Raw genomic sequence first — 230686 nt, 5'->3', positions numbered from 1 at the left:
TTTTATATGTATTAATATTAACGATTTTGTTCAAATCTTCAGGCAAATAGAATTCGCAAGTGTTCCATAATAATGTTTCTGTAGGTTCTGACAATTCATCAGTCACAACAGCCCTGTTACAAAATCCTTTTAGCATATTTGTCGTTCCATCTATCTTTGGTGAAAAATAAGCACAGGTTTGACATATCTTAATTCTAAAACCATGTTGGAAAAGTTTATCCGTAATATCTTTTATTGCATCACACATTCTTATATGAGAATCCGTTACATACCTTTTCTTTTTATATTTAAATATTACCTTTACCAACCCATCTTCTGAAATTAAATCTAAAAAGCAATTAATATTGTTTTTTCCATCAGTAACAATAACAGGCAAAGTAGCCTTTTCAACATTTATATATTCTTTTTTTGCAAGTAATTTTTTAAAAAACTTATATATAGGCGATTGCAAAACAAATCTATCAAAAATCGAATAAAACGGATAAGCAAACAAATATCTAAATTGAGCATGTTCTTGTTTTTCAATAGCGATAGAAGCAATAAATGCACCTATAAGCAATGCGGCAAATGTTGCAACCAACGGAAAATCAAATATAAAATAATAATTATAAGAGAAAACAGCTATACCAATCAACAGCATTAATAATAACAATACATTTGGCGTAAACATATTCAATATAAATTCTGAAAATTTCCAATTACGAGAAAACATCATCTTAAAGCAATGCTTAAACAACGAAAATCTATAAGATACACTTGGACTCTCCGAATTGTAAGACGCAATATCTACCCAAGTTTTAACTTCAGGAGAATATATTGGCACGAAATTGTTTCGAGTCAACAAAACAGTATATTTAAGCTCGCTGTTTACGTCCTTAAAATCGACACACCTTATTTTTTCTATAACTTCTTGTTTAATAGCCACAACATCAGAATCAATTCTGGCAGCCAATCGCAAAACAGAGCGACCCGTCTTAATAATATTATTTGAATATCTATTTATTCTATCAATCATTCTTTCATAAAAAGAAGGTTTTTCACCAAGAACAATCTCTGTTGAGCCGACAACTATGTCAGATTTAAACAAAGAAGCATTAACAGAGGTTAAAAAATTCTCATCAACCACCCTGTTTGCGTTCAAAAAAGCAAAGGCATTAACATTTTGAAAAGAAATCAAACGTTCTAAAAGCCAAGAAATAGCCTCATCTTTTCCCATCGGAGCACCGTCTGATAAACGCCAAACTTTTGCACCACCGATAAACTCTAACTTATTCGCAGAATCATCGGTACAATTATCAAGAATAATATGAATTTGATAATTATTTTTGGGATAAGTTTGTTTATTTAGCATCTCAAGCATCGGAACAACAGTTTTTTCGTCATTTTGAGCATAAATAATAACTACAATATTATTATTGTATGCGGTTGTAGAAAATTTTTGTTGAGATTGAAGAGCATGCTTTTTAGTACTAGCAAAAACGACTATAGCATAATAAAGCGAAAACGCCATTACGTATAGGAAAATAAGTATTAAAGAATTTATTAATAAGTCAATCATAATTACCTCAATAACAATTTTAGATAAAACAAAAGAAAAAATCCATAGAAAAATAACTAAAATACGATATGAAATCAATAATTTGTAAATTTTTATTAATATTTTGACTAAAAGTGTAAACTTTTTCCTTCAGGTGAATTATTATAAGTGTAACAAATCCCCAAATCTCCTCCCAAGATTATTAAGTATTAGCTGCTATGCAGCTATTTTTTTTTGAAAAGAGAAGAAACCACTTGCGAAGTAAGATTTTTGTAATAGAATAATACTTGAATGCGCTTGTAGCTCAGCTGGATAGAGTGTTTGGCTACGAACCAAAAGGTCGGGGGTTCGAATCCCTCCAGGCGCGCCATTTAAGACTCCTTTGTGGAGTCTTTTTATATGTTTAAAACTAATTCAAATCCCAAAAATCAAACAATACTTGAAAGATTACACAAAGAGCTTTTGCTGTTTTTTCAACGACTGTCAAGGTAACTAAATAAGCAACTATACGTATATTTTTGATTTTGATGAACTTTTGTTGAGAGCACTAAAGAAATAAAAGATTGTCTAAATACAAACAAAGAAATGTTAAACATAATAATTTCAATTATTTTTAATTCGAAATATAATGTTTGTATGCAATGCAAAAGTTTAAAACCAATAGTTAACAAGGAATCCCGTTACTTAATTCTTGGCTCAATGCCGGGAATACGCTCATTGCAACAACAAGAATACTATGCTCATCCTCAAAACAGATTTTGGAAGATTATGGGTAGGATATGCAACACTCAAGAACTTGAAAATAATGATTACAAGACAAAAACTAACACCTTGTTAAAAAACGAGATTGCCCTATGGGACGTAATTCATAGTTGCGAAAGGGAGGGAAGCCTTGACACATCAATAGAAAACGAGCAACCTAATCAATTAAAAAAACTTCTTAATAATTATAAAAATATAAAATACATTCTTTGCAACGGAAGTAAAGCTTACACAAGTTTCAAAAAACATTTTAACGATTTAGAAAATTATGAATTATACAAACTACCCTCAACCAGTCCGGCAAATGCAAATTGGAATTTAGAGCAATTATATGCAGTGTGGAGTGAAAAATTTTTTCACTGACAAAAATATCAAAGAGCATAAAATATATAAATAAAGCCCCAAAAAGGAGCTTTTAATTTATAACCTAACCTTTTTCTATAACACTTGTTAAAAGGTCACCGTAGCTGTTGAAACCGCCATTTGATTCTTCAATACTGTATGAAATTTCCGGGTCATCAATCTTTGCTTGTTTTGCAACTTTTTGAGCTTCCTCCAAGTCGCTGTATTCTCCTAATAAGTCGGGGGAAAAAGATGACGGTTTATCAACATATACAAGATACATAAAATTCTCCTTAATTGTAAATCTGCAAGTATTATAATACAAAATTTCCGCGTGGTATAATTATTAACAAGAGGAAATTATGAATAAAGATTATGAATACGCAATAGATGTTGAAAATGCAACCGTTTTGCTTGGTGGAAACGAGATATTGCACAACATATCATGGCAGGTTAAAAAAGGTGCAAGATATTTTATTTTAGGTGCAAATGGTGCAGGTAAAACAACCCTTGTAAGAACAATTTTGGGCTACATATGGCCTTTGTATGGTGCTAAAGTTGAAGTGTTAGGAAAACGTTACGGAAAAACAAACCTCAATACACTTCGCAAATCTATAGCGTGGGTTAGTCCGTTTTTACAAAAGAAAATGCCAGAATATTCAAGCGGTTTAGATATGGTACTATCAGGTCCTGAAGGCTTTTTAGGATTTTCAGGGAATGCTTCTTCTGAAGAAACGCAAAAGGCAAGAACACTTCTTAAAGAATTAAGAGGAGAGCACCTTGGGGACAAAAATATAAACGACATGTCCTCAGGCGAACAGATGAAAATTTTAATAGCAAGAGCCCTATTAACAGAGCCTGAATTGGTGATTTTGGATGAACCAACTGTTTATCTTGATATTGCGGAAAGAGAATATTTTCTAAACGCAGTAAATAAATTATCAGAGACTCACCCTGATTTAACAATGATTTTCATATCACAAAGAATCGAAGACATACTGCCAATTTTTACATTGGGAATGATTATGAAATCAGGTAAAATTGAAGCTTGCGGAAAGAAACAAGATGTTCTTACCGAACAAAATATAGAAAAGACCTTCGGGATTAAAACGAAATTGATTAAGGCAAATTCAGGAAGACTTTGGACGATTATTGATTAATAATCGGGTGTTTGATAAGCTCTTGAATCCACTTTTCTTTAGCTTCATCACTCAACATTAATTGACAACTTTCAGGCAACATATTCAACGCCCCGTTGGCAAAACAACTTTTTATATAATCATCTTCCCTATCGTCAAAAGCTTCAAAACCTAACTTGTAATAAAAAGGAATTGGATTTTCATCACTTCGATAAGGAGCCAAGGTTTTGGCGTATCCTTTTTCTGCCTCAAGCCATAGCGGATTAGCACAGCCTTTCTTGTTACTGATAGAAAAAGCGGCTTTAACAAGGGCACTTCCAATGCCTAAATATTTATCCCCCATAAGTGAACGTAAATGCCTTATTTCTGAAGTCAGAGCTTTTTCATCAATATAATCTTCAATATCCATAGTATCTGCAGGAATATATATATCTAAGAAACCAGCCTCTTTTCCTTTTACGGTCATTTTAATTTGAGTATAATCACCGATTTCATCATATTTCAAAAGAGCTTTTTGCTTTTTACCGGTAGATTTTTCAATAACTTGGGTTTCTCCTAGTTTTTTCAATGAACCAAAAGCTATGGGCATATAATTTGCTTTTATAAAAGAAGAATTGGGCATATTCTTTTCAAAAGTTAAGACATCTTCACAATTTAGTGCATTATTTGTATGATTTTTCACACCAATTTGATGATTTGATAGCAAATTATTTTTATTAAGAGGTTTTATATTCACGTAAAGTACCAATATTATTACATGAAATATAAACACCCAAACATATAATTAATTGCTTGACATGACGATAAAAAAAGAATTACAATTAATAGACTAACTTGAGGGAATCAGGGTGAAATTCCTTGGCTGGTCCGCAACCGTAAAGTCGGAATACTCAACTTAGTATTGATGTTACACCTCGGCACAGGAGATAGATTATGACGAAACAAATAACCTAGACTATTAATTTTACACCATTTTTATCTGCACGATATAATTATAGGTGCGTGTATTGCGACGAAACAGCAAACTTTTTGTACTCACTACCACTAAACTTTCAGAGGGGAAATATGGAAAAAATACTTAAAAGAGACGGCAATGTCGTAGAATTCAACTCCGACAAAATCACTAATGCTATTGTCAGAGCGGGGCTTGCTACAAAAGAATTTGATAAAAAAACAGCTAAAACACTTACTGAAAAAGTTATATCTTTGGTTTCTAAACTTGTAAAAGAAAGACAAGAAGAACACAATATTTCATCTGTTGAAGAAGTTCAAGATGTTGTAGAATACGTTTTGTTTTCTTCTAACTATAAAAAAACAGCCAAATCATATGCTGTTTATCGTGAACAACACGCAAAAATCAGAGATTTTGCAGAAAATGCACAAGTTGATATGATTGACGATTATTTGTCATTAATTGATTGGAAAGTCAATGAAAATTCTAACATGGGTTACTCAATCCAAGGTTTGAACAACTACATCGCTTCAAACATAAGTAAAAGCTACTGGTTAAACAAAATATATCCTGACGCAATCAAAGAAGCTCATTCGCAAGGTGACATACATATCCACGACTTAAATATATTAGCTTCATATTGCGTTGGTTGGGACTTAAAAGACCTATTAATGGAAGGTTTTAAAGGCGTTGAAGGTAAAATATCCAGTGCACCTGCGAAACATTTCAGAACAGCTTTGGGACAAATTGTAAACTTTATGTACACTTTGCAAGGTGAATCAGCTGGAGCACAAGCTTTTTCAAACTTTGACACATTGCTTGCACCATTCATTAGATATGATAATCTTACTTATGCACAAGTAAAACAAGCTATGCAAGAATTTATTTTCAATATGAACGTCCCGACTCGTGTAGGATTCCAAACTCCATTTTCAAATATAACAATGGACTTAAATGTTCCGAGCTATTATAAAGAGCAAGGCGTAATTATCGGAGGAGAAATCCAAGAAGCTACTTACGGCGACTTCCAAGGGGAAATGGACATGGTCAATAAAGCCTTCTTTGAAGTAATGATGGAAGGTGACAGTGCAGGAAGAGTCTTTACGTTCCCGGTTCCTACTTATAATATTACAAAGGACTTTAACTGGGAAAACAAAAATCTTGACGGATTATGGGAAATAACTGCAAAATACGGAATTCCAAACTTCTCAAATTTTGTAAATTCAGACCTCAACCCAGAAGACGCACGCTCTATGTGCTGCCGTTTAAGAATTGATAACAGACAGCTCCAATACAGAGGTGGCGGTTTATTCGGTTCTAACCCTCTAACGGGTTCTATCGGTGTTGTAACAATCAATTTACCAAAAATAGGGTACCAAGCTAATAACAAACAAGAATTTTTCAAAATTCTTACAGAAAGAATGGATTTAGCAAAAGAATCACTTGAAATAAAAAGAAAGTTGGTTGAAAAATTTACCATCAACAACCTTTATCCATATACAAAATTTTACCTTAGAGATATTTATGCAAGATTTAATGAATACTGGAAAAACCACTTCTCTACAATTGGTTTAATCGGTATGAACGAAGCTTGTTTAAACTTATTCGGGGAAAATATTGCAAGTGAAAAAGGTCATAACTTCGCAATAGAAGTTATGGATTTTATGCGTGAAAGAATTGTTTCATACCAAGAAACAACAGGGCACAACTACAATCTTGAAGCAACACCTGCAGAAGGAACAACTTACCGTCTTGCAAAACTGGATAAAGAAAATTGCCCGCACATAATTTCTGCTAATAACGACGGCGAACCTTACTACACAAACTCTACCCATGTTCCTGTTAATTACACAGACGATGTGTTTGAACTTTTAGACCTTCAAGATGAATTGCAAACAAAATATACCGGAGGAACTACCGTCCACATATTTGCCGGTGAAAGAGTGTCTAATAACGAAACTATGAAAAATTTCGTCAAAAAAGTATGTGAGAACTATAAATTGCCATACTTTACATTCTCTCCGACATTCAGCATCTGCCCTGACCACGGGTATATCGTAGGTGAACACAGTTCATGCCCTACTTGCGGAACAGAATGCGAAGTCTATTCGAGAGTTGTAGGATTTATAAGACCTGTCAAACAGTGGAATAAAGGCAAACAAGCGGAATTTAAAGCCAGAAAAACCTATAATATCGCAAAAGAAGGCAAGGAATGTCTATCAAAATAGGTGGCATTCAAAAAACATCTTTTATTGATTATCCTAATAAGATTGCAGCTACAATTTTTACATTGGGCTGCAATTTTGCTTGCGGATATTGTCATAATCCTGAGCTTGTCAAAAACGGCGACGGAATTTTGTATAAGGAAAATGAAATTCTCGAATTTTTAACAAAGAGAAAAGGGAAACTCGATGCTGTCGTAATAAGTGGTGGCGAGCCAACTATACAAAAAGATTTGCCAACTTTTATAAAAAGAATAAAAGAATTTGGATTTCTAATAAAACTCGACACAAACGGAACAAATCCAACAATGTTGCAACAACTTATCAAAGAAAAACTGATTGATTATGTTGCAATGGATATAAAAGCCCCGTTGGATAAATATAACGAAATATCAAAATCTTCTATCAGCACAAATTTGATAAAATCAAGCATTGATATATTATTAAAAAAAGATGTTGAATACGAATTCAGGACTACAGCCACGCAAGAGCAACTATCGAATAATGACTTTGAAAAAATTGGGCTTTTATTAAAAGGTGCAGAAAAATATTATATCCAAAAATTTGTTGCGTCAAAAACACTCGACTCATCATTTATGAATTACAAGCCTCATAGTGATTCGGATTTGCAAAATTTTAAAATGCTATTAGAAAAAAACATTAAAAAAGTTGAGATTCGATAATTAACAAGGTTGCAACACAACAATTCCATAAGGTGGAACAGTAATTTCTTTTGATGAAACAATGCCTTCATTTATATATTGCCCACTACCTTGGTATTTATTTTCATTGCTGTTTATAAGTTCTTTTACATTTTTCGAAGATGTTGTTTGCAATTCAAAATCAGATTGAGGGCAAGAAGAAAAATTCATAACAGCGATAACTTCATGTCCATCATTGTCGTATCGTTTTACTTCAAGAGTTGCCTTATCCTTTTTTACAGCTGAGCATACATTTTCTAATTTCGTTTCGCTAAAAGCTTTATTTGTACGAAAAATATGTGCAAAATCTTTAGAAAACTCATTTGTCCCATAATTAACCCACTTGGGGTTATAAGAATTTTGCTCAAGTTTTGAATCCTGAAAAGCGTTCTCATCAGGAGCATAACCTTTTTCGAGCTCAATATCAGATAAATTTTTCTTTGCGGAATTTGGTACTTCACAGAAGAATTTCAAAGGAGCAAGCTCACCCCTATCATCACCCATAAAGAATTCTTTAGGGCTCGGATGCATAAACATTGCACCTAAGAGCAACTTGTTGAGCTCGAACGCTTTGTTAAATTCACGCATAAACAAATTTTTATTAACAGGAGCTTTGCAGCCTAATTTTTGTTGCAATTCTTCTGGCATCGGCTCACCGTTTTCTGAATAATATTTAACCATCTCAAATATTAATTTTTGAGATTTCCGCCAATCATTACCGCACCGCTGAGTCAAATCAAGACCGTCAGCGAGTATTCCCACCATATTACGTTTTCCGCCAGCTTCATTTCCTATTTCATCATGGTTAGAAATATTTACCAGCATATTGTCTGCATCTGCCTTTGGCAATTCAAGATGTTGCTTACATTTTTCTCTATAAGAAGCATCAACACTGCTATCTAGCAACACATCTTCTTCATGTGAACGTAAAACAGAATTGTTATATATAAATGCCAATTTATCTAAATCAGGGCTCATTCCTTTGACGTTTTGATTTTTAGCACACGCAATCAATGATTTGTAAAAATCAAAAGTAGTTTGCCCATTAAAGCCCCAATTTTCATCGCAAACTTCTTTTGGCATATTAGAGTTTGCCATGGTTCTTGAAATACGCATATCTTCAGGGTATAAAATCAAATTTTCTGTTTCTTTATGACTTCTCAAATCACGAACAATATCTTGAATTGCATCATTAGAATCCATAGCTTGAGTTGCATCAAATCTAAATCCGTCGACGTGGTAATTTACAGCCCAATTTACCAACATATCTTTCATGTAAGAACGCATATACTTGGAGTCTTCACCATTGAACTTTAACGTAGCTCCCCAGCTTGTATCTTTTCCTTCTTCAAAAGTAGGAATTGTTTCTTGAACCATTGTGCCATAAGGGCCAAAGTGATTGGGGACAACATCAAGAATAACATTTATACCTTTTTTATGAGCATAATTAACAAATTCCTTAAAATCTTCAGGTCTACCGTATGAATTTTCGACAGCGAATTTTGCGACCTCGTCGTATCCCCAATTGTTTTTTCCGTAGAATTCACCTATTGGCATAATCCTGACTGCATTTGCGACACCATTTTTTGAAATATTATCAAGTTCTTTTTTGGCATTATCGAATCCACCTAAAAGCCCGACATGCATAGACTCGATAATCATATCAGATGGAAGCCCCCACCCGATTTTGCCGTTATTTGAAGCTTTTCTGGCACTAAGCCAAGCACTATCGTCCCAATTAAATTTATCATGGGCGATAACCTCTGATAAACATGAATTTTCATCATAATCATCAATATCATTAGGCAAATAATCCGCTCTCGGGTCGTAAATGTTTTTCATATCCCCGTTTTTTTTCATAATAGTATAGAAATATTTATTACCAGCTTCAACACCGTCAACAACCGTTGAAAATCTATCTCCTTGTTTTTCCATAAAAAATGGTCTAAAACAATCATTTTCATCATCTTTTATAGACACCATAGCAGCTTCAGCCAAAGGAGCCGTTAGCGTAAACCTTGTTTTTCCATCACCTAAATATCTGGCACCTTGCCCTATATGTTCAGCAATAGCACCTTTAAAAGTAATTGAAGAATATGCTTTGTAATTCATCGGCAATATCTTAGAGTGCCCCGAATCTTTTACAACACAAGGCAATGTAGCGTTAATATTATTTTTAACGATATTTTGAGAAATATTTGCGTTTTTGATGCCGAAATTATTTATTATCATGATGAACTATTAATACCGCTAAATTACAATTATTGCCATTTTATGAACAATTGTTTCAAAATAGCACTTAAGAGCCATATTCATAATGTTAAAAAGTTAATATAATTATTACGAAAGGTTACGAAATATCGAGGAGGTAAAAATGGTATCAAGTATAAGTTCAGCGAATTCAACCTTAATCAGTCAAATGCTTCAAAATTCAGCAAAAGAACCCGAATTTAATGGGACAGATATGTTTTCCAAACTATCTTCAGACTTGGGAACAGACGGTTCAACAAAAATAACAAAAGACCAATTGCAACAATATATCGACGAATTGAATTCTGATGAAAGTACAGATGATAAAGGTAAGTTGGGATTTTTAAATCAACTGATTGAAAACTTTGATACAATCGCAGGTGAAGATGGAGAGATTTCATCCGAGGATATGGTCAACAATGCTGACTTATTAAAACCGCCAACACCACCACAAGATGCAAAAAACGGAATCACATCAAATCAAGAAAATCTGTTTTCTTATATCACAGATTGGCAGATACCATCTGATGTAACAAAAGACCAACTTGAATCCCCTATTGATATTTTAATTTAACCCTATATCTGTTATATCCCTAAAAAAAAGCGGCTATTGAAAAATAGTCGCTTATGCTTAAGAAGAGTATCCAACCAAATAACTAAAAATTTTATGCTTCTAAGTTCAATCTTGAACCGGTTGCTCCACCTTGGTTTTGGGGAGGTTCGGGAAGCTGAATATTATTTTCTTTTGCGTATTCCATTACAGCTTCTCTACCTTGAGAAATAACGCTTGTTGGAATACCTAATGAAACTAATTGTTGTTTTAATTCTTCAGGAGGCTCTTTTTCATCCGCTTTAGCTGATTGAGAACCTTGAGCTGCTTGAGTACCATTTTGTGCAAATATAGAACCGGAGTCTTGTTTTTGAGGAGGTTCGGGCATTGCAATACCGTTTTGTTGAGCATATTGCATTACCGCTTCACGACCTTGAGATATAACATCTGAAGGAATACCTGCTTCTTGTAATTTCTTTTTTAAGTCTGCAGGTGCATCTTGATTATTACCACCAATTGAACCTAAATTTGCTGAAATCCCGTTAATCATTTTTATCTCCTTTTAAATTTTCTATCTTTCCGTTTCACACTATAATAAAAAAAAATTGAGCAGGTAAATTACTAGCACCAGAGAGCCATTTCTAGAAAAAGAAATGGCTCAACTGATTAAATTATAGATTTCAATAACTAAATGATATTATCTTTAAGAGCTAAAACGGCAGCTTGCGTCCTATCAGAAACTGATAATTTTTGAATAACGTTTTTCACATGATTTTTCACAGTATATAATGATAAAAATAAGCTGTCCGCAATTTCTTTATTGCTCTTGCCATCAGCAATATATTTTAAAATTTCGAGCTCTCGTGCAGTCAAATTATAATCCACCGATGACTCAATTTCACTATGCACCATGAAACTATTGGATTGCAATATTTCAACAACATACTGAGCAACACTTGGAGAAATCCATACAGCACCATTTAAGACAGTATTGATAACCTTAATTAATTCATCAATAGGGGCATCTTTCATACAATAAGCATTTGCTCCTGAGTGAAAAGCACCTATTACAGATTGCTTTTCTGTCATTGAAGTCAAAACAACAACTTTTATATCAGGATAAACATTATGGATTTCACGAGTTGCATCAATCCCATTCATAATAGGCATCCCAATATCCATCAATATAACATCTGGTTGATTTTGCCTGACAAAAGCAACTGCTTTTTTCCCATTATCAACAGAACCAACAACTAAAAATTTCGAATCCAGTTTTAAACCATACTCAATACCTTTTCTTGTTAATTCATGATCATCAACTAACAAAACCTTAATACTCATAAATTCTTCTCCGAATTTTTTTTGGGTAAAATCACCGTAAACTTAGTAAAAACCCCAACTTCACTTTCAACAAATATAATACCTTTGTGCAAATCAACTAATTTTTTACAAACATCAAGCCCCAAACCGGAACCGATTTTTCTATCGACAGATTTGCCTGAATAATACATATCAAAAATATGCCCGATTTCAGCAGGTGCAATACCATTTCCATTGTCTTCCACAGTCAAAGTAACAGTTGCATCTGTATCTATTGCCGTAATTTTTATAGTCTTATTTGAATCAATATTTTCAACCGCATTATAAATCAAGTTCAAGAAAATACGCTCTAAGCTTATCTTATCAGCCTCAATATGAATAAAATCAGAAGAAATAGAGTTTATTAGAGATATATTCTTATCTTCAGAAATAGGAAGAACTTTTTCAAAACAATCCGAAATCAATGCCTGCAAATCTATATCTACATATTTCAATTTTATAGTTTGTCTTGAAAATTGATATCCTTCTAAAATCAAATTTACAATTCGAAGTAAATGAGTGCTGTTACGCTCCAAACTCTTTGACAATTCTCTTTCATCTTCTAGCCCCATTGACTCAAACTTTTGAGTAATCAAAGACAAAGCCCGTTGTTGAGCGATTATAGGAGTTCTTAAATCATGGGTTAAACTAGCAATATAACTGTCTCTCAAATTTTCTTTTTCTAGCAACCCCTTAATCATATTATTGAAAGATGAAAACGTTTCAACGATTTGAGGTTCTTTGCTATCAGTTTTTAATATAAATTTCAAATTTCCTTTTTTGATTTCCTTAGCAGCAACAGTAAGCTCCGATAGAGGAATAACAAAAGTTCTGTGCACGATAAAAGCGACTGAAACACTCAACACCACACCTGCAACTAATATCAACGCATTAAACCAATCCGCACCCGGAGGTCCCATTGGTTTTGGAGGAATCATTGACCTTATCAAAACAGTAAAGCCAACACTTCCATCAGAATTATTTAAAGTTAATCTGGTTATGGGAGCTTTTTTTCTATCGTATTTACGCAAACTCGGTTCGTGCCCCCAAGGCTCCATTTCACGTGGAGAAGCAGGATGAATATCAAGTGTTGAGCGCAACATTGTATGGGATTCCATCTTTTCATGCAACCTATCAATAGGTTCATTTTTAACAATGGATATTAAATCTTTTTTTTGAGTACCTTCTCCATAATAGAACTCACTCTCGAAAGGCCCTCTGAATATCATATTCTCAAGATTTACAGGTTGTTTTAATATTACAGAACTATAATCTGAATTACTATTTGACTTAACAGGGAATTTATAAATAACATTTAAAACTTTATTGTCGGGAGAAAAAGGATTAGAAACTAACTCATAATTATAAGAAACAACATTTATAACTTTTGTATCTACTGAAACTTGATAATCTGGAAATAACTTTTTTAATTCAACATCAGAAATCTTTTTACCATTAAGACCTTGAAGTTTTATTGATATATTAGAAATATTAGCAGAATTAAGCTTATAAAAAGATTCCATTATTTGTTTAGACGCCAATTCTAACATATGCGAAGATGACTTAACTTCAAGCTTTTCAATTTTATTATTAGTAAAAAGCAAAAGCAACAACAAAGGTACAATTGTGGTAATTATAAATAACACAAATAGATATCTGGCGAATTTGAACATTGAACCTCCATTTACATATTAATGAAATCAAGCAAAAAACCAATCATTCAAATAAAGGAAAGAGAGGACTGATTTTTTCAGTCCTCTTAATTCGTTATAATTTAGATATTTTTTTATCTTTTGCTTGTGATGACAACATGTTCATATACAATATCTTATTGGCTGTTGCTTTGTCTAAGTTAGTAAACTTAACACCAATTTTTCCATCATTTGCACGCATTACTTGAGCATCAACTTTGATATTATCACCATCAATAGTTATCTCCAAAGTAATTTTATCGCCCACCTTGGCATTATTTACATTATCGACTTCCATGCCTGTTTTAGAGATATTGTAAACCTGAATACCTGATGCACCGTTTGAAGAAACGCTTACATCATTTGATTCAAAACGAATAGCATCACGTTTAGTTTGCCCGTTCGTAGACTTATCTAAATCTTTAAATTCAGGTGTTGTAGTTGTTTCTTGAATTTTGTCATCTTTATAAGTTTGTCTATAGAAACTATTTTCGTTTCTAGGCAAGTTTGTAACTTCGTAAGGGTTGTATGCAACAGGGGGAGCCATTGTTTCCATAACAATCAAATCACCCATTGAGACACCAAAGGAGCCTGTTTTTTTAGTGAATAATTGCAACGTTACATAATAACCGCTATATACTTCGTCAATTTTACGTCTGTAATCGTTATCAACAATGGTATTCCATCTGAATGGTCTAAACGTATAATCGCCTGAACCACCACGGTTGCCGTTTTTGAATTCACCGTATCTGCCAATCATACCGTCAACGATATCAAGGTTCAAATCACCAGTATTTATGTAAGCATCATCAGCATATAACCTATCGATAAGCATACCTCTGTTTTGTGTCGCAAATCCATTATTTTGATTTAACGTTAATGATACTTGTGACATTTTGTAGTTCGGAGCTTGAATATATTTTGGATTTGTGAAAACAAGCAATGTCGTAATTATAGGTTGATTTAAGAATTGAGTTCTAATATTTGTAGCACCGTCATTATAAGCATTAATCAAATTCGGATTAACGCCTCTTATATCAAAGCTTATGGAATCGCCCGCACCGATGCCATATGAATTGAAACCTGTAGCATCATGCCTAGGACCTTTGCCTGTTAGAGGGTCATCAAAATATGAACGATCTGAATTATCTACATTAAAGCCGGCAGGATTAGAAATTGTACCTACAATTGAATCAGGTGCATCTTTTGAGTGAGCAATCATATTATCTGCCTTGATTGTGACATCAGACGCCATCAAGCCCAAATCTTTAATATATGGAGCTAATATGCCATTCATATCTGACGGAGTCTTATCACCCGCATCTCTACCTTTTAGATAAGCGTTATAGATATTCAATGTTGATTCAGCAGTATTACCGCCCCACAAATCAAGGACTTCAATAGTTATTGATTTTGGAACAACCCAATCTGAACCAGTCATAGCAATCTTATCGTGAGGATATAACATATCTTCAAAGCCCATTGACGCAGGAATGATGCCCAAATCATATATAGTAAGATTTTTACCTTTATTCAATATATGCAAGTGCTCACCAGCCGTCAATGCCCTAATGACCGTATTACCACTGAATGTCAAATCCATAGAGCCGTGTTTAGATATAGCTTGCCATAAATTCATATCGCCTTTATTTGAGCCAACGACATTAACGTCATTTTCAGCCTCAAAACTTACATAAGCTAATGGGTTAATATCTGTACGTTGATTGACTGTCATATCTAAATTGTGACTTGTTATCATTGATATATCTTGACCTTCAACTTTACCATTCATATAGAAGCCGTTGAGATAGCCATCTTTGTTGTATTCGCTTGTACCTTTATCAGCATCAGATTGTTTCCAATCAGCAGCCGTTAAGATTACATTTCCGTTTGATGTAACATCAACATTCTTCATATTAGAGAATCTGCTTCTTAAATTAACAAGTCTGTTATCAGTTTTTGTATTATTCAAAGCTTTTGCCGTGATGTTTTCTACAACATTTACATTGATTGATTCAGTGTAATTTCTTGTTTTCTTATCAATGCTGAAGCCAGGTCTTGCATTGTCAGTCTGTCCAATATCTCCGTCTATTACAGTCATTTCAAGATTTTTAGCACTGATTAATGTTTGATAATGGTTATTAGGTTGACCTAAGTCATAGTTGCTATATGTACCTGCTAAATCATTCAAATATAGACCATTCAAGATGTCACCATTTGTTTGATTTATCACAACATCTGCAGCTGCTGCAATATAACCTTGAGTATTATTTGTATTATCAAGAGTTAATGCTGAATCGCCTATAACTATATCAGAATCCTGATTTGTAACTTCGACATTATTATCAACAGATTTTATTCTACCTTGAACTTTAATGCCTTGTTTACCGACATTTTTAGCAATTATTTTGCCGTTATTATTGGTAATAGTAGCATTAGGTTCTAGCAATATACCTGCTGTATCAACTGTTGATTTGTTGTCAACGGTTAGCGTGCCTGCTGCATTGGTAACTGTTGATGAACCTTTTATACTAATGCCTTTAGATGCAGTAGTTTCATTGATAATATCTAAGGTTCCGCCATTATTTGAAACATATGTCGAATCTTGAATATTTATACCGTTAGCACCTTTATTTAGAATTGAAAGTTTACCGTTTGAGTTTGAAACAGAAGTTTCTTTTGCTGTTGTATCATTTTTCTTAAATTCAATTATATTAGAACCGTTATTAGTAATTGAAGTATTACCTTTTGCATTTGAAACACTTGCACCTGCAAAAACAATAGAGCCCGCAGTCGCTGTATTTGAAATACCTAAATCACCGCCTTTATTACTATTAACAAGATTTTTAACAGTACCTGTTATGGTAATATCAGCTTTATTGTTTGATATTGTCAAATTACCGCCTGCATTTTGAGCAGTACCTGATATATTAATACCATCTGTGCCTGTAGCTGAATTATTGTAAATATCTAACGCACCGTTAAGATTATCGACAATACCTGATATTACGATACCGGAAGAAGCTGCAACATCATTCAAAATAGACATAGTATTTACTGCATTTTGAATAGCACCTGATATGTCAATGCCACCTTGTGCGTAATTTGAAACTTTCAACTCGCCGTTACCATATCTTTCGACATTGCCTGCAATATTGATTTTAGAATCTGATTGAGAGCCTGAGTTTATAATTTCAAGGTTGCCGTTTGTATTTTTGATTAAGCCTTTTGAATCGCCATCTTTTTGAACGAGGACACTACCTGCTTTATTTTCAATTTTCAACAAACCATTGCTATTTTCAATTTTACCTGTTGAAGCAATAACAGTACCCTCTGTAGCAGTTTTATTAGTAAGAGTTGTGTCACCTTTTTCATTTAGCAATTTTCCTGAAACAAGAACCGCACCACTACCTGATTCTTTGGTTACGATATTATCTCCTTGTGCATTTTTAACCATGCCAGAGATTGTTATTCCACCTGCATTTTTCTTAAAAATAACGACATTTCCGCCAGAAGCACTTTCGACATTAGCAGTTGCTGCTATATTAGTATCTTCAGTCCCGTTATTTGTAATATTCAAATTACCTTTGCCGAAGTTTTTCAACTTACCTGAAATTTTTATACCTTTGGCTGTTGATGTATTTTCTATATCTAAAGCTTGTTCAGCTAATGTATTGTTCTCATTGACTTTAATATTAGCGTTTGAGTTAACATCTATATCGCCAAGAGTTGAAGATAATTTAACTCCACCGTTTTCAGAAGCGATATTACCATCAACAACAACTCCTTGAGCACCTTGGCTTGATAGAGTAATTGAGTTAGCTGCATTCGCTGAGACATTTGATATCAAAGCATTTTGCAAGACATTGATACCAGCAACGGCATTTGTATTATTAAGTTCAACAACATTGTCTGTTACAGCACCGATAACATTCAATTTACCGGCAACCGTAATACCTTGAGCACCTGTATTATTCAACAGAATGCTACCATTTGTATTACTAATTTCACCAAGTGAATCTATTGTCAAAGCAGAATTACCTGCGTTATTTACGGTAACTGTACCATTGGCATTTTTAATTAACCCCTCAATATTCACACCACCATTAGATGACAATTTATCAAGAGTAACTGTGCCGTTTGTATTAATAACAGGAGTTTGAGTACCTGAATTTCCTGAAACATATTTTGTCAATATATTCAAGTTTCCGTTTGTTTTGAGATTCAAGTTAAATTTACCGTCATTAACATTCCCTGAACTGATTGTACCTTTAACAGAAAGGTCTCCGGTTTGATTTTCTGAAGCTCCTGTCGTATCGATGACAATATTTGTATCAGTGGCATTAGTAGTCAACAGACCAGCTTGAGAACCTTTTGAAATATTTTTCATAGCTGATTGTTTATAATCATTAGTTGTCTTTGATGAAGCTAAATGATTATTGATAGTATTAACATTATCATCACTCACAGCAGCAGCTTTTAATGAGTCAGTATTATCATTTGCTACAATTTGTTTATTGTAATCGCTCATAGCGTCAAGAGTTTCGGTTTTAACCGCACCATTTACTATTGAAGCAACTGCAGCATTTATGGCTGAATTTTTATCTTGAATTAATGATACCAAATCATAAGTATTATTTTTTAGATTTGTATATTTTATTCCACCTGTCACATAATTATTAGTAACACCATTAACAACAAGGTTTTTATTTGTATTGTTAATTATGTTGATTTTGCCATAGCCGTTAGCAGATTGGATATTTGCATTACTACCGATTACTAATGGAATAGTTGATTTAGTAGTAACGATTGTAGTTGAGATACCTAATTTTTCATACAAATTAACTAACCATGGACTTAACGCAGGATTTGTAACCGTTGTAGTTTCAGTTGAAGCTGCAGCAGTTGAATGGAGATTAATTGTAGAATTATCTTTTATATTTATACCGAACAAAGTAACAGTATTTGTATCAGCATCATAAAGAGCCTTGATATTGTCTGTATCTTTCATATAAACAGAGTCAGTTACAGCTTTAGTCGTAGAATCATCTATCAATTTAATAAGATTATCTTTACATGTTACATAATCGTTAGTTAAATTAGCAAGCATAGAATCAGTAATAGTGATATTTCTATCAGCATTACCTGCTCTCATTGTACCTTGAATATCTATTGTTGAAGCTGTAATATCAATTTTTCCACCTGCAAACAATGAATCTTCAGCTTTCAATTTGTAAGCTTGACCTTTTGTATTTTGAGTATAATCACCTTGAGGTACATTGATGGTTATCTTTTCAGCATTGATTGAATTATTGATAGCGATATTACCACCCTCATTCCAGATGTTTACGTTACCTGAATTTGTATCAACAATACCGTTTATGATTATATTACTTGCTATATTTCCGATTAAAGAATTATTAGTCGGATGCGTAGGATCATAATAATCATTAATAGTGATTGAACCTGCATTATCATCATTACCTTGAGTAAAGACTCTCAAATTATTTTCTCTAATTTTTTTGCCTTCTTTTGAGCCTGAATATCCAACGCCATCAATAAAGACGCCTGAGGCCCCTGATGCAACTGTCAATCCTTTGAATACAAGATTGTAATTTGAGTAGTTATCAATCAACACATCAGCAACATTGATGATTAAACTTCCTGAGCCTGACACTTTAGAAGCACTGCCGTTATATGATTTAATATTTATTGAACCACCTGTCGCATTCAAATTGGCAAATTTATAAGAACCATTTGTATATGTTCCTGAAACATTATCTTTTCCAATATTATCGTATAAGCCTTGATAATCTAATATTTTATTTGAAACAGCAATAATATTATTGCTAACTTCTGTCATAGCAGATGCGAGATCTGTCTTTTCAGCCTCTGTAGAAGCTATAGCAGCCGCAATATCAGTATCTGTTGTTCCGTCAATGATTGTCTTACCGAGATATGTCGTAACTTCAAATGTTTCACCATTTTGAGTTACATTTGCTTTCTTTATATCATTTGCTTTGATATTTGCTAAGCTTGTTGTAGCGTCATCTAATAATGTAGCTTCACTCAATGAAACAGTACTTGTTGAATCTGCTGTAGATGAATATGTAACATTTCCATCAGCATCAGTGCTCTTGTTATAAACGGATTTTGTTGCATTTAATCCGTTCAAATAGTTGGATAAATCATCTACTGTTGTAACGTCACCGACTTCACCACTTTGGTTATGGTTTGTATAGTTACCGTCTTCAGATTTGATAGCACCTGAAGATGCGTCGACTTGTCCCATAAAGTACGCTATGAATGAAGCATTGTCACCATTTTCATCTTTATCATAAGCCAAATTTTTAGCTAAATCTGTCAACTTAGAATCATTAGATACAGTATAAACCACTTTGTTTCCGTCTGCATCTGTTGTTTCAAAGCTTAATCCTTTTAAATTAGACAAAATAGAATCAGATAAAGACTTCTTAAACGCATCAATTTCAATTTTTTGTGCATCAGTCAAGTTAGTTGTATATGTAACTAAAGCCAATTGAGTATTCAAAGCATCTAATTGAGATTGAATAGCAGTTGCTCTTTCTTTGTTAACAGTTTGAGCATCGTCTAATGCCTTCAATTCTCCCGACAAATCAGTAATTTGATTTTGAATATTTGCTTGTTCTTCAGCAATTTCTTCCGGTGTCATTACAGTCGTTGTAGATGTTTCTTTTTCATATAATGAATCGCTTATTGTTGTATCACTAGCTACAACATTACCATTTTTGTCTATTTTCATAGTCATGCTGGTTCCGGCACCTGCTTCAACCTTGCCGTCAATCACAGCTTTGTTAGAAGCTGCAACCTTAGTTGAACTCCAGCTGCCTTCTTTAGTTATTTTTATACCGAATAAGGCTCTACTTATTTTCTTGTAGTGAATTCTAGAATTTAAGTTTTCTGTACCACGTTTAAACAAGACATTTACATCTTTAGATGAAGCAACATGTCCATCTGTTTTGATATTCAAATTGTTATTCGTATTAAAGTTGATATCTCCACCGTAATCAGCAGATGCAACAGCCGCTTGAACCCAAACATCAGCAATTTGCGTAATAGTTTGATTTGAATTAGCCATGTAATTAATATTTACAGCTACACCATTTGGAGATTCGGAAGTTGCTAGTATTTTCGCATCAAAATCACCTGTCCCATCACCAATTGTAACATTGTTATCAACATTCAAAGTTACATATGAAGAAACAGAAGGTTGACCAAAAATATGAGAAGTGTGAACATAAGCTTCCGCACCAAGAGAGTTTGTTGAATCCATATTAATGTTTACAACTTTACCTTGTAGCAAGCCATTATTTACGTTTACATAGTTTTTAATATTAGCTGTAACGCTAGATGTTGCATTATTATATGCGAAACCACCACTCGCATTAGATGATACAGATTGTTCAAAGCCTTGAGCACCTGTATTCATACCAATATTCAAAGTACCTGCTGCGATAACTTTAGCACCATTATTGACATTAATATGTGATTCTTGATTGATTGTATTACTTAATTTAGCACCACCTTTAGCGGTAAAGCCTCCGATATGGTCATCCACTATCATTTTTGATGGTGTTGATGCGACATTTGTGATTTTGAAATTAGCAACATCATCTATCTTTGTTGTTTTAATTGTTCCTCCGTTAAAATTCAAGATTGATTGAGCAGCTAAAGTATTAGTCAACAAGCCGCCACTAATAGCAAATAGCCCATAACTTCCACTTTGTTTGAACAACTTCGCATTACTTGTTGTTGAAACCATTGTTGAAGCATCTGAATTTATTGAACCTGCATTAATATCTGTACCTGCGTTAAATGAAACAATATTTTTGACAGTATTATTTATTTCATTTAGAACAGAACCCTTTGCCAACGCAACCAAACCTTTAGAACTTTGGTAAACATAAGATTCAACGGCGTTCGTCATATTTGAATTAATCGTCAAACTATCTGTATTAATAGCTCCTGAGAAGTTTGTTGTAGAACCGTTACCGATTTTACTTGTTAATGTCATTTTATTAATAGAGCCAAGACCGGCACTATCAGCTGCAGCGTTAGCGATTGTTGTTCTAACTAATGATGAATCAATATCAACGCTATTAGCATTAATTGAGCCACCGATATTATTTGAAACTGATGAATCGGCAGTACTTGTCATTGAAAGATTTTTACCTGAAACAAGTCCGTAAGAACCTGACATAGATGCGTTTTGAGCTGTTGCTGTTTCTCTGTTATTCAAAACAACACTATTTGCTCTGCCAGAATTTTCATAATTTTTAATCGTACCGGTAGTTGAAATACCCGATTGACCAGAAACTGTAGTTTCAATATCTGTTGAACCAGCTGAAATCAAGGAAACACTGAATGAAGAATTATCGACTTTAGCATCTTTATTAGCTGTAACATTTACATCTACGTTATTTGCATGAATATTTCCTGTTGTAATTTTTGAATTTGTATCTACTTTTGCTTTTGCATAGTTCAAATTACCTGAGGCTAATGTAATCTCACCACTAAGTATTTTTGTTCTGGCGTCATTGTCATCTACGACATCAAGATCAACATTACCACCCTTTAATGTTCCGTTTGCAGTAATTGTAGAGTCGCCGGTGACTTCTGAGTTCAACCTCATAGCAGAGATATTTACAGCTCCTAAAGTAGCAGATGAGGCACCTGTTGAAGCTAATCTTTTTAATTTAGCCAATAATCTGACATTACCTGATTTTGAAGCTACAACATTTGCACCTGAATCAACATTTACATTTGCATTAGCATCAACTTTAGCATTTTCTAGAGTTACAGAAGCTGAAACGTAGCCTATAGTCCCTTTTAGAGAATCTACTTGAGCAGTAACTTCTCCTGCTGTATCCTTTGTATCTTTTTTAACACCGGCAAGCATATTTACGTTTTGACCCTGTGCAGTTGCAGTTCCTTCAACGCTGGATTTAAATTCAGAACTGACTTTTGCACCTTGAGAATCAACATTAGCACCATATAGAGTAATTGTACCGACATACATTTTTGCAACAGCAGAAATACCACCTGTTTGAGCTATCAAATTAAGGTCTCCACCGTTTGCATTTACAACCTTATCTGTACCTGCAATTATGGCTTGCGTAATAGCATTTGAATTAACTGAATTTACAACAACACCAAGAGTTGCTGCACCAATTGAAGCAGATGCCAATGTGGAATCTAAATCACTTGTATTTGTAGAAATTATATCAATGCCATTTGCGGAAAGATTTGTTCCCGATACATTTGTTATAACTTTGTTAGTTGTATTAGCAACTGCTACATTGAATGAAGCAGCTACACCACCAGCTGATAAAGAAGCGGCTTTAGAATCAATAACATCATCTGATATTGCCAAAATACTAGCTTTTCCTAATGTATTAATATCTGCGTTTTCAACTAAAGCTTGGGTAACAGAATCATTGACAAATACTGCAACGTTACCTGCAATAGCGTAAGTACCGACACCTGCTGAAACAGCATCAGAATCAGCATCAACATCGTTTGTTGCTTGGACTTTTAAATCAGACGCATTATTTTTGCCTGAAATATTTCCGCCTGATACTTTAGCGGTTGTATAATATTTAGATGTAGAAGTCAAAACAGTAGCACCGCCACCGACTGAACCAGAAACAGCAACTGCTATATTTCCTGTTTTAACATCAGATTTGTTACTTGCTGCAACATTCATTTTACCTGTATAATCAACATTTGCTTTTACATTAGCAACTGTACCGTCCATTTTTTTAGTTTCAGTTAAATTAACATTTGTTGCATTATAATCTTTTGTATATAAAGAGGTCGCACCTGTGTTGTCTCTTGAATCTTTAGCGTCAACAATTGTTGTTTGTTGATTTTTAGCTGTTTTAGACTCAACTTGAGCATAAACATTGGTATTTGAATCATCAGCACTTGATAAATAGCTTTCATCTGAGGTAGGGGCTGAGAACCTTGAGCCTAAAGAAGTAACAGCGATAGCACCTGATAAGCCAACCATACCTGCACTTGCTGAAGCTGTATTTACATCAATATCAAAGTCAGAATCAGCGGAAACATTAACGTCATTAGCTGTATATTTACCTGTTAGCAAAGCTCCATTGTCACCAGTTGACAATAATTCAGCTTTTACAGCGTTATTAATAACATTAACTGTAATACCTGCTGAAGCAGCAGTTCCACCGGCTGAGCCAATTACTGAAATATTTTGAGATGAAACTTTATCTTTAGCTCCAACCGAAATATCATTAGCGATAACATTTTTATTTTTTGAATTTATATAAGCTTGAGTAGTATTTTCAATTACATTTACATTAGTAAGAAGCCCTGCCGCAAAACCACCTGCATTCACAGCTCCAACATAATTTGTAACATTTTCTGTAGAATCAGCTGAAACACTAACATCAGAGGAAGTATTTACAGCCATATCAGAGATATTTGCTTTTGCTTCATTTGTAATTACATTAACGGTAGCACCGACGCCAGCGGCACCTGCCCCAATTCCAACAGAAGCAGCATTGTTAGACAAGTTAGTTTTTTGAGTCGCAGTAGCTTTCAATTCTTTTGTTGATTTAGAACCTTCTGTCGCACCTTCAAAAGTACCACCTGTAGCGTATGAATTTAATTTATTATTAATTACATTAACGATTCCTGACGCATTTACTGCTCCACCAAGCCCTGTACCTGCGAGTGACGCCAAGTACATATTAATCGTGTCACCTGCTTCACCTGATACAGCGAGTGATGAATCTCTGTAAGTAGAATTATCTGAATAGGCATTTACTCTATCTAAGAATGTATTATTAATGGCGTTAACGCCAACACTTGCTCCAACGCCACCTGCGTTTAGAGCAAATACACCACCTGTCATAGAAGTGTTTTGTTTTGCAGCAATAGAGGTATCACCACCTGTAATTGTAGAATTTTTAACGACTGAATTAATTGCGTTATCAATTACATTTACAAATACTGTACCTGAAACAGATGCCCCAATGCCTGAAACAGCGACAACTGCCGAAATATCCCAAATATTTACATCTGATAACGCTTCAACTTTAGTATCTTTATTATTTGAAACGTCAGAATCTTCTAGAGAAGCATTAATGTTGTTAGCAACAACATTAACCGGAGTATATATTCCAACGCCTGCTCCGATGCCACCTAATGTACCACCGATTATAACGTCATTCATATCAACTGTATTAGTAGATTTTACGGTAGCCGAGCCATTTTTGATATCTGAATGATTTTTAATTGTAGCATTTTGAGTACCAACAATTGTATTATTCATTACAACACCGGCAACGCCTGCCCCAATACCTGCACCTGCAATCGCTACACCTGCAGTCAAAGTATCAACATCATTATTAGCTGCAACATTCAAATTGCCGTTATTAATAATCGCTTTATCAGCAATAGCATTTACTTTATTAACAATTGTATTAACATTTGCAATAGCAGTTACTCCGGCTCCTTCACCGGCACCTGCTGCCATAAATAATATATCATTGAAGTTTAATTTATCACTAGCTGTAACACTTGCATCACCTGATTCAACTGTTGAATTTTGTAATAATGCATTTGTTTGATTTACAGCAACATTTGTTATACCGTTTGCTCCAACTGAAGCATATGCACTACCTGCAACGCCGACTATTGAATCGTAGGTAGTAACGCTCGTTGCTGCATCAATATTTAAACCTGACAAAGAATTAATTGTAGAATTTGTAACTTCTGCGTCAACATTTGAAACTACGACATTAGCAACAAGATTACCTGTAACGGCAGCTGATCCGGCTCCAGCTATATTCATCAAAGCTACTAAAGGAATCAAACTTATTACGCTATCAGCAGGGTCATCACCATTAGCTAATCTATATGTTATATTGCCTTTTGAATCAACAACTTTGACATATTTGTTGTCAGCAAGCTCTTCTGTGGATAAAGTTGCATTTTTTCGATTTGCCTTTTCAGATTCACTTACTTCTTCGTCTGACGGAGTAATATTACTTGCTGAATTTGCTTTATTCTTTATAAATTGAACGATATTAGCAGACTTTGTCGGGTCATTATATCTGTTTGAAGCTTTTACATCAACTTTTCCGTTTTTAGATGCAACATTAGCATTATCAACTTTTGCACTTGTTTGAGCTGCAACGGTTGTAGCTATAGCAACGCCTGAAACAGAAGCTGAACCGGAACCTGCAACCATAAGCATATTAGCAGAGAAATCTTGACTTGAATCAGAACTAACTGTTACATCATTGTTCGCTATGATATTTGCTTTTTTCGTATTTAAAGCATCTCCAACCTTACCGATGCTTGCATTTGTTCTTTCAGCTAAAACATTAGCGTATCCGATACCACCTACAGCAGCTGAGCCTGCAGCAGAAACAGCTAAATTAATTGACTGGATATCCGCTGAATCCTTAGCATTGACATTTACTGTTGAATTTGAATATAAATCTACGCCTTTTGCGATATAAGCGTTTGTTTCATTAACAATAACATTAGAATTTAATGTACCATTAACAGCTGCTGAATTAGAGGCACCTGTTAATAACATTATTGTTCTATATTCTTGAAGTGATGAAGCTGAAACGTTAACAGCTCCAACCATTGAATCAGCTGAACCGATTATTGCATTTTCATCAATATAAGCATTTACATCTGCAACATTTACCGTGCTGAATAAAGCACCACCAACAGCTGCTGAACCTGATGAAGCTGATATATTACCTACGATACCTGCTACATAAGTAAAGTTTGATGCATTAACATCAATAGCACCTGCATTTTTAATTGTTGTACCTGAACCAATATGAGAATTTACATCATTAATAACATTTTTAGTATTTATTGACCCTGCTAAAGCAGCAGAACCACCTGAACCACTGATGTCATAAGTCATTTCGAAATTAAGTAAATTAGCGGCTTCTGTCCAACTAAATCCTTCATTTTTAATTTGAGAAGCTATCGCACTTGCGGTAATTGAAGTCGGTTCTTTTACACCGAATACATTTTCAGCACTTGCTGAAACACTAACGCCCCCTTTTCCCTCATTCAAAATAGCATTATCAATATAAGCATCAATATCTTTTACATAAACGTCAGCAATCAAAGAACCAGCTAAAGATACAGTACCGGAAGCTGTCGCAGCAAGTGTTCCGCCACGAGTTCTTGAAGTTGTATTGTCTTGAGCTTTAATATCTAGGCCGTTTGATGTTATATTAGCTTTTTTGTCAGCTTTTCCATTAACAAAAGCTTCTGTTTTATTTTTTACGACATTAGCTGAAATATTTGCAGCACCAGCGACTTTGCCAGAGGAAGTAACAGCAACTGCAGCAGGTGTAGAAGTTATATTATCTTCTGAAATTGCATTAACTGTCAATTTCCCTTTTGCATTAACATCAGAATTTTCGACTTTAGCGGTATTTGTTGTTTGTAAAATATTAGCGATAATATTTCCAGCTCCGGCATTTCCACTATCTAAAGAAATAGCCCCCACAACTGTACCTAGATTTAATTCATTATAATAATTAGAAATTACGTCAACATAACTATTGCTCTTAACATCTGAAGAATTAACAATACCAGATGTAATTGTACTGTTTAAAACATTAACTATTGCGTTCGCTGTAATTTCTGATGAACCACTTGTTGATATACCCATATTCGCAGCGATAAAGTTTAAAAATTCATTTTCATTAGCTTTAATTGAGATTCGGCTTGGAGTATCAATAGTTGAATTATCAACAGTTGCTGTCAAGTTATTTGTAATAACATCAACAACTGTACCAATACCAATACCTGCACCTTTTGATGTTGTTGAAAGACTTACAGCCCCCGGAATATTCCAATTGCGGATATAATCATTCGCAGCTACGTTAGCAGCTCCATTTGCATAAAGAGTAGAATCTTTTACAGTTGCAAGAACAATATTAGATATAACATCAACACCAAAGGCTCCTACGAATGAATAGGCACTTTCAGCACCTGTCATAACAGCACCTGCAACAGCTACAGAAATCAAATCTTCACTAATTTTTGAAGCATCTTTATTTGCAGTTACATCAAGAGTTGTTGCATTATTTATAGTTGAACTTTCAACTTTTGCATTAGTTGTTTTATTTATCAAATTCAAATTAGCAGACATGCCGGCACCAACAGAAGTACCTTCCTTAGATTGGCTTCCTGTATAAGCAAATCCACCTGCACCTTTAAACGATTTAGAATAATTTTCTGCGTCAACATTTACAGCGATATTTTTAGAACCTATAGTAGTTGAAGAAACTTGAGCATTTTCAATATTTGCAGTTACATTATTTTTTAATACATCAGCATTGAATGAGCCGCCTGCCGCAACTTGAGTAGCTGAAGAATTTTGTTCATTTGACTTACTGGCACCAACGCCAAGAGCTACTTCAATATTTGAATTATCTTCGTTTGCCGTTACATCAAGTTTGTGAGCACCGGTTTTGGAGTCATCAAAAGTAATGATAGCATTACCTGATTTTGTTTTATCACCTATTTGAGCAAGAGTTGTATTAGAATTTTTAACATAGTTTAAAGCGGCACCTGCACCAACGGTAGCAGCTTTCGCCAAACCTGTTGAAACATTTAAAGCATTTGTTGTTTGAATAGCTGAAACTTTTAAATCTTTTCCGACTTTAATTGTCGCATTACCAATTTTAGCTTGAGCTGTACTTTCATTCAATTGAATATTCAAAGCACCAGCAGCAGCTGCAGACATATTGTCAGCACCTGATTTAGCAGAAGCTGCCTTGTCTGCCGGAATAGTATCACCCAAAGAACCCTTATAAAGAGCATCTGTGCCATCAGCGTTTTTCAAAGTTTTGCCGGCATCATCAACATATTTACCACCTTTAACGCTGTATTTAACGCCATCAACTGTAATAGGTGAAGCACCCGTAGATGATGATAAACTAGAAGTTTTAGAATCACCACCGATTAGTCCTCCTGATAGTTCACTTGTCAAACCGATTAACTTTGTTCTATAGCCATCTGCCTTATTTTTTAATTTTGTTTTTTGCTTATCAATAAATCCGGGTTCATCTTTTTTAGCACCACCAGCAAATGCACCCGCCAAAGCTATATTTAAGCTTTTTGTGAATGTATCCGCTATGACGTTTAGATTTTCAGCAACAGTAACATTTGCTGCGTCAGCTATTGTCGCAGAAACGTTTCTATGGAATTCACTAAACCCGACAGAAGCACCTACTGCAACACCTGATGAAGATGATGGGGTTTGAGTTGTAGAACCGTTTTTAACCTTCGTTGTTGTACTTTGAGTCGAAATAGCCCCGGTAATCATTAAATTTGAAATGCCGTCTTTTACAGATTTAGAATTATTTAAGCCAATTTTTCCATCGCTGCCTATACCTGCAAAACTTGTAATTGATGGTGAATCATCATCAACTTGACTCAAATCAACATCATAAACATTGTTATAAGTTACAGCTTCATTATTACTGCCACTCAATACATTTCCTTGTTTGTCAGCAAATTCGCCATCTGAATTAACTGTATATGTAACATTATTATAGCAAATTGATTTTCCGCTAACTGTAACATCCGTTTTTAAAACATCACCATTTGCTTTAAAAGAATTATCAGCACTATCGTATTGATATTCAACATCATCAAAAGTTATTTTATTATCTTTCAAGACAATGTCATTTCCTTTTGAATCTTGGAATATATTTCCATTTGAATCTTTATATTTACCATCATTCGTTAAAGTATAAAGAATTCCGTTTGATTCAATAGAATTACTTGTACAAGTAACATCAGATTTTAGCTTATTTCCTGCACCTGAAACCAATACTCCGTTAACGACAGAATATTCAACTCCGTCCATAATTACAGATGTTGGAGAGAAAGGATTTGTAAACATTCCGCCTAAATCATCAGATGCCTTTTGAACTAATGAGATATCACCTTGTCCTGCGACAACATCCATATTAACGGCATCTATAACAGCTGAGCCGACTGATGAATTAGTGTTTCCTTTTACATCTTGGACAACAACACTACCTGTCATTGCAACGCCACCGTCAGAAGTCGCTTTACCACCTGTAACAACAAGTGAAATATAATCTTGACTGTTTGCTGATTGAACTTTTACATTACCGCCTTTATAATTGTCGTTTGCATTTTTATCCGTTGCAGTAACTTTGGCATTATCAGCAATTACAGCGTCAGCATTATTATCTATTTCCTGAATTAAAACACTTCCGCCAAGTCCGCTTGAACCTGATGAACCGTCTTTGAAACTCCATAATTTACCAACGTCACCAACCGCATTATATTGAGTTGTTTTATTTACAGCGTTAACAACTAAATCTTGAACATTCAAATTAGCTGATTTACCGACTTTGGCAAGCGTATTATTCAATATACTTGTATATACAACAGAACCGGCAACACCAACGCCACCTGTTTGAATACCTGAGCCGCTTTCCGCCCAGTTATTAAAGAAACCTTTTAATCCTAAAGAGCTTGTTAATCCTGACATTGTCAAATCTAAGAAAACACCGTCTAAAGCATCTGAAAGGGGATCGGTAGTATTAGATAGAGCTGCCAAAAGCTCTCTATAGTCAACACTCTCGACATCATCTATAACATTTCCTGCGGTATCTTTTAGATTACCTACTCCATAATAAGCACTTGCACCCAATTTCGATAAATTCAACAAAAATTCAAAAGTTGCTTCATTCATCGGATTTTCAGATGTAGCACTGATATTAACAGCACCATTAGCATTTACAACTGCATGGTTTGTAGAATCACCATCTTCTATATAAGCACTTGTTGTATTATTTTGATTACTGATAGAAACAGCTATACCCGGCGAAGGCAATGAAACACTAGAAGTTTTAGTTTCACCTTCTTTTTTTACTTTTGCAGCAACATTATTAACTGTCAAATCTATTGTATTAGCTTTAATATTGACATTATCAGCAGTAATAGTAGAATGTTTACCAACTTTAGCCACTGTGCTTATACTACTGTTGTTATACAAAACACTTAAACTTGCACTTGGCAAATTAGCTTCTGCTTTGAAAAGTTCATTAAAGATACCTTCATCTATAACATTACCTGCTACTTTGGAAATTAAACTCTTAACCCCTGAACCTGCTTTATTCAAAGCTGCAGAGATTAATTTAGCTTTGTATCCGATATCAGTTTCAACAGTTGCATTGTTAATGTTAGCAGCTGTATGAAGATTTTGAGCGGTAACAGAAGTATCACCTGTTGTCGTAACAGTACCATCAATAATCGCCTGAGTATCTATTGTTGCATCTTTTATTGTTATAGCAATTGAAGTTGCAGCACTTTTATCTGAAATTGAAGAAACTGCATTTAAAATAGACAAATCATTTGTCGTGTTAACTGCACTAACATCTAAAGCTCTAGCTTCAACCGTAGTACCTTCAGCAATGTTTGCCCTTGTTGTAGCTTCAGTTTTTGCATTCAAAAGTATAATTTGGAAGTTTGGAACGCTGAAACTTTGAGCTAATATTTGCTCTGTAACAGAAGATGGATTTTTAATTTTAACCCATTGTGTATTTACAGATTTAGCGTTAACAACAACATTATTAGCTGCTTTTACAACTGCGTCACCTGTTACATCAATAGTAGAGATGGTTTTATCACCTGTAGCGTAATAAAGTTCAGCTGAAGTATCAACCCAAGGAGCAAATCTGTTTTTAATAACTAAATTTGTATTAGCAACAGCTTCACTTGAAAGATTAACATCATGAGTTGCAAAAATATTAGAGCCTGAGCCAACTTCAACAGTCGCCTTTGCTCTTGCCCCCTCATAATCATACCCTTGACCTACTACATCTTCCATTCCTAAAATTTTGCCGGTTTCTGTTATTAGAGCACTTTGCAGCATGTTACCAATTGCAGAACTATCTGTAACACTGGTCATCGGATCATTTTTTTGTGCAGTATAATTAACAACACTTTGAGCTGTCAAATTAACATCTTGACCGCCAAGTGTCGCATTTTGAACTTTCACGGTAGCTGTATTTTTATCAATAGATTTTGCATCATTTGCAGCTGATGTTGAAGATTCAAGATATTTTTTAGTAGTAGATGCAATAGACTTAGTTATTTGTTCATTTTTAGCAGTTTCTAATGTTGCTTTAGCTACATTTAAAGCTGTTTGAGCAGCTTCAACATCACCACCGTTATTTTGAGCCTCCGTCAAAGCAGCTTGCTTTGCTGTAACATCAGAGACTAAATCAGCAAGAACTTCATTAATTTTAGTATTTAATTGGTCTTCAGTTAATTCTAATAACTTATCACCAACTTGATAATAGAACTTATCGACTGGAGAAATAGAACCGATATCTTTCACTGATTGGGCTTTGATTTCAATTTTGCCCTCTCCGTTAACTCCAAAAGCTGCACCATTAGAAATATCATTATTACTAACCAATACTTTAAATAGATTTTCAGCTTGTGTTGTAGATGAAATCAAATCACCTTGATTATATTGAGTTCCGGTTGCTGAAGTTTTTACACCTGCAAATATACCTGTTGTATTTTTAGAAGTTGAATCAGCTCCGACAGCAACATTTTTACCATAAAGTTCAACATTGTTTCTAGCAAATATTTTACCATTGACGACAACGTCACCTGTTTGATCAGCAGCCTTTAATGCAGCTAAACTTGCTTCATTTTTAACAGGAAGATAAGAAAGATAATCACCAATATTTACATCTTCACGACCTGCAACTTTTAAAACTTCATTTCCTAAAGTTTCAGAACCTGCTGTACCTAAACTCAATGCAGCATATTTGGCAAAATCAACAGGATTAGGAGCAATTGCTGTTAAAGCACCAACATTTATGACACCTGACGCCCCAACAACCATACCGTTTGGTGAAACGAATATCGCATGCCCGTTATAAAAAGCACCGTCACCACCAACAGAGTTCAAAATACCGTTAATGACAATTTGATTGTTAACCAAATTAACAAATTTAGAAACATCGCCACCATTGTTTTTCATCTGGAATATAAGGTTTGCGATATCACCTTGTCCTAAATTAAAAGAATTATAATACTTGAAACCTGTATCACCACTTTTCAAATCCGGATTTATATTAAAAGCCCCGCTCGTACCATTGGCAACTCCTGTAATTGTAGACTCTGCCAATGCCGGCAACAGTGCTGTTTGCTGGATTAAAAAAGTAAAACACAAAAAGCCCACAAAGAATCTTTTCATATTTACACGTACACGATTAATCAAGTGACTCAACATATATATTTCCCTATTTTGATGTATTTTTTTATTTAGACATATCTATTAGAATACAAAAGGTAGCTAAATTTATTGGCATGTTAAGATATATAACTTTTTTTTAATCAAATGTTACAAAATAATACCAACAAGGGTAGTTCATGTTACCTTTATGTATAAATTATGGGATAGAGAGAAATGAAAATTTTGAATGTGTATAGTAAAAATCAAATAAATATCTTTGTGATATCCGTTTTAATATTGACTAATTGTTTTATTCCGGCTTTTTCTGCACCTGCTTTTAATCCCGGCTCTTTAAATGCAGGTTCATTGAATACTCACGATATGGATATGCTTAAACAACAACAAATGATAAAACAAGGTCAACAAGACTTCCAACGATATGAAGAAAATAAAGAAAAAGAAAACAAGCCAAATAATCCAAACGAAGATATAAATATTGAGCCTAAAACAGAAATGCCGGTTCAAATGAGAGCTAAAGTTTCTGAATATCAAACAAAAGGCGTTTTTATCGCACGTGTTGAATTTTCTGAATCTGCCATTTTTACTCAAAATGAACTTAATAAATATGCATATAACATTGAAGGTAAAAATGTCAAAATAGACGACCTTCAAGCAATGGTTAATAAAATAAATTCTGCATACGCAGAAAAAGGCTATGTTACAGCAAGAGCTTTCCTTGTACCACAAACAATGGAAGATGGAATCGTAAAAATAGAACTTGTTGAAGGTAGAGTCGGCAACATAAATATAGAAAACAACAAATGGACTCGTGATTATTACATAAAAAACCGAATTAAAGCTAAACCGGGTCAAGTATTTGACATCGTAACACTTGAAAAAGACCTTTTAAAATTTAATAGATACAATGACGGCGTTAAATTAAAAGCAGATTTATATCCGGGCATCGAAAATCATTCAACAGATATTTTTCTAAAAACAGCTGAAACTTTTCCTTTTCACATAACGGGATTAATGGATAATGCAGGTCGTTCTACAATCGGTGTTTTCAGAGGCGGCTTAAATTTACAAGCTGACAGTCTGTTTGGACTAAGGGATAGATTGACTTTAGGTGCTTATAAAAGCAGAAGTTCTGTAACTCCATATGCGGATTATAATATACCAGTTAATAAATATGACGGTCGTCTTGGATTTATGTATTCATCGAGTGTTTCCGATATTACTGGCGGCAATTTCTCAATGTTTAACATTCAAAGTCGTTCAAACAATTTCTCGCTATACTATTCTCATCCACTATTAAGAAGACCTAACTTCGAATTAACAAGTATTACTTCTGCAAACTACAAACAAGCTACCACTTCATTTGACAGCTTCGATTTGTACACTGACAAAATAACAAGTGCCCAAACAACAATAAGTGCTAAATATGATTCCAAAAGAGGTATTTGGTACGCAAGTCAAGGCGTTTATCAAGCATTTCCGATGATTCAAGACGAATCAAAATATTTTAAATATGAAGGTAATTTCGTTAGATTACACGATTTTTCACATGGAATCGTCGGTCAATTCAGACTAAATTATCAATACATACCTCAAGATGTCGTCCCTTATGTAGACCAATTCCAATCAGGCGGTTTATCTACAGTAAGAGGCTACACCGAAGGTCTTTTGATTGGTAAATCAGGCTATTTCACAAGTGCTGAAATAATGTTTCCTATCGCTCCTTCAAATATAAGAGTAAAATCGAAAACTCAACCTGACATTGTAAACGTGGTTCCATTCTTCGGAAGATGGGTCAGAGGTGCTGTATTTATAGACCACGCAGGCATATTCCCATTCAAAGGCCGAGGACCGGGGCAAGAAAGCTATTATATAGATGATGATTGCCTTGCAAGTATTGGTATGGGGTTGAGAATTAATCTCCCGGGTGACTTAACAGCCAGATTATATTGGGGCTACCCTTTAATTCAAAATACTCACGAAGAAACACCCAGAGCCGGCAGATTCCACTTTGAAGTCGCTGTTTCTCCTGACTTCTACAAAATGATTCAAATCCATAACGCTAAGAAAAAAGGCGAAAAAATACAACTTGTTAAACAAGAAGAAATCAAACCGATTACTAATGACAACATAAAAAATGTTTCGGATAAAAAAAATTCAAAAAAAATAAAAGCTTCTGAAAAAAATGCTGTAATTAAAGATTCAACAAAACAACAAAAAGAAAAGAAGCAATAACTAAATGCAAAAAGCTGAAGTAATAAACAACTCATCTAAAGATGAAGTAATTTCAAGAGAAGTAACAGCAACTTCTTTAAAAAATATGTTTGTCGACATGGTAAAATATTCACCCTCTAAAATTTGTGGGCTGATTGGCAATACAATTGTTATTCCAATCTATACAACATTATTATCAACAGAGCAGTATGGTATTTATACACTTGCCATTTCCTTTTTATCCTTTCTTTGTATAATATTTTCTGATTGGATTGGATTGAGTGCTTTGAGGTTTTTCAGACACCACGAAATAACAGACAAAATGCCGAAATACTTAACAACCGTTCTTGCATTGTTGGGTATGAACTTACTAATAATGTTTTTGCTCGCCCCTTTATATACATCTACAGGGTGGTTTTACAAATTTTTCAGCATACCTCCCAAAATAATTTTTAGCGTTCTAATACTTGTGATACCTGTCGCTATTAGAGCTTTATTTTTCCAGATTTTAAGAGCACAAATCAAACCAAACGCATTTACAATTTCTACAATTTTAAATCAAATACTAACAATCGGAATATCTATAATATTCATGAAATATGTCCACACAGGAGCATACTCTGTATTAATAGCAATGGGCATATCTATATTACTCATAGATTTTGTATTGTTGTATCAAAGTAACATTACCAAATATTTCAAATATATGGTCAAAACTAAGCCTAAATTTGAAATATTCACATCACTTTTCAGATACGGAGTTCCTCTATCCATAACCTCAATAAGTCTTTGGGCAATTAACCAAAGTAACCGTTTTATAATGATGCACGAAAGCGGTTTTAAAGATGTAGGGCTTGTTGGTGTATCTTATAATCTGACTTTTTCAATATTAATGACATTTTTTGTAATTATTACTTTGGCAGCAGTTCCAAGAATAATTAATCTTTATGAAGACGGCATTGATGTCAGACCAATTATTTCAAAATTAACAGAATATTATATTTTAATATCACTCCCGATAATTGTTTTATATTCAGTGTATTCAAAAGATATAATTTTGCTTTTGGCAAATGAAAAATTTATCGGAGCTTACGTATTAATACCATTTTTAGCATTTTCTGTATTTTTCTTATCACTTGCAGACTATACAACCTTGCAATATAGCTTAAGCAAAAAGACCTATCTTAATACCATAATCAGGGTTATATCAGCTATTGTAGGACTGGGGTTGAACATTATTTTAATTTCAAAATACGGACTTCTTGGCTTAGGGGTAGCAACTCTTTGCGGTAATATTTTATATTTCTTATTAAGCATTATTGTAGTGGTACCTAATCTTGAATGGCAAATACCTTACAAAAAGATATCCCAAATTCTTGTATGTTTCATTCCGGCAGCTTTAATTTATTATTTTGTATTCAACAAACTTGAATTAATACCTTTACTTGAAATAATCAGCTTATTACTTATATATTATGGAACATATATAAGCTCACAAAAATTCCATAAATTTATAAAAAACATGTAAATTTTTCCAAATTAAATGTAACAACTTGTATTTACAAAGATTTAAAATGATATAATAACACATATATAAAATCGTAGATAATAAAGGAATCTATCATGAAAAAACAAATCAAAGTGGCTACTCTAGCCGTATGTACATTCGCTTTAGGATTATGTATCAACAATGCTGCATTTTCTGATATTGCAAGTTTCAAAATAGCTACAGTTGATGTTCAACAAGTAGTATCAAGCTCTAGTCAAGTCAAAGCCTTGAAAGCTGAACAACAAGCAAAAATCAAAGATTTACAATCATTTGTAGCTACTGCAAAAAAAGCTGTTTCTGATGAAAAAGATGCAAACAAGAAAAAGGCTCTTGAAGATAAATACAATAAAGAATTAAAAGCTAAAACAGGCACTATTGAAAAAGAATATGCTAAAAAACTTCAAGACATAGACTCTACAATATCAACATCTATTTCAAATGAAGCAAAAGCTAAAAACTACAACTTGGTTTTAGCTAAAGGTGTTGTTCTTTATGGTGGAGATGATATTACAACTTCAGTCATAAAAGCTGTTAAATAATCTAAACGTAACCTCTTTAAAATTTAATTTACGAAAGATGACTCTATAGAGCCATCTTTTGTCGTTACAAAAATTCACAAAATGCGGATTTGTATTTAAAAACATTTAAAAAAATGTTACAATGGTAGTGGTTTAAACTAAAGGCTTGGGTAATGGAACTAACAGTTTCTACACAGATTGGGGTTTCATCGTTTTTCCCAATCACAAAAAATAATCAATATTTGCCCAATATAACCTCACTACACGGTAGTGAGGAAGATTTGCTTGAAGCGATGGATTACAATAAAGATAAAAAAATTGAGATTTGGGAAGAACTAAAATACAACGCAGACAACTACCCGATACCTGAAGAAGACAAAGTCACATATCAAGATGAAGAAGATACAACTTCCACACAAGTTGACAAAAAAAATGATGACAGCACTGTAGTTCAACTTTTTAAAGATACAGATAAAGAAAATCAATCAACTAATACTTATAAAGCTCCAACGATAAAATCACCTGAATTCAATAGCGACAATAACGTTATATCTATGGCAGGTTTTACAACTACAAAAGCAACAACCGAAAACGTTAAAGACGCTGCTCAACATGTTGATGGACATCAAAAATTTAATAATACAAAAATTAAAAACGCATATACACCTACGCAAATTTCTCACGCACAACTAGATATAGCTCTATAGAGTTATTCTGAGTTTTTACAGCACTTTTTAGGTTTATAATATTTTTTTTGTGGAACATTATATATCGAAGTAAGAAGAAAGTTATATAATGGTTAGTGCTGTTAACTCAGTTAGTGTTTTTTCTAATTACGGAGTATATTCATACTCCGGTTTAACGCAGGAAACAAAACGTCGTTTAGAAGCATTGGGCATTGACACGAAAGACATAAAAACAGAAGCTGAAGGATTACGTCAATTACAAATTAAAGAAAAAGAACAATCATCTAAAAGTACTCAATATTCATATATGAACAATCTTAGAGAGCAAGCAACTTCTTTGGCAAATCAACTCGGAGTTGAAATCAATCAAAATGAAAAAATGTCTGTAATTTTTGATAAAATTTCTCAAAAGATAGCCCAAATGCAAGAGTCGCAAAATCAATCAGAACTACAAAAAGCACAAGCAGCTACGTTCCTTTCTAAGTATCAATCGTTGTATAGTACATATTCTTCACAATCCAATCAAAATATGCTTGGGCAAACGTTAGGTTTTATGGCGGATTATAATCGTTCAATGCTTGGATTTTAAAAAGAGTTAGCTTCTCGGCTAACTCTTTTTTGTATAAAGCAATTAAATCAGAACTATTTTGAGGCTTCAATTTGCTTATCGTAGAAAGATTTAACTCTATCTCTTTTTGCTTCAAGTGCTTGCAATTCATGATTTGCTTTAATTAATTTTAAAGCTCTTTCAGTTTCGGTAGTTTTAGCTTTGTTAATTTGTGCAATTTCAACTTTTTTTGCTGCTATTTCTTTATTAATAGGAGCTAATTTTTCATTTCTTTCAGTTTGCAATCTGGTAACTCTTGATTTTTTCGTAGCATCAGCAGCAGATTCCAAATCTTTTTTTACACCTTCTTTTAAATCTTTCAAAATCGCACTACCAGAAAACAGGTTATCATTAGTTGCTGCATTTGCAGTCGTTTGAGTTGAAATGCACCCCATTGTCAATGCAATTGTAAATAAAAAAATTAAACTTTTTTTCATAACAGACCTTTCTAAAATAAGTAATAAACATTAATACGATAGCTCAAAATGAAAAAAAAAGCCATCTGTTAAATAAAGGATAGATAAATATTAATTGCTATAAATGCTCATATCTAGTATTATAAACAGAGAATGAAAATTGTTTATAAATATACAAATGAGTTTTAAAGACAAATGCGAAATAAAATAGAAAAAATCATATTGTTGACATTTTGCATATATAGCTTATTTTTTATTATTGGGAGCACTTTAGCACCTATTTTGGCACACTTTCAACATTACGATATATCAGCAAAACTAACTGGCACCTATATGTATTCTTGTCACCAACAACCGGACCGCTCGTTTTGGATTTTAGGTTATCCTGTAGCTTTATGTGCAAGATGCTTAGGTTTTTATACGGGAGTTTTTTCAAGCACACTTATTTCAATTTTTAGACCTTTAAAAAACAACTTATTAGTAATTATATTTTCAATAATTCTGGTAATAGCGGATTTATATGCCAATTTTATTTTAAAAATCGATACCGGTAATGGTATAAGATTTTTAATCGGAATGTTAATGGGCTATATATTTACGTTGACTTTGTGTTTTATTATAAAATTTATAAAGGAGAAAATCACTTATGAACGTTAAAAAAATAATCTCATCATTTTTGTTAGTTACACTTGTATCACTCAATGCAGCTCCGCTTTCAGCCGAATCGACAAGACCTGACAAATCATTATACACATTTTTAAAAAACACCGAAAATATTGAAGCATCCTACAAATATCCATCTATTCGAATATCAGCTAACAATGTCGGCAAAGCAAAATTACCTGCACATACTCCGATAATGATAAAATGCGAAGACACAATTTCAACAAGAGATGTTGTAAGCGGTGGTACAGTTATATTTTCAGTATTGGCAGATGTAAAAAGTGATAGCGGTTTAGTATTAATAAAAGCTGGAACACCGGTTACCGCAGAAATAACTTTTGCAAAGAAAAAAGGAATGATAGGCAAATCCGGCGAATTAACAGTGAACGATTTCCACACCAATGCCGTAGACGGAACTTATATTCCGCTATCAGCTTCAGTTTCAAGCCAACCAGAAGACAGCATGACAACATCAATCGTATTAAGCGTATTAATTTGCCCATTATTTTTATTAATGAAAGGTGATGAGGCTCAAGTACCTGCAGGAATGACTAAGCCGTCTTACACAGTAACTGACTCATATATAAACACATCAAGACTATAAAAAACGGAGAAGGCGGGATTCGAACCCGCGGTGGAGTTGCCCCCACACAAACGTTCCAGGTTTGCACCTTAATCCACTCGGACACCTCTCCGCATTTTTTATTTATTTAACGGGTAAAATATACATTGAATGATTTTCTTTCAATTTCAAAGAAAGCAAGTATTTACCATTAATAGTACAAAAGATTAATTTGCACAAGACCTTTGAATGTAATTTATATTTTTTTAACGATTTTGACATTACTAAATTAGATAGTTTATAGTTATTATTATCACAACTATGTATATTAAGGAGGAAAATAATGATTGAACTAACAAGTCAAAGTGTAAATTTTTGGAATAGAAATCCCAAAAACGAAAATGAAGTTTTTGCTTTATACGGAGCAGGTTCAAACGCTGAAGTCATTATAGCTATGGCAAAACGTGCAGGATTAAAAATCGATTGTATAATTGATACAAATAAACAGGGGCATTATTTCAACAATTTAAATATCTATTCTCCTGAAACTTTCCAAAAAACATTTTTTAATAAAGAAAAAAAACATATTAGTAACTTGTTCTAATGTATATAGTGGAGTACATAGCATTGAACGAAATATAGACAATGCGAAAGTATATATTGATTCCGAATTTAATGGTTTTAATTTTATGCTGGCACCCTTAAGAAATAAACTTTTGAAAACTGAAAATTTTACTATAATCAGCAATACGTGTATAGCTATTCGAATATATCAATTAGTTAATTGTAGTTATAAGACCCCAACTGTTGCTACGATTATTTTGCCAAATGATTATTTTAAACTTTGTTCTAATTTGAAAGAATATATGTCAAAAGAACTTAAATTTCTCAGATTTGAAGAATGGATGTATCTCGATAAATATCATACCTTGTGTTCTTTAGGTGACATTGAAATAAAATTTATTGGAAGATTAGATTTTGACGATATAAAAGCAAAGTGGGATGAGCATGTAAAAAGAATAAATTATGATAATTTATTTATGGTTTGGGATTTGAATCACTATACAACATCACCTGAATTATTATACAAATTTTTAAATATTAATGGAGGAACAAAAATAATATTTAATAATAAATTACAAAACATACCACATTCCGCTTGTGATCCAAATTTAATATTTGCTCCGGGACCAATTTTGGAGAAAAATTTCCTTTTAACGGATTGGTTAAACCATGATGTGGAATATTAATAGTTAAACTTTTATAAAAAATAACTATAATAATTTTTCCTTATTAAATAAAATTCAATGAATTAGACTGAAAATATAGCACATGATATAATCATTTTATGAAAAAAACTTTTTACATTATTTTGATTTGCATAATTTTTGCGTCATTATTTCTTTATACTTCAAAAGATAATGGTAAATATAAAATACTTGGCTATGAAGATGCCGCTCATTTATATCTTGATTTAAACAAAAACAATCAAATTGAAGAAAACGAGCTTGTTGACATCAAGGATTGCATTCCTGTTTCCGTACAGGAAAAACGAACTCCAAATTTAAATCTAACACCTATTCAAAAATTATACCTTGAGTATAAGTTTAAAGAATGGGCAGACAAAAATCTTATAAATAAGAAAGTCATCTTGATTAAAGACAATGATGACTGTATATCTTTTTATATTGACAATATTGATTATCGAATTTTTATAATTAAAAATGGATTTGCTCAAACCGATAATAAATCATTATTAAAGAATATAAAAATTGACGAATTAAAAAACATTTTAACTCAAATTGAAGCCCAAAATTACGTTGTGGTAAACCTCAAATCAAACAAATATCATAAACTAGATTGCCCCCTTATTGCAAAATTACACAACTATAAAATTGTCCCGTTTATTGAGGTCAAAGGGATATCAACCCCATGTAAATTATGTCATAGCCATAAAAAACACAACAAATCTCACCACTTTAATTATAAAATATATCCCACAAAATACCCTTCGTCCTATTCCATTGACAATATTTTTACTATATTTTTTATAAATTTCAACAATTTGAAACACCCATATAACGATTGTAAAATTCCAGCATGCAAAGCGTTACAGAAAGAGATAAACGAAGCTCAAAGAAGCATCGATTTTGCCGTTTATGGAATTCAAAACGAACCTCAAATTCTTAATGCTTTAATAAAAGCTCAAAAAAGAGGCGTTAATATCAGGTGGGTAACAGATTACACACCAAATAATGATGAATATTATAAAGATAATGAAAAAGTAATGAAGTTATTACCTTTATATAACACAGATAAAACATCAACTCCGTCAGCTATAATGCACAACAAGTTTTTTATATTTGATAACAAAAAAGTATGGACAGGGTCAGCAAACTTAACATCTACAGACCTATCTAATTTCAACGCAAACTACGTAGCACTTATTAATTCTCCTCAAGTATCAGCCTATTACAAAGCTGAATTTGAAAAAATGTATAATGGTACTTTTCATAAAGCAAAATCACATACAAGTACAAACTATATTTACCTCAACAAATCACTGATTGTCAAACCTTTATTTTCACCCAAAGCCTCAACTACAGAAAATATCATTATACCTATTATCGATAACGCAAAAAGCTACATCTTTATGCCAATATTCTTTTTAACAGATAAAAGAATTGCAGAGCATTTGATATCTGCAAAAGTAAGAGGCGTAGACATAAAAATAATAATGGATGCAACTAATGCAAACGGTAAATATAGCCTCTGCAAAACACTTAGACTAGCTAAAATACCTACAAAAGTTGAAAATAAAGCAGGTAAAATGCATATGAAAGCAATTATCGCAGATGACAAATATTCCATAATTGGCTCAATGAATTATACTAAAAGCGGAAACCAAATAAATGATGAAAATACTCTTGTTATAGAGAACTCAGACATTGCAAAATATCTAAAAGGAAGTTTCTTGATAATGTGGAACTCAATACCTGAAAAATATCTTTATCTGTCACCTTCAGCAGAAAGCTTCGCATCAATCGGCTCTTGCAATGACGGGATAGATAATGATTTTGACGGCAAAACTGATAACTTAGACGAAGGCTGTTTCCCTTTTTCTAAAAAGTAACTAACCCATAATTTACAGGCGTAATATTATCCGCCGGAGCTAACGGCTTTGTCGTATCTACTTTCGGGAACAACTTTTGAAGCTTTTTATCTATATCAAAGTGACGTTTGTTCTTTTTATTCAAGTTTTCAGGATTTTTCAAAACTGCTTTTTTAAATTTAACATCAGAACCTTCTGTTCCTACCATCATAGAAAAAAGCATCATTGTTGACTGCCTGTAAGCATCATATCCTAAAGTTACTTTTGCATAATCAGGTCCAACACTTACCAAAAAGCGAGCTTCTTGCAACATATCATTTTCATAATTGTCTTTCAACAAAGCTAATGAAGACAAGAAGCCAAGTGTCAAATATTTATTAATTTTCAAAGACTCAATTAAAACGACATTGGATTTGCCATACATATACTCATCAAACAAAAATGGCGAATGTCCTGCCACAGCTGATTGGTAATAGATTAAAGACTGTGCCCATTTCTTATATGTAGTTTGAAAAGCAGGTCCCAATCTTGCGATACCAACTGTATCACCGGTTGTGTATAGAGAAAGAGCTGTTTGTGCTACAACATTCATATTAAAATTGAAATCTTTTTTTTGATTTGTATAAGAATATATAGGCTTCCAAGATTGAGTCATCCATCTGGCTCTACCTTCAAAATCACGGAATTGCTTGTTTTCATCGACAAAAAGGCCGGCATTTATCCTTTGAGCAAAATTCACCCCTAAATCTTTATTTTCATAGATATTATCATATTGTAATTGGGTACCCCATCGAGGCATTCTATAGCCTAAAAACCATTCGTCATTATAAGCATTTTGAGAATAACTTAATCTTAAATTCTTAGTAATTTTTTGCTCACCTCTGACAACGAAAGAATCGGCTGCAGACCCATAAGCAATTTCTGTAACATTATGAGGATTTCTGTATCTTGCAATACCTCCGACGCCAAGTTCACTATCGCAATAATTCAACAATGGCACCAATTTCAAAGTAGAAGTGCCTGGTAAATCCAATGCAATACCGGGACCGGCAAACATTCCCAACTCAGAAACCTGACCAAATTCCGGAATATTTGTTTCAACAAATTGTTGCTCTTTATCAGAAATAAATTTCATATTCGGTGCACTTCCGATTCGTAGATTTTTCATATACAAATCGCCGTTTTTTACAGTCATGTAATTATGCTCATCACGAGAATCTATTATGATTGTCTTAGCCTTAATTTTATAAGTACCTCTATCAGGTATTCTATCTTTAGCTGCGTTAGCTTCAGAATTTAATCCAAGCCCCATTCCACCAGGGTTGATGAGTGAGCCAAAGGAGGTAGCACCAAAACGCAAATCATAGTTTTTTATAATTTTTGCAACCCCATCAAATTCTTCAATTCTGTCGGAATAAATGTATCCTTCATTTGCAGATAATCGAACCATGAAATTTTTGGTAACAGGGTGAGTAAGCCAGCCGTTATACTGCCCAAAATTCAAATTGACGAAATCACCGTCAGTGACCATATCTCCATTGATTATCTGAACGTTATCATAAGCTTTTACGGTATTTAAATCATGATTATAAACTATTTTATTTGCCTTAATGACTAAATTTTCTTTTTTCATTGTTAAAACAGCATTACCCAAAGCTTCCATTTCAAATCTATCAGGGTAATAATCCATGTGATCAGCGTCAAGAGTTATTTCAGATTTTTCTTCTTCTTGGGTTTGAACTTGATTTTTTTTAGATTTTTTCTTTTTCTTCTCCGTTGCAGCTTTCAATTTTATAACTTTCTTGTCAGCTTTAGTCGTTTTAACCGGAGATTGAACTTCATTTGCAGGCAAATTTTCTTCAACAAAATCCGCAGCAAAAGACTCAGATGCAAAGCAACAAGCAATAAATAATATTAAAAATATAGAAAATAAGTTACGTTTCACTGAAAACCTCTTATATATAATTTAAAGGATTAGTTGGTTGACCGTTGACCCGAACTTCAAAATGGCAGTGAGGTCCGGTGCTGTAGCCTGTAGAGCCCTCATAAGCAATAACTTGCCCTTTAGAAACATAATCGCCATTATTAACCGCAAATCCCGATAAATGTGCATACAAAGTGGTAGTACGTACTCCATTATAACGACCATGGTCAACAATTACAACTTTGCCATAACCGCCATACCATCCTGAGTAAATAACCTTGCCTGAGTTAGATGCCCTGATTGGACCTCCGTATCTGCCACCGATATCAATTCCTGAATGGAAAGTTCTGCTTTTGAATATAGGGTGAACTCTCCAACCGAATGGAGAGGTAATCGGACCTGCTATTGGTTTTATAAAGCCCGATGTAACTCTGATATCGTTACTGTAGGATTGACGTTGAATCATATTTTGTAAATTTGCAGATTGTCTTGCCAATTCTTTTTCTGAACGCTCATAAGCCTTTCTGTCAGTTCGCAATTTTTGAATCATTGTAGAATTTTTATCGATTGCAGTCTGAATTGAAGCCTGTTCATATCTCATAGTTTGAACAGCACCTTGAAGTATTTTTCGTTGTTCTTCTGCTTGGGCTTTAAGCATAGCTATTTTTCTCGCTCTTGCTTTTACGTAAGCCAATCGTTGTTTATCTTGCTTTGCAATTATACTTTGATAATAAACTCTATCTAAAAGCTGATTTAAATCCTTTGTAGAGAATATCCACTGAATAAGCCCATAACGTTGTTTTTTATAAATTTGACGAATTCTATTTCTACTTTTAAATTCCGTATAAGAAAAAGCCGCCATTGAGCGTGACAACTGGCTTTGAAGTTCAGTCAAACGTGATTGTGCATTTGTATATTCTGATTTCGAAACAGAAAGATTTTTTTGATTTTGTTCAAGTTTAAGCTGATTTCTGTATAATTTGTTTGTTTCAGCACTTTCTAATTTTTTTAATTTTATGATTTTTGCACGAGTTTCTTTTCGTTTTTTTTCTATATGGTTTCTTGTAGTATTAGCAAAAGCTTCCAGCCCAATGGAACTTGCCAAAAATATAGCAAGCAACATTGATGTAAAAAATTTTTTCTGACTGCCTGAAAGCATAATAAATTCCCGTAAAATTAGTGATGAGATGCAAGAACAGCAATTACGATAGGACCAACTGTCCACATTACGAAACAAAATGCTATCAACAATATTATAAATTTTTGATTATTTCTAAAAAATTCCATCATGATTTTTCTCTCACCTAAGTCCCTATTAATATTTTACCCATAAAATACGCAAGTGCAAATATATTAACATAGTTAAAATAAAATTGAGACCAATATTTACAGTTTTATAACTGAGAATATAAAATCCGATTTTGAGTAACTGAAATCTCAGACTTACAATCAAAACAATCCCTAGGCAATTCATCAACAACCAATTCTTGAGGTATTAAAATCACCTTAGGAACAGCCTTTTGCAAACCAGCAACAAATCTATCGTAATAGCCTTTTCCATACCCTAACCTATAGCCTTTTTTGTCTGCCATTAGAGCAGGCATAATAATTAAATCAAGCACACCTAATTCTTTTAACGGGCTTCCTGTCGGCTCATAAATACCAAAAGAACTAACAGTAAATTGACCTTTTTCATATGGACAAACTTCCATCAAATCACCCCGAACCCTCGGTATGTATATATTTTTCTCAGCAATGTTTAAAATTTGTTGAGTTATAACCTCATTGCCAAAAGAGTTATAACAAAATATATTTTTTGCACTAATAAAACATTCTAAACCAAAGAGGTTATTGACAATTTTTTCGCTGATTGAAACTATATCCAGTCCTGAACGGATATTTTTAGCTTTTTTTCTTAACAAAAGTTTTTCTTGCATAATTTCATATTATAACAAAAAAGCCCCAATATAAAATTGAGGCTTTTAAGAAATTTGATAAACAAATTATTTAATATTTGAGAATGTCCAAGCGTCGTAGTTTGGATTTTCAGCAATTTTAATATCGCCGTTCAAACCACCATCTTTAGGATCTTCATGAGCAATTGGTTTATACAATCTGTTGTAATATTCAATTACCATTCTATCAGAATTGAAGTATGCTTCAGATGTTCTGATTGCTTGACGCATCATTCTAGCCCATTCTGGCTTATTATCATAGTATGTAGGAATAATTTGATTTTCAATTATGTCCATCATACATTGATGATCTTTCCAGTGTCTTTCTTCCCATGGAATATCGTCATCTAGACCGGGGTATTCAATAGTATAACCATTAATTCCCGGGAAGGTACCTTCAACAGTCCAACCATCAAATGTTGACAAGTGCAAAGCACCATTCATATTAGCAGACATGCCTGAAGTACCTGAAGCCTCAAAAGGTCTCAACGGAGTGTTTAACCAAACATCAGTTGCCCTTTTCAACTTACCTGATAATTCAAGTTCATAACCTGCCAAAACAACAACATTTTTCATATTTACTGATTTATGTAGAATTTTGTTGAACATTTCACGGCCCATAACATCATCGGGATGGAATTTGCCGGCGAAAATCAACTGAACTTTGTTAGCATCCAGAAGTTTAGAAATTCTGTCTTTGTCCATAAGGATAAGCCATGCTCTCTTATAATCAGCAAATCTTCTTGCCCAAGTAATTGTTAAAACGTTTGGATCAAGCCTTTTGCCAGTTGTATTCGCAATATAGCTGAAAACTTCTTTTTTCATCTCAAGTTTTGCATTTAGCAAATCTTCAGAAGTTTGAGCATTCCCAATTCTTTTATCTTGCCAATAGTGCAAGTTTACAGCGTTGGTAATAGCTCTAATCGGGCAACGGCCTTGAACCCATTCCCACATTTTGTTAGCAACCAACCCGTGTAATTGAGAAACAGCATTAGCTATTCTACTCATTCTAAGAGCTGCAACTGTAAGAGAGAAGTGTTCTCCGCCAAGTTCAATAGCTCTTTCTCTAGAGCAGCCTGAGAAGAAGCCACCTTCAAGTAAAGTGTCAACCCAATGAACTTCGTTACCGGCAGCTACCGGAGTATGTGTAGTAAATACTGTTTTACGTTTAACTTGGTTCAAATCGCCATTGTACTGTTTCAAAAGTTCAAAAGCGGCAGGAAGTGCATGACCTTCGTTCAAGTGAATACAATCGAAATTGTATCCGACTTTTTGAAGCAATCTGACACCGCCTATACCAAGAATAGTTTCTTGAGCAATTCTGATTCTTTCATCACCATCATATAATTTGTGAGAAATACTTCTAGCCCATTCTGAATTTTCTTCAATATCAGTAGTTAATAAGTAAACAGGGCAAGTTCCGAATAAAGACGGATCGACTTTGTAAGCCTTAACTTTTACTGTTTCACCAAATACTTCTACGTCAACTGACATGTCTAAATCTGTTAAAAAGTCATAATGTTTTCTAATGTAAGCAACTTCTACGTTTCCTTCGTGGTCAATTCTTTGATTGTAATAACCATAAGACCACAACATAGTGACACCCACCATAGGCATTTGTAAGTAACCGGCTGATTGCATGTGCGAACCTGCCAAGAACCCCAAACCACCTGAATAAGTGCATAGCGATTGGTCCATTGCTATTTCCATTGAAAAATATGCTACGTTTGGTAATCCCATAGTTCTCCTTTGCATTTTTTCTTTAACTATCTTCGTTGAACTTTATACCAACAACATACCATGAACGCAAGAATTTTTCTAACTCCATCTGTATAAAGATAGTTACAATGTATTACCCCTATTGAATTAGACAACCAATTACTATAGATGTAACGATATCTTAAAATAACTATTTTTTGGCTACTTTAATGGAAATATTAACACATTTTACATAAATTTACAAAGCTAAAATACCCATGTAAAACATGAAAAATATATGCAATTTGATGTAGGCGGATTAATTTATTTAGAGTATAATATTAATAAGGAGCAGATATGGGTATTTTAGATAACTTTTTTAAACCTAAAGATAAAAAATCTGAAAAAAAGCCGGACCCTCATCACAGAGAAAAATCAAAAGGACTTTTAATCAGCAAACTCAAAGACAGAGGCTTTACAAGGCTGGAAGTTAAAGAGGTGTTGGATATCATTTCGCTTGCAGAAGCCGATATTCAAGTTTTGAAAGATTCTATCGGTGAAGCAAAAGCTAATGAAAATTCAGTTAAAATCATGGCGAAAGTCATGAACGAAATAAAAAGTCGTCAAACTGAGATGTCTGAAGAAATTAAACAAAAAATAATCCAAATTCAAACCAGAAAAGCTGCTTATAAGAAAGAATTATCATGAAACTAGCTGTTTTTGACTTTGATTCTACATTAATGGACGGCGAAACCATTGAGTTCTTAGCCAATGAATTTGGTATTCAAGAAAAGGTTAAAGCCATTACAACTCAAGCTATGGAAGGCAAATTAGACTTTTTTGAAAGCTTGACTCAACGTGTTGCTCTACTAAAGGGACTAAAAGAAACAAGAGTAAAAAACATTTGCGAAAATCTTCCGTTCATGCCCGGAGCCAAAGAAACCATATCTGAACTAAAAAAAGCAGGATATACAGTAATTTGCTTTTCCGGAGGTTTTAAAACAGCCACAGTGCCTGCTAAATCACTTCTGGGATTAGATGGGGAATTTGCAAACGAGCTTCATTTCAAAAACGGCGAAATGACAGGGCTCGTCGGTGGCGAGATGATGTTTTCACATAGCAAAGGGCAGATGATACAAACTTTACAAAACATATTAAAAGTAACTCCTAACAACACCATAGCAGTCGGAGATGGTGCTAATGATTTAAGCATGTTTAAACATGCTGACACTCGTATTGCTTTTTGTGCTAAAGAAATTTTGAAACGAGAAGCTACAATAACAATTGAAGAAAAAAATCTTACCAAAATTATAGACAATATATTATAGTCACTCTACCACTGAAACATTTAATATATAGCAATCATCTTTAATCTCAACAATTGCCCAACTCAAAACATTATAATTAAATGTTTTTAAATTTTCATCAATATATAGAGAAGTCAAATTATCTGTTTTTTTAATTTTGACTATTTTATTTTCTATCATTATTCTACCGTAACTGATTTCGCTAGATTTCTAGGCTGGTCGACATCTTTACCTAAGAACTCAGCAATGTAATAAGCCATCAACTGCAATGGTACATTAGCTATTATCGGGGACAATATTTCAGAAACTTGAGGAATTCTGATAATTGACTCAAATAAATTCTCTAATGCTTTATCTTCTGATGAAGTCAAGGCTATGAGTCTTGCATTGCGAGCTTTTGCTTCTTCTGAATTTGATAATATTTTTTCGTACGTAATATGCCCCGGAATTAATATAGACAAAACAGGCATGGTTTCATCAAGCATAGCAATAGGACCATGTTTTAGCTCACCTGCTGCATATCCTGTTGCATTAATATAGCTGATTTCTTTTAACTTCAAAGCCCCTTCAAGAGCAGTCGGGAGGTTAATGCCTCTTGCTATATAAATAAAATCTTTTGTATTAGCAAATTTTTTGGCACATTCTTTGATTTGGTCTTTTGAGTTTAGAATTTGTTCAATTTTTGCAGGAATTTGAATTAATTCTCTTTTTAAATTTTTCAAATAATCTTTATCTAAAGATTTTTTAATTTCAGCAAGATGTATTGCTAACAAGTAGAATGAAATTAACTGTGCGGTATATGATTTTGTAGCGGCGACACTGACTTCAATACCTGCAGAAACTGGAATCAAGCTATCCGCATAACGAGCCATACTTGAATCGGGTCTATTAGTAATAATTAATACATGAGAGCCTTTTTCTTTTGCTTGACGAATTGCCGTAATAGTATCAGCGGTTTCACCTGATTGAGAAACTCCGACAACAAGAGTTGAAGCATTAGTAACTGTTTTTCTGTATATATATTCACTAGATGGCTCAACGTCAACAGCTATACCTGTAAAATCTTCTATAATATACTTACCGACCATTGCCGCATGTAAAGATGTTCCACAAGCAATAATTTCAATTCTGTTCAAGTTTTTGAGTATATCTTGGTTTAATTTTACCTCGTCTAAATTAATCGGGGCATCAATATCATACAATTTCCCGTTCAAAACATTTCTTATAACATCAGGTTGCTCATGAATTTCTTTAAGCATAAAGTGTTTAAAGCCCATTTTACTAAGTGCAATAGGCTCCCAAGGTAACATTTCTACTTTTTTAGAGACTTCTTCACGCTCTAAAGTAGATATATTAACAGAGTCTTTTGTAACAACAGCAACTTCATTATCATCAAGATAAATAGCTTTTTTGGTATGTTCAATAGTAGCCGGAATATCACTTGCAATAAAGTTTTCACCTTCACCAACTCCGATTAAAAGCGGAGCATTTTTTCTTATGCCGACAATTTTATCAGGTTCATCTTTATGCATTACACACAAAGCATAAGCTCCTTGAAGTTGAGGTATTGCATTACGTACAGCCTGAGTCAACGAATTTGTTTTACCGTATTCATAAGCTATAAGGTGAGCAATTGTTTCTGTATCTGTTTCAGAGCGGAATTCACAACCTTTTTTTATCAATTCGGCACGGAGTTCTTTAAAATTTTCAATAATTCCGTTATGAACAAGAACCAACTTGCCACATGAGCAAGTATGAGGGTGAGCATTAAGCTCAGTCGGAGCACCGTGAGTTGCCCATCTAATATGTCCAATGCCGGCAGTAGGAGCTTTTATTTCATTTTTTGCGTTTTCCATGACTTCCCGCAAATTTTGAAGTTTACCGATAGCCTTATAGACCTTGATATCACCTTCGTCATTAATTGCAATACCGGAGGAGTCATAGCCTCTGTATTCCAAACTTGTCAATCCATCCAAAAGAACCTTAACAACAGGTTTAGGTCCGATATATCCTACGATTCCGCACATAAGTAAAAATCCTCACTCTAAAATTTATTTAATAATTATACCCGATTAAAATAAAAAGCAATATTAAATCTTTATAAAGATTAATTGAGTTAATACATTTCAATAATATTTTTAACCGCTTTTTCGCCTAAATCAAGTATTTCAAGCATTTCAGACTTGTCGTAAGGGTTCCCCTCAGCAGTTGTCTGAAACTCAATAATTTTACCACTTTTTGTCATAACAATATTGCTGTCGACTTGAGCGTTTGAATCTTCTGAATAATCCAAATCAAGTTTTACTTCACCACCAACAATACCTGCTGAAACAGCAGCTATCGGTTCAAGAATAGGACTTTCGGACAACAAACCGGCTTGTAATAGTTTGTCAACTGCTATTTTAAGAGCCACAAATCCACCACAAATACTAGCACATCTGGTTCCGCCATCTGCTTGAATAACATCAGCATCAATTGTAATAGTTCGTTCGCCCAATTTTGCTAAATCAACGCAAGAACGCAAACTTCTTCCTATCAATCTTTGAATTTCTTGAGTTCTTCCTGAGATTTTAGTTCTTTCACGTTGACATCTGGTATTTGTCGCAGAAGGAAGCAATGAATATTCAGCTGTAACCCATCCTCTTTTGTCTTCTTTGTCCATCCAGCGAGGCTTCTGCTCGTCAACTGAAGCTGTTACAATTACTCTTGTTTCGCCACACTCAATTAACACTGAACCCAAGGCATGTTTTGTAAAACCTTTTGTAATTTTAAAAGGTCTTAATTCACTGTTTTTTCTTGCATTATATCTTACTGACATATAATCCTCTTTTCTTATCTATTTCTTTATGATAAATTTTTCATGTATATATTATATAATAATATATAAAAATGGGACGGATTAATTAAATCAGTAAGGCAAAGTATGAACAAATTTTATTTAACAACAGCTATAGATTACGTAAATGGTGCACCTCACATCGGTCACGCCTATGAAAAAATAATGTCAGATGTAATTATAAGACACCAAAAACAACTTTTAGATGATGTATATTTTTTAACAGGCACCGACGAGCACGGGATTAAAATACAAAAAACCGCAGAAACAAGAGGCATAACGCCAAAAGAACTATGCGATGAAAATAATCAAAAATTCGTCGACGCTTGGAAAGAACTCGAAATAGATTACGATAAACTAATTAGAACAACGGATGAAGACCATAGGGAAATCGTTCAAAAAATATTTAAAAAACTTCTTGAAAACGGCGATATTTATAAACATTCTTATACAGGTTTATATTGCTCAGGTTGTGAATCATTTTTAAACGCAAGAGACCTTACAGAAGACGGCTTGTGTCCTGACCACCAAAAAAAGCCCGAGGAAGTAAAGGAAGAAAATTATTTCTTTAAATTAACAAAATACAAAGACAGAATTATTGAACATATTAAAAATAATCCAACTTTCTTGCAACCAGCCTTTAGAGCCAATGAGGTTTTGAACCAACTTGAAGATATAGAAGATATTTCTGTTTCAAGAGCAAAATCATCAGTTTCCTGGGGAATCCCTGTTCCGGGTGACGACAGCCAAATAATTTATGTTTGGATTGATGCATTGTCAAACTATATTACAGCACTCGGCTATGATACTGAAAATCCGTCTGATAGATTTAAAAAATATTGGCCTGCTGATGTTCAAGTAATTGGCAAAGATATCATAAAATTCCACTCTATATACTGGATTGCAATTCTTATGGCACTAGGCATTGAGCTCCCAAAAACAATATTGGGACACGGCTGGATTACAATCGATGAATCAAAAATGAGCAAATCAATCGGTAACGTCATCGCACCTCACGATGTTATTGAACACTTTGAGATGAATAACTCTGACGCCTTGAGATACTATATGATGGCTTGTGCTCCTTTTGGAAAAGACGGAAATTATTCCGATTTGGATTTCAAAGAAAAGGTAAACGCCGACTTGGCAAACAACATCGGAAACCTTTTAAATCGTACATTAAATATGCTTGTTAAGTATTTTGACGGAGAAATCAAACCTGAATTTAAAACGACAGAAGACTCAACAATTGCAGTTCTTGCAAAAAATGCTGTCAACACTGTTAATGAATATTTTGAAAAACATCAAGTGGCAGAAGCAGCAGATTCAATAGTAGATTTTTCTAACGCAGTAAACAAATATGTAACAGACAATGCACCTTGGGGACTCGCTAAAGAAGAAAAAATGCAAGAATGTGCAAATGTACTATACAATACACTTGAAGCAATGCACTACATTGCGGTTATGATATATCCTTATTGCCCTAACATAGCAAAAGATATTCTTCAACAATTAGACCTTCCTGTTGATTTCAAATTAGCAAATCTAAAATGGGGAGATTTAAAAACAGGCATTATAACCGATAAATCAAAAATCAAACCTGTATTTTTAAGACTCGACTCTGAATTTGCGACCGACAAGAAAAAAGGGAAGTAAGAATTGATACCACTTGAGCTAAAACAATTCTATAACACAACGAAAACTATGCTTGAAAAAGCAAAGGAGTATCTTTGACCTTCCTTTAACAGAAAAAAATGTCGTAGAACTTGAAAGAAAACTCCAAAATCCTGAAATTTGGAACGATACAGATGCCTCTACTAAAATTTCACAAGAACTAAAAGAAAATAAAGATACTATTACTCAAATTGAAAATTGGGAAACCATATTGAGTGATATTGAAGTTATGTTTGAACTTTTTGAAGAAACTCACGATAATGAGCCTCTTGAAGAAGCTGAAAAAAGAATAAAAATTCTCAACAAAGAACTTGAAAAATGGGAAATTGAAAAAACGCTTGGCGGAGAATACGACAAATCTGACGCTATCATATCAATCAACGCAGGAGCAGGCGGCACAGACGCTCAAGATTGGGCTCAAATGCTACTCAGAATGTACACAAGATGGGCAGAATCTCGCAACTGGAAAATCGAGCTCATAGAACGCTCCGATGGAGAAGAAGCAGGCTTAAAATCAGTTACTATAAAAATTTGCGGCAAATACGCTTTCGGCTTGGCAAAAGCAGAAAGAGGAGTCCACCGTCTTGTCAGGATATCGCCTTTTAACGCAAATGGAAAAAGGCAAACAAGCTTTGCAAGCCTCGAAGTCAGCCCGGTAATAGAAGATTTCAGCAAAAAAATAGAAATTCCCCAAGAAGATTTGGTCGTAGACACAATGCGTTCAGGTGGTGCCGGCGGTCAAAATGTCAACAAAGTCGAAACTGCCGTAAGAATTTTGCATAAACCAACTGGCATTGTCGTACGCTGTCAACAACAACGTTCACAACTTCAAAACAAAGAAACAGCAATGCAAATTCTTGCCTCAAAATTACTTGCAATTAAGCAGGCTGAGCACGAACAAAAATTATCAAAACTAAAAGGCGAAAATGTCGACATAAACTTTGGCTCGCAAATTCGCTCATACGTATTCCATCCGTACAAAATGGTCAAAGACCACAGAACGAACCTTGAAATAGGTAACGTAGACTCTGTAATGAACGGAGAAATAGAGCCTTTCATCGATTCATATCTAAAACAATTTAGCAAATAACATTTATTGTAAACTTTTGTTACTAAAACGCAAATAAAAGTATATACTGTATCAATATATTTGACACACTTTCCTTTATTAATATAAGAGAGCCATATAACGAAATTATAAGAGGTAAAAGAAGAGTATGTCATTGAATAAAATTCCATTGACGAATTTGAAAACACTTGAAGATATCAACAAAGCATCTGATTCATTAAAAGCTACAGATGCTGAAATCGATACTGATATTTTCTCAGGATTAACTAAAAGCAAATTTAACAGCTTAGTTAAGAAAAACGCAAAAGGCTCAAATTCACAATCAATTTTTTACCAAAATATAAAAGCAGTTGGAGCTGATAATGTTTTTACAGCCCTTGACTCAAACAATGACGGAAAATTATCTCAATCAGAAATTTCTAAATATAGCGGAAAAGATAAAAAATCAGATTCTCTAAACGGCACAGAGCTAAAAATAGCACTCCACGATGTAATCGGCAAAGCACTTGACTCATATAAACCTGCAAAATCATCTTCAAGCAGCTCAACAAAAAGCACAGGGAAAAAATCATTCGCAAAACAATTAGAAGAAGGAATGAACGAAATTCGCTCATTTATAAATTCAGCAAAATCAAGCTCAACATCAAACGGCTCATACTCATCTTCAGGAGCTCAAGGTGGACAAACAGTATCATCAAGCACTTCTGCAACCGGCAAAGCTGCTGCATTAATCGCTAACGCAAGAAAATACTTGGGCTACAATGAAGCTAACGGCTCATACAAACTATTTACAAATGGCAGAGTTGAACACTGGTGTGCAGACTTTGTAACATATATCGCAAAACAAACGTATGGTGGTAGCCTACCTTCAGGATTTGGCTCTCCATCTGTTTCAGAACTATGGAACTGGGGTAAAAGAAACGGCAAAACCGTAGCTGTAAATAACGTTCAAGCAGGTCAAGTCATGATTCAAAAAAATAATGGGGCATCTCACACAGGCTTAGTTACAAAAGTAGACAGAGATTCATCAGGAAACGTAGTTGCAATCCACACTATAGAAGGAAACACAAGCGACACTGTAGCTGAAAGAACTTACCAAAGAGGAAGTTCCGGCTTCAACAAGATAACTTGCTTCGTAAGCATAGCATAAGCATTAAACCCATTTGTAAACTAATGTAAATAAAATATATATTACAGATATATTTTGTCAATATTTTCAAGGTTCCTTACTTTATTAATATATAAAAGTGAGGATTAAAATTTATGTCATTGGATAAACTAAAATTAACAAAATTACAAACACTGGAAGATATTCAAAATGCAACCGACAGCATTAAAAAGACATCAACTGACAAATCTAACGTAGATATTAATATCTTTTCAGGAATGACAAGTGATGAATTTTCTAAGCTTGTAGATAAATCAAGCAGCGAGAAAGCATCGGACTCAATATTTTATCAAAATATTAAAGATATAGGCACTGATGATGTGTTTAGTGCGATAGATACAAACAACGACGGAAAACTCGATGACAATGAGCTTTCTAAAGTTGCCGGCTTAGATTCAGACAAAAAAGGATTTTCCACACAAGAACTTAAAGTTGTTTTACACGACGTAATTTCAAAAGCACTTGACGCATTAAATATAGAAGCACCAAATGTTGAAGATGCACTAAACGCAACATTACCAACAGGTAATGACTATTACAACATGCCTGCCTCCGGCGGATACAGTGCACCATCTGGTTCAAGTGCAAATCAAGTTTACGGAAACAACGGCACCTCTGGAGCCAGCTCAACAGAAGGCTCTGATGCAACTGACGGCAACAAGTATTCAGGAATGAATCTTGAAGAATTAAAATCAGAAAAATCAACTGTTGAAAATGATATAAAAACTGCAGAATCAGAGGTTAAAACAGCTAAAACAGACGTTGAAACTAAACAAAAAGCTCTTGAAACAGCAGAAAAAGAATATGAAGATATTGAAAAGCAAATGAACGGTAAGGATTCAGCTTTATCAAAAGCTGTTGAAGCCGACAACACAATTGACAGTACAAAAAAAGAAGAATTTGCAAAAACTGACAAAGAAATAGCTGAAAATGATAAAAAGAAGACTGAAAACGACAAAGCAATTTCTGAAAAAGAATCTGCAATTTCTGAAAATGATTCAAACTTAGATAAAGCAAGAACAGACATTGCGGACAAAGATTCATCAATCGCGGACTTAGAATCTGCTGTGTCAAAATTAAACTCTCAAAAATCAGACTCAAAAGAAGGTTCAGATAAAGAATCTGCAACCGCTGAACTAACTCAAAAACAAGCAGCTTTGGCTCAAGCAAAACAAGAACGTGAGGAACTTGTTAAAAAAAGAGACGAATTAACTAAAAAACAAGAAACATTGAAAAGCGAACTTGATAAGCTAAAAGAAACTCAAAAAACAATAGAAACCGAAAAAAATAACTTATTAAGCGAAAAACAAAAAAGTGCAACTTCTTTGGCATTGAACAGCACTAATCCATTAACACAAACTGCAATTAAAAATTTCAATGACATAAAAGCAAAATACGACAAAGCTCAAGAGGCTAAAAACACAGCCCAAAGCGACCTTGACAAAGCAAAAGAAACTTTAGAAACGAGTCAAACAAAACTTGATGAGAAAAAAGACGCACTCAACGATATCAATACCCAAATCACAAAAAAAGAATCAACAACTTCATCAGAAGAATTGATTGAAAATGCAAAAAAATATTTGGGCTACAACGAAGCAAACGGTTCATACAAACTATTCACAAACGGACGTACAGAAGCTTGGTGTGCAGACTTCGTTTCATACGTTGCAAAAGAAACCTACGGTGACAAATTGCCAGAAGGATTTGGTTCTGCATCCGTTTCAGGCTTGCAAGAGTGGGGCAAAAACAACGGAAGAACAGTGGGTAAAAATGACGTTGAGGCAGGTCAAGTTATGATACAAAAGAACAACGGAGCATCTCATACAGGGCTTGTTACCAGCGTTGAACGTGATTCATCAGGAAATATCACCGCTGTCCATACGATTGAAGGTAACACAAGCAACACTGTAGCTGAAAGAACTTACCACCCTGGAGATTCAGGGTACGAAAAAATCACCAGTTACGTTTCAATTAATTAAAATTCAAAAAAGTCATCTATCAAAGGTGACTTTTTGTTATGAATAGACTTGACCTTTCAAGGTTGTTTTACCTTGCGACAAAACTTGTCCTGTTTTTCCAATTATATCTACCGGCGTAGTATCTAAATCTTTTCCGCCAAACTTTTTAACACCTGCTGTAATAGTAAACCCTTGTGGTTTTCCGTCAACAATTTTTTGCAAATTAGCAAGCCATTTTTCAATTTGTCCGATTTTTGCTTCGTTATTGTAAGCACAATTCAAATAGTTCATCAATTTTTTATCAACAACAGAATGAACATCTTCACCATTTCTCATTTTTTGAACATATGAGTGAAGCATATTTTTATCTTCTTGAGAAGGAGCTTCTTTTAAGGCTTTTATCATTATTTGCCTTAATGATTTTTGAGTATTAGAGGTTGCCTCATCAATTTTTGCATCAAGAAAAGTTGAGATTTGAGAATTGAATGAAGAATCGTGTGCAGATGATTTTTTCAAACTAATAATGGAATCCAACTCCGACATGGATTTATTTAACTTTGTTAAAGGTGCTTGTTGAGCCGAATAGGTAGCTATTTTGTGATGACCTTCTTTGATATAAGGAGTTACGAAACTTTTGAGTTGTTTGTTATTTATAAGATTATCTCGTGCTTGAGAAGCCATTTTTTTAGCCTCAGCAACAGAAGTATTGGGCATTAATACCACAAATTCTTCACCACCAAAGCGATAAACATTTTTCCCCATTGGAGCAAAAACATTATTAACTTCAGAGCCAATAGTCTTTATGAACAAATCACCGGTATCATATCCTAATAAATCATTAACACCCTTAAAATTATCCATATCAAACATCGCAACAGTCAAATGACTACCGTTTTTCTTTAATTCTGAGATATGTTTTTGAATGTCAGAGAGCAAAGTTCTCTTATTTTTCAAACCTGTAAGGTGGTCGGTTTTTGCAATATTAAATACGGTATTCAAATCATCAATCAAATTCCCTTTTGATTTTTCGTTAAAAGCAATTAATATATTTTGCATAGCAGATTCTACAGCTTTTACACTATTTTGCCCAAAAGGAACTTTGTAATTATTTTTAGCACCTACACTTGAAGACTTTTGAAAAGTATCATATTGAATAGGTGTTAAAGTTGGTGACTTAATTCCATTATTAGATTTTTGTTTTACTTGAAACGGTTTTTTAATAGAAAAATCTGAAGATATGTTCATTTTATTATCTAAATTCATGTTAGTACATTAATTTCAATGGTGATAAAGGAGATAAATTGCGGAATAGTATTTTTGTTGTTAAGAAAATTAACAGAAATTAAAATGCAGTTGTGCTACCATTTTGTAATGCAGATATTTAAAAATTTTGTTGAACAATACAAGAAATACACAGTAGAATTACTAAAACTTGCAGCACCACTTGCTGTAGGGCATTTAGGCTTAATGCTAATAGGTGCGACAGACGTATTTGTTGCGGCTAAGCACAGCATTGAAACACTTGCAGCAATAAGTATAGCTAATTCTATAATTTTCACTATTTTCATTATGGGAATAGGACTTTTGGCAAGCATCTCTATAATGCTTTCAAACTATAGAGGGGCGAGAAAATTCACTAAAAAGTTTTTCCAAACAAGCATGTTTTATACACTTGTTTTGGCAACATTATTTTGCTTCATAACTTTGTCGATAATTCCATTTATAGACATTATGGGCTTTGCAACAAATCTTGTACCAATGATAAAACAATATATGTTTATAAGTGCTTTTTCATTTTTTGGAATGTATATTTACCAAGGCACAAAAGAATTTTTGCAAGCTCATGAAATAGTGCATTTTCCTAATATGATTTTGATAGGGGCTGTTTTCGTAAACTTAATTATGGATTTTGCTTTCGTCTTCGGAATTGGTCCAATACCATCAATGGGCGAAGTCGGTCTTGCCCTGTCGACCTTCATAGTAAGAACCCTTATGGGACTGGCAATGATTATATATTGCAGAAGACTTTTTGACTTCAAAACAAATATAAACCTTGATTTTGCAAAAAAACTTTTAAGAATAGGCTCACCAATAGGATTAGCACTGCTTTTGGAATTCTTCGCATTTAATCTTATTACAATACTCGTAGGCAGAGATGCAAGTATTTTAGCTGCGACACACAATATAATTACAACAATAACATCAAGCACATTTATGGTGCCGTTGGCAATTTCAAACGCAATTTCCATAAAAGTCGGATTTTGCAATGGAGCCAAAAATTACCCTGAAATAAGAAATTATTCCATTGCAGGAACAGTTATGGGCATTACAGTTATGGGATTATGTGCAGCTGCATTAATATCTTATCCTGCATTTTTCATAAAAATATTTACTCAATCAACTGAAATTTTAAAAATAGCAACACCTATCATAATAATTGCAGGCTTATTCCAAATATCAGACGGATTTCAAGTCACTGTCGGAGGAATTTTAAAAGGACTAAAAATGACCAAAACAGTATCTGTATGCGTGCTCGGAGGTTATTGGCTTGTAGGTCTTCCGCTTGGTATAATTCTTGCATATCCGTTTTGCTATTCTTTAAAAGGTTTTTGGATTGGACTTGCAGTTTCACTAACGCTCATCGGCCTTGTTGAGTCAATAATAGTAGCATTGAAATTCAAAAAAATTAAGGCAGAATATAAATGATAAAAAGAAAAATTGTAGCAGTTTTATCTATTTTTATAGTTTTGGTAACCGTTTTATTATGCAGTGCTGCATCAAAAAATCAAAATTCAGATATTGAAACCTTCTTGAAAACAGAAGACGGCATAAAAATAGCAATAAACCATTACAAAACGAACCACAATGAAGTTTTAATAATCGCCCCTGGGTGGTTTATGAGCAAAGACTCCAAAGCGTTTGCTGATATGTCTAAAGATTTCAGCAAATATTTTGATATCATAACAATGGATTTCAGAGGGCATTGCAAAAGTGGCGGAACCTTTACATTTACGAGCAAAGAACCGTTAGACTTAGAAACGGTTGTCCAATATGCAAAACCGAAATATAAAAAAGTCTATATTGCAGGATTTTCGCTTGGTGCAGCCACTACCGCAATCTACACCGCTCACAACAAAGATGTAGACAAATTAATTTTGGTTTCAGCACCTGTAAGTTTCGATAAAATAGAAAATGAAATGTGGCGAAAAGAAGCATATATCCCGACATTACAAAAATTCGAATTTAAAAGATGGTGCACTATTCGACCGGGAAAAATCTGGTTAAATAAAACAGCTCCTTTAAAAATAATAGATAGAATATCCCCTATTCCCATATTAATAATTGCAGGAGAAAACGACCCTACAATTCACCTTTGGCATTCAGAAATATTATATGATAAAGCCAATAACCCTAAAGATATATGGATTATAAAAAACGGTAATCACGCCGAAGATTTATACCTAAAAGACCCTAAATTATTTATAAAAAATTGCACACAATGGCTTAAATCATAAAATTTTGACTAAAAATATTTAAGCCAGTATGATAGTGAAAAAAAGGAGAAAGATATGAAAAAGATATTAGCTGTATTATTATTAGCAACAATTATTTCAACAACAACCACTGCCGCTTTTGCCGGAACCCACGGAAAAGACGGAAAAATCACAGGTAAAAGTGTAGGAGCAGGTGCTTTATCTCTACTCATCTGGCCAGGAATCGGGCAAGCTGTAAATGCCCAACAAGATGACAAAATTTTAACCCACGCTTTACTAGGTTTAACAGGTGTTTTCAGATTTTGGTCTTGCTATGACGCAGTTGTAGACAGAAACGGCGGAGTTTGGCACAACAGAATATAGTTGTAAAAATTTTCATTATAAAAAAGAGTTGCCACAAGCAACTCTTTTTAGTATGAACAAATAATTTAATTAAATATCAAATATATCAACAAATTTTGACTTCATAACATCAACAACACCCTTATCTGTTATTTTTAATTCAGGAATTACAGACAAGGATAAAAACGCCATAGACATAAAGGGGTCATCTAAACTGCAACCTATTTTTTTAGCCGATTCTTTGAGCTCATGGCATTTATCTAAAACGAACTCAAAAGTTTCATCAGACATCAAACCAGCAACCGGAAGAGGCAATGAAGAAATAACTTCGCCGTCTTTAACAATAACCTTTCCACCCTGATATTTAACCAACTCAACACCAGCCGCATGCATATCTGCGTCATTTGTGCCGATAATAATCATATTATGAGAGTCATGAGCCACAGTAGAAGCAATGGCACCGGATTTCAAGCCAAAGCCTTTAACAAAGCCTTTGCCGATATTTCCGCTTGCTCTATGTCTTTCAATTACAACAATTTTTAAAACATCGTCATCCAAATTTGCTTCTGCGTAATCATCAACCACCTTAATTTTTGCAACCGCAGATTTTGTAACCAACTGATTTGGAATGACTTCAATAGCTCTGACTTTGTCGCCTTCAGCAGGGATTTTAAAATCAGCAGGTTCAATCCATTTTACGTTTACAGAACCTCTTAAAGTAGGCAATTCAGGCTTGTGGGCTTGTTCAATCATTTTGCCCTCTTTTGCAACCATTATACCGCCCTTGAAAACCATTTTTGGTTTAAAAGATTTCAAATCTTCTAACACGACGAAATCCGCTTTATAGCCTGGAGCAATGGCACCTACGTCTTTTATGTCGAAATATTCTGCTGCGTTCAAACTAGCCATTTGAATAGCTTTAACAGGGGAAATTCCCGCAGCTACGCATCTTCGGACCATAGAATTGATATGTTCATAGAGTTCTGTAGGATGTCTATCGTCTGTAACAAAGAAGCATTTTCTGGTGTTAATTTTTTCAAGAATAGGGATTAATGCGTCCAAATCTTTAGCCGCAGACCCTTCTCTAACTTGAAGATACATACCTTTTCTTATTTTTTCAATAGCTTCAGCCGGATTAGTACATTCATGGTCAGATTTAATACCGGCAGCAACATAAGCACACAAATCTTTTCCTGAAAGCAGTGGTGCATGCCCGTCAATCCTTTTATTTTTTTTCTTACCTAAATCCAACTTAGCCATAACATTTTTATCCATAGACAAAACTCCGGGGAAATTCATCATTTCAGCAATACCGAGAACCCAAGGGCTGTCAATTAACAATGAGAGGTCATAAGCACTCAACTCAAAACCTGAAGTTTCAGAATTTGTAGCAGGTACGCACGAGGGCAACATGACAAATACACTTAGAGGAATACCCGAAACAGCCTCTTTCATAAAACTTATACCGTGCAAACCGAATACATTAGATATTTCATGGGGGTCAGAAACGACAGTAGTAGTACCAGCAGGGACGACAGCTCTTGCAAATTCTGAAGGCAACAACATTGAGCTTTCAATATGGACATGTCCGTCAATAAAAGAAGGAGAAACATAAGCCCCTCTAACATCAATTTCTTGAACACCTTCATAACCTTCGCCGATACCAGCGACGACGCCGTCAACAATAGCGATATCTGTATTATGGATTTCCTCCGAAAGTACATTAACCAATTTAGCGTTTTTGATTACCAAATCAGCTTTAGTGTCGCCTTTAGCAACTTTAATAACATCTTCAATTTGCATAACAATTCCTTAATTCATTAACAATAGTATTGACTAAATATAATAACATGAAAATGGTTATATATGAAGAATGGGGTAAGAAATGCCAAATATTAAGTTTTGTAAAAATAAATTAAAATGAAGTTTAATGCTTTATATCAAAGGGTTTAGCAGGAACCGAGAAAAATATCACAATATACAATTTATTTTTGTTTGTTTTTTACGTATAATGAATACCCCAACGAGACATTAAAATTAATAACACTAGCAAAAGGACATTTAGAGAACTATGAGAGTATCTCCTATTAGATTTCAAATAAATAATTTAGAAAAAAAAGGTAACGCAAGAGATTTTATCCCAAGCACTGTCAGATATAACCAACTTCACGATATGGAATTTGACATTATTGCAGAAAGAATAAGAGCAGAAAACCTTAAAAATCAAATGAATTTGAAACTCGCACAACTAAAACAAAGCATAAGTAAATTTATTAACGGAAATAACGGAAAAGCTTAAAATACTGGACAGTATTTGCGTTTTTAGCTACAATTAACGTGTATAAAAAACGGGAAAAGCCGACATTGAAACACATTGAAATTTACGACACAACACTTAGAGATGGTGCCCAATCAGAGGGTATAAATTTTTCAGCTTCAGACAAAATCAAAATCATAAAATTGCTTGATGAACTTGGCGTAACTTATATTGAAGCAGGATGGCCCGGTGCAAACCCAAAAGATATTGAGGTTTTTAATGAATTAAAAGACCTTAAACTTAAAAATGCAAAAATTACAGCTTTTGGTTGCACTCGAAAACCAAATAGCGACGCTAAAGAAGACTCTGTATTAAAAAAACTTTTAGAAGCTGATACAGATATTATTACAATTTTCGGTAAAACTTGGGACTTTCACGTAGAACACGCCTTAGGAACAACTTTAAGCGAAAATCTCGATATGATTCACGACAGCATTCTTTTTCTAAAAGGACAAGGGAAAAATGTTTTTTTTGACGCAGAACATTTTTTCGATGGATATAAAAACAACAGTGAATATGCTGTTAAAGCAATAAAAACAGCTAAAGAAGCAGGTGCTGAAAGAATCATACTTTGCGACACAAACGGTGGCTGCACTCATGGTGAAATATACAAAATAACAAAAGAAATAGTAAATATAATGCCTGAAACGCACTTTGGCATTCATGCACACAACGATGGAGATATGGCAGTTGCGAACTCAATAGCAGCAGCAGATGCCGGGGCTATTCAAATTCAAGGCACAATAAACGGATATGGCGAAAGATGCGGAAATGCTAATCTATGCTCTATTATCCCGAATATACAACTAAAAAAAGACTATAATGCTATCGGCGAAAATATAAAAAAACTCGTTTATGTTTCAAAATCAATTGCAGAAATCAGCAACTTTTCAACCCCAGTAAATGCTCCGTTTGTAGGGAATAGTGCATTTACACATAAAGCAGGAGTACACGCTAGTGGCGTCCGCAAAAACTCTCAAACATACGAACACATAAGCCCTGATTCTGTAGGAAATACAAGAAAAATATTGATAAGTGACCAGGCTGGTGCGGCTTCAATCAAAGAAAAAATTGACAATTTGAGAATAGTCAAAAACTTGAACGAAAAAGACATTCCTAAAATCATAGACAAAATAAAAAGACTTGAATGGAAAGGCTTTGCCTACGAAGGAGCAGAAGCTTCTTTCGAGCTTTTAATTATGAAAATACTTGAAAAGATGCCAACATATTTTGATATTTTAGGATTTAGAGTAATCGGCGACAACTCTGTTGACAACATCAAAGAATCTATTATCACCGAAGCTTCTGTAAAATTAAAAATAAAAAATGAAATTTTCCACACGGTATCAGAAGGCGAAGGTCCTGTAAACGCCCTCGACAAAGCGTTGAGAAAAGCATTGGCACCTATTTACCCTACTGTAAATAATTTCAGATTGAAAGATTTCAAAGTAAGAATTTTAGACAGCACTGATGGCACAGCAGCTCAAGTAAGAGTAAACATTGAGACAACTGACGGATACAACAAGTGGGATACAGTTGGAGTTAGTGAAAATATCATCGAAGCTTCATATATGGCAATTGTCGACAGTTTGCAATATGGATTAATTTTGAGCAGCAACAATTAAGTTTTGTAAAATTTTTAAAAACTAATTTTTAATATTGACCTAAACAAAAAAATCATTAATAAAAAATTGAGGTCGAAAGTAGGTGCAAAAATACATTTTTAGGATGTATAAATATTTTTGTTGATAAGTTATAATTTATGTAACAATTCGTAACGAAATAGGCTTAACCGCTAAAGTTTACGAGCAATTAGGTCGAATAACATAATAAGTAACAACAACAAAATGGAGAACAGCCACTATGGGAATGGCAGCATCACAAGCTAGATTCTTAGGTTTAACAGCAAGAAAAACCAACACAGAATATGAAGGACAACAAGTTAACCAACAACGTACAGCATTGGCTAACGAAAGTTCAGGCTTATTCAATAGAATGTTAGAACTACAAGTTCCGACACCTCCTGATTCATATAATTACTACAAAGACACTTATAAATTCGACTATGATGGCGATAACTATACTATTGTAAACATCTCTAATACTACTACTGACAACGTTTACAATATCAACACAAAATACAATCAAACAACAGCTATGGCTACTTATAAGCAAATTTCACAATTATATCTTGATTCATTGCCTGCAAACGCTAACAATGGTTCTATCTCAATAGGCGGTTCAACTTATGACTTGTACGCTTCAAAAAAGAACCCGACAATGGTTCAAAACTGGAATGATAATCATGAAAAACAAGAATGGTTAGATGAAAACACAATGTTCTATTCTTACGTCAATTCAGAAGGTGTTACAAACTACATTTCAGAAGACCAATTAAATAATAAAGAAGGCGAAACTATCAATAATGTAAGCGATTACTATAACGTTAACCAATCCGTCACAAAATACAAACAATTCGAAAATGTAAGTATGTATAAAGACGAAGATGGCAACTACTACAACGTTGTAATCACTGACGAAGACGGCAAAAAAACAAACTGCACAACAACATCAACAAGAGAAATGGATGATCAAGCATATGCTAGAGCAATGACTCAATACACAACTGCAAAAAACCAATACGACAAAGAAATTTCTGATATCAACGCTAAAACTGAAAACATCCAACAACAAGATAAAACTCTTGAATTAAGATTAAAACAATTAGATACAGAACAAAGTGCTCTTCAAACAGAACTTGAAGCAGTTTCTAAAGTTATCGAAAAGAACGTAGAATCAACATTCAAAACATTCGCATAATTCTTGCGAATGTTTTGATAGGGAAGAAATAAACACGGGTAAAGGGAAAAACAGATGAGTTACAAAAATGATAGTTATTTGGTAATATCCAATAAATTTGGAAGTGCCAGTTCTGATGCGAAAGCACAATTATTTGAAACTTACGATAGATTAAGGGACATAACTGTCAGTGGTTCAGCTTTAGACGGTGCAGGATTTGGTACAGCTGGCGGTTTTCTATGGCAATTAGCAAGATTGATTGCTCCAAGCTCATTTATGACAGCAATGGGCGGAAGTACAGCGATGAACATTGCCGGTACTTCATACTGGACACCAATGCAAGGCGGAAATGCGACTGTTGACGGCGGAAACTCAGCTTTTGGAATAGGCTCTATCGGCAACTACCCCGGATTTCCAAGTGGTGCAGCTCCTATTTCTTGGAGTTTTGGAAGTTCTTCTTCTGACGGATATGCGACAGGCGGTGCATCTGCTTTAACAGCAGCTTCAAGTATCGGTGGAATGGCAGGAGTTAACGCAGCAGCTTACGGTGCCGGATTAACGGCTGGCGTAGGTGCCGCTCCAAACTGGGTTTTACCGACAGCGGGTGTTATTTCCGGTTGGGGTGGTATTTTGCAAGCAATGTCACCTTACATGGGCACTTTCGGGCTGGGTGCAACTATTGCCGGTAACTTATTACAAGGCACAAGCAGTGCGGCTTTATCTGCTTACCAAAAAGTTACAAGTAACGTTTTATCAAATGCAGACGTAATATTAACAAACAAGGTTAAAAACATTGAAACAGTTGTAAAAATGTTGGATACGCAAGGAGATATCGTTAAGAAAATGCTTAAAGAATCTATTGAAGCTGACAGCAAATCTGTTCAAAACCTTTCATAGAGATAAAATTTATTTATTTACAAATAATATCCACAATTTCTTTTGCAGAATATATATCCTTTATTGGATATATTTTGCAGTTAAGAGTTTTTTCAACTTCAGTCGTAGTAAATCCGTCCAAAAACTCCTTCGTATAAGGTCTGAGCATTACAGATGGTATAATGACATTTTTGACATTCTTGTTTTTTAACGCATTGATTAAGTCGTTTGCAGTTATAAGCCCCGCAACACTGATATGCTCACCCCAAAATTCACTTTTTACGGGGATAACATTTGTAGAAACATTTTCAACCTTGTTTAAAGAATTTGAAATATAGCTCATTATGTCAAGTGCAGCAAAAGATGTAGCGAATGTAAATTCAGATTTTTGCTGCAATTTTTCAGGCAATTTTTTCGCTCTTTTGTCAAAATCATCTTTCAACAATCTGATAGCCCCGACTCCATCTTCTATTTGAGCAAAACCAGAATAGTAGTCTTTTTTAGGTATGTCAAACCCTGCTTTTAAAAAGAATTCATCAGAAGCACAGGCAAGATTTTTTTGAGCTTTTTTGTTGAAATTTTCAATTATATTTATAGTTTCAAGAGCACATTCATTGGAAACGGTTAGCATCGGCTCTTTGCGAAACTTTGTGACGCCTAATGGCACTATTGCTATTGATAATAAAATATCGGAGAGAGAATACAAATCATTCAAAGTCCTTTCAAGCTCAACGCCATCATTATATCCGGGGCATAAAACTATTTGCGTATGAATTGGAATATCAGCTTTTTGCAGCCACTTGAGCTCCTTCATTATATTTGCAGCATTCGGATTTCGAAGCATTTTAGCACGCAATTCGGGATTTGTTGTGTGAACAGAAACATACAAAGGTCCGAGGTGCATTTTTTGTATTCGTTTTTTATCTTCATCTTTTAAATTCGTCAAAGTAACGTAAGTGCCTTGCAAATAAGAAAGTCTGTAATCATCGTCTTTTATATATAAAGATTTACGCAAGCCTTTGGGTTGCTGGTCAACAAAGCAAAAAATACATTTATTTAAACAAGGTTTTATCTTATCAAAAATAGCGGACTCGAAGACTATACCCAAGTCTTCATCAAAATCTTTTTCAATCTCAAAGATTTCGATTTCACCATTTTGTCTACGCAACTCAATATCAACATTTTCAGCAGCCAAAAGATATTTGTAATCAATGTAATCAGAAGGAATAACGCCATTAATTTTCAATATTTCATCATTCTTTTTAAACTCTAAGTCTTTGGCGATAGAATTATTCAAGACCTCAGCAATTTTACCGCTCATTGTGTTCCTTTAGCATCAGAGCGTAATTTTTGAGAGTTTGGGCTTCTGCCAACGTTTTTTTAACGAGTTCTTTTTGATAAAAATCAAAACCGATATATTCATCAAGCAACTTATTTTCATTAAGTAGGTTATATCTGTCAATCACAGTAATCATGCCGTCTAAAAACTCATTACGTTCTTCTTTGGCTAAAAGTCCAATCGTCGCAAAGCGAGCTTGAATTTGAGCATAAAACAGGCATGGGTTTGTACTGCAATCGTGTTTAAACAATTCTCTAAAGAGTTTTTTTCCGTCTTGTGTAATAATATAATAGCTTGATTTTTTACCGCCTTCTGACATTTTGTCAGAAACAGAAACAGCATTTTTAGCTCTTAAACGTTTAAGAGCAGGGTGAATAGTCCCCAAGCTTGGTTTTGTAAAATTTCCGAATCTATCTATAATTTCTTTTCTAATAGAATAGATAGTCTTTTCACGATTATAAATAATATACAGAATAAGAATTTCAATCATAAAGACAGGATAGCACAAATCAGCCCGAAAAGTAAAATTGTGTAAAAGGTTTAAGCATTACAATCGTGCCTTTTTAAAACAAAATAAAGATTTTTTTCACGATTTATACATAAAATAAAAAAATGACTTGATTATCTGGCTATACTTGTGCAAAAATTGAATTAAGGAAATTTTGCAAAATGGAAGAAAATAATTTAGTTTATACCCTAGATGGAACCATCTACATAAATTTAACAAATATGTGCACAAATGATTGTGTATTTTGTATTCGAGCCATTAAAGATGACGTGGTCGGTGCAAATTTATTTTTAAAAGATGAAAAAATCACAACAGCACAGGTAATTGAACAACTTAAAAAGTTTGAAAAAGAAATGAGCACCGAAATTGTCTTCTGCGGCTACGGGGAACCGACTTTGAAACTTGATGTACTCAAAGAAGTCGCTCAATATATTAAAGACAATTATAAAAATGTTAAAATAAGAATTAATACGAACGGACAAGCTAATCTCGTTTACAAAAGGGATATTGTTCCTGAATTAAAAGGTCTTATTGACAAAGTTTCAATCAGCTTGAACGGAGAAAATGAAGCTGTTTACAATGAACTTTCTCAACCTAAAAACAAAAATTCTTATGAAGCTGTTAAAAATTTTATAAAAGAATGCGTTGAGTCAGGCATAGATACAACAGCAACAATTGTAACAGGCTATAAGCACTACAATGTTGACGTACAAAAATGCGAAGAAATAACAAAATCACTAGGTGCAAAATTCAGAGTCCGTGAATGGCTCGAATCTGGTTATTAACCATATAAACATAACTTAAGCGACTATCGCTATTAATAATAAAAGAAAGGTGAGAACATGCTAAAAGAACAACTAGACAAAATCATGCGTCCTAAAACAATTGCAGTAGTTGGTGCATCTACCAAAGAACATACAATTGGTTCTGACATCATGAAAAGATTGCAAGAATACAAATTTGAAGGAAAGATTTTCCCGATTAACCCAAAAGGTGGAGTTATTGAAGGAATTCAGGCTTATACTAGCGTTTTAGAAGTACCTGAATCAGTTGATTTAGCTATTATCGTTGTAAACGCAAAATTCGTACTTTCAACAATTGACCAATGTAATGAAAAAGGAATCAAAGGTCTTTGCATCATTACAGCAGGTTTCAAAGAAACAGGCAAAGAAGGTGCTGCTTTAGAACAACAAATGGCTGACAAATTAAAAGAATATGGCATGCGTTGCGTAGGTCCTAACTGCTTAGGCGTTGTAAACACAGCTCCTGACGTAAGAATGGACGGTTGTTTTGCTGAATCACTTCCCGAAAGAGGAAACATCGGTTTCGTATCTCAATCAGGTGCTCTCGGCGGCGGTATCTTAAATATATTAAAAGACTTGAACTTAGGTTTTGCTCAATTCATCTCTATCGGTAACCAAGCAGATGTAAACGCTGAAACTGCTCTTGAATACTGGGAAAACGAAGCAGATGTTGAACAAATTCTTCTATATATGGAATCAATCCAAAACCCTGCTAACTTCAGAAAATTAGCAACAAGAATATCAAAGAAAAAACCAATCCTAGCACTAAAAGCAGGCCGTTCAGCTGCAGGTGCTTCAGCAGCTTCATCACACACAGGCTCCTTAGCAGGTGCTGATAAAGCCGCTAACGCACTTCTTGGACAATCAGGTGTAATCAGAGAATATTCATTGAAAAACCTTTTTGCAACTGCAAAAGTATTTGCAACATCACCAATTCCAAAGGGTGACAGAGTTGCCATCATCACAAATTCAGGTGGTCCGGGAATCATGGCAACAGACGCAATTTGTGAACATGGAATGCAAATTGCAAAAATTTCAGACGCAACAAAAGACAAATTGAGAAGTTTCTTACCTTCTGCTGCTTCTGTTAAAAACCCTATCGATATGATTGCTTCAGCTCCTATCGAACACTACAAACAAACATTGGAAACAGTTATTGCTGATGAAAATGTTGATATGATTATCACAATCTACTTGCCATTCTTAGGTTTGAAAGATATTGATGTTGCTCAAGCTCTAATGGAAATAAAAGCAGAACATCCTGAAAAACCTGTTATCGGCGTATTTATGACAAAAAGCGAATTCTTTACCAAATTGTCAAACATGGACGTGAATATGCCATTCTTTATGTACGCAGAAGAAGCTGCAGACGGCTTATTCAGACTAAATCAACAAAGATTGTGGATGGAAAGACCGGAAGGAAAAACTCCATCTTATTCAGTTGACAAAGCTAAAGCTGAAAGCATAATGAAACAAGCTATTAAAGAAAACAGAGCACAATTAACAACTCGTGAATCAATAGATGTTTTAGACGCATACGGTATCAGAGTTTGTAAATCAGGTTTTGCTAAAACAGAAGATGAAGCTGTTACAATCGCAGATTCAATCGGATATCCGGTCGTAATGAAAATGACATCAAAAACTACTTCTCACAAAACAGATGTTGGTGGTGTAAGAGTAAATATCCAATCAGCAGAACAATTAAGAGCTGAATACCAAGATTTAATCGCTAAATTAAAAGAAAAAGGATTACTTGAAGGCTTGGAAGGCGTAATCATTCAAGAAATGGTTAAAGGTAACCGTGAAATGGTTTGCGGTATCGCAACAGACCCTCAATACGGTCCTATGATGATGTTCGGTCTTGGCGGTGTATTCATTGAAGTTATGAAAGACGTAACATTCAGAATTGCTCCATTGACAGATGTTGACGCTGAAGAAATGATTAAATCAGTTAAAGCATACAAATTGTTAGAAGGTGCTAGAGGCACAAAACCTGCTCAAATGACACAAATCCAAGAAACATTATTGAGATTATCTCAATTAGTTTCAGACTATAAATTCATCGACGAATTGGATATTAACCCATTGTTAATTTCTGAAAAAACCGGCGAAGGCATAGCTGTTGACGGCAGAATTAAAGTCAGAATGGAAGAAGCAAAAAAAGCTTTGAATTGTGACTGTGCTTGTTGCTCTTGTTAGACTTTAAAAGTCAATAAAAAGCAAACGAAAAGTTAAAAGGGTAACCCGAAAAGGGTTGCCCTTTATCTTAATTGTGTATATAGCGAGGTAAAAACGGCATCAATTCGCTATAATCAATAAACTTGTCATTATCATTTACATCCTGATAAGCAGGTTTTTCAAATTTAATTTTGTAATAATCATCAATAATTTTTTTTTGTCCCGCACCCATCTGATTTTGAACTTCTTGTTGAAGTTTAATATCTTTCAAAAGACACGCATAACCAGTTGGGCAATCAGCAAACACAACTGATAAATTAGTTGAGAAAGCGATAAAAGCCAATACTAATAAGCATTTTTTCATACTCCAAACACTCCAAACACATATAACACATGTATTGTGAATATTCTTGTAAAGATTTTCAATAGAAAAAAGCCTAAAGATATCCCGACTAGATTTTTTAATGTAAAATTAACATAAAGGATAAGATTTGAGGGAACTATGAAACTAAAAAATACAACATCAGACAGTGCTTTTAGTTATATATATTTATTTAAAAGAATATTCAAATATTTAAAGCCTCATATGGGTAGAATCATTCTAAACTTTATATTAGCAACAATAGTAGGCATGCTTGACGCAGTAATAGCTTGGTCACTAAAGCCTTATATTGATGAAGTTTTAATCAAAAAAAACATGCTCTTGGCATTTATAATACCGTTCGGAATAGTTTTATTTGCAGTCGGACAAGGCTGTATGAAATACTTAAACAATTATTTGACAGAATGGTGCGGACAAAAAATTACAAACGCTGTTAAATTTGATTTGTTCAAAAAATTAACAACAATGAGTCCAAAATTCTATGATGAAAACCAAACAGGCGATATTATACAAAGATATCTTGGAGATCCACAAACAGCGTCAACAGGCGTTTTGACAGAAACAAAAGAAATATTAACCACAGGAGTCGGTGCTATTTCATTAATCTTTGTATTATTATACAACTCTTGGAAGCTCGCACTCGTTGGTGTTGCAATACTTAGTTGCTCAGTTTTACCCGCAGCTTTAATCAGAAACAGAATAAAAAGAACATCAAATGCTTCAATAAAAGTTGGCGGAGATATCACTACAAACTTTAATGAAACATGCTTAGGAAACAAAATTGTAACATCATATAACTTGCAAGAACAAAGAAACAACAAATTTATCGACCAAATCAATGAAACATTCTATCTTTCAATGTCATTGATAAAACGTGCAGGTTGGATGTCACCTATGATGTACTTGATATCAGCAATAGGGCTTGCACTCGTCATGGGATACGGTACCTACCTTATTATTTCAGGTCAACTCTCAGTAGGTAGTATGACATCATTTGTAACTTCCTTATTACTTTTATACAAACCGGTTAAAAGTTTAGGCGAAACATTCACTGGAATTCAATCTATCTTTGTTGCAATGAGCAGAGTTTTTGAATTATTTGACTGCGAATCTGACATAAAAGACAAAGAGGGTGCTATTGATGTAAAAGAACTTAATGGCAGCGTCAAATTTGACCATGTAAATTTTGAATATTTAGAAAACCAACCAGTCCTTAAAGATTTATCAATAGAAGTTAAAAAAGGCGAGACTTTGGCACTTGTCGGCAACTCAGGTGGGGGAAAAAGTACAATTGCAAACCTTATACCGAGATTTTACGATATCAAATCAGGCAATATTACAATTGATGGACGAGATATTCGTGATATAAAACTAAAATCCTTGAGAAACTTAATTTCAGTTGTATTTCAAGACAACTTCCTATTTACAGGCACAATAAAAGATAATATCGTTATGGGAAACTTCAACGCAACTGATGCAGAAATTCAAAGAGCAATAACAGGAGCACACCTTGATGAATTTATAGGAACGCTTCCTGAAGGAATAGACACAGTTTTAGGAGAACGAGGAACAACCCTTTCAGGCGGTCAAAGACAACGTGTCGCAATCGCAAGAGCAATGGTAAAAGATGCTCCGATTGTAATCTTAGACGAAGCTACATCAGCCTTAGACAACAAATCAGAAAAGATTGTACAAAAAGCTTTAGACAACTTAATGGAAAATAAAACGGTTTTTGTAATAGCACATAGATTGTCAACAATCCAAAATGCTGATAGAATAGCAGTTATAAACGAGGGCGAACTCGCAGAACTCGGAAACCACAATGAACTTATGCAAATTGAAAACGGTATATACAGAAAGTTATACGAAATGCAATTCACAAAGGAAGACGCTGAAAAAATAGAAAATTCGTTAGTATAACTTTACAATGTAGATAAAGATAGCAACTTTTGTATTTAGGACACTTTATTAGAACATGCAAACACTACTCGAAAAAGAAAACAGTATTTATAATAAAATATCAAAGCCTGATTTTTCAACAAGAACGGGGAGAGAGTTCCTTGCATTCTTCCTACAAACAAAGTTTAAACAAATTTGTGCTTATGACAAAAAAGCTGACACGCCAATCCTAATGAATGTAAAATCCAATTTCATCAGCAAGTTCACAAAAAGGATTATCAACCATCCTGAGAAACGTATTCTCGTGGGAATTTGCGGCGAATCAGCAAGTGGGAAAACTACGATTTGCCAAAGAATTAAACATTCAACCGATAAACTTAATATGCCTGTGGAAATTTTGAGCTCTGATAACTATTTTAATGATATATCAGAGCTTATTCGTATTCATGGCTCGTTTGATAAACTTTTAGAATCCGGCTATGACGTTGATACTCCGGACAATTTCCAACTTGATTTGTTAAAAGAAGATTTAGCTGAATTGTCACAAGGCACAGATATTAAAATGCCTTCCTATATACCTGACGGAACAGGAAGAAGCTTGCCAAAATCAGTACCTGCAAAATCAGAAAAGATTGTGGTTGTAGAGGGTATCGTTACAATGCATGACTCTATCCGTGATTTATTTGACATAAAAGTATATGTGGATATTGACCGCTCTACTCAGGAAAAATGGTATGTTGAGCGTGCCGCATCAAGAAATCAAACTAAAGAAAACGCATTAAAACAATTATCCTACGTAAGAAGAATAGCGAAAGAATTTATACATCCGCAAAAAGAAAATGCAGATATAATTATCAATGGGACATCTTCGTTGGATTATTTTGAACAAATTATTGAATACATCCATACGATTACAAATTGTTTTCAAAATGTAGATTAGACTTGTTTCCATAGAGTCAAAATATTATCAACAATTTGATTTTCAGACAATTCATCTATATTAAACCAATTTATATCTTTGTTTGCTCTAAACCAGCTTAATTGACGTTTTGCATAGCGTCTTGTATTTTGCTTTATCAAATCTGTAGCCACAGCAAGTGGGCATTCATTATTAAAATATGGAAATAATTCTTGATAGCCTATTGTGTTATGAAAAAGGTCAAGATTTCCATATTTTTCAAGCAGATTTTTAGCTTCCTCAATCAAGCCTTTTTGAAGCATGATATCAACACGAACGTTAATTCTGTCATATAAAAAAGTTCTGTTTTTTGCATTCAACCCAATCCACAGAGTATCGAAATCGCCTTCTTTTTTACCTTGAGCCTCAGACATAGGTATTCCTAAAGAGATACAGACTTCTAATGCACGTATAATTTTAACTCGATTATTTTCATGGATTTTTGTTGCAATTGTTTTATCAAGTTCACAAAGTTGAGCATATAATTCCTCGTTTGATTTTTGATTAAGTCTTACTCTTAGTGCCTCATTAGGAGCAACTCGAGGAAGGTCATAATTTTCGAGCAATATCCTGAAATAGAGCCCTGTTCCGCCGGCGACAATTGGCGTTTTGCCTTTATCTATAATTGAAGCTACAGCTATTTTCGCGTCATCAGCAAACTCTGCAACTGTATAGTCTTCTGATGGGGACTTAATATCAACAAGATGATGCAAAATACCGTTTCTTTCCTCATTATCAGGCTTTGCTGTTGCAATGTTTAAATCTTTATAAATGAGCCTTGAATCAGCAGAAACGATTTCACCATCAAGCAACTCAGCAAGCTTAACAGCAAGTCCCGTTTTCCCCGATGCACTCGGACCCACAATCGCAATTATCTTTTGTTTTTTCTTCATAATATACAAATATTAGCATAACATGATACGACATATAAAAGAAAGTTATCAACAAAGCAATTACAGAAAGTATTATATTCGATACAGACAGTACATAAATAAAGGAAACAACAAAATTTACAACTGCCAAAAACATCAAAACACCTAACGAGCCGAGGAAATTTTTAAAGATAAAAACGACGTTATAGAAAAAAGCCAACAACGGATTTTTTGTTTTATAAAACAAAACAGGTGCAAAAAACATTGTTACAAAAGTAAAAATAACGCTCAAAAGAGATACATAAGCACTCCAGTAGAATATTTTTAATTGTTCGCCTTGCGGAAACTTGCCTGCGGCAATAGCCATTGTATCTTTAGTATCAACACTTAATATTTTGATAAAATCAGCAACTTTGTCCAAAGAGCCAATATAATGCACACCTATTTTATAGGCAAAGAAAGCGAAAATAGAAACAAGTATCATATAAACAACAATCATTCCCATCGTAGATAAGAAATAATCACCAACACCTGTAAAGAACTGTTTCAACAAATCTAGTTGAGCAAGCCCTTTTTCTTCGGGAGTTTCATAGACCTTACCTTTCATGGCGACGGCAAGTTTCATATTATAGAACCATCCAGCCAAAAATGCAGCGGTAAAAGCGAATGTTATAACTACCGCAATAAGAGATGGAACGGATTGTTGAACACTTAATCTTATAGGCTGAGCGACAAAGCCGACCAACAACAAGAACAAAATCAATGGTTGAACAACAATCAAATTGTCTTTTAAAATAATAAACGCATCTTTAATCGATTTAATCATAATGCCAAGATTATAACACAAAATTGAAAACAAAATACTAGCTAAAGGGATAAACAGCTCGCAACAAAAAGTAATAAATTATTGCATTTAAGGATAAAGGAGCGTGTTTTTGATAGAATATATAAATGTAAACACATAATATTAGGAAAATGGGGATGAAGGAAAGAGTAGTTTTACTTACAATAATAAGCTGTTTATGGGTATTTTTGTTTATATTCCAAAATTACATGGATACTTTTTGGGCAATTATCACCTTAATGATATTCATGGTGCTTTATACAATTTATATGCAAATTGCATTCAAGCACCAAATGAGAAAACAAAGAAAGAACCCACCTATTATTAATAAAAATTATAAACCCTTTGTAACCATTATGATACCGGCTCACAATGAAGCAACTGTTATTGATAAAACTGTCGAAAATGTTTTAAAAATGGATTACGAGCACTTCGAAATAATCGTAATTGACGACAGGAGTACAGATAACACTGCTGAAATAGTAAAAAGTTTAAGTGAAAAATATGATAATGTTAAATCATTAATCAGAAGAATGGATGCATTTCCAGGCAAATCAGCTGTGTTGAATGATGCATTAAAGATTGCAGAAGGCGAAGCAATACTTGTTTTTGACGCAGATGCAAGAACTAATTCTGACTTTTTAAAAAACTTGCTACCCGCTCTTGAACCGCAAGACGTTGGAGCTGTCCAAGCAAGAAAAGTTATTATAAACAGAGATTATAACTTTTTAACCAGATGTCAAGACAACGAAATGTCGCTTGATACCCACTTCCAAGTAGGTCGTGACGCTGTTAAAGGGGCAGTAGAACTAAGAGGGAACGGCGAGTTAATAAAAAGAACTGCTCTAAATGACATCGGCGGTTGGAATAACTATACAATTACAGACGACTTGGATATGTCAACAAGAATGCACATAAAAGGCTGGGACGTACGTTTTTGTCCGAATGTGTGCGTTTATGAAGAAGGCGTTTTAAAATATATACCGCTTGTTAAACAAAGAAGACGCTGGATAGAAGGAAGTATTAGACGTTACCTTGAACATTTTATGAGCGTTTTAACCTCAAAAGATGTATCAAAACGTGTAGCCCTAGATATGACAGCATATATTTCAGAATTTATTTTACCTTTCTGGTTAATGTCTGAAATCACATTCCAAGTTTTTAGATTTGTAAAAGGATACGGAAATCAGGTAATGTCATCAATGACATTGGCGGCAATTATGTGCGTATTCTTCATTTGTGCATTTGCATATAGCTTGAAAAAATACAATAAGTTAAATATTTTTGAAACAATTAAACAATCTGTTGAAACTTGTGTTTATCTTGTTGTATTATGGTTCCCGGTAGTAGTCTTTATCGTATTCAAAATAATATTCGGAAAGAAGACTATGGACTGGGGAAAAACAGCACACGGAGTTTTAACGCCTGTCGCAGCAGACAAAAAAGAAGATGTTACTGTATAACATATACAGAGAGAGGATAATATGGATTTTACAACACTAACCATTGAATTACTGAAATCATTAAGCAACGTAGCAGGTAGCTACGGTTTCGGCATAATAATTTTAACCATAATAGTAAGACTAGCATTGTGGCCGTTGAATGCTTCACAACAACGTTCTATGAGACAAATGCAACTTTTGCAGCCAAAGATGAAAATGATTCAAGACAGATACAAAAATGACCCACAAACTATGCAACGCAAAATGATGGAATTTTACAAAGAACATAAATTCAATCCTATGGCCGGTTGTTTGCCGTTATTATTGCAAATGCCTATATTTATTTTGTTGTACTCAGCTTTGATGAGCCCTCAATTTATTGAAATGGCAGGTAATGCAAAATTTTTATTCATAAACAGACTTGACGCTACCTTGAGAGGAAACGCAGGACGCTCTTATGACGGAACATTCCAAGTTTCAAAACACGATATGTTCACAATTAATAAAAATGTAAAAGTTTATATTGGCGACAAGGCATTAGATGATGTAAAAGTTTTAGACTCTAAAAAAGCACTAAAGACGCAAGGCGAAGTAGCCCCCGGTGAATCTATTGATTTCAAAATCAGCCTTGATGAACTTGATTTGAAATTCAGCCAATTAGAAAAAGTCAAAAAAGCTGATGCAACAATCGTCGACAGAACAACTAGAGAAGTCGAAAACGTAACGTTTACACGTGATGGTAGTATTTTAAAAGCGTCTGTACCTACAGCTGCCGTAAAACAATCTTTCCATCTTGATGTATTGTTGCTCGTTGTATTCTTTGGCTTCACAATGTGGCTTTCTCAAAAAATAATGATGGCGACTAATAAAAATGTCAAAATGGACCCTAACCAAGAAGCGATGCAAAAAACGATGGGTGCAACAATGCCGATTATGCTTACCGCAACATTTATTTTCATACCAATTCCGGCAGGTGTATTGTTATACCTAATCGTCAGCAATATCTTCCAAATCATTCAAACTGTTGTTATAAACAAACAACTTGAAAAAGAAGATATGAAGAAAAAGGAAGCAAAAGCAGTTGAATACATTGAACCAGACACAAAAGAATAACTTGAAACTTTCAAATTTCGATTATGAACTGCCTAAAGAATTAATTGCTCAAGTACCATCTCAAAAACGAGAAATGTCAAGAATGATGGTACTTGACAAGTGTTTAAAGACAGTTAAAGATGAACATTTCTTTAATATAATTGATGAACTTACAGAAAATGACTTGCTCGTTATGAATAATACAAAAGTTATTCCTGCAAGAATTTTTGCCCAAAAAGAAACCGGTGCTCACATTGAAATTTTCTTAGCAAAAGAAACAGAACCCGATGTTTGGGAAGCTTTAATCAAACCCTCAAAACGTGTAAAAGCAGGCATGGTACTAAAAGTTTCAGATGAGCTTTCTGTTGAAGCATTGGAAAAAGATGATGACAGCTGGAAAATTCGGCTTTTATATGACGGAAATATCTATGAAATTTTAGAAAAAGTTGGAAATTTACCGCTTCCGCCATATATCGAGAGAAAAATGACAACAGAAGATATCAAGAAACTCGATACTGACCGTTACCAGACAGTCTACGCAAAAAACGAAGGTTCAGTTGCTGCTCCAACTGCAGGCTTGCATTTCACAAATGAAATAATAGATAAACTTGAAAAAAAAGGTGTAAAACACTGTTTTGTCAATCTTACAGTGGGACTCGGGACTTTTAAACCCGTAAAATGCGACAATATACTAGAGCACAAAATGCACTCAGAAGCCTATGAAATATCAGAAGAAAGTGCAAGAATAATAAATGAAGCCAAAAAAGCAGGCAAAAACATTGTTGCTGTAGGCACAACAAGCGTAAGAACTTTAGAAACGGCAATGAAAAAATACGGCGAAATTAAAGCAGTAAAAGACGCATCTGAGCTGTTTATTTATCCGGGGTATGAATTCAAAATCGTGGATAAAATCATAACTAATTTTCACCTGCCAAAATCCACCCTGCTAATGCTGGTCTGTGCTTTTGCGGGGAAAGACTATATTTTTGAATCCTATAAACACGCTGTTGAAACTGAGTACAGATTTTTCAGCTATGGCGATTGTATGTTTATAAAATAAAACCTTATAAATATTTGTGAGTAAAGTGTTTTTTACCTGAGGCAAAATCAGCCACAATATCGCCATTTCCGACCATTTTATATTTGTATATTGTTAAGCCGTCCAAACCGACCGGACCTCTGGCGTGAGTTTTGTTGGTTGAAATACCTACTTCTGCACCAAACCCATAGCGGAAACCGTCTGAAAATCTGGTGGAAGCATTTTGATATACACCGGCAGAATCAACGTTATTCATAAAAAGTGTAGCATTTTCGCTATTTTCAGTAATTATACTATCTGTGTGCCCAGAGCCATATTTATTTATATGGTCAATAGCTTCTTTTATTGAGTCAACGGCTTTTATCGCAACGATTTTGTCACCATATTCAGTAGCCCAATCTTTTTCTATAGCTAAATCCAAATCAACAACTGTTTTTTTGCAAACTTCATCACCTTTGACCTTAACACTGTTGTTTCTAAACTCCAAAACCAAAGCCGGCAAAATAGAATTGATTACATTTTTATTAATCAAAATTGTTTCGACTGCATTGCAAGCACTCGGATATTGGCATTTTGAATCAACGCAAATCGGCAAAACTTTTTTTATATCAGCAGTTTCATCAATATAGATATGACAAATACCTTCAGCATGTCCCAAAACGGGAATTTTCGTATTTGATTGAATATATTTAACAAGTGAATTTGAGCCTCTCGGAATAATCAAATCAATGTAAGCGTTCAATTCAAGCATTTTTGCAACATCTTCACGTGTAAATAAAAGGTTAATAACATTTTTAGGGAAGCCATCAACAGACGCCAAAGCCTCATTTATAAGAGAGGCAATAATAGTATTAGTTTTTTGAGCTTCTTTGCCACCTTTTAGCAAAACCGCATTTGCAGATTTCACAGCAAGAGCGGAGATTTGAGCGATAACATCAGGTCGAGCTTCGAAAATAACCCCAATGACACCAATCGGACAAGTAACCTTTTTTAATACTAAATTTTCAGCCAATTCTTTTGTCCAAACTATATTATTGACAGGATCTTCAAGCTTTATCATGTCACGAATGCCTTGTATCATATCCCGAGCCTTGTTATCATCAAGTTTCAATCTATTATAAACAGACTCTGACAAATCGCCAGACTTGACCATCTCAGAAGCAAGCAATAAATCTTCTTTATTAGCATCAACAATTTTTTGTTTATTAATTTCTAACGCATTTGCCATAGCTTCAAGAGCCTTATTTTTTGTCTCAAGAGATAAAGAGGCAAGTTCAATAGAAGCATTTTTTGCATTTTGAGCCATTTGTTCAAGATTAAGCATAATTTTCACCATAATTAAAGTATAACAATATTGTCACGGGTAATAACCGCATCATAGTTTTTAAAACCCAAAGTATCTAAAATTTTGTCAGAATGTAAACCTTGAATTTTTTTGCAATCTTTGCAGTTGTAATTCGCAATCCCTCGAGCAATTTCTTGGTTATTTTCATCAAGAATACTTATAACATCACCCTTTAGGAAATCACCGTTTATGTCAACAATACCGATAGACAAGAGGCTTGATTCTTGTTCCAAAAGTGCTTTTTTTGCACCTTTATTAACAACTATTTGCCCTGTGATATTTGTTGCATAACCAATCCAGCGACGTTTTTCAGAAAGTTGGTCAGAAGGCAAGAACAAAGTTCCTACTTCTTTTTCATTGAAAACTTTTTTAATAATTTGCGGGACGGTACCGTTTGCAATAACCACATATCCACCTGAGCGAGTCACGACTTTAGCGGCTTCCAGCTTGGTTTTCATACCGCCTCGACCGCCCTTTGACGGATTTAGACCATATTTTTCAATACTTTCATCAACCTTGTCAACTTTGTGGATTAATTTTGCATTTGGATTTTCTTTCGGATTGTCATCAAAAAGCCCGTCAATATCAGATAGAATAACAAGCAAATCCGCATCAAGTTTGCTTGCGACTAATGCTGAAAGTTTGTCATTATCAGAGAAAGAAACTTTTATTGTATTGTGAATAGATTCTTCAAGCTCCTCGGTTGAAACAGTGTCGTTTTGATTAATGATAGGAATTACTTTTAAATTCAACAATTCATTCAAAACACTGCTTAAATTAAGATATTTAATTCTTTGGTCAAAGTCACTTTCTGTCAAAAGGATTTGAGCCGTATTGATAGAATACTTATCAAAACCGTGCTCATAAATAGACATAAGTTGACCTTGTCCGATTGCAGCACAGGCTTGTTTTAAAATTATATTATCAGAAGCATCGACGCCTACTTTTTTAGCACCTAATCCAACAGCCCCTGATGTGACAATAATAATTTCTTTACCCTGTTTATGGAGTTTGGCGATATCTTCCACAAAAGAATAAATACGAGATAGAGAGATTTCTTTATCTTCATTTCTTAACACATTTGTGCCGAATTTGAATACAAGTCTTTTTGCGTTTTTAATTTCATTCATAAGGTGATTATATATGAAACCTTAAGAAAATTAAAGTCTACGAATGAATTTTACAAGATTTTTCTTCAACAGCATCAAACGCAGGCTTACCTTTTATTTCACTAAATGCGATAGCTGGTTTGATAATTTTTTCTTCTTGTTTAATAGTTTTAAAGAAATCTTTGACAAGTACAACATTGTTTTGCAAACAGGAGAAGTTGTGTTCTTTGAGGAATTCTTCATATTTTTTAGAAGTCATCATATATTTACGATTTTGAATAAACAAATTGAATTTCTTTTTCCTGCGAGATATTTGAGAAATTGAAAAATTCAAAGCATCGGGATAATTTTCTTCATAAGGAGCCGGCAAAACGATATCCAGAAAGAAATTTTCATTATCTTCTGTTTGAAACTGAATAATACCTTTAATCCGTTTTGTTTTTGCGTCGCATAAAAGATACTTAAAATAACTGGTTTTAGATAAACCTTGAAAGAAAACATCATAAAATTCTTGTTTAACTCTGGCTAAAGAATATCTAAAATGAGGGAAAATTGCGTCATTATATAGCTCGCAGACTTCTTTTGCGTCAGCATTTCTGAAAGGTCTAAAGAAGTCACCATTTGTAGGTGTTTTGGAGATGACATATTCATTCATTTTCCACAAAGATTCATGGGAGCACAATCTAAACCCACACCCTTTTGAAAACAAATCCAAAAGTTCTTCATTAGAATCAGAAACCGTAACTCTAAAGGTGTTAGCCCCCATTGCACCAAATCTGGCAAGCACATAATCGACAAGTTGGCGACCTGCTGCAAACGAATTTTTTGCTAAAAAGAGGTTTTTAATATTCCACTTATAAGGATTCCCCGGGGCAGATTGAACAGAAATCATGCCGTTTAGCACCTTATTTTCTCTTGAAACAAAGGATTCCGGGAGTTTTCTCATTTTCAAGGGCAAAAAGCTCTGAAAAAATATAAAAGGGGATAAAAGCAGCAATTCAGAAAACGAAGGGAAATCACCAGATGCCACCATAGACATCATTTTATGTATTTCCACCATATCAATTAAGCCTAACTTTTTTAATTTCGCCATAAAAGCCCCTTTATACAAACATAATAGCTTTTTTTCAAGATTTAATCAACGCTTATGTAGCCAAAAGTTAAAAAAACATTAAAAAAGATTGAGAATAAAGCTTGATAACTTATAATATAGAAAGGTTAAAATAGAATATGGGGATAAAATGAAAAAACATAATAGACACGGAAATAATCCTTTTTCAAAAGAAAATTATAATGGAGAAAAACAAGATATGATTGATAATAACGAAGAAATTAATGAAGAGATAAAAGACGACGCAACTGAAACGCCTGACGAGGAAACAGAAATCCAAGAAGAAGCTCAACAAACAAATGACTCTGCCGACAAATTGCAACAAGATTATGACAACCTAAACAATCAATATGTAAGGCTCGCAGCTGATTTTGAAAATTTCCGTAAACGCCAATCTCAAGAAAGGGAATCCTTGTTAAAATATGGAACAGAAGAAGCATTGAAAAAAGTTATAGAAGTTTTGGACAATTTCGACAGAGCTCAAAAATCAATTGATGCAGTCGAAGATTGCGGAAAACTAAAAGAAGTTTTCAACATATTGCACAAACAAACAGTAGAGGCCTTAGAAAAAATGGGGCTTGAAGAAATAAAAACCGAAGGCGAAAAATTTGACCCTAACTTCCACGAAGCAGTAATGCAAACACCCTCAACAGAGCAAGAAGAAGATACAATAATAAATGAACTTCAAAAAGGTTACAAATTTAACGATAAAGTGTTAAGAGCTGCACTTGTCAACGTGGCTGTGCAATAATATAGATATACAACCACAATCAGAAGAGAGTTAAAAGTAAAATGAGCAGTTATTACGAAATATTAGGCGTAACAGAAAACGCCGGTAAAGATGAGATAAAAAGTGCTTTCAGAAAAAAAGCACGCCAACTTCACCCAGACGTAAACAAAGAACCAGATGCTGAAGAAAAATTCAAAGAATTAGGCAAAGCATACGAAACACTGATGGACGATGACAAAAGAGCCACCTACGACCGATACGGCGAAGATGGTCTTTCCAGTGCAGGTTATAGTTCGCAAGGTCCTTTTGACTATGGATTTGGCGGCTTAAACGATATTTTCGAAAGCTTCTTTGGTGGAGGTTTCGGCGGTTTTCAAGAACGTCAAGCTGACCCCAATGCCCCTCAACAAGGTGCTGACCTTAGATTAGACATTGAACTGGATTTTGAAGAGGCAGTTTTTGGGACTGAAAAAGAAATCAAAATTACACATTTGGAGCCCTGTGCTTCTTGTAACGGCTCTGGTGCAAAAGCAGGCTCTAAACCTACAACCTGCAAAACTTGTGGCGGAACAGGTCGTGTTCAACAAGTAACCCAAACAATTTTGGGACACTTTAGCCAAATAACGACATGCCCAAATTGCCATGGAACAGGTCAAACAATAACCGATCCTTGCCCTGAATGCAAAGGAAAAGGCAGAATTGATAAAGACAAAAAACTTTCTGTCAAAATACCTGCCGGCGTTGACAATCGCTCAAAAATAAGAATTTCAGGTGAAGGTGATGCAGGCAAAAACGGCGGACCATCAGGTGACCTTTACATCGTTCTTTTTGTAAAAGAAAGCAAAGATTTTATAAGAAAAGGTAACGATATTTACACAACATTAGACGTAAGCTTCCCCCAAGCAGCCCTTGGTGATAAGGTTTCCATAAAAACTGTTGACGGTGAAGAAATTTTAACTATCCCTCAAGGCGTAGAACATGATAAAATATTAACGCTAAAATCTAAAGGGGTACCGTTTATCGGACAAGAAAACAGACGAGGCGACCACCACGTTATAATAAAGCTTACAACTCCTAAAAATATGGCTGAAGAAGAAAAGAAACTATATTCAAGATTGTTTGAGATTTATAACAAAAAAAAGCCGTCTGAATCCATTATGGACAAAGTAAAAAGTGCACTACACAATTAATTACAGCTAACGGGTATAGAAATAATGAAATTATTTAATATTAAAAAAGTATTTTTTACTTTTATAGCATTACTGATAACTGCGGCAAGTGCTTTTGCAACACAAATCCCAATTCAGGTCAAAGATTGTATTTTCAAAACTTTTCCTGCAGCTAACATTAGATTTGACGGCTTGATTACTCTACCTGACGGAACCATATATTTGCCCGTCATTCCTGCTTATACAGACAAGGTTGAGAAACTTCAAATAACATATACTTACCCGAACAAAACCGCTTTTTCAAAAAAACCTGAAGTCATTATCTTCAATACAAATTATGCACTTTTAAAACTTGTAAAAACTAAAAACGGAGTTTTGACAGTTTGCCAATATCCTGAAATTCCTATTTCTATCAAAACAGGCTCACTGCCTCAAGATATATTGGTGCCAAAAGGCTTGGTACTACCTGAAACTTTGAAGGGTATTTTAGGTGATGTACAAATACCGCTTTTGAAATCTGCTAACGTCGTAAAACCGGCAGAAGTAGTTAAAAAAGCCCCTTTACCAAACAAAAGATTAAACACATTTGATAAAGAAGCTATTAATGCAAAAATCAAAAACAAAATATATCTCGTAAGCAATTATGACTCACAATATTTAAAAGTTTTCTCTGCTGATGTCGCAGAACCATTATATAGCTTAAAGCTAAGTGGCGTTTACAAAGATATGCAATCCGTTTTGAACGACCAATTTCTTTTAATTTTGACAAACAACAAAAAACAAATTGACGTTGTTGATGTAAAAAACGAGTATATAGCAAAGCAAATTGATTTGGCAGCAATTCCGAGCGAAATAATAGCGGACAACGCCCAAAACAAAGCCTACGTAGCAAGTTTAAAAGATAAATCTATTTTTGTAATCGATATCAACGGAATGCAAATTAAAGAAAAAATCAAAGTTTTAGGAGAACCTGAAAATATAGCAATCAGCGACAATGGCGACGAGTTCGTATATCACGATAGAGCCACATCAAATGTATATGTATTGAAGCTTGATGGAACTTATGAAAATAAATGGATTACAACTGGTGAAAACTTATCAAAAATCATTGCCCATAAAAACCATATTTATACAATCTCAAGAACCGCATCTGAACTAAAATCAACAGAATATGACCTAAACAAAGAATTTCCAATAAACGAAAGTGGGCAAAAAAAAGATATGTCCTTTAAAGAAGCGTTTATGTCAGGCTTTGACGTTGCAATTCCTAAAGGAGATTTAAAAGCTGACCCCCAAAAATGTTTTGCAACGGACGAAAAAACATTTAAAACAGGCGAAAAGCCAACTGATATGCTGTTATATAAAGACAAAATATATATTTTAAGTGCTCAAGAAAATGAAATAAATGTTTTTGATATAAACACTCAAAAAATGACCAAAACAATAAGACTTCCAATTTCAGGCTTTTCCAAAAGAATAACCCAACTCGGAAGCTCTAATCTCGCAATAATAACAAATGTACTAGAAAGAAGATACGTTATAGTTGACCTAGACAAGATGACAGCTTTGCAAACCGCAAACATAAATCTTCCGGTCAATGCTATAACTATCATTGACAAAAAATAATGGACACAATTACAGAACAAACTTTTGAAGAACTTGAAAAAACCTCAAAAAACTTTTGGAATATAGCAAGAGAAACCGGCAATTTTTTGAATATGCTGATCAAATCGGCAAATGCAAAAGAAGTCTTGGAAATCGGTACCTCCAATGGCTATTCGGGAATTTGGATAGCTAAAGCCTTAAAAGAAACCGGTGGACACCTTTCAACCATTGAATTTTGGGACAACAGACAATCTTTAGCTATAGAAAATTTCAAAAAATGCGGAGTAAATGACTTAATAACCCCACTATTAGGCTCTGCTCTTGATATCTTGTCAAATGACTTCGACAAAAAAATTGACTTTGCCTTTATTGACGCTAACAAAGGTGAATATATTAAATATTTCGAACTTATTGACCCGATTTTAAAATCAGGAGGTATAATAGCAGCCGACAATGTATTGTCCCATGAAACAAAAGTTAAACCTTTCGTTGACGCAATAAAAAACAATCCTGATTATCAAGTTGAAATATTAAATTTACCCGCAGGATTATTGCTTGCGAGAAAAAAATAAAGCAAAATTTTTGCCTAACGTATAGAATTTATTGTATAATTTGCTTATGGAAAATGCGATTATAAAATCAATACATGATGAAAAAATTTCTCTTGAACATATTGGCATTGTCTACAATTCAGACAATCTCAAATCTCAAGATACAATAAAAATCATAAGAAAATCATTGGACAACAGAGGGCTAAAATCAAAAGTATTCACAACAGACCGTTTAGACCCGAAAACGACCTTTGCAATTGTTGTCGGTGGTGACGGTACAATTCTAAGAGCGGCAAGGTTTTATAGCCAATTTTCGACACCTGTTTTCGGTATAAATTTAGGTAGATTAGGATTTTTATCCCAAGCAAAACCTGATAATATTGAATTTGCCATTGAAAAAATTATTGAAGGTCAATTTAAAATCGAAGAAAGATTAATGCTAAGTGCACTAGACGGCAAGCTTTCAGCACTTAATGACATAGTGATAAAAGGAGATAGTTTTTCCAGAACCTCAAGACTTTATGTTCATATCAACGACAAAATAGTTTGTGATTATTTAGCTGATGGGCTCATTGTCGCAACGCCTACTGGGTCTACAGCTTACACATTATCCGCAGGAGGCCCTATTTTAGTTCCAAGTTTGGAGGCTATAGTTATTGTCCCTATTTGCCCTCACACTATGAATGCAAGACCATTGGTGGTTCCTGCAACAGAAAAAATTCAAATAACAACTTGCCAATCAAGACCACGCTTAAAAATCGCAGCTGACGGACAATCCGTTATGAACATTTCATCTTCTGATAAAATTATCATTAAACAAAATAAATTTAAAGCAAAATTACTGCTTTTAAACATTGAGCATAACGGTTTTTATTCAATTTTAAGAGAAAAATTACACTGGGGAATTTCTTGGAAAGGTTAATATGATTAAGTCTATACGTATTCAGAACTACATATTAATCGACGAACTCCAGTTAGAGCTTGATAAAGGCTTTAATATTTTTACAGGCGAAACAGGAGCTGGCAAAAGCATTATCATCAGTGCTATTGACGTGTCACTGGGTGCAAAAGCAAATAAAGAATTAATCAAAAATGGCAAGGACCGTGCTATGATTGAGGTTGCACTAGAGCTTGATGAGAATTTTGATAAAAAAATCCTCACTGATAATGGGATTGATACCACAGAAAGCATAGTAATTTCAAGAGAAATCACCACTACGACTACTCGCTCAAGGATTAACGGGATACTCGTCACTCAAGATTTAATAAAAGAAATTAGAGAAAATCTTATCGATATACACTCTCAGCACCAGTCATATAACTACTTGCAGCCAAAGATGCACATAACACTATTAGATAACTTTGGAAACGACTCGCACAAGAATCTTGTAAACACCTATACTACAACATTTTCAAGTGTACAACAACTGCAAAACTCTCTAAATAAAGCAGTTTCCGCAGCAAATGCAACAGAACAACAGATAGATTTTTTAAAATTTCAAATAAAAGAAATTGAAGATGCCTCGATTGAAGATATCGAGGAAGACAAAAAACTTGAAGAAGAACTCGAAATTTTATTAAACGCTGAAAAGCTCAAAGAACTTTCCTACAGTGCTTATTGGGAACTATATGGCGAAGATGGAAACATAACAAATGCACTATCAAATACAAAATCAACTCTTTCTAAACTCGCAAATTTAGACACCAATACAACTAAATTTGAAGAAGATATAATAAATTGCCAAGAATTGTTGAAAGATATTGCCTACAAGCTCAAATTTTATTCTGAAAATCAAGAACCAGATGAACAAAAAATCAACGACATCCAAGAAAGAATTGACATTTTAGATAAATTGAAACGTAAATACGGCAAAATATCAACTCTTGAAAGCGTTTTAGATAAATATACAGAATTGACTTCAGAGCTAAATTCCATTGAATTTTCACAAGATGAAGTTTTAAGACTTGAAAATGAATTAAAAACGATTAATGCAAAAGCTGAAAATGAAGCAAAAGAATTAACCCAATCAAGATTAATTTTAGCTAAAACTTTATCAGAAAAAATAACGCAAGAACTAGAAAAACTAGAGCTTCCCAAAGTCAAATTTGAAGTAAAAATAGATAACATAGCACTTTGTCAAAATGGATTTGATAAAGTAGAATTTTTAATCTCAACAAACATATCTGAGCCCCTAAAACCACTTGCGAAAGTAGCTTCAGGTGGTGAAATCTCAAGAATTATGCTCGCAATAAAAACCATTTTTGCTCAAGCTGACAAAACTAATACCGTTATTTTTGATGAAATCGACACAGGAATTTCAGGCAAAGCCTCGCAAGCCGTTGCTGACGCAATAGTAGAACTATCAAAACATCATCAGGTTATTTCAATCACACACCAGCCAATTATTGCAGCAAAAGCAGATAAGCACCTTTATGTCACAAAAGACCAAGACAATGAAACGAAAATCAATGTCTACGACCTTCAAGGTGAAAACAAAATCAAAGGTATAGCAATCCTTGCAAGTGGTGAAATTAACGATGACTCCATAAATTTTGCAAAAAATCTAATGGGCGTTTAAGCCTATTTTATCTGGTATAAACCCGTGACAAACGAACTTTTAATCGACATAAAAGCTCATAATTTATAGTACCTAATATTTTTGCCCATTCATCTATAGAAATTGAAGACTCGCCATCAGTGCCGATTAACGTAATAACATCACCCTCATTGGCGTCAAGCCCTGTTATATCAAACATCATTTGATCCATTGTAATATTTCCGATTTGAGGGACTTTTTTGCCGTTTAAAATCCCATATATTTTATTGGATAATTTACGAGAAACTCCATCTGCGTACCCGATAGGAATAGTCGCAATTTTAGTTTCTTTATCGGTAATATATGTATGACAATAGCTCACTCCACAGCCTTTTTTAGACTTATGAACGTTGGTAATTCTACCTTTTAAAGACATTACAGGGTACAAATTGGGAATACCTTTAGAATCAGGGACCAAATCCGGCACAAAGCCATATATTCCAAGCCCAGCCCTAGCCATATTATAGTCAATATTGTCAAAAGCAATCATTGCGGACGTATTGGCACAGTGGATTAAGAGCCCTGTCGTATCAATCTGAGATATAACACTATTCCATTTTTCAAGCTGTTTTTCAAACCAGCCATGTTCTTCCGCTGCGGCAAAGTGAGTAAAAATGCCCCGTAAATCAATGAAATCACATCCCTGCACTTTTTTAATTAAAGCAACTGCATCATCTACTCCAACGCCTATCCTATTCATGCCTGTATCAATTTTGATATGAACTTTAGGTTTTATGCCTGTTTTTTCAAAAGTCAATTTAGAAGCATTGATATGTTCTTCATTAAACAAAGACAATGAAATATTGTGCTCTGCAGCATAGTCAAAAGCCCAAACAGGAGCTGCACCCAAAACCAAAATAGGAACATTTATCTTTGCTTCCCGAAGTTGCATACCCTCATCAATAGAAGCAACTCCCAACATATCCACACCTGAAGCCAAAAGAGTAGGCGTAAGCATTACGCTACCATGCCCGTATGCGTCTGCCTTAACAACAGCAAGCATTTTAGCGTCTTTTTTAGCAAATCGTTTCAATTCTTTTACATTTTTCTCAACGCAATCAAGGTTGATTTCAACCCAAGCATCTCTTTTTGTATTCAAGTATGATTCTCTATTAAATTTCATTACAAATACACTCTAAAACAGACTTATACACAACATAATAATAGTCTAAAAAGCATATAGTGCAAGGTCGTCATAAAAGTAAACAATGCATAAAATAAAGCTATATGATAAAATATAATTGTTATAAGAGGTAATTATGGACGAAAAAGAAAAACTTAAAATAATAGAAGAAATGCAAAAAGTAGCAGCACAAATGAAAGCTGACGATATTGAAGAAAATCCGGATTCTGAAACAGAAACCTTTGATTGCAGCTGTTGCGGAGCAACAAAACCATACGCAGGCTCAATCCAATATGGTAAACACAGGCTATGCAACGATTGCGTTCTAATCGCTGAAACCGGTTTCGCTTTGAAAAGACTCAAAAATATCGATGACCTTATCGAAAAAATGGAAGACTCCAGAATGGAAGAAATTTGCGATTTTATTAAAAAGGATGAACAAAGCCACAACAATTAACCATGACAAATTTAACTTACCTACAAGATAACGTAAAAAACGGAAGACTAATCAGGTGGCCCGATAACTGCAAAACTTTGACAGTTTATATCGCTCCATTCAAATGGTATGCCGCTCAAGGTGACTCTTACAAATATCAACAAATGATATTGCAAGCCATGCGTGCTTGGGAAGCTGTTAGTCAAAATAAAATTAAATTTAAAATCGTAACCGTTTTAAATGACTCTCTAATCAACATTGATTGGCGTAGAGTGGATAGAAAATCTCTCGGGCACTGCCATTATCATTATGACAAAATAGGCAGGCTTTACTCGGCAGAAGTTCAAATTGGTCTTTCTGACGGGCTTATACACGCTCAATATATGGACGAAAACGAAGTTTTTCACACAATTATTCACGAACTCGGTCACGCCATTGGGCTTGGGCACAGTCACAACAAAGACGATATAATGTACACCCCACACCAATACGGGACCGTTAATATCGGCAAAGGTGATATTGAATCATTGAAATGGCTCTACCGTTTCCCTTGCGGAATTCCAATAAAAGAGCTCGCACAAAGTTATTCTCTCCACTTGGATAATGTTGACGACATCGTTACTTATATATCTAAAGAAAACCCTCAATCACAGTTTGAGCAAGTTAAAAATTCCATAAACATTCCAGACAGAAATTTACTTGATGAACAATCAAGAATTGCTGAATTAAAAAAATACAATCTGTCTTTACAAAATATCAACATTCATTTGCCAAAGAATCCACCACTATCATAATAACTAATGCTTTAAAAAAATTTATTAACATGCAATAATAAAATCAGAAAAGCAGCCGGATAATCGCGTGACATTTGTCATGAGGAAAGTCCGAGCATCTTAGGGCAAATCGCCGGATAACGTCCGGTACGAGCAATCGTCAGGCTAGTGCCACAGAAAAGTAAACAACCTTATTCATTTAAGGTTCAGGTGCAACGGTAGTGTAAAAGACTACCAGCGGTATTGAGAAATATCGGCTCGGTAAACCCCGATTGGATGCAAGATTGACTAAAAGGTTAAGGTGACCCGCCATCTTTTGAAAAATCGCTTGAGCGTCAAGGCAACTTGGCGTCGAGACAGATGATTATCTAGAAACAGAACTCGGCTTATGAGCTGCTTTTCTTTTTATTGATTTAGTGTTTTTAAATGGGGCAATTTGAGGCTAACCTGCTTATTTGCATAATTTATTCGACTTTGACAAAAGATATATAATTTTGAGTTCTGCAAAAAAGTGTAAAAATATGTTTACAAAACAAGAAAATCAGGCAATTACAATACTTGATTATCTTTATTAGTTTGTACTTTATGGCAGGAAAATATGATAATCTCTAACAAAATAGCTATGGATACAATCAGAAAAATCGGGCGTACTATCAATGCACCCGAACAACGTGTTATCATAGGTGTTTCTGCTCTATTAACTCAACCCGTTATAGACCTGACTAACCCAAGAGCCGACAAAGACACGAAAGTCCTATCTGCTTCCCGCTCTTTGGGAAAAATAATAGCAGGAACAACAAGTGGATACTGCGTCAGACAATTCTGCACTTCTGAACTTTCTCGTTTAGTCCAAAAAGACAATGTCTTAGACCCGACAAAAATTAAAGAAAGATTAACTAAAATAATTAAACAAATGCAAAAAGATAACGTTAATCCTAAAAAAATCGAAAGTTATCAAAAAGTTCTTGCAAAAATGACCGACACCCTCGATAAAGTTCATCTGGAAAACTTCAAAAAAAATCTGGGTTCGATTGCGGCCATTGGAGTTATGCTATTTACAAACTTCTTATGGGATGCACCTGTTACTAAAACTTTAACCAACAAATTCTATAATTACGCCACAGGAAAGAAAGCCGAAAATGCAAACTCTTCCAACTAAATTATTAGCTCAATTATATAACTCTCACCAAGTCGACAATATGTTAATCGGACTTGGTGCTGTCGGCTGGCTCGTAAGCATGTTGGCTCAAGTTACTGCTGTTTCTTCAAACAAAAATCTTGACCCTAAAAAGAAACAATATCTTTTGTCTCAAGAAATAGCTGAAGGTACTGTAAACACTACTCTATACCTCGGTTTGACAACTGTTGCTTCAAAACTAATTAAATCAGCTGTTAATAAAGGAAAAATTTTAACAAAAACATCAATTGATGCAATTGACGAATTCGTTGCCAAAAACGGGAAGGCAACAAGAAGTGAAGTCCTTAATGAACTCTCTCAAAACGGAGTTAAAAATATTAACAATGTCTTTAAAGATTTAGACGTCTCCTCAATTAAAAACACAGCAGGTGACCTCGGTCTAATCGCTACAATTGTTGCTTCTGTAGTATCTTGTAACATCTGTGCTCCTTTGTGCAGAAATTTCGTTTCCGCTAAAATCCAAAATAAAAAAGGTCAAACAAACGCTATGCAACCCATTACAGCACCGTCTGCACCAGCTACAACTGCTCAACAACCCCTTAAACACAACGTTTTACCTAAAGCATATAACACAAACACTTTCTCTGCTTTTAACACAATTTCATTGTAGAAATATTACAAAATTGAAATGTCACACATTGAGTCTATAATATAAATATGAGGGATAACAGGAGAATTCTGTGCTAGATAATAGATGGTATGATTCAAATAAAAACACAAGAGATGCACTTATCCTTTTGAAAAAATTGGATTTTAATTCGCAAAACGTGATTTCTTCTGAAATTATAAATATTGCAAATTCAATAAAATCAGTTAGAAAAGAACAAGAAAGCCTACCATTAAGCATCGGGCTCAAAAGAGTTCTCGGATTATACCAATCAAATCAAGCTAGAAGATGGTATGACAAATCCGAAAAACTAAACGAAGCTTTTCAAGTCATTTCGCTCCTTCCTGAGGAAGATTTTTCCAACATAATGGAAGGCATTTGTGCCTCATTACAAAACTAATTTTGCGCTCGTAGCTTAGTAGGATAGAGCAAAGATCTCCGAAGTCTTAGGCATGGGTTCGATTCCCGTCGGGCGTAATACTTTCTATTTAGTTGTCTTTATTGTTATTCATTTTACATATCATTAATAAATTATGTCTGAATAACTAACTATTTCGCTAAAAGTTCTGTGAAAAATTTGCAAACGATGTATGCATTTTTACTGGCAATTTTTGATATCTCGTGTACTTTATTTATTTATGAATGTATCAAAACTCTACACTAGCGGTGTAAACTCATCTACAATATCTTTCAATGGGCTCAAAAAGATTGCACAAAGAACTTTATATGAAAGTTCCGATGTACTCAAAATTCCTACTGCAAACTCAGCGTCTGCAATGGTTGGAGCTCTACCTAATGATTATATAAAAAAACTTTTGGCTGCCAATCCTATCAACAAAAAAGCAGCAATTGTCGACATCCAACAAGCATTTGGCAAAGCCGCCGACTCCTTAAATCAAATTAATCTTGCAAACAAACAAGGATTACAAAACATTGTAAACGGTTCTAAAGAAGAAAGATTAGAAGCCTTTAAACAAATTTTAGAAAAAATAAGGAAATTAGACGACTCGTATTTTTTCGATGATGACTATAGAAGCACAAAGCTTATAAACTGGAGCAATCCTGAAAATTCTAAAAAATCTATTTCTCAAGCTCAATCTATTCTTGAATCCACACTAAAAAAGCACAAAGTATTATCCCAAACTGATAATATTAGAATTGACGACCTAGGTGAAGGAATGTTCGGCAGAGCTTTCCGAATTTCTTGCAAAAATAATAATGGTGAAAATGTTCTCTCTGACAAAGTAATGAAAGTCTATAAAGACATTTCTCAAGAAGAAGATTTTATGGCGAATTCTGCTCTATTAAAGAAAAAAGTTATAAACGAAAGCCTTCCTGAACTAAAACAACACCTCAAAAAGCAAACTGCATTATACCCCAATCAAAAGACATTCTTTATTCAAGCAGAAAACAGTCTGAATATACCTAAAAGATTTGAAGATATGAGTGAAAACGATTTCTTTCAATATCAAAAAAGAGTTTCTCATGTTGACTTACAACAATTTGACAAAGCTCACGGACTTTACAGAGAAGCAAATTCTACTGCTTTCATTAAAAAAGCAATGGGGCACAAGATGGACAACAGCAATCTTGCAAAACAATATCTTTTTGATTTAAAAGCAAATTATGCTTTATCTGAATTTATACCAAAATCCCCAGCTCACAAATATTATAAGCATACAAACCTTGATAACTTAGGAATTTTTTATGCTGACGAATCTGCAGACAACATTATCAGCGGAAAAATTATAGACCTCGGCGGTATGGTTCCTTCCGAAAAGAAACTGTCAGAAAATCCGCTAACTAGAAGAATATACAAGAAATTACAAAATGCTTCTGATTTGAATACTCAAACAAGCATATTTAATCAACAATATGAACTTATGCTAAAAACTACAGATTCAACAAAAAAAGAATCTATCAAAAACGCTTTAACCTTACATCTTGACGGATTACGTCCATCTGAAATTTTAGCATTAAAATTGCCGCTTAATAAATTATATGAACTATCACCAAGAGCCTACAGCATGGTTAGTGGAAACTAAACATTAAATCTGAAATGAACTAAATCACCGTCTTGAACAACATACTCTTTGCCTTCAAGGCGAGTTAGCCCCTTTTCCTTAGCTGCAGCATACGAACCAGAAACTACAAAATCATCATATCCTGTAATTTCTGCACATATAAATCCACGCTCAAAATCTGTATGAATTACACCTGCTGCTTGTGGAGCCTTGGCTCCTGCAGGAATTGTCCAAGCTCTTACTTCTTTTTCTCCGGCTGTAATATATGTCCTCAAATCAAGCAAATGATAAACTGATTTTATCATTCTTTCAATTCCTGAATTTTCAACACCAAGCTCTTCTAAAAAAACTTTAGCTTCTTCTTTTTCAAGTTCAGCCAATTCTTCCTCTATTTTAGCAGATATGACTACAACATCAGCATTGTGCGTTTTAGCATATTCTCTGACTTCTTCAACATAGCTATTACCTGTTGCCAAATCAGATTCTGAAACATTTGCGGCATAAATAACAGGTTTAATACTCATTAATTGTGATTGTTTTGCAAATGCAAGTTCATCATCTTTAAAATGGTCGTTTAAGTTTATAAACTTTCCATCTTGCAACAATTCATTAATTTTATTCAAAACATTATTTTCAAGAATTGCTTCCTTATCACCACTTTTTACTTGTTTTGTCAATTTTGCAATTCTTTTTTCAATAGAAGCCATATCCGCTAAAGCAAGCTCTGTATTGATAACTTCAATGTCATCAATCGGGCTGACTTTGCCTGACACATGAATTGTATTTTCATCATCAAAGCATCTTACAACTTGAATAATAGCATCTACTTCTCTTATATTATGCAAAAACTGATTGCCTAAACCCTCACCTTTACTTGCACCTTTTACCAAGCCTGCAATATCAACAAACTCAATAGCGGTAGGGATTACGACCTCTGTTTTAACCAAATCTTTTAAGATATTTAATCTTTCATCAGGAACATTTACAACTCCAACATTTGGCTCAATTGTACAAAACGGATAATTTGCACTTTGTGCGTTTTTTGTAGATGTTAATGCATTAAATAATGTAGATTTGCCAACATTCGGCAGTCCGACAATTCCCGCTCTTAGCATTTTTGTCCCCCTTTTTAAGTATCTTTACTGTAAGAATAGTATAAAAGCTTGCAACTCGCAAGGAATTAGTCTGTAACTATCAAGAAAGATTTCAATTTTCTAGCTGTTGAATCCTTATCTGAAACAATATGTAAATCCTCAACATCAATGGATGTTGAACCTCCTCCATCGAACGCCATTGCTTTTTCCAGTTCCATTGTTTTTGCATAATTTGCAACTTGCTCTAGCGTCATTGGAACTTTGGTTGTTGCAATTATTATATAGACGTCATTATCTTTAATACCAATTGCAGTTCTTGCATATTTTCTCAAAGAAGAAGCAGATTGGCTTACAATTTTTCCGTCCTTTTTCAATACAAAAAATTCTTCCTCTAGCCTTAACGTGGGCAGTAGTTGAGGTCCACCTTGTATTGCATATTTAATTTTGTAACCTTCAGGGACTGCATAATTATGTGGAGCAATATCATATTTTAGCTTTCCATCTTTATCTATCAAAACTCTGAACTCTGAACGATTAAATATCTTTGGTAAATATGGTTTAAGAGCAACATTATTCATTAAATTAGAATTTCTGTGAGGGTCAAGCACTGGTTTATCGTCGATTGTCAGGTAAGAAATTGTTTGCTCATTCTTAGGGTCAAAAAAACCTGCATTAACTACCAATTTTGCCTTTGTTTCCTCGTAAATATCTTTATTGGTCGTCAAATGCACAACATAATGGGGTTTAATTTCACCTTTTAAATGTTGTGTATTTATTTTAACAACATACAATCCGGGGATTGATTCTGATATTTCAATCGATTTTGATTGCGGTTTAACGTCCTTCTGCATTGTAAATCCGCTGGTTATCAGCATTAAACAAGTTAACATCACGCCTAAAAATATTTTTTTCATATCTATAAATCCTTTTGTTTTTTAAACCAAATAATTGCAACCAAAACAGCTACCGGCGGAATAAATGCAGTCAAAACCGGGTTTAAGATGCCTTTTTCTGCCAACAAGTCGAAAAACGGCATAGTTATATAGTATAAGAAAATCGTCGCAACTGCAATTGTAAAGCCAACCAAGCGTTGCTCTCTCGGTTTTGAAAAGCCAAGCAAGCAACCTAATATCGCAAACAACACACACATAAATGAATGAGTATATCTTTGCAAAAATTTATTAAGCATAAATCTAAATTCATCATCCATATTAGAATTTTTTAACAACAAAATATAATTAAACATTTCAGCATTGCTCAAATCTCTATCTCGTTTTACTGAATATTTCATTAATTTATATGCATCATCAGCTCTTTGGCCTGACAAAATCTCTACATTATCTAGCCTTGACACGTCAGTAAAGACACCATTTTCAGCCACTTTATACTTTTTAGCATCTTTCAAAATCCATTTACCTTGGGAATAATTGGCATATCCTCCTATGGAAATCGTATTTAAAATACTTGCACCTTCATCTTCGTTTTTAGAAAAATCCAAAACTGTAATATCGTGAATATAATTATTATCAAAGGTTGATACAATAACAATTTTTTCCATTTGCTCCTCATCAGACTTGATTGGATAAACAAAATGAGAACTTTCATTTTCTTCTTTTATGACATTTAATCGCTGTGATGTAAAAGGAATCAATGTATCTTGAACAAAGAACGAAAAGCCCATGACCAATATACTTAATACAATCACAGGAGCCAATATTCGCCAAAAAGATAGCCCGACACTTCTAAATGTTGTAAGTTCAAAGTCTTTGCTCATTTTGTCAAACGTAAACAACGCACCTAAAAGCAAACCAACCGGCAACGCATTATCAAGAATTTTCGGAATTTCAAACGTAATAATTTGAACACCCATTTTCAACGTATAAACACCTGCCAAAACTCTTTGTATAGTCCTAAGCAACAACTCGGGGGCTATCCATATAACCATAAACAGCAACACGCACACTGCACCTGCCAATATGACTTGTTTAAATAAATATTTATCAAGCAATTTTATGCGCATTAAAGAGTGAAATCCTTTCCTAAATAGAATTGTTTCGCGATTTCATCCGTTGCAACATCTTCACTTTTGCCTTGGATTTTAATAGCACCATCAAAAATGACATAGGCTCTATCCGTAATAGACAAGGTCGCTTTAGGGTTATGGTCGGTAATCAACACGCCCAAACCTTTTTCTTGTGAAAGTTTTCTTATCGTTTCTTTAATCTCACCTATCGCAATAGGGTCGATACCAGTAAAAGGTTCATCAAGCAATATAAACTCTGGGCTTGCAGCCAGAGCTCTTGCTAGTTCAACCCTCCTTCTTTCACCACCTGAGAGCGATACAGCTGTTTCTTTTCTCAATTTTTTGACACCGAATTCATCTAAAAGTTCTTCCAGTTTGTCTTTTTTTTCATCTAAAGTTAGTTTGTCATTGACTTCAAGAACAAGTTTTATATTGTCTTCAACTGAAAGTTTTCTAAAAATAGAAGGTTCTTGTGGCAAGTAGCCTATTCCGTGTTTTGCACGAATATTCATTGTAACAGTAGTTAAATCTTTATCATCCAAGAAGATTCTGCCACCATCAGGTTTTACCAAACCGACAACCATATAAAATGTGGTGGTTTTTCCGGCACCATTTGGCCCTAATAGCCCAACGACTTCGCCTTTATTCACCTCAAAAGAAACGTTATTAACAACAGTTCTGTCGTTATATATTTTAATCAGATTTTCTGCTTTAATTTTCATAATTATAAATTTCCAATTTCCACTTCTTCAAGTTTAAATAAAAATGACCTCACTGTCAAAAAACTAATCTTTGTTAATAATAACGAGCTTAAGATTAAAACAGTGTATAATAATAGCATGGAGAATTTAACCGTAAAAAAATATGTATTGAAAAAAGTTAAAACAGATATTCAATACAAAATAGACTACGAAAAAGAGCTCAATCCAACACAACTTGAAGCAGTAAAACAAAAAGACGCCTCTATATTGACAATCGCAGGTGCAGGCTCAGGGAAAACAAAAACTCTTACCTACAGAGTTGCAAGGCTTATCGAAAGCGGTATAAAGCCTGAAAACATCTTGCTTCTAACCTTCACTAAAAAAGCAGCGGATGAAATGCTATCTCGAGCAGCTTCAATCCTTGACTCTCGATGCGAAAAAGTTGCAGGTGGCACTTTCCACTCTTTTGCAAACCAAATTTTAAGAAAATATTCTACGCTTCTTGACCTTAAAAACAACTTCACAATACTCGACAGAAGTGACTCTGAAGATGTTATCGCTCACATAAGAGGACAAATAATAGGGAAACAAGAAAAAAGATTCCCCAAAAAACATACGATTCTTGATATCTATTCCAAAGCGATAAACAAGGACATGCCTGCTGAACAAATCATCAAAACAGAATACAAACAATTTGAACATTGTGTTGATAAAATAAACGAAATTTCACAAGAATATACACAGTATAAAAGGAAAAACTCTCTTCTCGATTACGATGATTTATTATTGTATTTAAAAATCTTATTGACTTCAAATGAAAATATTAGAAAAAAATTATCTAACACATATAAATATATACTGATAGATGAATACCAAGACACAAACACTATTCAAGCTGAAATCATCAAGCTTTTAGCCTCTGAGCACAACAATGTTATGGCTGTAGGTGATGACTCTCAAAGTATCTATTCATTTAGGGGTGCAAACTTTAAAAACATTTTGGACTTCCCGAAAACTTTTGAAAACACTAAAATAATTAAGCTTGAGCAAAATTACAGAAGCTCGCAAAATATATTGGAACTCGCAAACGAGGTCATCAAAAAAGCTAAAGAAAAATATACAAAAAACTTGTTTTCAACAATAGAAAACCCCATAAAACCTGCCTTGATAACATCTTCTGACATGCAAACAGAAGCTGAATTTATCACCCAAAGAATACTTGAGCTCCACGAAGAAGAAAACTTATCGCTTAACGATATCGCTGTTTTGGCTCGAAGTGCTCGAATGACTTACAATCTAGAAATAGAGTTCGCTAAAAGGAATATCCCTTATAAGAAATTCGGCGGACTTAAATTTATCGAAACAGCTCACGTCAAAGACGTTATTGCTCATTTGCGTGTTATTCTTAACCCTGCCGATATCATCAGCTACAACCGAATTTTGCTTTTACTTGACGGCATTGGAAACCAAACTGCAAATAAATTAATCCCACTGCTTTCAAATCCTGATACTGATAAATCAAAAATTTATCTTCCATCAAAAAGCTCAGAGTCAATTAAAAAATTAATAGAATTGATTGCAAAAAGTCAAAATAGCATCTTCGAACCATCTAAAATAGTTGAGCAAGTATTAGCCTATTACGAGCCGATTTTGACAGATAAATACGACGATTTTTCAAAAAGATTAAAAGATTTGGAACATTTTTCATACCTTGCTGCTAAATATACAAGTCTGGAAGACTTTTTAAGCGATTTGGCACTTGAGCCACCGGACAGCTCCGTTGTCGACATTGAAGAAGGCAGCGTTAAAGATGAATATTTAACACTTTCTACAATTCATAGTGCTAAAGGTCTTGAATACAAAGCAATCTTTATTATTGGAGCAGTTGACGGACGATTTCCTTCTGTCTTTTCGTTCAACTCAGAAGATGAATTAGATGAAGAATTACGCCTAATGTACGTAGCAATAACAAGGGCTAAGACCTTCTTATACATAACCTATCCGATTGATATGTTTGACTACGCTACAAGCATGGTGCTCTCTAAACCTTCCCGATTTTTTGACGGGATAAATAAAGAGGTTTTAGAACATTGGATTATTGAAAATCAAGATTAAAGAGCCTTATTCAGGCTCTTTTAATTTAATAATTATAAACATTTAGATAATTCCAATATGTCCTATAGACTTTCTTTATGTAATTTCTGGTTTCAGAATATGGAATATTTTCAACAAATTCATCATAATCAGTATATTTAATATTTTTACTCCACTGATTAACCGCATTAGGTCCGCCGTTATAGGCAATGACTGATAGAACGTCGTTTCCTCGTAACGCATTTTTAATATATTTAAAATACAAACAACCATATATAATATTCTTCTCCGGTATTAATAAAGTAGAAACACTCGGGCGAAGATATCCATATTTTGTAGCTACATAAGAAGCTGTAGAAGGCATCAACTGCATCAATCCCACCGCTCCTGTTTTACTTTTTGCCGTTGAATTAAAGTAGCTTTCTTCTCTTATCAATGACATTATCAAATAAGGGTCTAACGCTGTTGATGTAGCATTTTTATTCACGTCAGCGACATAATACAAAGGATAAGCCAATTTATATATATCGTCATTAAAAGGAGGTTTTACGTCCATTGAAATCAATGCCTCACGAGCCAGCAATACAGACTTGGACTTATTGCCCCTTTTATATTCAAACCAACTTTCGACAAATTTATTATTAAAATTAAGCTCTGACCAAACTTCATAATCACCTAACTCTAACAACGTATTTATCAATTTCAAATCTTTGATATCCAACTCTGAATAATTTATCGGGAATTCTACATTTACCTCTCTATCAAGAAGTTTATGATATTTTTTTGTTCCCCATTCATTTACATCACCTTTAGCTAAAGCGTCTGCTCTGAAAGCATAATAATCATCGGGGTACCTTGACAATATTTTGTTCCAATAGCCATTTGCTTCAGCAGATTTCTTTTGTTTTAAAGCAACTTTGCCCATCCAGAACAACATTCTTGCATTCAAATCTGATTCAGGATATCTTTTCAAATGTTCAGAGCCTAACTGTTTAGCCTTTTTATAATTTTTATGTTGATATTCGTTCCAGAACAAATTCCACAATGCGACATCTGCCAAATCACTGTTAGGATATTTATAAGCTATCTTTGAATATAAATTTAAAGATTCTTTACCACCCAAGATTTTAGCTAATTTATAATAAACATAATCTTCGCCTTGAGCATCACTCTCGTCGATTATCTTTGAAAGTTTGAATAATCCTGTTTTCGCCTCATTAGAATATATACTTGAATAAATATCAATAATACGTCTTAAATCCCCTTTATCGACATTCTTAGAATAGAATTTCAAGCCTTGCTCAATAATAATTTTAGCTTTTTTATAATCGCCTTCTGCCCAATAGCAAGTAGCCAAGTCTGCCCATACATAACCTAATTTTGACTTTTCTAAAAACGGTTTTGCTTTTACATAGTTTTTATCTTCAATATTAATTGAGCCTATTAATCTGTTTTCAAACTCTGTTAAGTTAGGCATCGAACCGAGCTCATCTGAACTTGCTACAGAGAATGTGCCTTTCGGGCTCAATTTTATATATTCAAAAAAGTATTTTTTCGCAACTTCAGGATTGGTCTTTTTATTCAACAAGCCCAAATAATAATTTGAAGCAATAATATAGTCTTCAACCACTCCTTGATTTTTAATCTGTTTAAACAGACGTTCTGCATCATCATAATCTTTATGTTGAAAATATGCTTTTGCCAGACTATATCGTGCACGTGGAGCAAAAAATGATTTTGGGGATTTTTCTAGCAACAAATTGTATTTTTTTATAGCTGTATCGTAATCACCTAACTTCTCGGCACAAACTCCTTGTTTAAACAAAGCTGCGACATACAGAGGGCTTATCTTTTTAACTTTCCCGAAGTTGTAATAAGCATTTTGATAATCCTGTTTTGCAAAAAACACGACTGCCTGCTTATAATATTTCGGATTATTCAATGACACCAAGTCATTGTACTTTAACGCAAGTCCTACACATACTATTAAAAATATAGCAACTGCAATAATAATCTTTTTCAAATTGCTCATGATTTTTCAGTTCTCTTAATGTCTTTTTCTATAAGTATCCTCAAAAATATACAAAAGAGCAAGGAATAAATCAAGATAAAACGCAATATTATTAATATAAAGACCGAGTTAAAACAGGCTAATATATTGCTATGAGTGAGAGATGGGAACTGTAAATAATATAAAATTTTATAAAATATTTAATATTGAGAAGCCAAAAAATCGAAATAAAAGTTACAAATCAACAAAGCCTAAAAATATAATTAAAGACTATATCCTAATACCTGACTACTGCGTCTTCGGCTAACTTTATTTCAAAATAAGTACCCTTTGGCAACGTTACAGATTCGCCCATGGAAAAAATTGACAAAACGGGTGACAATGCCACATTGACAGCATAAACAACCACCCCGCAAGCAATTGGAAGCGGTGTCAATAATATTTCAGGTCCATTTGATAAAGAACCACAAACTCGCCACATTCTTTTCATAAAAGTACTTCCCGGTTTTATAAATTTGCCCATATTCCTTATATATTTACGTTTACCTTTTACATTACTGAAAAAAATATATTTATAATTCGCGACAGATACATTTGCCAACACAAATTGAGATTTTCCTCTATACATCATATTGTCAACTTTTAGCGAAATCAATCCACCATTACCTGAAAGTTGAGGCGGATGCGAATCTACGACCGTTCCGTAGAAAACAGTCCCGGCTGGGATTGTAATATACGTAGAGGATTCAGGGTAAACACTTACGAAAGTCAGTCTTGTACCTCGTGGAGTTCTATCAGAAAGAGTGTTTTGACATCTTACTCTAAACTTAGTTCCCTTTTTTATGCTTATTTCTCTTGTATTAGCAGTGTAATTCGGCAAACTGTATGAATTTTGAGTAAATGATGAAGATGTTGGAGTAGTAGCAGTTTTTTTAGAAACAGTATTGGTCGTCGTAATCGGCCTTGATTGTTGAGCAGGCTGTTTAACAGGCTCTTTGTAATTTTGAGAGAAAATTGTTTCTTGAGGCGTACTGACCGCTGTACCGCCATCAAGCGGAGAGGCTCCTGTTTGCGGAAGCTTTGGCAATAAGACTTGCTCCACAACATCAGTTTTATACGTTTTTCTTATTTCGGAATCAATAGAATCGTCAACAGTTAAAGCTATAACCGGTGAAACCCAAAATGAAAATATTAATAATAAAGCAATAAATCTTTTCATGCTCTTATTTTAAACAAAATATTTAAAAGCGGCTAATTGTAAAGACTTATTTCTTTGTTGTACTCATTTGTTGATTAAACAATGGATTATTCTTATATGCGTCTAAAGCTATTTGCGTAAGCGATTTTTTATCTTGGTATTCCAGATACAACTTATTGCAAGCTTCGCCGACCAAATTCAACACCGCACCTATTCCCAAAGATAACGCCATGTTTTTTGGACCTGAAAGCATTTTTGTAGTACCGACAATCATACTGCCGATTGTTCCTAATATCGGAATTCCGGTCGTTAAGGTTGTTGAAACTTTTTCATTTTTATCTTTAGCCTTGCTAACAGCCCCAATCCCTAAACCTAACGGGAACACCAAACCAAGCAAATCAGTAGGTGCTGAACCGACTTTAAACTCTGCAAATTTGTCGTACAAGTCATTTGCTTCAAGTGTTGTTGCTTTATTAATTGATTTTGTAATTTTGTGAGATTTTCTATCAAGCATTCTGGCAACCGGGTCTTCAAAAACTTTTATATCTTCTCCGTCTAAGCCAACTATAGATTGGTGATTCAAGCCGTTGACAATTGTCATAATATCTTGCATTGCACCTTTTTTATCATTCAACAAAACATCATTTGTTATATATTTAACTTGTTTATCTATAGCTTTTTTAGTTTTTGCATCATACAAATCAGAGGATTTAACGCCTTTTATAAATTCTTCAAAATCAGCCACAATGTCTTTTGCCATTTGTTGACGTCTGACCAGTTCTTCGGCTCCTGTTATATCTTCATAGACATTCATTTTTTGAGAGATTTGCCTCAAACTTGCTCTGGCTGCATCATCTTCCAGTAGCAACTTATCTGTAAGCTCACGGACATTTGTCCTCACAGCGTCCACATTATGAGAAACATTATTCGTCAATCGGCGTCTTGATTTTTCGATTGAAGTACGTAGCGTAATTTTGCCATCTATGCTCAAATCCTCTGTAATATAGGATTTGAACTTATTTGCATTGCCTTTGAAATTAAATATACCACCATTTTTTCCCCACAAAGTATCCCAAACTTCTGCAGGCAAATCTGTCAAACTCTTTTCTCGAACAACTTCTCTTTCAAGTCTTGATTTTTTGCTAAACCCATCTGTAAAAACATTTTGCATTACTTTGCCGCTGGACTTTATGTCTTCAAGCCAAGCAACCAAAGGCTTTGTTTGACCTTTTATAGAAACCATTTGAGTTAAATCAATATTTGAATTGTTATTTATTTTTGTAATGCTGTCTAATAAATGTCCATAAAAATCATCTGACAAAATATGAGCTTTGTCATACGCCCCATCGACTGCTTTCGTTGCAACTTTTTTAAAAGTGTGAGTTATACCGTCTGCAACTTTTGCTGTTTTAGGATTAGAACGTAATAATTTGTCAGCAGCACTGTCTTTTATTGCGGTAAAGTTGGCAACTGCTTTCATTCCGGATAATACTTTTTTCATTCCGTTTGCAAGTGCCAAGTCTACTTTATTGAATATATTTTTTGATTTTTTACTCAAAGAACTTTGATAAATTCTGTCATTCAATTCTTCCAGCAAAGCATTAACTTTTTTATAATTGCCGAGTCCTGCACCTTTGGTCAAAACAACAGCAAAAATACCTGCTGTGAGAATTGTTGTCCCCAACGTTGCAGCTAAAATTCCACCTTTATGCGATTGTTTTATCTCATCTGACACCTTTACAGAGGCAATATGCTCGTCACTTTTTAGTTCTACAGTGTCTTTTTTTTTGTCATTCAGAGGAGAATTTGCAACCTGAGGTGTTTGGGCTTTGGGATATAATTCCGGAAAGTCCTTAAAAACATTATTCGAAGTAGTATTATTCACATTAATCATAATTACCTACATATTAAAAACATTTTATCGCCAAAAATTGCCTAAATATCCGATTATTAAGATTTCGAGATAAGAATTGTAACAAATAGAGGAAGCCTTTTTGAGCTTCCTCTATTGTATTGGTTAGGTTATAATCTTATGCTTTTGACAAGCTGTTTAAGACATCTCCGACTTTGTCGGTATCCTTAACGCCCGGGGTTTTGTCCATTATAGCTTTAAATCTTTGAATTTTTTTGAGGATAGTTTTTCTTTCTTCCGGAGTTGCAGTTTTCATTTCTTTAATCAAATCTGCTACTTTTGTTTTAGAATCAGCTACTGCATCAGTTACAACTTCTGTAGCAGCTGTTGCTGTCTTTTTGCCCTTAAGTGGGAAAGCTGTTTTAATTTTTGATATTATACCTTTAGCACCATCTTTAACTTCTGCTGTTTTAGGAGCAACTTTAGAAGTAAAAGCGTCTTTCATTTCTAAGCCCAGTTTTTTAATACCTTTTAAGATACCACCATCTTTGAACGCAGCAGCAATTTTACCTTTACCTTTGAATAACAACACGCCTGTTGCAACAGCAGCGGCTAATCCGGCAACAACTCCTATAGCATTCGTATTTGTTTCTTTTTTGGCATTAATTCCGGGGATTTTGCCGATTCCGTTCGGTCTGATATTAGTGCCGTATCCACCATAATTAGCACCAATACAATTACTTTGATTTAATCCGAAATAATTATCATAAGAAGAATAACCGTTCATAACATACCTACCTTTTTTATAACCTAACCTATTTATATAAAGAATATTTTTTGAGATTTATTGACTCAAAGTTATTAAATGTTAAGATATGTGACAGACTCCCACTCATACACATGATTGATATTCTTCAAATTGGCTGAATGTCTTTTATAACTCGACCGATAAATTGTTTGAGCCAGATACATTTTTCGCGAGGTAGATAATGCTCGATCAAACTAACAATACTTTTTTCAATGCGTACTCGGAACCCTTGGACGCTAAAGCAGCCTTGGAGTTAGCCAGACAAGCCCATGAAAAATATTTGATTAAATTGCAAAAAAATGACTTGAATGAAGCCATTGATTTCTATATAAAAACAATCAAACTCGACCCTCAAATGCCTGAAACATACTACAGGCTTGCAAGTTTGTTGTGGGAAGATGGTCAAATCAGCCTTTCTGCAGCTATAGAGCAATGTAAATCTGCCGTACAAATGTCACCTGACAACCAAAATGCAAGAATTTACACCGGTTATTTTTTGAATTTGGCTCAAAAATATAATGAAGCTGAAACAGAATTTAAAGAAGCTATCAAGCTTAACCCAATAAAAGCGGCTCGTCCGAGATTGATTTTATCAATGATGCTTATGAATAAAATGCATAATTCAAAAATAAGCTTTCATGAATTTTCTGAATCAATTTATTATTTCTTATCAGGAAGCGTCGCAATGACTTGGGATTATGCTTCTTTAAGAATGTTATATAAGAATTTCAGCGAAAATTTTGCGATTTTCGGTTATAAATTTTGTGGAGAACTTTTAGAAAAACTCAGAAAATATTCTTTAGCAATTAAAACTTACGACATTGCTGCTGAAAAGACAGGCAGAGTTGAACTTTTTTATAAAAAGATAGGTGATGTAAGCATCGAAAATGACGCCCCCGAAATCGCTATCGATTCTTACCAAAAAGCTCTCGAAGCAAATCCCTACAACAGAGATATACTCCTCAAAAAAGCAACTATCATTCAAACCTATTTTGAAGACAAAACTGATGACGCAATCGACTGCTACAACAGAATTATTGAAATTGAAGGAAAAAACGAAAGAATATATTACGAACTCGGTCATCTTTATTTAAAAAAGCATGACTACCTTAACAGCGTAAACGCTTTCAAACTTGGATTAGAAATTGACCCTAAAAACGCTTTCTATCACAATTCTCTAGCTTATGCTTTAGTTCAAAGTGAGCAATATGATGAAGCTATTGAGCATTACCAAATCGCAATCAACCTCAACCCTGATGAAGAATGGACGGCTATTGTTTGCCAAGCGTTAGGAACTTTGCATCACAAAATCAAAAACAACATGGAAGCTGCGATTGCACTATACCAAACCTCTTTAGTTCTCGACCCTAAATCTGAAGACGCATATATCGGAATCGGCGACATATACTTTGAAAATGATGAAATGGAATTAGCAATAAAATCATATTGCGATGCTATTAAGTTAAACCCTGAAAGTGCAAGAGCTTACAGCAAATGTGCAATGGCTTTATGGGAAAAAGATTACCTCGAAGAAGCAATTGTTGCATACAACAAAGTAATCTCTCTCGAGCCCGAGTATGAAATCGCCTACAATAATTTAGGCGTTATTTATCTTGACGGAATCGGCACTACAGAACAGTCAATTCCTTATTTCGAAACAGCTATAGATATTAATCCTAATTACACCTTAGCTTACTTCAACTTGGCAAGAGCTCAAGAAATGATGGGGTTAAAAATGGAAGCTGCCGACAATTTCCAAATGGCCGCAAACCTGAACAAAATCACCCAAGAAATTGATGAAATTGATATACAAGAACGTTTGTTCAACCTATTTGAAGTCCACTAAGTCGGTTAAAAATTTTCACATAATAATTCATAATAAGCCTGTGGATGTTTACACGCAGGGCACACTTGCGGAGCATTTTTACCCAAAGCAACATAACCGCATTTTCTACAGACCCAATATTCTTCATCATTTCGTGTAAATATCACGCCGTCTTTCAGATTTTCGGCAAGTTTTACATATCGATTATGATGATGTTCTTCTACGTGGGCAATATTTCTAAAAGAATGAGCAATTTCGCCAAAACCTTCTTCATCTGCTGTATCAGCGTAAGACGGATATAAATCTTTCCATTCATCATATTCTCCTTCTGCTGCACAAATCAGATTTTGATAAGTATCAGAATAACATTGAGGATAAGAAGCTTTGATTTCAATTATCCCCGGTGCCATATATTTATAATATATTTTTGCGTGTTCTTTTTCATTATCTGCTGTCATATCAAAGAAACCTGCTATTTGTTGATAGCCCTCGTTTCTGGCAACAGTAGCACTTATATTGTATCGATTGCGAGCCATTGACTCACCAGCAAATGCTTTCATTAGGTTAATTTCCGTTTGAGTGCCTTTTATTATTGATTTTTCATCCATTTACAGACTCCCTTTCTTATACGATAATCAATTATTCTCCAAACTTTTGTGGTATAAATTAACCGTTATGGCGATTTTTTATGACTACAAAATTTTTGACGGACTAACCAATATGAGAATTGACTCTGAGCTTTTGGAAAAGGCAATCAAATCCCATTCTGAGTCACCTGCTCTAAGGTTGTATGGCTGGGCTCCTGCTTGCGTTTCGTTGGGACGTAACCAAAAAGACGATGGAATAAATTTAGAATTCTGTAAAAAAAACAACATTGATATAACAAAAAGATTAACAGGCGGAAGAGCACTCCTCCACGACAAAGAATTGACCTACTCATTCGTTTGCCCTGCTTCATTCCTAAAAAACGGAGAAACAGTAATTCAATCCTACAAAGAAATATCAAGTGCCCTCGCTCTCGGAATGAGCAAGCTGGGTATCAACATGTCTTTCCCTGAAAACAAAAAAGCCAAAACAAAATTTGACTACTGTATGTCACTTTCAACAGGTGCTGATTTGAGCTATCAAGGCAAAAAACTAATAGGCTCTGCTCAATACAGAAAGCAAGGTTATATCCTACAACACGGCTCTATCCTTTTTGATTACAATAAAGAAAAACTTGAAAATATATTCAATGAAAAAGTTGACGAGGAGTCTTTAATATCAATAAAAAAAATCTCAAACGACATTACCATTGAAAACACAGCACTTGCTTTAAAATCTGCTTTTCAAGAATATTTCAATATTATATTTTGATTTGTTAAATACTTATACAATTATACATTTATCTGCTACAATTATTTTGTTGGGCTTTTACCCGAATTTTTAGTATTTTTTGAGGTCTATAAATGGAAAAAATAAAAAAAACGTCCGTTGAATATCCATTCCTACAGAAACCGGTTGTGATATACGAAAGAGAATGCGGACATAAAATTGTTTGTGCATACAAAGAAGGTGGGCTTACAAACGTAAGCACTTGGGTAAAAACAGGCTCAATTAACGAAGATGAAAAAATCAACGGAATCTCCCACTTCCTTGAACACTTAATGTTTAAAGGTACAAAAAAACATAAAGCAGGTTATTTCGACAAAACTTTGGAATCTAAAGGCGGAATTGTCAATGCAGCAACCTGGAAAGATTATACTTTTTATTATGTAACAATCCCCAAAGGTCCTGATAACGAATATTTCAACACAGCATTGGACCTTCATTCCGATATGATGCTCAACCCTCAAATTCCTGATTGCGAAGTAGGTGAACCTTTTGATATCGAAAACCCCTCCGTCATGAAAAAAAGAGAACGCCATGTCGTTATTGAAGAAATAAGAATGCGACAAGACCAACCTTGGACAAAAGTCTACAATTCCGCAAACTCAAATATGTACACCTCGCACCCATACAAAAGAGATGTCATCGGTACTGCTGAAATTATATCTAAAATGCCACGTGATACAATCATGGAATACTACATGACACACTACACGCCTAACAAAATGACAACTATTATCGTTGGAGATTTTGATTTTGACAAAGTTATCGAACAAGTTATTGAGAAATTTGATTTTGAAGGCAGAAAAAATTCCGAAATTAAAAAATACGAATTTGATACCCCAACACAAGAAACAAAATATATCGAAAACAAACAAAATATAAATACTGCTTTCTTAATGTTCGGATACTTGGGCGTACCCGCTGTTGACCTTAAAAGCAACATTATTTTCGATATGCTCTCTATTATTCTAGGAGAGGGACAAAGCTCTCGTATGTATCAAAATCTAATCGAAAAATCAAAAGAACAAATTTTCAATCTCGTTTCTTGCGATTATTACACATTTAGAGATGGCGGCAACTTCTTTATTCAAGCTAATTTCAAACCGGAACTTAAAGATAAAGCTCTTGAACTTGTCAAAAATGAAATCGAAAAACTTTATACCGATAAAATAACTGACAAAGAACTGAAAAAAGCAGTCAAAAAGCTAAAAGCGAGATTTGCCGACAGTGCTGAAACCGTATCAGAAATTGCTGAAACTATCGGCTATTATATGACGGTTTGCAACGGGCTTGAGATGGTAGACTCATATATCGACACACTTGAAAACATTACAGAAGATGACGTTCTTGAAGTTGCGAAAAAACACCTAAACCTCGACAATGCAACCATCTCTGTACTTTTACCAAATGAATGATTTTATCAAAGGATAATAAAATGAAAAAAACAACATTAAATAATAATATTCCGGCAGTAATAAAACAAAATAAAAATACCCCGAGAATCGCCCTTTCTTTTTATCTGCGATTAAAACATCCTGAAAAAAAAGCAGGAATTTACACAATCTTAAACAGATTGTTTATGCAAGGTACTAAAGTCAGAACCTCTGAAGAATTAGCTCAAGAACTTGAAGAAAACGCTATTGAACTTTCAAGCGATATGAAGCACGATTTTATTCGATTCAGGCTACTTTGCCTCAATGAAGATATTGAGCACGCACTTGAACTTATGGAAGATATTATTTGCAACTCTCATTTTGAGAACTTTGACAAAGAAATTGAAAAAATAAAAGGTGAAATCATTGCAGAATTAGACTCCCCAAGAACAAAAGCTCTTGATAACTATTACAAGACTTTATTTGAAGGACATTTCTACGGAAATACTTACACTAAAGTTTTGGAAGCAATTGACTCTATAACCCGTCAAGACATTCTCGACGCATATTCTGACATAATTAAAACCTCAAAGAAAAACATAACCGTCGTCGGAGATATAAACGAAAATGAAATTATTAATTTATTAAACAAATACACGTCAACACTAACAAACCCCAATAACTTTAAAGATGAAATAACAAAACCGATATTGACAAAAGACAAAATAGTTCCCCTTGAAAAAGATGACGCTCAACAAGCTCAAATTATTCAAGGTTGGCTTTTCCCGTCAATGCACTGCGATGATTACCCTGCAATAATGCTAATTAACACCATTTTGGGTTCAAGCGGACTAAGTTCAAGACTATTTTTAGAACTCAGAGAAAAACAAGGGCTCGCATACGTTGTCAGAAGCTCCTGCGAAGCTTATCACCAATGTGCAAGTTTCAGCGTCTACATAGCAACCGAACCTAAAAATATTAAAACTTCACTTGAAGGATTTAAAAAAGAGATTGAAAAAATTAAATCAGAGCTCGTAACAGAAAAAGAAATTGAAGGTGCTCGAAACAATATCATCGGCAAACGCCAATTCTTTATGGAAACAAACCATCTGCAAGCCACTCTTATCGGTCTGTATGAATCTGAAGACTTGGGTTTCAACTACGAAGAACAACTATTGAAGCGTCTTGAAACAGTCACCCCTCAAAAAATACTCGAAGTTGCAAATAAATACTTCTCAACCCCTAAAGTTTTGTCAATATTAGCCCCAAAACAGTATTTATCTCAACTCGAAAATGTTATATTATAAGGTAAAGGTTTAATTATTATTTATGAATACTTTACTAACAGGTCAAAAAGTACAAATAGAATTTTCCACTTCTTCGACAGAAAAAATGCAAATTGTCTGCCGAATAGCTAAGATTGAAAAAGACAGATTAACACTTGAGTACCCTGACAAAATTATGCGGTTTGCTGAATTTTTGGCTGAAGGCACTGAAATTAGGGCTTTCGTTTACACCGGTTCAAACATTCAGGTTTTAGACTCTATTATAATTACAGCACCATATGAAGAAGCTTTCGAAATAGAATACCCCGACGACTACATCACAATTCAAAGAAGAGCTTATGTACGGGAATTTTTGAATTGCAAAATAATTCTACAAAATGATACAATGACAACTACAGGCGTAAGCAAAGATTTAGGCGGAGGCGGTTTTAGATTTATATCAAAAGATAAACTACCGAACAACTCATATATGTCTGTTTGGATAAATCTTGATGATGATGCACCTAGCATTAAATGTCACGGCAAAGTTTCACAAAAACCTCACTATAAAAAAGATGAATATCTCGTCGAATTCACTGAAATTTCTGAAAACGACAGAAATCGAATAATAAAAGAATGTATTCGCTATCAGGTTAATAATTTAAGAAAAAATAAATAAAGTGAAAGTATGAACATCACAAAAGAACAAAAAGAAATAAACGCAAAAATTAACAAATTTCACAAGTCCGGAAATATCCAACGGGCTATTGAAACCTGCCAACTGGCACTCTTAAATGACGCCACTAACGCAGATTTGCACGTAAAACTCGGAGATTTATACCTTGAATGGCATTTGGATATCTATCAGGCAAAACAATATGTCGATGAAGCTATAACTGAATATCAACGGGCTCTTGAAACATATATGGATTCGTCAAAAATATATTATAAAATAGGTCTTGCGTTCTTCTACAAAAACGAGCTGGACAAATCTCTGAATTATTTTGAACTTGCTATTGAAAATGACCCACAGATGGGTAAGGCATACTTCATGACAGCTGAAATTGCAAAGAAAAAAGCCAAATTCCAAGAAGCTATTGAATTTGCAGAAAAAGCCGTAAAAGTAGCTCCTTTCCGTTCTTCTAGGACTCATTATTTAATCTATAGCATGCTAAATATTATTGCTTTTAAAAATAACAAAACAAAAATCAGAAGCTATTATGAATTATTTTTATCCTGTGTAACTTTGCCGTTTGATAAAGATGCACTTAAAGAGGTTGGGAAAAAATTATCTTATCTAAAATTCATCCCAATGCTTGTAACCGGTCTTATAAAAGCTCAAACAGCAGGTATTAACCAAGCTTTAGACATCTATCTAAAAGCGATTGAAAAAGCCCCCGGATTCGTTCTTTTATATTGCCTAATCGGCGAAATATACAAAACCTTAGGGCGATATGATGACGCTATTTGTGAATACAAAATGGCAATTTGGCTTGACAGCCTTAACATAACTGCCTATAGAGCTCTTTGCCAGTTATATGAAGAACAAGGAGATTACGACAGTGCTATTGAAACTTATTTGAAACTCATAGAAATTCAGCCCTACATGGCAGAATACCACAGCAACGTCGCTAATATTCTTTATCTAAAAGGCGAAATCCAAGAAGCTGTTTCGCACTATCAAAACGCTATCACTTTAAACCCGAGTATAAACTGGACAAGCATTATCGCCCAAACATTAGGATATGTTTTCCAAGAAAATGTTAAAGACATGGACGCTGCCATCGGTGCCTATCAAAGTGCATACTTATTAACGCCCAAAGATATTGATATTTACATCAACCTAGGCAGTGCTTTTTACGAAAAAGGCGAGTACGACAACGCTTTAACCGTCTACCGCAGAGCTATTGAGCTTGAGCCGTATAACGCAAAAATCCATTGTAATTTAGGATATCTCTATTGGGGCAAAAATGAACTCGATGAAGCCATCAAAGCCTATGAAACAGCTATCAAATATGACAAAACTTACGACATCGCATACAACAATTTAGGTGTAATATATCTTGATGACTTAGGTCGAGTCCAGAAAGCAATTGAGCTTTTTGAAGAAGCTATAAAATATAACCCGAATTATGCTCTTGCTAACTACAATTTAGCACGTTCTGTTGCTATCACTGGTGACAAAATCGAAGCTGCAAAACTATACCAAATTGCTCTCGATTTAAACAACATTACAAATGAACTGGACCCGCAAGAAATCCACGATAAAATACAGGATTTATTTAACTAAAAAGGCTACGCAATGAACTATTCAGCAGAAGTGAGAATTTTATACAGCGATACAGACGCATATGGTGTTGTTTGGCACGGTGCTTATACCAAGTGGTTTGAAGCAGGGCGGGTTGAACTATCAGAAAAACTCGGACTCCCTCTTGAAGATTTAGAAAAACAAGGAGTAACATTCCCTGTTGTAGAGCTCAACATAAGATACAAATCGTCTGCAATGTTTAACGAAAAAATCATCATCGAAACATCTATAGAAGAAGTCAAAAACACTACTGTAAAATTTAAACATATCGTAAAAGAAAAAGAAACTCAAAAGTTGAGAACTATTGCAACTTCAACAATCGTAGCTGTTGACAAACAAGGTAAATTATACAGAAAATTGCCTGAAAATATTTATTCTTGTTTTGAAAACGCTGTTAATCAAACAGTTTCAGCTTAAATATTCAAAAGGACCATTGCTGAAAAGCGTTTTTTTCTATTCAAAAAATTTAACAATATTCTCATTTTTATATCCTTTACTTATATATACAAAGTATATACTTGATTAAAAATTGCCAACTCAGCCCATTTATTGTTACAGAAAATTAATATATGCCAAAAACACAGACTCCAAACAACTTTACACAAGAATTAATGATAGCAAAATGTATAACCAGATTTTGCCTTAACGTCGTATCAGACAATTTATATGGGCTTGAGGTTACAAAAGAAAAAATTTATAAATACTATCTTAGTGAAAATGAAATTAGTTTTTTGGGGCAAATTGATGAGAAGTATAAAGATTTCTATTTCGAAAGCAGGTTTATTAGTGCTCCATACGATTTCAAACTAAGCAATAATCAAGCGAAATATTCAGGCGTTATAAAAATTCAAACAACCTTTATTGAAGGGGCTTCTTTAGAAGATAGCTATTTCATTATTTCTTTAAAATTTATTGAAGAAACAAAATTAGAGATAAATTTGGCTTTTGATGAGCATAAAATTGAACAAATTTTTGAAGAATTTGTTGATAATATTTGGAACAGTGTATTTAACAAATTAGGAATAAAAGGAATAGAAGCAAGCACTTCTTTATCGAATAATTCACCACGTGCTGTCATTTTTGATAAGAAAGATATTGAAACCCAAAAAATTGATTACAAACCTGCATTTCTTGATATTTTCAACATTGTTATGAGCGTTTTTATAGATGTTTTACCAAATAGGCTAATTGAAATATCTGCGTCTGACATTCAAAATTATAGAAATATAAAAACCAATAATGCAAAACAATTAGTCCTAATCAAAGAAGCTTTATATTTCATCAAAAACTTAGGGCTCATTGATATAAAAGAAAGGGGCAACTATAAATATGCTCTTACTCTTTTAAAACTGCCGAGTGCCTCATATTATTTATCTAAAAAATTAATTGAATACAATCCCAAAACACAAATTACAGAAAAATTAATCGGAGAATTCATTTACTACAGAGCATACATTGAAAAAAAGATGAACTTAAAAATTAAATGTTGTTCAATTGTTGACCTCATAAAATCTCAAACTACATCGCTACGACCCTCTGTAATCAGAAACAACATCGAAAAAGCCCTCGATACGCTTGAAAACGACAACGTAATCAATGCATGGGAATATGTAAAATTTGCCGAAATAGATATTTCAGGAAAAAGCACCCTTGAAAAATACAAAAAACTATCTATAAAAATAAAATTATAACCTATCGATTACGCATCATTGAATCGAAATATTTACACTTTCCGTAATTGATTACATTTTGAACATGTTATTAAAACACCTATCGATGACAAAAAACAAATTTGCAAAATAAAAAAATGCCATACTATTCCTGTCAACCAAAGCCATAAGCAAGAAAGGAATATTATGAGCTACAAAATACCATTTACATTTATCCCTGGAACAAAAGCCAAAGCAAACGAGGTAAACTCAAACTTTTCTAAAGTAATAGACTATTTAACGGAATTAAACACAGGGCTAAATGAAACAAACACAAACATTCAAAACATTTCGACAACAGTAACTGACGCAAAAAACGACCTTAAAGAAGTCAAAACAAGACTATGCATAAACTCTTCAACCGGAACAGTGCTATCCTTGTCGGGTAACACAATATATTTCAACAATCCATTCACAATTACAGACGCATTGGGCGAATCAAAACTATTAAGCGGCATAACTCCTATTAATTGCGAATCATTAATAGAAGGCACCCACAATATTTTTATCGATATAACAGGAACCACTGAGGTTCTAAAAAACACAATCTACAAACAAAAAACAGTACCAACCTCACCAACAACCAACGACATCTGGATTGATACATCAAATGAGCCAATAAAATCTCAAAAATACAACGGAGCCACTTGGGTAGCATACAACAAAGTTGCCCTAGGAAAACTAACTGTCGACGCTGAATCAGGCAAAAGTATTGAAATCTTTCCATTTAACCAAAACGGTTACAACGTAAACTCCAACACCGAACAAAACCTCGATAACATTACAACTCAAGCCAAAAATACAATTTCACAAAACGCTATGATTGACTATTCTACCCCAATAAACCAAAGCTGGAACACACTCTATCAAGCAACAACTGATGGTTTTCTATTTCTGAGAGCATATCTAAACAATAATCAAGCATTTTATCTCAACATTGGTCCCACAAGCTCATTGGGTACAACCATCGCACACACAAAAATAACGGACATCGACAACACTCTACAAATGATTGTCCCTATTCCTAAAAATTATTACTATCACGTTAGCGGAAACGGTTCCAACTCACAAATGACATTTTTCAAAACAAAAGGAGCAAACTAATGATTAAAGTTTTATATGATGAAAATGGTAAAATCAAAGAATTTTGGGATATCCCTCAAAATCCAGCAACACCCTTTATTGAAATAGATGAGGAAACACACAAAAAAATTGCAAACAAAAGTAACTACAAGATAATAGACAAAAAACTCGTTGATATATCGAACACAGAAGAATACATTAGCCGGCAAAATGCTATCAGAAAAGCAAATCAAACAGCAAAAACTCTAAACGAAATCTATCAAATTGAACAAAAGCAAGCAAGAACCATAAGAGAAATAATCTTGAACAATAATGAAGACGCTATTAAAAGGTTGAAATCTTACAACGAAGAAATCGAAAAACTTAGAGTGAAAATATAAGTCAAAAGCCGAGAATCTCGGCTTTTTCATTTTTTATTTCATATTATTAATAAAGTTTTGAACAAAATCCCTACTAATGGCTTCTCTAACTTTTTCACCAAGATTTTTATCAGAACCTGAAACAATTTCTTCCATTTGTTGCTTATTATAGCCCCTAAAATACCATTTTTCGACAAGTTTTTCGTCACCCGCCAAACTGCCAGTAATTTTTATGCCATCCCGTATTCTAAAGGCAGCCTCTAAAGCAGCAATTCTAACCTTGAAAACAGGTGTTTCCTTATCCCTATCATCGATATTTAATGTTAGCCCTCTGTATTTCATAGCGGACACGCCGGGTCTTCCCCCCTCATTCAATGAGTCGAGCATATAATTACGGAGCGATGATTCTAGTATGATGAGTTCATCTGTAAACATCTTAAATAACACCTACTGGTCATTATAGCATTTTATACCCAAAATTGCGATACGAAATCAATTAAAGATACCATTTAAATGAATTTGTAATTGTTCTATATATTTTTTTACATCAGGCAACTTTTCAGCTCCAAAAACCGAAAAAGTTGGTAACCTTTTTAGTCCACAATATTCTTGCGTTTTATGCAACGCAATCAAAATTTCATCAACATTTTTACCTTCAAAAAATGTATTCTTACTTGCAGAAAAAGCCTTTTCAGGTGCTGACCACGTAAGTGAAAACATATACTCTTTACCCTCTAAACAACCACAAGAACCATATTCACAAGAACAATCGGAATAAAATATGTTTTTCTCATAAACTTTTTCAATGTATTTTTGCAAACCAATCGGGCAAGAAAACCAATATATAGGAAACTGAAAAATAATTACGTCTGCCCACAAGTATTTATCATGCTCTTTTGCAACAATATACCCATTCGCTAATGACGTGGTTTTAATATTATTTTTAGAAACAAGATATTCGACAATATTTTCAAAAATTGTCTGACTTAAACACCCTTTAGCCGAAGAAAAGTTATCAGCGCCGTTTATAACCAAAATGTTTTTCATATAATCTCCTGTTTGTTTTAAAAGATTATAGAAAGCGCAATGACAAATTTTATCGGAAAGGAGGGCATACTTTCTGAGTTATTATTTAATTTTTTCAATTACATCTTTAGGTAAAAACATCGTAACAGCAGTGCAAGAAGCAGGAATAGGTGCTCCGTTGTTAATAGCGGCTTCAATCATAGATTGTTTATCTTTGTCTGCAGCTTGAAATCCCATTTTGTAATAAAAAGGAACAGGAGACCCGAAATCAGGTTTTGTAGTCGTCGTGTTGAGGCACAATCGCCCGTCGAATCCTCGCCTTCTGCTTTCCCTCACACATTCCCTAACCAGCTGGGTTCCTACCCCCTTGTATTCTTTTGATGAATTGATTGAATTTATAAAAAGGTAAGGTTTATCCTTGTAATATTCGGGGTAATTGTTTCCTCGGACAGTTGCATTGGCTCGCGACAGCACAACAGACCCCACGCAATCACCACCTGAGAGAACATACCAGTCATCACGCTTCGGCTTTGATATAAGAGCATTGACACTCTCTCCATCTTTTGTCATTAATATAATATTTTTGTCCGATGAGCAAAATTCGCCCACAATATCATAATATAAACCGCGAAGAATAGACCTATCACGCTTTGTTTCCGTCTTTTCAGGCACTATTTTGGATGAAAAAGCAACAGAAGTGCACTTTGTCACACTTGGATTACATAAATATTTTGAACACGAAATTTTCATTTAAAGACCATTTTCTTACATCAATATAAAAGCTGAAAATAAAATTATTTGCTAAATAAAAGCCGCCTGATAGGCGGCTTTATAATTATCGTGTTTAAATGATGTCTATTATACTTCTTCCAGTTTCTTTTTCTTTTGGACTTCTTGTTTTTGCTGAACTTGAACTTCTTCTTGTTGCTTTGCTTGACTTGCGGATTGTTTCTTTTCATCAACACCGTATCCTGCACCCTCTGCATCGCTCAGAACTTTCGATGTCGAATCGACATTTGATGAAGCAGCTTCAACTACACCTTTTACGTCTTTTTTTATAGCTTTAGCATCCTGCATAGCTCCTACACCAGCACCAGAATATAATTTTACTGTATCAGGGTCAAGTTTAAATCTATTGATAACTGCATTCGCCAAACCTGAGAAGAAGTTTTTAACTCCATCAAACATTTTTTCCAAAGTACTTTTTTCTTCAAATGTTTGTTCACCGACAATTGTACGTCCGTCTTTCAAATTCAAATCAAAATTACCGAAAGTACCGGTCTCGCCGTTATTTTCATTGGAATCACGCAATGTATTAAGATTAATAGAATCAATTTTGCTCAAATCGAAATCTTTACCGGAATCATTAACCTGCAATTTTCCATTATCTACTTCAACAAGCCTTATGCCCATCTTAGACAATTCTGCTGCTGAAACAGAGCCATTTCCATCAATATCAGCTTCTTTCATTGAAGCAAATGTATTATCTTTTGTATCATTAATACCATAGATATCAGCGGTATCCCATTTTCCGTCGCCATTTTCCTTCATAAATTGATAGGTTTTGCCATCAATCGTAACGACATAAGGGTCTTTACATTTGTTACTGCTTTCTTGAGCTTTTGAGTCACAAACTTTTTTGGCAGCAGCGTTCATTGCTTCTTTATCAACACCGTTTACGGTATTCAAAATTCCAGCAGCCCCCACTGTACCAAAAGCAGCTTTTGCAGAAGAATCTTTATTTTCTGTCGAATTTGTTTTTATCAAATCTTGAACAATTGAAGCACAGTCTTCCGCAGTAAGAGTTTGCCCAGAGTCTTTACCCGCTTCATTCATAGCTGCAACTATGGCTTTACCAGCGTCTGTATTTTTTAAAGCATCAGTAAGTTCATCCGTAGTCATTGCAGCAAATTTAGCCATATCAGTGGCACTGATACCTTCTGCACCAGATTCTGTCGGTCCGCCTGTTCCGATTTGATTGATAACAACTTGTCCCGCATAATTTACACTTACGGTATTCAAGTCTGTATCAAGTAAATTGCCGTATTTTTTAGCAATATCATCTGCACTAGCAGCTTTTAATTGATAAGCATTACTTAAAGAAGTTAATGTACTAGCTAAAGAATCAATTTCATCTTCAAGTCCATCAACTTTACCAAGCTCAGAAGTAAGCCCCGGAACTTTTATAGCACCAAGCTTTTCTTTTGCTTCTGCTTGAGTCAACTCACCATTTTGAGCTTTCTTAATTATAGATTGCATAGATGCATTGACGTTTTTTGAAATATCTTCAGATTTGCTGGAAAGTTTTTCAACGGCTTTTTCTAAAGCAGCTTGAGCCTCTTCCATTTTATCCTGTCTTGATTCTATTTCTTTTCCTATGCTGTCAGCAGCATCTTTTTCATTATCATATTTTGATTTAGCCAACTTAACTTCTGCTCTAAAAGCAGCAGTGCCCACTGGGTCAATATCAGTCGGAGAAACATCTTTTTTATCAGTCGTTGTATTAGTTGTGGTATTTGAAGATGTCGTTTTATCTGTTTCATCAGTGTCTTCAAACTTGCCTAATGTCATAATTTTAATTCCGACATTCACATCAACATCACCTAAGGCAACAATTTCATCATAAGTAAAACCATCAACAGCAGATGCAGTGATTTTATCTTTCATCGCCTGATCTGAAGCAACTTCTAAAACTTGCTTGAGCTGAGTATCCGTCAATTTTATAACACTACTATAGCTATAAGCTCCACTAACATTATTGGTCATAATCTTCCCTTTCGATTTCTCCTTATATCTTATATATCGGTACATGCTCAAAATCTCTTTATAAAATAGCATAATTTAATTAACAAAACTTAATAATATAATTAGAAATACATATTTAGTTCTAACTATGTTTGTAATAGAATTAAAGAGCTAAAATATTAGGGTCAGGAATATGGAAAAAAAAGAACTAATCGAAAAAATTAATAACTTAAAAAAAGAAAAAAATGCCGTCATTTTAGCTCATAGCTATCAAAACATTGAAATAGATGAAGTCGCTGACTTTGTAGGTGACTCCTTATACTTGAGTCAAATGGCAGCTAAAACTGACGCGGATACAATTGTTTTTGCAGGTGTATCTTTTATGGCAGAAACTGCGAAAATGCTATCTCCTAACAAAAAAGTTTTATTGCCGAGAATTGAAGCCGGTTGCAAAATGGCAGACATGATAGACCTTCAACAACTTAGAGAATTTAAAGCAAAATACCCTGAAATTCCTGTTGTTTGCTATGTAAATTCAACAGCAGAAGTGAAATCCGAATCTGATATTTGCTGCACAAGTGCAAATGCCGTAAATGTTGTAAAGGCACTAAATTCTGAAAAAGTCTTGTTTGTACCTGATACATATTTGGGAACATACGTTGGCTCAATGCTTAAAAATGTTGAAGTTATCACATACCCTGGCTACTGCCCGACACACCTCAGAATTACAGCAGAAGATGTTCAAGAAATGAGAAATAATCACCCTAATGCTCTCGTTTTAGCTCACCCTGAATGCCATCAATCTGTATCATCTATTGCTGATTTCGTTGGAAGCACCACTGGAATTATTAAATTTGCTACCAACAGCGATAATAAAGAATTTATCATTGCAACAGAAAAAGGAGTCGTTGAAAGACTTGAAAGAGATTTAAAAGATAAAAAATTCTATCTCATAAGCCCTAAAGCCATCTGTCCTAATATGAAATGGAATCACTTAGAAGACATTCTGAACGCTTTAGAAAACGAACAACACGAGATATTTGTAGATGAAGATATTAGAAAAAAAGCAGTCCACACTATTGAAAAAATGATAAAAATTAACGGCTAATTATTATATAAATTCTTATAAAAAAAGTCCTTGTTTAAAAACAAGGACTTTTTCTTATGTTTTAATATGCACTAAGACATATTAAACATTAGCTTTTGTTTTAGGTTTTGGACCTGCTTCAACAATGTTTGATGGCATATTCGGGTATTTAGCGGCAAAGTTGTCGACGAACATTTGAGCAAGTTTATTAGCTTGTTCATCATAAGCAGCTTTATCTGCCCACATTCCACGAGCATCTAATTTTTCATCAGGTACATTCGGACAGCTGGTTGGATATTCAACGTTGAACACATCATGATGTTTGAATTCGACGTTATCAAATGAACCGTTTAAAGCAGCTGTAACCATTGCACGAGTATATCCTAATTTCATTCTCTTAGCACCTGCAGATGCACTGCCGCCAGCCCAACCTGTATTCACTAAGTAAACTTTTGTGCCATATTGTTCAAGTTTATCACCTAGCATTTTAGCGTAAACTGAAGCATCCATAGGCATAAATGGTTCGCCAAACAATGTTGAGAATGTCGGTTGAGGTTCTGTAATACCACGTTCAGTACCAGCTAATTTTGAAGTGAAGCCGGTTACAAAGTGATACATAGCCGCATTTTGGTCTAATCTTGAGATTGGAGGCAATACGCCGAAAGCATCAGCTGTTAAGAAAATAACAACTTTCGGAATTCCACCCATACTCGGAATAGCAGCATTGTTAATATAATTTACAGGATAACCTACACGAGTATTTTCAGTTAAAGAGCCATCTGTAAAATCAAATTCACGAGTTTCTGAATCCATAATTACGTTTTCAACCAATGAACCAAATTTGATTGCATTATAAATATCAGGTTCATTTTCTGCTGATAGATTGATACATTTTGCGTAACAACCACCTTCAAAGTTAAATACACCATCCGGTGACCAACCATGTTCATCATCACCAATTAACTTACGAGCAGGGTCAGCTGATAATGTTGTTTTACCTGTTCCGGACAAGCCAAAGAATACCGCTGTTTCATGAGTTTCAGGGTCCATATTAGCTGAACAATGCATTGGAAGAACGTTTTTCTTTGTCATTACATAGTTCATTGTCGCAAATACAGATTTTTTAATTTCACCTGCATAAGCTGAACCGCAAATGATAATAGTGCGTGCTTCATAGTCAATAGCGATGCAAGCTTCTGAATTTACACCATCGACTTCAGGATCACATTTAAAGCCAGGAGCACTTAAAATTGTGAAATCAGGTTCTCCATAGCTAGCTAATTCTTCGCTTGTTGGACGAATTAACAAGTTATGAATGAACATGTTTTGACTTGCTAACTCATTGATAACTCTGAATTTTTGAGTGTATTTTTTATCAGCACCGGCAAATCCGTCAAAAATAAAGATTTCTCTATTTTGTAAGTATGCAGCGATTTTACCTTTGATTGCATTAAATTTTTCTCTGCTGATAGGACGATTTACTTTACCCCAAGCAATTTCGTTGTGAACACCATCAGTATCAACGATGAATTTATCCTTAGGTGAACGACCTGTGTATTTACCAGTTGTAACAACTAAAGCACCTGAGTTACTCAAGGAGCCTTCGCCTCTGCGTAATGCAGCTTCTGTCAATTGAGCCGCTGACAAATTGCGATAAACTGCTTTTGGTTCAATAATACCAAATTTTTCAATACCATAAGTTTCCATTTTTTTCTCCTTTATTTGGAAATTGTAATTATACCATAATAATTTTAGTCATTTTGTTTGTTATTTTTGTCATAGTACAGGTTGCCCAATCGAAATCAGACAACCTGTATAATTTTTATAATATTGCTAACAGAACACCTGCAGCAACGGCAGAGCCAATAACACCTGCTACATTAGGACCCATAGCATGCATTAGCAAGTAGTTTTGTGAATTATATTCCAATCCCACTTTATTTGAGACTCTTGCAGCCATCGGAACAGCAGAAACACCTGCAGACCCGATTAGCGGATTAATTTTAGTTTTTGAGAATAAGTTCATTATCTTTGCCATAATAACACCTGACGCTGTTGCCAATGCAAATGCAAGTATGCCAAGTATCAAAATAAACAAAGTTTGAGTTGTCAAGAATTGGTCAGCTGAAAGTTTTGAACCGACTGACAATCCTAAAAATATAGTTACAATGTTAATCAAAGCATTTTGCATAGTATCTGATAATCTGTCAACAACACCACATTCTTTACATAAGTTACCGAATGTCAACATTCCGAGTAAAGGGCAAGCAGATGGCAACAACAAAACACATAAAGCCAAAACAACTATTGGGAATAATATTTTTTCACGTTTTGACACTGTTCTCAACTGAGTCATTTCAATCTTACGTTCAGCTTCTGTAGTCAATAACTTCATAATAGGTGGTTGAATTACAGGAACCAATGCCATATAAGAATATGCAGCAACTGCAATTGCACCTAATAATTCGGGAGCGAGCTTAGATGTAACGAAAATTGAAGTAGGACCGTCAGCTCCGCCGATAATACCGATTGCACCGGCTTGTTCCGGTGTAAAACCAAATACACACAATGCTAAGAGCAATGCTCCAAAAATACCGAATTGAGCAGCACCACCAAGCAATGCTGTTTTAGGGTTCGCAATCAAAGGTCCAAAGTCCGTCATCGCTCCAACGCCCATAAATATAATCAATGGAAAAATACCTTGATGAATTCCGGCTTCATAAATAATATTCAAAAATCCACCAGGTTCAGCAATACCTGCTCCGGGGATATTTGACAAAAATCCACCGAATGCAATTGGAACCAACAACAATGGTTCGAATTGTTTTTTTATTCCAAGCCACATTAAAAACAAGCAAATCACAAGCATAATCGGTGAACCGTATTGATGTAAAACTTGCTCAAAACCGCTTGTTATATTTGGGTCAAACGGAGCAATCATGTTATAGATGCCTGTTGATTCCCATAATTTTTGTAAACCGTCTAATAATTGCATTACAAGCCTCCTAACCTATTGTTACCAAGACTTGACCGCTAACAACTTTATCACCTTGAGAAACATCAATTGATTGAATAGTTCCTGATGATGGTGATTTAATTTCAGTTTCCATCTTCATTGCTTCTATAACGAGTAGCACATCGCCTTCTTCAACGGTATCACCGGCTGCAACGCAAGTTTTTACAACATTTCCGGGGAGTCCTGCTTTTACGGGGGTACCTTCGCCTGATGAAGCAGTTGAAGCTGTACCGGCAGCAATACCATCGGCAATTGCTATATCATAAGTTTTTCCGTTTACAACAGCTTTATCATTTTCGATTTTTACACCATATTTTGTGCCGTTTACAGTAACTGTATAGCCATCTGCATTCGGAGTTGATGATGCTTCTTTTTTAGCTTCATTTTTCCTAACTCCAACAACGCCGTTTCCTTGAAGGAACATAATACCTTTTTCCTTACAAGCAGCTGCGATGAAGATATTTTCTTCTGTTTGTTCAAGATTAGCGTCAGCAAGCATTTTCTTAGCAGCTTCAATACCTTTTTCAGGGTCTTTGTCATTCAAATCAACAACAAGTTCAGTTGTGGGTTGGAGTTCTAATTGCTCAGAAGCTAATTTGACAATTTCAGAATCAGGCTCACAAGGAGTTTTTCCGAAGTATCCGAGAACCATTTTGCCATAGCCATCAGCAATTTTTTTCCAGTTGCCAAACATAACGTTATTAAATGCTTGTTGGAAATAAAATTGAGAAACAGGAGTAACAGAAGTTGCATAACCGCCTTTTTCAACTACTTCTTTCATTGCTGTAACAATTTCAGGGAATTTATCCATCAAATTGTTATCTCTAAGCATTTGAGTATTTGCAGTCAATGCACCGCCCGGCAATGGTGATTGGATAATTCTCGGGTTTACAGCCATAGCTTCTGGTGGCAAGAAGTAATCTTTCATACATTCTTTAAAGACTTCTTCCGTTTGAATAATTTTTTCAACATCAATACCCAAGTCATATTCAGAACCTTTTAACGCATGCCACATAGAAACGATATCAGGTTGAGCAGTACCGCCTGAAACAGGTTTCATAGCTAAATCAATACCGTCAGCACCACCGTCTAAAGCAGCTAAATAAGCAGCCATGCCTGTACCAGCTGTTTCATGAGAGTGAAATCTGATATGAGCATCTGAACCCAAGATTTCTCTTGTTCTTTTGATGGTTTCATATACTTTTCTCGGAGCAGATGTACCTGAAGCATCTTTGAACGCCAAAGATGTGAATGGAATACCGGCATCAAGAATATTTCTTAAAACTTTTTCATAGAAAGCCACGTCATGAGCACCTTCACAGCCCATAGGAAGTTCCATCATAGTAATTGTAACTTCGTGATTCAAGCCGTTATCAGTAATACATTGACCTGAATAAATTAAATTGTTTACATCATTTAAAGCATCAAAGTTTCTAACTGTTGTGACGCCGTGTTTTTTAAACAATTTAGCGTGCAAGTTGATAATATCTCTTGATTGAGAATTTAGCCCAACAACATTAACGCCACGAGCCAATGATTGAAGATTGATATCTGGACCAACCGCAGCTCTTATTTTATCCATTGTTTCAAAGGCATTTTCGTTGCAATAGAAAATAGGTGATTGAAATCTTGCACCACCTGCAACTTCAAAATGTCTGATACCTGCTTCTACTGCTGATTGCAATGCAGGAATAAAATCGTCTACGAATACTCTTGCACCGTAAACTGATTGAAAACCGTCTCTAAAAGACGTGTCCATAACTTTAATTTGTTTTTTTGTCATAGATTTATACCTTTATTATTTCGTGTAAATTACTATCTTAAAGCCTTAACAGCAGCAATAGCCACAGCTATTTCTTGAGTTTTAGCACCTAGTGCGTTCTTTTTGGGTTTTATTTCTTCAACTTCCTCAGGCATTATTTTATTTAGCCATTTGACCACATGTTCCATTCCCATCATTGTAAAAATCATTAGGACTAAGAACATAAAAACTGTACCCATTCCGGTACACATAAGGACTAAGCCTTCCTTTAGCATGTCATATCTCCTGTTATTATGTCACATTCGTTGTTATTTTGGTCCAAAACATGCAAAGAGCCATCGTCATTGATGCTCAATGCAGTATAATTTGTTTTATTTTCAGCATTTGCTGTAGATTGTTTAATTGAAATTTTCTTATTCAAAAAAGTACAATATTCAATATATTCTTGTTTTATAAAGCGAAAGCCTTTGCTTACGAACTCATCGTATTGAGAAGCAAATTCATCTAATAATTGTTTTAAAAATACATCTCTATTTATAGTTTTGTTAAGCAAAAGATTTAATGAAGTTGCACATTGGTCGATATTTTCAAGCGTTTGTTTTTTCATATTCAAATTTACGCCAATACCAAGAACCAATCCTTTTATTTTATTTTGAGAAGATGCTGCTTCGCACAAAATGCCAGCTATTTTAGCCCCATCAACAAGCACGTCATTAGGCCATTTCAAAGAAGAATCAACATCATAATGTCGTTTCAAAGTTTTAACTAACGACAATGCCAAATACTGAGTAAGATTTGCAAAAGGATAATCAGGAGAATCAGGTTTAAGGATAATAGACATATATACATTTGAGGTGCCGTCAGCCACCCATCTTCTATCAAACCTACCTCGCCCTGAAGTTTGTGTATCTGCGACAATAACCTGTTTATCAGAAAGGTTATCGAAGTGCGATAATCCATATTTGTTAGTCGAGTCAGTTTCAACCAGTTTAATTATTAAATCCAGATTTGACATAGTTTCCTTGTGCCTATACAAGTCAATTGTACCACAAACACTTATTTGTAAAATATTTATAAACAAAATATTACATGCACGACTTAATATTTAATCGTGAAAAGAAACACGACAATTTATTGATATTATCCTTTAAATTGAGCATCTAGCATTAGCTTCAAAGGCAATATATCAGCAGACATAACACTTTTTCGAACATACTCGACACCCAACTTTGCAGCTATTGAACCTATATTATACATTGCTGATATTATTATCACTTTGGTGCAAGCATATTGGGGGATATTTTGTATATTCTTAACAAGCCATTCTCCCGCAGTAAAAGGCTCATACCCCAATTCCATTTGCAAATCAGTAATCACCAAATGAAACGGTTCTTTGATATTTTCATTTATTATCCTTACTGCCTCTTTTGCAGTATCAGCAGTCGTTATCACAAAATCATCTTGCAATATCTGCCTTACAGCCGAAGAATTAAACGCTCTCCAGCTTGCACTATCATCAACAATTAAAACACGCTTGTCCATAAGTTTAATTATATCAAAAATAGTTCTTTTTTCTAATACATAGATTAGATGAATGTGCATTTTTTTTTGAGCAAAAGATGAAATAATAGACATATGAGGAAATAGTGTGGAAGTGAATTATGAAATTATTGCCGTTTATAAAACTTATCAAAATGAAAATCAACAAAGTAAACAGGGTCGTCGACAATCCGATTTGCCCCGAGTTTCCAAATAACCCTTTCTTCAACTCATTGAATAAAACCTATGTATGGATTGAAGACAACGAGGAGAAAACAAACTAAGACAATTCGGTTTCTATAATATATCTTGGACGAGCTTTAACCTCTTGAAAAAGTTGCCCCAAATACTCGCCGATTATCCCTATACTCAAAATTTGAATACCTCCGATAAACGTAATAGCAGCAACAATTGTTGACCACCCCGGAAGCGTATATGAACTTGATAGTTTTTCATATACAACGCTTAAACAAAGAATAAAACTGAATAAAGATATAATAAAACCGACAAATGTAACCATCCTTAAAGGAACAACGCTAAATGAAGTTATTCCTTTCGCTGCCAAAGAGAATAAATCCCACGCTGAATATTTAGAAGTACCTGCAAATCTTGGTTTCACATCGAAATAAACGTATTCTGTCTTGTAGCCGAATTCGTAGAATATACCTCTTAAAAACAGATTAACTTCTCTATAATCACCTAATATATCAAGCACCTGACTACTTGTAAGCCTAAAATCGGAGTGATTTGGCTTTATTTTAACACCGAGCATATTCATTATTTTGTAAAAAGCTTGAGCTGTATGTTTTTTCATAAAACCATCAGTTTTTCGGTCATTACGGATACCACAAACAATTTGTGCCCCACCTTTATATTTTTCAACAAAGTCCTTTATCTTATTTTCATCTTGTTGCAAATCAGCATCAAGCGTAATACAACAGTCAATTCCATGCTTTTTCACTTCAAGCAATCCGGCTAATATCGCCCGTTGATTGCCAAAATTTCTCGTAAAATTTATAGCCTTAACTTTATCAGGATAAGCCGAATGCAATTTTTGTATAATATTCCAAGTCGCATCTTTACTGCCATCATTTACAAGATAGACAAAGCTTTCAGCACTTATACAAGACTCACCTGATAATGTTTCCATTACCTCTAGCAATCTTTTAACTGTTGTTTCTATTACTTCCTCTTCGTTGTAACAAGGAATAACAAGAGCGAGCTTTGGATTTTGCATTACTTAACCAACCTTATATAAATCATGTTAGAATATCAATATAAATAATAGTTGATATGGACAATTTATGCAAATGAAAAAACTTATTTTTAACTCAGATGACTTCGGATACTCCACGGCTTTTAATCAAGGAATAAAAAAAGGATTTCAAGCAGGCGTGCTCTCTAGCACTTGTATCCTTGCAAACGGAGACGCCTTTGAAAATGCTGTAGAAATAGTTAAAAACGAAATTCCAAACATCGGCTTAGGAATTCATTTGAACATTATTGAAGGTAAATCTTTAACCGATTGCCCTCTCCTAACAGACCCGAACGGCATTTTTAATAATTCATACGGAAAAATGATTAAAATGTCTTACAACGAAAAATATATGCAACAAGTTGAAAGCGAATTAAGGGCTCAAATTGAAAAAATAAAATCTCAATTAAATGTTGACCACATCAACTCTCACGTGCATACTCACGCAATTCCAAATATGTTTCGCTTAACGACAAAACTGGCTAATGAGTATGAAATCAAAAATATAAGAACTCAATTTGAAAAACCTTACATCATACCTGACTTAAAAAAACATTTATCTAAAAAATATCCTTTAAATATAATTAAAAATATGCTGCTTAACTCTTTTTCTATAATTAACAAACAAACATTAAAACAATACAACTTGGTCGCCAATGACTATTTAATCGGGGTTACATACACCGGTTATATGGACGAAAACGCAATAATATACGGACTTAAAGCGATTAAAGCTAAAAACTGCATTGCTGAGATTTTAATCCACCCAACTTATTATGCCGAAAACGAGTTTATTGAAAAGCCATTTAATCACGGTGAATTTTTATTGACCCAATCCCCTACAATCATTGAAAAAATCAATGCTCAAAATTGGCAAAAAACTTCTTATAAAGATTTGGAAACTACTCAACAATATTCTCAACATTCCTATTGTCATTAAAAGCAATAATATTATTTGCTGTTATCTCCAAAATTCTATCTGTTGCAGCCTTTGTATCATAGGCAATATGTGGCGTTACTATAACATTAGAAAGCGACAAGAGCTTGTGATTTATCAATGTTTTCTTCAAACAATTCAAATCTACACATTCTGAATTTTGGAAAAAATCACAATCACTTTGCAATGCTTCTTCACACTCTAAAACATCTAACGCAGCTCCAGCAACTTTCCCTGAAAGTAAAGAATTATATAAAGCCTGTGTATCAATTAACTCTCCTCGAGCTGTATTTATAATATACACACCGTTTTTCATTTTTGAAAACTGACTCACATTCAATAGATGGTAATTATCAACAGTTGCAGGAGCAAATAGCATAATAATATCGCTTGCCCTAATTAAAGTATCTAAATCCACATATTTGAAATTTTCACGTGATTCCAACTCTTGATTAGGAGCTATATCATACGCCAGAACGTTCATGCTGAACCCGTTAGCCATTTTTATTGATTTTGAACCAATCCCTCCTGTACCTATAACTCCAACGGTTTTGCCAAACAACTCTACCCCCAAGAAATTTTGACTTATATCCCCAGCTTTCAATGCAATTTGAGCTAGATTTATTTTTCTGACCAAATCCACTAACAACCCAAAAGCAAACTCGGCAACAGTATAATCGCCATAATGAGGAGTATTAACAACTGTTATATTATGATTTTTACAATATCTTAAATCTATATGACTTACGCCAACTGACCTCGTCGCAATCAAATTAAGATTTCCGAATTGAGATAAAACTTTTTCACTTAATCTGGAAGTTGTAAACACAGATATTATGGGAGAATCCAAAGCTTCTCTCGGAATAAAAGTTGTAGGCAGCAATGCAAACTTTTCATATACCAAATTAAATTTATCACCAAGCGATTTATTGAAATAATCAACTTCATAATCTTTAGCATCAAAAAATACAATGTTTTTCATGAATTCACCTCTAGTAAATATAAACATAGAGGAATAACTCTCATAATAGACGCAAGGATATAACCAAAAGATTATTTAAAATCCATATAGCCAACATCTGAATGTTCTTCAATTGGAATATTATTAGGATAAATTGAAGAAGGAATATCCTTAACTAATTTATTTTCTGACATTCCGTTGACAAAATCTTTCATTTTAGAATAATTAAATTCATTTTCCCATCGAGCAATAACAACAGTTGCAACGCAATTTCCGATTAAATTAACTGTAGTTCTACCCATATCAAGCAACTGGTCAATCCCAAGCAATATCGCAACACCAATCAACGGATACCCAAAACTGTGCAACGTACCTGCCAAAACGACCAATCCCGCTCTAGGCACTCCTGCTACACCTTTACTTGTAAGCATCAATGCTATCATCAAAATAATTTGTTGTTCAAGTGACAAATTTATACCGACAATTTGAGTTGAAAACAAAACCGCTAAAGCTAAGTATAAAGTGGTTCCGTCAAGATTAAACGTATATCCTGTAGGCATAACGAATCCGACAATATTTTTAGGAACACCGAAATCTTCCATTATCCTCATAGCCTTTGGCAATGCAGCCTCAGACGTTGCTGTAGAAAATGTAATCAAAGCAGGCTCCCTAATTGCTTTAATCAAGGCTCTGAATGAAATCTTAACAATTTTACAAGCTGCAAACAAAACGATTCCCACAAATAAAATCAAAGCAAAATACAAGGCAAAGATTATTTTTGCATAATTTACCATGATACCGATTCCGTTTTGGGCAATCGTATGGGCGATAGCACCAAAAACACCTATTGGTGCAAAGAACATAACAAATTCAGTAAACTTGAACATTATATCGGAAACTGATGTCAAAAAATCCAAAACCGGTTTAGCCTTTTGTCCTACAGCACAAATCGCTAAAGCAAAAAACACCGCAAATACAACAATTTGAAGCAAATTCCCCTCAGCCATAGCCTGAACAATACTCGTCGGAAAAATATGAATAAAAGTATCAGATAAAGACATTTTTGCGTTAACAGCAACCAACGAAGACGCTGTATCCATAAGGTGATTAGAAATATTGTGGTCAAACCCAACCCCGGGTTGAAAAATATGTCCCACAGTAAGCCCCAACACTAAAGCCACAGTTGTAACAACCTCAAAATAGACAATAGTCTTTAGCCCTAGGCGTCCTAATGATTTAACATTACCATGTCCGGCAATCCCTGTTACCAACACGGCAAATAGCAATGGAGCAATAATCATTTTTATCATATTCAAAAAGACTGTTGCCAACGGTTGCATCTTTAGCCCCAATGAAGGTGTAAGCCACCCAACCAAGGTTCCCAGCACCAAACCGATGAATATTAACAGTGTTAGTTTCGAACTTTTCAATATATAATTCCGCTCCTAGAATAATTATATATCAAAAAATTTCTCAAGATTTATATTTGCTTATTTTTTTTGTAAATATCTGTAAACTTTTTTCTAAACATTGTCAATTCAATACCATGTATATACTTTATATATACATAGAGAAAACAAGGAGCTGTATATGAGTCTTATATCAAGATATTACACAAAACAATCTATTTTGACACAACAAGTTGAACCGGAAAAAGATGACAATATTATTGATGAAGAACTCAATTCTTTGATAAATGAAGTTTCTTATATATATAATAATTTGTTAATAGTAGAAGAAAAAGCAAAAACTGCACATAGAGGCTTCTTTGAAAATGCAGGCATGTGCATATAATTAAAGATGTTAATAACGAATTAAATAAAAAGGAAAGAATGGCACTTTCCTTTTTTTATGTATAAAATTATTGTTCTAATCTAAAAATTTGCTGAATTAATGCTTGAATATATCAAAGAAGAAGCTTTAACTATAAAATCTTTGCCATTTGGATGATTGTAAGGTCTCTTTGCCAAGATTACGACAATATATTTTCTACCTTGAGGTGTCCAAACAATACCTGCATCACCAAGCATTTTACCGATATCACCTGTCTTATGCATCAAAATGGCATCTGAGGGCAATCCGGCTTGTAACAATCTGTTATTCTTAACATGGCTCATATAATCAACAATATGCTCTCTTGACTTGAGCGACAAGAAAGAAGAATTGTCGATATTATAAAGCATTAGGCCGATATCTTTTGCAGAAGTATAATTTCCACCTTCTAAATCAGGAAGCCAATTTGCAACATGCGTATGGCTCAAGCCCCACTCCCGTATAGCCCTGTTAATATCAATTTTTCCTCCTAACTGTGACATAATCATATTTGTCGCAGTATTATCAGAATCTTGAATCATAACTCTGGCGAGAGAATCCAAATCATAGACATTTCCATGTCTGGCAAATTGCAAAGAACCTGAGCCACCTGAGCGGTAATACTCTGTAAGAATCATATTGTCAGTCAAATCGACTTGTCCTTGTTCAACAGAACGGAACAATTCAAGCAAAACAGGGATTTTTATAATACTCGCCGCAGGATAAGTTTCATTGGCACCAATATCTACATATTTACCTGTTTCAAAATCCCAAACAAAAACCGACGGGTGAACATTTGGGTACAATTTCATCAAGGCTTGCAATTTAGCTTTTAAAACCTGCATCTCGCCTGCTTCGTAAAAAGTCTGCATCGCAGGTTTTTTGAGCTCTGCACCCTTTAACAAATTAACATTCAAAAAAGTATCATTATATAAATAATTGGTGGTAGGCAAATAAAGCTTTTGATAATCAACATTTATAGCCTGATTTTGAGGTCCGAATAGAAAATGTCTTGTAAAATTATAATAAGTAAAAGGGAAAACAAACATAAACATAAAAGTAGCAAACGCTATCAAAACAAACGTTTGAATAGGATTAACTTTCCGCTGCTGCTTCTGTTTATTGAACTTAACAGGTTTTACAACAGGAGTTATAGTCTTCCTTTTTGGCGTATATACATTCGTATAACTAGCTCTTTGTGTATAAACAGGTCTTGGCAAAACAGATCCCCCATGCCCAACTTTTTTATTATTATACAACATATGCATGCATATGGTCTAATGCATTTACACTACTTTATAAACTTAAACAAAAAAAAAATTGTGTAACTTTTTGAAAAATTTGTCAAAAAGTGAAAGAATGTTGTATAATCTATTGTGAAATATACTCATAAAATTGAAAGTATGTAATAAGGATAAATAAATGAAAAATGCAATTATTTTTACGGACAAAAATTCTTCTGATTATGAAGAAATGCTTAAATCTTTTGATGAGATTGATGTTCGTGTAAAAAACATTTCAGAATTGAAAGATGTTGATAAATACAATCCGTATTTACTAATTCTTGATTTGCCTGAACAAAAAATTAAAGATGTAGCTATGGTTACTCGTTTCCCTGTTCCAACATTGATTATCGCAGATAAAATATACTCTGATATCACTGTTAGAGGTGAAGCTTATGACTATGCTATAAAACCTGTCTCTCAAGCTGAATTGAACCTCAGAATTAAAAATTTAATGAAAATAAAAGATTTGAAAGAAACTATTAATTTGGTTTCTACAACAGATGAACTTACAGGCTTGCACAACAGACGCTTCCTTCACGAACGTCTTGAAGCAGAAATTTCACGTGCCAGAAGATATGAAACAAAATTATCTTGCCTACTTTTAGATATCGACTTCTTTAAGGTTGTAAATGACATGTACGGCTATGACTGGGGTGATGTTTTATTGAAGAAGATTTCTGAAATGCTTTCAGGTTTCATAAGAAAAGAAGATATTTTAACCAGATACGGCGATGAAGAATTTATCATCATTCTCCCAAACACCACTGAAGAAAACGCTTTCATATTTGCTGAAAGATTCAGAAGAGAAATCGAAAAAATGGAATTTATCCCTGCAGGCGAAGAAGAAAGACACCCTATAACTATTTCCGGCGGAATTTCTTCTTTCCCATTCTTGGAAAATGTTGACGAAAACGCAAATACATTAATCAGATATGCTGAACATGCTTTGTATAATGCAAAAAAACGTGGAAAAAACAAAATTGTATTGTTCTCACAAGTAAATCTTGATTACTAAATTAACAATATAAAAATTAAAAATTCTAATAAAAAGACGAATGTATTTAATCAGGGACTTTGAGATATAGCAGGACGTCCCGCAAATTCAAAAGAGGCGCTCGATAAGGGCGCTTTTTTAAGTTTGAGATTTTTTACAGAAAATACCATTTTTTTACCATTTCATTTACTCCAAAAAATGCCTATAAAATCAATAATGGTCGGAGATATAGTGTTATTGGCACTTTAAAGAGTGGTATTTTTTTAATACTTTTATTTAAACTATCTTTAAATTGGGTTTAAAAACTGTTTAAATATTAAAATAAAAACCTGTAAACCTTTGAAATGACGGCTTTAAATAAAATTTAAAAATTCAAATAGTAAATTTAAAATGCAGTCTAAACTTGATGATTGGTGGACACTAAGTACAGATTAAGGAACCATTAAGGAACCATTAAGGAACCATTAAGGAACTATGCTATTTTAGTTTTGATTCGATATCGTTTTTTACGTTTTTAATTTTGTCAATTCCTCTAGTTCTAAATTCAGTAGCCAAAGTACTTTTTTCGCTTGCACTGTTTACTGCATCTATGGAGTTTTTATCAATAGCTTTTTTATAGGCTTTGCAAGCATTGGCTTTAGATGCATAAGATATCGCAAAATCGTTTTTTGATTCTTTTAAAATATCTTGGTAATTTGAATCTATATCTGGTATTTTAATTTTAGATATTTCGTTTTGTGCTGCTAAACAACTATAGTGAGTATTATTCAGCTTATCATAGGCAGTTACATAATCACCATTTTTTATTGATTTTAAACTTATAACATAAGCGTTATCGCAAGAATTACCAGCTTGCTTTATTAGGGTTTCAAACTTATTTATTGATTGTAGTTTTTCTTTATTTATTTGATTTATTTCCTCTTTTGTTAGAGGTTTTGGTTGATAGGATAAAAGAAAGAATAAAATAATTAGTAATGGAATACCTATTAAAAGGCATCCCAAGTTATAAGTTCGATTTTTTTCTTTGTCTTCAGTATTTTCCATTTGAAGCTCCTTTATTTTGCAACTGTAGCCCACCATTTTACTTTGCCTATTACTTCAAAATCAAAATTTATATCTTGAGAAAGGTCAACATAAAAAGGATCATAATCCTTATTATCCGATATTATTTTTATTTTGTTTGGCGGAATTTTTTGAAGTCTTTTTGCATATAGCTGTCCATCAATACGTACACAATATATTTTCCCATCATGTATCTCTCTATTGCTTAAGTCGATAATAATAGCTGAACCTGCCTGAATAGTCCCTTCCATTGAATTTCCTTCAGCAAATATCATTTCTGTTGTATTTTGATTTAAGTTTAAATCTTTAACAAGTTGATTACTTATATAATAAACGCCAGTTGGGTTTTCGTCAGAAATTATTAAGCCAGAACCCATTGATGCTTTTATATTACCTCTTATTTTAATGGGAATACAATCGCCCAATCTACTTACTCGATTTGAGTAAGTATTTTCTTTCCCAGTAATCAGCCAAGTTATATTTAAATTATGAATTGTTGATAAGTTTTTATATGTATCGACTGAGGGTTCTCTTTCATCTCTTTCATATCCGCCATATGTCCTTAATTTCAAACCAAGAGAATCTGCCATTTCTTCAGCAGTTAATCTTAATTCTTTCCTAAAATACTTTAAACGTTGACCTATAGTTTCCAATGTTTTCCAATTCTTGCTTACTCATAACGAGTTGACATAGTTACTCATTATGTGTTATTATGTGTAAGTTAATTAATTAACTTCGTTTCAATAACCAAAATAGCTAACAAAGTTAATTGTTTAGACAAATCCACAAGGGAAATGCATGAACATGACACCATATATTAAGAAAAAAAACAATAAACAATCTACTAAAAAAACTCGAAAAGTTAAGAAACTTAACCAAGTTGCTTATATTCAATTCGAACTTAAGAAACGTGGTTTGTCTCAAGTTTTAATAGCTAATGAACTAGGGATGTCACAAACTGCTGTTTGTAGAGCTATTAGTGGAAAATCCACTATTGCACGTGTTGAGGAATGGCTTCAAGACAATATTGGATTGGAGAAACTTTATGCGTAGAAAGAATTTTGATTTTGAAATAGGGGTTATAAATGAATTGAATTCAGTATTTTACGATTATGAAATAGATTCAGAGCAAATTTATAAACTTGCACAAAATGTGGCAAAAATAGCAAAGAACTCTAAGAACAGAGGAAAGATTAAAGAAGCTGCAGATTATGTACTTAGAAATTTAAGAATTGGAGTTTTATAAATTCTTTAAAAATTTATTGACAGCTGAGAAAGAGCAGCAAAGCATTGTACGTTAAAAACTTAATAGAAAAGGCTTTCCGCGTGTTATAATGATTGTAAAATTTCATTAAAACATGAGGATAAGATATGGATATTAGTTCATTATTTGGTTTTAAAATCGGATTTGGAGGATTTATGTCTTACTTAGTGGCTGTTACAATCGGAATGATACTGGTTATGATATTCCCGGGACGGTTGGATTTTATGCATTTTGAAAAACATTGGTTTGTTTTTGCAGTTGTATGTTTTTGGATGGCATTTTTTTCAAGGTTCTTTATTATTTTAATCAGTAAAACTCTTAAATGGTTGTTACAACAAGATGAAGCCGACTCCTAGAAGTCGGCTTTATTATAAGCCTTATCTATTTTGTTTAAAAGAGGCTTATGAAAAACAGTATAGATAACAAATTAATATACGTTAAAGTTGAACAGGTCGCTGAGGCTAAAGGAGTAACAGCGAGAGCTGTTAGAAAAGGCTGTGAAAACAATAAGTATGTATTTAGATATTCAGCCGAAAAAACACGTTGCAGAGGTGGTAAGCAGTATGAAATATTGTTATCTTCAGTCGAACCTGAAATTCAAGAAAAAATATTAAAAAAGATAGACATTCAATCAACTCAAGTTGATGACTCATCACTCGGGAGTAAAGGTTTAACAAAATCTTCTCACAATACTCCCGTTCTTTTAGATTACCCAATCAATGAGGGTGTAAATGATACTGCGCAAAAACTAGACAAAAACACCCTCTTTTCTTCATCCACGAATATAGTACCATTTATTGCAAATAAAATTTCAAAAGATAATGTGGCAGTTCCTGAAAAAGCTAAAAAACTTGCCTTGGCTAAGGTTGATTTAATTAATCATTGGGAGGCATATAGAAGTGGGCAAAGCAGTAAAACAGAAGCTGATCAAGAATTTTTAAACGCATATAATTCCAAAGTTTTATGCAGTAATTTGTATAAATTAATTGGCGAATGCTCAATAAAATCCCTTCAACGTTGGAGAAAAGAATTAAAAGATGCGAACAATGATTTTATGGCTTTAGTTCCTAATTATAAGTACGGAAATGAACGTGAATACAATACTTGTTTGAGCAAAGAAGAACAATCTTTAATAAATGACTTAATGCTTAGACCGAATAAATTAAGCGTTGGCAATGCCTATAGAATTATTGGTTATGCACTAAAACAAAAAGGATTAGAGCAAACTGCTTCATTGGCGACTTATAAAAGGTATATAGATAACTTTAAAAGAAATCACAATGATGTATGGACATTCATGAGAGAAGGTGCAAAAGCACTAAATGATAAAGTCGCTCCATTTATAGTTCGTGACTCAAGTGTATTAGAAGTTGGTGATGTACTAGTTGCTGATGGTAATGTTCTTGATTTTCAAGTTCAAAACCCATTCACAGGGAAGCCTTGTCGTGCAACAATGGTCTGTTACCAAGATTTTGCAAGCCGTGATATTGCTGGTTTTGACATTATGTTGAACGAAAACACTCAATGTGTTGCTTCAGCATTAAGAAATTCAATTATAAGACTTGGTAAAATACCTAAAATTGCTTATCAGGATAATGGTCGCTCTTTTAAAAATAAATTTTTTAATGGCGATACAAACCTTGAAGAATGCGGTTTTTATGGACTTTTTGGAAGATTGGGGATTAATGCCGTATTTACTAAGCCTTATCACGGACAATCCAAACCAATAGAAAGATTCTTCAGAGAATTTACACAGACTTGTGCATCAATGATGCCTAGTTATATAGGTAATAATATCGAAAATAAACCTGCTTATATGATGAGAAATGAAATTATTCATAAAGCTATTCATGATGGATATATCCCAACAATTCAAGAAGCTACTCAATGTATAAATGCTTGGTTAGAATTTTATCGCTCTCAACCTTGTCCTGTCAATAAAACAAGAACTATTGGCGAAGTATTTAACGAGGGGCGTGGTGAAGGTGTCGACATTGAACAACTCGATGACTTAATGATGGCTTGTCAAATCAGAAAAGTCGGAAGAAACGGCATCAAAATGTTTGGCAATTATTATTTTGATGAAGAATTGTACGGTATTAAAGATAGCGTTAGCGTTAGATATTCATTATCTAACATTTTCGAAGTTAAAGTTTATTCGCTAAAAGGTGATTATATCTGCAAAGCTGAAGCAATTAAGGAAATTCACCCATTCGCTTCATTATTAGGTGATGCAAATGACTTGGCATCCTTTAGACATATTGCAACAAAACAAAGAAATCTTGAAAAAGCTACATTAAGAGCAGCAAAAGAACTGCTTCCTCGTGTAAATAAAAAATTAACAGATTGGGAAAATATCAAAAAAATTGAGAAAAAAGTAATTGTTGAAGATGATCCATACAAAGATAAAGACATTCTTGGATACAACAACGTATCGGTCATTCCTAAAACAGAACAAAAATATCAACTATTTAATTAATCAAAGGAGGCATTATGGAATCAAACAAAACTAAACCCAGTGAAGCAACTATTCAAAAAGTCAAAGAATTAATTGAGTCAGGAAGTATTGACCAAGTCACATTAGCGAACAGAATTGAATACTCTAGTTCAACAATCAGTTTATACCTAAAAGGTCGCTATAATGGCAATATTCAAAACTTAGAAAAAGCTTTAAACAAGTATTTGGTATTACACAATAATACGCAAAATCATGAAAAAGTTGCACTTGATTTTGAAGAAACATCAGTTGCTTCAAGGTTTTTTTCAATCGCTAAAATGTGCAGATTGAATGGCGAAATCAATCTTTGTTACGGTAGTTCAGGTATAGGAAAATCAACAGCTATTAAGAAATTTGCTGATGAATTTACTGGTGTAATTGTTATTGATCCAGATGAAGGAGCTACAACTAGAAGTGTTTTAAAACAACTTGTTGAGAAACTAGGCTTAACACCAGTCACAACGAAGTCAGAAGACTTAACATCAACAATTACAAATAGACTTAACAATAGTAATTTTTTAGTAATCGTCGATGAGGCGGAGAACGTTAAAACAGAAGTTATCCGTTCATTAAGAAAAATACACGACCGTTGTTCTTCTACTTTTGGACTGTTATTTGTAGGGACAGAAACTTTATACCAAAATTTAAGAAAATTAAGGTCAGAATTCAATTATTTGATGAATAGAATTGGCTATGTTGGGGGCTTGCATCCTTTAGATAGAGGTGATGTTGAATCATTAGTAAGACAGATATTCCCTGATTGTAACGAAGAATGTTTGGATGCTTTTGTAAGTTGCAGCCAAAAAAATGCAAGAGTTCTATTCAATATTTTAAAAAGAGCAAAAGACCTGCAAAGAGGCACTAATGATGAACTTAATCCAAAGATGATAGTGTCAGCACGTGGCTTATTGTTAGTGTAAGGAGTTTAGAGTGAGTACATCAAAACAACGTCAACAAATCGGCCATTTGAGAAAACTTATCGGGCTTGACTATGACACATATCAAGAAATGTTATCAATCTATGGTGTTGAGTCTTCAAAAAATCTTACTGATAAAAATGCTCGCAGTTTAATTCAAGACCTAAAAGGTAACGCTATAAGAATGGGAGTTTATATTCCAACCAAGCAATATGCGTTTCAGCAATTCAAATATGACAACTTAGGACATAGAGAAGGTATGGCAACGCCAAAACAACTTCGAATGATTGAGGCTATGTGGAAGGACGTTTCAAAAAAAGAAACCGAGTCAGAACGACAATCTTCACTAAAAGTTTTTATCAAAAGAATAACCAACAAGGAACATTTTAAATTTATTTCACAAGAAGATATTCAAAAATTAGTAAAAGCGTTAAAAACAATGAAAGGGAATCAAAAATGACACAAGCAGTTACGATTAAACTTGTTCCAAGCTTAGGAATGACAGCAGAAACCGCAATAAAGGTTTCTGAGATTATTGGGCTAATTCAATGCTCAATGAACGATATTGAAGAAGAGCTTAAAAAAGCTAATCAAGCCTGTGCAAAAGCAGTAATGAAAGCTAATCAATTTGAAGTTGAAGCTGCTATCAGAGAAATCTCAAGACTAAATGGCTTAAAAGAAGGTTTTGAAAGCTGTTCAAAATTAATTGAAGTAAAAATGAATAACTAGAAAGGTTCGAGTGAGAAATGGCAAAGAAAAAGCAAAGCAGTTACAAGAGTTGGGATGATGTTAATGAGGCGTTAAAAACATTAGCACAACTTAAAATAAAAAAGAATAAAATTGAAAATCGTCAAAACTTTATGTTGCTAAAAGTTAAGGAAATATGTGAGAAAAAAGCTGGAAGCCTAGTCGTTGACATTAAAAATATCGAAAAAGAAATTGAACTATACGCAGAAGAGAACAAGGACGAATTTGCAAAAAAACGCAGTAAAAAACTTACTTTCGGTACTATTTCTTTTAGATTAACAAAAAAGATAACTTGTAAGAGCATAGACGCTGCCATAAAGGCACTTAAAGCATTAAGCCTTGATCATTTCATAAGAGTGAAAGAAGAGCTTGATAAGGAGGCTTTAATTGATGTCGATGAATCACTTCTTACCAAAGCTGGTATTGGCATAAAAAGAGAAGATAAAGTCAGTATTGAGCCTGATTTCGTAACTTTAGCAAATATAGGGAGTGAAGTTTAATGATGACAGAAGTTAAATTAAAGCTTGGCGACAAGGTTGTAGAAAGAGTATTTGGTGGCGAGAAGAGGGGAGTTGTGGTTAGCTTACCACCTATAAATAAAGAAATCGCTATAATCACAACTGGAGAAGGAAAATACGACGCTGTAAGTCGTCAAAAATGCACAATAGTTGATTAGACCGAAACGTGGGGTTGATTTGCCTCCTCCCCACGTCTTACCGTAAGGCGGTAACTGATGAGGTCATATAAATTCATCAAAGAAGTATGGAGCAACTATGATAATAAATGGGATAGAGATTGATATTGAAAAAATAACTTCAGATGATATGCCAAATGAAGTATTTCAAGATATAGCGGATATGTGTGGAGTAGAAGCAGCTTTAAATCTGCTCACATTTTTCGCTGGAAATACAATCAATGTTCCATTAAAAGGATTTTCAAAAATAGAACGAAAAATCATTTTACAAGAATATGATGGTTCAAATCAAACTATAAAAAGACTTGCCCGAAAATTGCGTATGAGTGAACGGTCTGTTAGAACTGTTTTAGAATCTTCAAAAATTACTCCTGCAATAGAAGGACAAATAAGTTTATTTGAGAGAATTGGAGGATAAATGAAAAATCCAAAAGATGGAACTAAAACGGCTATGGTACTAAACCATTTAAGAGACAAAGGTGAAATAACTGTAAGAGAAATGACTCAACCACCTTTTTATTTGAATTGTCCTTATAGAATAATTGCTGATCTAAGAGATGTATATGGTATTAAAATATTTGATGAATATATCGAAAAATCAAATAAAGTCGAAATTGCTGGTAAAATCCAAAAGGTTACAACACGTTATAAACGTTATTTCTTAGATAAATTTACAGGGTTATAGAGGTACTTCTATGAATATAAAATTTATTGTAAAAGATGCTTTATTTTGGGAAGAAAATATACCTGTAAATAATGGAGTTGTTCAACCATATGTTGACTGTATAAATACTTATGTAAATGAGGCATCAGCTGTTAAAAATAAAGGTAAGATAGTCATAAATACTTCTTCAAAAATGGCGGCTAGAATAGCTTATGCCGTGTTAATGTTGTTATTTAGAGGGTAGCTATGACAAGGTTTGAAGACATATCAATTGACAATGTTCAAATCGTTGCCGAATCAATCGAAAAAGAAATCGAAAGACGCAGAATTCAGCTTTGGTTTTATAGATTTCTTTACTATAAATTCGATGATCCAAAAGTAACAGACTACGAATATGACAAAAAAGAATATGAATACAAATTGCTGCGCCAACACTACAGAAAAATAAAAGTAAATGGTGCTTGTCCGTTGAAAAAAGTTGGCACAGACACAGACAAAGCTACAGAGTGGAAAGTTTTACAACTCATAAACTCTTGTAAAAGAGACAAAAAAGAACCAGATGCAGTAGCTTCGTTTGGTCAATTAAAGTTGTTTTAAGTTTAATCCAAAGAAAGGAGCTTATGTGAACAAACTCGAAATTATAAAGAATATAAACTCAGGAATTAAATGCAATGATAAGTGCGTTGTGCATACTTTTATAACACATAATACTTGTGTCGGATGTAAAGCTTTAAAAGATAGCCCTTATCATAAAGATTATTTAAAAGACAAAACTGATGATGAAATAGCTGAAGAAATTTTAGAACTTAACGAAGAATTTGGAGCGTGTGATGAGTAAAATAATTAAAGACATAGTAGCGTATGAAGGTAATTCAGAGCATGGGAGAAGTACAATAATTTTAAACTGCCCATTTTGTAACAATAAAGTTGAAGCGTATAAATGGTCTATTAGTGGATGTGGTAAAAAATGTAGCTGTGGAGCCAAATTCTATATATGTTATTCAAGGGGTTACGTCTGCGAGAAAAAAGTTGAAAGCGAGGCAGAGTAAGGATGAATGATTTTATAGAATTAACGAAAATAAATTCGTTGTATATTGACCGAAATACTATCAAAAAATTTTCAAAATCGGTTGTATGTATAAGTTCTAAAAAAACTATTTATATGGTGTATATCTTTATCGGTCGAAAAAACATCGCCTTGGGATTTAAAACAGAAAAGGAAATGCAAGATTGCTTTAATATCCTTAACAATACTACTAAAGAACAAGTCAAAGCAAAATTAAAGAGGATAAAATAGGACTATCTCAATGAATAACAATGTAAAATGCCTCAAAAATAGAAATAATAGTGATAACTGTAGCACATATTGCCATTGTTGTATGAGTAATAAATCTATATTTGAGATCATAAATGCAAAAAGACAACCTATAATCGAAAAATTCAAAGGCAAAACACTTAAAATTTTTTGTTGTCACAATTACAAAGAAGTAGCGTTTTATCACAATCCTGAATATAACATTGTTGTTGAATTCTTTGAATGCCTAAAATGCAAAAACCGCAAAGTTACTTTTAATAATAAAAGATATTTAAGAGAAAGTTATTTATCTAAAATATCGATGTGGCTAAACCATCTTTATGAGTTAGAAGAGTTTGATGTAACTTCAATCTTACCAGTTGGGAAAAAAGATGTCCTACACTTAGAAAGATGTTTGTTAAAGGAACTAAAGACAAAATAATAAGTTAAATAAAAGGAGGAACTGTGGAAGAAAATCAAACATCAAGTTTTAAGGAAATACATCCGAACAATATATTTTCTTGCGATGCAATTTATATTGTATTTAATCGAATAACCAAAAAAGAGACATTCTGTAATGGCAGACAAGTAATTGCATTAATTAATGATAATGAAGATATTATCCAAAAACTTAGAAATAAAGAAATAGATAGCTTTTTAACTGATAACTACTATGTAAAATTTCACAAGCAAAACACCATTAAGGATAACCTTAAACAAGAAATCGCTTCTAATTACAACAAGCCGTCACCAGTTGAGATTGATGTGAGCGGGTGTTATTTCTTTGATATTTCTGATAGAAGTTGTCAAGCTGAAAATCTTGAAAAAATGGGAATGCACGAATATTTTTATTGCGAAGATAACTATAACTGCTACTACAAGCAACTAGCCAAAAAAGAACAGGAGTTGCAACAAGAAAAACAAAGGGCTGATGAGGCGGAAAAGAAACTTGACAAATATAAAATTATTGATAAGCCAATGGAAAGTTTTAAAAAATACTGTCAAATGGAAGCCCAACTACAACAATCTAATGAAAAGCTAGAAAGTATCAGACATATCGCAGCAGAAATAGAGAATGATATAACTTTTAATCCAGATAGAATTTGTAACTTAGCACAACAAATAATCCAACTTACGAAAGAGAGAAAATAATGACAGAGAATAACATTAAAAAAAACTTTAATTTTGAAATAGGAGATCAAGTAACAATATTAGCTCTTGATGGACTAAAAGGTCGAATCAAATCTATTTGGATAACGAAACATGGTGTTCAGTATGAAGTTAGATATTTTTATGATGCGACTTGCAAAGAGGTTTATTTTTTTGAAGATGAGATAAAAACAAATTAGTTATCTAAATTTAAAGAGGCATTGAGCCTCTTTTTTTAATCAATAAACTCTTTATAATCCAGCTTTTTTAACTCATACACAATTTCTGCTAGAACTTTTGTTTTTAGGCTGTCTGACCAACTAGCGTATTCGCGTTTAGGCATTTCGAACTTTCCACCGTTGCGAGTTTTAACAGGGCCACCAAAGTTATGGATTGCTGCATATTTTTTATTTGTTCCTACGATGGCATCTGTATCAGTAACTTTTCTGGTAAATGACGTCCTTAATTCGCCGTTAAACTGCATTATTTTACCTTCGCCACGTCCTTTTTTCTTTCTGATTTTTGCCCAGGGCAAAGACCATTCTTGCCAGCTTTGGCTGTTATTTTTACCTTCTGTTTTGAAATTGTCATCTATGTCTGTTTTAATTATATGTGCAATCTTGCGCAACATAGGCTTCATATTCTTAACTTGCATAGCATATTTATATAGATAATCTAATATCTCTTTATCGTTTATTGATACTTCTATTGATGTACCCATTCTATCCTTTCAAATGGGTTTAAAGCCGTTTGAAAACGACCTTAAACCCTCTTTAAATTAGTAATTTTTTATCAATAATTCTTTAAATGTGCCTTTAACTGCATTATTCAAAGTATTTTGTCTTGATACTTCTATTATTGTGTACTTTTTGTATAACTCTCTTATCTCTGGCGTATCGTCATAAGAAAGCAACCAACGTCCCTTGATTTTCGCAAGGCAATCTCTTAATTTTTTATGATTGAAAGTCTTTTCAACTGTTTTGTAATAATCTGCCCCTTGAACATAAGGAGGGTCAAGATAAAAGAAAGCACTATCACAATCATATTTTTTTATAAGTTCTAAGTAATCAAGGTTTTCGATGCAAACTTTATCTGCAGCACTCCAGATTCTATTTATTACATTTAAATGCGATTTACCACCACTTGCAAAGCCATTTCTCACTGTTGCAAAATGAGAACCTTTAGCACCATAAGAACGTTGAATTAAATAGAAAAACTTAGCAGCTCTTTGAATGTCCGTAACTGGCTTAGAAGCCAACGTATGTTGGAATAAAGCACGGCTGTTATACATCCATTGAAGCTCTTTTGCAAACTCTTCAGGATGGTATTTAACTACGGTAAATAAAGTAAATAAATCATTGTCTAAATCATTATAAACTTCTAAATTAGCCCATTTTTCTTTATAAAAAAGAACCCAAGCTCCACCACCAAAAGGCTCAATATAGCTGCCAATATCATTGGGAATTAATTCGGATATAACTTTTCTAAGGAGTCTTTTGCCTCCGATCCAGTTAATCAAATATTTATCTTGTTTTTTTGTTTCTCGTTTGTCGATTAATAATGTCATGTTCATCCTTTCTTGGTTGCTCGCAGTAAACGGCGTTTCAGTCTTGCTCCTCGCAAGCCTTTCAGCCTCTGCTCGCAATCCGCTTTCTTTTACTGTATAATCGAATACGAGTCAGCAACTTGGATATTAAGAGATAAGTTGAGAGTATAATAGTTAGAGTATTTGCTCTGACAATACTGCTATTTGCAGATAGTTGTATTGTACTGGCTCTTTTTTGTGTTTATTTAGTTTTATTAAAACTACCTATTTGTAGGGTTTAAAAGCTATTTTAAAATTGTTATAATGTATCAGATAGAGTAATTATTCGACGCATGGAAAATCGCTATTGCCACGCAGGTGCATAGTCGCCGATGAGGGGACAAAGGGCGTCCCTCCGATAGTTACTCTATTTTTTTGTAGTTTTTATCTTTAGTTAAAGCCATATGATTAACTCTTCCTGCCGTTGCTATGTAATTTACAGGCTCTTTTTTGTTTGTTTTATTGAGTTTTACAGCAACTTTTATACAATCTCGTTTGTCTGTTATTTCTTCGGGATTTAAAGTTCTAACAAACAGAAGTGACATATTTTTTTCATTTGTTTTATCTAAATATATTTCATCAGGATTGTTTATAATGTCATATATTGTATATAGTTGATTTTCGGATATCTTTTGTTTAGCAACTTTTACATCACCAACAATGTGTCCAACCCTGTCATCTTGCATTACAACAACAGGAGTTTTCGGTGTTATTTTTTGCTCGTTTAAAGCATCTAAAACATTTGGTTGTAGCCAAGTTACAGTCTTTTCAATACCTTGAGTTTTTAACCCGTTTTTCAAAATTTTATCAATGAAATTAGTATAAACTTTTTGAGAATGGATATTTTGAGCCATCTCAGAAATAAACTTGTCTTTTATATTCTGAGGCATATCTTTAATGGAATTATAGGCAAGAACATCGATATTCCAAGCTGCTTTACCTACATTAGAAGACCACCCAGCATCAGTTTGAAAGTTTAAGATTCGACCTGACATATCCTCTGTTTTGAAAACAGCAACAGGTTTTGTATCTCCAGTATCTTTGTTGATAATCACTTCTTTGAAGGATAGTTTACCATCGGATTTTTCGACTTTTAGACCTTTATTTTTCACTTCATCTTCTGTTAAATTTCTAACAATACAACGGCAACCCCAGCCATTAGGTGGATATATGTATGCCCAAATTGGATCATCATATCTAAAAACTTTATCGTTTAAGGCTCTATGCTCTGGGCGTGTGCGTTCGTCAAGTATTGCTTCATATTGAAAATATGGTGCAAAATCAACATCTTCCAATTGTTCTAAATATCGACCTGCATTAAAAGCACTTTGTATATTTTGGCGGTAAATAGTATTAACACGATAATTTGAACCGAGTTGAATTTCTTTTTCTTCGCCATTCTCATCAATTATTGTCTTTTTGCCCCACCAACCTTTTGATTTGAACATATTCTTTAATTCACGTTTTGTTTGAGCTTCGCCCCATCCCTCTTTTAATGCAGTTTCAAGAGTGTTTTTTGTGTCTTTTAACATTTGTAATTTAGTCATTTTGGCAATAGTAAAGGATTTGGCGTGTGCATCTTCCCATAGTTCTCGCCAATCATTTGTGATTTTATAGCCTTTATTTTGCAAGTATGATATTGCCTTCTCAGGAGGCAAATCAAACATTTGTTTTACGTCAATATCTTGTTTTGCCTTAGTCATTTGATATTCTTCCAAGTAAATCAGCTACAAAAATACTTTTAGTAAGAGTTTCTTCTAGTTCAGGGAACTCTAAATCGGGATAGATTTCAGCTAATTGTTCTAAAGCTTTATCTTGATCGGGGACTTGTGAAAATTCTTCAACTATTTTTTTTATGTCTTTATCCAAGATATTGGATAAATCGGTATTCGTTAAATTAGTTGTTAAATCATCTATTTTTTCAAAATCAGAAAAATCTTCCGTTTTCTTTTCAGATTCAGAAATCAAAATATCTTCTTCATCGAAGCCGTATGTTTTAATATAATAATTTTTTGTAAACTTAACACCTTGTTTTGCAAGGATTTCATCACGTTCAGCAACATCTTTTTTTATTGAATCTTCTTCTTCGTATATTTCAATTTTTGGAGCTAAACCATCGCTAAAATTAAGTTCGTGAATCCATTTTAAAAGCTTGTTTATCGTATCAATAACAAGTTTTACATCGGATTGAACAATATCATCTCTAACATCAGCGTGAACTTTTCCTGCTGCCAAACTGCCAACCGTTCCAACATCAGTTGTGAGCGTTTGTCCTAAAATATTTTTATGAATATTCTTTTGACATAAAGAAATAAACTTTTCATATATATCAGCACTTGCGGATTTTTCAGCAGCTTCTTTTATTTCCAAAGAGGAGTCTTCTGGTATAACGGAAACAGCATCTTGCACCATTTGAACAAGCATATTAAGAAGGTCTGTTTTCTCATCTTCAGATGCTTTTTCAGGATGTTTCCCTATTAAGAATGGCATTCCGTATTTTTCCATAAAACGAACCCAAAACTCAATACCACCTTTGATAAATGCTACGTCCCAGAAACATCTGCTTAATATAGAAATGCCATAAGGGTTCATAAATGAAGGTTTATGCTTAGGACAAAGCATTTTCTTTTCATCTTCTAAGATAACTCTACCGTTAGGGTAACCCTTTTGCCTAAAGCATAGCTGTCTTTCGCTATTAAAAAAGAACCATTCTTGAGGCATTGCTGTTATTTTTTTAGGAACAACATAACCTTCTTCATCCAACTTCCAAGCCACTTCAATAGGTTGATAGCCATATAATGGAGCGTTTAAGATGTCTGATATAAGAGTATGAACGTCTATTTTGTCAAAAAGATTATCATAAAATTCTTTGTATTTTTCATCATCATTATATTTTAGTCTCCAACTTAAAGACTGAACGCCAGCTTTTCTTGAATCAACACAGGTCGCAACATCCCCTGCGTTTTCTATATTTCTTAAACAAGCGATACCTTTACCAGTCTTTTTTAACACTTCATCAGGATTTGCCAGCTTGTTTAAAGTCTGATACATTCCTTCTACATTTTCAATTTTTACTATTTCGTCATAGTAAGATTTGTTTATTTGCTTTTTTTTCATAACTGAAAATTTTTCAGTTTTTTCTTTTTTAAATTTGTTTAAAAAATTCATTTTTACCTCAAAAATTTATTTTGTTAAAATTCAACTGTCTGATATTATTTGAAACCCGATTTAAAAACGCTTTAAATCGCTTTAATTTTAATTTAATGTGCCAGTTAGGTATCATTTATCGGATTTTAAAAAATACCCCTCTTAAATTGACTTCTGAATGGTTGGTAATCAAATTCTAGTTTTTGATTTTTATTTCTTCTTGGTGAAGCCGATTTTACGGTTAATTTACCACCTGATTTTGTCACGGCAGCATTAAGTAATAGTGCAATAGCCCAAAATCTATCACCGTGACCGTCAGTTTCCGATTTATCGGCATCAAACCTTATGTGACCTGATGCCGTAATTAATTTTTTAATAGAATGTAAATCTGATTTTAAAGCAGAATCATTAGGAATTCTGATAGCTTTATCTTGAAAAGCTCTTAGTACATTAAAGGCAAGTTCTTCTTTCAATGAGTTTGTAAAAGAAATGTCTTCAACTTTTGTTTTACCATAATCTATCTGGGCATCTTCTGCCAAGTTCATTCCTAAGCCAGTAGCGTCAATATTGGCTCTTCTGAAAGTTTTATGACTCAAGTGTTTATATAAAATTTCTTTTTGAGTTCTAAATTTTAATTTTTCCATTATTACAAGTTGTCGTACGTATAAGACATCAGCGGGACGTTCACCGCCCGCTATTACGGATAAATCTTTTTTACGAGCAACGTCTTGTCCTACATAGTATTCGCTGTTTATTTCGTCTAACGGCAATAAAACATCATCACTCATACAACTTTCAATTAATTCATATGTCAAAAATGCTGTAGATTCATCAACAGGAATACAACAAAATTCTTCTAACCAAGTAGCCTCATCTCCTGCATCTTCTCGTAATTCATCAAGCCAAGCTTGACGTTCTTCGTCAGTTAGTTTACGTCCAATGATTTTATCTGCTAATCCTTCAGCAACGGCTAATTGTATAGGCACAGTGTGAAGTGAATATTTTAAAGCACCTTTTTTGATTTTTTCAATAAGCCTATAAAATAAGGATTGCATACCTTTATGAGTTGAAATAACCCTAATAGGATATCCCCAGATTTTAGCAGCAGCAAAGGCAGCTTTCCAAAGTTCTTGAGGGTTATCATGGAATGCAAATTCATCAATGACAACTTTACCACCTTTTGAACGAAACTGTGTAGGATTTGAAGATAACGCATAAATTCTTGCGCCATTTTTAAACTCTAGACAAAGAGCTTTAATATCTTTCTTTTCATCAATAATAATTTCGCCAAGTTCTTTTGCTACTTCATTAAATAATTCGGCGTGTTCTTGGCAATATCGAATATACTCTTTTGCTGCAGTTAAGTCAGCGGAAGTGAACCAAACGCTAAGAGGACGACCTTTTCTAAAATATCTTTTTTGAACACAATCTCTGACATCTTCATAGGCTTGAACATAGGTAAAACCTTCACGACGTCCTTTCTCGACAAATTTAATAAGACTATCATCCAATAGCCATCTTTTTTGATAGGGAAGCCAGAAATCTTTTAATTCTTCAAGACTATCAACAGGCAAATTTTCATTTTTTTTTCTTTTAGCTTGCATTATCCACCCATAAGTCTTTTGTCAACAAGTTCTGCAACTTTTGTAGCAATATCTTCGTTTGACTCTTCTGTTGATGAAGTTTCGAGCTTGTCTAAGATTAAATCATTTTCAAACTTTTTCAACTTTGGTAGTTTATCCATTAATGTTTTTATAAAATAAAGAGTCGAACCATCAATCTTTTCGTCATTAGCAATGCTTTCTGTAACCTTAGCAATCAGTTTGTTTAACAATTCATACAAGGATGAATAACAATTACATTGAGAACGCAAGAACTTTGTTCTTTTGTCGTCCCATTCTCCTTCTTTTCTCCAGTTATGAAGTGTCTTTTCAGTTATGTTTAGCTTTTTGGCAATGCCTGTTACTGGGATTTGTTCTTCAACATAATATTTTTCAGCAAGGACGTAATATTGTTCTTTTTTCGCCATATTACTCTCCTAATTCTGTTTTTAACCTTTTAATCAATATTTGGTTTTTAACTAATTTTTCTTTTAAAGCTTTTATTTCGTCACCGACTTGCTCAATTTCATCAGCTTTTAATAAATCCAAATCATCACCAAAGAAAGGATTTACATAATCAGAAAGCTCATTGAGTGCTCTAATAAGCTTTAGTTCGTCTTCTTTATAGGCTTTTTTTACTGTTTCTAATTGCATCTTAATTTGCATTATTATTGGATTTACCATTTGCTTGCTCCTTATTTAAAAAATGTTTTGCATACGGACACCATGTATTATTTACAATTAGGTCTTTAATCTCCTGAAGAAGGGCTGTGTGATATATGTTGTTTTCCAACATCCCATTTAGTACTTTAAAGTTTCCATCTATAATGCTTTTTAGATGCTCTGTTGTAGATTTGTGGTAGAGGAAAAAACACGCAAAGAGTAAAGCTCCAGCACCCCATGGCTTGACTAACTCTAACAGCCCTTGTATTTCAGACATTAAAAATCCTTTCTATAATTGTTATTTATTTCTTTTAAACTTTATTATTATTTGCGTTCCTTTTGTACTGCAAATTTCAACGCTGCGAGCGTTGAAAAATGCATTGAAATCTGCGTTGAAAAATGCATTGAAATTTGTGTTGCAAAAAGTTTTGAAAAATGCATTATTTTTAAATTTCAAAATCCATTAAAGTAACAATATAGTTTGATTCCTAGATTATCTAGAGGGAGGAAACTCCCTCTAACTCCACAAAACAAATGAAAGGTATAAATAATGAGTTGGTGTGAAATTTTTAGAGCTGGTAAATATAAACAAGCTGATGGCAATGAGATTGAATACACAAACGAAGACATAAAAACAATCGCCAATAACTTTAATGATGGTGAAAACACAAATGCTCCAATTGTTATTGGGCATCCAAAAAATAACAGTCCTGCTTATGGCTGGGTTGATAAATTGAAAGCCGATGGTGGAAAGCTTTACGCAAAATATAAAGATGTCTGCGAAGATTTTGCGGAATGGGTAAATAAAGGTAGATACAAAAACCGTTCTGTAAGTTTAACCGAAGACTTACAACTTCGTCACGTTGGTTTCCTAGGAGCTGTACCACCTAGAGTTAAAGGTATGCCTGAATATGTATTTTCTGAAGATTTACAAGTTCAGACTTATGAATTTTCTGACTTAGAAGACTACAAATTTGATACTTTGGCTCGTATTATTCAAAATTTACGCGATCATTTGATTGAGAAATACGACATAGAAACTGCAGATAAAATCATTAGTACTTGGAATATTGAAACTTTAAAACAAGTTGAAAACAAATCACCACAAGAGATTAGTAGTTATTGTGAAGAACTTATTAATAAAGGAAAGGAGTTAGAGTTGACAACAACTGACCCTAAACAAGCTGCACACGCGGCTAAAACAGAAGATTTTAGTGAGGAAATGATTCTTACTAAATCTGAAAACGAAAATTTAAAACAAAAATTAAAAGCAATGGAAGCTCAACAAAAAAGACAAGAGTTTGAATCATTCTCTGAAAAAGCAGTTTCAGAAGGACAAATTACTCCGGCACAAAAAAGTGATGTCGTAGATTTTATGGAAGTCCTTAGTGGCTGTGAAACTTTTGATTTTGCTGAAGGCGATGAAAAGTCGCCAGTCGCTCGTTTCAAAGAGTTCATCGGTGGACTTAAGCAGATTGATTTTTCTGAACTTCCAGAAGGCAAAGGTCAAGATGATAGCACAATCGATTTCTCTGATCCAAAAGCTGCTGCCAACCAAATCGTAGCTTATCAAGCTGAACAAGCTAAAAAAGGTATCGAAGTTGATACTCTAACAGCTTACAACGCATTAAAGAAAGGTAAAAACTAATGACAATAAAATCATATATTGCAGGTGCTGATATTCCTGCAAACAGAATTGTAAAATTTTCTGATGACAACAAAGTCGTCATTGCAACATCACCATTTGATAATTTAGCTGGTGTTACGGACAGCTTGGATGTAAAAGCTGGTCAAACAGTAGATGTATTCGCTCTTGGTGAAAAAGATATTGAATTCGGCGGAACTGTTGCCCGTGGAGATATGCTCACTTGCGATTCTAACGGCAAGGCAGTCACTGCAAAGATTGATTTTACGGTTTTAGATGCAATTTCAACGGTTACATCTATCAATTCGGTTGAAGTTTTAACTGAAATTAAAGCAAGAATTAAAGACCTTGCAAAAAACACTATTGGTTACTCTAAATACAACGCAGTATCTGGTGACATTTCTGCTGCGATATTGAAATAAGGAAGGACAAAATATGGAACACGCATTAGAAATAAACCCACAATTAACGGCAATTTCTTTGGCATATACCAATCAAGGATTAATTGCTGACAAAGTATTAAAAAGAGTGCCTGTAAAGACTGAATCGTTTAAGTATAATTTCTACCCGAAGGCTCAAATGTTCACAGTACCAGACACAACTATTGGTAGAAAAGGACAAGCTAACGAAGTTGAATTAAAATCAGAAATTAAAGATGCTTCAGTAGAAGACCATGGTTTAAAAGACTGTGTACCTGCAGCAGATGTAGAAGCAGCTCAAAAAGCAAATGCAGCTGACCCAATTGCAAAAAACACAATATTTACAACGGATTTAGTTGCTTTAGCTCGTGAAAAAAGAGTTGCAAGTGTAATCCAGAACCCTGATAACTATGGGCACAAAGAAACTTTGTCTAGTTCAGATAAAATATCTAACAATTTATCTTCACCAATTTCAATGTTTGAAGAAGCTTCAAATGCTTGTTTTATGAAACCAACCCACGCTGTTATGAACAGAAAAGTTCTATCGGTATTAAGACAACATCCTGAAATTGTTCAAGCTTATAACAAAAATTCAGGTGATAAAGGAAAAGTTCCTTTGGCATTCTTGATAGAATTCTTGGAACTAGAAGATATTTTAGTCGGTCAATCAGTTGTAAATACAGCGAAAAAAGGACAAACTCCTGTTTATAACGGAGTTTGGGGTAATCATATTTCATTGTATTACCAAAACCCAATAGCTGATGTTGATTATGGTTTAACATTTGGTGTCACAGCTGAATATGAAACGCGTAGGGTTCTAACGTACTTCGATAATGATAGAGGAATTAAAGGTTCTCACATTATCAAGGTTGTAGAACAGAATAAAGACCTAATACTTGCTCCAGATTGCGGCGCAATTATGATGGATGTAATTTAGGAGGAATAATGGATTTTATTGTAAAAACTCCTATCAGATATAACCACAAATATTTTGAAGTCGGTGATAGCATATCACCTGATGAAAAAGATACCAAAGATTTATTAGAGGCGGGCTTAATTGAAGCAAAAACTTTAGTTGAGTCTTCAGGAGAGGATAACCGACAGCCCTCTCCCCCTCTTACATCTAAAAAGGTTATAGCTCTTGTATTTAAAGGTGATGAAGACTTAACAGATGAAGAAAAATTACAAATCATTGCTGCAGCCGAAGACTGTCAAGAAGATTGTACTATCTGTGATGAAACAATTTGTGCTAACCACCCAAATAACAAAAAAGCTCAATCAGGTTCAGGAACAGAAGACGGCGACAAGGCTTATTCTGAGTTGACGAACAAAGAACAAATTGCCTTCTTTGAAACAATAACAGACAAAACTGAACTAGAATCTCTTATTGCTGATTCTAAGTCAGAAGCAAAAAAGAAGCTTCAAAAAAAGATAAAGGAACTTGCTTAGATGTACTGCTCAATTAGTGAAATTGAAAACATTATTCCAGAAGATGAACTAATTAACCTTACAGTTGATGATCCATCAAACGAAAGTGTTGTTAATGTCCAAAGATTTAATGATGTGTCAGTTTACGCTGACGAGCTTATCAACGGGTATCTTAGAGCTAGGTACACATTACCACTTAAATGCGTGCCAGCTCTAATCTCTAAACTTGCTGCCGATATCGTTGCATATAGACTTCATTTAAGAAGACCACAAGATATCCCTGAACACATATCCGAGAACCACAAACTAGCGATAAGAACCCTTCAGGAGTTGCAAAAAGGTAATATCATACTTGATTTGCCTGTTGAAAACCCTGATATGCAGCCAATTAAGTCTAGTTATCTTACAAACAAAAACAATAATAGCCGCATTTTTAACGACAGTTACTTCAATCAATATCGAGGATAGAAGATGTTAGAAACAATTGAAACCGCAATAATAGATGCATTAAAACCCATATTTGATAAATTTCAAATAGAAAGCTTCCCAGCTGATTTTGATTCTTATAATTTTACCTCGGCTAAAGGCTGTATGCTAGTTCGATATGACGGTTCTATTTATTCAAAACCTCAGACAATAAACTTGGTAACTCAAGATGAAACTCTTGAATTCTCTGTAATTACAGGACTACGTTCGCTAAAAAAATATAAAGATGCTTATCCTATTTTAAAACAAGTAAAAGACACTTTAACTGGTTTGGTGATTAATGGCAAAAAACTATACCCAGTTAAGAAGGCATTCTTAGAAAAGATTACAAAAGACTTATATTGGGGCGTATCTTTCGCGATTACGCTTCCAACACAAGAAGTTTCAAAAGAAAGTAACGTTGTCCCACTGTGGCAATAAGAAAGGCAATATATGAAAAGTTACATTTATAAAGGTGATTTTGCCCCAATGGATATTGGAAAAGATAGCTATATTTTGGTATCTGGCAATTCATACGACCTACCAGAAGATAATAAAAAAGTACAATCATTAGTTCGCCAGGGCAAACTAATTGAAGAAAAAAACAAAGTTATAACAAAGAAAGGAGCTAAGTAATGACGTTTCATCACGGCTCAAGTACAACAAGAAATACATCTGATACAGTAACCGTTGGCGGTGTTGATACTGCTATTATTGGTTTAGTTGGTATTGCTCCGATTTTTGATGTTGATGCTGAATATCAAACAGTTAATAACATTGTAGATATTTCTGATCCGACAGCTGCCGCTAAATATTTTGGAAAAACATATCCAAACTACACTATTCCTCAATCATTAGAAGATATCTTTAAACAAAAAACTGATGGCAAAGGTGGTGCTAGAATTTTTGTCATTAACGTATTTAACCCATCTATCCACAAGTCTAATGTCAGCTCAACAAAAACATTTGTTAAAGGTAAAATCACACTTGCAGAATTAGGCATTGCTAATTTAACTGTAACAAAAGGTTCAACTGCTGCAGTTTTAGACACTGATTATACTTTCGTTGATAATGTAATCGAAGTAAAAACAGGTGGTTCTTTAACAGCAACAGATGAAGTAACAGTTGCTTATGATTATGCTGATCCGTCTAAAATTACCAATGCAGATATAATTGGTGGTGTTGACCAAGATGGCATCAAAACAGGTTTAGAACTTTTAAAAGATGTTAAATCAAAATATGGTGTTAAGCCTAAAATCATTATTGCACCTGCATTTACTTCTATTAATGCCATAAAAACAGCATTAGAGCCTTTAGTTAATAAGCTTAAGGCTTATGCTTACATCGATGCACCAATGAATACTTCTTTAAATACTGCCATTGAAGGTAGAGGCGAAGCAGGAACAATCAATTTCAATACTTCTAATGAAAGAATTAAGCTTTTACATCACCACTACAAGGTATATAACAAAGTTACGAATTCTTATGAATGTCGATACGCTTCACCTTTTGCAGCTGGTTTAAGAGCTAATTTGGACAGAACAAAAGGTGTTCACTGGTCATCTTCAAACCAGCCAATCTACGGAATTGAGGGCTTTGATGTTCCTGTCTCATTCGAACTTAATGATGTTGATTGCGATGCGAACAAATTAAACTCTTACGGAATTACAACAACTATAAATGATAGAGGGACATATAAAGAATGGGGCAATAGAAACGCTTCATTCCCTGCTTCAAATGGTTTAATGACTTTTGAATGTTGTGTCAGACAGATTGATTATATTGAAGAAAGCATAGAAAACTTCTCTTTAAATGTAATTGATGGTCCTATTTCTGACGTCATCATTGACAGAATTATAACTAAAGTAACTGATTTCTTCTCTATTGAAAAGAAAAAAGGTGCTTTGATTGATGCGGAAATTTTCTATAACCCAGCAAAAAACCCAGCTTCACAACTTGCTAACGGTATGCTTGTTATGAGTTATAAATCTTGTCCACCACCACCATTAGAAAACTTAGTTTACGAAAACGATGTTGTAATCGAATATTTGAATAAAATCGGAGGTCAAGAATAATGACAACTAAAAGAAATATGCTTGTTGATGCTTGTATTTACGTTGGTGCAAACAACTGTTTAGGCATTGCATCATCAGTAACCTCTCCCGTTATCAAACACAAAACTATTGATGTTAACGATTTAGGTTCTTGCGGCTCTTACAAATTAAATACTGGCAAAGTAGAAGCTATGACGACAAAAATTACTTTAAACAGCTTTTATGAAGAAATCTTTGCCCAGATTGCTAACCCTTGCGAAGCTGTAGAAATCGCGATATATGGCGACTTGATGGAATACACTGGCGACAAAGTAACTTCTCATAAAGGGGTTAAATTGTTCATTCGTGGAACGTCCGAAGAATTTGGCTTGCTAGGTGAATTAAAAGACCATGAAAATATGAACTATGATATGAACTTTAACCTTACAATGGCAAGGCTTGTTGTCGGAGGAAAAGAACGTTATCACATTGATATTCCAAACAATATCCATAAAGTAAATGGAATTGATGTCAGAGCAGAAATAAACAAAAATCTAGGAATCCTTTAAATATTGACTTAAGGCAGTATTGCAAAGTAAAGGAGGCAAGCTATGCAAACGGTTTGTTTACAAGGGGGATTGTCGAAGACTCTGACTGTACAGCTTAGTCAGGTAGAAAAAGTTTGTAAACAGTAAAATTTAAAGCCGTTTTAAATGAACTTTAAATAAGAATAAAAAATTAAAATTATGAGTTATGCAAAATCAGGGATTGGAATCCCGATTCCTGATTTTTTTGAAAAAAGAAGGAGCAAAAAATGTCAAAAAAAGATGTTAATCCAGAAATAACAAAAGAAAATGATGAGTCATCAGTAAACACAGCTGATGAATTCTGTTTGAGTAATGGCACAATTGTAAAATTTAGAAAATCAACGGGTAGAGATGTTATAAATGCAAGACAAAGGGCTGGTTCAAAGTCTAGTCTAGTTGGAGCCCATGTAATAGCAGAAATTGCAAGTTTCGATGGGGACAAATTAACATACTCTGATCTTTTAGATTTAGATGTTGCTGATTATTTATTACTAGAAGAAAAATGGAATGAGTTTGCTTCTGGAAAAAACTCCCAACAGCAAGAGACATAATAACTCTTGCTTATGTCACTGGCTGGAGTAAAGATTCCATTCTTTCTATGCCTGTTGATGAAATTAAATTTTGGGTTGATGAATCCATAGACTTTTATAACTACTTGAACACAGCACCAGAAGAGGATAACTAGTGAGCGATAATATGATTTTAAAATTAATGTTATCTGCCAATGACAAGATGTCAGGGGTTATCCGTGGTGCTGTTTCAAAATCAGATAGTGAATTTGATAAAATGCAAAAAAAGATTGCAAAAGTATCTGATTCTTTAGACACAATCGGCAAAGGAGCTTTAGTAGCTGGTGGCGTTATTGCAGCACCTCTAGCGCTTGGTGTCAAAGTTGCTGCTGATTTTGGTAGTGAATTATCTAATATAAAAGCCATTACTGGTGAAACTGCCGAGAATATGGATAAGCTAAAGAAATTAGCTTTAAAAATGGGCGCTGATACTAAATTTTCAGCTTTAGAAGCGGCACAAGGTATCACTGAATTAGAAAAAGCAGGAGTTTCAACTTCTCAGATTTTAAACGGTGGTTTATCCGGTGCTTTGAGTTTGGCTGCAGCTGGTGATTTAGAATTGGCGGATGCCGCTGAAATCGCTTCAACAGCTTTAAACGCTTTTAGAAAAGACAACCTTACAGTTGCTGGTGCTGCCAATATCTTGGCTGGTGCAGCGAATGCTTCAGCAACAAGTGTCGGAGAATTAAAATTTTCTCTGTCAATGGCTTCAGCTGTTGCCTCTGGCTTTGGAATGAGTTTTAAAGATGTGAATATAGCATTGGCATTGTTTGCACAGAACGGATTGAAAGGTTCAGACGCTGGTACTTCTTTAAAATCAATGCTTATGAACTTGCAACCAAGAACAGATGAACAAGTTACTGCATTTGTTAAATTAGGTCTTGCGACTGGAAAACTTGTAAAAGTTTCAAAAGACGGTAAAGAAAAATATCAACTACTTTCTAATGCATTCTTTGATTCTCATGGAAATATCAAAAATATCACTGAGATTTCAGGAGTATTACACGACAAATTAAAAGGTTTAACAAACCAACAACGTCTCTACGCTTTAGAAACAATGTTTGGAGCAGATGCAATCAGAGCAGCTAACATTTTATTCACAGAAGGAGCACAAGGTGCTGATAAAATGTGGAGTTCGATGTCAAAAGTTACGGCAACTCAAGTCGCTGCAGAAAAAATGAACAATTTAAAAGGTGAACTTGAAGAGTTAGGTGGTAGTATCGAAACTATTGCGATAAGTTATGGCGATAAGCTTACTCCTGTGATAAGAGGACTAACAAGAGGTGCTATTGCTGTTACAAATGCATTTGGAGCATTGCCTGAACCAATACAAAGCGTCATTGCTATCAGTAGTGCATTAGGTGCTGTTGGCTTAATTGGAATTGGCGGACTTTCTCTTGGTGTCAGTGGGCTTTTAAAAGGCTTTAATGAATTCGCACCTATTTATCGCGATACAGTAAGATTTATGCATAAAAATAAGTTATTTGCGGCAATGGGACTGAATTCAACAATAGCCTTAGCTCCTATGATTGGGATAATATCTGGAATTGCAATCGGAGCCTTTCTTATTTATAAATATTGGAAACCGATAAAAGGATTTTTTAGAGGTTTGTGGTCGGGAATTATTGAAGGAACAAGACCTTTACATCCAACTTTTAATAAGATTGCAAAATGGATGACTCCTATTGCAAGCGGAGTTAAAGGTATGATTAATTGGTTTAAAAAAATCTCAACTCCTATTAATTCAGCTGGTAAAGGTGCAGAATCTTTCGGCATAAAAGCTGGTAAAGCTATCGGTTTTATAATAACAGGATTAGCCAAGTTAGCTAAAGCTGCTTGGGATGTAATCAAATGGACACAACCTCTTTATTGGATTTTTAGAGGCGGGAAATGGGTTATTGAAACTCATAAAAAAATGGAAACTCCACCAAAAGGAACGCCAAAACCAGACAAAAAAACAAAAACAGATGGCTCACATTTTGATGGCTTAGATCGAGTTCCTTTTGATGGTTATATAGCTGAAACTCACAAGGATGAAATGATCGTTCCAGCGAATCAAGCCAAAAGTCTTAGACAAGGTTCACTAGGTAGAGATAGCTCTATCAGGCTAACCTATGCTCCTGTAATAAACAATTCAACTATAAAAGATGTTCAGGATTTGAAAAAAGTTTTAGAAGAACACGAACGCAAACTACTGGCGAAAATCAAAACAGAACAAAGAAGAAAAGAGGCAAGGTCTTATGCTTAGTGGATATATAGATTACAACGAATTTAAACCTGAACCAATTATTCCTCAAAAAGTTGGTGTTGATGATGTAATTGAAATTTTTTCAAAAACTGAAACACAAGCAACGGAAGTCGACTATGGTTATACCGAACAAAAAGGTATTGGACAAAAACCAACTTTGATAGCAACAGGAGAAGGTCTAAAAAAGTACAGTTTGCCGATTAAATTACATCATTCATTTTGTCATCCTGGGCAGATCATAAAAGACTTAGAACTCAAAGCTGAAAACTGCGAAATAATTGATTATTTTCAGCAAGATAACTACATCGGCAAATATGTTATTTCAAAAATTGCTAAAAATACAATTGAACAATATTTAGACACGATTCTATGTGCTGATTTAACGGTAGATTTAATAGAAGCTCCATCAAAACAAGATGAAGAATTTAAACAGCAAAATAAAAAGAAAACTCAACCGACTGGTGAACTTAAAAAGGTCGAAACAAAGCCACAAAAGGCGGTTAGAAATATTGTTAATAAAACACAAAACTTTTATGAAACACTTACTGATAATGTTTTAGATACTGCATTAAGAAAAGCTGATAGTTATTTAAACACAGTAACAAATGGTGTTTCAGGTGATATTAAAAACGGAGTTATAGATGCAATACAGCCATTATAAAGAACACATAACAAAACAGGGTGATAGATGGGACACAATAGCCTATAAATATTACGGCGATTGTTTTAAGTACGCTCCACTAGTTATGGCTAACCCGACTGTGGCTATCTCACCGATTATACCAACTGGGATTAAGTTAATTGTCCCTGTCCTATCAGATATAGACGCAACAAATGAGGATTTACCACCTTGGAAACAATAAAAAAACCTTACATAGAAATCATCTACAACAAAAAGAATATTACAGCTGATATCAGTAAATATATTCTATCGTTGACATATACAGATTATGAAAGTGGTGAATCTGACGAGCTTGAAGTGACTTTAAACGATAATGAAAACTTATTTAAAAGTTCTTGGCAGCCGCAAAAAGGCGACAAAATATCCGCAAAAATAGGATACACAGGCGAAGAATTGTTAAACTGTGGCACATTTACTGTTGATGAAGGAACGATGGATAGCTCTGATGATGGTGATACCTATATTATTAGAACTTTGGCGGCATCAATAAACAATAAAATTAGAGAAAAAAATAATAAACCGTATGAAGGAAAAACTCTAATTCAAATAGCTAAAGAAATTGGAAAAAAGCACGGCTTTACAGTAGCTGGAAAAGAAGGGTTTATAAAAATCCCAAGAGAAGCACAAAGAAATGAATCTGACTTAGCCTTTTTACATAGACTTGCACAAAAATACGGTTATTTATTTAAGCTGAATGATACAGTTTTAACTTTTACAAAAATGGAAGCTTTGGAAGAAACAAAAGCTTTAAGTACGATTAAACGTAACGATATCAAGCATATATCTCTTAATGATACGTCGACTAAGACCTACAATGCTTGCAGCGTAAAATACAAAAATCCAAAAACAGGAAAAATGGTAAGTTATACCGCTAAAAATGCAAAAGATGGGGTAAAGGCTGAAACTTTAAAAATCAATCGTAAGTGCCAAACTAAAGAACAAGCTATGACTGTTGCAAACGCTGGTTTGAAAAATGGTCAGAATACAATTGAAGGAAGTGTTGATTTAAAAAGTGGCAACAGCTATTTCATAGCTGGAGTCAATTTCAATTTGGAAGATTATTTCAACTTCAACGGAAAATATCATATTACTAAAAGCATACATACAGTAACTCCTGATGATTACTCTTGCAACGGCGAGGTGAAAAAAATTGCTTAGTTTAAAATTCGGAAATGTAATAAATATAGATGATTACGGTAGAGTTAGAGTCAATATCCCTGATATGGACAATTTTGAAACAGATTACTTGCCTGTCATAAAGCAAAAATCTAAGAATGATAAAGATGGCAACTTCTTAGATATTGATGAAGAAGTATCGCTTATATATGACGATGAAACTGATGATGGAGTTGTTCTAGGTGCTGTAAATACTGACTCTTCACCTCTTGCAATTTTTGACAGAAACAAGAAATATTTCACATTCTCAGACGGGACGCATATTGAATATGATAAGTCAACACATCATTTAAAAGCTGATGTTAAAGGGAGCGCTGAAATAATAGCAACAAACGTAAATATAACTGGAAATTTAATTGTTACTGGAGACGTCACAGCTGCAGGCATTTCTTTAAAGAATCACTTACACGGTAATGGTAATAATGGTGCTGATACAACACCACCAAAGGTTTAAAAATGATTGTAAAAAACGTAAAAGAATTAGATACAAAAAATTGGCAGCATAAAATCGGTACGATTGGCGAAATTGCAACTGAACTTGATGATATAGATCAATGTATTTTAACTATTGCTTCGACTCAAAAAGAAACGGTTGTTCATAATCCTAACTTGGGCGTTGACCTTATGCAGTATATGGATAGACCAATAAATCAAGTTCAATCAAAGATGAAGCAAATGTTATTGACAGAGCTTCAATATCAAGAACCAAGAGTAAAGTTTAATAATATTTCATTCTCGATAATTTCAGAAAGCACTTTAAAAATCAAAATAGGTTATAAATACAAGCAAATTCAATATTACAAAGAGGTAGAGTTAATATGGACAACATAGATTTAATTGAGATAAACCCTGAAAAAGATGAACAGCAACTAGTAGCTTTGTTTGAGAAAGAAACTGGAAAAACACTTTTTCCAGCTCAAAGTGAAAGACTAATGTTATCTGTTATCAATCATCTATCTACCCTGAGTAAGATTTCATTTAATGAAGCTTTTCAAAATTGCTTTCTTAAAACAGCTAAAGGGATTTTTCTTGACCTTATAGGCGAAATACTGGGTTGCCCTCGTTTAACAGCAAGTTGTGGAAAAGACCTATTACAAGTTACTTTATATGAAATATTTGCAGTTGATAAAGTTTTACCGAAAGGAACTGAAATTGAAACAAAAGACGGTGAATATATCTTTATTACAGATAAAGATTTAGTTATTCCAGCTGGTCAAACAACGGCAACTGTTGGAATAACATCAGAACTTGCAGGTGCTGTGTTAAATAACTATAAAGCAGGCGATATAAACAACTTAATCAAAAATTTTGCATATATTGAATCAGTCTCAAATGTTAACGGCATTTCTGGAGCATCTGATGCGGAAGATGATGAACATTATAGAGAAAGGCTTTATTTAGCACCAGAAAGTTTTTCAACAGCTGGAACAACTGAAGGTTATGAATATTATGCCAAATCAGCACATAAAGATATTGTTGACGTAAAAGTTAAATCTTCTTCAGCTGGTACGGTTGATATATATGTATTAACAAAAGATGGGGAAGCTTCTTTAGCTATTCAAGATGCAGTAAGTCAGGTGGTTACGGCTGACAAGGTTAGACCTCTAACTGATAATGTTGTCGTTCATTCGGCAATAAAAGTAAATTATACAATAAGTCCAACTGTCAAGATAAAAAAAGAAGCTGATTATGTAAAAGTTTCAACGCTGATAAACGAATTATTAGAAGCATATTTTATTTCTATTAAAACAAAATTAAAAATTGCGGTAATAAAGTCAGATATTATTGCCCTAATAAAATCTATTGATGGTGTTTATGACGTTGATTTTGATGACGATATTAGCCAATTAGTAGCTGATGATACCAAATTTTATAATGGTTCTATTGGAACTCTAAGTGTAGCGAGGGTTTCATGATGGGTTCTCTAATTCCAGTTGTTTTACAAGATCAAAGTAATTTAGCGGTAGAAAAATGTGCAGCTAAAGCCTTTGAAATGGACTTAAAACCATTGATGATTTACGCTTTTGACCACGTAGATTTGAAATTTTTACCTTTACTTGCGGAAGCATTCCATATTTTAGGAGATGAAGGGTGGAATTTCGCTGAGTCAGAGCAAGAAAAAAGAAATCTTCTTAAAAATGCCCTTGAAATCCACAGATACAAAGGTACAAAATACGCTTTATTAAAAGTTCTTGAAACACTAAACATTCAAGGCGACATTAAAGAATGGTTCGAGTATGAAGGAAATCCTTATTATTTTAAAGTCATTTTAAATGTCTTTTCAAGAGGTCTTTCAGAGACAGTAGAACAACAACTTATTAAATTAATAAATACGTTCAAAAACGCACGCTCTCGACTCGAAGCTATAGAAGTTTATTTGACATCTATTTGTAAACAAAACATTTTTGCTTACACAAAAATCGGTGAAATTATAACAATAAATGCAAAGGAAGAATAAATGACACAAGAATTTTATTCAATTTTAACTAATGACGGCATAATATCTCAAGCTGAATGTCTTGTTTCTTCAAAAGATTTAGCGCTAACCAAAATTGCCGTTGGGGATTCTAATGGTATATATTATGAACCCTTAAAGAGTCAGACTGCTTTAAAAAACAAAAAATGGGAGGGTAATGTAAGTGAATTTGCACGTAAAGATGGAAAAATCTATGCAATAACTCATATTCCTGCCAACGAAGGTGGCTTTACGATAAGAGAAGCTGGCGTTTTTAATGCTGAAGGCAAATTAATCGTTGTAGCAAAAATGCCTGAGACAATTAAACAATCATCAGCAACTGGTGCTTTAAAACAGTTGTTGATAGAGATTGACATATCAATGATGGATACTAATGTATTAGAATTATTGGTTGACCCATCAATAGTTACAGCATCTACGCAATATGTTGATGGAAAATTAACAGAATACCAAAAAACTTCCGAAAAGGGCAATGCAAATGGATATGCCCCGCTAGATGCAACTTCAAAAGTCCCAATTGCAAATTTGCCAAAACAAAGTGATTATAATCTTTTCGACTTCAAAATGTCAGACCACGTCATAACCGACCCAAGTTGGAAGCTTGCAGACGGAAGTTGGTTAAACAAAGCTGATTATCCTGAAGCTTATAATTATTTGAATGGATTATTGACTGGCGCTGTTGATAAAACTGAAAATATTGTCCATATCCCAATGAATACATATTCAAAAATAGGGGCTGTTATAGTCGACGATAACTTTATAGCAAGTGGATTTTCTGCAGCAAATTATATTTTGGAAAATTCACTATTCAGCCCAAGTAATAAAACTTGGGAAATTGTTAGGAACTTCACCACAGATACCGACATTACAACTGAACAGGTTATCTTTAATGCCTCTGGGCCATCGACGGAATGTGGGGCATTAGTTGAGGTTATATCTGGCGTGCTTCGACTATATCTGGGAAGTGGGTCAGGGTGGAATTTAGCAAGTGTTCAAGCTAATATCCCAATCCTTGCTAATACTAATTATTATACAAAATTGGCATTTACGGGGACAGCCTATAAATTATGGTTGAATACGACTGGAGATTTTTCAGGAAATTCAAATTATACATTAACCAGTTCAACACCAATATATAATGCCAATCTTCCTTTAAAAAACGGAATGAGCTATGTGGCTATTAGTACAGGTTATTTTAAAGGCACAATAAATCTAGCTAAAAGTTACACCAAAGTTGGTGATGAAATCATCTGGGATGTCAATACGGGCAAACTTTCTTCTGAAAACATTGTAGCAAACAAATCTGTCACCTATAAAAAAGCCTCAGATGGTAGAAAATTGGTTTCTGAATCGCAAAGTACACTCATGGATTATCTCGTTAAAAAAACAAATTCCGCGTGGTACTATCAGCTTGATACAATTAATGAAAAGTTCAAACTGCCAAGAGCTTCTAACTTTTTTGAGATTATTAACGACTCAACTGGACTTGCGGATTTTGGCGAAGCCGGCTTGCCGAATATCGTAGGTGAAGCGTGGTCAGGTGCAGCTTTAAGTCATGATACAGGGTGTTTTAAAGTTACAAATCAAGTATCTCGTGGTAGTGGTGGGGCAGATTATGCACCTTCTGTCTTAAACTTTAATGCTTCATTGGTAAATAAAATGTATGGTAATAGTGAAAGTGTTCAACCTCGTGCTAACAAAATGGTTTTATATTTTAAAGTTAAGTGATAATGGAAAGGTTTAAAATGTACGATAATATTAGTATAATTGGCGCTATTGTGCCAATAGGCGGTTTTTATAATGGCGATAGAATTGATGGCGATAGAGCTTTGACTGATGAAGAAAAAGCTCTATTATGCCGTGGCTATGGTTATAAAATCATAAATCATCAAGTAATTGACGTTGTTCAAACACCTGAATATATAAAGCAAGAGAGATTAAAAGCTATTGATTCTGAATTGCAACAAGCAGATGAAGCTTATCAAACGGTGTTAAATACGCCAGTCAAATATACAAATGGTCTAAGTTACAAACCCAGTTATGTCAATGACTACGCTTTATTAGTCGCTACTGATATATTCCCGATAGCAATTTGGGATGCTACAGAGTTGAATGAAGTTCAAATGACTAAAAATGAACTCGTTGCGTTGGGGTTATTCTTAAAGCAGGTAGCGGAACCAGCTTTTCAGGCAAGAAAATTAGCTAGGAAAGCTCTACTCGAAGAAAAAACAACACTATTAGATGAATAAAATGGAAAGGACTTATTATGAAAAAGATATTATTACTTTTACTATTATTATCTTGCAATATTGCTTTTGCAGATGAGGTTAAAACACAAAAGGCATACATTAATAATTGTTATTTAACAACTGTAAGTGTTCAAAAAGAAGACAATGTTAGTCAACAAATAATTGTAATAAAAAATTCTTTTCTTGTTTTTGTAAGCGCTAAAAATAATAAAATTATCGAGGTGTCTAAATAATGGGTAAATTCATAACAGGTAAAACTGAATTTAGACAATCAAATAAAGACGGTAGGTGTTATGCCTTACACAATCAGCTTTATCAGGATGATGACGGTCTTTTATATCTTGTTCCCAGATTCTTTTTGACAGACGGTTTTACAATCCCAAAGTGGCTCGCTCCAATAGGTGGCGGTCGTATGGAATGGGATGTAAGACCTGCAATCGGTCATGACTTTGATTGCAAATATCATCAAACTATTGTTGTAAACGCAACAGTTAAAGAATTATTTAAAAATGGGTTTATAAAAATAATAGAAAAACTTGGTGAAGCAATTGTTATTTGTGAAGACCTACCACTCAATATATTAAGCGTTAAAAAAATTAGCTTTAGTGAAGCAAATTCAAAATTCAAACGTATGATGAAAGCCGTTGAGTGCATTAAGAATTGGCGTATTAATATGATGCGTTTTGCAGTAAATTTCAATCTCGGATGGTTGAAATCAGGCAAAGAACCAATAGATTTGAATAAGATTTACAAAGAACCAATATAAAGGAAAAGAATATATGAAAAAAATATTTATTAACGCAGGTCACGGCGGGAAAGATAGTGGGGCTATCGGTAAATCAGGAATAAAAGAAAAAATAATAACTAATAAGATAGCAAGAATATTGGGTTCAAAACTATTTGAAAAGGGTTATATTGTAGAACTATTCCAAGAAGAAAAAGGGTTGGAAGATATCTCTAACCAAGAAAAAAACAGTAATTCAAATTTATTTGTTTCAATTCATTGTAATTCCCACGCAAATCGAACCGCTAATGGAGTCGAAACATTCTATTACTCAAGCTCACTCAATGGTAAAAAAGCTGCTCAATGTGTACAAAACTCTCTTATTAATGTAACCAAGTTGATTAACCGCGGTGTAAAAACTGAGGGATTTTATGTTTTAAAAACAACTAAAGCACCAGCAATTCTTGTTGAATGTGCTTTTATTTCCAACACTAACGAAGAAAAACTATTAAATGAAAAACCAGAACTATTTGCAGAAGGCATATTCCAAGGAATTATTGAATATATAAAATAGAACTCTCCTTCTCTAAACAAAACAAAGCCCATTTTAAGGGCTTTGTCTTTCTTTTAAATAGACTTTAAAAACGTTTTAAACTGAGTTTAAATTTATTTATCTACAATATATTACATACTTATCTGCAATTTAGGAGTCAACAAACCTGTACTACAAGGTCATAGGACTTTTATATAAAATAATTTATCTGCAATAAAGTTGTTAAAAAATCTCAAACTTGGTGAGCCAATTTCTCAAACTTCGCGACTCGTTACAACGAACTTTTAAGGTCGTCTTTTTTGTTTATTTAATTAGTTATTCATACAACATTTTTTGTATTTTTTACCGCTACCACAAGGACACGGGTCATTTCTGCCAACATTTGAATAATCGACTTTTGGCTTTGTAGCTTCGTCTGTTTCTTCAATCACAAACCCCATGACTTCAGAAAATATCTTTGAAGAATACAAAACGCTCGTTGGAGAAAAGACTTTGTTTTTTATAGAATCAGACTTGTAAAATTCCATCAACTCATCAAAAGTGTAATTTTTATCAAGTATCTTATTTACAACACTCATGAACTTTGGCGAAGCATCGGCTACTTTTTTTATGATTTGATAAGGTATTCGGTCATTTTCCAAAAAGCTTTTTACACAGCCTTCACCCCCCTGAATTGATGCAGAATCCTCTACTTCAAACACTTTTTTAAAAGTTGCATAGAATGGAATAGCAAAAAGTCCCAAATCTTTATCATAAACAATACCCACATCATAAAGAGCATTGTGAGATGAAAAGCCCCCCATCGATTTTTCAACAAAATTTGAATAAGAGCTGTCGAACTCAGGAACGTGAAAATACTTATATTCATCAGGTTCTTTAATATTTTCAGTTATTTCATCACAATTTACGTCATTTTGATTTTCGCAATAATTATTGAATATATTTATTAAAATATCGGCGTGTTGGTTTGTTGTAACGATTTCATCTTTGCCAAAACATTCGGTAAATTTTTCAGAGAAATTACTAACTTGCTTTTCAATTTCTTTCAATTTTTCAGGATTATCTAAATACACTTCCTCGGGGCGTTCAATTATTTTAGCGATTGCAAACTTTTGAACTTCTTCTTTTTTAGCAGAAGAAACTATGTTAGATACTTCCAAAATGTAAAAATCATCTTCAAAATTAAAAATTCTGCACATTGCATATTGACCGGCATAAACACCTCTATAATTAGTCATTTTAACTAAAGAGAGTACATTGTATTTTTTTTCGTTAATCAAATTAACAAGTTCAAAGCCATTATGCACAACTTTCTTAATTTCATATATTGAAGAAAATGAATTTTTCAATGATGCTAACAATTTTTTCGTAAAAGTATCGAGTTTTGTATTTTTTTCAATATATAAATCGATAATACCTTTTCTTTCTTCAAAAAGTCTACGTTCAAAAATGTAAGGAACCAGCATAGCCTGAACTTGAGCAGGTGTCATATTTTTAGCACCTATAGTCAATAAATAGTCGTTAAAATCATCTTTAACAGTTTCATCGGTTGAAACAAATTCTATAAGTTTAGTAATAGTGTTTGATATAGTTGAAAATTTTTCGATAACAGACATTAATCTTCCTCTTTTATGTGATTATAACTTTATAACGGCACTATGCCTTGCGGTAATTCCTTTTTCTTTTCTATATGAAAAAAATATATCAGACATACAAACTGTGCAATAGTCGCATATATCAATATTTTTTAGTCCCTTGTCTAATAATTGTTTTTCATTCAACAATTTTAAATCAACAAAATACTTGTTTAAAGATGAATCATAATAGAAATATTTATCGTCATGCGAGGGTACAAGTTTTTCAAAGACATCTTCTGATGTTTCAAAACAACATTTTGAAATAGCCGGTCCGATTACCGCAACTATATCTTCAGGTTTTGAGCCATAATAGGAGCAAATTGCATCTACGGTTTTAGCTGCAATATTTTGAGCAGTACCTCGCCAACCGGCATGAACTACAGCTGCAACATTATTAACCTTATCATACAAAATAACAGGCGTACAATCAGCAAAATTAAGCAATATCGCAGTGTTTTTTTTACTGGAAATCACCGCATCACAATTGTCATAAAAGCTGTGTTCTCCGTCATAATGTAAAATATTTGCTGAATGAATTTGATTTGCGGTCAACAAACCAGAAGACGGAATATTAAATTTTTCACATAAAAATTTTCTGTTATCTTCACAAATATCTTTCAAATCTTCTCTTGCTGCAGAGGTCAGCGGAAATTCTCTGGTTGTAAAAAAGTGTTCTACACCGTCTAATAATGTAGATTTTAAAACTTTTTTACCATAGAAAGAATCAAAATAAAACATTTAATCCTCTAAAGTATTAAAAATTCTATCACCAGCATCTCCTAATCCCGGAAGAATATAGCCGTTATTGTTTAATGAATTATCAACATGTGCTGTAATAATTTTAACATCAGGATAAACATCATGAACTTTTTTCAATCCCTCAGGGGCACTAATCAAATTCACAAATTTTATATTTTTCTGAGGAATTTTTTTATTTACAAACAGTTTTATAGCTTCAATCGCTGAATTGCCGGTAGCAAGCATCGGATCAAGGATTAGAATAATATTGTTTTCAGGATTTTCTATCTCAATCGGAATTTTGTTGTAATACCAAATAGGCTGCAATGTTTTTTCATCACGATACATACCAATATGTTGAATGCTAACATGTGGCATAATTTCAGCCGCTATTGATGAAAAAATAAGCCCTGCTCTCAAAATAGGAGCTATAATAATATTTTTATCTCGTTTCAAAATCTTTGATTCACATTTTTGAAGCGGAGTTTCAACATCAACACACTCAAGCTCTAAGTCTTCAGTAGCTGCATAAAAAAGCAAATATGTAATCCTTTTTACCGCATTTCTAAAAACCTCTGCAGAAGTTTTTTTATCTCTTATTATACTTAAATTATGCTGACACAATGGGTGAGAGCATATAACTAAATTTTCGTTATCAGTCTTTTCCATCACCATCTAAATCACCCTCTATTTTTATATTATCGGTATTATCGTTAGTTTCTATAAATTTATTTTCTACTCCTTCAGCAAATTTGACGCCGAAGTTTATTTTTTCCAAAACAGAACTAAACTTTAAAAGTTCTCTGGTTCTATCGATGGAAGCTTCAGTAATACCGCTTGTACCTCTTGAAAGTTCCATAATAGACTTAGCAATTTGACTTGAGCCTTCATAATAGTCTTTAATTCTATATGGTTCTTTTGAAATGATATAATCTTCTTTACCTGCAAATTTTTCAGTTGATGGCATCATTTCCAGAGATTTTGAGCCACCTAACCCGTAAAATTCAACGGTAGCAATTGCATGTTCAGGGACTTTTACGCCATTTTTAGTAACCAAAAATGATATAAAGACCTTGTCATCAAACACTTTTATATTTTTAACGTATCCGATTTGCATCCCCATCAATCTGACAGGAGAGCCTTTTTCTAATCCGTCAACATCCTTAAAAAATACGTAATAACTGTTTCCTCTTTGAGCATTGACAGCTTTTACAAAAACGAAACTAAAAGACACGGCGAATAAAACAAACGCCCAAAGGAAAAGCTCAATTATCCAAATCCATCTTTTTTTCATAGTGCAATTATAGACCGAAAGAGCTATATTTGCACATGTTTTTCAGATTGTTTACAAATCGTGCTTACCCCAACAGCACCAATAATAAGAAACAACACACTTACCCAAACAGCAATAGGAAGCCCCATTAGATTTAAGACACTATCGATTCTAATAGATTCGACAAAAATACGGGACACTCCATACATCATCATATAAGAAAAGAAAATAACACCATCTTTTCCCTTCGCTAATTTACGAACAACAAAAAACAAAATGAAAAATATAAAAATGCTTATCAAAGATTCATATAAAAATGTTGGGTGAAAAAAATCAACATTATAAAACTCAACAGGTCTACTCTCTTTTGGAATAAACAATTTCCATGGCAAACTGCAAGGAAGTCCAAAAGCTTCAGAATTAAAGAAATTTCCCCATCTGCCTATTATCTGCCCCACAACAAGACCATAAACCAGCAAATCAGCCACTTGAAGAAAGTTTTGTTTATATCGTTTAACGACAATAGCTGCAACTGTAATTCCACCGATAATAGCACCGTGAATAGATAGACCGCCATGCCATATAGCAAGTGCATCCATCGGAAATTTTGAATAATAGGCATAATCAGCTAAGACATAATAAATTCGAGCACCCAAAACGCCACCCAATATAACATAAAAAGCTAAGTCTAAAACAAAATCAGCAGGAACTGAAGCATAAAACTTTCGCCTAATTAATGAAATCACATACAATCCTGTCAAAATGGACAAAGCCATGATAATTCCATACCAGTGTATCGGATAATTAAAAACCGAAAAAGCAACCACTCCGGGAGATGCGAACATTATTGCTCCTGAGTTGGTACAACTTGTTGTTGGTTATATTTTTTAAGCTCTTGGTTTAATGCACTAATACGTTCATTAACTTTATCACCATCAGTTGCATCTATTTTTTTAGTCAAATAATTATTATAGTTTTCAATAGATTTTGTAATCAAAACACAAACTTCTTCTGCATCAACAGGTTTTTTGGACGAAGAAGCGGCTTTTGTTTCAACATCTTTATCGTCTTCACCATTGATTAACTTATAAGCTTCTTCTTCATAAGCTATTCCCAATGAATAATAAGCATCTACAAAATCAGGTTTCAATTTCAAAACATTATTTAATGACGCTACCGCATCTTCATAGTTCTTTTCAGCAATATAAGCCACAGCTAAATTATAATGGGTTTCGTACATATTATTATCTAAATCAAGACTGGATTTTAAACGACAAATCGCTTTTTGGTTATCGCCTGCATTCATATATTCTTGTGCTTTATTATTTAACTCTTGCACCGCAAAATTATTTATACACGCTGTAGTTAAAACTGAAACAAACAGAATTGTCATTAATAAGACTATTTTTTTCATGCAGTATATCCTCTCAATATTGTTATTTTAAATAACTTTATAAAATTTTGCAATATCTACAAAATAAGATACAATGGTTAATGTAGAATTTTTATGGATAAGTTATAATGAGCGACGATGAAAAAATTGTATCTTTAACCAATATGAGAGACAAAGCTAAAGAGCACAAAGCTAAAGAGCACAAAGCCAAAGAAATAAACCAAAATGATAATCAACAAAACAACGAAATCGTATATTGTAGTTTTTGCGGCAGACCCAATACTCAAGTGGTAAAAATGGTCCAAGGTCCGGGGGTTAACATTTGTTCAGAATGTACAATGATTGCCGTTCAATACCTTATTCTTGACGATAAAATGCCTTCAGGCGAGGCTCAAAAAATTCTCGATATATTCTGGAGCAAAGTCTAAAATGCAAAAACTCAACAAACTTCAAATAAGAGCTAAAGTTTTGTCCGTAATGTCAGATTTAAAAAGACAAAAGCCGCTTACTCCAACTTATTTCTTTGAACAAATTACTCAAATTAAAGACATTGAAGATAAAGAAACATTATTCGAAATTCTTGTTAAAGAACTGGCAAAAGCTCCTGATAGCTATTCTTTGGTTCTGAAAGCCACTATGGCAGAAACTGTTCCGACTGATTATCTTAAAGATAAAGCTCTCGAAATGTTAGGCTCAACAAGCGTGTCTGATGAATTGAAATATCAACTCGTAAAAGTTTTGAAAGATATCGGTTCACCTGTCGATTATGATAAATTTTTCAGCTACTTTGATGACCCTGATTCAATTCTGGCAGAAGATACTAAAAAATTACTTGAATTTGCCATCGTTAACCCGGAAACCCAAATAGATTTTTTAGATTTTTTGCACTCATTACCCGATAACGACAAAATGACCCTCATAAACTCTTTAGGCGATGATTATACAGGTGATACATTGGCAAATGTACTTTATCCTGTTTTGTTCTTTAATTTCAGCCCCGAAATCCAAAAGCGTGCTCTTGAAATTATCGGCGACACAAAATCATTTATACCGCTTGATGCCATTGAGTTTTTACAAAAACACACAAAAGATGCGGAAATCTTATCTCTTTGCAAAAAAAGCTCCAACCTTTTAAAACTATCGGGTGCTACAAAAGAAAAATCCCTCGAATTTTATAAAAAGATTCTAAAAGATTCAACTATTGAAGCTTGTTACACAACTATGCCAGATGGTCACAACAACCAAGCTATAATTATCGGGAGAGCCCGAGATGACGAATCCCGCCAACTTGCAGCCATTGTCATAAACCCAACTGATGGAATTGTAGACTGCTTCGGTTTTAATTTCTTAACAGAAGAAGAAATGCTCAGAATTATTGAACGATTTTCAAAAAACGAGCCCAAAATTGCGGTTTCTCCAGAATATTGTAAAACAATTATAAACAATGCCTTGATAAAAGCTGATAAAAATGTAAACGCCATTTCTTATGAATTTGTTTGCTGGAGCGTTTTACTGAAAGACATTGAAAATAAGGACTTGTCAATCAGTGACTATGTTAAAAACAACATTGAAAAAAAAGAGTTATCAGATAATGATTTTGAATACCTATTTGAAGCAGGATTTTTTGACAAATGGTTCTTCTCTCCCTCTGATAATCAAACTTTATCAAAGCTTCTGAATGATTATATATCTGATGAAACAATTTCTTTAGAAAAAATTGAAAAATCTCTCTCTGAAAATAATACAGAAATTTGGGATAAAGAAACTTTAAACGACCTTATCGACCGAATTAACAACACAGCATACTTGCTGGATACATCGGTTTCTCAAAGCGACGCAAAACTAATTGCCTCTCTTTGTATCAGCACTAAGCAATTTGAAAAGCTAAAAGACAGCATCATCAAACGCTCTGTTTACGAATTTTTAATTTTGACTAAACAAAATACCAAAGACACAATTTTTAGCACAAATATATTCAGAGCCAAAAAAAATACTGAAAATAAACAAATCTCTTTAAAACACATCGAAAAAATAATAAAAGACATTGAAATGAATTGGACAAAAGAATGAACAGAGTTTTAGGATTAGATGTAGGAAGCAAAAGAATCGGCATATCAATGAGTGACGCATTGCTGTTTACCGCACAACCTGTAGAAACAATTAGTCGAGAGCCGGAACCTGAAGCTATAGCAAAGATTAAAGAAATCTGTCATAATAACGACATAAATAAAATAATAATCGGGCTACCTAAACACATGAACAACACGATTGGCGAGCAAGCCCACGACTGTATGGATTTTTCAAAAAACTTTGAAGAATTTGAAATTATATTTGAAGACGAACGACTTACAAGTAAACAAGCTGAAAACATACTCGCTCTTCAAGGAAAAAAATACACACGAAATAAACAGCTTGTTGATTTAAAAAGTGCCTGCATAATTTTGCAACAATATTTAGATAGAAAGTGAGCATCAAATGACTAAACAAGATGAAAATGAACAAATCATTGAAACTTTGGACGAAGAAGGTAATGTAGTTAAATTTGAATTGATTGATATTGTAGAAGTTGACGAAGTTGAATATGGCTTGTTACTTCCAATTGATGAGTTTAACGAAAAAGATGATGATTCTGAAGTTGTACTTATGAGATTGAAAAAAGAAGGCGATGAATTCGTTTTTGAAGCAATTGAAGATGACGACGAGTTCAACAAAATCGTAGAACTTATCCAAAATATGGACGAAGAAGACGAAGACGCTGAAGACGCAGAATAATTGAGTTTTTTATCAATAAAAAAAGCATACATCAGTATGCTTTTTTGTTTTAATCAACTTTTTTGAAATAAATCATTCCATACTCAGGAATTGATAAATCAGAGGTTTTCTTTCCATCTGAAATAATCACATCATTTTTAAAGTCACCGGAACCACCATATTTTTTGTCATCAGTGTTGCTTATTTCGACCCATTTTCCACGAGGGAATTGGATTCCATAATCTTTATAATAGGCTTCATTTTTGAAATTTGAAATACTAAAAATTTCATTTTTGTCTTTTTTGCAATGAGTAGCATGAAGCTCAGATAAAGGATGGGTGACAGTATTCACAACAACACCGCTTTCAAGAGCAGGGTTTTCAGCCATAATATTGTTCAAATCTTCAGTATATTTAGCCGTTTCCGAAATGTAATGTTTATATTTATCTGCCACTTTAACACTGTTCAATTTAGAGTCTAAAAATGCTTTCTCGCCTGGCTCATAGCCTTTATCTTCTAAATATTTTTCATAACCTGTAGAAAATTTACGGAAGAATTTGAAATAAGATTGATTGCCTTCTTCATCGCCTTGGAAAATCATTTTAGGTCCGGGAACCGAATAAGTCATACCTACAGCCAACCTATGTTGTTTAATAGAGCGTTCATAGGCATCTTTTATAACATTAATATCCAAATTTTTCTTTATATGATTTGAACGATAGAATTTTTGTCTTTCGGTGCTGTTCATATCATCTAAACGACCTGTTAATAAAGATTTCACAACATTATGAGAAGCATGGGCAGTTCTTTGTCCTTTTTGAGCAGGCGTATCGCCTTCAACGTCATAGAACAAATTCATTTCTTTTTGGAATAATTTTGACACTAATCTTGTACCGTCAATATTACCGATTTCATCATGACTCATAGGATATTTAACCCGCATGCCTGAGTGTTTAACAGCATAATCAAGGTTTTCCATATTTCTATAGCGACCGTCCCAAGAGCCCAAAACTGATGAAGCAATTTGTTTATGGAACGGGAAATCCCATTCAGAATCAAAGCCCAAGTTTTCCAAAGACACTTGATTATTTGCGATTTTGCCTATAAATGCACAATGTTCATGCTGATTTTCATATTTTTCCTGATTTGAAAAAGGACGAGTAACACGAGCGTCGTTATCTCTGCCGTCTTCAGCAATCAAGAAAGTATCAGGTGAGTGATAGTTGAGCTCTGCTACGATTTGCTTCATTGTAAAATCAGAGTCCATGAATTTCGTCATATCCAAACGCAAACCATCACAGTGATAGTTTGTAGCCCAATTCAATGCTGCATTTGAGATATATTCACGTACATATTTATTGTCGCATCTTTCATAATTCATTTTGTAACCGAAAGCATTTGTACCGTCAGTGTATGGACCGGCATTTTGCAAATCAGGAATATCAGGACCCAAATGGTTTGGAACCATGTCCATAATAACGTTCAAATTCAAAGAATGAGCGTGGTCAATCAACTCTTTTAACTTGTCAGGGTCGCCCATTGTGTGATTAGGTGCAAATTTATCAACGCCGTCATAGCCCCAGTTGTAGCCATAAGTATTCTCAACAGGCATAAATTCAACCGCATTGAATTTTTTATCTTTAGCTATTTTATCAAGTTGTTTTTTTGCAGCTTCAAAAGAGCCCTCATCAGTCATTGTTCCGATATGAGCTTCGTATATTTTTAAGTCAGAAATTGGTTTCAAATGATTTTCAGCATTAGCTCGTCTGCTTATTTTTGCATCATTTTTATTCTTCATCCAAGTTGTATCTTTCCAGTCATAATCATTATGGTCATATATTATCGACCATTGAGATAAAGAATCTTGTTTCATAGAGTAAGGGTCACGAACCTTTTCTATCTTTTTACCTTCTCTATCAATAAGAAAACGATAACGGTCACCTGCTTTTGCTACATCAGGATTGACAGTGCTTTGAAAAACGCCTTCACCTTTATTTTTTAGTGGAATAATCTTCGGTTCTTCACCTTTGGCTTTTAGCTCAACTGAAACATTTTTAGCATCAGAAAAAGTCGCAATCTTGAAATTAACTTTTTTATTTTTCTCGACAGAAGCACCCCAGCTTTGGTGATCTTGAATTAAAGAGCAAAACGGTACACCGTTGTATATGCCCATTTTCATTCCGGTGGGGCATTTCGTCATATTACGCTGAGCATGGGACAAATTATTTTCAGTTTTTGATTCTTTTTGTTTTGATGTATACATTAAGTTTCTCGAAATTAAGGGACTGTTATATACAATCATATACTTACTCCAACTATTTTAAAACACACATTAGTATTAAACACTCTAATTATTCATGTTTTGCTTGACTTTGACAATTATATAAAGTTATATTAACTTTTACGCTTCAAAAAAGTTTCTAATATAATTGTAATATGCAAATATATAACCAATTTATTGAAAAAAAGAATTTATCACTTGCTTTAGGCTTTTTTGACGGTTTACATGAAGGACATAAAGTTGTCATAAAAACTGCAGTTAATTTTGCAAAAGAAAATAACGCTGAATCAGGAATTGTAATATTTAAAGAACATCCTATGAGCTATATTACAAAAAATTCGGTAAAACAAATAATTACTCTTGAAGACAAAATAAATATACTCAAAAAGCTCAATGTCGACAACGTATTTTTGGTAAGCTTTGATGACTATTTAGCAAAATTATCAGCTACAAGTTATTTAAAAGACATATTGATAAAATATTTTTCCCCAATTGCAATTACGACCGGATTCAATCACTCTTTCGGTCATAACAGACAAGGCAACAGCTCTTTTTTAAAAAGTTTTCAAACAAAATATAACTATAGATATTTTGAAATTCCTCCAATTACCTGCAACAACATAATAACAAGCAGTTCCTCAATAAGAAATGCCCTATCTTGTGGCAATTTAGAACTCGCAAACAAACTCTTGGGCTACAATTTCTTTATCAAAGCAAAGGTAATTCAAGGACAAAAATTGGGACGAAAACTTGATTTCCCGACTGCTAATTTTGTCTATCCGGACCAAATAACAGAACTCCCTTCAGGAGTTTATATTGCTAATATCGAAGTAAATAACAAAATCTACAAATCTGTTTTAAACTATGGCTACAGACCAACCGTGAGTGACGAATTAAAACTTATCGGAGAAGCTCATTTATTAGATTTTGGAGAGGACATTTATGATAAAAATATCAAAATATCCTTTGTGACAAAAATCAGGAACGAAGTCAAATTTTTCGATGTTCAACAACTCAAATCTCAAATTATAAGAGATATTGAATTTGCAAAAAATTACAACGCCTCACTATAACATTAACCCCAAGCAGGCTACGAAGGTACCATAAATTAAACTCATATATAAAATAATTAATGCTTGTCGGTTATTCAAAACTTTTTGGGCTATCTTCATTATTTATCTCCTTTTTCTATTGAAAAAAGTTTATGACTACAATAAGAAGATAGAAATACGCCACCAAGATAACCGTATGGATAATTTCATTCACGCAAGACCATAGAACAAATAATTGCAAACCTTTTAGTCCTATTGCCTTTTTTGTACACATTAAATTATGTAAACATAGAACTTTTTTATTTTTCATTTGTAGTGTAAAATTAAACTGAATATAAATGGAGATAAATAATGCCAAATATCATAGAAGGAATGCTAACTACAGCAAACGAAAAATATTGTATCGTAATATCACGTTTTAATGAATTTATCGGCTCAAAACTACTCTCTGGTGCCATTGATGAGCTCTCAAGACACGGTGTTAAAGACGATAATATAGATGTAGTATGGGTTCCTGGTGCTTTTGAAATACCTCTAATCACTCAAAAAGCTGCAAAAACGGGTAAATATGATGCAATTATCGCACTTGGTGCAATAATTAAAGGCTCAACCGCTCACTTCGACTTTGTGTCAGCAGAACTTTCAAAAGGTATAGCCACAGTTTCATTACAAAATTCTATTCCTGTTATGTTTGGAGTACTTACAACAGACAACCTTGAACAAGCTATCGAAAGAGCAGGCACAAAAGCAGGAAATAAAGGCTCAGAAGCAGCTAAAGGTGCTATTGAAATGGTAAACCTTTCACAAAAACTTGTTTAAATGCAAAACTTTTGCAAACAAAAAGGGCTACTCTCGTAGTCCTTTTTAATTTTGCTTGTGTGTTATTTAATATTGTCTTCTAAAGCTTTCTCGACAAGTGAAAAATAAGGATTTGCTTCTATGTCAGAAAACTTAAAGAAATTGTCCATATCCCAGCCTCGTAGCTTTAATATATCAGCGTATTTATACACTTTGCCATTGGAGTCAGTTTGTTCAGCACCTGTAAATACTGCATTTCCAGAACCTTTTATTGAAACATTTGCTTCTTCATCAAAGCCTGCGTTAAACAAGCCATCAGTACCGTTTGCAGCAACTGTATCTTTGCCAGCACCGCCTATGAACATTGAATTTGAACCGTAATCATAAACTTCATCAGCACCATCAGCACCAATCATCAAGTTTCTATCAGCAGTACCATTTTGAGTGATAAATCTATCTACGCCGGAGCCGCCTACGAATACACCGTTTTTGCCGCCAACAAAGAAATCATTCTTGCCATCACCAGCCAAAATAGCAGCTGTTTCACTTGTTGATGTTGTTTCATAACGATTAGAAGAATTGTCATCTGCTATATAAGTATTGTTTTTACCACCATCGACGATTACGTTATTGTAAGCATCCATTAATTTTGTAGTTGAAGTACCTGTCTTTATAACATTGTTGGCACTGTCTTCTCCTGCTTGAAAAATAACAGTATTGTTAGATTTTGAAGAATCAAAACTACCGTTTTTTACATTCCAAGCTACGTTATATGCTGCGTCAGCTTTTTGATTAAATTTTGCATCTACACCGCTACCGTCGAATTCGAAACTGTCTGTAGTTCCTGCTGCATTAAATTCTAATCCTGTATTTGATGCCACTTGCAAAACTGATTCGTCGGAGTCACCTGTTTGACCTAGCGAAAAATCAAGATTGCCGCTCATCGTACCAACATTTGCAACATTGTACTTTGACATATTTTGCATTGATAGAATTATTTGACCATTTGCCGCACGAGTTACTGAAAAAGTTGACATCGTATCTCCTTAGTATTTACACTTTATATATAAATAAAAACATATATAATTTTTGGATTTCAGCATTTCTATTTTTCGTTACATATTGTAATATATAATAAAATAGAGAATATATGTTTTGAAACCCTTTATAAACATATGTTCCCAATTAATTTAAATTCTATACGCAATTTTATTCTTATTAGTGTTTTAGAATAAATAAGGGGTAAAGTATTATTTTATGATGAACTTTGCAGAAATAGGAAACATAAGAGCTCAAGCTCAACAACAATCGCCGTTGCAAACAAAAAAAACGGCTACTCCTGTTGCTGCAACGCCTTTAAAACCGAGTTTTTCCGGTTATTCAAGCGAAAATATAAAAGCTTATGCTCCTGCTTTCAGTTCATCTCTACGCTCAAAAGACGAGCAATTAAAATATAATGAAATTTCAAAATATCTTGATTCTCAAAACAGAACATATTTAAACAGCTTATTAAAAACAGGAGTTTTGTTAGACCAAAATTCTAACGACAAATCGACTGTACTGGACAATCTATACAGTATAGCGACTCAACCCAGAATAAAAGGAATAGACAACGGTAACGTATTAAAAGAAACAATAAAAGCAATCGCAAATCCGTTCACTATTACACAAAATTTTGGAGATATACCGACTCCTGTAGCTCAAGATTTAATGACCTCTGCGACACCGCAGCCTCTCACGTCAGAAGACTTAAATGTACGTTCGGCTTCTTGTGTTGCAACAAGTATTGAATTTAACATGGCACAAAAACAACCTGCCGAGTTTACAAGAATGGTTTCGGGCTTATCTTCTGAAAATTATTCTGTAAAAAAGACATTAAAGCTTTCTGATATTGCCTCAAACACCGTAGATGCAATATGGATGCTTAACGAATTCAATTCCGATTATAAATTAAATAATTGGAATGAAGTCGAAATCAATATGCACCCTGACAGAAATGCTATCATAAGAGCTAGAATTCAAAATTCATATAAAGACTCTCAAGAACGCTCTCTAGTGGACGTTTTGATGCAATCAACATTTATGAATATAGGTTCACAAAACACTTATGACTCATTGACTGATACTCGTTACGGAAAATTCAACCCCGATAACAGAGGTCTAACAGACATTGAAAAAAACTTCACAGAAGAAGTAGCTCAAGGTAGACCTAAAGTATCTGTTACTTACCAAAAACTGGATGAAGATGGAAAACTAATCGGTTACGAGTGTGATGCAAAAACCGTTCAAAAACATATATTAGACGCACTTAAGCTCAACAACAACGTAATTATCGGCTATACCCAAATGGATGAATCGAATAAAGTTATCAATGGACATGAAATAACGATTATAGGTGCAGAGCAAGCTCCTGACGGAAGAATAAACTTTATATGCAACGATACAGACGACAATCAATCAGAACCTATTAAATGGTCAGCAGACGAGCTTATTCCGTTAATTCACCATGCCGGACTACCGCAAGAAGTTTTAAAAAATGACGTAGAGTTCACGGATTCATGGCGAGAAGTCATGGAAATGTATAAAAACGAAAAAGAAACGCCACAAATCCAACCAAACCAGCAAGTATAAAAAGCCGCCAATCCCAATGATTGTCGGCTTTTATAATTAGAAATCAAAACTTTTTAAAATATTTTCAATAGAAAAGGCAATTTTTAGATTTAAAAAACGTTTATATAAATACAAGGGATTTTAATTTTAAGGGGACATTCACCACAACGATATACAAGTATAATCATTAGTTTTTATTAAAATGATTATTAAAAAATATTTTTACTCTCTCTCTCTCTCTTAATATCCTCGTGTTTATTTGATGTTTGCAATACTTTGCAAACATTTTTTTGCTCTATTTTATAAATTTTTTCAAGCACGAAATTAGCCAACTAGGGAATACGTAATTTTGAAAAATTTATTATGCTCTCTTTATTAGGAGAATTATATGATTACAAAACTTGATGAAAAAAATTTCACCACGGAAACTCAATCGGGTTTGAAACTTATCGAATTTTCTACACCTTGGTGCGGATTTTGCAAAAAGCAAGAGCCTGTTCTTGAGGAAATGGACAAAGTTTGGATTGGACAAGTAAACGGTGATGACTCTCCAGCTCTTGTTGAAAAATACGGTATCAGCGGATATCCCAGCTTTGTCGTTTTGAAAGACGGAAAAGAAGTTGATAGATTTGTCGGATTGCATACAAAATTTGACATAATGAATATTCTTTTGAAATATTTAGCTTAATTATTTAAATTGTTTTTTGTAATATCTTTTTTATGGTTGCATGCACATAAATGAATTGTGCTACAATTTCATAAAAAGGATTTTTACACAATGTTAAACCAAAATATTATAAATATTTTAAATGAAGAAATTGTGCCTGCAGAAGGTTGCACTGAGCCTGTTGCTATTGCTTATGTCGCAGCAAAAGCAAGAGAAATATTAGGAGAATTACCTGAAAAAATAAAAATATTTGTCTCTGGTAACATGATAAAAAATGTTAAAAGTGTCATTATTCCTAATTCTGGTGGTTTACCGGGGATAGACACGGCAGCTGTTATGGGTGCACTTTTTGGTGACCCGAATAAAGACCTGCTTGTAATCAGTCATATGAAGCCTGCCGATATGAATGCTGTAAAAAATTATCTTAACAGTCATCAAGTCGAAACTTTTCATGAAAAAAACGATATAAAATTATATATTAAGGTCGAAGTATACGCAAATAGTCATTCGGCGAGCGTGGAAGTCAAACATCTGCATACAAATGTGACTAAAATCGAAAAAGACGGTAAACGTATTGTAAAAAGAGTTTGCAATGATGCTGATTTTAATTCCACTTTAACCGACAGGAAATTATTGAGTATTAAATCAATATATGAATTAGCAAAAAAATTAGATATTAACGATATAAAGCCACTTTTTGAAAAGGTGGTTGAGTTAAATTGTAAAATTGCTGAAGAAGGATTAAATGAGGTTTATGGGGTTAATATCGGCTCTTTAATACAAAAAAACATACAAAAAGGCATTTATGGAAAAGAACTCAAAAATATTTGTGCAAGCTATGCCTCTGCAGGTTCTGATGCAAGGATGAGTGGGTGCTCACTTCCTGTAATGACGACAAGCGGTAGCGGAAACCAAGGAATGGCAGCGTCTTTACCTGTTATAAAATATTGTATAGAAAAACAATATTCGAATGAAACATTATTGAGAGCTTTGTTTTTCTCACATTTAGCGACTATTCATATTAAAACAAATGTCGGACGATTATCTGCGTATTGCGGAGTGATTTGTGCTTGCAGTGCCGTCGCTGGTGCTATTGCTTTTATAGAGGGTGAAAGCTATCAAGTGGTAGCTGACGCAATTACAAACTCTTTGGGGTGTGTTTCTGGTGTTATTTGTGACGGAGCAAAAGCATCTTGTGCTACAAAAATTGCAAATGGTGTATATGCGGCTTTTGATTCTGTAATGTTGGCTATGAACAAAAAGGTTTTAACTCCCGGCGACGGTATAATTGGTAAAGATATTGAAGAAACTATAAAAAATATCGGAATTCTTTCTCAAGTAGGTATGAAAGAAACAGACGAGGTTATTTTGGATATTATGGAAAATAGTCTTAAAAAATAAAATTTTGTGAGGAGTACAAATGCTTAAAAATATTTCGAAATTTATAATTTGCATTGCTTTTATTCTTGGAAGTTGTTCATATGCAAATTCTACAATTTCATACGGTAAATATTACAATACCAATCTCAACGGTGGGGCAAATTCAGTTCCACAGATAGGCTCTGTTATTCGAGATGGACAAACAATCAATCATTATGATACTTATGGACAAAAAAATGCAAGTTTCAAAAAATATCCAGATGGGACTGTTAAAATCTACGATAAAAGAGGAGAGCTAAAAGGTTCTTTTAAGCAATCTCTTGATGGAACAATAACTGAATATGACGAATATGGGCGTAAAATAGGTTCTTTTAAATAGTTAAAAGATAAAAACCGCAATTAATGCTGCAATAATCAATGTAATATTGTAGTGGAGAAATGTTGGAATACAAGTATCTGAGATATGGTTATGTTGCCCATCTGCATTTAGCCCTGACGTTGGACCTAATGTCGTATCAGAAGCCGGTGAGCCCGCATCGCCAAGGGCGGCAGCTGCTGCAAGAACGATTATAATCGCAGGCACGCTAAAACCTAATTTTACACAAATCGGAACGAACAAAACGGCAAGAATAGGAATCGTTCCGAACGAAGTTCCTATCCCCATTGTTATAAACAAACCTATAAACAATAGTAACGAAGTTGCAATAAATTTATTTGCTGACATATACGGCATTACAGCATTTACCAATGAGTCAATTCCTCCTGTAGTTTTTAAAACTACGGCAAAGCCTGCAGCTACAAGCATAACAAACGCCACATAGCCCATCATTCCGATACCTTCATTTATCAATTTATCCATTTTTTGATGGTCGATAGCTCTTGTTCCGAAAATAATAGTTAATCCGACCAAAGCCCCTAATGGAAGTGAATTTGTGAGTAGTTGAATAACAAGTGTTGCCAAAGCTGCAATTAATGTAAGATAGTGACAACGGTGCAATGTCAAAGATTCGTTTTCGTAATTGGCATTACAAATCGGGATATCTTTATATTCTCTCTTCTTTGAATATGAAACAAAAATTGCAATTAAAAGCCCTACAAACATTGCAAAGCCAAGAATTGATGTATATTTCCAAATCTCATTTTTAGCAACTTGAACACCGTTTTGAATCATATTATCAGCTAAAAGCCCCTGAAATATAAGCCCAAATCCTGCAGGAATTGCGATATAAGGTGCTTTTAAACCAAATGCAAGTGCACAAGAAATAGCTCGCCTATCTATTTTTAATCTATTCATTATACCTAGCAATGGCGGTATTAATATTGGAATAAACGCAATATGAATTGGGATTAAATTTTGAGAAAGGACTGCAATTCCTGTTAAAATTGCGATAAGTATAAATTTATTGTCCTTTATGACAAGAGAGATTTTTTTCGCAAGAATTGAAGCAAGCCCTGTGTGAGCCATTGCAGCAGCAAAAGTTCCTAACAGAATATAACTCAATGCTGTTTCAGAGTTACCACCCATGCCAGAAATAAACACTTCCATAACTTTTTGGATACTCATTCCGCTCATAACGCCTGCAACAATAGCTGAAACCATTAGTGCAAGCAAGACATTTATCCTACATATACACAATCCACACAGCAATATTACTGACACGATAATTGGGTTTAACAATATATGAAAGTCCATTTAATCCACTCATTCCTCTCTTTGAGAGGATATCATGAATAGTTTTTCGCTTCAATTTAAAATCAAAAACTGTTTTATCATGATTAAAAAAGTTCAATAAAAGGAACTATATATTTATGTTTTTCAAAAAGGTAAGTCGAAACGAAAAAATAAAATATATGGGCTTTTTATTGCTTGCCGATACAGAAATTGAAGCCATTGAAAAATATATATTCAATTCGGATATGTATATTTTTGGTGTCAATAATGATTTATTCGGCGAATGCGTTCTGTTTGAGAAAAATAATAATGAAATAGAAATCAAAAATATTGCAATAGCTCCTCCTTTTCAAGGCAAAGGCTTTGGCAAAAAACTTTTAGAAACTATCGAAAGACATTTTAAAAATCAATATGATTATATTACGCTCGGCACAAATGAACGGAAAATAGGTTTCTATTCTGCATGCGGTTTCAGTTTTGTTTCTAAAATTAAAGATTACTTTATTAAAAATTATAAAATACAAAAATATCACAAAGGTAAATTATGCCGTGATTTGCTTATTTTAAGAAAAAAAATAAATAAAATATCTCTTGTTACAATCTGAACCATTTAAAAAAATATGATATAATTTATTCGTAAAATATGTTGAGGTGCAAAATTTCACTTTTATGACAGAACAAGAGACGGATAATAAAACAATTTCAGCTAATAAGAGTTTTGAATTTACCTTTTTATCACTATGGATTATTTTTTTTGTTGTGCTTTTTGTTGCTACTTTGGTCATTTCACCCAACCTGTTTTTCGATTTAAGCTCTATAATTGCTATTTTAATAAAAATGATTTTTATTGGAATTTTAAGCCTTGTTTTTCCATATTTGAGTAAATTTATCAAACAAAAAGAATTGGAACAAAATTCTGAAATATCAAAAGGTAATTGGTTCAAAGTCAATTATGCTCAACACCTATTAAATTTATCTGTATATTTAACTGTATTATCTACAATTTGCATTTCAGAAGCTCTATTGATTGCCAGATTATGGGAAATTCTATTTACGCTTATAGTATTTGTAGCAGTGACGAAAGCTGTTGATAAATACAGGATAAAGACTGAAAAAAATATATTGGATTCAAATATTGATACACGACATAATCTTATTTGGAATTTAATACCCGGCTTGATTTTGAGCATTGTATTCCAAAATCTTTTTACTAATGTTTTAAACCAACCCAAGTTGGTGTTTCTTATAGTCTTTATTGTGATTTTAGGAAGAATGTTTGTCGAGGTGTCAAGTATAATTTTAGGAAGAAAAAAATATATATTTCCTGCGTGGAATTTTAAGCAGTCAAATATAAGAACTTTTTCAGGAAGTTTACTATTTTTTATAATTACATTTATTACAGTTTTAATATTTTGTTCGGATTTTGGCTCTTTTGTGCAATTTATTATTACGCTTATTGTTTTGCCTATTGTTATGACACTGTCTGAGGCGATGTTGTCAATTACTAAAAAAGTTCCTTTTCTCTTAATGATAGGATATTGCACATTGTTTCTAATCGGTATAGCCACTCGCTCAATATCGTATGCGTTTACCTCAACTTTATTATATTAGGATAAAAAATGAAACAAAAAACAGCTTTAATAACAGGAATAACGGGACAAGACGGCGGATATTTAGCAAAACTATTATTAGCAAAAGGATATAATGTTGTTGGTTTAAATAGACGTGGTGCTACAAATATTTTTCATGGCTTAGAAGAACACGGTATTAAAGACAAAATCGAATTGCGTGATTTTGAATTGCTTGAATATTCCAATATCTGTAGGTTAATAAAAGAATATCAGCCTGAGGAATTTTACAATTTGGCAGCTCAAAGTTTCGTTTCTTCTTCTTGGATTGAACCTATATATACCATTCAGGCTAACGAAATGGGAGTTGCTTATATTTTAGAAGCAATCAGAGAATTTTCACCTGATACAAAACTGTATCAAGCTTCAACAAGTGAGATGTTTGGGCAAGTTCAAGAAATACCACAAAATGAAGATACTCCATTTTATCCAAAATCACCCTATGGAATAGCTAAATTGGCAGCTCATTGGCTTGTTGTCAACTATCGTGAAAGCTATGGGCTGCACGCAAGTTCAGGGATTTTGTTTAACCATGAAAGTCCGTTCCGAGGTAAAGAGTTTGTTACAAGAAAAATTACTGATTATTTTGCTAAAAAAATAAATGGAAAGATTGATACTCCATTAGAGCTTGGCAATGTTGAAGCAAAAAGAGATTGGGGGTATGCCGGCGATTATGTCGAGGCAATGTGGCTAATGTTGCAACAAAATAAGCCTGACACATTCGTCATTTCTACAGGAAAAAGTTATTCGATTAAAGATTTCGTCAATGAAACTGCTAAAAATTGTAATATTCAACTTGAGTGGATTGGCGAAGGTCAAGAAACCAAAGCTCTTAATAAAAGAACAAATGAAATCTTAGTTTCTGTGAATGACAAATATTATCGTCCTGCGGAAGTTGAGTTTTTGATTGGTAATCCTGAAAAAGCAAAAAAAGTATTGAATTGGAAACCTAAAATTGATTTTAAAGAGCTATGTAAAATGATGATTGAAAAGGACATAGAAAGAAACCGCTAATGGAAAAACTTAAAAGTTTTATTTTCAATAAAAAAAATATAATCATTTTAACTTTTATAATTATTTTGGGGCTTGTTCTTAGGATAGTAGGATTATATGAAAGAACTGACGGGCTTTCGTATGATGAGGTTTATTCTTGGTGGGTCAGCACACATGGTTTTCCTTTTGGTATAATAAAAAAACTTTGTTATGAAGAATATCATCCTTGTTTTTATTCTTTTCTTTTACATTTTTGGGCAAAGATATTTGGTGATAGTGATATATCTCTCAGGTGGACATCTGTTTTAGCTTCTATAGGGACTGTAGTTGTTGGCTATTTTGTTGGAAAGGAAGTTAAGGATACAAAAGTCGGATTGCTTTGTGCTTTCATTATGGCGATTTCGGTTTTTAATATTTCGATGGCTCAATATGTAAGATTTTATCCTTTCGGCGATTTATTGATGTTGGTGTCTATTTTATTTGCATTAAAAATACAGAAAAATGAGTTTTCAAAACCAAATTATGCAGCTTTTATAATCGCAAATGTGTTTTTAATTAACACACTTTCGCAGGGTTCTTTTTTCGTATTCATTGAAACATTGGTTATATTTTTGTTTATATTCAAAAACAATAGGGTTCATCTAAAACCGTTTTTAATAGCAACTGGTATAACGTTGTTTTTGTCGATTCCTGAACTGATATTACTTTCAATACAATTTATTTCTTCTCGTTTGGCTCTTATACAGGGGTGGGAGTGGTATCATTTTAATTTATTATATATATTTTATGATTGTTTAGGATGGCTTTCATTGGATATCCCGTTTATAACTCCCATAATATTATATTCATTTGTTGTTTATAAAATGATAACGGTTAAAAACTTTGAATTTAATTTTTTGAGCATTTTGTTTACTTCATATTTAATATTTATAATTCTACTTTCAGGAACATATATTGCCCCTTGGCAAGCTCATTATAGCGGTATGCTTTGTAACATGTTTATTGTTTTGTTATCTTATTCATTTTTTTCTTATAATAAGACAGTAAAAATTTTTATGGGGATAATATTTCTCTATTTAAGCATATTATCTCTTAATTGGTATTTTATTCATGATATGTCAATGGAGCAGTTGAATAACGGACAAAATTATAATCTTGTATATAAATACTTAAAAAACAATGGCTATGATAAAGACAATCTCGTTTTCAATCTAGCTTCCGGAACAAAAATAGCACCAAAATATGACAAAAATAATATTTATATGAAACCCAATATAGACAATATCTTACTTTATTATTTGCCAAAAGAAGAATGCTATATATTTGACAAAAATCCATATGAATTAAACAAAAATGAAAGAGAAAGATTTCTATATAATTTCGTTCGAGGCGATGTATCAGATAATGCACAAAAAGCGGTTTATAATTCTTACCAAAAAAAATTAAAAGTCAGCAATTACTTTTTGATAGTGGAATATATAAATGTCGGTTTTATGCCAATTTTCAACACTAACATATCTTTTGAAAAATTTTCAAAAAGAGGAAACAAAGCCCACTATATCTATAAAAGAATAATTAATAATGAAATCGATATCGCAATGATGGACAGTAGAATGAAATATATAAAATCAGAAAGAATAAGTGATTTTTGGATTATTTATATCTTCAAAAAGGTAAGTGACTAATATGACTAACGAAAAAACAAAGGTAATAATCATATTACCTACCTATAATGAATCTTCAAATATCAAAGACTTTTTAGAAGCTGTTTTAAATGAAATAGAATTAATCGAGAGAAATACTTTTTTCGAAATTAAAGTTTTAATCATAGATGACTATTCTCCAGATGGAACGGCAAAAATTGTAAGTGAATTGGCAAAAAAACAAGACAAAATAAATATATTAATGAACAAAAATCGTGGTCTTGGTAACGCTTATATTGTGGGTATTGAATATGCAATGGCAAATCTTTCAGCTGATGTAATTATGCAAATGGATTCTGATTTTTCACATCGACCTGATGAAATTAAAAATTTATTAAAAGGAATTGAAGAAGGATATGATTTTGTTATCGGTTCTCGTTACATAAAAGGTGGCTCTATCCATAGAAATTGGGGTTATTTAAGAGTTTTAAACAGCAAAATCGGAAATTTATTTGCTCATGTTATTGCCGGAATACAAGGTGTCAAAGATTGTACAAGCGGATTTAGAGCTATACAAGTAAATATTCTAAAAGAAATTGATTTGCCTAATACAAAGACCTCAGGGTATGGCTTTTTGATGGAAATTTTGCTTAAATCTTACAAAAAAAATGCAAAAATCAAAGAAATACCAATTCGTTTTGAAGAACGAAAATCAGGTCTATCAAAAATTAGAATTAACGATATTCTGGAATTCATCACCTACTCATTAAAAGCACGATTTGACAAATAGTTTGTTTGGGGATAAATTTAAAGAGGAAATCTTTATACAATATAATCTATAGCGGTATCGTCTAGAGGTTAGGATAGCAGATTCTCATTCTGTTGACAGGGGTTCAATTCCCCTTACCGCCGATTTTATTTTTTTAATTGTTTTATATTTTCGGCTTAACAAAATGCCTTAATTTTTCTTTTTTTGTATAATATTCCAAAGGGAGATATACAATGGCAGTTTTGACGGGTGGATATGCAGGTTGCGGCAAATCTTTTACATTAAAAAATGATGTAAATAATCTGGTTGAAAAACACATTTGCCCTAAAGATGACGTGTTGATTTTAACTCAAACGCCAGATTTAAACGCTCTTTATCCTGAAAATATTGCGGTATGGTCTGTTGAAAAATTGTGCAAATTTATATTAAAAAAAGCTTGTAGCACCATTAATTGCAAAATTATTTCAGATTATGAGGCAATAATAATCATAGGTGAAATCTGCCGAGATATTTTTCCTCAAAACTCTAATTTAAGGGCTTTAATTAAGTCAAAATCATTTTTTAGGGAGTTATACAATTTATTTGCTGCATTGAAGAACAGTAATATTTCTTCTGTTGACTTTAAAAATAAAATTGATGAAACAGACATTCAACCTATTGACAAAGAAAGATTGGAGTTAATTTGTTGCGTTTTTAAAATGTATCAAAAAATATTAGCAGAAAATGGATTTTTAGATTATCGAGATATTGTCAAAAAGGCATTTGATATTTTATCCTCAGAGCCTATAACTTTAGAAATAGTTCAAAAACGATTTGGGCATATATTTGTGGACAATTTTGAAAACATTACATTTCTACAATTTGAACTGATAAAGTTATTAGCTAAAAAATCAGACCTCTATATCTATTATGACAATCATTCCCGAATTCAACAATATCGTGGATGTGGTGGTATTGATGTGAATTCTGACGATTTCAAAGACAGTTTTCAAAATATTGAACAAAAATTTTTAAATACAAGTAAAAGAAATATAGAAATTTTAGAACGAGCACTTTATTTAGTTAGAAAATACAACAATCCCGCTTATGATTGCGATTTTTCTGAAAATAATCAAATAAAATATTTTAAATTCACAGATGTTAATGAAGAAATTGCAAATATTGTAATGGATATTCAAGAAAAAATAAAAAATGATGGTGCAAAATATAGTGATTTTGCAATTTTGCTAAGAGATTACAGTTCAGTTGAAAAATTTGTAGAGCTTTTTCGCTCGCATAATTTGCGGGTATCAGGAGAAATCTATGTTGAAGATTTTAATAATTTTTTTGTTATTTTATCCAGATATATCAACATATTTTCTATTTTTGAAAAATTTAATTTAAAATATTTTTCATATAAAAATTCTCTTACCAATTTTAAGGCACAATCAAAAATCGATGCCAGTAACTTATTAGATGAGTTGAATCTTTATTTAACAAATATTTTAAATGAGCTTTTCGAAAATAAATATATTACGGAACAATTTTTAGCTATTTTAGAAAAAAAGAAATTTAACTCGCTTTTAGAAGTGATAAACGAAAATATCTCCATTTTGAACAGCGAAGATGAGAAAAAATTATTACAAGAATTCGATTTTATGTCAGATACCTACAAACTTTTTCAAAACAGACAATTCACTGATTTCTTAATAAAAATTGCTAACAAAAATCCTGAATATTTTAAAAACGAAAATTTTAATAAAATTTTTGCAAAGTTTTTATCGCAAGCAATTAAAATAAATAATTTATATATAGATATTTTGCATAAAGATTTTGATTACAGTGAGCTTGGTGAGATTTTTTCAAAAATTAAATTGACGACCGAAAATGAGGACTCAATTGATATTTCGACCTTTTTCAAAGCCTATGGAAAAGAGTACAAATATGTTTATATCCCTTCCCTTATAGAAGATGTTTTTCCTAAAATAAACCAATCGACATATTTTATTTCGCAAACTTCAAATGAAAAAATATCAAAACAATTAAGGGAGTTGAATGCCAATTTCAAAAATATAATAGAAAATCCAAAAGATAGTTTGAAAGAAGAAGCGGCATTGATGTATATCGGAATGACAAGAGCTACAAAGAACTTGTGGCTATCTTCATATTGTTATAAAGATAAAAAGCCGGTAGAGACGTCATCATTTTTTGAAATGCTAATTTATAAAGAAAATATCAAGCCTGATTTTGAAAATGAAGAGCAAGACAGCTCCGATGTCGTATCAATACAAAAGGTTGACTCTATAGATATAGAGTCACAACTCTCAACGGTAATTGCTGAAGATGAAATATTAAAACTAAATGCTTCATCAATTTCTAATTACCAAAATTGCCCCCGAAAATTCTATTATTCGAATCTTTTAAATTTAAAATCAACCAACAATAATAACTCAACCTATGGCTCCACGGTTCATGCTGTTTTTGAACTCTTTAATCAAACTTCTTTGAATTCATATACTCCACAAAGAATCTTATACCTTTCTGAAATTATATTTAACGCAAAGAACAAGTCAAAAGAAGCAAAGGAAGGATTTAAAGATGAAATTATAGAACTTATCTTAAACACAGATGATTTGAGTATTGAAGAAATGAAATCTAATTTTGCAGATGCAATAAATTGCCTTGAACAAATTGGATTTTTTCTTACCGTTCCGGAAAAAGTCGTCACTGAAAAAAGTTTTGAATTTAATATACCTGATATTAGAAATGTAATCTTTGACGGAAGAATTGATGCAATTTATACTTTTAACGGCGAAAATCAAGTCGTTGACTACAAAACAGGAAAAAATAACCAGTACAAATTGGACTATTATCTTAGCGATAATGGAGTGTCATTTTTGACGTCAAGAGGAAGTGTCCCTGCAGATGAAAGTAAGTATGTTTCAGATTACAAATATCAAATTCCGCTATATTTTTTGGGCTGCAATAACTCTGAAGCTTTGTCTGAATACAAAGACACTATCTCGTCTTTGGGCTTAAAATTTGTAAGACCTAAATCAAAAGAAAACGGCTCCACCGAAGATATTGTATCGGCAGAGCAGGTCAATTTGCAAAAAGAAAAAATAATAAAAAACCTAAATGATACAATTATTAGCAAAATCAGAGAAACGGTAACTTTTGAGCAAAAAACGGATTGGAATTGTCAAAATTGCGACTATAATTTTCTTTGCGAGGAAGGAGATTGCGATGAATAATAACGCTATTGAACCAGTAGATTTTGTAGCAAAAATTATCAACGAATTAAATGATGAACAAAAAGATGCCGTTAAAAAACCGATTGATTATTGCACAAAAATTATCGCAGGTGCCGGCACCGGAAAAACAAAAATTATCTCCAAACGCTTTTTGAAACTTGTTTATGACCTCAATTGCAAGCATATAGCACACCCTGTCGAAAAAATACTCGTCATTACTTTTACAGACAAAGCCGCATGCGAAATGAAAAGCAGAATATTAAAAGAGCTAAAAGAAAATAATATTGATTATATCGGGCAAGAACTCTATATTTCAACTTTTCACAGCTTTTGTAGCAAAATTCTCAAAAAACATTCTCTAGAAGCTAATTTATCATCTTCTTTTAAACTTGCAGATGAAAAAATATTAAAAGATATTTATACAGAAATAATTGAAAAAATTAAAAACAGTGAATATCAAAATATTGAATCCATCAGCGACATAGCTTCCGAGTTAAATCTTAGCGAATCAATTTTGGCTGTTGAAAATATAAACGAATTGACTGCTATCGGTTCTTTAGAGGCTATTTTTGATGATATATTCGGCATAATAAAAAAAATAAAAGCCTATGGGCTTTCACCTTATGAGTTCCTGAAAAAAACTCTAAGTTCTGTTGAAAATTTTTCACATACTGTTCAAACATTGCCTTTTAAATTTGAAACTAAAGAAGATTATTGTTCAGCTTGGAATAATCATTTGTCAAAATATCAAGATGATAATTTTGAAATTGACGAAAAAATATTTGATGAAATTTCAAAAAGTAAGTTAATTCTCGACAAGGCAGGGCAACGCAAGCCTATAAATTATTGCCAAGCAGATACTTTTCCTGAAAATATAAGCCAGATAGATTTCAACGAAAAAAATCTGACACGCATAATTGCCCTGATTTATGGGCTTTACCAAAAAAATTTAGAGCTATCTGATATGGTCGATTTTGATGATTTGATAAACAAAACAATTCAAATATTAAAGCAAAATTCTTCAGTAAGGGATTATTACAAAAATTATTTTAAACATATAATTATTGACGAATTTCAAGATACAAACGGCTCCCAACTTGAGCTCATAAAACTTCTATTAAATGACGATAATGCTAATATAACCTTTGTCGGTGACAGAAAACAGTCTATTTATTCTTTTCGTTACGCACAGATGGAAAATTTGGAGGTTTTACATAGCTATGTAGAAAATAAATATGGAGAAAAATATGACCCTGTAAAGTTGAAATTCAACTACCGCTCTACTCCCTATGTGTTGAATGCCGTTAATTTTATAACAAAATCACAACTTCAAATAGATGAGCAATTATCGGCAAATCCTAAAAAAGAATTTGATGATGAGAATAAATATGTCAAAATAACTCCGCTCGAAGGTTTTGATAATGCTATTGCTCATAAAAAAGCTGAAGCAAAATACATTGCATCTGAAATCAAAAGATTACAAAATGAAGATATGGCTCAATTCAAAGATTTTGCCGTCCTTGTAAACTCGCACTCTAAAGCAGATATAATTGACAAAATATTATCTGACTATGGAATTCCTTCAATAAAAAAAGTTAATCTTTCATTTTTCACTTCGGCTGTTGTTAAAAATTCAATAGCCATACTCCGAATGGCGTCAAATCTTCGTGATGAAATTGCTATTATCCGAATTTTGAAAATAAAATTTTCTGATGCAGAAATCTATAATTTGAAGAAGCAAGCTGACTCAAAAATCTTAGAAAAATTGACGTTTAAAGAATTAAAAAAATTCAATTTCGCAGATAAAATAAATTATCTTATTTCAAATTCTTTATTAAATTCTATTGATATTTCTCAACCAATCTTTGACTATATAAATAAAATTGTAATAACCATGCAAAATATTCAATCTAATAAAAAATCAATGTCATTATTGCAAATATATTTGAGATTAATCAATGAGCTATCTCCACATAATTACGATGGTATTGAAAAATATAAGGCTGAAAATGATATGCTTATTTTTCAAAAACTTATTTCAGATTATATGCAAGGTGAAAATTATTTGAGTATTAAAAATTTCCTCCAACATTTAGAAAAGCTCAAAGATGACAAGTCTTTTACATTACCTCAAACATCGACAACAGAATGTAATGCTGTTCAAATAATGACTGTTCACGCAAGTAAGGGGCTTGAATTTCCTTATACTTTTTTGACAACGACAACTAATAAAACATCTCAAGCTGACAAATCCACAATACGGCTTGATTTGCAATATGGAGAAAAACCAGGGTTTGGGATTATTGCAGCGAAATATCAAGGTCTAAAAACGCCAAAAGCACTTTTGTATAGCACTTTGTGGAAAACACCTCGTGATAAATCTGAAAAATTGCGATTGTTTTATGTTGCAGTAAGTCGTGCCGAAAAATATCTAAATATTTTAAGTTTTACTCCCTATGGGAACAAGGGGGCAATAAAACCTGCTGACTATATTGCGGATTTTAATCCTGAATTTATAAAGGAAGCAGTTGATATAAACGACTTGAAAATTGAAAAGCAAGAGCTTCCTATAATATCAAAAAAACAAAAAGAAACGCTTAAACCTCAAATCAAAAACAACAAAATTCCGGCTAATAACATCTACAATTTGAGCTTTACTAAAATAAACACCTATAACCATTGTAAAAATCAATATGTTTTAAAATATGAATTTGGCTATCCTGATTTGAATGAAAAAACTCAAAGTTTGCAAATAGGTACCCTAGTACATAATATGATTTATACAAGTTATATAAATAAATGCTCATTATCTGCCTCTGAAATTCAAGACTATCTTCTCAAATCCGAGATTTCTCAACAAGATAAATCAACAGTAATCTCTTTGTATCAGAATTTTACGGCTTCACCATATTCGCCGGAAAACCTTTCTTATAAAGAACTATATCCGGAAAAGAATTTTATATATACCTGTAATATGAATAAAACGGATGAAATTATATTTGAAGGGGATATCGATTTGTTGATAAAAAACAACGATTCAACTTTTACTATTATTGATTTTAAAACAAATAAAGATGTTATAACAAACCTCGACAATTATTACAAACAACTCTATATCTATAAAAAAGCCATTGAAAACTTAGGCTTAAATGTTAAAGAAGCAAAAATCGTAAACATAAAAAACAATGGCACAATATATGAGTTAGCCCTTAATATGGAAACCGAAAAAAAATTATCAACTGCTTTTGAGCAGGAAACAAAAGAAACAATTTCAACAAAAACACTCACCCATGAGAAAGATAAGAAAAAATGTATCAAATGTGGTTATCAATATATGTGTATGCAATAGGATTGTTGAAGGAAACAAATAATATGTTATAATAAATAAATATGGTTTTACTTTAGTTTATTTGGAGTTTATTATGAAAAAAGCGTTTACCTTGGCTGAGGTCTTAATTACATTGGTCATTATTGGAGTTATCGCAGCACTTACAATCCCTGCCTTACTCAACGATACCAACAAACAAGAATACAGAACTGCTACCAAAAAGGCATATTCAGTCTTATCTCAAGCGGTCGCTCAACACTATGCTCTTACCGGTGAAAATATGAATGACTTATTTATAGGAAAATGTGATGAGGATATGACTTGCATTTATAATAACTTTATTTCCAAAAGAATGAATGTGGTTTCATCAATGTCGCCGGCAAGTAGCGATGCCTATACAGCAGGAGCTGGGGTTGATACAGAATTAACCGTTTATACTGCAGATGGAATTGCTTATTCCTTTGCCCCTTCAGGTCTAATTTCGGTTGATTTAAACGGGGACAAAAAACCTAATCAAAAAACCGAAAGTATTAATAATTTAAAAGATGGCGGATACTATTTCTTTATCGACACTTATGATACTCAAAAAAGCAAAATTGAGCCTACAGGAGCTGCAAAACCTGTGATAACAGATGACAAAGATGATTCAAATTGGGATCCTGACAATCCATGCGGTGACTTGTTTAATCCATCTTCTTGGTGCTAAAACGTGAATAAAAAAATAATACTTATTAGTTGCTTTGTTTTGATGATTTTATTTGTATTTATGGCAAGTAAAAAAAATCGAAATACGGCAACTAATGACGTTCAATCATACAATGCCTTAATAAGTGTTTCCTTTGATGAAATAAACAGTTCTTTACTATCTTTTCAAAAAGATACTAAAAAGGATATGAAATACTTATATGGTACTTGTTTTGGTAATGCGGAATGTTTTTATGACAAAGTTTATTCAAAATATTTACAAATAGAAAAGAAAATGCCTTCCCAAAAATCTAAAGCGTGTACTGTTGATGCTGACGGGCACCCATTTTCTAAAATAACCTTTTATACCAAAAGAGGATTTGTATATTCAATAGATGAATGCGGGCGGCTTTTAGTCGATTTAAACGGAGATTTGCCCCCCAACCTTCCAACAACAAAAGCTATTACTCCGCAGGACGGAGGTTATATATTTATACTTGATTACGATGATTCTCAACCACTCTCTGTATGGGGACCGGGATATTGTATGCTATACGACTTGCCTACAAAAAAAGATATTTGTAATTGGAGTTTTTGGGCTAATCCTATAAAAAAATAGAGCAAAAAAAAATGTTTGCAAAGTATTGCAAACATCAAATAAACACGAGGATATTAAGAGAGAGAGAGTAAAAATATTTTTTAATAATCATTTTAATAAAAACTAATGATTATACTTGTATATCGTTGTGGTGAATGTCCCCTTAAAATTAAAATCCCTTGTATTTATATAAACGTTTTTTAAATCTAAAAATTGCCTTTTCTATAAAGTTCGTTTATTTAAAGTAACAAAACTTTAGAAATAAGTGTTATACTAACAAAAAATATATTGACTGTTTATATATAGATATGACATATAAAACCACTTATGGAGGGAAAATGAAAAAAAATACTCAATATAAAAGAATATTAATATCAGAATTGCCTATATCTATACCAAACTTCAAAGAAACAACAAAATCAAAAGACACTTTAATTCAAGGTTGGCTAACAAGCTGGATTATTGAAGGATTAAGAAATCACTCTCTTGAAGAAACAAATCTTTTACCTCAAAAACAAGAACTTGCGAACTATCTGGGAGTAAGCATCGGGACGGTACAAAATGCCATTCGCTACGTTGAAGATGAAGGTATTTTAATCTCAAAACAAAAAATCGGTACTATGATTGTAAACCCTGAAAATCCAAGCATTTTGTCAACCACAACGAGAAAATTAACTTCAAAACGAGATAAAATAATTGAACAAGTTAAAAAACTAATAATTGATGAAAAAATTAAAATTAATCAAGCTATTCCATCATCAAGGAAACTTGCATCAACGATGAAAGTTTCTGCTAACACAACAAGATTAGCTTATGAATATCTATGCAAGTGCGGTATTTTAGAATCAAGACTGACTAGAGGAAATGACGCTAACTGGATTTTAAAACGAATCCCAGAATTCAACGAAACAACACTTCCTGTTTATCAAATCCAATCTGACACCTTAGTTTCTAAGGTATCAGAAGATTTAAAACAATATATATCTAAAAATTTAAAAGTATCAGATAAGCTTCCTGCCCATCAAGAATTATCTACAATCTTAAATGTAAGTATAAAAACGATACACGATGCATTGAAAAATCTTATCAACGAAGGTATTTTATTATCTCGCCGAGGAAGATACGGCACAATCGTTGTAAAAATGCCTAACGCACCAACCCTGCAACCCCTAAAAGAAAACTCCATTTTTGCTAAAGCCGAAGATGCTGCTTTCTATTGTTATCAAAAGATTGAAGAAAATTTAGTCAAATTAATCCGAGACACTTATGATATCGGTGAAAAGCTCCCATCGATGGACGATTTGGCTAAACAATTCGACGTAAGCACAAACACCATAAGAAAAGCCCTCCAGAATATGTCCAAGCAGGGAATTGTTCAATTCGGGAGAGGGCGTTATGGTGGTACTTTCGTTACTGACATTCCTGAAAGTAACGAAACAGAAACATTCAGATGGTTAGCAGTAAATCCGAGTTATGTCCATACATATGCGAACTAAAAAGCTCTGAATTTGAGGATAAAAACATAATTTTTATAAAACAACTAATATTAGATTAAAAAAACAATAAACTATATGAAAATTTACATAGCCTCTTACTCAATAGCTAGCAAAAAAAAACATCTTTATGCGTTATAGCATAATGGAATATATCAAACAAACATGATATAATTTACTCACAAATTAAATGACACATTGAGCCAAATCAATAACGACTCCCTACTAATTTAATCTATGCATTTTATATATATTACAATTACTATTACAAACAACAAACTAGGAGGCTCTTCAAATGGTTAATCTTACTCGCGAATTAACAACTGAAAAAACAAGCGTTAACTCAAAGTTGAATGATGAATTCGACAAATATCTAAAACGTCAATGCTTAAAAACAACGTTCAATGGTCTTGAAATTGAAACGTTTAGCTGGTACAAAAAAATGTTAGGTTTAACATAAGCTGAGTAAGCCGTTTGAAATTTAATATTTAAAAGATTTAAAGAGTCGCGAAAGCGGCTCTTTGTTTGTTATTTATATTATTTCCATTATGTCATCTAAAGATTTTTTAGTTGGCTGACTTGGAGTTTCGTCTTGAGGAAAACCAAGTGCTATTAAAGAAACTATTTTTGCACTTGCTTCAATATTTAAAAGTTCTTTTAATTCTTTATAAGCAACAATTGGTGCACACATCCAACAAGTTCCATAACCCAATCCATGAGCTGCAAGCGATATATTTTCAATAGCAGCCCCCATACTTAGTAAAGATGAATCGGGGCGAGCTTGCTCATATTCAGAAAGAGTTAATCCACGTCTTTTAAAAAGCTCATTTGTATCAGAAAACCTTGGATATTCAATCGCAGCAATGACACATGGAGCATTTTCAAAAAACACTGAATACGCTTTGGAACCTTTTAATTGAGGAAGCAAATCTTGAGCCTCATTCCACAGCATAATTTCATCATATTTTTTCGCAACAGCAGCCGCCATTTTTTGCTTTAAATCTTTGTTTAAAACAGCAACGAACTTCCAATTTTGAGAATTTGTAGCCGATGGAGCGACTCTGGCTGCATTAATAATTCTTTTTATATCTTCAGTTGGGGGAGTAGTTTCTTTGTATTTTCTGATAGTCTTTCTTGTATTAAAAGCGTCAAAGAGTTCCATAAATACCTCCGTTTTTATTTATTAGATGAGGAAACAAAATGAAAAAACATATAATCTATTGTTCTATTTTAGCATTAATTGCGGGGGTGTCCATATCCTTAAAAGCGATTTCAGAGCCAAACTTTAATTTTAATCGATATAACCCGACTGAAATACCTATGGAGTCACTTGAAAATGCAAAAGAAAAAATTTTGTTTATTGTAGATTTTTCAAACAGCATGAATGAATCACTGGGTAGCAAACGGAAAATTGATGTTGCACTAGATACACTGCGAGATGTTTTACCACAGATGAGCCCAACGACGACCGCAGGATTAAGAGTTTATGGACACAAAAACGGGTTTACACCAGCACAAAGTTGCACAGCGTCACAGCTTGTCACACCGCTCGGCACAAACAATACCCATACAATATTAGACAAACTTGCAACAATTAACGCAACTGGGTGGACGCCAATAACTTATTCGCTCAAAAAAGCTGTAAATTCAGATTTTGCAGGAGTAAATGGTCCAAAACGAATAGTGCTTTTAAGCGATGGCGGTGAAAATTGCGATGAAAGTCCCTGCGATTATGCAATCGAGTTGATGAAATTAAGAGATGATATAAGGATAGACGTTATAGCTTTCACAATTAGTGATATGGACGCAAATGACCAATTAAAATGTGCAGCATTGACTACATCGGGAAAATTCTACTCCGCAGATACCGCCGCACAACTTTCTGACAGTTTAAAAAATTCACTTAATATGAAAAAAGATGTTCAAGGTGTTATTTTGCAAAAATAGCTTCGAGCAATACCCGAAGCTATTTTAATGATATTTTACAGAAACTAATCTGTATAAAGCGGAGCCAATTTACCTTCTTGTTGAGGAATTACGCCCTCTGCGATAGGCAAATAAACTCTGTAATCGATATCAGCAAAGCAATTATCAATTGATTCAATTTCTTGAAGCTTAGCATCATCAATATTACCAGATTCAATCATACCAGCGATAAGTTCAAATCTTTCAACGTGTTCATTAAATCTATCAGTAGCATAATCTTTAGCCTGCCAAGTAGTAATCAAGAAAGGCCAATCTGAACTTTGCAAAAGAAGATTTTCTCTTGCGAGCTGATTCAAAGCTCTATGAAGAAGCTTATCTTCAGGAATATTTTCATATTTAGCGGCGATATCATTAATATGTTTTTCACAACCATTGATAATAGGCCACATCCATTCAGTCAAGTGGTTCATCCATACATAGAAGTGACCACCGGCACCCCAAGAGCTTTCAGGAATTTGAATAGCTTCAACAGGAGGATGTTTTTCTAAATATTCACTAGCAGTAAGTCTTTCAACTTCAGGAAGATAAGAGTGGAATTTTTTAATAACTTGTTTAATAAATTCAACACCTTCAAACCACCAGTGACCATAAAGCTCAGTATCGAATGATACCATAATCAAACCTTCTTTGTTTTTAGCAAGTTTGTAGTCGTTAAGCATATGATAAATCAAAGTTGTATAGTGGTCAGAGTTCAAGTTTACTTGATTCATAGCCAAAACTGGGTCATAAAGCATTTTGTCACCCAAATCAGTAGTTGGGGAAGTAATCCTCCAGTAGTTCATGCCTGATTTATCATCTTTTTTATGGAATTCACGGTAGCAACCGTCACCGGGGTATCCGTCAGCAGCAGACCATACTTGGAATCCAGCTCTATCATTTCTACCCATAACAGCAACTTGAGCATCAGGAAGCCAATAAGCTGAATAAGTGTCGTAGCCGGTCGCTTCTCTTTCAGGAAGAGGGATATATTCAATATTGCCATATACACCGATTACACGTCTGTTGCCGATAGAGTTACCGCCTTCGATAACGTGAGATTCAGTAAAGAAGTAATCGATATCATTATTTTGGAGAGTAACTTCAATAGCAGGTCTCCATTTTTTTTCGCCGTCTTTACCGGAATATTCATAACCTTGACGGTAAGCACATTCAGGAAGCCAGCAGCCTTTAGCTTTTTTGCCGAACAATTTTTTTGTAGTATCAGACCCTACTTTGAATTGAGCATTCAAGTTGGAATCAGTAGCCAACAACGGAGAGAAACCGTGAGTAGCCCCGGAGGTAGTAATTTCGATACAGCCTAAATCTTGATACTTTTTGAATGCACCAATTAAATCTTTGTTATATTTATTAACAAAAGAATCTTTAATATGGTTAAACCAATCGAAATAATATTTAGCCAAGTATTTTAAATGTTGCGAATGAGCCACTTCCGGATCAGGATATCTGTCCAAATCTTTAGCAACAGCAGTAATACGAGAATCCAAATATTCAACGAACCCATTTTTCAAATGTTCATCATTTAATTGTTCACCCAAAATAGGTGTAATACCGACTGTAAGTTTAGCTTTAATACCATCTTCTTCATAAAGTTCAGAAATTGCATTTAAAAGCGGAACGTATGTTTCACACATACATTCATATAAATTTTCTTCACCGAAAGGCCACATACCTGCTTTTCTATAATAAGGTAAATGACTATGTAACATAAATACGAATGAACCGACTGACATAAATTGTCCTCCAATTTTTCTAATAACATATATAAAATGCTTGATTATTACTTTTATAGCACAAAATCAAAAAAAAGATAACCCATGCGAACTAATTCTATCGTATAATTTACAAAACTCTATAAAAAGGTAGAAGTATAATAAAACGAGTAAAAATCTGTGTTATAATTAGAGAACAGAACATTGAAAATTAAATATGGGGACGTTTAGGATTTGACAGGGTGACTGATTTAACTAAGCTGCGAGTCGGAGAGCTGTTCTTCGATATCAACGAGCAAAAAAACTAAACGCTACAAACAACGTAGTAAAAGCTGATTTTTCTAGAGCTCAAGCTCTAGCTGCGTAACCGCAGTTCAGCCACTCTATTTCGTGCCAGCTTGCCGCCGAATAGGGTCAATTATGCAAGATGCAGTCTGTCTATGGAAGTAAACAGATTAAGACGACTTCCAAACTGCGTATCAGTATAAACTACTTTGTCAGCACTTAGGTTGAGACTTTTTCCCTTGTGCTGACGAGATAAAAGAAGCCTACACTCGTAGATGTTTATTTAATTCCATTTTGGACGTGGGTTCGACTCCCACCGTCTCCATTTTTTAAAAATAATGTCTGACACATAGAAGCATAATTTTTAAAATCTTTAGATTTAACTCTAAAGATTTATCGATTCAGTTGTCCGAAATCAAAACAATAAATTTAAACAACAATTAAGATTTTGTCATAGAAACTAGAGCCAGTAAAAGCAGTGTAAACAGATTTGCAGGTTTGAGAAACAATAATGCAAGGACGGAACATTATTACAATTCAATTCTGTATCAAGAGTGGATTCTATTTAATTTGTGAATCACTTTTTCAGACAAATGCTCACATGCAAATTGATTTTGACCTGTAATAAGGTAATTGTCTTCTACAACAAAACCATTTTCTGGAGTTTCTGAAATAAAATTCGCACCGAGTTCTTTTAATTTAGATTCAAGGGGAAAAGGCATATATTTAGCTAATCCTGTCATTTCTTCTTCAGCATTTGTGAATGCCGTAAGGGCTTTTCCCCATACATAGGGTTTATGGTTATTATCTTTTGCAGAAAGCAGCCCGCAAGCACCGTGACAAATTGTAGATATCACTTTACGATTAGCTTTTAATTGTTCAATTATTTTCGCTAAAATATTATTTTTAGGTAAATCAAACATACACCCGTGTCCTCCAGGGATAAAAAGGCAGTCAAATAAAGTATTTTGAATTTCACGATCTTCTAATGCTTTTGTATCGTTTAATTTTGCAACATAATTTTGATATTTTTCGTCTATGCTTTTCGGGTCCACAGGAGATAAACCGCCATTTGGGCTTGCTATTATGATGTCAAATCCTGCTTCTAAAAAATTAAGATAAGGAATAGCAAATTCCTCAAGCCAAACACCGGTTTTAATTTCGGGAGTAATTTCCGAAACATTTGTCGTAACTATCAATATTTTTTTCATAACATTTTCCTTTTAAACAAAGGAGAAATTATAAAATTTCTCCTTTTTGATTTTAAGATTTAAGCAGCGTGTTTTTTCAAATGATACAAAACATGTTTGTCGTCGGCTTCAATGCCGGCTTCACTTAAAGCAATGGCCATGGCTTGTTTTTCATCAGTTACAATATGTCCGGCGTGAGTTTTCAAATTACCTGTTTTAAATTTTTTCATAACTTCGCCAATAATAGCTTCTTGCTGAGGGGTATCTTGATAGTCTGTCATTTGGAATCTCCTTTTTTGTATAATGCCAGAATATTAAATACAAGCGGTATATCATTCCTCAGTCGGATATTCTATATGGGGAATAACAAAACTTATACAAAATCCATTTCAATTTATAAACATTTAAAATAGTTATTTAAAATCCCTTATAAGAGGATAAAAAAGAGAAAGTATTGGGATAAAATTCTTTTGTTATTATTTAGGTTAATAAGTAAATTTTATGTCTAATAAAAATATTGAAATTGCAAATATCTTTAACCATCTGGCAGATTTGCTCGAGCTTGAAGGCGAAAATCCTTTTAGGATAAGAGCATATCGAAGCGGAGCAACTTCAATGGAAAACCTTACAAAAGATGTTGAAATAATGGTCAAGGACAACGAAGATTTAACAACGATACCTAATATCGGAGTTGATTTAGCACAAAAAATCATTGATATTGTAAACGGCAAAGAAATCAGATTATTAAAGGAACTTAAAGCAAAAAACCCGATTGATTATGAAAATCTTAGCAAGGTTCAAGGATTAGGACCAAAACGAATAAAAAAATTATATCAAGATTTAAGAATAACTAACCTCAAAGAACTTGAAACTGCTGCTGCAAATCAACAAATTCGGCATCTTGAAGGTTTTAGCGAAAAAATTGAAGACCAAATTATAAACGATATCGACAAAATTGAGAATAAATACAATAGATTAAAAAACGCTGTGGTTGAAGAATACGCACAGCCCATTGTAGAATATTTAAAAAAAGACACGAACGTACACAAAATCGAGCTTGCGGGGAGCTATAGACGAAAAAAAGAAACCGTAGGCGATATTGATATTCTGATAACTTGCACTTCTTGCCAAACAGTTGTCGATAAATTCGTAAATTATAAAGATGTCCAAACCATTTTGGCACAAGGTGAAAGTCGGGCGAGCGTATTACTAAACTCGGGAATTCAAGTTGATTTAAGAGTTTTCCCAAAAGAAAGCTATGGGGCAGCATTAAACTATTTTACAGGCTCTAAAGCCCACAATATAGCACTACGAAAAATCGCCAAAGATAATGATTTAAAAATCAACGAATATGGATTATTCAAAGGTGATGAACGAATTGCTGGGGAAAGCGAAGAAGAAATATATAAAAAACTCGGGCTTACATATATAGAACCCGAGCTTAGAGAAGACACCGGAGAAATTGAAGCAGCAAAAAAAAATGAATTACCGAAACTTATAAAGCTCAGCGATATAAAAGGCGACCTGCATACCCATACTAATGCAACAGATGGGAATAATTCTCTTGAAGAAATGGCAGAAGCAGCAAAAGCCCTCGGCTATGAATATATAGGGAATACAGAACATTCAAAACGTGTTGCAATGGCAAAAGGGCTTGATGAAAAAGCATTGACGGAACATATAAAGAAAATAGATAATCTCAATGAAAAATTAAAAGATTTTAAGATTTTAAAGGGAATAGAAGTTGATATACTTGAAGATGGTACACTTGACCTGCCTGACAGTATTTTAAAAGAACTCGACATAGTGATAGGAGCAATTCATTACAACCAAAACTTACCGAAAGAAAAGCAAACGGAGCGTATCCTAAAAGCAATGGACAACCCATATTTTAATATATTAGCTCACCCCACTGGAAGACTCATAAATCAACGAGAAGGCTACGACGTAGATATGGAAAAAATAATGAAAAAAGCAAAAGACACAAACTCCATACTCGAAATAAATGCACACCCCTCAAGACTTGACCTGAATAATACAAATGCAAAAATGGCAAAAAATATGGGCGTAAAACTTTCAATCGCAACTGACGCGCACGATATATCAGGATTAAAGAACATGAAATACGGAGTTAATCAAGCTCGGAGAGGCTGGATTGAGGCAAAAGATGTCGTAAATACGAATGACTTGACAACGATTAAGCAAATATTAAAAAAATAAATAATTTTGTATTAAATTGTCCCCAAGTTATAATAGACGGAGATATTGTAGTCAGAAAGGGATTTTTATGAGCATAGACTTACAAATAGACAAAAGCAAATGCGTAAAATGCGGGCTTTGTACAAAAGATTGTAGCCTTGGATGCCTGATGATGGGAACAGACGGCTATCCTACAGTAAATATTGATAACGAAAATAACTGCCTGCGTGACCAACATTGCCTTGCGATATGTCCAACAGGAGCTTTGTCGATTTTAGGGAAAGACCCGAAAGACTCCGATATAACGATGAGGAATTGGAAGCCTGATGATATTTTAAACCTTATAAAATCAAGAAGAAGCATAAGAGAATATAAAGACGAAAATGTTGACCCGATAACAATGAAAAGACTTAAAGAAATGCTTTCTTGGGTTCCTTCTGGCTGTAATAATCACGGCATTGAATATACATTTATAGACGATAAAGAAGTAATGAAAGAGTTCAGAAACTATACAAATTCCAAACTGATAAAATTATTAAAAAGAATACCAATTGGCGGGACTATGGGCGTTTTTAAAAAAGCTATTTTGAACGGTTGCGACGTAATTTTCCAAGGAGCGCCCCATATGCTTGTAGTATCAGTTCCGAATGATGCACCTTGCAAAACGATAGACCCTACTATCGCCGCAAGCTATTTTGAGCTATACGCTCAAAGCTTGGGACTAGGGACTTTGTGGTGCGGTTTTGCCGAGATTTGTATAAGACTATTCCCGGAATTAAATAAAAAGCTTGAAATAAGTAAAGGCTATAAGGCCACTCGTGTAATATTATTTGGACCTACCCCTTTAAGATACGCAAGAGCGACTCAACCAGACGCGTCAATCATTAAAATAGTAAAAAAGGGTGAATTTAAAAAGCTTTCAGTCCTTGAAAAAATCAAACAATTATTCACAATGGAAATGGGACTTTGAATAAGTCCCATAACCTTTTAATGATTAAAAACACAAATTGTCGTTATTTATTCTCACCGTTTGTTTTTTGTTGGTCGATAAGCTTCTGAGCCTCGACTTGAACCTGATAATCATCGATAGAACTAACAATATTCAATAATTGGGAAGAAATCGAATTCAAGCTGGTTTGAAGGTTTTGCCAACTTTCAAGAGAAGCTTTGTCTTTTGTGCGATTTGCGACTTTTATTTCATTATTGACGGTTTGCAATGCAACATCATCCATATTTTTTAGTTGAGCAGACATTTGGACAATTTTATCCAAGTCTTTTTCTTCATTAGTTTTTTGAATTTCTAAGGATAATTGTTGTTGCAATTTTTCATTTTCTTCCATCGATTTATTAAAATCTCTGTAGTAGCTTTCTTCTGCGAGCATAAAGACTGAAGTTGCAGTAGATTTGGGATTTGCAGCTTGGAACTCACGGATATCGCACCTTGTTTCAGGCGGAAGTTCGCCATAACGTCCATCTCTAGCGATAACATATGATTTTATAGCAATATCAAGTTTTTTTGATTCATTACTGAAAAGATGAGCCTCTGGAGCCTCATTTGCAATTTGAGATAAGAGATTATCGCCCAATGCCGAATCCATATATCCTGCTTCTTGAAGCCCTAATGCAGCCATGCCTGAGTTCATTTTACCGGTATTTTGAGTGACAGCATCTGTCATATATTTAAGGATATAGCTTGAAACCACTTGATTTCTGTAATCTTCATTTTCAGCAAATTTTCTTTGATTATCTTTATGTGTAGCATAGTCGACTCTAAAATTTTCGACTTCATCAAGACTCATACCCTCAAGATTGTTGAGATTTCCTCTGATTGCATACCCGACGCAAGCAGGACCGAACCACGGGTTATCAGATGGTGCATAGGGCCAATTTGAGTCGTTAGACAAAATACCATAGGCATAATCATAATCACGATTATTTAAAACATCGCCCAAATATTGCTCAGGATAAACGCCTCTTATGTCATCCCAAGTAGATTCAAGGAAGTTTCGTCCACGCCATTTAGCTTTTTCATCTTCGGGCATATAATCAATAGACTCAGGAAATTCTTTAGCAATCATAGCTCCCGCAATATAATGCCAAGGCTCACCCGAACCGGTGATAACATCATCAGTATCGCTAAAAATAGACCCACGGTCATATTGCAAAGCTTTTAATAAAGCAGGGGTCAAAGAATCAGGACTGACTTGTTCTCTTGCGTCACCGTCAGAAGTTGCCGCAATAGCCAATACGTCCATCATTTGCCCTGCATCTTCGGACATATAAACATTTGACTCCTCTGAATTTATATTATCGTAATACATATTCAAAGAATCATCTGAAAGTTTTTCACCATCTAAAATATTATTGATGTCATAAATTAAATCCGCCTTTTCAAACTGCAAATTTAATTGTATTTCTTTAGCATTTTCTTCTATTGCATTGATTGATAGGTCTAAAGGTTTTTCGTTGTTTTTCAACGGATTAAACGTAACAGCGGCCAATACAGCAGCCCCAATCAAAGCTGTATTTCTGATAGGATGATGTTTTTTATGGCGTCGTGGAACTCTTGAATCATAATAATCATCATTTCTGCCTTGAAAAGTTACATTTTTAGAATCAGGATGTTTTTTTAAAGTCCTAGCCATCGAATTAGAAAACGAAGGGTAAGCTTTAATAGAAGATATTTGCATTGATTTAAAACCTCATTTTGTCGGAAAAAGTAAACACAGTGATACAGATACTGAATAAATATCTAAACAAATTTTTTTTTTACAAATTCGAACAAATTAGGTTAAGTTTTATGTAGAAATTAAGATTGTGAATTAACTTCTAATTGAGAAAATATTTTTTCCTCAAATTCATGAAGCGGCATAGGTCTTGCAAAATAATAACCTTGGGCCATATCGCATCCGATTTCTTGCAGAAACTGAATATGTTCTTCAGTCTCAACGCCCTCAGATATAGTAGCGATACTCATATCTTTAGCCATTGAAATTATATTTTTGACAACTTTTTTAGAACGTTCAGGCACATCGCCGAAATTAAAGAACTCTCTATCAAGTTTCAAGACATCGACTTCAAGGTTTTTCAATAGGTTCAAAGAAGAATATCCCGTACCGAAATCATCGATAGATATAAGGAAACCGAGATTTCTAAGTTCCTTTGTAATATATATTAAAGTATCGAGATTATCAAAAATAGCACTTTCAGTAATTTCTATTTCAAGGCAAGAGGTGGGAACATTATGCTCTTTAGCTATAGAATATAAGATTTCAGCCAAATCCTCATTATGGAAATTAACTCTTGAAATATTTACAGACACAGTAATTTGTGGCAATCCCTCATCAATCCAAGCACGAATTCTTTGACAAACAGTATCAAATATATACAAATCCAAACGTGAAATAAAACCGTTTTTTTCAAATAGCGGGATAAAATCTATAGGCGGAATCAAACCATGTTTAGGGTGATTCCATCTAACTAAAGCTTCTGCCCCAACCGGTTTGACATCATTGAGTCTAAACTTTGGTTGTAAATAAACGACGAAATCTTTCTTTTGTAAAGCTGTATCCATATCACGTTCAAGCTCGGTTTGGTATAGAAGTTGAGCTCTCATTTCGTCGGTATAGAAATTATAATTGCTATCAGGCTTAGAATCGACCAATAATTTTGCCAAATTTGCTCTTATATATATTTGTTCAAAATCAGGTTCTTTTTCGTCGATTTCATAAATACCGCAAGAACAACTCAGAGAATAAGGTGTAGTGGGGGTAATACGATAATCTTCAAAATAGCTGAATAAAGTTTCTATCAAACAAGTAAGCTGCTCTTTATCAGAATAATTCCAAACTGCACAAAACTTATCAGAGCCTATTCTTGCACTAACTCCATTATTTTTTGTCATCATTTCGATTTTATCTGAGATGTATTTAAGAGTTCTGTTACCGGCTTGATAACCGAAGATATCATTTATAACATTGAATTTTTTAATATCAAAGAGCAAAAAAGCACTTTTTTCTTTATTATTAAGAAAACTATCTACAGTCTTTTTAAAATAATTCCAAGTATGTCCACCTGTTAAATCATCGACATAAGCCATATCTTCTAAAGTTTTGCTATGTTTTTTCATTATAAAGAGAATATAGAAAAATAATCCGGCGAATAATAAAATTATGCAGATTGCAGTCACAAAAGATAACAAAGCAAATTGATATAAGCTTTTAATAACAGCCATTTTCGGAGTTGTAGCGACATAGAACCAGCCATTATAAGCAAGAGGAGAATATATCAAATAAACAGCTTGCCCCCCTATGTAACAAGTTAGAATATTTTGGTTTCTGTTAGCAAAATCCGATTTTAAAATATAGTCTTTGTTGTTGTCTTTAAATTGAATATTTTTTAATACATTTTTTAAAACAGGAAGTCCCTCAATATCGTTCAATTGAGTAATTACTTCACCATTAGAATCAACCAAATAAGAATTTCCGTTGCCACCGAAAGTAGGGAAATTCAAAATATTTTTATAAACATTACTATCAATAGTCCCAAAAAGGACGCCCGTAACATTTTTATTTTTAAAAACTGGAACAGAAAGCACATTAATTTTGGTTTTTTTGTCGAATTTATCAATGATAGTAGGACTCATAGCACTTTGACCACGCATGGCAGATTTAAAGTAGCCTCGGTCTGCAATATTAAAGCGAGCCCCATCAGTGGTATCGACATTTCCATCAGCAGTAGCAATCCCCATACGAATAAAAGAATTTTCGTTGGTTTCATACTGTAGAATATGCATTAACTGAGTGTGATTAATATCATTATTTTGAGAAAGCAAAGCAGACAAAGATTCTAAGATTCGGATATTTCTATCCATTTTAGAGTTAATACTTTCAGCACTTTGAGAGGAAATTTCCATTAAATACTTATAATTAGATTCAGAAACAGATTTTTTAAAGCTCATAAAATAGAAAGTGGCAAAAAGGGTCATTAGAAGAAGAATAGAAACACTTACAAAAGTATATAACACAACAGGTTTTGCACCTTGTTTTTTAAAATTTTTATCCATACGCACCTATACTCAACTAAACTAAAAAGAATATACACCTTTTTTGCTAAAATGTAAAGCCAGATTGGAATACAAGAAGAATCGTGATATTTGTAACAGCAATTTGCAAAACATGTTTTAATTTTAAAATTTTTATATTAAAATTAATAACGATAAGAATGGGAGAAAAGGCGGAAAATGGATAAAAATATACTTTTATTTATGGAACATCGCACTGAGCATTTAGAAAACAATATCTCATTAGGTATGAAATCGAGTATTGGCTGGAAGGAATTAACATTTAAAGGATTAAGCATTTTATCAAAGAGATTGGCTAATCATCTTATTGACTTAGGAATTGACAAGGGTGACAATGTAGCTATTTTGTCAGAATCTATGCCGGAATGGGGAGCAGCATTGTTTGCATCAATAATGGCAGGTTCAACAACAATTCCTTTAGATATTAAACTTACGAAATACGAGTTAAACCACATATTGACTGATTGCAGACCGAGAATAATGTTGGTTTCAAGTGCATATTTAGAAAAAGCAATTGAGATGCAAAAAGAGATTGATTCGATTGAACACATTATCTTGATTGACGATACAGGTGCAAACCGAAATTACATAAGTATGTACACATTAGAGGACAAACCTGATAGAAAATGGCGGCACCGAAACCTTAATAAAACGGCTTTTGTTATTTATACATCAGGTACAACAGGAAGTCCTAAAGGAGTTGAAATAACCTTTGAAAATGTCATTTCTCAAGTTGAAGCAATAGGAAAATCTTTTGATTTAGGCAAAGATGACAACCTTTTGTCCATTTTGCCGATGAACCACTTGTTTGAGCTAACAGTGGGATTTTTGTCTTTCTTGAGTATGGGAACGTCCATCTATTATTCAAAAAGCTTGAAGCCAAAAGACCTTTTCCCGATATTTACGGAAAAGAAAATCACGTTTATGGTTGTAGTTCCTGCGTTTTTGAAACTTTTAAAAACCAGTATCGAGTCTGAAATAAAAACGTACTCACCTATTAAAAAATTCTTGTACGACATATCCTACAACTTGGCAGAAATGATAAATTGTTATAAACTCAGAAGATTTTTATTTAGAAATATCCACAAAAAATTCGGAGGTAAATTCAAAGGATTTATCTCTGGAGGTGCCCCTCTTGATATAAATGTCGGCAAATTTTTCCAAACAATAGGTCTAAAAATATATGAAGGCTATGGACTTTCAGAAGCAAGCCCTGTTATATCGGTAAATGTTGAAGGAGCTAACAGATTAGGTTCTGTTGGTCGTCCGCTGTTCAATGTTGAAGCCAAAATCGACGCAGAAACCGGCGAATTAATGGTCAAAGGTCCGAGCGTGATGAAAGGCTATTTTAAGAAGCCGGAAATGACAAAAGAAGTCATAACAGAAGAAGGTTGGCTAAAAACAGGCGACATCGCAAGGATTGATAAAGACGGATTTATTTGGATTACAGGCAGAATAAAAAATATGATAGTTCTTCCCGGCGGGAAAAAAGTATTTCCGGAAGAAGTTGAAGCCGTACTTGAGCAAAGTGATATGTTTCAAGAAGTTTGCGTAGTAGGTCAAAAGCATAAAATTGGGCAAAAAGAAGGCTCAGAAGATGTGTGTGCGGTTATAGTTCCAAGAGCTGACATTTCAGAAGCTCACACAAATGACTTGGAATTGAAACAAGAAATATCAAAAGAAGTAAAAAAACTGGCAACCCAACTTTCAACATTTAAACGTCCGACAAACATAATCGTTTCGAGAGAATTGTTGCCGAGAACAGCAACAAAAAAAATCAAACGAAAAGATGTTGCAGCAATGACCGAATAAAAACAGCATAAAATAAAGATAAAAGCACCCTTAACAATTGGGTGTTTTTATTTTGTTTAGACTATAATGAAAACTGAAATAAAATTTAAACAGCAAAATCGGGTGAATAATAAAAATGGAAAAAGTAAAAAAGATAACAATACTTGGCTCAACAGGCTCTATCGGAACTCAAGCACTTGAAGTTATATCAAAATTAAAAGACAAATTTGAAATTATCGCACTCAGTGCAGGCGACAACATTGAGCTTTTGTCCCAACAAATTGAACAATATAATCCGAGGATTGTTTGTGCGAAATCGAAGCAAAGTGCCGATAAATTAAAACAGAAATACCCAAATATCCTTGTAGTATATGGTGAAACAGGGTTAGTCCAAATTTGTAAAAACAAAGATAACGATATAATTTTAGTTGCGGTATCAGGAAGAATAGGTCTAAAACCAACACTTGCGGCTATAAAAAACGGCATTGATATAGCACTGGCAAATAAAGAAACATTGGTAATGGCTGGCGATATCGTAATGAAAATGGCGAAAGAAAATAATGTTAGAATTTTGCCTGTAGACAGCGAGCACTCAGCAATTCACCAATCAATCAAAGACAGAAAATCTGTTCGAAATTTAATAATAACAGCCTCTGGCGGACCTTTTAAGAACAGTACCCCCGAAGAAATAAAAAAAGCGACCGTTAAAGAAGCCCTAGCCCACCCGAGATGGAACATGGGCAAAAAAATCACAGTTGACTCTGCAACCCTTATGAATAAAGGACTTGAAGTCATTGAAGCACACCATCTTTTCAATATGCACTATGAAAACATAAAAGTTGTTATTCACCCTCAAAGCGTTATCCACAGTGCTGTAGAGCACATTGACGGTAGCGTAATTGCTCAATTAGGTGTCCCGAGTATGCACATTCCAATCCAATATGCAATCACTTATCCCAACAGGGTTGAGGGAATAAAAACAGATAGTTTTGATTTTGTAAAAATCGGAAGACTGGATTTTTCAGAACCTGATTATGAAAAATTTCCATGCTTAAAACTTGCATTTAACGCAGGAAAACTCGGAGGAACATATCCGGTTTGCCTCAATGCAGCTAATGAAGAAGCGGTTTTTGCATTTTTAGAAGGAAAAATATCACTCTATCAAATATATGAAATAACAAAAAAAATGATGGACGCCCACGACGCAATACAAAACCCAACGATTGATGAAATTTTTGAAATTGATGAAAAAATCAGAGAAAAAACCAGAAAATTAATTTCAGAAAATATATAAAGGAGCTAAAATGAAAATATTATTTTTAAACGGCCCGAACTTAAATCTTTTAGGAACGAGGGAACCTGATAAATATGGGGCTTTAACTCTTTCAGATATTGAAAATCGAATGGTGAAAGAAACAAAAAACAACAGCGTAGAAATTGCATTTTATCAAAGCAATATTGAAGGCGAACTTGTTGACGCAATCCAAAAAGCAAAAGGCATTTATGACGGAATAGTGATGAATCCTGCAGCTTATACTCATACAAGTGTTGCAATTCGTGATGCGATTTTGGCAGTGCAAATTCCGACTGTCGAAATCCATATTTCAAATATTCACACCAGAGAAGATTTCAGAAAAACTTCCTTGACTGCACCCGCTTGTATTGGGCAAATTACAGGATTTGAAGCAAATAGTTACAAACTGGGACTCTTGGCAATTATTGATTATTTAAAAAAACAATAATTTCCATGCTTTTTTTTTGAGTTAAGATAATTAGCAACCATGGAAAAAGAAAGAGGTCTCAAATGAAAATAGGAAAAATTTCAAATGCATTAGTTGCTACACCAAAAAACAAAATGCCGAAAGTTACAAAACCGATTTTGAAACAAGCAACAAAAAATGAACAAGCTGCTATGGATTCATTCCAAAAAGCAACAACCGGAAATCAACAACCACTTTTTATAAACAGACGAGTTGATAGAATGTTGAAAAAATTGCACAAATCAAAATAAAAGATATCAATAAAGAACGCCTCTTGCACAAAGGGGCGTTTTTTCATTTCATTAAATAATTTTACATAAATTTTCAAGCATTTTGCAGTCTATGGCTATAAAAGCTTCAACATAGCCTATATCAAAATGCAGACCACGATATGAATTTAGCCCGATAGCTTTTTCAGTATAAGCCTTTAGCTCCACTTGAGATTTGTGAGCATTAATCATAGCTCTTTTTTGGGCGATGACATCTGAAATATCTACAAAAGCATTCGGAACAGGAAGCGTTGACCAAACTTCATACATACATATTTTTATATTTTGTTTATGCTTTTTATTTTTTAAAAGTCTGTTAATATTTATAGCAACTGCCTTGTGGTCCATGTGCTGGTCTAAAATATTAGGAATAAAAATATAATCGACATCAGAAATGTCTAATTTTTCGAAAGTTTCATAAGCTTCAATCACGTGCTTGTCATGGATATCTAAAAACTTGATATTTTTGACATTAGCAATCTCCATAGCCGCCGTAAATTCGTCACGCCTAACTTTTGCAGCTTCCTCGGGGTCAAATTTTTTAGCCCCTTTAACTCCGTTTGTCGCACAAACAACCTGAAAATTATCGGCAAATTTATATATTGTGCCGCCCATTCCGATACTTTCATCGTCAGCGTGAGGAGCAATACATAAACATTTTGCAGACGGCTCTAATCTCAATGGCTTTGCTTTTAGGTTTATAGATAAATATAATCTGTAAATTTTAGGTAAAAGATGATTAAAAATTAAAGATTTCAAAACATTCTCCTTATAACGAATCAAAGACTTCGCCGGCAAATTGGCTCCACGAGCGGGATTTAGCAGTTTCAAAAGCAGCTTCTCTAATTTTTAGCAAACTGTCTTTGTGATTATTTTTCAAATCGACAATATCAAGCAGAGCTTTTGATAAGTTTTTCAAAGATTTTTTATTTATATCAAAGACGAAACCGTTTTGAGAGTTATTGATAAGCTCAGAAAAGCCGGCATTACAGCTCACAACAGGAACAGCCTTATAAGAAGCTGCCTCAATTGCAACAAGGGCAAATGCCTCATGCCTTGAGGGAACAACGATAGCATCAATTTGTTTGTAAAATTCAGAAATATTAACTTGATAATCTAAAACTGTGACATATTTTTCAAGCCCCAATATTTTGACAAAGAATCTCGCCCATGGAGTATCTTTTGGAGTCGGATTTATAATCAAACCTCTGACATTTTTATCTTTTTTCAAGACATTTTTCATAGCAGCTAAAAACAAGTGAAAGCCTTTATTTGAGGTAATTCCCGAGACCAAACCGAAAGTAAAAAGATTATTTTCTTTTCTCTCAAAGCTTTCATCAACGGTAACTCCGGGATAAACAACTTTTATTTTATTTTCGTTAATGTGGAGATTTTTTGAATAATCAGCCTTAATTTTTTCAGAAACGGCAATAAAAGTTTCAGATTTATCTGAGAAATATTTTTTTTGAAAATTTATTTTTTTGCGATTTATAAACTTAAAAAGTTTCCGCATAAATGGTGAAGAATACAAATCATAACGAAAAAGAAACGAGTGCGAATGAAGAAAAGAAGAATATTTAGGAGCAGGCACCTCTGGAATTATAACCGCATCATATATGGCATCACCTTTTTTAGCTTCAAAATCGGCAATGAACTCTTCAATATTATCCCCCAAAGAAAAAGGTATATGTTCAACCCTGTTGAATTCAGGATGCTCAACTTTTGCCTTAACGCAAGAAAAAACATCAAGGGCAACATCATTTCGTTTAATCCAATTCAAAAGCAAATACCGTGCGACATGAGAACCTCCCCCTTTAATGGGTGAGCCATCTAAAAGAGCATCGACATCTCCGATTAACACTGCTATTCGCTTCATTTTTTTGCCTTATAAATTTTATCAAATCTTATTTTAACATAAATTCTTGATTAGTTGAAATTAATCTTGTATCATACACACTGAAAGGTAAAAACGATGGGAAAAACGACATCATTATTTGATATTATAGGACCTGTAATAATCGGACCTTCAAGCTCACATACAGCTGGTGCCGTAAAAATAGGGCTTTTGGCATATAAATTAGCTGAAAAAGAAATTAAAAACGTAAAATTTGTGCTCTATAATTCTTTTGCAAAAACAGGCAAAGGTCACGGAACAGACAAAGGATTACTCGCAGGAATTATGGGGCTGAATGTCAATGATGACAACATTATAGATGCCTTTAAAATTGCAGATGAAAAAAATATAAATTATACATTTGACTATAAAGATGATTTTTCTCGTCACCCCAATTCTGTCGACATCATAATTTCAGCCGAAAATCTTGTTATAAAAGGAGATTCGCTTGGTGGTGGAGAAGTGAGTATTAGCAAAATTAATGACTACGACGTTGACATTCGAGGCGATTATAACACTTTGATGCTGATATACAAAGACAAACCCGGAATGGTTTTCAAAGTTTCAGAATTGATAAAAGAAGCTAAAGTAAACATCGCAACACTCGCCTGCAACAGGACAAATAAAGGCGAAGAAGCCTCAATGTGCATCACGCTTGATTCTGACTTAGCTAAAAGAACCATTGATAAATTACAAAACATTGATGAACTATTTTTTATACGATATATAGAGGCACTTAAATATGATTAATATAAAAACGTTTGAAGAACTTGAAAAATATTCAAACTGCAATAAAAAAGCTATCTTCGAAATAGCCCAAGAAATAGAAGCAGCAAACATTGAAACCTCAGTTGAAAAAATCAGAGAAAAAGTCTACGCAACGCTAACAGCAATGAAGAATGCAATAACTCGAGGACTAAACTCAAACAAGCTTTCGTACTCAAAAATGTGCGGAGCAGATTGTGAAAAATTATTAAACCGATATAAAAGTCACAACTCAATATTTTCTGACACCTTCAAAAATATTTTGCTTTACGCCCTTGCTACAATTGAAGAAAATGCCAGAATGGGCAAAATTGCAGCCTGCCCTACCGCAGGCTCCTGCGGAATAGTTCCATCAGTAATAATAGCGGTATCAGAAGGGATTGACGCAGATAAGGAAGAAATGATAAATGCCCTTTTGACGTCAGGTTTTATCGGCAAATTAATAGCCAACAAAATGGCTCTTGCAGGTGCTGTTATGGGCTGTCAAGGTGAATGCGGAGTCGCTTCAGCTATGGCTGCAGGAGCAATTGTAGAACTTTCCGGAGGAACAACCTCTCAAATTATAAATGCTGCCTCATTGGCTTTAAAAAACGTCATGGGGCTTGTTTGCGACCCTGTTGCAGGCTTAGTGGAAGTACCTTGCGTCAAAAGAAATCCATTTTTGGCGATGCACGCTACAGTGTCTTCAGAGTTAGCTTTAGCGGATATAAAAAGCGTTATACCAATGGACGAAATTATTGATGCCGCTAAACAAGTCGGGCAATTAATGTCCGTTTCTTTAAAAGAAAGCTCTTTAGCCGGACTCGCAACCACAAAAACAGCTGTTGAAATAACACAAAAACTACGTCATTAATAGGGTTTCTCGCCCACACTATAATGCTATTATACCAATATAGATTAGTGAAATAGTGGGGATTAAAATGAAAAAAGCTGCAAATTTCAAGACTTTACTTGTAGCTATGACTTTATTGACTGGAAATATTGCTCTTTCTCTTGATTTTGACATTCCGTCTAATTTTTACCCTGAGCAAACTGCTTTAAACACTAATATTGTTGAATTTAAGACAAATAAAAATAATATTGTCAATATATTTGAAAAAAGTTCAACTTCAAATATAATCGAAAATGATGACAATATAATTTGCGACAACATAATTGTTTATAATATCGCAAAAAACAACTTCTACCCTAGTGAAAACAACCTTCTTTCTAATTTTTACCCCATTGAAAACTATCAATTTAAAAACAATATCATTTGTGAAAATAACAAAAATTCATTCTATGATTTCAGCTCTTTTTCTCCACGAAAAAATATCTTAAATCCAACTATTGCAAGCTCTAACGGAGCAAGTTTGTTTAAAGAAACTAAAAAAGAAGAACCCAAAAAACAAGCTGAAACTTTGGCTTTAATAAAAGAAGTTGAATTTTTAGAAACCGCAGCTTTGAATGTTTACGGTGTTACTTATTTATCGCCCGAAAAAGATTCTTCTCCCATAAAAGCCGTTGAAGCAACTATAAACAAGGAATTTATGCCAGTTTCACCTTCTGCAATTTCTAAAAATGCTTATTATCATTCTGTAGATTTTAACGATTATAAAGTTGAAAAAAATGTTAAAATTTTAACAACTCAAGCCCCAAAAAACAAAAACGCAGAAACCGCCCAAAAGGCTTATTAATAGGCGATTTTACCCATTACAGTTTCATGAGAAGCCCCTGTGCAACTTGATATTGTGTTGTTTTTATTTTCAAGCGTACAAAAACCAAGGAAAGCAAAGGCTATAGCTTCTTTCAGCTTGTCAGGTATGCCAAAATCCTTATGGGTCTTAATTTCAACGTCAGGCATGTATAATTTTAGAGCAGAAATTAATGTATGATTAAAAGCACCTCCGCCGCCTAAAACCAGCTCCTTGATTGGAGTTACAGGCTTAATGAACAGCTTATATGAGTCTGAAATGACTCTCGCAGTAAGGTTTGTAATTGTCGCTATGACATCAAACCTGTCAGCCGGTGCAAGAGTAAGCATAGACTCGGCATAAGAGGCGTTAAACAGCTCCCTGCCTGTAGTTTTGGGTGGTTGCATGGTATAATAGGGTTCTTTTAGCAACTCTCTCAACCAATCTTCATCAACTTTCCCCTTTGCGGCGATTTCCCCATCTTTATCAAAAGGCAAATCAAAAAATTTGGCTACATAATAGTCAATAAGCATGTTTCCGGGACCTTCGTCAAACGCAAAAGGCTCACAATTTGAGCTTAAAACAGTAATATTAGAAATTCCGCCGATATTTTGAATTCCTCTGGGAACATCGACTCCGAATAATATTTTATCCGCAAAAGGCACTAATGGTGCACCATTACCTCCTGCTGCAATATCTTTTGTTCTAAAATCGCCAACTGTTTTAATCCCTGTACGCTCTGCTATCACTGAGATATCTCCGATTTGCAAAGTGGATTTTGTCGAAATTCCACCCAGATTTTTTATTTTTGGAATATGAAAAATTGTCTGCCCATGAGAAGCTATAAAGTCAATATCGGTAGGCAAATAGGGTGTTTTTGCCAACAGCTGATTGGCACATTTTGCAAATAATTCACCCACAACAAAATTCAAAAAGCAAACATCTTCAACATTACCCTCATTATTTGCAAGCAAAAGCAATTTATTTTTCACATCTTTAGGATAATCCAAAGAATAAGACTCTATAATGTCAAAAGAAAAATCATCGCCGATTTCCAGCAAACACGCATCAATTCCATCTAGCGAAGTTCCAGACATCATCGATATACACTTTTTTCTATTTTTATTGTTCATAATTTCTATAATAATTTAGTTACAAATTTATTTCAAATTCTTAAACAACTTTCATATTATCCTTGTGGCATGTATAATTAGGAAAGAAATGGGATTTTATAGGAAATTTTTAACATGTCTAATTTATATTCTGTAATCTTGGCAGGTGGAAGCGGTAGCAGATTGTGGCCTTTAAGCCGTGAAATGCACCCTAAACATTTGATGAAAATGAACGATGAATATACGCTTTTTCAAGCTACTTTTTTACGTTTAATAAATGATGTTGATGACAAAAATATAATTACTGTTACTAATATTAAGCACGAATCCATTGTTAAACAACAACTTACGGAATTGAAAAATAAATTTTGCAGGAAAACAGACTATAAGATTTTAACCGAACCTGTTGGCAAAAATACCGCTTCTTCTATTGCTTTGAGCATTAAATACATATCTCAAAATTTAAAAAATAAAAAAGAAGACCCTATTATTTTAGTTGTCGCCTCAGACCAATTAATCTTGGACGAAAAATGCTTCTCTAAAACTATAAACGAAGGAAAAAAACTAGCAGGAGCCGGTTATATCGTGACGTTCGGCATTGAACCACAAAAAGTTGACGTGGGGTTGGGCTACATAAAAGGTCGTAAAGATAAAAAAATTGAAGAAATCATCGAAAATGGCTTAAAAGTTGCTGACTTTATCGAAAAGCCTGAATTAAAAGAAGCTGAAAAGCTTATTAAATCTAAAAAATACTTTTGGAACAGCGGTATCTTTATGTTTAAAGCCTCTACTATGATGGCTGAGCTCAAAAAACACTGCAATGATATTTATAAAATTATCAATAAAATTGACATTTCAAACTCAACTCCATCTGTACCCTACCAAGATTTCGACAAATTGCCTGAAATTTCAATAGATTATGCTTTAATGGAAAAAAGCAAAAAACTGGCGATGGTCCCAATGAACTGTTATTGGTACGATATGGGCTCGTGGGAAGCCATATACGATATATCTGAAAAAGATGAAAACGGCAACTACATAACAGGAAATGTTATTGACATCGATTCTAAAAATTCTATGGTCTATTCAACCTCAAAGCTCGTAACAACAATTGGGCTCGAAGATACTATCGTTGTTGAAACAGAAGATGCTCTTTTGGTTTGCAACAAAGTTAAAGCACAAGAAGTTAAAGCCATCTACCAACAACTTAAAGATAAAAATGACTCAGCCCATTTGGTGCACAAAACCGTTTATCGCCCGTGGGGATATTACACCGTAATGCAAGAAGGCGACGGCTTTTTAACTAAATGTATAATGGTAAATTCCGGTGCAAAATTGAGTCTTCAACTCCACCACCACCGAAGTGAGCACTGGGTCGTGCTTGAAGGAAAAGCTTTTGTCGTAAAAGGTAAGGAAAACTATGAGCTAAATCCAGGTGAAAGCATTGATTTAGCTGTTGAAGAAATCCATTCATTGCAAAATCCATACAAAGAACCATTGAAAATTCTTGAAGTTCAAAAAGGCGACATTCTTGACGAAAACGACATCGAAAGAATTGAGGATATGTACGGCAGAGTTTAAATTTTTCAGTGTTGCAGGAGTTTTGTTAGGTTAAAGAAGCTCTGAATACAGCTTGGTTAGTAGTAAAAAGTTCTCTTTTTTTTTCAGTGTTGCAGGAGTTTTGTTAGACTAAAGAAGCTCTGAATACAGCTTGGTTAGTAGTAAAACTTTTTTTCAGTGTTGCAAGGAGTTTTGTTAGGCTAAAGAAGCTCTGAATACAGCTTGGTTAGTAGTAAAAAGTTCTCTTTTTCTTTCAGTGTTACAGGAGTTTTGTTAGGCTAAAGAAGCTCTGAATACAGTTTGGTTAGTAGTAAAACTTTTTTTTCAGTGTTGCAAGGAGTTTTGTTAGGTTAAAGAAGCTCTGAATACAGCTTGGTTAGTAGTAAAAAGTTCTCTTTTTTTTCAGTGTTGCAGGAGTTTTGTTAGGTTAAAGAAGCTCTGAATACAGCTTGGTTAGTAGTA

Annotated in this window: 213 protein-coding genes, 4 tRNA genes, 2 other RNA genes and 1 riboswitch (1 of these 220 running past the window's edge); of the genes, 140 read left to right on the top strand and 79 right to left on the bottom strand. The window is 33.7% G+C overall.

Translation table 11 applies throughout. The features are described 5' to 3' along the window. On the bottom strand, nucleotides 1-1558 hold the 5' portion of the coding sequence (locus PHV37_02525; GenBank protein ID MDD3236956.1) for a glycosyltransferase family 2 protein. It extends 11 nt beyond the left edge of the window; 1558 of the gene's 1569 nt are visible here — the first part of the coding sequence; its start codon is at nucleotides 1556-1558; the stop codon falls past the left edge of the window. 272 nt (nucleotides 1559-1830) lie between these two features. On the opposite strand from PHV37_02525, the gene PHV37_02520 reads away from it, so the two are divergent. Then, nucleotides 1831-1907 (top strand) — tRNA-Arg (locus PHV37_02520). Nucleotides 1908-2173: 266 nt separating this feature from the next. Then, complete coding sequence (locus PHV37_02515) at nucleotides 2174-2662, top strand: DNA-deoxyinosine glycosylase (GenBank protein MDD3236955.1); 489 nt, start codon at nucleotides 2174-2176, stop codon at nucleotides 2660-2662. 64 nt (nucleotides 2663-2726) lie between these two features. Here the strand turns inward: PHV37_02515 and PHV37_02510 are convergent, their stop codons facing one another. Beyond that, nucleotides 2727-2924 carry a hypothetical protein gene (locus PHV37_02510; protein ID MDD3236954.1) on the bottom strand — a complete coding sequence of 66 codons (198 nt, stop codon included), beginning with the start codon at nucleotides 2922-2924 and terminating at the stop codon, nucleotides 2727-2729. Nucleotides 2925-3003: 79 nt separating this feature from the next. Between PHV37_02510 and PHV37_02505 the strand changes: the two genes are divergently transcribed. Beyond that, nucleotides 3004-3801 (top strand): ATP-binding cassette domain-containing protein, encoded by a 798-nt coding sequence (locus PHV37_02505; GenBank protein ID MDD3236953.1) that lies wholly within the window; start codon nucleotides 3004-3006, stop codon nucleotides 3799-3801. Here PHV37_02505 and PHV37_02500 read toward each other — a convergent pair. Further along, nucleotides 3791-4462 (bottom strand): hypothetical protein, encoded by a 672-nt coding sequence (locus PHV37_02500; protein ID MDD3236952.1) that lies wholly within the window; start codon nucleotides 4460-4462, stop codon nucleotides 3791-3793. The genes PHV37_02505 and PHV37_02500 overlap by 11 nt on opposite strands. Nucleotides 4463-4600: 138 nt before the next feature. After that, a riboswitch (adenosylcobalamin-variant (AdoCbl-variant) riboswitch) is annotated at nucleotides 4601-4724 on the top strand. Between the two features lie 121 nt (nucleotides 4725-4845). Here PHV37_02500 and PHV37_02495 point away from each other — a divergent pair. Together PHV37_02495 and PHV37_02490 are read left to right on the top strand one after the other, a co-directional pair. Next, entirely contained in the window at nucleotides 4846-6960 is a 2115-nt protein-coding gene (locus PHV37_02495; protein ID MDD3236951.1) for a ribonucleoside triphosphate reductase, read from the top strand. Continuing rightward, entirely contained in the window at nucleotides 6945-7637 is a 693-nt protein-coding gene (locus tag PHV37_02490) for an anaerobic ribonucleoside-triphosphate reductase activating protein (GenBank protein ID MDD3236950.1), read from the top strand. Before PHV37_02495 ends, PHV37_02490 begins: the two co-directional genes overlap by 16 nt. On the opposite strand, the gene PHV37_02485 is transcribed toward PHV37_02490, so the two are convergent. Next, a complete protein-coding gene (locus PHV37_02485; protein MDD3236949.1) occupies nucleotides 7638-9887 on the bottom strand; it encodes an alpha-amylase family glycosyl hydrolase in 2250 nt (749 codons plus the stop codon). 142 nt (nucleotides 9888-10029) lie between these two features. Here PHV37_02485 and PHV37_02480 point away from each other — a divergent pair, with 142 nt between their 5' ends. After that, complete coding sequence (locus tag PHV37_02480) at nucleotides 10030-10479, top strand: hypothetical protein (GenBank protein ID MDD3236948.1); 450 nt, start codon at nucleotides 10030-10032, stop codon at nucleotides 10477-10479. A 91-nt stretch (nucleotides 10480-10570) separates the two neighbouring features. Here PHV37_02480 and PHV37_02475 read toward each other — a convergent pair whose 3' ends face one another. The 4 genes from PHV37_02475 to PHV37_02460 all read right to left on the bottom strand — a co-directional run bounded on the left by PHV37_02475 (nucleotide 10571) and on the right by PHV37_02460 (nucleotide 32820). Continuing rightward, complete coding sequence (locus tag PHV37_02475) at nucleotides 10571-11005, bottom strand: hypothetical protein (GenBank protein ID MDD3236947.1); 435 nt, start codon at nucleotides 11003-11005, stop codon at nucleotides 10571-10573. A 137-nt stretch (nucleotides 11006-11142) separates the two neighbouring features. Next, nucleotides 11143-11796, bottom strand: coding sequence for a response regulator transcription factor (locus tag PHV37_02470; GenBank protein MDD3236946.1), 654 nt, complete (start codon nucleotides 11794-11796; stop codon nucleotides 11143-11145). Continuing rightward, a complete protein-coding gene (locus tag PHV37_02465; protein MDD3236945.1) occupies nucleotides 11793-13487 on the bottom strand; it encodes a HAMP domain-containing sensor histidine kinase in 1695 nt (564 codons plus the stop codon). The genes PHV37_02470 and PHV37_02465 overlap by 4 nt, the downstream gene beginning before the upstream one ends. Nucleotides 13488-13581: 94 nt before the next feature. Then, on the bottom strand, nucleotides 13582-32820 hold the full coding sequence (locus tag PHV37_02460; protein MDD3236944.1) for a PilZ domain-containing protein: 19239 nt from the start codon (nucleotides 32818-32820) through the stop codon (nucleotides 13582-13584). Nucleotides 32821-33033: 213 nt separating this feature from the next. On the opposite strand from PHV37_02460, the gene PHV37_02455 reads away from it, so the two are divergent. The 5 genes from PHV37_02455 to PHV37_02435 all read left to right on the top strand — a co-directional run bounded on the left by PHV37_02455 (nucleotide 33034) and on the right by PHV37_02435 (nucleotide 38373). Further along, nucleotides 33034-35052, top strand: a complete 2019-nt coding sequence (locus PHV37_02455) for a ShlB/FhaC/HecB family hemolysin secretion/activation protein (GenBank protein ID MDD3236943.1) — start codon at nucleotides 33034-33036, stop codon at nucleotides 35050-35052. A 4-nt stretch (nucleotides 35053-35056) separates the two neighbouring features. Continuing rightward, a complete protein-coding gene (locus PHV37_02450; GenBank protein MDD3236942.1) occupies nucleotides 35057-36559 on the top strand; it encodes an oligosaccharide flippase family protein in 1503 nt (500 codons plus the stop codon). Nucleotides 36560-36654: 95 nt separating this feature from the next. Then, on the top strand, nucleotides 36655-37119 hold the full coding sequence (locus tag PHV37_02445; protein MDD3236941.1) for an OmpH family outer membrane protein: 465 nt from the start codon (nucleotides 36655-36657) through the stop codon (nucleotides 37117-37119). A gap of 152 nt (nucleotides 37120-37271) precedes the next feature. Next, nucleotides 37272-37805 carry a hypothetical protein gene (locus PHV37_02440; protein ID MDD3236940.1) on the top strand — a complete coding sequence of 178 codons (534 nt, stop codon included), beginning with the start codon at nucleotides 37272-37274 and terminating at the stop codon, nucleotides 37803-37805. 88 nt (nucleotides 37806-37893) lie between these two features. Then, a complete protein-coding gene (locus PHV37_02435; GenBank protein MDD3236939.1) occupies nucleotides 37894-38373 on the top strand; it encodes a hypothetical protein in 480 nt (159 codons plus the stop codon). 53 nt (nucleotides 38374-38426) lie between these two features. Here PHV37_02435 and PHV37_02430 read toward each other — a convergent pair whose 3' ends face one another. Further along, nucleotides 38427-38828, bottom strand: a complete 402-nt coding sequence (locus PHV37_02430; protein ID MDD3236938.1) for a hypothetical protein — start codon at nucleotides 38826-38828, stop codon at nucleotides 38427-38429. A gap of 625 nt (nucleotides 38829-39453) precedes the next feature. Between PHV37_02430 and PHV37_02425 the strand changes: the two genes are divergently transcribed. Next, entirely contained in the window at nucleotides 39454-40074 is a 621-nt protein-coding gene (locus PHV37_02425) for a hypothetical protein (GenBank protein MDD3236937.1), read from the top strand. A 4-nt stretch (nucleotides 40075-40078) separates the two neighbouring features. Here PHV37_02425 and PHV37_02420 read toward each other — a convergent pair. Continuing rightward, nucleotides 40079-40165: transfer RNA gene (locus tag PHV37_02420), tRNA-Ser, on the bottom strand. 210 nt (nucleotides 40166-40375) lie between these two features. Between PHV37_02420 and PHV37_02415 the strand changes: the two genes are divergently transcribed. The 3 genes from PHV37_02415 (at nucleotide 40376) to PHV37_02405 (ending at nucleotide 43165) form a co-directional block, all read left to right on the top strand. Beyond that, nucleotides 40376-40636, top strand: coding sequence for a hypothetical protein (locus PHV37_02415; GenBank protein MDD3236936.1), 261 nt, complete (start codon nucleotides 40376-40378; stop codon nucleotides 40634-40636). A gap of 85 nt (nucleotides 40637-40721) precedes the next feature. Continuing rightward, on the top strand, nucleotides 40722-41282 hold the full coding sequence (locus tag PHV37_02410) for a DUF1919 domain-containing protein (GenBank protein MDD3236935.1): 561 nt from the start codon (nucleotides 40722-40724) through the stop codon (nucleotides 41280-41282). Nucleotides 41283-41380: 98 nt separating this feature from the next. Further along, on the top strand, nucleotides 41381-43165 hold the full coding sequence (locus tag PHV37_02405; GenBank protein ID MDD3236934.1) for a phospholipase D-like domain-containing protein: 1785 nt from the start codon (nucleotides 41381-41383) through the stop codon (nucleotides 43163-43165). Here PHV37_02405 and PHV37_02400 read toward each other — a convergent pair. From PHV37_02400 to glgP, 4 genes are all read right to left on the bottom strand, one after another. After that, nucleotides 43155-45089: a hypothetical protein gene (locus PHV37_02400; protein ID MDD3236933.1), complete on the bottom strand. Its 1935-nt coding sequence runs from the start codon at nucleotides 45087-45089 to the stop codon at nucleotides 43155-43157. The genes PHV37_02405 and PHV37_02400 overlap by 11 nt on opposite strands. Nucleotides 45090-45099: 10 nt before the next feature. Continuing rightward, the gene (locus tag PHV37_02395; protein ID MDD3236932.1) at nucleotides 45100-46227 is read right to left on the bottom strand and encodes a peptidoglycan DD-metalloendopeptidase family protein; all 1128 of its coding nucleotides are present in this window, start codon (nucleotides 46225-46227) and stop codon (nucleotides 45100-45102) included. Nucleotides 46228-46462: 235 nt separating this feature from the next. Then, nucleotides 46463-47005, bottom strand: coding sequence for a 5-formyltetrahydrofolate cyclo-ligase (locus tag PHV37_02390; protein ID MDD3236931.1), 543 nt, complete (start codon nucleotides 47003-47005; stop codon nucleotides 46463-46465). A gap of 66 nt (nucleotides 47006-47071) precedes the next feature. Next, a complete protein-coding gene (glgP, locus tag PHV37_02385) occupies nucleotides 47072-48763 on the bottom strand; it encodes an alpha-glucan family phosphorylase (protein ID MDD3236930.1) in 1692 nt (563 codons plus the stop codon). 315 nt (nucleotides 48764-49078) lie between these two features. On the opposite strand from glgP, the gene PHV37_02380 reads away from it, so the two are divergent. Together PHV37_02380 and serB are read left to right on the top strand one after the other, a co-directional pair. Beyond that, complete coding sequence (locus PHV37_02380; GenBank protein ID MDD3236929.1) at nucleotides 49079-49429, top strand: hypothetical protein; 351 nt, start codon at nucleotides 49079-49081, stop codon at nucleotides 49427-49429. Further along, nucleotides 49426-50049 carry a phosphoserine phosphatase SerB gene (gene serB, locus PHV37_02375; GenBank protein ID MDD3236928.1) on the top strand — a complete coding sequence of 208 codons (624 nt, stop codon included), beginning with the start codon at nucleotides 49426-49428 and terminating at the stop codon, nucleotides 50047-50049. The genes PHV37_02380 and serB overlap by 4 nt, the downstream gene beginning before the upstream one ends. Here serB and PHV37_02370 read toward each other — a convergent pair whose 3' ends face one another. The 3 genes from PHV37_02370 to rph all read right to left on the bottom strand — a co-directional run bounded on the left by PHV37_02370 (nucleotide 50050) and on the right by rph (nucleotide 52846). Beyond that, on the bottom strand, nucleotides 50050-50208 hold the full coding sequence (locus PHV37_02370) for a hypothetical protein (GenBank protein MDD3236927.1): 159 nt from the start codon (nucleotides 50206-50208) through the stop codon (nucleotides 50050-50052). It abuts the gene before it with no gap. Continuing rightward, nucleotides 50208-52055 (bottom strand): glutamine--fructose-6-phosphate transaminase (isomerizing), encoded by a 1848-nt coding sequence (gene glmS, locus PHV37_02365; GenBank protein ID MDD3236926.1) that lies wholly within the window; start codon nucleotides 52053-52055, stop codon nucleotides 50208-50210. The genes PHV37_02370 and glmS overlap by 1 nt, the downstream gene beginning before the upstream one ends. Nucleotides 52056-52144: 89 nt before the next feature. Continuing rightward, nucleotides 52145-52846 (bottom strand): ribonuclease PH, encoded by a 702-nt coding sequence (gene rph, locus PHV37_02360; protein MDD3236925.1) that lies wholly within the window; start codon nucleotides 52844-52846, stop codon nucleotides 52145-52147. 105 nt (nucleotides 52847-52951) lie between these two features. Here rph and metG point away from each other — a divergent pair, with 105 nt between their 5' ends. From metG to PHV37_02340, 4 genes are all read left to right on the top strand, one after another. After that, nucleotides 52952-54520, top strand: a complete 1569-nt coding sequence (gene metG / locus PHV37_02355) for a methionine--tRNA ligase (protein ID MDD3236924.1) — start codon at nucleotides 52952-52954, stop codon at nucleotides 54518-54520. 6 nt (nucleotides 54521-54526) lie between these two features. Next, a protein-coding gene (prfB, locus tag PHV37_02350; protein ID MDD3236923.1) for a peptide chain release factor 2 occupies nucleotides 54527-55628 on the top strand; the annotation gives its coding sequence in 2 pieces (ribosomal slippage) (nucleotides 54527-54595 and nucleotides 54597-55628; 1101 coding nt in all). Between the two features lie 127 nt (nucleotides 55629-55755). Next, the gene (locus PHV37_02345; protein ID MDD3236922.1) at nucleotides 55756-56757 is read left to right on the top strand and encodes a CHAP domain-containing protein; all 1002 of its coding nucleotides are present in this window, start codon (nucleotides 55756-55758) and stop codon (nucleotides 56755-56757) included. Nucleotides 56758-56870: 113 nt separating this feature from the next. Further along, nucleotides 56871-58754, top strand: a complete 1884-nt coding sequence (locus PHV37_02340; GenBank protein ID MDD3236921.1) for a CHAP domain-containing protein — start codon at nucleotides 56871-56873, stop codon at nucleotides 58752-58754. A gap of 36 nt (nucleotides 58755-58790) precedes the next feature. On the opposite strand, the gene PHV37_02335 is transcribed toward PHV37_02340, so the two are convergent. Next, nucleotides 58791-59978, bottom strand: a complete 1188-nt coding sequence (locus tag PHV37_02335; protein MDD3236920.1) for a GGDEF domain-containing protein — start codon at nucleotides 59976-59978, stop codon at nucleotides 58791-58793. Between the two features lie 126 nt (nucleotides 59979-60104). Between PHV37_02335 and PHV37_02330 the strand changes: the two genes are divergently transcribed. Genes PHV37_02330 through PHV37_02320 form a run of 3 tightly spaced genes read left to right on the top strand, consistent with a single transcriptional unit; the run spans nucleotide 60105 to nucleotide 62590 of the window. Further along, the gene (locus PHV37_02330; GenBank protein ID MDD3236919.1) at nucleotides 60105-61439 is read left to right on the top strand and encodes an MATE family efflux transporter; all 1335 of its coding nucleotides are present in this window, start codon (nucleotides 60105-60107) and stop codon (nucleotides 61437-61439) included. Beyond that, the gene (locus tag PHV37_02325) at nucleotides 61436-62248 is read left to right on the top strand and encodes an alpha/beta hydrolase (GenBank protein MDD3236918.1); all 813 of its coding nucleotides are present in this window, start codon (nucleotides 61436-61438) and stop codon (nucleotides 62246-62248) included. Before PHV37_02330 ends, PHV37_02325 begins: the two co-directional genes overlap by 4 nt. A 54-nt stretch (nucleotides 62249-62302) precedes the next feature. Next, nucleotides 62303-62590 carry a hypothetical protein gene (locus PHV37_02320; GenBank protein MDD3236917.1) on the top strand — a complete coding sequence of 96 codons (288 nt, stop codon included), beginning with the start codon at nucleotides 62303-62305 and terminating at the stop codon, nucleotides 62588-62590. A 69-nt stretch (nucleotides 62591-62659) separates the two neighbouring features. Here the strand turns inward: PHV37_02320 and ade are convergent, their stop codons facing one another. Further along, on the bottom strand, nucleotides 62660-64372 hold the full coding sequence (ade, locus tag PHV37_02315; protein MDD3236916.1) for an adenine deaminase: 1713 nt from the start codon (nucleotides 64370-64372) through the stop codon (nucleotides 62660-62662). 268 nt (nucleotides 64373-64640) lie between these two features. Between ade and PHV37_02310 the strand changes: the two genes are divergently transcribed. The 4 genes from PHV37_02310 to PHV37_02295 all read left to right on the top strand — a co-directional run bounded on the left by PHV37_02310 (nucleotide 64641) and on the right by PHV37_02295 (nucleotide 68582). Continuing rightward, on the top strand, nucleotides 64641-64868 hold the full coding sequence (locus PHV37_02310; GenBank protein MDD3236915.1) for a hypothetical protein: 228 nt from the start codon (nucleotides 64641-64643) through the stop codon (nucleotides 64866-64868). 65 nt (nucleotides 64869-64933) lie between these two features. After that, nucleotides 64934-66511 carry a citramalate synthase gene (gene cimA / locus PHV37_02305; GenBank protein ID MDD3236914.1) on the top strand — a complete coding sequence of 526 codons (1578 nt, stop codon included), beginning with the start codon at nucleotides 64934-64936 and terminating at the stop codon, nucleotides 66509-66511. A 238-nt stretch (nucleotides 66512-66749) separates the two neighbouring features. Then, the gene (locus PHV37_02300; protein MDD3236913.1) at nucleotides 66750-67706 is read left to right on the top strand and encodes a hypothetical protein; all 957 of its coding nucleotides are present in this window, start codon (nucleotides 66750-66752) and stop codon (nucleotides 67704-67706) included. A gap of 54 nt (nucleotides 67707-67760) precedes the next feature. Next, nucleotides 67761-68582 (top strand): hypothetical protein, encoded by an 822-nt coding sequence (locus tag PHV37_02295; protein ID MDD3236912.1) that lies wholly within the window; start codon nucleotides 67761-67763, stop codon nucleotides 68580-68582. A gap of 13 nt (nucleotides 68583-68595) precedes the next feature. On the opposite strand, the gene PHV37_02290 is transcribed toward PHV37_02295, so the two are convergent. Next, nucleotides 68596-69882: a DUF512 domain-containing protein gene (locus PHV37_02290; GenBank protein ID MDD3236911.1), complete on the bottom strand. Its 1287-nt coding sequence runs from the start codon at nucleotides 69880-69882 to the stop codon at nucleotides 68596-68598. Further along, nucleotides 69872-70390 carry a PadR family transcriptional regulator gene (locus tag PHV37_02285; GenBank protein ID MDD3236910.1) on the bottom strand — a complete coding sequence of 173 codons (519 nt, stop codon included), beginning with the start codon at nucleotides 70388-70390 and terminating at the stop codon, nucleotides 69872-69874. Before PHV37_02285 ends, PHV37_02290 begins: the two co-directional genes overlap by 11 nt. Nucleotides 70391-70569: 179 nt before the next feature. On the opposite strand from PHV37_02285, the gene PHV37_02280 reads away from it, so the two are divergent. Together PHV37_02280 and PHV37_02275 are read left to right on the top strand one after the other, a co-directional pair. Then, nucleotides 70570-71193, top strand: a complete 624-nt coding sequence (locus tag PHV37_02280) for a TatD family nuclease-associated radical SAM protein (GenBank protein ID MDD3236909.1) — start codon at nucleotides 70570-70572, stop codon at nucleotides 71191-71193. A 57-nt stretch (nucleotides 71194-71250) separates the two neighbouring features. Continuing rightward, nucleotides 71251-73410 (top strand): acetate--CoA ligase family protein, encoded by a 2160-nt coding sequence (locus PHV37_02275; GenBank protein MDD3236908.1) that lies wholly within the window; start codon nucleotides 71251-71253, stop codon nucleotides 73408-73410. A gap of 67 nt (nucleotides 73411-73477) precedes the next feature. Here PHV37_02275 and PHV37_02270 read toward each other — a convergent pair whose 3' ends face one another. After that, entirely contained in the window at nucleotides 73478-73753 is a 276-nt protein-coding gene (locus tag PHV37_02270; protein MDD3236907.1) for a hypothetical protein, read from the bottom strand. 138 nt (nucleotides 73754-73891) lie between these two features. Here PHV37_02270 and PHV37_02265 point away from each other — a divergent pair, with 138 nt between their 5' ends. Continuing rightward, nucleotides 73892-75691 (top strand): ABC transporter ATP-binding protein, encoded by a 1800-nt coding sequence (locus tag PHV37_02265; GenBank protein MDD3236906.1) that lies wholly within the window; start codon nucleotides 73892-73894, stop codon nucleotides 75689-75691. 55 nt (nucleotides 75692-75746) lie between these two features. Then, nucleotides 75747-76610 (top strand): hypothetical protein, encoded by an 864-nt coding sequence (locus PHV37_02260; protein MDD3236905.1) that lies wholly within the window; start codon nucleotides 75747-75749, stop codon nucleotides 76608-76610. Here PHV37_02260 and miaA read toward each other — a convergent pair. Continuing rightward, nucleotides 76607-77521, bottom strand: coding sequence for a tRNA (adenosine(37)-N6)-dimethylallyltransferase MiaA (gene miaA, locus PHV37_02255; GenBank protein MDD3236904.1), 915 nt, complete (start codon nucleotides 77519-77521; stop codon nucleotides 76607-76609). The two genes, PHV37_02260 and miaA, sit on opposite strands and share 4 nt — an antisense overlap. Then, the gene (locus tag PHV37_02250) at nucleotides 77451-78326 is read right to left on the bottom strand and encodes a hypothetical protein (GenBank protein ID MDD3236903.1); all 876 of its coding nucleotides are present in this window, start codon (nucleotides 78324-78326) and stop codon (nucleotides 77451-77453) included. Before PHV37_02250 ends, miaA begins: the two co-directional genes overlap by 71 nt. A gap of 287 nt (nucleotides 78327-78613) precedes the next feature. Between PHV37_02250 and PHV37_02245 the strand changes: the two genes are divergently transcribed. Genes PHV37_02245 through queA form a run of 3 tightly spaced genes read left to right on the top strand, consistent with a single transcriptional unit; the run spans nucleotide 78614 to nucleotide 81938 of the window. Next, nucleotides 78614-79807, top strand: coding sequence for a glycosyltransferase family 2 protein (locus tag PHV37_02245; GenBank protein ID MDD3236902.1), 1194 nt, complete (start codon nucleotides 78614-78616; stop codon nucleotides 79805-79807). Nucleotides 79808-79828: 21 nt separating this feature from the next. Continuing rightward, nucleotides 79829-80899: a membrane protein insertase YidC gene (yidC, locus tag PHV37_02240; GenBank protein ID MDD3236901.1), complete on the top strand. Its 1071-nt coding sequence runs from the start codon at nucleotides 79829-79831 to the stop codon at nucleotides 80897-80899. After that, nucleotides 80868-81938, top strand: coding sequence for a tRNA preQ1(34) S-adenosylmethionine ribosyltransferase-isomerase QueA (gene queA, locus PHV37_02235; protein MDD3236900.1), 1071 nt, complete (start codon nucleotides 80868-80870; stop codon nucleotides 81936-81938). The genes yidC and queA overlap by 32 nt, the downstream gene beginning before the upstream one ends. A gap of 4 nt (nucleotides 81939-81942) precedes the next feature. Here the strand turns inward: queA and PHV37_02230 are convergent, their stop codons facing one another. The 3 genes from PHV37_02230 to PHV37_02220 are packed head-to-tail and all read right to left on the bottom strand — an operon-like array spanning nucleotide 81943 to nucleotide 85464. Next, nucleotides 81943-83253 carry a glutamate-5-semialdehyde dehydrogenase gene (locus PHV37_02230; protein MDD3236899.1) on the bottom strand — a complete coding sequence of 437 codons (1311 nt, stop codon included), beginning with the start codon at nucleotides 83251-83253 and terminating at the stop codon, nucleotides 81943-81945. A 2-nt stretch (nucleotides 83254-83255) separates the two neighbouring features. Further along, nucleotides 83256-84392: a glutamate 5-kinase gene (gene proB, locus PHV37_02225; GenBank protein MDD3236898.1), complete on the bottom strand. Its 1137-nt coding sequence runs from the start codon at nucleotides 84390-84392 to the stop codon at nucleotides 83256-83258. 37 nt (nucleotides 84393-84429) lie between these two features. Further along, nucleotides 84430-85464: a hypothetical protein gene (locus PHV37_02220; protein MDD3236897.1), complete on the bottom strand. Its 1035-nt coding sequence runs from the start codon at nucleotides 85462-85464 to the stop codon at nucleotides 84430-84432. Nucleotides 85465-85612: 148 nt separating this feature from the next. Between PHV37_02220 and grpE the strand changes: the two genes are divergently transcribed. From grpE to recN, 6 genes are read left to right on the top strand one after another with little or no spacing between them, the layout of a single operon-like run. Beyond that, nucleotides 85613-86233, top strand: a complete 621-nt coding sequence (gene grpE / locus PHV37_02215) for a nucleotide exchange factor GrpE (GenBank protein MDD3236896.1) — start codon at nucleotides 85613-85615, stop codon at nucleotides 86231-86233. A 41-nt stretch (nucleotides 86234-86274) separates the two neighbouring features. Further along, complete coding sequence (gene dnaJ, locus PHV37_02210) at nucleotides 86275-87402, top strand: molecular chaperone DnaJ (GenBank protein MDD3236895.1); 1128 nt, start codon at nucleotides 86275-86277, stop codon at nucleotides 87400-87402. Between the two features lie 24 nt (nucleotides 87403-87426). After that, complete coding sequence (locus PHV37_02205; protein MDD3236894.1) at nucleotides 87427-89007, top strand: hypothetical protein; 1581 nt, start codon at nucleotides 87427-87429, stop codon at nucleotides 89005-89007. Beyond that, nucleotides 89007-89558 (top strand): O-methyltransferase, encoded by a 552-nt coding sequence (locus PHV37_02200; GenBank protein MDD3236893.1) that lies wholly within the window; start codon nucleotides 89007-89009, stop codon nucleotides 89556-89558. Before PHV37_02205 ends, PHV37_02200 begins: the two co-directional genes overlap by 1 nt. A 46-nt stretch (nucleotides 89559-89604) precedes the next feature. Further along, nucleotides 89605-90459 (top strand): NAD(+)/NADH kinase, encoded by an 855-nt coding sequence (locus PHV37_02195; GenBank protein ID MDD3236892.1) that lies wholly within the window; start codon nucleotides 89605-89607, stop codon nucleotides 90457-90459. A 1-nt stretch (nucleotide 90460) separates the two neighbouring features. Next, the gene (gene recN / locus PHV37_02190; protein ID MDD3236891.1) at nucleotides 90461-92116 is read left to right on the top strand and encodes a DNA repair protein RecN; all 1656 of its coding nucleotides are present in this window, start codon (nucleotides 90461-90463) and stop codon (nucleotides 92114-92116) included. 7 nt (nucleotides 92117-92123) lie between these two features. On the opposite strand, the gene alr is transcribed toward recN, so the two are convergent. After that, a complete protein-coding gene (gene alr, locus PHV37_02185) occupies nucleotides 92124-93257 on the bottom strand; it encodes an alanine racemase (protein MDD3236890.1) in 1134 nt (377 codons plus the stop codon). 136 nt (nucleotides 93258-93393) lie between these two features. On the opposite strand from alr, the gene PHV37_02180 reads away from it, so the two are divergent. The 8 genes from PHV37_02180 (at nucleotide 93394) to PHV37_02145 (ending at nucleotide 98316) form a co-directional block, all read left to right on the top strand. After that, nucleotides 93394-93714, top strand: coding sequence for a hypothetical protein (locus PHV37_02180; protein ID MDD3236889.1), 321 nt, complete (start codon nucleotides 93394-93396; stop codon nucleotides 93712-93714). 2 nt (nucleotides 93715-93716) lie between these two features. Then, a complete protein-coding gene (locus PHV37_02175; GenBank protein ID MDD3236888.1) occupies nucleotides 93717-94487 on the top strand; it encodes a matrixin family metalloprotease in 771 nt (256 codons plus the stop codon). 47 nt (nucleotides 94488-94534) lie between these two features. Then, an RNA gene (gene rnpB, locus PHV37_02170) (RNase P RNA component class A) lies at nucleotides 94535-94871 on the top strand. Between the two features lie 193 nt (nucleotides 94872-95064). Next, a complete protein-coding gene (locus tag PHV37_02165; protein ID MDD3236887.1) occupies nucleotides 95065-95625 on the top strand; it encodes a hypothetical protein in 561 nt (186 codons plus the stop codon). Further along, the gene (locus tag PHV37_02160) at nucleotides 95606-96274 is read left to right on the top strand and encodes a hypothetical protein (protein ID MDD3236886.1); all 669 of its coding nucleotides are present in this window, start codon (nucleotides 95606-95608) and stop codon (nucleotides 96272-96274) included. Before PHV37_02165 ends, PHV37_02160 begins: the two co-directional genes overlap by 20 nt. Before the next feature lie 70 nt (nucleotides 96275-96344). Then, nucleotides 96345-96671: a hypothetical protein gene (locus tag PHV37_02155; protein MDD3236885.1), complete on the top strand. Its 327-nt coding sequence runs from the start codon at nucleotides 96345-96347 to the stop codon at nucleotides 96669-96671. A 4-nt stretch (nucleotides 96672-96675) separates the two neighbouring features. Next, nucleotides 96676-96748, top strand: a tRNA-Arg gene (locus PHV37_02150). A gap of 161 nt (nucleotides 96749-96909) precedes the next feature. After that, complete coding sequence (locus tag PHV37_02145; protein MDD3236884.1) at nucleotides 96910-98316, top strand: hypothetical protein; 1407 nt, start codon at nucleotides 96910-96912, stop codon at nucleotides 98314-98316. Here PHV37_02145 and ychF read toward each other — a convergent pair. The 4 genes from ychF to lptB form a co-directional block, all read right to left on the bottom strand. Continuing rightward, nucleotides 98313-99410, bottom strand: a complete 1098-nt coding sequence (ychF, locus tag PHV37_02140) for a redox-regulated ATPase YchF (protein MDD3236883.1) — start codon at nucleotides 99408-99410, stop codon at nucleotides 98313-98315. The two genes, PHV37_02145 and ychF, sit on opposite strands and share 4 nt — an antisense overlap. A gap of 65 nt (nucleotides 99411-99475) precedes the next feature. Continuing rightward, nucleotides 99476-100303 carry a phosphodiester glycosidase family protein gene (locus tag PHV37_02135; protein MDD3236882.1) on the bottom strand — a complete coding sequence of 276 codons (828 nt, stop codon included), beginning with the start codon at nucleotides 100301-100303 and terminating at the stop codon, nucleotides 99476-99478. Nucleotides 100304-100305: 2 nt separating this feature from the next. Continuing rightward, nucleotides 100306-101409: an LptF/LptG family permease gene (locus PHV37_02130; protein MDD3236881.1), complete on the bottom strand. Its 1104-nt coding sequence runs from the start codon at nucleotides 101407-101409 to the stop codon at nucleotides 100306-100308. Then, complete coding sequence (gene lptB / locus PHV37_02125) at nucleotides 101409-102137, bottom strand: LPS export ABC transporter ATP-binding protein (protein ID MDD3236880.1); 729 nt, start codon at nucleotides 102135-102137, stop codon at nucleotides 101409-101411. Before lptB ends, PHV37_02130 begins: the two co-directional genes overlap by 1 nt. Nucleotides 102138-102251: 114 nt before the next feature. On the opposite strand from lptB, the gene PHV37_02120 reads away from it, so the two are divergent. Next, entirely contained in the window at nucleotides 102252-104228 is a 1977-nt protein-coding gene (locus tag PHV37_02120) for an ATP-dependent helicase (GenBank protein ID MDD3236879.1), read from the top strand. A gap of 25 nt (nucleotides 104229-104253) precedes the next feature. On the opposite strand, the gene PHV37_02115 is transcribed toward PHV37_02120, so the two are convergent. From PHV37_02115 to PHV37_02100, 4 genes are all read right to left on the bottom strand, one after another. Next, complete coding sequence (locus PHV37_02115) at nucleotides 104254-106239, bottom strand: transglycosylase SLT domain-containing protein (GenBank protein ID MDD3236878.1); 1986 nt, start codon at nucleotides 106237-106239, stop codon at nucleotides 104254-104256. A 256-nt stretch (nucleotides 106240-106495) separates the two neighbouring features. Then, nucleotides 106496-107437: a hypothetical protein gene (locus PHV37_02110; protein MDD3236877.1), complete on the bottom strand. Its 942-nt coding sequence runs from the start codon at nucleotides 107435-107437 to the stop codon at nucleotides 106496-106498. Between the two features lie 46 nt (nucleotides 107438-107483). Next, on the bottom strand, nucleotides 107484-109310 hold the full coding sequence (locus tag PHV37_02105) for a hypothetical protein (protein MDD3236876.1): 1827 nt from the start codon (nucleotides 109308-109310) through the stop codon (nucleotides 107484-107486). 136 nt (nucleotides 109311-109446) lie between these two features. After that, nucleotides 109447-110055, bottom strand: a complete 609-nt coding sequence (locus PHV37_02100) for a hypothetical protein (GenBank protein MDD3236875.1) — start codon at nucleotides 110053-110055, stop codon at nucleotides 109447-109449. Between the two features lie 202 nt (nucleotides 110056-110257). Here PHV37_02100 and PHV37_02095 point away from each other — a divergent pair, with 202 nt between their 5' ends. Next, a complete protein-coding gene (locus tag PHV37_02095; GenBank protein ID MDD3236874.1) occupies nucleotides 110258-111922 on the top strand; it encodes a tetratricopeptide repeat protein in 1665 nt (554 codons plus the stop codon). Between the two features lie 5 nt (nucleotides 111923-111927). Here PHV37_02095 and PHV37_02090 read toward each other — a convergent pair whose 3' ends face one another. Continuing rightward, a complete protein-coding gene (locus PHV37_02090) occupies nucleotides 111928-112509 on the bottom strand; it encodes a rubrerythrin family protein (protein ID MDD3236873.1) in 582 nt (193 codons plus the stop codon). 67 nt (nucleotides 112510-112576) lie between these two features. Between PHV37_02090 and PHV37_02085 the strand changes: the two genes are divergently transcribed. The 9 genes from PHV37_02085 (at nucleotide 112577) to PHV37_02045 (ending at nucleotide 121390) form a co-directional block, all read left to right on the top strand. Beyond that, a complete protein-coding gene (locus tag PHV37_02085; GenBank protein ID MDD3236872.1) occupies nucleotides 112577-113257 on the top strand; it encodes a lipoate--protein ligase family protein in 681 nt (226 codons plus the stop codon). Between the two features lie 92 nt (nucleotides 113258-113349). Then, nucleotides 113350-114687 carry a pitrilysin family protein gene (locus tag PHV37_02080; protein MDD3236871.1) on the top strand — a complete coding sequence of 446 codons (1338 nt, stop codon included), beginning with the start codon at nucleotides 113350-113352 and terminating at the stop codon, nucleotides 114685-114687. A 20-nt stretch (nucleotides 114688-114707) separates the two neighbouring features. Next, nucleotides 114708-115952: a pitrilysin family protein gene (locus PHV37_02075; protein ID MDD3236870.1), complete on the top strand. Its 1245-nt coding sequence runs from the start codon at nucleotides 114708-114710 to the stop codon at nucleotides 115950-115952. Nucleotides 115953-115974: 22 nt separating this feature from the next. Beyond that, entirely contained in the window at nucleotides 115975-116589 is a 615-nt protein-coding gene (locus PHV37_02070; GenBank protein MDD3236869.1) for a PilZ domain-containing protein, read from the top strand. Between the two features lie 9 nt (nucleotides 116590-116598). Further along, nucleotides 116599-118200, top strand: a complete 1602-nt coding sequence (locus PHV37_02065; GenBank protein ID MDD3236868.1) for a tetratricopeptide repeat protein — start codon at nucleotides 116599-116601, stop codon at nucleotides 118198-118200. Between the two features lie 12 nt (nucleotides 118201-118212). After that, nucleotides 118213-118635, top strand: coding sequence for an acyl-CoA thioesterase (locus PHV37_02060; GenBank protein MDD3236867.1), 423 nt, complete (start codon nucleotides 118213-118215; stop codon nucleotides 118633-118635). A 152-nt stretch (nucleotides 118636-118787) separates the two neighbouring features. After that, nucleotides 118788-119909: a hypothetical protein gene (locus tag PHV37_02055; protein MDD3236866.1), complete on the top strand. Its 1122-nt coding sequence runs from the start codon at nucleotides 118788-118790 to the stop codon at nucleotides 119907-119909. Between the two features lie 165 nt (nucleotides 119910-120074). Then, nucleotides 120075-121031 (top strand): hypothetical protein, encoded by a 957-nt coding sequence (locus PHV37_02050; GenBank protein ID MDD3236865.1) that lies wholly within the window; start codon nucleotides 120075-120077, stop codon nucleotides 121029-121031. Then, a complete protein-coding gene (locus PHV37_02045; protein ID MDD3236864.1) occupies nucleotides 121031-121390 on the top strand; it encodes a hypothetical protein in 360 nt (119 codons plus the stop codon). Before PHV37_02050 ends, PHV37_02045 begins: the two co-directional genes overlap by 1 nt. 33 nt (nucleotides 121391-121423) lie before the next feature. Here the strand turns inward: PHV37_02045 and PHV37_02040 are convergent, their stop codons facing one another. The 4 genes from PHV37_02040 to PHV37_02025 form a co-directional block, all read right to left on the bottom strand. Further along, entirely contained in the window at nucleotides 121424-121804 is a 381-nt protein-coding gene (locus tag PHV37_02040) for a hypothetical protein (protein MDD3236863.1), read from the bottom strand. A gap of 57 nt (nucleotides 121805-121861) precedes the next feature. Then, nucleotides 121862-122416, bottom strand: a complete 555-nt coding sequence (locus tag PHV37_02035; protein MDD3236862.1) for an NAD(P)H-dependent oxidoreductase — start codon at nucleotides 122414-122416, stop codon at nucleotides 121862-121864. Nucleotides 122417-122497: 81 nt separating this feature from the next. After that, entirely contained in the window at nucleotides 122498-123106 is a 609-nt protein-coding gene (locus tag PHV37_02030) for a GNAT family N-acetyltransferase (protein ID MDD3236861.1), read from the bottom strand. Nucleotides 123107-123253: 147 nt separating this feature from the next. Then, nucleotides 123254-125161 carry a hypothetical protein gene (locus PHV37_02025; GenBank protein MDD3236860.1) on the bottom strand — a complete coding sequence of 636 codons (1908 nt, stop codon included), beginning with the start codon at nucleotides 125159-125161 and terminating at the stop codon, nucleotides 123254-123256. Nucleotides 125162-125333: 172 nt separating this feature from the next. On the opposite strand from PHV37_02025, the gene nadA reads away from it, so the two are divergent. Then, complete coding sequence (gene nadA / locus PHV37_02020) at nucleotides 125334-126248, top strand: quinolinate synthase NadA (protein MDD3236859.1); 915 nt, start codon at nucleotides 125334-125336, stop codon at nucleotides 126246-126248. Between the two features lie 81 nt (nucleotides 126249-126329). Here the strand turns inward: nadA and pckA are convergent, their stop codons facing one another. The 6 genes from pckA to PHV37_01990 all read right to left on the bottom strand — a co-directional run bounded on the left by pckA (nucleotide 126330) and on the right by PHV37_01990 (nucleotide 132547). After that, a complete protein-coding gene (pckA, locus tag PHV37_02015) occupies nucleotides 126330-127934 on the bottom strand; it encodes a phosphoenolpyruvate carboxykinase (ATP) (protein ID MDD3236858.1) in 1605 nt (534 codons plus the stop codon). Between the two features lie 115 nt (nucleotides 127935-128049). Continuing rightward, nucleotides 128050-129222 (bottom strand): sodium ion-translocating decarboxylase subunit beta, encoded by a 1173-nt coding sequence (locus tag PHV37_02010; protein MDD3236857.1) that lies wholly within the window; start codon nucleotides 129220-129222, stop codon nucleotides 128050-128052. A 10-nt stretch (nucleotides 129223-129232) separates the two neighbouring features. Continuing rightward, entirely contained in the window at nucleotides 129233-131026 is a 1794-nt protein-coding gene (locus tag PHV37_02005; GenBank protein ID MDD3236856.1) for a hypothetical protein, read from the bottom strand. Nucleotides 131027-131058: 32 nt separating this feature from the next. Beyond that, on the bottom strand, nucleotides 131059-131280 hold the full coding sequence (locus PHV37_02000) for an OadG family protein (protein ID MDD3236855.1): 222 nt from the start codon (nucleotides 131278-131280) through the stop codon (nucleotides 131059-131061). Then, complete coding sequence (locus tag PHV37_01995) at nucleotides 131274-132020, bottom strand: biotin--[acetyl-CoA-carboxylase] ligase (GenBank protein ID MDD3236854.1); 747 nt, start codon at nucleotides 132018-132020, stop codon at nucleotides 131274-131276. Before PHV37_01995 ends, PHV37_02000 begins: the two co-directional genes overlap by 7 nt. A gap of 125 nt (nucleotides 132021-132145) precedes the next feature. Further along, a complete protein-coding gene (locus PHV37_01990) occupies nucleotides 132146-132547 on the bottom strand; it encodes a response regulator (GenBank protein MDD3236853.1) in 402 nt (133 codons plus the stop codon). 119 nt (nucleotides 132548-132666) lie between these two features. Between PHV37_01990 and PHV37_01985 the strand changes: the two genes are divergently transcribed. After that, nucleotides 132667-132828 (top strand): hypothetical protein, encoded by a 162-nt coding sequence (locus PHV37_01985; protein MDD3236852.1) that lies wholly within the window; start codon nucleotides 132667-132669, stop codon nucleotides 132826-132828. Here PHV37_01985 and PHV37_01980 read toward each other — a convergent pair. Further along, a complete protein-coding gene (locus tag PHV37_01980; GenBank protein MDD3236851.1) occupies nucleotides 132825-133781 on the bottom strand; it encodes a glycosyltransferase family 2 protein in 957 nt (318 codons plus the stop codon). The two genes, PHV37_01985 and PHV37_01980, sit on opposite strands and share 4 nt — an antisense overlap. Nucleotides 133782-133854: 73 nt before the next feature. Here PHV37_01980 and PHV37_01975 point away from each other — a divergent pair, with 73 nt between their 5' ends. Further along, nucleotides 133855-134739, top strand: coding sequence for a ChbG/HpnK family deacetylase (locus PHV37_01975; GenBank protein MDD3236850.1), 885 nt, complete (start codon nucleotides 133855-133857; stop codon nucleotides 134737-134739). On the opposite strand, the gene PHV37_01970 is transcribed toward PHV37_01975, so the two are convergent. Further along, the gene (locus PHV37_01970; protein MDD3236849.1) at nucleotides 134702-135718 is read right to left on the bottom strand and encodes an NAD(P)-dependent oxidoreductase; all 1017 of its coding nucleotides are present in this window, start codon (nucleotides 135716-135718) and stop codon (nucleotides 134702-134704) included. The genes PHV37_01975 and PHV37_01970 overlap by 38 nt on opposite strands. A gap of 71 nt (nucleotides 135719-135789) precedes the next feature. After that, nucleotides 135790-137127, bottom strand: coding sequence for a cation:dicarboxylase symporter family transporter (locus PHV37_01965; GenBank protein ID MDD3236848.1), 1338 nt, complete (start codon nucleotides 137125-137127; stop codon nucleotides 135790-135792). Between the two features lie 160 nt (nucleotides 137128-137287). Here PHV37_01965 and PHV37_01960 point away from each other — a divergent pair, with 160 nt between their 5' ends. Then, complete coding sequence (locus tag PHV37_01960; GenBank protein ID MDD3236847.1) at nucleotides 137288-137491, top strand: hypothetical protein; 204 nt, start codon at nucleotides 137288-137290, stop codon at nucleotides 137489-137491. 80 nt (nucleotides 137492-137571) lie between these two features. On the opposite strand, the gene PHV37_01955 is transcribed toward PHV37_01960, so the two are convergent. Continuing rightward, nucleotides 137572-138729: a class A beta-lactamase-related serine hydrolase gene (locus tag PHV37_01955; GenBank protein ID MDD3236846.1), complete on the bottom strand. Its 1158-nt coding sequence runs from the start codon at nucleotides 138727-138729 to the stop codon at nucleotides 137572-137574. Nucleotides 138730-138931: 202 nt separating this feature from the next. On the opposite strand from PHV37_01955, the gene PHV37_01950 reads away from it, so the two are divergent. After that, the gene (locus tag PHV37_01950; GenBank protein MDD3236845.1) at nucleotides 138932-139810 is read left to right on the top strand and encodes a GGDEF domain-containing protein; all 879 of its coding nucleotides are present in this window, start codon (nucleotides 138932-138934) and stop codon (nucleotides 139808-139810) included. Between the two features lie 456 nt (nucleotides 139811-140266). Here the strand turns inward: PHV37_01950 and PHV37_01945 are convergent, their stop codons facing one another. Further along, nucleotides 140267-140833 carry a hypothetical protein gene (locus tag PHV37_01945; protein MDD3236844.1) on the bottom strand — a complete coding sequence of 189 codons (567 nt, stop codon included), beginning with the start codon at nucleotides 140831-140833 and terminating at the stop codon, nucleotides 140267-140269. 11 nt (nucleotides 140834-140844) lie between these two features. After that, on the bottom strand, nucleotides 140845-141504 hold the full coding sequence (locus PHV37_01940) for a LexA family transcriptional regulator (GenBank protein ID MDD3236843.1): 660 nt from the start codon (nucleotides 141502-141504) through the stop codon (nucleotides 140845-140847). Nucleotides 141505-141649: 145 nt separating this feature from the next. Here PHV37_01940 and PHV37_01935 point away from each other — a divergent pair, with 145 nt between their 5' ends. The 18 genes from PHV37_01935 (at nucleotide 141650) to PHV37_01850 (ending at nucleotide 150277) form a co-directional block, all read left to right on the top strand. Next, a complete protein-coding gene (locus PHV37_01935) occupies nucleotides 141650-141904 on the top strand; it encodes a hypothetical protein (GenBank protein ID MDD3236842.1) in 255 nt (84 codons plus the stop codon). After that, nucleotides 141897-142097: a hypothetical protein gene (locus PHV37_01930; protein MDD3236841.1), complete on the top strand. Its 201-nt coding sequence runs from the start codon at nucleotides 141897-141899 to the stop codon at nucleotides 142095-142097. The genes PHV37_01935 and PHV37_01930 overlap by 8 nt, the downstream gene beginning before the upstream one ends. Nucleotides 142098-142222: 125 nt before the next feature. Continuing rightward, nucleotides 142223-142471 (top strand): hypothetical protein, encoded by a 249-nt coding sequence (locus PHV37_01925; GenBank protein ID MDD3236840.1) that lies wholly within the window; start codon nucleotides 142223-142225, stop codon nucleotides 142469-142471. Between the two features lie 47 nt (nucleotides 142472-142518). Continuing rightward, nucleotides 142519-144594 carry a transposase gene (locus tag PHV37_01920; protein ID MDD3236839.1) on the top strand — a complete coding sequence of 692 codons (2076 nt, stop codon included), beginning with the start codon at nucleotides 142519-142521 and terminating at the stop codon, nucleotides 144592-144594. Between the two features lie 14 nt (nucleotides 144595-144608). Continuing rightward, nucleotides 144609-145532, top strand: a complete 924-nt coding sequence (locus PHV37_01915; protein ID MDD3236838.1) for an AAA family ATPase — start codon at nucleotides 144609-144611, stop codon at nucleotides 145530-145532. 10 nt (nucleotides 145533-145542) lie between these two features. Beyond that, nucleotides 145543-145989, top strand: coding sequence for a regulatory protein GemA (locus tag PHV37_01910; GenBank protein ID MDD3236837.1), 447 nt, complete (start codon nucleotides 145543-145545; stop codon nucleotides 145987-145989). After that, nucleotides 145986-146258 carry a hypothetical protein gene (locus PHV37_01905; GenBank protein ID MDD3236836.1) on the top strand — a complete coding sequence of 91 codons (273 nt, stop codon included), beginning with the start codon at nucleotides 145986-145988 and terminating at the stop codon, nucleotides 146256-146258. The genes PHV37_01910 and PHV37_01905 overlap by 4 nt, the downstream gene beginning before the upstream one ends. A 17-nt stretch (nucleotides 146259-146275) precedes the next feature. Next, nucleotides 146276-146776 (top strand): host-nuclease inhibitor Gam family protein, encoded by a 501-nt coding sequence (locus tag PHV37_01900; protein ID MDD3236835.1) that lies wholly within the window; start codon nucleotides 146276-146278, stop codon nucleotides 146774-146776. Further along, nucleotides 146776-146952, top strand: coding sequence for a hypothetical protein (locus PHV37_01895; protein ID MDD3236834.1), 177 nt, complete (start codon nucleotides 146776-146778; stop codon nucleotides 146950-146952). The genes PHV37_01900 and PHV37_01895 overlap by 1 nt, the downstream gene beginning before the upstream one ends. Nucleotides 146953-147049: 97 nt before the next feature. Continuing rightward, nucleotides 147050-147388 carry a Mor transcription activator family protein gene (locus PHV37_01890; protein MDD3236833.1) on the top strand — a complete coding sequence of 113 codons (339 nt, stop codon included), beginning with the start codon at nucleotides 147050-147052 and terminating at the stop codon, nucleotides 147386-147388. Next, on the top strand, nucleotides 147389-147655 hold the full coding sequence (locus PHV37_01885; protein MDD3236832.1) for a hypothetical protein: 267 nt from the start codon (nucleotides 147389-147391) through the stop codon (nucleotides 147653-147655). A gap of 10 nt (nucleotides 147656-147665) precedes the next feature. Next, nucleotides 147666-147878: a hypothetical protein gene (locus PHV37_01880; GenBank protein MDD3236831.1), complete on the top strand. Its 213-nt coding sequence runs from the start codon at nucleotides 147666-147668 to the stop codon at nucleotides 147876-147878. 2 nt (nucleotides 147879-147880) lie between these two features. Further along, on the top strand, nucleotides 147881-148231 hold the full coding sequence (locus PHV37_01875) for a hypothetical protein (GenBank protein MDD3236830.1): 351 nt from the start codon (nucleotides 147881-147883) through the stop codon (nucleotides 148229-148231). A gap of 25 nt (nucleotides 148232-148256) precedes the next feature. Further along, a complete protein-coding gene (locus PHV37_01870) occupies nucleotides 148257-148472 on the top strand; it encodes a hypothetical protein (protein MDD3236829.1) in 216 nt (71 codons plus the stop codon). Then, nucleotides 148465-148683, top strand: a complete 219-nt coding sequence (locus PHV37_01865; protein ID MDD3236828.1) for a hypothetical protein — start codon at nucleotides 148465-148467, stop codon at nucleotides 148681-148683. The genes PHV37_01870 and PHV37_01865 overlap by 8 nt, the downstream gene beginning before the upstream one ends. Nucleotides 148684-149013: 330 nt before the next feature. Continuing rightward, nucleotides 149014-149370, top strand: coding sequence for a hypothetical protein (locus tag PHV37_01860; GenBank protein ID MDD3236827.1), 357 nt, complete (start codon nucleotides 149014-149016; stop codon nucleotides 149368-149370). A 23-nt stretch (nucleotides 149371-149393) separates the two neighbouring features. Next, nucleotides 149394-150080 carry a hypothetical protein gene (locus PHV37_01855; GenBank protein ID MDD3236826.1) on the top strand — a complete coding sequence of 229 codons (687 nt, stop codon included), beginning with the start codon at nucleotides 149394-149396 and terminating at the stop codon, nucleotides 150078-150080. Continuing rightward, a complete protein-coding gene (locus PHV37_01850) occupies nucleotides 150080-150277 on the top strand; it encodes a hypothetical protein (GenBank protein ID MDD3236825.1) in 198 nt (65 codons plus the stop codon). The genes PHV37_01855 and PHV37_01850 overlap by 1 nt, the downstream gene beginning before the upstream one ends. Before the next feature lie 35 nt (nucleotides 150278-150312). Here PHV37_01850 and PHV37_01845 read toward each other — a convergent pair whose 3' ends face one another. The 8 genes from PHV37_01845 to PHV37_01810 all read right to left on the bottom strand — a co-directional run bounded on the left by PHV37_01845 (nucleotide 150313) and on the right by PHV37_01810 (nucleotide 157350). Further along, nucleotides 150313-150798 (bottom strand): phage virion morphogenesis protein, encoded by a 486-nt coding sequence (locus PHV37_01845; protein MDD3236824.1) that lies wholly within the window; start codon nucleotides 150796-150798, stop codon nucleotides 150313-150315. Between the two features lie 57 nt (nucleotides 150799-150855). Further along, nucleotides 150856-151644, bottom strand: coding sequence for a DNA adenine methylase (locus PHV37_01840; GenBank protein ID MDD3236823.1), 789 nt, complete (start codon nucleotides 151642-151644; stop codon nucleotides 150856-150858). 380 nt (nucleotides 151645-152024) lie between these two features. Then, a complete protein-coding gene (locus PHV37_01835) occupies nucleotides 152025-153365 on the bottom strand; it encodes a phage minor head protein (protein ID MDD3236822.1) in 1341 nt (446 codons plus the stop codon). Continuing rightward, nucleotides 153358-154830 carry a DUF935 family protein gene (locus tag PHV37_01830; GenBank protein ID MDD3236821.1) on the bottom strand — a complete coding sequence of 491 codons (1473 nt, stop codon included), beginning with the start codon at nucleotides 154828-154830 and terminating at the stop codon, nucleotides 153358-153360. Before PHV37_01830 ends, PHV37_01835 begins: the two co-directional genes overlap by 8 nt. A gap of 125 nt (nucleotides 154831-154955) precedes the next feature. After that, complete coding sequence (locus tag PHV37_01825; protein MDD3236820.1) at nucleotides 154956-156413, bottom strand: terminase family protein; 1458 nt, start codon at nucleotides 156411-156413, stop codon at nucleotides 154956-154958. Then, a complete protein-coding gene (locus PHV37_01820; protein ID MDD3236819.1) occupies nucleotides 156413-156838 on the bottom strand; it encodes a hypothetical protein in 426 nt (141 codons plus the stop codon). The genes PHV37_01825 and PHV37_01820 overlap by 1 nt, the downstream gene beginning before the upstream one ends. 1 nt (nucleotide 156839) lies before the next feature. After that, nucleotides 156840-157094: a hypothetical protein gene (locus PHV37_01815; protein MDD3236818.1), complete on the bottom strand. Its 255-nt coding sequence runs from the start codon at nucleotides 157092-157094 to the stop codon at nucleotides 156840-156842. After that, nucleotides 157066-157350 (bottom strand): hypothetical protein, encoded by a 285-nt coding sequence (locus PHV37_01810; GenBank protein ID MDD3236817.1) that lies wholly within the window; start codon nucleotides 157348-157350, stop codon nucleotides 157066-157068. The genes PHV37_01815 and PHV37_01810 overlap by 29 nt, the downstream gene beginning before the upstream one ends. 273 nt (nucleotides 157351-157623) lie before the next feature. Here PHV37_01810 and PHV37_01805 point away from each other — a divergent pair, with 273 nt between their 5' ends. From PHV37_01805 to PHV37_01695, 23 genes are all read left to right on the top strand, one after another. Next, nucleotides 157624-158721 carry a phage protease gene (locus tag PHV37_01805; protein MDD3236816.1) on the top strand — a complete coding sequence of 366 codons (1098 nt, stop codon included), beginning with the start codon at nucleotides 157624-157626 and terminating at the stop codon, nucleotides 158719-158721. Beyond that, a complete protein-coding gene (locus tag PHV37_01800; GenBank protein ID MDD3236815.1) occupies nucleotides 158721-159140 on the top strand; it encodes a DUF2190 family protein in 420 nt (139 codons plus the stop codon). The genes PHV37_01805 and PHV37_01800 overlap by 1 nt, the downstream gene beginning before the upstream one ends. Nucleotides 159141-159153: 13 nt before the next feature. Then, nucleotides 159154-160074, top strand: a complete 921-nt coding sequence (locus tag PHV37_01795; GenBank protein MDD3236814.1) for a hypothetical protein — start codon at nucleotides 159154-159156, stop codon at nucleotides 160072-160074. A gap of 8 nt (nucleotides 160075-160082) precedes the next feature. Continuing rightward, on the top strand, nucleotides 160083-160586 hold the full coding sequence (locus PHV37_01790) for a hypothetical protein (GenBank protein MDD3236813.1): 504 nt from the start codon (nucleotides 160083-160085) through the stop codon (nucleotides 160584-160586). Then, nucleotides 160587-161033 carry a DUF1320 domain-containing protein gene (locus PHV37_01785; protein ID MDD3236812.1) on the top strand — a complete coding sequence of 149 codons (447 nt, stop codon included), beginning with the start codon at nucleotides 160587-160589 and terminating at the stop codon, nucleotides 161031-161033. It begins immediately after the preceding gene. 3 nt (nucleotides 161034-161036) lie between these two features. Further along, nucleotides 161037-161471 (top strand): Gp37 family protein, encoded by a 435-nt coding sequence (locus tag PHV37_01780; protein ID MDD3236811.1) that lies wholly within the window; start codon nucleotides 161037-161039, stop codon nucleotides 161469-161471. A 12-nt stretch (nucleotides 161472-161483) separates the two neighbouring features. Continuing rightward, on the top strand, nucleotides 161484-161666 hold the full coding sequence (locus PHV37_01775) for a hypothetical protein (GenBank protein ID MDD3236810.1): 183 nt from the start codon (nucleotides 161484-161486) through the stop codon (nucleotides 161664-161666). Then, nucleotides 161666-163105, top strand: coding sequence for a phage tail sheath subtilisin-like domain-containing protein (locus tag PHV37_01770; GenBank protein MDD3236809.1), 1440 nt, complete (start codon nucleotides 161666-161668; stop codon nucleotides 163103-163105). The genes PHV37_01775 and PHV37_01770 overlap by 1 nt, the downstream gene beginning before the upstream one ends. Then, nucleotides 163105-163632 (top strand): phage major tail tube protein, encoded by a 528-nt coding sequence (locus PHV37_01765; GenBank protein MDD3236808.1) that lies wholly within the window; start codon nucleotides 163105-163107, stop codon nucleotides 163630-163632. The genes PHV37_01770 and PHV37_01765 overlap by 1 nt, the downstream gene beginning before the upstream one ends. Nucleotides 163633-163877: 245 nt before the next feature. Continuing rightward, nucleotides 163878-164201 carry a phage tail assembly protein gene (locus PHV37_01760; GenBank protein MDD3236807.1) on the top strand — a complete coding sequence of 108 codons (324 nt, stop codon included), beginning with the start codon at nucleotides 163878-163880 and terminating at the stop codon, nucleotides 164199-164201. A gap of 133 nt (nucleotides 164202-164334) precedes the next feature. Then, entirely contained in the window at nucleotides 164335-166467 is a 2133-nt protein-coding gene (locus PHV37_01755; GenBank protein MDD3236806.1) for a phage tail tape measure protein, read from the top strand. After that, on the top strand, nucleotides 166460-167128 hold the full coding sequence (locus tag PHV37_01750) for a hypothetical protein (GenBank protein MDD3236805.1): 669 nt from the start codon (nucleotides 166460-166462) through the stop codon (nucleotides 167126-167128). The genes PHV37_01755 and PHV37_01750 overlap by 8 nt, the downstream gene beginning before the upstream one ends. Then, nucleotides 167109-167330, top strand: a complete 222-nt coding sequence (locus PHV37_01745) for a tail protein X (protein ID MDD3236804.1) — start codon at nucleotides 167109-167111, stop codon at nucleotides 167328-167330. The genes PHV37_01750 and PHV37_01745 overlap by 20 nt, the downstream gene beginning before the upstream one ends. Next, a complete protein-coding gene (locus PHV37_01740) occupies nucleotides 167318-168307 on the top strand; it encodes a contractile injection system protein, VgrG/Pvc8 family (protein MDD3236803.1) in 990 nt (329 codons plus the stop codon). The genes PHV37_01745 and PHV37_01740 overlap by 13 nt, the downstream gene beginning before the upstream one ends. After that, nucleotides 168300-168779, top strand: a complete 480-nt coding sequence (locus PHV37_01735; GenBank protein MDD3236802.1) for a hypothetical protein — start codon at nucleotides 168300-168302, stop codon at nucleotides 168777-168779. Before PHV37_01740 ends, PHV37_01735 begins: the two co-directional genes overlap by 8 nt. A 2-nt stretch (nucleotides 168780-168781) precedes the next feature. After that, nucleotides 168782-169156 carry a GPW/gp25 family protein gene (locus PHV37_01730; GenBank protein MDD3236801.1) on the top strand — a complete coding sequence of 125 codons (375 nt, stop codon included), beginning with the start codon at nucleotides 168782-168784 and terminating at the stop codon, nucleotides 169154-169156. Next, nucleotides 169144-170241 carry a baseplate J/gp47 family protein gene (locus PHV37_01725; GenBank protein ID MDD3236800.1) on the top strand — a complete coding sequence of 366 codons (1098 nt, stop codon included), beginning with the start codon at nucleotides 169144-169146 and terminating at the stop codon, nucleotides 170239-170241. The genes PHV37_01730 and PHV37_01725 overlap by 13 nt, the downstream gene beginning before the upstream one ends. Further along, a complete protein-coding gene (locus PHV37_01720) occupies nucleotides 170238-170783 on the top strand; it encodes a phage tail protein I (protein MDD3236799.1) in 546 nt (181 codons plus the stop codon). Before PHV37_01725 ends, PHV37_01720 begins: the two co-directional genes overlap by 4 nt. Beyond that, nucleotides 170784-172529, top strand: coding sequence for a phage tail protein (locus tag PHV37_01715; GenBank protein ID MDD3236798.1), 1746 nt, complete (start codon nucleotides 170784-170786; stop codon nucleotides 172527-172529). Between the two features lie 17 nt (nucleotides 172530-172546). Next, entirely contained in the window at nucleotides 172547-173050 is a 504-nt protein-coding gene (locus PHV37_01710) for a hypothetical protein (protein MDD3236797.1), read from the top strand. Between the two features lie 17 nt (nucleotides 173051-173067). After that, nucleotides 173068-173283: a hypothetical protein gene (locus PHV37_01705; protein MDD3236796.1), complete on the top strand. Its 216-nt coding sequence runs from the start codon at nucleotides 173068-173070 to the stop codon at nucleotides 173281-173283. Then, the gene (locus PHV37_01700; GenBank protein ID MDD3236795.1) at nucleotides 173283-173816 is read left to right on the top strand and encodes a hypothetical protein; all 534 of its coding nucleotides are present in this window, start codon (nucleotides 173283-173285) and stop codon (nucleotides 173814-173816) included. The genes PHV37_01705 and PHV37_01700 overlap by 1 nt, the downstream gene beginning before the upstream one ends. Nucleotides 173817-173829: 13 nt before the next feature. Continuing rightward, entirely contained in the window at nucleotides 173830-174348 is a 519-nt protein-coding gene (locus tag PHV37_01695; GenBank protein MDD3236794.1) for an N-acetylmuramoyl-L-alanine amidase, read from the top strand. Nucleotides 174349-174638: 290 nt separating this feature from the next. Here PHV37_01695 and PHV37_01690 read toward each other — a convergent pair whose 3' ends face one another. From PHV37_01690 to PHV37_01665, 6 genes are read right to left on the bottom strand one after another with little or no spacing between them, the layout of a single operon-like run. Continuing rightward, nucleotides 174639-175943: an SEC-C domain-containing protein gene (locus PHV37_01690; protein ID MDD3236793.1), complete on the bottom strand. Its 1305-nt coding sequence runs from the start codon at nucleotides 175941-175943 to the stop codon at nucleotides 174639-174641. Between the two features lie 21 nt (nucleotides 175944-175964). Then, nucleotides 175965-176702 carry a peptidoglycan editing factor PgeF gene (gene pgeF, locus PHV37_01685; protein ID MDD3236792.1) on the bottom strand — a complete coding sequence of 246 codons (738 nt, stop codon included), beginning with the start codon at nucleotides 176700-176702 and terminating at the stop codon, nucleotides 175965-175967. Further along, nucleotides 176703-177371: a uracil phosphoribosyltransferase gene (gene upp / locus PHV37_01680; protein MDD3236791.1), complete on the bottom strand. Its 669-nt coding sequence runs from the start codon at nucleotides 177369-177371 to the stop codon at nucleotides 176703-176705. Further along, nucleotides 177358-177996, bottom strand: a complete 639-nt coding sequence (locus PHV37_01675) for an MCE family protein (GenBank protein ID MDD3236790.1) — start codon at nucleotides 177994-177996, stop codon at nucleotides 177358-177360. The genes upp and PHV37_01675 overlap by 14 nt, the downstream gene beginning before the upstream one ends. Nucleotides 177997-178019: 23 nt before the next feature. Continuing rightward, nucleotides 178020-178820 carry a prolipoprotein diacylglyceryl transferase gene (gene lgt / locus PHV37_01670; GenBank protein MDD3236789.1) on the bottom strand — a complete coding sequence of 267 codons (801 nt, stop codon included), beginning with the start codon at nucleotides 178818-178820 and terminating at the stop codon, nucleotides 178020-178022. After that, nucleotides 178820-179389, bottom strand: a complete 570-nt coding sequence (locus PHV37_01665) for a tetratricopeptide repeat protein (GenBank protein MDD3236788.1) — start codon at nucleotides 179387-179389, stop codon at nucleotides 178820-178822. The genes lgt and PHV37_01665 overlap by 1 nt, the downstream gene beginning before the upstream one ends. Before the next feature lie 107 nt (nucleotides 179390-179496). On the opposite strand from PHV37_01665, the gene PHV37_01660 reads away from it, so the two are divergent. The 4 genes from PHV37_01660 to PHV37_01645 are packed head-to-tail and all read left to right on the top strand — an operon-like array spanning nucleotide 179497 to nucleotide 182140. Then, nucleotides 179497-179796 carry a ClpX C4-type zinc finger protein gene (locus PHV37_01660; protein ID MDD3236787.1) on the top strand — a complete coding sequence of 100 codons (300 nt, stop codon included), beginning with the start codon at nucleotides 179497-179499 and terminating at the stop codon, nucleotides 179794-179796. A 1-nt stretch (nucleotide 179797) separates the two neighbouring features. Then, nucleotides 179798-181438: a hypothetical protein gene (locus PHV37_01655; protein MDD3236786.1), complete on the top strand. Its 1641-nt coding sequence runs from the start codon at nucleotides 179798-179800 to the stop codon at nucleotides 181436-181438. Next, nucleotides 181435-181836, top strand: coding sequence for a Holliday junction resolvase RuvX (gene ruvX / locus PHV37_01650; protein MDD3236785.1), 402 nt, complete (start codon nucleotides 181435-181437; stop codon nucleotides 181834-181836). Before PHV37_01655 ends, ruvX begins: the two co-directional genes overlap by 4 nt. A 7-nt stretch (nucleotides 181837-181843) precedes the next feature. Further along, nucleotides 181844-182140, top strand: a complete 297-nt coding sequence (locus tag PHV37_01645; GenBank protein MDD3236784.1) for a DUF1292 domain-containing protein — start codon at nucleotides 181844-181846, stop codon at nucleotides 182138-182140. A 49-nt stretch (nucleotides 182141-182189) separates the two neighbouring features. Here PHV37_01645 and PHV37_01640 read toward each other — a convergent pair whose 3' ends face one another. Then, the gene (locus tag PHV37_01640; GenBank protein MDD3236783.1) at nucleotides 182190-184382 is read right to left on the bottom strand and encodes an alpha-amylase family glycosyl hydrolase; all 2193 of its coding nucleotides are present in this window, start codon (nucleotides 184380-184382) and stop codon (nucleotides 182190-182192) included. Nucleotides 184383-184555: 173 nt separating this feature from the next. On the opposite strand from PHV37_01640, the gene PHV37_01635 reads away from it, so the two are divergent. Both PHV37_01635 and ribE read left to right on the top strand, forming a co-directional pair. Then, nucleotides 184556-185473: a bifunctional riboflavin kinase/FAD synthetase gene (locus PHV37_01635; GenBank protein ID MDD3236782.1), complete on the top strand. Its 918-nt coding sequence runs from the start codon at nucleotides 184556-184558 to the stop codon at nucleotides 185471-185473. 330 nt (nucleotides 185474-185803) lie between these two features. Then, complete coding sequence (gene ribE, locus PHV37_01630; protein MDD3236781.1) at nucleotides 185804-186271, top strand: 6,7-dimethyl-8-ribityllumazine synthase; 468 nt, start codon at nucleotides 185804-185806, stop codon at nucleotides 186269-186271. 62 nt (nucleotides 186272-186333) lie between these two features. Here ribE and PHV37_01625 read toward each other — a convergent pair whose 3' ends face one another. Beyond that, nucleotides 186334-187287: a hypothetical protein gene (locus PHV37_01625; protein MDD3236780.1), complete on the bottom strand. Its 954-nt coding sequence runs from the start codon at nucleotides 187285-187287 to the stop codon at nucleotides 186334-186336. Between the two features lie 220 nt (nucleotides 187288-187507). On the opposite strand from PHV37_01625, the gene PHV37_01620 reads away from it, so the two are divergent. The 4 genes from PHV37_01620 (at nucleotide 187508) to PHV37_01605 (ending at nucleotide 191286) form a co-directional block, all read left to right on the top strand. Then, nucleotides 187508-188881: a hypothetical protein gene (locus PHV37_01620; GenBank protein ID MDD3236779.1), complete on the top strand. Its 1374-nt coding sequence runs from the start codon at nucleotides 187508-187510 to the stop codon at nucleotides 188879-188881. Nucleotides 188882-189248: 367 nt separating this feature from the next. Then, nucleotides 189249-189548: a thioredoxin family protein gene (locus tag PHV37_01615; GenBank protein MDD3236778.1), complete on the top strand. Its 300-nt coding sequence runs from the start codon at nucleotides 189249-189251 to the stop codon at nucleotides 189546-189548. Between the two features lie 90 nt (nucleotides 189549-189638). Further along, nucleotides 189639-190928: an L-serine ammonia-lyase, iron-sulfur-dependent, subunit alpha gene (locus PHV37_01610; GenBank protein ID MDD3236777.1), complete on the top strand. Its 1290-nt coding sequence runs from the start codon at nucleotides 189639-189641 to the stop codon at nucleotides 190926-190928. 19 nt (nucleotides 190929-190947) lie between these two features. Beyond that, nucleotides 190948-191286 (top strand): hypothetical protein, encoded by a 339-nt coding sequence (locus PHV37_01605; GenBank protein MDD3236776.1) that lies wholly within the window; start codon nucleotides 190948-190950, stop codon nucleotides 191284-191286. Here PHV37_01605 and PHV37_01600 read toward each other — a convergent pair whose 3' ends face one another. Beyond that, nucleotides 191287-192600, bottom strand: a complete 1314-nt coding sequence (locus tag PHV37_01600) for an SLC13 family permease (protein MDD3236775.1) — start codon at nucleotides 192598-192600, stop codon at nucleotides 191287-191289. 116 nt (nucleotides 192601-192716) lie between these two features. Here PHV37_01600 and PHV37_01595 point away from each other — a divergent pair, with 116 nt between their 5' ends. The 12 genes from PHV37_01595 to PHV37_01540 all read left to right on the top strand — a co-directional run bounded on the left by PHV37_01595 (nucleotide 192717) and on the right by PHV37_01540 (nucleotide 207408). After that, nucleotides 192717-193184 (top strand): N-acetyltransferase, encoded by a 468-nt coding sequence (locus PHV37_01595; protein ID MDD3236774.1) that lies wholly within the window; start codon nucleotides 192717-192719, stop codon nucleotides 193182-193184. Between the two features lie 64 nt (nucleotides 193185-193248). Then, on the top strand, nucleotides 193249-194190 hold the full coding sequence (locus PHV37_01590; protein MDD3236773.1) for a hypothetical protein: 942 nt from the start codon (nucleotides 193249-193251) through the stop codon (nucleotides 194188-194190). Nucleotides 194191-194198: 8 nt separating this feature from the next. After that, nucleotides 194199-195221: a GDP-mannose 4,6-dehydratase gene (gene gmd, locus PHV37_01585; GenBank protein ID MDD3236772.1), complete on the top strand. Its 1023-nt coding sequence runs from the start codon at nucleotides 194199-194201 to the stop codon at nucleotides 195219-195221. Continuing rightward, the gene (locus PHV37_01580) at nucleotides 195221-196885 is read left to right on the top strand and encodes a glycosyltransferase family 39 protein (protein ID MDD3236771.1); all 1665 of its coding nucleotides are present in this window, start codon (nucleotides 195221-195223) and stop codon (nucleotides 196883-196885) included. Before gmd ends, PHV37_01580 begins: the two co-directional genes overlap by 1 nt. Before the next feature lies 1 nt (nucleotide 196886). Then, nucleotides 196887-197633 (top strand): polyprenol monophosphomannose synthase, encoded by a 747-nt coding sequence (locus PHV37_01575; GenBank protein ID MDD3236770.1) that lies wholly within the window; start codon nucleotides 196887-196889, stop codon nucleotides 197631-197633. 51 nt (nucleotides 197634-197684) lie between these two features. Next, nucleotides 197685-197755 (top strand) — tRNA-Glu (locus PHV37_01570). 90 nt (nucleotides 197756-197845) lie between these two features. Then, entirely contained in the window at nucleotides 197846-200845 is a 3000-nt protein-coding gene (locus tag PHV37_01565; GenBank protein MDD3236769.1) for an ATP-dependent DNA helicase, read from the top strand. Then, nucleotides 200838-204194, top strand: a complete 3357-nt coding sequence (locus tag PHV37_01560; GenBank protein MDD3236768.1) for an ATP-dependent DNA helicase — start codon at nucleotides 200838-200840, stop codon at nucleotides 204192-204194. Before PHV37_01565 ends, PHV37_01560 begins: the two co-directional genes overlap by 8 nt. 73 nt (nucleotides 204195-204267) lie before the next feature. After that, complete coding sequence (locus PHV37_01555) at nucleotides 204268-204879, top strand: type II secretion system protein (GenBank protein ID MDD3236767.1); 612 nt, start codon at nucleotides 204268-204270, stop codon at nucleotides 204877-204879. 60 nt (nucleotides 204880-204939) lie between these two features. Further along, nucleotides 204940-205476, top strand: a complete 537-nt coding sequence (locus PHV37_01550) for a hypothetical protein (GenBank protein MDD3236766.1) — start codon at nucleotides 204940-204942, stop codon at nucleotides 205474-205476. Between the two features lie 317 nt (nucleotides 205477-205793). Next, entirely contained in the window at nucleotides 205794-206951 is a 1158-nt protein-coding gene (locus tag PHV37_01545) for a GntR family transcriptional regulator (protein MDD3236765.1), read from the top strand. Between the two features lie 292 nt (nucleotides 206952-207243). Next, on the top strand, nucleotides 207244-207408 hold the full coding sequence (locus PHV37_01540) for a hypothetical protein (protein ID MDD3236764.1): 165 nt from the start codon (nucleotides 207244-207246) through the stop codon (nucleotides 207406-207408). Between the two features lie 72 nt (nucleotides 207409-207480). Here the strand turns inward: PHV37_01540 and PHV37_01535 are convergent, their stop codons facing one another. After that, nucleotides 207481-208110, bottom strand: coding sequence for a nitroreductase family protein (locus PHV37_01535; protein MDD3236763.1), 630 nt, complete (start codon nucleotides 208108-208110; stop codon nucleotides 207481-207483). 38 nt (nucleotides 208111-208148) lie between these two features. Between PHV37_01535 and PHV37_01530 the strand changes: the two genes are divergently transcribed. Continuing rightward, nucleotides 208149-208895, top strand: a complete 747-nt coding sequence (locus tag PHV37_01530) for a VWA domain-containing protein (GenBank protein ID MDD3236762.1) — start codon at nucleotides 208149-208151, stop codon at nucleotides 208893-208895. A 44-nt stretch (nucleotides 208896-208939) separates the two neighbouring features. Here the strand turns inward: PHV37_01530 and PHV37_01525 are convergent, their stop codons facing one another. After that, the gene (locus PHV37_01525; protein ID MDD3236761.1) at nucleotides 208940-210664 is read right to left on the bottom strand and encodes a DUF1957 domain-containing protein; all 1725 of its coding nucleotides are present in this window, start codon (nucleotides 210662-210664) and stop codon (nucleotides 208940-208942) included. A 198-nt stretch (nucleotides 210665-210862) separates the two neighbouring features. On the opposite strand from PHV37_01525, the gene ssrA reads away from it, so the two are divergent. Beyond that, nucleotides 210863-211256: a transfer-messenger RNA gene (gene ssrA, locus PHV37_01520) on the top strand. 220 nt (nucleotides 211257-211476) lie between these two features. Here ssrA and PHV37_01515 read toward each other — a convergent pair. Together PHV37_01515 and PHV37_01510 are read right to left on the bottom strand one after the other, a co-directional pair. Continuing rightward, nucleotides 211477-212139: a type 1 glutamine amidotransferase domain-containing protein gene (locus PHV37_01515; protein MDD3236760.1), complete on the bottom strand. Its 663-nt coding sequence runs from the start codon at nucleotides 212137-212139 to the stop codon at nucleotides 211477-211479. Nucleotides 212140-212198: 59 nt separating this feature from the next. Further along, on the bottom strand, nucleotides 212199-212399 hold the full coding sequence (locus PHV37_01510; GenBank protein ID MDD3236759.1) for a DUF6496 domain-containing protein: 201 nt from the start codon (nucleotides 212397-212399) through the stop codon (nucleotides 212199-212201). 220 nt (nucleotides 212400-212619) lie between these two features. Between PHV37_01510 and polX the strand changes: the two genes are divergently transcribed. Both polX and PHV37_01500 read left to right on the top strand, forming a co-directional pair. After that, complete coding sequence (polX, locus tag PHV37_01505; GenBank protein ID MDD3236758.1) at nucleotides 212620-214338, top strand: DNA polymerase/3'-5' exonuclease PolX; 1719 nt, start codon at nucleotides 212620-212622, stop codon at nucleotides 214336-214338. 67 nt (nucleotides 214339-214405) lie between these two features. Next, entirely contained in the window at nucleotides 214406-215287 is an 882-nt protein-coding gene (locus PHV37_01500; GenBank protein ID MDD3236757.1) for a nitroreductase family protein, read from the top strand. 43 nt (nucleotides 215288-215330) lie between these two features. Here PHV37_01500 and PHV37_01495 read toward each other — a convergent pair whose 3' ends face one another. Both PHV37_01495 and PHV37_01490 read right to left on the bottom strand, forming a co-directional pair. Continuing rightward, nucleotides 215331-217007: a hypothetical protein gene (locus PHV37_01495; GenBank protein MDD3236756.1), complete on the bottom strand. Its 1677-nt coding sequence runs from the start codon at nucleotides 217005-217007 to the stop codon at nucleotides 215331-215333. A gap of 119 nt (nucleotides 217008-217126) precedes the next feature. Next, nucleotides 217127-219382, bottom strand: a complete 2256-nt coding sequence (locus PHV37_01490) for an EAL domain-containing protein (protein MDD3236755.1) — start codon at nucleotides 219380-219382, stop codon at nucleotides 217127-217129. Between the two features lie 177 nt (nucleotides 219383-219559). On the opposite strand from PHV37_01490, the gene PHV37_01485 reads away from it, so the two are divergent. The 4 genes from PHV37_01485 (at nucleotide 219560) to PHV37_01470 (ending at nucleotide 223202) form a co-directional block, all read left to right on the top strand. Beyond that, nucleotides 219560-221212: an AMP-binding protein gene (locus PHV37_01485; protein ID MDD3236754.1), complete on the top strand. Its 1653-nt coding sequence runs from the start codon at nucleotides 219560-219562 to the stop codon at nucleotides 221210-221212. A 115-nt stretch (nucleotides 221213-221327) separates the two neighbouring features. Next, nucleotides 221328-222485 carry a 1-deoxy-D-xylulose-5-phosphate reductoisomerase gene (locus tag PHV37_01480; GenBank protein MDD3236753.1) on the top strand — a complete coding sequence of 386 codons (1158 nt, stop codon included), beginning with the start codon at nucleotides 221328-221330 and terminating at the stop codon, nucleotides 222483-222485. A 10-nt stretch (nucleotides 222486-222495) separates the two neighbouring features. Then, complete coding sequence (gene aroQ, locus PHV37_01475) at nucleotides 222496-222933, top strand: type II 3-dehydroquinate dehydratase (GenBank protein MDD3236752.1); 438 nt, start codon at nucleotides 222496-222498, stop codon at nucleotides 222931-222933. A 62-nt stretch (nucleotides 222934-222995) separates the two neighbouring features. Next, entirely contained in the window at nucleotides 222996-223202 is a 207-nt protein-coding gene (locus PHV37_01470; protein ID MDD3236751.1) for a hypothetical protein, read from the top strand. A 51-nt stretch (nucleotides 223203-223253) separates the two neighbouring features. Here PHV37_01470 and PHV37_01465 read toward each other — a convergent pair whose 3' ends face one another. Then, nucleotides 223254-223979, bottom strand: a complete 726-nt coding sequence (locus tag PHV37_01465) for a PIG-L family deacetylase (GenBank protein ID MDD3236750.1) — start codon at nucleotides 223977-223979, stop codon at nucleotides 223254-223256. Between the two features lie 10 nt (nucleotides 223980-223989). Next, the gene (locus tag PHV37_01460; protein MDD3236749.1) at nucleotides 223990-225096 is read right to left on the bottom strand and encodes a glycosyltransferase family 4 protein; all 1107 of its coding nucleotides are present in this window, start codon (nucleotides 225094-225096) and stop codon (nucleotides 223990-223992) included. Nucleotides 225097-225192: 96 nt separating this feature from the next. On the opposite strand from PHV37_01460, the gene sdaAB reads away from it, so the two are divergent. The 3 genes from sdaAB to PHV37_01445 all read left to right on the top strand — a co-directional run bounded on the left by sdaAB (nucleotide 225193) and on the right by PHV37_01445 (nucleotide 227555). Beyond that, on the top strand, nucleotides 225193-225864 hold the full coding sequence (sdaAB, locus tag PHV37_01455) for an L-serine ammonia-lyase, iron-sulfur-dependent subunit beta (protein MDD3236748.1): 672 nt from the start codon (nucleotides 225193-225195) through the stop codon (nucleotides 225862-225864). After that, nucleotides 225857-226732, top strand: a complete 876-nt coding sequence (gene sdaAA, locus PHV37_01450; GenBank protein ID MDD3236747.1) for an L-serine ammonia-lyase, iron-sulfur-dependent, subunit alpha — start codon at nucleotides 225857-225859, stop codon at nucleotides 226730-226732. The genes sdaAB and sdaAA overlap by 8 nt, the downstream gene beginning before the upstream one ends. Before the next feature lie 67 nt (nucleotides 226733-226799). Further along, nucleotides 226800-227555, top strand: coding sequence for a hypothetical protein (locus tag PHV37_01445; protein MDD3236746.1), 756 nt, complete (start codon nucleotides 226800-226802; stop codon nucleotides 227553-227555). On the opposite strand, the gene PHV37_01440 is transcribed toward PHV37_01445, so the two are convergent. Beyond that, nucleotides 227552-228685, bottom strand: coding sequence for an anhydro-N-acetylmuramic acid kinase (locus PHV37_01440; protein MDD3236745.1), 1134 nt, complete (start codon nucleotides 228683-228685; stop codon nucleotides 227552-227554). The two genes, PHV37_01445 and PHV37_01440, sit on opposite strands and share 4 nt — an antisense overlap. Nucleotides 228686-228799: 114 nt before the next feature. Between PHV37_01440 and PHV37_01435 the strand changes: the two genes are divergently transcribed. Then, nucleotides 228800-230245, top strand: a complete 1446-nt coding sequence (locus PHV37_01435) for a mannose-1-phosphate guanylyltransferase/mannose-6-phosphate isomerase (protein ID MDD3236744.1) — start codon at nucleotides 228800-228802, stop codon at nucleotides 230243-230245. Nucleotides 230246-230686: the final 441 nt, after the last annotated feature.

The organism is Candidatus Gastranaerophilales bacterium (assembly GCA_028693235.1).
In the GTDB taxonomy this organism is placed as follows: domain Bacteria; phylum Cyanobacteriota; class Vampirovibrionia; order Gastranaerophilales; family Gastranaerophilaceae; genus JAQUVW01.
The sequence above is the reverse complement of the archived record's forward strand: the minus strand, read 5'-3'. Positions and strand labels throughout refer to the sequence as shown.

What these genes read in the sequence shown, in the direction of transcription:
- PHV37_02515 (MDD3236955.1), top strand. Translation starts at nt 2,174, where the DNA reads ATGCAATGCAAAAGTTTAAAACCAATAGTTAACAAGGAATCCCGTTAC.
- PHV37_02510 (MDD3236954.1), bottom strand. Translation starts at nt 2,924, where the DNA reads ATGTATCTTGTATATGTTGATAAACCGTCATCTTTTTCCCCCGACTTA.
- PHV37_02505 (MDD3236953.1), top strand. Translation starts at nt 3,004, where the DNA reads ATGAATAAAGATTATGAATACGCAATAGATGTTGAAAATGCAACCGTT.
- PHV37_02495 (MDD3236951.1), top strand. Translation starts at nt 4,846, where the DNA reads ATGGAAAAAATACTTAAAAGAGACGGCAATGTCGTAGAATTCAACTCC.
- PHV37_02490 (MDD3236950.1), top strand. Translation starts at nt 6,945, where the DNA reads ATGTCTATCAAAATAGGTGGCATTCAAAAAACATCTTTTATTGATTAT.
- PHV37_02485 (MDD3236949.1), bottom strand. Translation starts at nt 9,887, where the DNA reads ATGATAATAAATAATTTCGGCATCAAAAACGCAAATATTTCTCAAAAT.
- PHV37_02480 (MDD3236948.1), top strand. Translation starts at nt 10,030, where the DNA reads ATGGTATCAAGTATAAGTTCAGCGAATTCAACCTTAATCAGTCAAATG.
- PHV37_02475 (MDD3236947.1), bottom strand. Translation starts at nt 11,005, where the DNA reads ATGATTAACGGGATTTCAGCAAATTTAGGTTCAATTGGTGGTAATAAT.
- PHV37_02470 (MDD3236946.1), bottom strand. Translation starts at nt 11,796, where the DNA reads ATGAGTATTAAGGTTTTGTTAGTTGATGATCATGAATTAACAAGAAAA.
- PHV37_02465 (MDD3236945.1), bottom strand. Translation starts at nt 13,487, where the DNA reads ATGTTCAAATTCGCCAGATATCTATTTGTGTTATTTATAATTACCACA.
- PHV37_02460 (MDD3236944.1), bottom strand. Translation starts at nt 32,820, where the DNA reads ATGAAAAGATTCTTTGTGGGCTTTTTGTGTTTTACTTTTTTAATCCAG.
- PHV37_02455 (MDD3236943.1), top strand. Translation starts at nt 33,034, where the DNA reads ATGAAAATTTTGAATGTGTATAGTAAAAATCAAATAAATATCTTTGTG.
- PHV37_02450 (MDD3236942.1), top strand. Translation starts at nt 35,057, where the DNA reads ATGCAAAAAGCTGAAGTAATAAACAACTCATCTAAAGATGAAGTAATT.
- PHV37_02445 (MDD3236941.1), top strand. Translation starts at nt 36,655, where the DNA reads ATGAAAAAACAAATCAAAGTGGCTACTCTAGCCGTATGTACATTCGCT.
- PHV37_02440 (MDD3236940.1), top strand. Translation starts at nt 37,272, where the DNA reads ATGGAACTAACAGTTTCTACACAGATTGGGGTTTCATCGTTTTTCCCA.
- PHV37_02435 (MDD3236939.1), top strand. Translation starts at nt 37,894, where the DNA reads ATGGTTAGTGCTGTTAACTCAGTTAGTGTTTTTTCTAATTACGGAGTA.
- PHV37_02430 (MDD3236938.1), bottom strand. Translation starts at nt 38,828, where the DNA reads ATGAAAAAAAGTTTAATTTTTTTATTTACAATTGCATTGACAATGGGG.
- PHV37_02425 (MDD3236937.1), top strand. Translation starts at nt 39,454, where the DNA reads ATGAACGTTAAAAAAATAATCTCATCATTTTTGTTAGTTACACTTGTA.
- PHV37_02415 (MDD3236936.1), top strand. Translation starts at nt 40,376, where the DNA reads ATGATTGAACTAACAAGTCAAAGTGTAAATTTTTGGAATAGAAATCCC.
- PHV37_02410 (MDD3236935.1), top strand. Translation starts at nt 40,722, where the DNA reads ATGCTGGCACCCTTAAGAAATAAACTTTTGAAAACTGAAAATTTTACT.
- PHV37_02405 (MDD3236934.1), top strand. Translation starts at nt 41,381, where the DNA reads ATGAAAAAAACTTTTTACATTATTTTGATTTGCATAATTTTTGCGTCA.
- PHV37_02395 (MDD3236932.1), bottom strand. Translation starts at nt 46,227, where the DNA reads ATGCTTTCAGGCAGTCAGAAAAAATTTTTTACATCAATGTTGCTTGCT.
- PHV37_02390 (MDD3236931.1), bottom strand. Translation starts at nt 47,005, where the DNA reads ATGCAAGAAAAACTTTTGTTAAGAAAAAAAGCTAAAAATATCCGTTCA.
- glgP (MDD3236930.1), bottom strand. Translation starts at nt 48,763, where the DNA reads ATGGGATTACCAAACGTAGCATATTTTTCAATGGAAATAGCAATGGAC.
- PHV37_02380 (MDD3236929.1), top strand. Translation starts at nt 49,079, where the DNA reads ATGGGTATTTTAGATAACTTTTTTAAACCTAAAGATAAAAAATCTGAA.
- serB (MDD3236928.1), top strand. Translation starts at nt 49,426, where the DNA reads ATGAAACTAGCTGTTTTTGACTTTGATTCTACATTAATGGACGGCGAA.
- PHV37_02370 (MDD3236927.1), bottom strand. Translation starts at nt 50,208, where the DNA reads ATGATAGAAAATAAAATAGTCAAAATTAAAAAAACAGATAATTTGACT.
- glmS (MDD3236926.1), bottom strand. Translation starts at nt 52,055, where the DNA reads ATGTGCGGAATCGTAGGATATATCGGACCTAAACCTGTTGTTAAGGTT.
- rph (MDD3236925.1), bottom strand. Translation starts at nt 52,846, where the DNA reads ATGTCAGTAAGATATAATGCAAGAAAAAACAGTGAATTAAGACCTTTT.
- metG (MDD3236924.1), top strand. Translation starts at nt 52,952, where the DNA reads ATGAACAAATTTTATTTAACAACAGCTATAGATTACGTAAATGGTGCA.
- PHV37_02345 (MDD3236922.1), top strand. Translation starts at nt 55,756, where the DNA reads ATGTCATTGAATAAAATTCCATTGACGAATTTGAAAACACTTGAAGAT.
- PHV37_02340 (MDD3236921.1), top strand. Translation starts at nt 56,871, where the DNA reads ATGTCATTGGATAAACTAAAATTAACAAAATTACAAACACTGGAAGAT.
- PHV37_02335 (MDD3236920.1), bottom strand. Translation starts at nt 59,978, where the DNA reads ATGAACATATCTTCAGATTTTTCTATTAAAAAACCGTTTCAAGTAAAA.
- PHV37_02330 (MDD3236919.1), top strand. Translation starts at nt 60,105, where the DNA reads ATGCAGATATTTAAAAATTTTGTTGAACAATACAAGAAATACACAGTA.
- PHV37_02325 (MDD3236918.1), top strand. Translation starts at nt 61,436, where the DNA reads ATGATAAAAAGAAAAATTGTAGCAGTTTTATCTATTTTTATAGTTTTG.
- PHV37_02320 (MDD3236917.1), top strand. Translation starts at nt 62,303, where the DNA reads ATGAAAAAGATATTAGCTGTATTATTATTAGCAACAATTATTTCAACA.
- ade (MDD3236916.1), bottom strand. Translation starts at nt 64,372, where the DNA reads ATGCAAATTGAAGATGTTATTAAAGTTGCTAAAGGCGACACTAAAGCT.
- PHV37_02310 (MDD3236915.1), top strand. Translation starts at nt 64,641, where the DNA reads ATGAGAGTATCTCCTATTAGATTTCAAATAAATAATTTAGAAAAAAAA.
- PHV37_02300 (MDD3236913.1), top strand. Translation starts at nt 66,750, where the DNA reads ATGGGAATGGCAGCATCACAAGCTAGATTCTTAGGTTTAACAGCAAGA.
- PHV37_02295 (MDD3236912.1), top strand. Translation starts at nt 67,761, where the DNA reads ATGAGTTACAAAAATGATAGTTATTTGGTAATATCCAATAAATTTGGA.
- PHV37_02290 (MDD3236911.1), bottom strand. Translation starts at nt 69,882, where the DNA reads ATGAGCGGTAAAATTGCTGAGGTCTTGAATAATTCTATCGCCAAAGAC.
- PHV37_02285 (MDD3236910.1), bottom strand. Translation starts at nt 70,390, where the DNA reads ATGATTGAAATTCTTATTCTGTATATTATTTATAATCGTGAAAAGACT.
- PHV37_02280 (MDD3236909.1), top strand. Translation starts at nt 70,570, where the DNA reads ATGGAAGAAAATAATTTAGTTTATACCCTAGATGGAACCATCTACATA.
- PHV37_02275 (MDD3236908.1), top strand. Translation starts at nt 71,251, where the DNA reads ATGCTAAAAGAACAACTAGACAAAATCATGCGTCCTAAAACAATTGCA.
- PHV37_02270 (MDD3236907.1), bottom strand. Translation starts at nt 73,753, where the DNA reads ATGAAAAAATGCTTATTAGTATTGGCTTTTATCGCTTTCTCAACTAAT.
- PHV37_02265 (MDD3236906.1), top strand. Translation starts at nt 73,892, where the DNA reads ATGAAACTAAAAAATACAACATCAGACAGTGCTTTTAGTTATATATAT.
- PHV37_02260 (MDD3236905.1), top strand. Translation starts at nt 75,747, where the DNA reads ATGCAAACACTACTCGAAAAAGAAAACAGTATTTATAATAAAATATCA.
- miaA (MDD3236904.1), bottom strand. Translation starts at nt 77,521, where the DNA reads ATGAAGAAAAAACAAAAGATAATTGCGATTGTGGGTCCGAGTGCATCG.
- PHV37_02250 (MDD3236903.1), bottom strand. Translation starts at nt 78,326, where the DNA reads ATGATTAAATCGATTAAAGATGCGTTTATTATTTTAAAAGACAATTTG.
- PHV37_02245 (MDD3236902.1), top strand. Translation starts at nt 78,614, where the DNA reads ATGCAAATTGCATTCAAGCACCAAATGAGAAAACAAAGAAAGAACCCA.
- yidC (MDD3236901.1), top strand. Translation starts at nt 79,829, where the DNA reads ATGGATTTTACAACACTAACCATTGAATTACTGAAATCATTAAGCAAC.
- PHV37_02230 (MDD3236899.1), bottom strand. Translation starts at nt 83,253, where the DNA reads ATGGTGAAAATTATGCTTAATCTTGAACAAATGGCTCAAAATGCAAAA.
- proB (MDD3236898.1), bottom strand. Translation starts at nt 84,392, where the DNA reads ATGAATGAAATTAAAAACGCAAAAAGACTTGTATTCAAATTCGGCACA.
- PHV37_02220 (MDD3236897.1), bottom strand. Translation starts at nt 85,464, where the DNA reads ATGGCGAAATTAAAAAAGTTAGGCTTAATTGATATGGTGGAAATACAT.
- grpE (MDD3236896.1), top strand. Translation starts at nt 85,613, where the DNA reads ATGAAAAAACATAATAGACACGGAAATAATCCTTTTTCAAAAGAAAAT.
- dnaJ (MDD3236895.1), top strand. Translation starts at nt 86,275, where the DNA reads ATGAGCAGTTATTACGAAATATTAGGCGTAACAGAAAACGCCGGTAAA.
- PHV37_02205 (MDD3236894.1), top strand. Translation starts at nt 87,427, where the DNA reads ATGAAATTATTTAATATTAAAAAAGTATTTTTTACTTTTATAGCATTA.
- PHV37_02200 (MDD3236893.1), top strand. Translation starts at nt 89,007, where the DNA reads ATGGACACAATTACAGAACAAACTTTTGAAGAACTTGAAAAAACCTCA.
- PHV37_02195 (MDD3236892.1), top strand. Translation starts at nt 89,605, where the DNA reads ATGGAAAATGCGATTATAAAATCAATACATGATGAAAAAATTTCTCTT.
- recN (MDD3236891.1), top strand. Translation starts at nt 90,461, where the DNA reads ATGATTAAGTCTATACGTATTCAGAACTACATATTAATCGACGAACTC.
- alr (MDD3236890.1), bottom strand. Translation starts at nt 93,257, where the DNA reads ATGAAATTTAATAGAGAATCATACTTGAATACAAAAAGAGATGCTTGG.
- PHV37_02180 (MDD3236889.1), top strand. Translation starts at nt 93,394, where the DNA reads ATGGACGAAAAAGAAAAACTTAAAATAATAGAAGAAATGCAAAAAGTA.
- PHV37_02175 (MDD3236888.1), top strand. Translation starts at nt 93,717, where the DNA reads ATGACAAATTTAACTTACCTACAAGATAACGTAAAAAACGGAAGACTA.
- PHV37_02165 (MDD3236887.1), top strand. Translation starts at nt 95,065, where the DNA reads ATGATAATCTCTAACAAAATAGCTATGGATACAATCAGAAAAATCGGG.
- PHV37_02160 (MDD3236886.1), top strand. Translation starts at nt 95,606, where the DNA reads ATGCAAACTCTTCCAACTAAATTATTAGCTCAATTATATAACTCTCAC.
- PHV37_02145 (MDD3236884.1), top strand. Translation starts at nt 96,910, where the DNA reads ATGAATGTATCAAAACTCTACACTAGCGGTGTAAACTCATCTACAATA.
- ychF (MDD3236883.1), bottom strand. Translation starts at nt 99,410, where the DNA reads ATGCTAAGAGCGGGAATTGTCGGACTGCCGAATGTTGGCAAATCTACA.
- PHV37_02135 (MDD3236882.1), bottom strand. Translation starts at nt 100,303, where the DNA reads ATGAAAAAAATATTTTTAGGCGTGATGTTAACTTGTTTAATGCTGATA.
- PHV37_02130 (MDD3236881.1), bottom strand. Translation starts at nt 101,409, where the DNA reads ATGCGCATAAAATTGCTTGATAAATATTTATTTAAACAAGTCATATTG.
- PHV37_02120 (MDD3236879.1), top strand. Translation starts at nt 102,252, where the DNA reads ATGGAGAATTTAACCGTAAAAAAATATGTATTGAAAAAAGTTAAAACA.
- PHV37_02115 (MDD3236878.1), bottom strand. Translation starts at nt 106,239, where the DNA reads ATGAGCAATTTGAAAAAGATTATTATTGCAGTTGCTATATTTTTAATA.
- PHV37_02110 (MDD3236877.1), bottom strand. Translation starts at nt 107,437, where the DNA reads ATGAAAAGATTTATTGCTTTATTATTAATATTTTCATTTTGGGTTTCA.
- PHV37_02105 (MDD3236876.1), bottom strand. Translation starts at nt 109,310, where the DNA reads ATGATTAATGTGAATAATACTACTTCGAATAATGTTTTTAAGGACTTT.
- PHV37_02100 (MDD3236875.1), bottom strand. Translation starts at nt 110,055, where the DNA reads ATGAACGGTTATTCTTCTTATGATAATTATTTCGGATTAAATCAAAGT.
- PHV37_02095 (MDD3236874.1), top strand. Translation starts at nt 110,258, where the DNA reads ATGCTCGATCAAACTAACAATACTTTTTTCAATGCGTACTCGGAACCC.
- PHV37_02090 (MDD3236873.1), bottom strand. Translation starts at nt 112,509, where the DNA reads ATGGATGAAAAATCAATAATAAAAGGCACTCAAACGGAAATTAACCTA.
- PHV37_02085 (MDD3236872.1), top strand. Translation starts at nt 112,577, where the DNA reads ATGGCGATTTTTTATGACTACAAAATTTTTGACGGACTAACCAATATG.
- PHV37_02080 (MDD3236871.1), top strand. Translation starts at nt 113,350, where the DNA reads ATGGAAAAAATAAAAAAAACGTCCGTTGAATATCCATTCCTACAGAAA.
- PHV37_02075 (MDD3236870.1), top strand. Translation starts at nt 114,708, where the DNA reads ATGAAAAAAACAACATTAAATAATAATATTCCGGCAGTAATAAAACAA.
- PHV37_02070 (MDD3236869.1), top strand. Translation starts at nt 115,975, where the DNA reads ATGAATACTTTACTAACAGGTCAAAAAGTACAAATAGAATTTTCCACT.
- PHV37_02065 (MDD3236868.1), top strand. Translation starts at nt 116,599, where the DNA reads ATGAACATCACAAAAGAACAAAAAGAAATAAACGCAAAAATTAACAAA.
- PHV37_02060 (MDD3236867.1), top strand. Translation starts at nt 118,213, where the DNA reads ATGAACTATTCAGCAGAAGTGAGAATTTTATACAGCGATACAGACGCA.
- PHV37_02055 (MDD3236866.1), top strand. Translation starts at nt 118,788, where the DNA reads ATGCCAAAAACACAGACTCCAAACAACTTTACACAAGAATTAATGATA.
- PHV37_02050 (MDD3236865.1), top strand. Translation starts at nt 120,075, where the DNA reads ATGAGCTACAAAATACCATTTACATTTATCCCTGGAACAAAAGCCAAA.
- PHV37_02045 (MDD3236864.1), top strand. Translation starts at nt 121,031, where the DNA reads ATGATTAAAGTTTTATATGATGAAAATGGTAAAATCAAAGAATTTTGG.
- PHV37_02040 (MDD3236863.1), bottom strand. Translation starts at nt 121,804, where the DNA reads ATGTTTACAGATGAACTCATCATACTAGAATCATCGCTCCGTAATTAT.
- PHV37_02035 (MDD3236862.1), bottom strand. Translation starts at nt 122,416, where the DNA reads ATGAAAAACATTTTGGTTATAAACGGCGCTGATAACTTTTCTTCGGCT.
- PHV37_02025 (MDD3236860.1), bottom strand. Translation starts at nt 125,161, where the DNA reads ATGACCAATAATGTTAGTGGAGCTTATAGCTATAGTAGTGTTATAAAA.
- nadA (MDD3236859.1), top strand. Translation starts at nt 125,334, where the DNA reads ATGGAAAAAAAAGAACTAATCGAAAAAATTAATAACTTAAAAAAAGAA.
- pckA (MDD3236858.1), bottom strand. Translation starts at nt 127,934, where the DNA reads ATGGAAACTTATGGTATTGAAAAATTTGGTATTATTGAACCAAAAGCA.
- PHV37_02010 (MDD3236857.1), bottom strand. Translation starts at nt 129,222, where the DNA reads ATGCAATTATTAGACGGTTTACAAAAATTATGGGAATCAACAGGCATC.
- PHV37_02005 (MDD3236856.1), bottom strand. Translation starts at nt 131,026, where the DNA reads ATGACAAAAAAACAAATTAAAGTTATGGACACGTCTTTTAGAGACGGT.
- PHV37_02000 (MDD3236855.1), bottom strand. Translation starts at nt 131,280, where the DNA reads ATGCTAAAGGAAGGCTTAGTCCTTATGTGTACCGGAATGGGTACAGTT.
- PHV37_01995 (MDD3236854.1), bottom strand. Translation starts at nt 132,020, where the DNA reads ATGTCAAATCTGGATTTAATAATTAAACTGGTTGAAACTGACTCGACT.
- PHV37_01990 (MDD3236853.1), bottom strand. Translation starts at nt 132,547, where the DNA reads ATGGACAAGCGTGTTTTAATTGTTGATGATAGTGCAAGCTGGAGAGCG.
- PHV37_01985 (MDD3236852.1), top strand. Translation starts at nt 132,667, where the DNA reads ATGAAATTATTGCCGTTTATAAAACTTATCAAAATGAAAATCAACAAA.
- PHV37_01980 (MDD3236851.1), bottom strand. Translation starts at nt 133,781, where the DNA reads ATGCAAAATCCAAAGCTCGCTCTTGTTATTCCTTGTTACAACGAAGAG.
- PHV37_01975 (MDD3236850.1), top strand. Translation starts at nt 133,855, where the DNA reads ATGAAAAAACTTATTTTTAACTCAGATGACTTCGGATACTCCACGGCT.
- PHV37_01970 (MDD3236849.1), bottom strand. Translation starts at nt 135,718, where the DNA reads ATGAAAAACATTGTATTTTTTGATGCTAAAGATTATGAAGTTGATTAT.
- PHV37_01960 (MDD3236847.1), top strand. Translation starts at nt 137,288, where the DNA reads ATGAGTCTTATATCAAGATATTACACAAAACAATCTATTTTGACACAA.
- PHV37_01950 (MDD3236845.1), top strand. Translation starts at nt 138,932, where the DNA reads ATGAAAAATGCAATTATTTTTACGGACAAAAATTCTTCTGATTATGAA.
- PHV37_01945 (MDD3236844.1), bottom strand. Translation starts at nt 140,833, where the DNA reads ATGGAAAATACTGAAGACAAAGAAAAAAATCGAACTTATAACTTGGGA.
- PHV37_01935 (MDD3236842.1), top strand. Translation starts at nt 141,650, where the DNA reads ATGAACATGACACCATATATTAAGAAAAAAAACAATAAACAATCTACT.
- PHV37_01930 (MDD3236841.1), top strand. Translation starts at nt 141,897, where the DNA reads ATGCGTAGAAAGAATTTTGATTTTGAAATAGGGGTTATAAATGAATTG.
- PHV37_01925 (MDD3236840.1), top strand. Translation starts at nt 142,223, where the DNA reads ATGGATATTAGTTCATTATTTGGTTTTAAAATCGGATTTGGAGGATTT.
- PHV37_01920 (MDD3236839.1), top strand. Translation starts at nt 142,519, where the DNA reads ATGAAAAACAGTATAGATAACAAATTAATATACGTTAAAGTTGAACAG.
- PHV37_01915 (MDD3236838.1), top strand. Translation starts at nt 144,609, where the DNA reads ATGGAATCAAACAAAACTAAACCCAGTGAAGCAACTATTCAAAAAGTC.
- PHV37_01905 (MDD3236836.1), top strand. Translation starts at nt 145,986, where the DNA reads ATGACACAAGCAGTTACGATTAAACTTGTTCCAAGCTTAGGAATGACA.
- PHV37_01900 (MDD3236835.1), top strand. Translation starts at nt 146,276, where the DNA reads ATGGCAAAGAAAAAGCAAAGCAGTTACAAGAGTTGGGATGATGTTAAT.
- PHV37_01895 (MDD3236834.1), top strand. Translation starts at nt 146,776, where the DNA reads ATGATGACAGAAGTTAAATTAAAGCTTGGCGACAAGGTTGTAGAAAGA.
- PHV37_01890 (MDD3236833.1), top strand. Translation starts at nt 147,050, where the DNA reads ATGATAATAAATGGGATAGAGATTGATATTGAAAAAATAACTTCAGAT.
- PHV37_01885 (MDD3236832.1), top strand. Translation starts at nt 147,389, where the DNA reads ATGAAAAATCCAAAAGATGGAACTAAAACGGCTATGGTACTAAACCAT.
- PHV37_01880 (MDD3236831.1), top strand. Translation starts at nt 147,666, where the DNA reads ATGAATATAAAATTTATTGTAAAAGATGCTTTATTTTGGGAAGAAAAT.
- PHV37_01875 (MDD3236830.1), top strand. Translation starts at nt 147,881, where the DNA reads ATGACAAGGTTTGAAGACATATCAATTGACAATGTTCAAATCGTTGCC.
- PHV37_01865 (MDD3236828.1), top strand. Translation starts at nt 148,465, where the DNA reads ATGAGTAAAATAATTAAAGACATAGTAGCGTATGAAGGTAATTCAGAG.
- PHV37_01860 (MDD3236827.1), top strand. Translation starts at nt 149,014, where the DNA reads ATGAGTAATAAATCTATATTTGAGATCATAAATGCAAAAAGACAACCT.
- PHV37_01850 (MDD3236825.1), top strand. Translation starts at nt 150,080, where the DNA reads ATGACAGAGAATAACATTAAAAAAAACTTTAATTTTGAAATAGGAGAT.
- PHV37_01845 (MDD3236824.1), bottom strand. Translation starts at nt 150,798, where the DNA reads ATGGGTACATCAATAGAAGTATCAATAAACGATAAAGAGATATTAGAT.
- PHV37_01840 (MDD3236823.1), bottom strand. Translation starts at nt 151,644, where the DNA reads ATGACATTATTAATCGACAAACGAGAAACAAAAAAACAAGATAAATAT.
- PHV37_01835 (MDD3236822.1), bottom strand. Translation starts at nt 153,365, where the DNA reads ATGACTAAGGCAAAACAAGATATTGACGTAAAACAAATGTTTGATTTG.
- PHV37_01830 (MDD3236821.1), bottom strand. Translation starts at nt 154,830, where the DNA reads ATGAATTTTTTAAACAAATTTAAAAAAGAAAAAACTGAAAAATTTTCA.
- PHV37_01825 (MDD3236820.1), bottom strand. Translation starts at nt 156,413, where the DNA reads ATGCAAGCTAAAAGAAAAAAAAATGAAAATTTGCCTGTTGATAGTCTT.
- PHV37_01820 (MDD3236819.1), bottom strand. Translation starts at nt 156,838, where the DNA reads ATGGCGAAAAAAGAACAATATTACGTCCTTGCTGAAAAATATTATGTT.
- PHV37_01815 (MDD3236818.1), bottom strand. Translation starts at nt 157,094, where the DNA reads ATGGTAAATCCAATAATAATGCAAATTAAGATGCAATTAGAAACAGTA.
- PHV37_01810 (MDD3236817.1), bottom strand. Translation starts at nt 157,350, where the DNA reads ATGTCTGAAATACAAGGGCTGTTAGAGTTAGTCAAGCCATGGGGTGCT.
- PHV37_01805 (MDD3236816.1), top strand. Translation starts at nt 157,624, where the DNA reads ATGAGTTGGTGTGAAATTTTTAGAGCTGGTAAATATAAACAAGCTGAT.
- PHV37_01800 (MDD3236815.1), top strand. Translation starts at nt 158,721, where the DNA reads ATGACAATAAAATCATATATTGCAGGTGCTGATATTCCTGCAAACAGA.
- PHV37_01795 (MDD3236814.1), top strand. Translation starts at nt 159,154, where the DNA reads ATGGAACACGCATTAGAAATAAACCCACAATTAACGGCAATTTCTTTG.
- PHV37_01790 (MDD3236813.1), top strand. Translation starts at nt 160,083, where the DNA reads ATGGATTTTATTGTAAAAACTCCTATCAGATATAACCACAAATATTTT.
- PHV37_01785 (MDD3236812.1), top strand. Translation starts at nt 160,587, where the DNA reads ATGTACTGCTCAATTAGTGAAATTGAAAACATTATTCCAGAAGATGAA.
- PHV37_01780 (MDD3236811.1), top strand. Translation starts at nt 161,037, where the DNA reads ATGTTAGAAACAATTGAAACCGCAATAATAGATGCATTAAAACCCATA.
- PHV37_01775 (MDD3236810.1), top strand. Translation starts at nt 161,484, where the DNA reads ATGAAAAGTTACATTTATAAAGGTGATTTTGCCCCAATGGATATTGGA.
- PHV37_01770 (MDD3236809.1), top strand. Translation starts at nt 161,666, where the DNA reads ATGACGTTTCATCACGGCTCAAGTACAACAAGAAATACATCTGATACA.
- PHV37_01765 (MDD3236808.1), top strand. Translation starts at nt 163,105, where the DNA reads ATGACAACTAAAAGAAATATGCTTGTTGATGCTTGTATTTACGTTGGT.
- PHV37_01760 (MDD3236807.1), top strand. Translation starts at nt 163,878, where the DNA reads ATGTCAAAAAAAGATGTTAATCCAGAAATAACAAAAGAAAATGATGAG.
- PHV37_01750 (MDD3236805.1), top strand. Translation starts at nt 166,460, where the DNA reads ATGCTTAGTGGATATATAGATTACAACGAATTTAAACCTGAACCAATT.
- PHV37_01745 (MDD3236804.1), top strand. Translation starts at nt 167,109, where the DNA reads ATGCAATACAGCCATTATAAAGAACACATAACAAAACAGGGTGATAGA.
- PHV37_01730 (MDD3236801.1), top strand. Translation starts at nt 168,782, where the DNA reads ATGATTGTAAAAAACGTAAAAGAATTAGATACAAAAAATTGGCAGCAT.
- PHV37_01725 (MDD3236800.1), top strand. Translation starts at nt 169,144, where the DNA reads ATGGACAACATAGATTTAATTGAGATAAACCCTGAAAAAGATGAACAG.
- PHV37_01720 (MDD3236799.1), top strand. Translation starts at nt 170,238, where the DNA reads ATGATGGGTTCTCTAATTCCAGTTGTTTTACAAGATCAAAGTAATTTA.
- PHV37_01715 (MDD3236798.1), top strand. Translation starts at nt 170,784, where the DNA reads ATGACACAAGAATTTTATTCAATTTTAACTAATGACGGCATAATATCT.
- PHV37_01710 (MDD3236797.1), top strand. Translation starts at nt 172,547, where the DNA reads ATGTACGATAATATTAGTATAATTGGCGCTATTGTGCCAATAGGCGGT.
- PHV37_01705 (MDD3236796.1), top strand. Translation starts at nt 173,068, where the DNA reads ATGAAAAAGATATTATTACTTTTACTATTATTATCTTGCAATATTGCT.
- PHV37_01700 (MDD3236795.1), top strand. Translation starts at nt 173,283, where the DNA reads ATGGGTAAATTCATAACAGGTAAAACTGAATTTAGACAATCAAATAAA.
- PHV37_01695 (MDD3236794.1), top strand. Translation starts at nt 173,830, where the DNA reads ATGAAAAAAATATTTATTAACGCAGGTCACGGCGGGAAAGATAGTGGG.
- PHV37_01690 (MDD3236793.1), bottom strand. Translation starts at nt 175,943, where the DNA reads ATGTCTGTTATCGAAAAATTTTCAACTATATCAAACACTATTACTAAA.
- pgeF (MDD3236792.1), bottom strand. Translation starts at nt 176,702, where the DNA reads ATGTTTTATTTTGATTCTTTCTATGGTAAAAAAGTTTTAAAATCTACA.
- upp (MDD3236791.1), bottom strand. Translation starts at nt 177,371, where the DNA reads ATGGAAAAGACTGATAACGAAAATTTAGTTATATGCTCTCACCCATTG.
- PHV37_01675 (MDD3236790.1), bottom strand. Translation starts at nt 177,996, where the DNA reads ATGAAAAAAAGATGGATTTGGATAATTGAGCTTTTCCTTTGGGCGTTT.
- lgt (MDD3236789.1), bottom strand. Translation starts at nt 178,820, where the DNA reads ATGTTCGCATCTCCCGGAGTGGTTGCTTTTTCGGTTTTTAATTATCCG.
- PHV37_01665 (MDD3236788.1), bottom strand. Translation starts at nt 179,389, where the DNA reads ATGAAAAAAATAGTCTTATTAATGACAATTCTGTTTGTTTCAGTTTTA.
- PHV37_01660 (MDD3236787.1), top strand. Translation starts at nt 179,497, where the DNA reads ATGAGCGACGATGAAAAAATTGTATCTTTAACCAATATGAGAGACAAA.
- PHV37_01655 (MDD3236786.1), top strand. Translation starts at nt 179,798, where the DNA reads ATGCAAAAACTCAACAAACTTCAAATAAGAGCTAAAGTTTTGTCCGTA.
- ruvX (MDD3236785.1), top strand. Translation starts at nt 181,435, where the DNA reads ATGAACAGAGTTTTAGGATTAGATGTAGGAAGCAAAAGAATCGGCATA.
- PHV37_01645 (MDD3236784.1), top strand. Translation starts at nt 181,844, where the DNA reads ATGACTAAACAAGATGAAAATGAACAAATCATTGAAACTTTGGACGAA.
- PHV37_01640 (MDD3236783.1), bottom strand. Translation starts at nt 184,382, where the DNA reads ATGTATACATCAAAACAAAAAGAATCAAAAACTGAAAATAATTTGTCC.
- PHV37_01635 (MDD3236782.1), top strand. Translation starts at nt 184,556, where the DNA reads ATGCAAATATATAACCAATTTATTGAAAAAAAGAATTTATCACTTGCT.
- ribE (MDD3236781.1), top strand. Translation starts at nt 185,804, where the DNA reads ATGCCAAATATCATAGAAGGAATGCTAACTACAGCAAACGAAAAATAT.
- PHV37_01625 (MDD3236780.1), bottom strand. Translation starts at nt 187,287, where the DNA reads ATGTCAACTTTTTCAGTAACTCGTGCGGCAAATGGTCAAATAATTCTA.
- PHV37_01620 (MDD3236779.1), top strand. Translation starts at nt 187,508, where the DNA reads ATGATGAACTTTGCAGAAATAGGAAACATAAGAGCTCAAGCTCAACAA.
- PHV37_01615 (MDD3236778.1), top strand. Translation starts at nt 189,249, where the DNA reads ATGATTACAAAACTTGATGAAAAAAATTTCACCACGGAAACTCAATCG.
- PHV37_01610 (MDD3236777.1), top strand. Translation starts at nt 189,639, where the DNA reads ATGTTAAACCAAAATATTATAAATATTTTAAATGAAGAAATTGTGCCT.
- PHV37_01605 (MDD3236776.1), top strand. Translation starts at nt 190,948, where the DNA reads ATGCTTAAAAATATTTCGAAATTTATAATTTGCATTGCTTTTATTCTT.
- PHV37_01600 (MDD3236775.1), bottom strand. Translation starts at nt 192,600, where the DNA reads ATGGACTTTCATATATTGTTAAACCCAATTATCGTGTCAGTAATATTG.
- PHV37_01595 (MDD3236774.1), top strand. Translation starts at nt 192,717, where the DNA reads ATGTTTTTCAAAAAGGTAAGTCGAAACGAAAAAATAAAATATATGGGC.
- PHV37_01590 (MDD3236773.1), top strand. Translation starts at nt 193,249, where the DNA reads ATGACAGAACAAGAGACGGATAATAAAACAATTTCAGCTAATAAGAGT.
- gmd (MDD3236772.1), top strand. Translation starts at nt 194,199, where the DNA reads ATGAAACAAAAAACAGCTTTAATAACAGGAATAACGGGACAAGACGGC.
- PHV37_01580 (MDD3236771.1), top strand. Translation starts at nt 195,221, where the DNA reads ATGGAAAAACTTAAAAGTTTTATTTTCAATAAAAAAAATATAATCATT.
- PHV37_01575 (MDD3236770.1), top strand. Translation starts at nt 196,887, where the DNA reads ATGACTAACGAAAAAACAAAGGTAATAATCATATTACCTACCTATAAT.
- PHV37_01565 (MDD3236769.1), top strand. Translation starts at nt 197,846, where the DNA reads ATGGCAGTTTTGACGGGTGGATATGCAGGTTGCGGCAAATCTTTTACA.
- PHV37_01560 (MDD3236768.1), top strand. Translation starts at nt 200,838, where the DNA reads ATGAATAATAACGCTATTGAACCAGTAGATTTTGTAGCAAAAATTATC.
- PHV37_01555 (MDD3236767.1), top strand. Translation starts at nt 204,268, where the DNA reads ATGAAAAAAGCGTTTACCTTGGCTGAGGTCTTAATTACATTGGTCATT.
- PHV37_01550 (MDD3236766.1), top strand. Translation starts at nt 204,940, where the DNA reads ATGGCAAGTAAAAAAAATCGAAATACGGCAACTAATGACGTTCAATCA.
- PHV37_01545 (MDD3236765.1), top strand. Translation starts at nt 205,794, where the DNA reads ATGAAAAAAAATACTCAATATAAAAGAATATTAATATCAGAATTGCCT.
- PHV37_01540 (MDD3236764.1), top strand. Translation starts at nt 207,244, where the DNA reads ATGGTTAATCTTACTCGCGAATTAACAACTGAAAAAACAAGCGTTAAC.
- PHV37_01535 (MDD3236763.1), bottom strand. Translation starts at nt 208,110, where the DNA reads ATGGAACTCTTTGACGCTTTTAATACAAGAAAGACTATCAGAAAATAC.
- PHV37_01530 (MDD3236762.1), top strand. Translation starts at nt 208,149, where the DNA reads ATGAAAAAACATATAATCTATTGTTCTATTTTAGCATTAATTGCGGGG.
- PHV37_01525 (MDD3236761.1), bottom strand. Translation starts at nt 210,664, where the DNA reads ATGTCAGTCGGTTCATTCGTATTTATGTTACATAGTCATTTACCTTAT.
- PHV37_01515 (MDD3236760.1), bottom strand. Translation starts at nt 212,139, where the DNA reads ATGAAAAAAATATTGATAGTTACGACAAATGTTTCGGAAATTACTCCC.
- PHV37_01510 (MDD3236759.1), bottom strand. Translation starts at nt 212,399, where the DNA reads ATGACAGACTATCAAGATACCCCTCAGCAAGAAGCTATTATTGGCGAA.
- polX (MDD3236758.1), top strand. Translation starts at nt 212,620, where the DNA reads ATGTCTAATAAAAATATTGAAATTGCAAATATCTTTAACCATCTGGCA.
- PHV37_01500 (MDD3236757.1), top strand. Translation starts at nt 214,406, where the DNA reads ATGAGCATAGACTTACAAATAGACAAAAGCAAATGCGTAAAATGCGGG.
- PHV37_01495 (MDD3236756.1), bottom strand. Translation starts at nt 217,007, where the DNA reads ATGCAAATATCTTCTATTAAAGCTTACCCTTCGTTTTCTAATTCGATG.
- PHV37_01490 (MDD3236755.1), bottom strand. Translation starts at nt 219,382, where the DNA reads ATGGATAAAAATTTTAAAAAACAAGGTGCAAAACCTGTTGTGTTATAT.
- PHV37_01485 (MDD3236754.1), top strand. Translation starts at nt 219,560, where the DNA reads ATGGATAAAAATATACTTTTATTTATGGAACATCGCACTGAGCATTTA.
- PHV37_01480 (MDD3236753.1), top strand. Translation starts at nt 221,328, where the DNA reads ATGGAAAAAGTAAAAAAGATAACAATACTTGGCTCAACAGGCTCTATC.
- aroQ (MDD3236752.1), top strand. Translation starts at nt 222,496, where the DNA reads ATGAAAATATTATTTTTAAACGGCCCGAACTTAAATCTTTTAGGAACG.
- PHV37_01470 (MDD3236751.1), top strand. Translation starts at nt 222,996, where the DNA reads ATGAAAATAGGAAAAATTTCAAATGCATTAGTTGCTACACCAAAAAAC.
- PHV37_01460 (MDD3236749.1), bottom strand. Translation starts at nt 225,096, where the DNA reads ATGAAGCGAATAGCAGTGTTAATCGGAGATGTCGATGCTCTTTTAGAT.
- sdaAB (MDD3236748.1), top strand. Translation starts at nt 225,193, where the DNA reads ATGGGAAAAACGACATCATTATTTGATATTATAGGACCTGTAATAATC.
- sdaAA (MDD3236747.1), top strand. Translation starts at nt 225,857, where the DNA reads ATGATTAATATAAAAACGTTTGAAGAACTTGAAAAATATTCAAACTGC.
- PHV37_01445 (MDD3236746.1), top strand. Translation starts at nt 226,800, where the DNA reads ATGAAAAAAGCTGCAAATTTCAAGACTTTACTTGTAGCTATGACTTTA.
- PHV37_01440 (MDD3236745.1), bottom strand. Translation starts at nt 228,685, where the DNA reads ATGAACAATAAAAATAGAAAAAAGTGTATATCGATGATGTCTGGAACT.
- PHV37_01435 (MDD3236744.1), top strand. Translation starts at nt 228,800, where the DNA reads ATGTCTAATTTATATTCTGTAATCTTGGCAGGTGGAAGCGGTAGCAGA.